Source organism: Micromonospora chokoriensis, from assembly GCF_000718555.1.
GTDB lineage: Bacteria > Actinomycetota > Actinomycetes > Mycobacteriales > Micromonosporaceae > Micromonospora > Micromonospora chokoriensis_B.
Map to the genome: position 1 here is coordinate 226,334 of NZ_JOAN01000001.1, position 229,337 is coordinate 455,670.

205 protein-coding genes, 2 tRNA genes and 1 riboswitch (1 of these 208 cut by a window edge) are annotated in these 229,337 nt (G+C 70.3%); of the genes, 125 read left to right on the top strand and 82 right to left on the bottom strand.

The annotated features are described in order from the left end of the window. The 6 genes from IF46_RS0101050 to IF46_RS0101075 form a co-directional block, all read right to left on the bottom strand. Window positions 1-145: the 5' end (the start) of an NADPH:quinone reductase gene (locus IF46_RS0101050; RefSeq protein ID WP_030486343.1), read on the bottom strand. 866 nt of this gene lie to the left of the window's left edge; only the first 145 of its 1,011 coding nucleotides appear in the window; its start codon is at window positions 143-145; its stop codon lies beyond the left edge, outside the window. 28 nt (window positions 146-173) lie between these two features. After that, window positions 174-827, bottom strand: a complete 654-nt coding sequence (locus tag IF46_RS0101055) for an HAD family hydrolase (RefSeq protein WP_030486344.1) — start codon at window positions 825-827, stop codon at window positions 174-176. Window positions 828-859: 32 nt separating this feature from the next. Then, the gene (locus tag IF46_RS0101060; RefSeq protein ID WP_030486345.1) at window positions 860-1,687 is read right to left on the bottom strand and encodes an SCO6745 family protein; all 828 of its coding nucleotides are present in this window, start codon (window positions 1,685-1,687) and stop codon (window positions 860-862) included. 188 nt (window positions 1,688-1,875) lie between these two features. After that, the gene (locus tag IF46_RS0101065) at window positions 1,876-2,547 is read right to left on the bottom strand and encodes an FKBP-type peptidyl-prolyl cis-trans isomerase (RefSeq protein WP_030486346.1); all 672 of its coding nucleotides are present in this window, start codon (window positions 2,545-2,547) and stop codon (window positions 1,876-1,878) included. Window positions 2,548-2,693: 146 nt separating this feature from the next. After that, a complete protein-coding gene (locus IF46_RS0101070; RefSeq protein ID WP_030486347.1) occupies window positions 2,694-3,332 on the bottom strand; it encodes a DUF4241 domain-containing protein in 639 nt (212 codons plus the stop codon). Window positions 3,333-3,405: 73 nt separating this feature from the next. Further along, window positions 3,406-4,431 (bottom strand): Ku protein, encoded by a 1,026-nt coding sequence (locus IF46_RS0101075; protein WP_030486348.1) that lies wholly within the window; start codon window positions 4,429-4,431, stop codon window positions 3,406-3,408. 86 nt (window positions 4,432-4,517) lie between these two features. Between IF46_RS0101075 and ligD (IF46_RS0101080) the strand changes: the two genes are divergently transcribed. Together ligD (IF46_RS0101080) and ligD (IF46_RS0101085) are read left to right on the top strand one after the other, a co-directional pair. Continuing rightward, window positions 4,518-5,459, top strand: a complete 942-nt coding sequence (gene ligD / locus IF46_RS0101080) for a non-homologous end-joining DNA ligase (protein WP_030486349.1) — start codon at window positions 4,518-4,520, stop codon at window positions 5,457-5,459. After that, window positions 5,449-6,360 (top strand): non-homologous end-joining DNA ligase, encoded by a 912-nt coding sequence (gene ligD, locus IF46_RS0101085; protein ID WP_030486350.1) that lies wholly within the window; start codon window positions 5,449-5,451, stop codon window positions 6,358-6,360. The genes ligD (IF46_RS0101080) and ligD (IF46_RS0101085) overlap by 11 nt, the downstream gene beginning before the upstream one ends. A 319-nt stretch (window positions 6,361-6,679) precedes the next feature. On the opposite strand, the gene IF46_RS32080 is transcribed toward ligD (IF46_RS0101085), so the two are convergent. After that, window positions 6,680-8,629, bottom strand: a complete 1,950-nt coding sequence (locus tag IF46_RS32080; protein ID WP_232233894.1) for an esterase-like activity of phytase family protein — start codon at window positions 8,627-8,629, stop codon at window positions 6,680-6,682. Between the two features lie 83 nt (window positions 8,630-8,712). Between IF46_RS32080 and IF46_RS35000 the strand changes: the two genes are divergently transcribed. Next, window positions 8,713-9,000 (top strand): hypothetical protein, encoded by a 288-nt coding sequence (locus tag IF46_RS35000; protein WP_232233895.1) that lies wholly within the window; start codon window positions 8,713-8,715, stop codon window positions 8,998-9,000. A 38-nt stretch (window positions 9,001-9,038) separates the two neighbouring features. On the opposite strand, the gene IF46_RS0101095 is transcribed toward IF46_RS35000, so the two are convergent. Further along, window positions 9,039-10,076, bottom strand: coding sequence for a hypothetical protein (locus tag IF46_RS0101095; RefSeq protein ID WP_030486351.1), 1,038 nt, complete (start codon window positions 10,074-10,076; stop codon window positions 9,039-9,041). Window positions 10,077-10,218: 142 nt separating this feature from the next. Between IF46_RS0101095 and IF46_RS0101100 the strand changes: the two genes are divergently transcribed. From IF46_RS0101100 to IF46_RS0101110, 3 genes are all read left to right on the top strand, one after another. Continuing rightward, entirely contained in the window at window positions 10,219-10,971 is a 753-nt protein-coding gene (locus tag IF46_RS0101100; RefSeq protein WP_030486352.1) for a TIGR03089 family protein, read from the top strand. Window positions 10,972-11,217: 246 nt separating this feature from the next. Then, entirely contained in the window at window positions 11,218-16,203 is a 4,986-nt protein-coding gene (locus IF46_RS33010) for a carbohydrate-binding protein (RefSeq protein WP_051723551.1), read from the top strand. Between the two features lie 282 nt (window positions 16,204-16,485). Next, window positions 16,486-17,214, top strand: coding sequence for a hypothetical protein (locus tag IF46_RS0101110; protein ID WP_157562499.1), 729 nt, complete (start codon window positions 16,486-16,488; stop codon window positions 17,212-17,214). An 87-nt stretch (window positions 17,215-17,301) separates the two neighbouring features. On the opposite strand, the gene IF46_RS0101115 is transcribed toward IF46_RS0101110, so the two are convergent. From IF46_RS0101115 to IF46_RS0101125, 3 genes are all read right to left on the bottom strand, one after another. Then, entirely contained in the window at window positions 17,302-17,565 is a 264-nt protein-coding gene (locus IF46_RS0101115; protein WP_030486355.1) for a hypothetical protein, read from the bottom strand. 173 nt (window positions 17,566-17,738) lie between these two features. Further along, complete coding sequence (locus tag IF46_RS0101120; protein ID WP_232233896.1) at window positions 17,739-18,269, bottom strand: hypothetical protein; 531 nt, start codon at window positions 18,267-18,269, stop codon at window positions 17,739-17,741. A 370-nt stretch (window positions 18,270-18,639) separates the two neighbouring features. Further along, window positions 18,640-20,319: a DNA repair helicase XPB gene (locus tag IF46_RS0101125; protein ID WP_030486357.1), complete on the bottom strand. Its 1,680-nt coding sequence runs from the start codon at window positions 20,317-20,319 to the stop codon at window positions 18,640-18,642. Between the two features lie 136 nt (window positions 20,320-20,455). On the opposite strand from IF46_RS0101125, the gene IF46_RS0101130 reads away from it, so the two are divergent. Continuing rightward, a complete protein-coding gene (locus tag IF46_RS0101130) occupies window positions 20,456-21,346 on the top strand; it encodes a L,D-transpeptidase family protein (RefSeq protein WP_030486358.1) in 891 nt (296 codons plus the stop codon). Between the two features lie 97 nt (window positions 21,347-21,443). Further along, on the top strand, window positions 21,444-21,707 hold the full coding sequence (locus IF46_RS0101135) for a hypothetical protein (protein WP_030486359.1): 264 nt from the start codon (window positions 21,444-21,446) through the stop codon (window positions 21,705-21,707). 30 nt (window positions 21,708-21,737) lie between these two features. Here the strand turns inward: IF46_RS0101135 and IF46_RS0101140 are convergent, their stop codons facing one another. Then, window positions 21,738-24,224, bottom strand: coding sequence for a helicase-associated domain-containing protein (locus IF46_RS0101140; protein WP_030486360.1), 2,487 nt, complete (start codon window positions 24,222-24,224; stop codon window positions 21,738-21,740). An 83-nt stretch (window positions 24,225-24,307) separates the two neighbouring features. Here IF46_RS0101140 and IF46_RS0101145 point away from each other — a divergent pair, with 83 nt between their 5' ends. Continuing rightward, on the top strand, window positions 24,308-24,931 hold the full coding sequence (locus IF46_RS0101145) for an HAD family hydrolase (RefSeq protein ID WP_030486361.1): 624 nt from the start codon (window positions 24,308-24,310) through the stop codon (window positions 24,929-24,931). Between the two features lie 27 nt (window positions 24,932-24,958). Continuing rightward, window positions 24,959-25,345, top strand: a complete 387-nt coding sequence (locus IF46_RS0101150) for a cold-shock protein (RefSeq protein ID WP_030486362.1) — start codon at window positions 24,959-24,961, stop codon at window positions 25,343-25,345. On the opposite strand, the gene IF46_RS0101155 is transcribed toward IF46_RS0101150, so the two are convergent. From IF46_RS0101155 to IF46_RS0101165, 3 genes are all read right to left on the bottom strand, one after another. Next, window positions 25,306-26,154 (bottom strand): 1,4-dihydroxy-6-naphthoate synthase, encoded by an 849-nt coding sequence (locus tag IF46_RS0101155; protein ID WP_030486363.1) that lies wholly within the window; start codon window positions 26,152-26,154, stop codon window positions 25,306-25,308. The two genes, IF46_RS0101150 and IF46_RS0101155, sit on opposite strands and share 40 nt — an antisense overlap. Window positions 26,155-26,676: 522 nt before the next feature. Next, window positions 26,677-27,327, bottom strand: a complete 651-nt coding sequence (locus tag IF46_RS0101160; protein ID WP_030486364.1) for a futalosine hydrolase — start codon at window positions 27,325-27,327, stop codon at window positions 26,677-26,679. Beyond that, window positions 27,324-28,925, bottom strand: coding sequence for an MFS transporter (locus tag IF46_RS0101165; RefSeq protein WP_030486365.1), 1,602 nt, complete (start codon window positions 28,923-28,925; stop codon window positions 27,324-27,326). The genes IF46_RS0101160 and IF46_RS0101165 overlap by 4 nt, the downstream gene beginning before the upstream one ends. Before the next feature lie 87 nt (window positions 28,926-29,012). Between IF46_RS0101165 and IF46_RS0101170 the strand changes: the two genes are divergently transcribed. Then, on the top strand, window positions 29,013-29,852 hold the full coding sequence (locus tag IF46_RS0101170) for a DUF3027 domain-containing protein (RefSeq protein ID WP_030486366.1): 840 nt from the start codon (window positions 29,013-29,015) through the stop codon (window positions 29,850-29,852). A 36-nt stretch (window positions 29,853-29,888) separates the two neighbouring features. On the opposite strand, the gene IF46_RS0101175 is transcribed toward IF46_RS0101170, so the two are convergent. Next, window positions 29,889-30,134, bottom strand: coding sequence for a DUF2530 domain-containing protein (locus IF46_RS0101175; RefSeq protein ID WP_030486367.1), 246 nt, complete (start codon window positions 30,132-30,134; stop codon window positions 29,889-29,891). 88 nt (window positions 30,135-30,222) lie between these two features. Between IF46_RS0101175 and IF46_RS0101180 the strand changes: the two genes are divergently transcribed. The 4 genes from IF46_RS0101180 to IF46_RS0101195 all read left to right on the top strand — a co-directional run bounded on the left by IF46_RS0101180 (window position 30,223) and on the right by IF46_RS0101195 (window position 34,220). After that, window positions 30,223-31,701, top strand: coding sequence for an NCS2 family permease (locus IF46_RS0101180; protein WP_030486368.1), 1,479 nt, complete (start codon window positions 30,223-30,225; stop codon window positions 31,699-31,701). Window positions 31,702-31,816: 115 nt separating this feature from the next. After that, window positions 31,817-32,266: a MarR family winged helix-turn-helix transcriptional regulator gene (locus IF46_RS0101185; protein WP_030486369.1), complete on the top strand. Its 450-nt coding sequence runs from the start codon at window positions 31,817-31,819 to the stop codon at window positions 32,264-32,266. Window positions 32,267-32,338: 72 nt separating this feature from the next. Then, window positions 32,339-33,622 carry an MFS transporter gene (locus IF46_RS0101190; protein WP_030486370.1) on the top strand — a complete coding sequence of 428 codons (1,284 nt, stop codon included), beginning with the start codon at window positions 32,339-32,341 and terminating at the stop codon, window positions 33,620-33,622. An 88-nt stretch (window positions 33,623-33,710) separates the two neighbouring features. Beyond that, entirely contained in the window at window positions 33,711-34,220 is a 510-nt protein-coding gene (locus IF46_RS0101195) for a hypothetical protein (RefSeq protein WP_030486371.1), read from the top strand. Window positions 34,221-34,234: 14 nt separating this feature from the next. Here the strand turns inward: IF46_RS0101195 and IF46_RS0101200 are convergent, their stop codons facing one another. After that, window positions 34,235-34,726, bottom strand: a complete 492-nt coding sequence (locus IF46_RS0101200; RefSeq protein WP_232233897.1) for a MarR family transcriptional regulator — start codon at window positions 34,724-34,726, stop codon at window positions 34,235-34,237. A gap of 32 nt (window positions 34,727-34,758) precedes the next feature. On the opposite strand from IF46_RS0101200, the gene IF46_RS0101205 reads away from it, so the two are divergent. After that, window positions 34,759-35,454, top strand: coding sequence for an alpha/beta fold hydrolase (locus IF46_RS0101205; RefSeq protein ID WP_084597708.1), 696 nt, complete (start codon window positions 34,759-34,761; stop codon window positions 35,452-35,454). A 55-nt stretch (window positions 35,455-35,509) separates the two neighbouring features. Here IF46_RS0101205 and sepH read toward each other — a convergent pair whose 3' ends face one another. The 3 genes from sepH to IF46_RS0101220 form a co-directional block, all read right to left on the bottom strand. Beyond that, on the bottom strand, window positions 35,510-36,586 hold the full coding sequence (gene sepH, locus IF46_RS0101210) for a septation protein SepH (RefSeq protein WP_030486374.1): 1,077 nt from the start codon (window positions 36,584-36,586) through the stop codon (window positions 35,510-35,512). Between the two features lie 185 nt (window positions 36,587-36,771). After that, on the bottom strand, window positions 36,772-37,899 hold the full coding sequence (gene serC, locus IF46_RS0101215) for a phosphoserine transaminase (RefSeq protein ID WP_030486375.1): 1,128 nt from the start codon (window positions 37,897-37,899) through the stop codon (window positions 36,772-36,774). 202 nt (window positions 37,900-38,101) lie between these two features. Continuing rightward, complete coding sequence (locus IF46_RS0101220; protein WP_030486376.1) at window positions 38,102-39,208, bottom strand: citrate synthase 2; 1,107 nt, start codon at window positions 39,206-39,208, stop codon at window positions 38,102-38,104. Between the two features lie 277 nt (window positions 39,209-39,485). Here IF46_RS0101220 and pdxH point away from each other — a divergent pair, with 277 nt between their 5' ends. The 7 genes from pdxH to IF46_RS0101255 all read left to right on the top strand — a co-directional run bounded on the left by pdxH (window position 39,486) and on the right by IF46_RS0101255 (window position 45,591). Next, on the top strand, window positions 39,486-40,115 hold the full coding sequence (pdxH, locus tag IF46_RS0101225; RefSeq protein ID WP_051723595.1) for a pyridoxamine 5'-phosphate oxidase: 630 nt from the start codon (window positions 39,486-39,488) through the stop codon (window positions 40,113-40,115). Next, on the top strand, window positions 40,112-41,410 hold the full coding sequence (locus IF46_RS0101230; protein ID WP_030486378.1) for an MFS transporter: 1,299 nt from the start codon (window positions 40,112-40,114) through the stop codon (window positions 41,408-41,410). The genes pdxH and IF46_RS0101230 overlap by 4 nt, the downstream gene beginning before the upstream one ends. Window positions 41,411-41,428: 18 nt before the next feature. Continuing rightward, on the top strand, window positions 41,429-42,358 hold the full coding sequence (locus tag IF46_RS0101235) for an aldose 1-epimerase family protein (protein WP_030486379.1): 930 nt from the start codon (window positions 41,429-41,431) through the stop codon (window positions 42,356-42,358). Further along, the gene (locus tag IF46_RS0101240) at window positions 42,358-42,960 is read left to right on the top strand and encodes a nitroreductase family protein (protein WP_030486380.1); all 603 of its coding nucleotides are present in this window, start codon (window positions 42,358-42,360) and stop codon (window positions 42,958-42,960) included. Before IF46_RS0101235 ends, IF46_RS0101240 begins: the two co-directional genes overlap by 1 nt. A 187-nt stretch (window positions 42,961-43,147) precedes the next feature. After that, on the top strand, window positions 43,148-43,453 hold the full coding sequence (locus IF46_RS0101245; protein ID WP_030329612.1) for a type II toxin-antitoxin system VapB family antitoxin: 306 nt from the start codon (window positions 43,148-43,150) through the stop codon (window positions 43,451-43,453). A gap of 44 nt (window positions 43,454-43,497) precedes the next feature. After that, window positions 43,498-44,661, top strand: coding sequence for an acyl-CoA dehydrogenase family protein (locus IF46_RS0101250; RefSeq protein ID WP_030486381.1), 1,164 nt, complete (start codon window positions 43,498-43,500; stop codon window positions 44,659-44,661). Between the two features lie 99 nt (window positions 44,662-44,760). Continuing rightward, window positions 44,761-45,591 (top strand): DUF4230 domain-containing protein, encoded by an 831-nt coding sequence (locus tag IF46_RS0101255; RefSeq protein ID WP_030486382.1) that lies wholly within the window; start codon window positions 44,761-44,763, stop codon window positions 45,589-45,591. 85 nt (window positions 45,592-45,676) lie between these two features. On the opposite strand, the gene IF46_RS0101260 is transcribed toward IF46_RS0101255, so the two are convergent. Then, a complete protein-coding gene (locus IF46_RS0101260; protein WP_030486383.1) occupies window positions 45,677-45,886 on the bottom strand; it encodes a PspC domain-containing protein in 210 nt (69 codons plus the stop codon). Window positions 45,887-46,230: 344 nt separating this feature from the next. Here IF46_RS0101260 and IF46_RS0101265 point away from each other — a divergent pair, with 344 nt between their 5' ends. From IF46_RS0101265 to IF46_RS0101310, 10 genes are all read left to right on the top strand, one after another. Continuing rightward, window positions 46,231-47,601 carry an L-serine ammonia-lyase gene (locus IF46_RS0101265; RefSeq protein ID WP_030486384.1) on the top strand — a complete coding sequence of 457 codons (1,371 nt, stop codon included), beginning with the start codon at window positions 46,231-46,233 and terminating at the stop codon, window positions 47,599-47,601. 71 nt (window positions 47,602-47,672) lie between these two features. Next, window positions 47,673-48,500, top strand: coding sequence for an ABC transporter permease (locus tag IF46_RS0101270; RefSeq protein ID WP_030486385.1), 828 nt, complete (start codon window positions 47,673-47,675; stop codon window positions 48,498-48,500). Window position 48,501: 1 nt separating this feature from the next. Beyond that, the gene (locus IF46_RS0101275; RefSeq protein WP_030486386.1) at window positions 48,502-49,248 is read left to right on the top strand and encodes an ABC transporter ATP-binding protein; all 747 of its coding nucleotides are present in this window, start codon (window positions 48,502-48,504) and stop codon (window positions 49,246-49,248) included. After that, window positions 49,245-51,305 carry a DUF5941 domain-containing protein gene (locus IF46_RS0101280; RefSeq protein ID WP_030486387.1) on the top strand — a complete coding sequence of 687 codons (2,061 nt, stop codon included), beginning with the start codon at window positions 49,245-49,247 and terminating at the stop codon, window positions 51,303-51,305. Before IF46_RS0101275 ends, IF46_RS0101280 begins: the two co-directional genes overlap by 4 nt. A 15-nt stretch (window positions 51,306-51,320) precedes the next feature. Continuing rightward, on the top strand, window positions 51,321-53,531 hold the full coding sequence (locus tag IF46_RS0101285; RefSeq protein WP_030486388.1) for a bifunctional glycosyltransferase/CDP-glycerol:glycerophosphate glycerophosphotransferase: 2,211 nt from the start codon (window positions 51,321-51,323) through the stop codon (window positions 53,529-53,531). Between the two features lie 69 nt (window positions 53,532-53,600). Beyond that, window positions 53,601-54,953, top strand: coding sequence for an ABC transporter ATP-binding protein (locus IF46_RS0101290; protein WP_051723552.1), 1,353 nt, complete (start codon window positions 53,601-53,603; stop codon window positions 54,951-54,953). 93 nt (window positions 54,954-55,046) lie between these two features. Then, window positions 55,047-56,024 (top strand): hypothetical protein, encoded by a 978-nt coding sequence (locus IF46_RS0101295; protein WP_030486390.1) that lies wholly within the window; start codon window positions 55,047-55,049, stop codon window positions 56,022-56,024. Window positions 56,025-56,086: 62 nt separating this feature from the next. Continuing rightward, a complete protein-coding gene (locus IF46_RS0101300) occupies window positions 56,087-56,551 on the top strand; it encodes a DUF4442 domain-containing protein (protein ID WP_030486391.1) in 465 nt (154 codons plus the stop codon). A 59-nt stretch (window positions 56,552-56,610) separates the two neighbouring features. Next, entirely contained in the window at window positions 56,611-57,417 is an 807-nt protein-coding gene (locus IF46_RS0101305) for an HAD family hydrolase (RefSeq protein ID WP_051723553.1), read from the top strand. Further along, window positions 57,414-59,786, top strand: coding sequence for a glycoside hydrolase family 65 protein (locus IF46_RS0101310; protein ID WP_030486393.1), 2,373 nt, complete (start codon window positions 57,414-57,416; stop codon window positions 59,784-59,786). Before IF46_RS0101305 ends, IF46_RS0101310 begins: the two co-directional genes overlap by 4 nt. Window positions 59,787-59,858: 72 nt before the next feature. On the opposite strand, the gene IF46_RS0101315 is transcribed toward IF46_RS0101310, so the two are convergent. Continuing rightward, window positions 59,859-60,038, bottom strand: coding sequence for a hypothetical protein (locus IF46_RS0101315; RefSeq protein ID WP_030486394.1), 180 nt, complete (start codon window positions 60,036-60,038; stop codon window positions 59,859-59,861). 170 nt (window positions 60,039-60,208) lie between these two features. On the opposite strand from IF46_RS0101315, the gene IF46_RS0101320 reads away from it, so the two are divergent. Then, complete coding sequence (locus tag IF46_RS0101320; RefSeq protein ID WP_030486395.1) at window positions 60,209-60,862, top strand: dienelactone hydrolase family protein; 654 nt, start codon at window positions 60,209-60,211, stop codon at window positions 60,860-60,862. Here the strand turns inward: IF46_RS0101320 and IF46_RS0101325 are convergent, their stop codons facing one another. Then, window positions 60,863-61,963 carry an AI-2E family transporter gene (locus IF46_RS0101325; protein WP_030486396.1) on the bottom strand — a complete coding sequence of 367 codons (1,101 nt, stop codon included), beginning with the start codon at window positions 61,961-61,963 and terminating at the stop codon, window positions 60,863-60,865. Between the two features lie 131 nt (window positions 61,964-62,094). Between IF46_RS0101325 and IF46_RS0101330 the strand changes: the two genes are divergently transcribed. Then, window positions 62,095-63,471: an FUSC family protein gene (locus tag IF46_RS0101330; RefSeq protein WP_232233898.1), complete on the top strand. Its 1,377-nt coding sequence runs from the start codon at window positions 62,095-62,097 to the stop codon at window positions 63,469-63,471. Window positions 63,472-63,481: 10 nt separating this feature from the next. On the opposite strand, the gene IF46_RS0101335 is transcribed toward IF46_RS0101330, so the two are convergent. The 8 genes from IF46_RS0101335 to eccB all read right to left on the bottom strand — a co-directional run bounded on the left by IF46_RS0101335 (window position 63,482) and on the right by eccB (window position 70,068). Continuing rightward, a complete protein-coding gene (locus IF46_RS0101335; protein WP_030486398.1) occupies window positions 63,482-64,129 on the bottom strand; it encodes a C39 family peptidase in 648 nt (215 codons plus the stop codon). 191 nt (window positions 64,130-64,320) lie between these two features. Beyond that, window positions 64,321-64,728 (bottom strand): pyridoxamine 5'-phosphate oxidase family protein, encoded by a 408-nt coding sequence (locus IF46_RS0101340; protein WP_030486399.1) that lies wholly within the window; start codon window positions 64,726-64,728, stop codon window positions 64,321-64,323. Between the two features lie 31 nt (window positions 64,729-64,759). After that, window positions 64,760-65,101, bottom strand: coding sequence for a YkvA family protein (locus IF46_RS0101345; RefSeq protein WP_030486400.1), 342 nt, complete (start codon window positions 65,099-65,101; stop codon window positions 64,760-64,762). 67 nt (window positions 65,102-65,168) lie between these two features. Further along, a complete protein-coding gene (locus IF46_RS0101350; protein WP_030486401.1) occupies window positions 65,169-65,987 on the bottom strand; it encodes a hypothetical protein in 819 nt (272 codons plus the stop codon). Window positions 65,988-66,137: 150 nt separating this feature from the next. Continuing rightward, a complete protein-coding gene (locus tag IF46_RS0101355; protein ID WP_157562501.1) occupies window positions 66,138-66,497 on the bottom strand; it encodes a hypothetical protein in 360 nt (119 codons plus the stop codon). Between the two features lie 206 nt (window positions 66,498-66,703). Next, window positions 66,704-67,984 (bottom strand): WXG100 family type VII secretion target, encoded by a 1,281-nt coding sequence (locus tag IF46_RS0101360; protein WP_030486403.1) that lies wholly within the window; start codon window positions 67,982-67,984, stop codon window positions 66,704-66,706. Beyond that, entirely contained in the window at window positions 67,977-68,387 is a 411-nt protein-coding gene (locus tag IF46_RS0101365) for a hypothetical protein (protein WP_232233899.1), read from the bottom strand. Before IF46_RS0101365 ends, IF46_RS0101360 begins: the two co-directional genes overlap by 8 nt. Window positions 68,388-68,433: 46 nt before the next feature. Next, the gene (gene eccB, locus IF46_RS0101370; protein WP_030486405.1) at window positions 68,434-70,068 is read right to left on the bottom strand and encodes a type VII secretion protein EccB; all 1,635 of its coding nucleotides are present in this window, start codon (window positions 70,066-70,068) and stop codon (window positions 68,434-68,436) included. A 162-nt stretch (window positions 70,069-70,230) separates the two neighbouring features. Here eccB and IF46_RS0101375 point away from each other — a divergent pair, with 162 nt between their 5' ends. After that, window positions 70,231-71,418, top strand: coding sequence for a type VII secretion protein EccE (locus tag IF46_RS0101375; RefSeq protein WP_030486406.1), 1,188 nt, complete (start codon window positions 70,231-70,233; stop codon window positions 71,416-71,418). A 22-nt stretch (window positions 71,419-71,440) separates the two neighbouring features. Here IF46_RS0101375 and eccD read toward each other — a convergent pair whose 3' ends face one another. Further along, window positions 71,441-72,838 (bottom strand): type VII secretion integral membrane protein EccD, encoded by a 1,398-nt coding sequence (gene eccD, locus IF46_RS0101380; RefSeq protein WP_030486407.1) that lies wholly within the window; start codon window positions 72,836-72,838, stop codon window positions 71,441-71,443. Window positions 72,839-73,004: 166 nt separating this feature from the next. On the opposite strand from eccD, the gene IF46_RS0101385 reads away from it, so the two are divergent. The 3 genes from IF46_RS0101385 to IF46_RS0101395 all read left to right on the top strand — a co-directional run bounded on the left by IF46_RS0101385 (window position 73,005) and on the right by IF46_RS0101395 (window position 77,788). After that, the gene (locus IF46_RS0101385) at window positions 73,005-76,970 is read left to right on the top strand and encodes a type VII secretion protein EccC (protein WP_030486408.1); all 3,966 of its coding nucleotides are present in this window, start codon (window positions 73,005-73,007) and stop codon (window positions 76,968-76,970) included. A gap of 205 nt (window positions 76,971-77,175) precedes the next feature. Beyond that, window positions 77,176-77,484: a WXG100 family type VII secretion target gene (locus IF46_RS0101390; protein WP_030329557.1), complete on the top strand. Its 309-nt coding sequence runs from the start codon at window positions 77,176-77,178 to the stop codon at window positions 77,482-77,484. A gap of 25 nt (window positions 77,485-77,509) precedes the next feature. After that, entirely contained in the window at window positions 77,510-77,788 is a 279-nt protein-coding gene (locus IF46_RS0101395; protein WP_030329555.1) for a WXG100 family type VII secretion target, read from the top strand. Window positions 77,789-77,878: 90 nt separating this feature from the next. Here IF46_RS0101395 and mycP read toward each other — a convergent pair whose 3' ends face one another. Continuing rightward, window positions 77,879-79,108 carry a type VII secretion-associated serine protease mycosin gene (mycP, locus tag IF46_RS0101400; RefSeq protein WP_232233900.1) on the bottom strand — a complete coding sequence of 410 codons (1,230 nt, stop codon included), beginning with the start codon at window positions 79,106-79,108 and terminating at the stop codon, window positions 77,879-77,881. 51 nt (window positions 79,109-79,159) lie between these two features. Further along, window positions 79,160-79,495: a helix-turn-helix transcriptional regulator gene (locus IF46_RS0101405; protein WP_030486410.1), complete on the bottom strand. Its 336-nt coding sequence runs from the start codon at window positions 79,493-79,495 to the stop codon at window positions 79,160-79,162. A gap of 226 nt (window positions 79,496-79,721) precedes the next feature. Between IF46_RS0101405 and IF46_RS0101410 the strand changes: the two genes are divergently transcribed. Continuing rightward, window positions 79,722-80,441, top strand: a complete 720-nt coding sequence (locus IF46_RS0101410) for a carbonic anhydrase (RefSeq protein ID WP_030486411.1) — start codon at window positions 79,722-79,724, stop codon at window positions 80,439-80,441. Between the two features lie 56 nt (window positions 80,442-80,497). On the opposite strand, the gene IF46_RS0101415 is transcribed toward IF46_RS0101410, so the two are convergent. Together IF46_RS0101415 and IF46_RS0101420 are read right to left on the bottom strand one after the other, a co-directional pair. After that, window positions 80,498-81,517 (bottom strand): coiled-coil domain-containing protein, encoded by a 1,020-nt coding sequence (locus IF46_RS0101415; RefSeq protein ID WP_030486412.1) that lies wholly within the window; start codon window positions 81,515-81,517, stop codon window positions 80,498-80,500. Between the two features lie 4 nt (window positions 81,518-81,521). Continuing rightward, a riboswitch (cyclic di-AMP (ydaO/yuaA leader) is annotated at window positions 81,522-81,652 on the bottom strand. A 166-nt stretch (window positions 81,653-81,818) separates the two neighbouring features. Next, window positions 81,819-83,189: a YibE/F family protein gene (locus tag IF46_RS0101420; RefSeq protein ID WP_030486413.1), complete on the bottom strand. Its 1,371-nt coding sequence runs from the start codon at window positions 83,187-83,189 to the stop codon at window positions 81,819-81,821. 506 nt (window positions 83,190-83,695) lie between these two features. Between IF46_RS0101420 and IF46_RS0101425 the strand changes: the two genes are divergently transcribed. Further along, entirely contained in the window at window positions 83,696-85,660 is a 1,965-nt protein-coding gene (locus IF46_RS0101425) for a heavy metal translocating P-type ATPase (protein WP_232233913.1), read from the top strand. Window positions 85,661-85,667: 7 nt separating this feature from the next. Here IF46_RS0101425 and IF46_RS0101430 read toward each other — a convergent pair whose 3' ends face one another. Continuing rightward, window positions 85,668-85,964, bottom strand: a complete 297-nt coding sequence (locus IF46_RS0101430) for a metal-sensitive transcriptional regulator (protein WP_030329541.1) — start codon at window positions 85,962-85,964, stop codon at window positions 85,668-85,670. A gap of 95 nt (window positions 85,965-86,059) precedes the next feature. Between IF46_RS0101430 and IF46_RS0101435 the strand changes: the two genes are divergently transcribed. From IF46_RS0101435 to IF46_RS32085, 4 genes are all read left to right on the top strand, one after another. Beyond that, a complete protein-coding gene (locus IF46_RS0101435; protein WP_030486415.1) occupies window positions 86,060-86,269 on the top strand; it encodes a heavy-metal-associated domain-containing protein in 210 nt (69 codons plus the stop codon). Window positions 86,270-86,282: 13 nt separating this feature from the next. Next, window positions 86,283-87,245, top strand: a complete 963-nt coding sequence (locus IF46_RS0101440; protein WP_030486416.1) for a hypothetical protein — start codon at window positions 86,283-86,285, stop codon at window positions 87,243-87,245. Between the two features lie 12 nt (window positions 87,246-87,257). Beyond that, the gene (locus IF46_RS0101445; protein ID WP_030486417.1) at window positions 87,258-89,504 is read left to right on the top strand and encodes a heavy metal translocating P-type ATPase; all 2,247 of its coding nucleotides are present in this window, start codon (window positions 87,258-87,260) and stop codon (window positions 89,502-89,504) included. 74 nt (window positions 89,505-89,578) lie between these two features. Then, window positions 89,579-89,752 carry a CsbD family protein gene (locus IF46_RS32085; protein ID WP_036390803.1) on the top strand — a complete coding sequence of 58 codons (174 nt, stop codon included), beginning with the start codon at window positions 89,579-89,581 and terminating at the stop codon, window positions 89,750-89,752. Window positions 89,753-89,829: 77 nt separating this feature from the next. On the opposite strand, the gene IF46_RS0101455 is transcribed toward IF46_RS32085, so the two are convergent. From IF46_RS0101455 to IF46_RS0101490, 8 genes are all read right to left on the bottom strand, one after another. Beyond that, entirely contained in the window at window positions 89,830-91,083 is a 1,254-nt protein-coding gene (locus IF46_RS0101455) for an RNA polymerase sigma factor (RefSeq protein ID WP_030486418.1), read from the bottom strand. Further along, complete coding sequence (locus IF46_RS0101460; protein WP_232233914.1) at window positions 91,080-91,436, bottom strand: YciI family protein; 357 nt, start codon at window positions 91,434-91,436, stop codon at window positions 91,080-91,082. Before IF46_RS0101460 ends, IF46_RS0101455 begins: the two co-directional genes overlap by 4 nt. A 148-nt stretch (window positions 91,437-91,584) precedes the next feature. Then, window positions 91,585-92,838, bottom strand: a complete 1,254-nt coding sequence (locus IF46_RS0101465) for a DUF2786 domain-containing protein (RefSeq protein ID WP_030486420.1) — start codon at window positions 92,836-92,838, stop codon at window positions 91,585-91,587. Between the two features lie 206 nt (window positions 92,839-93,044). Then, window positions 93,045-94,172: a CaiB/BaiF CoA transferase family protein gene (locus IF46_RS0101470; RefSeq protein WP_030486421.1), complete on the bottom strand. Its 1,128-nt coding sequence runs from the start codon at window positions 94,170-94,172 to the stop codon at window positions 93,045-93,047. Further along, a complete protein-coding gene (locus tag IF46_RS0101475) occupies window positions 94,169-96,358 on the bottom strand; it encodes a 3-hydroxyacyl-CoA dehydrogenase NAD-binding domain-containing protein (RefSeq protein ID WP_030486422.1) in 2,190 nt (729 codons plus the stop codon). The genes IF46_RS0101470 and IF46_RS0101475 overlap by 4 nt, the downstream gene beginning before the upstream one ends. Window positions 96,359-96,374: 16 nt before the next feature. Further along, window positions 96,375-97,589: an acetyl-CoA C-acetyltransferase gene (locus IF46_RS0101480; protein ID WP_030486423.1), complete on the bottom strand. Its 1,215-nt coding sequence runs from the start codon at window positions 97,587-97,589 to the stop codon at window positions 96,375-96,377. After that, complete coding sequence (locus tag IF46_RS0101485; RefSeq protein WP_030486424.1) at window positions 97,579-98,745, bottom strand: acyl-CoA dehydrogenase family protein; 1,167 nt, start codon at window positions 98,743-98,745, stop codon at window positions 97,579-97,581. The genes IF46_RS0101480 and IF46_RS0101485 overlap by 11 nt, the downstream gene beginning before the upstream one ends. Before the next feature lie 254 nt (window positions 98,746-98,999). Then, a complete protein-coding gene (locus IF46_RS0101490; RefSeq protein WP_030486425.1) occupies window positions 99,000-99,977 on the bottom strand; it encodes a helix-turn-helix transcriptional regulator in 978 nt (325 codons plus the stop codon). A gap of 99 nt (window positions 99,978-100,076) precedes the next feature. Here IF46_RS0101490 and IF46_RS0101495 point away from each other — a divergent pair, with 99 nt between their 5' ends. The 4 genes from IF46_RS0101495 (at window position 100,077) to IF46_RS0101515 (ending at window position 102,890) form a co-directional block, all read left to right on the top strand. Beyond that, a complete protein-coding gene (locus IF46_RS0101495; RefSeq protein ID WP_030486426.1) occupies window positions 100,077-100,475 on the top strand; it encodes a VOC family protein in 399 nt (132 codons plus the stop codon). Window positions 100,476-100,806: 331 nt separating this feature from the next. Next, a complete protein-coding gene (locus IF46_RS0101505) occupies window positions 100,807-101,490 on the top strand; it encodes a TetR/AcrR family transcriptional regulator (protein ID WP_030486427.1) in 684 nt (227 codons plus the stop codon). A gap of 103 nt (window positions 101,491-101,593) precedes the next feature. After that, window positions 101,594-102,262 carry an MBL fold metallo-hydrolase gene (locus tag IF46_RS32090; protein WP_198041322.1) on the top strand — a complete coding sequence of 223 codons (669 nt, stop codon included), beginning with the start codon at window positions 101,594-101,596 and terminating at the stop codon, window positions 102,260-102,262. A gap of 7 nt (window positions 102,263-102,269) precedes the next feature. Next, window positions 102,270-102,890, top strand: coding sequence for a CGNR zinc finger domain-containing protein (locus tag IF46_RS0101515; protein ID WP_030486428.1), 621 nt, complete (start codon window positions 102,270-102,272; stop codon window positions 102,888-102,890). A gap of 18 nt (window positions 102,891-102,908) precedes the next feature. Here the strand turns inward: IF46_RS0101515 and IF46_RS0101520 are convergent, their stop codons facing one another. Beyond that, window positions 102,909-103,751, bottom strand: coding sequence for a zf-HC2 domain-containing protein (locus IF46_RS0101520; RefSeq protein WP_030486429.1), 843 nt, complete (start codon window positions 103,749-103,751; stop codon window positions 102,909-102,911). A 72-nt stretch (window positions 103,752-103,823) separates the two neighbouring features. Here IF46_RS0101520 and IF46_RS0101525 point away from each other — a divergent pair, with 72 nt between their 5' ends. The 8 genes from IF46_RS0101525 to IF46_RS0101565 all read left to right on the top strand — a co-directional run bounded on the left by IF46_RS0101525 (window position 103,824) and on the right by IF46_RS0101565 (window position 115,538). After that, the gene (locus IF46_RS0101525) at window positions 103,824-104,864 is read left to right on the top strand and encodes a TRM11 family SAM-dependent methyltransferase (RefSeq protein ID WP_030486430.1); all 1,041 of its coding nucleotides are present in this window, start codon (window positions 103,824-103,826) and stop codon (window positions 104,862-104,864) included. A 431-nt stretch (window positions 104,865-105,295) separates the two neighbouring features. Next, entirely contained in the window at window positions 105,296-105,385 is a 90-nt protein-coding gene (gene kdpF, locus IF46_RS34180; protein ID WP_036390805.1) for a K(+)-transporting ATPase subunit F, read from the top strand. Continuing rightward, window positions 105,385-107,040, top strand: coding sequence for a potassium-transporting ATPase subunit KdpA (kdpA, locus tag IF46_RS0101540; protein ID WP_030486431.1), 1,656 nt, complete (start codon window positions 105,385-105,387; stop codon window positions 107,038-107,040). Before kdpF ends, kdpA begins: the two co-directional genes overlap by 1 nt. Window positions 107,041-107,060: 20 nt before the next feature. Then, on the top strand, window positions 107,061-109,244 hold the full coding sequence (gene kdpB / locus IF46_RS0101545) for a potassium-transporting ATPase subunit KdpB (RefSeq protein WP_030486432.1): 2,184 nt from the start codon (window positions 107,061-107,063) through the stop codon (window positions 109,242-109,244). Then, window positions 109,244-110,125 carry a potassium-transporting ATPase subunit C gene (locus tag IF46_RS0101550; protein WP_030486433.1) on the top strand — a complete coding sequence of 294 codons (882 nt, stop codon included), beginning with the start codon at window positions 109,244-109,246 and terminating at the stop codon, window positions 110,123-110,125. The genes kdpB and IF46_RS0101550 overlap by 1 nt, the downstream gene beginning before the upstream one ends. A gap of 72 nt (window positions 110,126-110,197) precedes the next feature. Continuing rightward, window positions 110,198-112,750, top strand: coding sequence for a sensor histidine kinase (locus tag IF46_RS0101555; protein WP_030486434.1), 2,553 nt, complete (start codon window positions 110,198-110,200; stop codon window positions 112,748-112,750). Further along, entirely contained in the window at window positions 112,747-113,427 is a 681-nt protein-coding gene (locus tag IF46_RS0101560; RefSeq protein ID WP_030486435.1) for a response regulator, read from the top strand. The genes IF46_RS0101555 and IF46_RS0101560 overlap by 4 nt, the downstream gene beginning before the upstream one ends. A 101-nt stretch (window positions 113,428-113,528) precedes the next feature. Continuing rightward, window positions 113,529-115,538, top strand: a complete 2,010-nt coding sequence (locus IF46_RS0101565) for an FAD-dependent oxidoreductase (RefSeq protein WP_157562503.1) — start codon at window positions 113,529-113,531, stop codon at window positions 115,536-115,538. On the opposite strand, the gene IF46_RS0101570 is transcribed toward IF46_RS0101565, so the two are convergent. From IF46_RS0101570 to IF46_RS0101580, 3 genes are read right to left on the bottom strand one after another with little or no spacing between them, the layout of a single operon-like run. Then, the gene (locus IF46_RS0101570; protein ID WP_157562504.1) at window positions 115,499-115,969 is read right to left on the bottom strand and encodes an SAV_915 family protein; all 471 of its coding nucleotides are present in this window, start codon (window positions 115,967-115,969) and stop codon (window positions 115,499-115,501) included. The genes IF46_RS0101565 and IF46_RS0101570 overlap by 40 nt on opposite strands. Next, window positions 115,966-116,469 carry a universal stress protein gene (locus tag IF46_RS0101575; RefSeq protein WP_084597709.1) on the bottom strand — a complete coding sequence of 168 codons (504 nt, stop codon included), beginning with the start codon at window positions 116,467-116,469 and terminating at the stop codon, window positions 115,966-115,968. The genes IF46_RS0101570 and IF46_RS0101575 overlap by 4 nt, the downstream gene beginning before the upstream one ends. Beyond that, complete coding sequence (locus IF46_RS0101580) at window positions 116,466-116,876, bottom strand: hypothetical protein (RefSeq protein WP_157562506.1); 411 nt, start codon at window positions 116,874-116,876, stop codon at window positions 116,466-116,468. The genes IF46_RS0101575 and IF46_RS0101580 overlap by 4 nt, the downstream gene beginning before the upstream one ends. Before the next feature lie 162 nt (window positions 116,877-117,038). Between IF46_RS0101580 and IF46_RS0101585 the strand changes: the two genes are divergently transcribed. Next, window positions 117,039-117,794, top strand: a complete 756-nt coding sequence (locus IF46_RS0101585) for a dienelactone hydrolase family protein (RefSeq protein ID WP_030486440.1) — start codon at window positions 117,039-117,041, stop codon at window positions 117,792-117,794. Between the two features lie 51 nt (window positions 117,795-117,845). Here the strand turns inward: IF46_RS0101585 and IF46_RS0101590 are convergent, their stop codons facing one another. The 5 genes from IF46_RS0101590 to IF46_RS0101610 form a co-directional block, all read right to left on the bottom strand. Continuing rightward, window positions 117,846-118,724, bottom strand: coding sequence for an SMP-30/gluconolactonase/LRE family protein (locus IF46_RS0101590; protein ID WP_030486441.1), 879 nt, complete (start codon window positions 118,722-118,724; stop codon window positions 117,846-117,848). A 58-nt stretch (window positions 118,725-118,782) separates the two neighbouring features. Further along, window positions 118,783-121,221, bottom strand: coding sequence for an ATP-binding protein (locus tag IF46_RS0101595; protein ID WP_051723556.1), 2,439 nt, complete (start codon window positions 121,219-121,221; stop codon window positions 118,783-118,785). A gap of 97 nt (window positions 121,222-121,318) precedes the next feature. Further along, the gene (locus IF46_RS0101600) at window positions 121,319-124,345 is read right to left on the bottom strand and encodes a S8 family serine peptidase (protein ID WP_030486443.1); all 3,027 of its coding nucleotides are present in this window, start codon (window positions 124,343-124,345) and stop codon (window positions 121,319-121,321) included. Window positions 124,346-125,113: 768 nt separating this feature from the next. Then, entirely contained in the window at window positions 125,114-126,511 is a 1,398-nt protein-coding gene (locus IF46_RS32100; protein WP_051723558.1) for a DUF222 domain-containing protein, read from the bottom strand. Window positions 126,512-126,816: 305 nt separating this feature from the next. Continuing rightward, window positions 126,817-127,296, bottom strand: a complete 480-nt coding sequence (locus IF46_RS0101610; RefSeq protein WP_030486444.1) for a winged helix-turn-helix transcriptional regulator — start codon at window positions 127,294-127,296, stop codon at window positions 126,817-126,819. 103 nt (window positions 127,297-127,399) lie between these two features. On the opposite strand from IF46_RS0101610, the gene IF46_RS0101615 reads away from it, so the two are divergent. Together IF46_RS0101615 and IF46_RS35470 are read left to right on the top strand one after the other, a co-directional pair. Next, window positions 127,400-128,998: an MFS transporter gene (locus IF46_RS0101615; protein ID WP_030486445.1), complete on the top strand. Its 1,599-nt coding sequence runs from the start codon at window positions 127,400-127,402 to the stop codon at window positions 128,996-128,998. A gap of 60 nt (window positions 128,999-129,058) precedes the next feature. After that, entirely contained in the window at window positions 129,059-129,181 is a 123-nt protein-coding gene (locus tag IF46_RS35470; protein ID WP_198041323.1) for a hypothetical protein, read from the top strand. A gap of 32 nt (window positions 129,182-129,213) precedes the next feature. Here the strand turns inward: IF46_RS35470 and IF46_RS0101625 are convergent, their stop codons facing one another. Then, window positions 129,214-129,723: a winged helix-turn-helix transcriptional regulator gene (locus IF46_RS0101625; protein ID WP_030486446.1), complete on the bottom strand. Its 510-nt coding sequence runs from the start codon at window positions 129,721-129,723 to the stop codon at window positions 129,214-129,216. A 116-nt stretch (window positions 129,724-129,839) separates the two neighbouring features. On the opposite strand from IF46_RS0101625, the gene IF46_RS0101630 reads away from it, so the two are divergent. The 11 genes from IF46_RS0101630 (at window position 129,840) to IF46_RS0101680 (ending at window position 140,342) form a co-directional block, all read left to right on the top strand. Then, window positions 129,840-130,619, top strand: a complete 780-nt coding sequence (locus tag IF46_RS0101630; RefSeq protein WP_030486447.1) for an SDR family oxidoreductase — start codon at window positions 129,840-129,842, stop codon at window positions 130,617-130,619. A gap of 36 nt (window positions 130,620-130,655) precedes the next feature. Next, window positions 130,656-130,988 (top strand): nuclear transport factor 2 family protein, encoded by a 333-nt coding sequence (locus IF46_RS32105; protein ID WP_036390808.1) that lies wholly within the window; start codon window positions 130,656-130,658, stop codon window positions 130,986-130,988. A 46-nt stretch (window positions 130,989-131,034) separates the two neighbouring features. Then, complete coding sequence (locus IF46_RS0101640) at window positions 131,035-131,577, top strand: TetR/AcrR family transcriptional regulator (RefSeq protein ID WP_030486449.1); 543 nt, start codon at window positions 131,035-131,037, stop codon at window positions 131,575-131,577. 88 nt (window positions 131,578-131,665) lie between these two features. After that, window positions 131,666-132,697, top strand: coding sequence for a medium chain dehydrogenase/reductase family protein (locus tag IF46_RS0101645; protein WP_030486450.1), 1,032 nt, complete (start codon window positions 131,666-131,668; stop codon window positions 132,695-132,697). A 284-nt stretch (window positions 132,698-132,981) separates the two neighbouring features. Then, window positions 132,982-133,155 carry a hypothetical protein gene (locus IF46_RS34665; protein WP_198041324.1) on the top strand — a complete coding sequence of 58 codons (174 nt, stop codon included), beginning with the start codon at window positions 132,982-132,984 and terminating at the stop codon, window positions 133,153-133,155. After that, window positions 133,152-134,156, top strand: coding sequence for a glycosyltransferase family 4 protein (locus IF46_RS0101655; protein ID WP_030486451.1), 1,005 nt, complete (start codon window positions 133,152-133,154; stop codon window positions 134,154-134,156). Before IF46_RS34665 ends, IF46_RS0101655 begins: the two co-directional genes overlap by 4 nt. Before the next feature lie 23 nt (window positions 134,157-134,179). Next, a complete protein-coding gene (locus IF46_RS0101660; protein ID WP_030486452.1) occupies window positions 134,180-135,316 on the top strand; it encodes a glycosyltransferase in 1,137 nt (378 codons plus the stop codon). Next, window positions 135,313-136,365, top strand: coding sequence for a hypothetical protein (locus IF46_RS0101665; RefSeq protein WP_030486453.1), 1,053 nt, complete (start codon window positions 135,313-135,315; stop codon window positions 136,363-136,365). The genes IF46_RS0101660 and IF46_RS0101665 overlap by 4 nt, the downstream gene beginning before the upstream one ends. Beyond that, the gene (locus IF46_RS0101670) at window positions 136,362-137,870 is read left to right on the top strand and encodes a glycoside hydrolase family 130 protein (protein ID WP_036390873.1); all 1,509 of its coding nucleotides are present in this window, start codon (window positions 136,362-136,364) and stop codon (window positions 137,868-137,870) included. Before IF46_RS0101665 ends, IF46_RS0101670 begins: the two co-directional genes overlap by 4 nt. A 120-nt stretch (window positions 137,871-137,990) precedes the next feature. Further along, window positions 137,991-139,205: a PP2C family protein-serine/threonine phosphatase gene (locus tag IF46_RS0101675; RefSeq protein ID WP_232233901.1), complete on the top strand. Its 1,215-nt coding sequence runs from the start codon at window positions 137,991-137,993 to the stop codon at window positions 139,203-139,205. 69 nt (window positions 139,206-139,274) lie between these two features. Then, window positions 139,275-140,342, top strand: coding sequence for a DUF2855 family protein (locus tag IF46_RS0101680; RefSeq protein WP_030486456.1), 1,068 nt, complete (start codon window positions 139,275-139,277; stop codon window positions 140,340-140,342). A 4-nt stretch (window positions 140,343-140,346) separates the two neighbouring features. On the opposite strand, the gene IF46_RS0101685 is transcribed toward IF46_RS0101680, so the two are convergent. Beyond that, on the bottom strand, window positions 140,347-141,150 hold the full coding sequence (locus IF46_RS0101685) for a SigB/SigF/SigG family RNA polymerase sigma factor (protein WP_036390811.1): 804 nt from the start codon (window positions 141,148-141,150) through the stop codon (window positions 140,347-140,349). Between the two features lie 236 nt (window positions 141,151-141,386). After that, window positions 141,387-141,572 (bottom strand): hypothetical protein, encoded by a 186-nt coding sequence (locus tag IF46_RS0101690; protein ID WP_030486458.1) that lies wholly within the window; start codon window positions 141,570-141,572, stop codon window positions 141,387-141,389. 320 nt (window positions 141,573-141,892) lie between these two features. Between IF46_RS0101690 and IF46_RS0101695 the strand changes: the two genes are divergently transcribed. Genes IF46_RS0101695 through IF46_RS0101705 form a run of 3 tightly spaced genes read left to right on the top strand, consistent with a single transcriptional unit; the run spans window position 141,893 to window position 145,158 of the window. After that, window positions 141,893-143,743 (top strand): sigma-70 family RNA polymerase sigma factor, encoded by a 1,851-nt coding sequence (locus tag IF46_RS0101695; protein WP_030486459.1) that lies wholly within the window; start codon window positions 141,893-141,895, stop codon window positions 143,741-143,743. Window positions 143,744-143,757: 14 nt separating this feature from the next. Next, window positions 143,758-144,426, top strand: coding sequence for a DUF305 domain-containing protein (locus IF46_RS0101700; protein ID WP_030486460.1), 669 nt, complete (start codon window positions 143,758-143,760; stop codon window positions 144,424-144,426). A 24-nt stretch (window positions 144,427-144,450) separates the two neighbouring features. Then, a complete protein-coding gene (locus IF46_RS0101705) occupies window positions 144,451-145,158 on the top strand; it encodes a hypothetical protein (RefSeq protein ID WP_051723559.1) in 708 nt (235 codons plus the stop codon). A 10-nt stretch (window positions 145,159-145,168) separates the two neighbouring features. On the opposite strand, the gene IF46_RS0101710 is transcribed toward IF46_RS0101705, so the two are convergent. Further along, window positions 145,169-145,729: a GNAT family N-acetyltransferase gene (locus IF46_RS0101710; RefSeq protein WP_030486462.1), complete on the bottom strand. Its 561-nt coding sequence runs from the start codon at window positions 145,727-145,729 to the stop codon at window positions 145,169-145,171. An 81-nt stretch (window positions 145,730-145,810) separates the two neighbouring features. On the opposite strand from IF46_RS0101710, the gene IF46_RS0101715 reads away from it, so the two are divergent. From IF46_RS0101715 to IF46_RS0101760, 10 genes are all read left to right on the top strand, one after another. Beyond that, complete coding sequence (locus tag IF46_RS0101715; protein WP_030486463.1) at window positions 145,811-146,521, top strand: siderophore-interacting protein; 711 nt, start codon at window positions 145,811-145,813, stop codon at window positions 146,519-146,521. Then, window positions 146,518-147,777, top strand: a complete 1,260-nt coding sequence (locus IF46_RS0101720; RefSeq protein ID WP_051723560.1) for an MFS transporter — start codon at window positions 146,518-146,520, stop codon at window positions 147,775-147,777. Before IF46_RS0101715 ends, IF46_RS0101720 begins: the two co-directional genes overlap by 4 nt. Continuing rightward, the gene (locus IF46_RS0101725; RefSeq protein ID WP_030486465.1) at window positions 147,774-148,949 is read left to right on the top strand and encodes an ATP-grasp domain-containing protein; all 1,176 of its coding nucleotides are present in this window, start codon (window positions 147,774-147,776) and stop codon (window positions 148,947-148,949) included. Before IF46_RS0101720 ends, IF46_RS0101725 begins: the two co-directional genes overlap by 4 nt. Continuing rightward, window positions 148,946-150,574: an IucA/IucC family protein gene (locus IF46_RS0101730; protein WP_030486466.1), complete on the top strand. Its 1,629-nt coding sequence runs from the start codon at window positions 148,946-148,948 to the stop codon at window positions 150,572-150,574. The genes IF46_RS0101725 and IF46_RS0101730 overlap by 4 nt, the downstream gene beginning before the upstream one ends. After that, window positions 150,571-152,169, top strand: a complete 1,599-nt coding sequence (locus IF46_RS0101735; protein WP_030486467.1) for an IucA/IucC family protein — start codon at window positions 150,571-150,573, stop codon at window positions 152,167-152,169. Before IF46_RS0101730 ends, IF46_RS0101735 begins: the two co-directional genes overlap by 4 nt. Further along, window positions 152,166-153,311: an alanine racemase gene (locus tag IF46_RS0101740; protein ID WP_030486468.1), complete on the top strand. Its 1,146-nt coding sequence runs from the start codon at window positions 152,166-152,168 to the stop codon at window positions 153,309-153,311. Before IF46_RS0101735 ends, IF46_RS0101740 begins: the two co-directional genes overlap by 4 nt. Before the next feature lie 134 nt (window positions 153,312-153,445). Further along, window positions 153,446-156,301: a hypothetical protein gene (locus tag IF46_RS0101745; protein ID WP_030486469.1), complete on the top strand. Its 2,856-nt coding sequence runs from the start codon at window positions 153,446-153,448 to the stop codon at window positions 156,299-156,301. A gap of 412 nt (window positions 156,302-156,713) precedes the next feature. Beyond that, window positions 156,714-158,012: a cellulose binding domain-containing protein gene (locus IF46_RS0101750; protein WP_030486470.1), complete on the top strand. Its 1,299-nt coding sequence runs from the start codon at window positions 156,714-156,716 to the stop codon at window positions 158,010-158,012. A 293-nt stretch (window positions 158,013-158,305) separates the two neighbouring features. Further along, a complete protein-coding gene (locus IF46_RS0101755; RefSeq protein WP_332261470.1) occupies window positions 158,306-159,166 on the top strand; it encodes an ABC transporter ATP-binding protein in 861 nt (286 codons plus the stop codon). Further along, window positions 159,163-159,765, top strand: coding sequence for a hypothetical protein (locus tag IF46_RS0101760; protein WP_030486472.1), 603 nt, complete (start codon window positions 159,163-159,165; stop codon window positions 159,763-159,765). The genes IF46_RS0101755 and IF46_RS0101760 overlap by 4 nt, the downstream gene beginning before the upstream one ends. A 2-nt stretch (window positions 159,766-159,767) precedes the next feature. Here the strand turns inward: IF46_RS0101760 and IF46_RS0101765 are convergent, their stop codons facing one another. Beyond that, window positions 159,768-160,202, bottom strand: a complete 435-nt coding sequence (locus IF46_RS0101765; protein ID WP_030486473.1) for an SRPBCC family protein — start codon at window positions 160,200-160,202, stop codon at window positions 159,768-159,770. 19 nt (window positions 160,203-160,221) lie between these two features. Continuing rightward, entirely contained in the window at window positions 160,222-161,685 is a 1,464-nt protein-coding gene (locus tag IF46_RS0101770; protein ID WP_030486474.1) for a multicopper oxidase family protein, read from the bottom strand. A gap of 332 nt (window positions 161,686-162,017) precedes the next feature. Here IF46_RS0101770 and IF46_RS0101775 point away from each other — a divergent pair, with 332 nt between their 5' ends. Genes IF46_RS0101775 through IF46_RS0101785 form a run of 3 tightly spaced genes read left to right on the top strand, consistent with a single transcriptional unit; the run spans window position 162,018 to window position 164,400 of the window. After that, window positions 162,018-163,094, top strand: a complete 1,077-nt coding sequence (locus IF46_RS0101775; RefSeq protein ID WP_030486475.1) for a sensor histidine kinase — start codon at window positions 162,018-162,020, stop codon at window positions 163,092-163,094. After that, window positions 163,091-163,768, top strand: coding sequence for a response regulator (locus IF46_RS0101780; protein ID WP_030486476.1), 678 nt, complete (start codon window positions 163,091-163,093; stop codon window positions 163,766-163,768). Before IF46_RS0101775 ends, IF46_RS0101780 begins: the two co-directional genes overlap by 4 nt. Before the next feature lie 20 nt (window positions 163,769-163,788). Continuing rightward, window positions 163,789-164,400 carry a PadR family transcriptional regulator gene (locus IF46_RS0101785; protein ID WP_269637831.1) on the top strand — a complete coding sequence of 204 codons (612 nt, stop codon included), beginning with the start codon at window positions 163,789-163,791 and terminating at the stop codon, window positions 164,398-164,400. A gap of 51 nt (window positions 164,401-164,451) precedes the next feature. Here the strand turns inward: IF46_RS0101785 and IF46_RS32110 are convergent, their stop codons facing one another. Together IF46_RS32110 and IF46_RS0101795 are read right to left on the bottom strand one after the other, a co-directional pair. Next, window positions 164,452-166,149: an MFS transporter gene (locus tag IF46_RS32110; protein ID WP_051723561.1), complete on the bottom strand. Its 1,698-nt coding sequence runs from the start codon at window positions 166,147-166,149 to the stop codon at window positions 164,452-164,454. A gap of 162 nt (window positions 166,150-166,311) precedes the next feature. Beyond that, window positions 166,312-167,829, bottom strand: a complete 1,518-nt coding sequence (locus tag IF46_RS0101795; RefSeq protein WP_198041326.1) for an aminotransferase class III-fold pyridoxal phosphate-dependent enzyme — start codon at window positions 167,827-167,829, stop codon at window positions 166,312-166,314. Between the two features lie 127 nt (window positions 167,830-167,956). On the opposite strand from IF46_RS0101795, the gene IF46_RS0101800 reads away from it, so the two are divergent. The 6 genes from IF46_RS0101800 (at window position 167,957) to IF46_RS0101825 (ending at window position 175,071) form a co-directional block, all read left to right on the top strand. After that, the gene (locus tag IF46_RS0101800; RefSeq protein ID WP_030486480.1) at window positions 167,957-168,982 is read left to right on the top strand and encodes a methyltransferase; all 1,026 of its coding nucleotides are present in this window, start codon (window positions 167,957-167,959) and stop codon (window positions 168,980-168,982) included. 83 nt (window positions 168,983-169,065) lie between these two features. Further along, window positions 169,066-170,184 carry a sensor histidine kinase gene (locus IF46_RS0101805; protein ID WP_030486481.1) on the top strand — a complete coding sequence of 373 codons (1,119 nt, stop codon included), beginning with the start codon at window positions 169,066-169,068 and terminating at the stop codon, window positions 170,182-170,184. After that, window positions 170,181-170,840, top strand: a complete 660-nt coding sequence (locus IF46_RS0101810; protein WP_030486482.1) for a response regulator — start codon at window positions 170,181-170,183, stop codon at window positions 170,838-170,840. The genes IF46_RS0101805 and IF46_RS0101810 overlap by 4 nt, the downstream gene beginning before the upstream one ends. 105 nt (window positions 170,841-170,945) lie before the next feature. Next, window positions 170,946-173,033, top strand: coding sequence for a multicopper oxidase family protein (locus IF46_RS0101815; protein ID WP_030486483.1), 2,088 nt, complete (start codon window positions 170,946-170,948; stop codon window positions 173,031-173,033). Window positions 173,034-173,121: 88 nt separating this feature from the next. After that, complete coding sequence (locus IF46_RS0101820) at window positions 173,122-174,243, top strand: ScyD/ScyE family protein (protein WP_051723563.1); 1,122 nt, start codon at window positions 173,122-173,124, stop codon at window positions 174,241-174,243. 129 nt (window positions 174,244-174,372) lie between these two features. Then, the gene (locus IF46_RS0101825; protein WP_051723564.1) at window positions 174,373-175,071 is read left to right on the top strand and encodes a response regulator; all 699 of its coding nucleotides are present in this window, start codon (window positions 174,373-174,375) and stop codon (window positions 175,069-175,071) included. A 16-nt stretch (window positions 175,072-175,087) separates the two neighbouring features. Here IF46_RS0101825 and metK read toward each other — a convergent pair whose 3' ends face one another. Further along, window positions 175,088-176,275: a methionine adenosyltransferase gene (gene metK / locus IF46_RS0101830; protein WP_030486486.1), complete on the bottom strand. Its 1,188-nt coding sequence runs from the start codon at window positions 176,273-176,275 to the stop codon at window positions 175,088-175,090. A 231-nt stretch (window positions 176,276-176,506) separates the two neighbouring features. Here metK and IF46_RS0101835 point away from each other — a divergent pair, with 231 nt between their 5' ends. The 18 genes from IF46_RS0101835 to IF46_RS0101920 all read left to right on the top strand — a co-directional run bounded on the left by IF46_RS0101835 (window position 176,507) and on the right by IF46_RS0101920 (window position 194,026). Then, window positions 176,507-177,295 carry an AfsR/SARP family transcriptional regulator gene (locus tag IF46_RS0101835; protein WP_051723565.1) on the top strand — a complete coding sequence of 263 codons (789 nt, stop codon included), beginning with the start codon at window positions 176,507-176,509 and terminating at the stop codon, window positions 177,293-177,295. A gap of 81 nt (window positions 177,296-177,376) precedes the next feature. Then, a complete protein-coding gene (locus tag IF46_RS0101840; protein WP_030486488.1) occupies window positions 177,377-178,639 on the top strand; it encodes a beta-ketoacyl-[acyl-carrier-protein] synthase family protein in 1,263 nt (420 codons plus the stop codon). After that, window positions 178,636-179,856, top strand: a complete 1,221-nt coding sequence (locus IF46_RS0101845) for a ketosynthase chain-length factor (RefSeq protein ID WP_030486489.1) — start codon at window positions 178,636-178,638, stop codon at window positions 179,854-179,856. The genes IF46_RS0101840 and IF46_RS0101845 overlap by 4 nt, the downstream gene beginning before the upstream one ends. Further along, window positions 179,853-180,911: a methyltransferase gene (locus IF46_RS0101850; RefSeq protein ID WP_084597712.1), complete on the top strand. Its 1,059-nt coding sequence runs from the start codon at window positions 179,853-179,855 to the stop codon at window positions 180,909-180,911. Before IF46_RS0101845 ends, IF46_RS0101850 begins: the two co-directional genes overlap by 4 nt. 15 nt (window positions 180,912-180,926) lie before the next feature. Next, window positions 180,927-181,253 carry an antibiotic biosynthesis monooxygenase family protein gene (locus tag IF46_RS0101855; RefSeq protein WP_030486491.1) on the top strand — a complete coding sequence of 109 codons (327 nt, stop codon included), beginning with the start codon at window positions 180,927-180,929 and terminating at the stop codon, window positions 181,251-181,253. Then, window positions 181,246-182,868 carry an FAD-dependent oxidoreductase gene (locus IF46_RS0101860; protein ID WP_030486492.1) on the top strand — a complete coding sequence of 541 codons (1,623 nt, stop codon included), beginning with the start codon at window positions 181,246-181,248 and terminating at the stop codon, window positions 182,866-182,868. Before IF46_RS0101855 ends, IF46_RS0101860 begins: the two co-directional genes overlap by 8 nt. A 2-nt stretch (window positions 182,869-182,870) precedes the next feature. Continuing rightward, window positions 182,871-183,212 carry a TcmI family type II polyketide cyclase gene (locus IF46_RS0101865; protein ID WP_030486493.1) on the top strand — a complete coding sequence of 114 codons (342 nt, stop codon included), beginning with the start codon at window positions 182,871-182,873 and terminating at the stop codon, window positions 183,210-183,212. Further along, a complete protein-coding gene (locus IF46_RS0101870) occupies window positions 183,209-184,216 on the top strand; it encodes a class I SAM-dependent methyltransferase (RefSeq protein ID WP_030486494.1) in 1,008 nt (335 codons plus the stop codon). The genes IF46_RS0101865 and IF46_RS0101870 overlap by 4 nt, the downstream gene beginning before the upstream one ends. 2 nt (window positions 184,217-184,218) lie before the next feature. Then, the gene (locus IF46_RS0101875; RefSeq protein ID WP_051723566.1) at window positions 184,219-184,680 is read left to right on the top strand and encodes a cupin domain-containing protein; all 462 of its coding nucleotides are present in this window, start codon (window positions 184,219-184,221) and stop codon (window positions 184,678-184,680) included. Continuing rightward, entirely contained in the window at window positions 184,677-184,934 is a 258-nt protein-coding gene (locus IF46_RS0101880) for an acyl carrier protein (protein WP_030486496.1), read from the top strand. The genes IF46_RS0101875 and IF46_RS0101880 overlap by 4 nt, the downstream gene beginning before the upstream one ends. A gap of 4 nt (window positions 184,935-184,938) precedes the next feature. Further along, window positions 184,939-185,409 (top strand): SRPBCC family protein, encoded by a 471-nt coding sequence (locus tag IF46_RS0101885; RefSeq protein ID WP_030486497.1) that lies wholly within the window; start codon window positions 184,939-184,941, stop codon window positions 185,407-185,409. Continuing rightward, window positions 185,406-187,067 carry an acetyl-CoA carboxylase carboxyl transferase subunit gene (locus IF46_RS0101890; RefSeq protein WP_030486498.1) on the top strand — a complete coding sequence of 554 codons (1,662 nt, stop codon included), beginning with the start codon at window positions 185,406-185,408 and terminating at the stop codon, window positions 187,065-187,067. Before IF46_RS0101885 ends, IF46_RS0101890 begins: the two co-directional genes overlap by 4 nt. Beyond that, complete coding sequence (locus IF46_RS0101895) at window positions 187,054-187,491, top strand: acetyl-CoA carboxylase biotin carboxyl carrier protein (protein WP_030486499.1); 438 nt, start codon at window positions 187,054-187,056, stop codon at window positions 187,489-187,491. Before IF46_RS0101890 ends, IF46_RS0101895 begins: the two co-directional genes overlap by 14 nt. Window positions 187,492-187,493: 2 nt before the next feature. Then, window positions 187,494-188,879 (top strand): acetyl-CoA carboxylase biotin carboxylase subunit, encoded by a 1,386-nt coding sequence (locus IF46_RS0101900; RefSeq protein ID WP_051723567.1) that lies wholly within the window; start codon window positions 187,494-187,496, stop codon window positions 188,877-188,879. A gap of 82 nt (window positions 188,880-188,961) precedes the next feature. Continuing rightward, window positions 188,962-190,497, top strand: a complete 1,536-nt coding sequence (locus tag IF46_RS0101905) for a peroxidase family protein (RefSeq protein WP_084597713.1) — start codon at window positions 188,962-188,964, stop codon at window positions 190,495-190,497. A gap of 107 nt (window positions 190,498-190,604) precedes the next feature. Beyond that, a complete protein-coding gene (ahcY, locus tag IF46_RS0101910) occupies window positions 190,605-192,050 on the top strand; it encodes an adenosylhomocysteinase (protein WP_030486502.1) in 1,446 nt (481 codons plus the stop codon). Between the two features lie 15 nt (window positions 192,051-192,065). After that, on the top strand, window positions 192,066-193,082 hold the full coding sequence (locus IF46_RS0101915; protein ID WP_051723569.1) for a carbohydrate kinase family protein: 1,017 nt from the start codon (window positions 192,066-192,068) through the stop codon (window positions 193,080-193,082). Between the two features lie 17 nt (window positions 193,083-193,099). Further along, the gene (locus IF46_RS0101920) at window positions 193,100-194,026 is read left to right on the top strand and encodes a hypothetical protein (RefSeq protein WP_030486504.1); all 927 of its coding nucleotides are present in this window, start codon (window positions 193,100-193,102) and stop codon (window positions 194,024-194,026) included. Window positions 194,027-194,028: 2 nt separating this feature from the next. On the opposite strand, the gene IF46_RS0101925 is transcribed toward IF46_RS0101920, so the two are convergent. The 7 genes from IF46_RS0101925 to IF46_RS0101955 form a co-directional block, all read right to left on the bottom strand. Further along, window positions 194,029-195,075, bottom strand: a complete 1,047-nt coding sequence (locus IF46_RS0101925) for an NlpC/P60 family protein (protein ID WP_030486505.1) — start codon at window positions 195,073-195,075, stop codon at window positions 194,029-194,031. Window positions 195,076-195,100: 25 nt separating this feature from the next. After that, window positions 195,101-195,586 (bottom strand): poly-gamma-glutamate biosynthesis protein PgsC/CapC, encoded by a 486-nt coding sequence (locus IF46_RS0101930; RefSeq protein WP_030486506.1) that lies wholly within the window; start codon window positions 195,584-195,586, stop codon window positions 195,101-195,103. Further along, the gene (gene pgsB / locus IF46_RS0101935) at window positions 195,583-196,860 is read right to left on the bottom strand and encodes a poly-gamma-glutamate synthase PgsB (protein ID WP_030486507.1); all 1,278 of its coding nucleotides are present in this window, start codon (window positions 196,858-196,860) and stop codon (window positions 195,583-195,585) included. Before pgsB ends, IF46_RS0101930 begins: the two co-directional genes overlap by 4 nt. 2 nt (window positions 196,861-196,862) lie before the next feature. Next, window positions 196,863-199,067 (bottom strand): HAMP domain-containing protein, encoded by a 2,205-nt coding sequence (locus tag IF46_RS0101940; RefSeq protein ID WP_051723570.1) that lies wholly within the window; start codon window positions 199,065-199,067, stop codon window positions 196,863-196,865. Between the two features lie 154 nt (window positions 199,068-199,221). Next, the gene (locus IF46_RS0101945) at window positions 199,222-200,433 is read right to left on the bottom strand and encodes a CapA family protein (RefSeq protein ID WP_232233902.1); all 1,212 of its coding nucleotides are present in this window, start codon (window positions 200,431-200,433) and stop codon (window positions 199,222-199,224) included. 88 nt (window positions 200,434-200,521) lie between these two features. After that, window positions 200,522-200,791, bottom strand: coding sequence for a hypothetical protein (locus IF46_RS0101950; RefSeq protein WP_030486510.1), 270 nt, complete (start codon window positions 200,789-200,791; stop codon window positions 200,522-200,524). Between the two features lie 49 nt (window positions 200,792-200,840). Next, window positions 200,841-202,040, bottom strand: a complete 1,200-nt coding sequence (locus tag IF46_RS0101955) for an MFS transporter (protein ID WP_030486511.1) — start codon at window positions 202,038-202,040, stop codon at window positions 200,841-200,843. A gap of 226 nt (window positions 202,041-202,266) precedes the next feature. On the opposite strand from IF46_RS0101955, the gene IF46_RS33015 reads away from it, so the two are divergent. Beyond that, a complete protein-coding gene (locus IF46_RS33015) occupies window positions 202,267-202,905 on the top strand; it encodes a CGNR zinc finger domain-containing protein (protein ID WP_084597714.1) in 639 nt (212 codons plus the stop codon). Between the two features lie 432 nt (window positions 202,906-203,337). On the opposite strand, the gene IF46_RS0101965 is transcribed toward IF46_RS33015, so the two are convergent. After that, window positions 203,338-204,630 carry an MFS transporter gene (locus tag IF46_RS0101965; RefSeq protein WP_232233903.1) on the bottom strand — a complete coding sequence of 431 codons (1,293 nt, stop codon included), beginning with the start codon at window positions 204,628-204,630 and terminating at the stop codon, window positions 203,338-203,340. Window positions 204,631-205,226: 596 nt separating this feature from the next. Between IF46_RS0101965 and IF46_RS0101970 the strand changes: the two genes are divergently transcribed. The 6 genes from IF46_RS0101970 (at window position 205,227) to IF46_RS0101995 (ending at window position 212,010) form a co-directional block, all read left to right on the top strand. Further along, complete coding sequence (locus IF46_RS0101970) at window positions 205,227-205,475, top strand: phosphopantetheine-binding protein (protein WP_198041327.1); 249 nt, start codon at window positions 205,227-205,229, stop codon at window positions 205,473-205,475. A 99-nt stretch (window positions 205,476-205,574) separates the two neighbouring features. Further along, the gene (locus IF46_RS0101975) at window positions 205,575-207,101 is read left to right on the top strand and encodes an AMP-binding protein (RefSeq protein WP_198041328.1); all 1,527 of its coding nucleotides are present in this window, start codon (window positions 205,575-205,577) and stop codon (window positions 207,099-207,101) included. Next, window positions 207,098-208,357 carry an ATP-grasp domain-containing protein gene (locus IF46_RS0101980; protein ID WP_157562509.1) on the top strand — a complete coding sequence of 420 codons (1,260 nt, stop codon included), beginning with the start codon at window positions 207,098-207,100 and terminating at the stop codon, window positions 208,355-208,357. The genes IF46_RS0101975 and IF46_RS0101980 overlap by 4 nt, the downstream gene beginning before the upstream one ends. A gap of 128 nt (window positions 208,358-208,485) precedes the next feature. Continuing rightward, window positions 208,486-209,781 carry a condensation domain-containing protein gene (locus IF46_RS0101985; RefSeq protein WP_030486517.1) on the top strand — a complete coding sequence of 432 codons (1,296 nt, stop codon included), beginning with the start codon at window positions 208,486-208,488 and terminating at the stop codon, window positions 209,779-209,781. A gap of 10 nt (window positions 209,782-209,791) precedes the next feature. Continuing rightward, window positions 209,792-210,940 (top strand): DegT/DnrJ/EryC1/StrS family aminotransferase, encoded by a 1,149-nt coding sequence (locus IF46_RS0101990; protein WP_036390812.1) that lies wholly within the window; start codon window positions 209,792-209,794, stop codon window positions 210,938-210,940. Continuing rightward, a complete protein-coding gene (locus IF46_RS0101995; RefSeq protein WP_030486519.1) occupies window positions 210,937-212,010 on the top strand; it encodes a DegT/DnrJ/EryC1/StrS family aminotransferase in 1,074 nt (357 codons plus the stop codon). Before IF46_RS0101990 ends, IF46_RS0101995 begins: the two co-directional genes overlap by 4 nt. A 75-nt stretch (window positions 212,011-212,085) precedes the next feature. Here the strand turns inward: IF46_RS0101995 and IF46_RS0102000 are convergent, their stop codons facing one another. Genes IF46_RS0102000 through IF46_RS33545 form a run of 5 tightly spaced genes read right to left on the bottom strand, consistent with a single transcriptional unit; the run spans window position 212,086 to window position 217,013 of the window. Beyond that, window positions 212,086-212,919 carry a mycofactocin-coupled SDR family oxidoreductase gene (locus tag IF46_RS0102000; protein WP_030486520.1) on the bottom strand — a complete coding sequence of 278 codons (834 nt, stop codon included), beginning with the start codon at window positions 212,917-212,919 and terminating at the stop codon, window positions 212,086-212,088. 2 nt (window positions 212,920-212,921) lie between these two features. Continuing rightward, the gene (locus tag IF46_RS0102005) at window positions 212,922-214,190 is read right to left on the bottom strand and encodes a DegT/DnrJ/EryC1/StrS family aminotransferase (protein ID WP_030486521.1); all 1,269 of its coding nucleotides are present in this window, start codon (window positions 214,188-214,190) and stop codon (window positions 212,922-212,924) included. Window positions 214,191-214,201: 11 nt separating this feature from the next. After that, window positions 214,202-215,527, bottom strand: coding sequence for an FAS1-like dehydratase domain-containing protein (locus tag IF46_RS0102010; protein ID WP_030486522.1), 1,326 nt, complete (start codon window positions 215,525-215,527; stop codon window positions 214,202-214,204). Then, window positions 215,527-216,747 (bottom strand): FAS1-like dehydratase domain-containing protein, encoded by a 1,221-nt coding sequence (locus tag IF46_RS0102015; protein ID WP_084597718.1) that lies wholly within the window; start codon window positions 216,745-216,747, stop codon window positions 215,527-215,529. The genes IF46_RS0102010 and IF46_RS0102015 overlap by 1 nt, the downstream gene beginning before the upstream one ends. After that, window positions 216,744-217,013, bottom strand: a complete 270-nt coding sequence (locus IF46_RS33545; protein ID WP_084597719.1) for an acyl carrier protein — start codon at window positions 217,011-217,013, stop codon at window positions 216,744-216,746. Before IF46_RS33545 ends, IF46_RS0102015 begins: the two co-directional genes overlap by 4 nt. Before the next feature lie 374 nt (window positions 217,014-217,387). Here IF46_RS33545 and IF46_RS0102025 point away from each other — a divergent pair, with 374 nt between their 5' ends. The 5 genes from IF46_RS0102025 (at window position 217,388) to IF46_RS0102045 (ending at window position 221,484) form a co-directional block, all read left to right on the top strand. After that, on the top strand, window positions 217,388-217,843 hold the full coding sequence (locus IF46_RS0102025; RefSeq protein WP_198041329.1) for a VOC family protein: 456 nt from the start codon (window positions 217,388-217,390) through the stop codon (window positions 217,841-217,843). Window positions 217,844-217,885: 42 nt separating this feature from the next. Continuing rightward, the gene (locus IF46_RS0102030; protein ID WP_084597720.1) at window positions 217,886-219,148 is read left to right on the top strand and encodes an iron-containing alcohol dehydrogenase; all 1,263 of its coding nucleotides are present in this window, start codon (window positions 217,886-217,888) and stop codon (window positions 219,146-219,148) included. An 89-nt stretch (window positions 219,149-219,237) separates the two neighbouring features. Beyond that, on the top strand, window positions 219,238-220,578 hold the full coding sequence (locus tag IF46_RS0102035; protein WP_198041330.1) for an AMP-binding protein: 1,341 nt from the start codon (window positions 219,238-219,240) through the stop codon (window positions 220,576-220,578). Between the two features lie 132 nt (window positions 220,579-220,710). After that, on the top strand, window positions 220,711-221,169 hold the full coding sequence (gene panD / locus IF46_RS0102040; protein ID WP_051723574.1) for an aspartate 1-decarboxylase: 459 nt from the start codon (window positions 220,711-220,713) through the stop codon (window positions 221,167-221,169). Window positions 221,170-221,408: 239 nt separating this feature from the next. Then, a tRNA-Arg gene (locus IF46_RS0102045) sits at window positions 221,409-221,484 on the top strand. A gap of 933 nt (window positions 221,485-222,417) precedes the next feature. Here the strand turns inward: IF46_RS0102045 and IF46_RS34185 are convergent. Both IF46_RS34185 and IF46_RS33550 read right to left on the bottom strand, forming a co-directional pair. After that, window positions 222,418-222,966, bottom strand: a complete 549-nt coding sequence (locus tag IF46_RS34185) for a hypothetical protein (RefSeq protein ID WP_157562511.1) — start codon at window positions 222,964-222,966, stop codon at window positions 222,418-222,420. Further along, window positions 222,963-224,114 carry an XRE family transcriptional regulator gene (locus tag IF46_RS33550; protein ID WP_084597722.1) on the bottom strand — a complete coding sequence of 384 codons (1,152 nt, stop codon included), beginning with the start codon at window positions 224,112-224,114 and terminating at the stop codon, window positions 222,963-222,965. The genes IF46_RS34185 and IF46_RS33550 overlap by 4 nt, the downstream gene beginning before the upstream one ends. A gap of 563 nt (window positions 224,115-224,677) precedes the next feature. Here IF46_RS33550 and IF46_RS0102060 point away from each other — a divergent pair. Together IF46_RS0102060 and IF46_RS33020 are read left to right on the top strand one after the other, a co-directional pair. After that, a tRNA-Arg gene (locus IF46_RS0102060) sits at window positions 224,678-224,753 on the top strand. 465 nt (window positions 224,754-225,218) lie between these two features. Beyond that, window positions 225,219-225,767, top strand: a complete 549-nt coding sequence (locus IF46_RS33020; RefSeq protein ID WP_157562513.1) for a hypothetical protein — start codon at window positions 225,219-225,221, stop codon at window positions 225,765-225,767. A 68-nt stretch (window positions 225,768-225,835) separates the two neighbouring features. Here IF46_RS33020 and IF46_RS0102070 read toward each other — a convergent pair whose 3' ends face one another. From IF46_RS0102070 to IF46_RS35705, 4 genes are all read right to left on the bottom strand, one after another. Then, entirely contained in the window at window positions 225,836-226,348 is a 513-nt protein-coding gene (locus tag IF46_RS0102070; RefSeq protein ID WP_157562515.1) for a hypothetical protein, read from the bottom strand. Window positions 226,349-226,671: 323 nt separating this feature from the next. Beyond that, window positions 226,672-227,988: a M23 family metallopeptidase gene (locus tag IF46_RS33025; RefSeq protein WP_084597723.1), complete on the bottom strand. Its 1,317-nt coding sequence runs from the start codon at window positions 227,986-227,988 to the stop codon at window positions 226,672-226,674. Between the two features lie 84 nt (window positions 227,989-228,072). Beyond that, a complete protein-coding gene (locus tag IF46_RS0102080; protein ID WP_030486531.1) occupies window positions 228,073-228,672 on the bottom strand; it encodes a ClpP family protease in 600 nt (199 codons plus the stop codon). Between the two features lie 136 nt (window positions 228,673-228,808). Beyond that, a complete protein-coding gene (locus IF46_RS35705) occupies window positions 228,809-229,306 on the bottom strand; it encodes a helix-turn-helix domain-containing protein (protein ID WP_030486532.1) in 498 nt (165 codons plus the stop codon). Between the last annotated feature and the right edge of the window lie 31 nt (window positions 229,307-229,337).

Sequence of the window (229,337 nt, forward strand, 5' to 3'; positions counted from 1 at the left end):
TGCGGCGGGACTTCCAGTCGGTCGGGTTCACCCCCGCGACCGCCATCCGCACCAGAACCTCGCCCGCACCCGGCTCCGGCACCGGCCGGTCGACCAGTCGCAGCACCGAAGGGTCGCCGGTGCGCTCGTACACGATGGCTCTCATCCGTGGTCTCTACCCCGCTCGGCTCTCGTCAACCCAGCTCGTCCACCAGCTCGGGGGTCAGCTCACCGATCGCGTCCAGCGTCACCACTGCGAGCCCGGCGGCGTCCGGATCGAGCGGGTACGAGCCGTGCGGCACCGCCACCACCCGCATCCCCGCCGCCGCCGCGGAGCGCACCCCGTTGGACGAGTCCTCCACTGCCACACAGCGGGTCGGGTCGACCCCGAGGCGCTGCGCGACGCTCAGGTACACGTCCGGTGCGGGCTTGCCCCGCTCGGTCTGCTCGGTGGAGAGGGTCGCGCCGAACGCGTCGGTCAGGCCGGTGGCGGCCAGCGCCGCCTCGATCAGCCGGGTCGGCGACGAACTGGCCAACCCGAGCGGCCACCGCGCGGCCAGCCGGCGGACGACCTGGTCGGCGCCGTCGATGAGGGGTACGTGGTCCCGGTAGCGTCGGGTCATCTCCTCGACCACCTCGACGGCGACCTGCTCGGCGGTGCGGCCGACGCCCAGCTCACCGCTGAGGTAGTGGGCCCACTCGCCGGTGCTCATCCCCATCAGTCGGCGTTGGGTGTCCGGTTGCCACGTTCCGCCGTGCGCCGCCACGTACGCCCGGCGGACCTCCTCCCACACCGGTTCGGAATCCACGATCACGCCGTCCAGGTCGAAGACCACCGCATCCGTCACGGGCCCATCCTGCCCGACCGGTGGGTGCCCAGTCAGCCGGGCAGCGCGGGCAGGCCGAGCGGGCTGTCCGCGGGGAGCAAGGTGTGGCCGGACCGGGCGATCGGCTCCAGCAGCTCCCGGATCCGGTCGGTGTCGTCGGGGCCGAGCGTCTGCCACGGGTGCGCGGCGGCCCGGTCCGTGGCGTCCTCGACGGCCTGGAACGCGGCCCGGGAGTCTTCGGTGACCGCGCCGTCCCCGGTCAGCCAGCCCCGCTGCGTGAGTCGTTCGCGGGCGGCGTGCCACTGCTCCTCGGACCAGCCCCGGCCCAGCACGTACTGCGGCGGCGAAGCGTCCAGCACGGCTCGCCAGGTAAGCGTCTCCACCGGGTCCAGCCCGGCGGCCACCAGCGCCGCCACGTGCCCGTCGCCCCGGTGCTCGCGCAGCGTGGTGGCGGCCTGCCAGAGCCGAGCCAGCGGGTATTCCCCGATCGGGAGCGCCGCGTTGGCCGCGCTGAGCACCCGGCCGGCGGTCTGCGCGGCCGAGGCGGCCCGCTCCAGCAGGGCGGCGGCCTCCGCCAGGTGTGACTCGGGCAGCTCGTAGGTCAGCTCGGCGAGCGCCTGCACGGCACCGGTCAGGCGGGCGCGCAGCGCCTCCTGCGGGGAGGCCAGCTGCCACACCGACGGCAGCGCGCGGGCCACCATCGGCGGCGCGAAGTTGAAGAAGGCGGCGACCACCGGGGCCGCCTCGGTGGCTCCCAGCGGCGCGGCCCGGCCGGCGAAGTAACCACGCCAGTAGCCGCGCAGCCCCACCGCCTCGTACGCGGCACGGGCCCGGGGGTGCAGGTAGGTGACCGCGTGCACCGGCTCGAAGTACGCCCACATCGACCGGGCGGTCCGCCCAGGCTCGTCCAGCGCCGTCACATGCACCTCCGCGTCCCGTTTCGGATGCTCACCCCGGGCGGCGAACCGCCCGGGGTGACGCCGAACCTACTGCCGCTGGGTGACGGGCCGGAAGCCCCATGTGAACAACTCCATCGCGACCCGGCGGCAACCGGGACGACCCGGACAGGTCACTGGGCGGCGAGGACGTCCACCACGAAGCGCAGCGGGCCGGTCGGACGTCCACCGGCGGCGGCCGGGTCGTTGCCGTACCCCAACTCGCCCGGGATGTCGAGCTGCACCCGGCTGCCCACGGTCACGCCGACCAGGCCCTGGTCCCAACCGGGGATGACCTGACCCACGCCGATTGGGAAGGTGGCCGGCTGCCCGCTGCTCCAGGAGGAGTCGAACTCCTTGCCGTCCTTGTAGAACACCCCCACGTAGTTGGTGGTGATGTTCTGGCCCTTCTGCACGGCCGGGCCGGTGCCCTTGATCAGCGGGGTGACGGTGAGCTTCTTGAGCTCACCCGTGCCCGCCTTCACCTCCGGCTTGCTGCCCAGCGCCGGGTCGGCGCCGGCCGGCAGCTGCGGAGCGGGCGGTGCGGCGGCCTCGTCGGGGGCCCCGGCAGAGGCGGACGGGGTGGCGTCGGCCTGGTTCGCGGGCTTGTCCTTACCTCCGCCGATCGTCACGAAGACGGCGATCAGCGTCGCGGCCACGGCGACGGCGGCGAGGCTGCTGATCACCGCGTTGCGCTTCCGCTTCCGGTCGGCGGCCTGCTTCGCCGCCAACTGGGCGGCCAGGCGGCGCCCCGACTTGGTTGCCGGGCTCTGGTCCGGGCCCGTCTGCTGCGTCCGCTCGCTCACGTCGTCGACTCCCTGCTGCGAAGTGTGGCCGGCACCCGGTGCCGGGGGGAAAGCCGACGCACACGGTACCCGCACCGCGGCCTACCGTGCCCGCTGCGTTTGCCTCGGATCGCCCAGCACGACAGTTCGAGGGCTTTCTCGGGCAGTTATTCGGGGACGACCATGAAGTCGGTCACGAACGAGGTGACCCGGCCGTCGGCGGCACGCCCGATCCAGGTGCCGTAGCAGCCGTCGCCCCAACCGGTGGTCACGGTGACGACGTTGGCGCCGCTGGCCTCGTCCAAAACAGCGGTGATCAGCCCCGGGACCGGGGACGAGTGCAGATCGGCGGGGATGAAGACCTCCTCGACCCGCTCCTCGTCCCACCCCTCCAGGATGGCGAGCGCCGTCGGGTCGGCGAGGGTGCCGGTGCCGGCGTCTACCCCGTACCCGAAGTAGTCGTCCGCGCCGAGCGTGGCGACGTCCTGGTCGCCCGCCACGGCCAGCTCCCAGCGGGTGGTCGGCTCGTCGGAGATCACCAGCTGAAACGCGGCCACCCGCCGGTCCACCTCGGCGTCCTCCCGGAGCACCACGGCCACCCAGGCGCGGGCGGCGTACCGCCCCGGCGGCACCGTGACCGTGAACGGCTCGGCCTCCGGGCAGACCAGCGGGTCACACCCGACCACCTGGCCGGTGGGCAGCACGACGTCGCCCGCCGGGTGGGCCTCGATCAGGTACCCGCCGTGCTGGTCGGTGAAACGGGCGCCGGACGTCAACAACCGGTCCAGATCAGGGGTGTACGGCATGAGGGCTCCTCCGGTGGCCAGCGGCCGGCGGAGCGTACCCAACCCGGCGGACACCGCCGTCGCTGCCGTACGGTCAGGCGCTCTTGCGGGGTGCGGTCTTGCGCGCGGCCGTCTTCTTTGCCGGCTCGGCCTTCTTCGCGGGGGTCTTCTTGGCCGCGGTCTTCTTCGCCGGCTCCGCCGCCTTCTTCTCGGCCGTCTTCTTCGCCGCGGTTTTCTTCGCGGGTGCCTTGGCGGCCTTCTTCTCGGCTGCCTTCTGCGCGGACCGGGCCGACGAGATGGGCGTCGGCTCGCCACCACCGCCACCACGGGCGGGCTGCTCGCCCCGAGCCGCCTTGGCGCGTTCCACTGAGGCCTTCAACGCCGCCATCAGGTCTACCGCGGCGGCCGGGGCCTCCTCGATCTCCTCCGGCTGGACGACCTCCCGACCCTCCACCTTGGCGTCGATGACCTCCTGCAACGCCGCCCGGTAGTCGTCGGTGAAGACGTCCGGCTCGAACTCGCCGGTCATCGAGTCGATCAGGGAGCTGGCCATGGCCAGCTCCGGCGGGCGCACCTTGAGGTCCTCGTCGAGGAAACCAAAATCGGGGGTACGGATCTCGTCTGGCCAGAGCATGGTGTTGAGCAGCAGCACCCCCTCGCGGACCCGCAACGTGGCCAACTGCTCCCGCTGGCGCAACGCCACCTTGACGATGGCCACCCGCTCCGAGTCGATAAGCGCGTCGCGCAGCAGCACGTACGGCTTGGTCGCCGCGCCCTCCGGTTCGAGGAAGTACGCCTTGTTGTAGAGGATCGGGTCGACCTGCTCGGCCGGCACGAACTCCAGCACGTCGATGGCACGGGAGCTGGTCAGCGGCAGGTCGGCGAAGTCCTCGTCGGTGAGGATCACCATCTCGCCGCCGCCGATGTCGTAGCCCTTGGCGATGTCGTCGTAGGTGACCTCCTCGCCGCAGACCGAGCAGGTGCGCTTGTAGCGGATCCGGCCGCCGTCCTCGCGGTGCACCTGGTGGAACCGAATGTCCTTCTCCTCGGTCGCGGAGTAGAGCTTCACCCCGATCGAGACGAGCCCGAACGACACGGCTCCCTTCCAGATGGCACGCATCCTGCGGCTCCCTTCCCCGGTATCGACCATGCTCGCATCCGTTAGAACCGGACGCGAGGTGTTCGGCCTGCTACTACAGTCGGGTCGTGCCCGGCGCGCCGCTCAAGCCGATGCTCGCGATGACCGGGCCGCTCCCGGCGGGTGACGGCTGGGCGTACGAGTTCAAGTGGGACGGGGTCCGCGCGCTCGCCGATATTTCCAACGGTGGTCAGCACCTGTATGCCCGCTCCGGCGTCGAGATCACCGCCGCGTACCCGGAGTTGGCCACCCTGCCCGAGCAGGTCGACGACGCGCTGCTCGACGGTGAGGTGGTGCTACTCGGGGAGGGCGGGCAGCCGTCGTTCACGGCGCTGGCCGAGCGGATGCACGTGCGGGACCGGAACAAGGCCGCCCGGTTGGCGGCGGTCATGCCGGTGACGTACATGATCTTCGACCTGCTCCGGCTGAACGGCGACGACCTGACCGGCTGGTCGTACGAGCGCCGCCGCGCGGCCCTGGACGCGCTCGCGCTCGGTGGCCCCCGGTGGGCGGTGCCGCCGATGTTCGCCGACGGGCCGGCCACCTACGAGGCGGCCGGTGAGCATGGCCTGGAGGGCGTGATGGCCAAGCGGGTCGGGGCCGTCTACCGCCCGGGGGTGCGTTCGCCGGACTGGGTGAAGGTCAAGCTGGAGGTGACCGGCGACTTCGTCGTCGGCGGTTGGCGACCGGGAGCCCGCCGGATCGGCGGGCTGCTGGTCGGGGTGCCGGGCCCGGACGGCCGGCTGATCTACCGGGGTCGGGTCGGCGGCGGGATCGGCGCGGCCATCGAGCGACAGCTCCTCGCCGAGCTGGAGCCGCTGCGCTCCGGCGTGTCACCGTTCGCTCCGGGTGTGCCGCGCGAGGATGCCCGAGGTGCCAACTGGGTAACACCGCAGGTGGTGGTGGAGGTGAAGTACGGCCAGCGCACCCCCGACGGCCGGCTGCGCTTCCCCCGGGTGCTGCGGATGCGCCCCGACAAGCCTCCGGAGGAGGTCGAGGATGCCGGCTGAGCGGCTACGGGTGGACGTCGAGGGCCGCGCGCTTGAGCTGTCCAACCTGGACAAGGTGCTCTACCCGGCGGCCGGGTTCACCAAGGGCGAGGTGATCGACTACTACACCCGGATCTCCCCGGTGCTGCTGCCGCACCTGCGGGACCGGCCGGTTACCAGGATCCGCTACCCCAACGGGGTGGACGACAAGTCGTTCTTCGAGAAGAACACGCCGGCCGCGACCCCGGACTGGGTGCGGGTGGAGAATCTGCCCGCCCCCGGGTCGACGAAGGGCCGGGAGACCATCGACTACGTGGTCGCCGACGACCTGCCCACGCTGGTCTGGCTGGCCAACCTGGCCGCGTTGGAGCTGCACACACCGCAGTGGAAGGTGGGCGAGCACCCGGACATGATGGTCGTCGACCTGGACCCAGGCCCGCCGGCCGGGCTCGCCGAGTGTTGCCCGGTGGCGGTGCTGATGCGCGACCGGCTCGCCGACGACGGCATCGAGTCGTACCCGAAGACGTCCGGCAAGAAGGGCATGCAGCTCTGCTGCCCGATCGCCGGCACCCAGTCGTCCGACCTCGTCTCCGACTACGCCCGGCGGATCGCCCAGGAGTTGGAGCAGGCCCACCCGAAGTTGATCGTGTCGAAGATGGCGAAGAACCTTCGGCCGGGCAAGGTCTTCATCGACTGGAGTCAGAACAACGCGGCGAAGACCACCGTTGCGCCGTACTCGCTGCGGGCCCAGTCGGTGCCGTCGGTGTCGACGCCACTGACCTGGGACGAGGTCGAGGCCGGCGCGCGTGGCCGGAAGCCGGCCGTCCGCCAGTTCACCGCCGCCGAGGTCCTGGCCCGGGTCGAGGAGTACGACGACCTGCTCGCCCCGCTGCTCGACGGCGGCCCGGAACTGCCGGGCTGACGCCAGGTGACGTTGGGTGCCCGGGGCCAGGGGCGGTACCCCTGACAGAGCGTCGCGGGCCTCGGGGTCCCGTGCGGGCCGCTCACCACCTTTGCTCTGCTTACCTATACGCACCACCGCGTTTAGCTGGGACTTTGAGACGGCCCGCGCAGTCGAGGGGTGGAAACTTTCCTCACGGGGCGTGTGCGTCGCATATAGGTAAGCAGAGCAAAGGCTCTGAGTTGGGGCCGTGGCCCGTAGCGGGGGCGGGCTCACCTGATGTGATCGGCCGGCGCCCACCGCGAGGGTGGACGCCGGCCGAAGGGGAATTGGCGGTGGATCAGTTGCGGCCGAAGACCTGGCGGCTGGAGCCGAGGCGCAGCAGCACCGTCTCGCCGGTGGCGTCCTTGACCCCGTCGTTGTCGGTGATCGCGTACACCTCGCCGTTGCCGGCCACGGTCAGACCCTCCAACTTCTCCTGCGTCCATCCGTTGGTGGCGCGCAGCGCGGGCAGCACGTCGACGGCGAGCGTCTTCGGCAGCACGGTCAGCGGGCCGGTCGCCGCCGCACCGGGCAGCGGCACCGTGTAGATCCGCTTCACAGTGGCGGCCGGGCCGTTCAGCTTGTCCCGCTCGATCACCGCGAGTCGGTCGCCGACGACGGTGATCTCGGAGAGGCCCATCCAGTCGCCGGGCACGGTGGTGGCCCCCAACTGGTAGCCGAACCAGCTCCAGGTGCCGGCCGTGACGTCGTACCGGCCGAGCCGGACGATGCCGGCCGGGTCGGTGCTCAGCTCCCGCTGCACGGCCACCCAGACGACCTCCCGGCCGTGCCGGTCGGTGGTCGCGGTGACCCCTTCGAAGCCCTGCTTGCCGAGGCCGGCGGCGACCTCGGCGGGCAGCAGAACGGTCTGCCGGGTGACCCCGTCGCCGTCGAGCCGGACCAGCTTGTTCTCCGTGCCCTTGGCACCCTCCACGGCGAGCCAGAAGCCACCCTGCGGGCGGGCGAAGATCCCCTCCGCGTCGTACCCGACCGGAGCGCCTGCCGCATCCTTCACCGGCAGCGCGCCGGTGATCACGGCCGGGGTCCGCTTCGCGTCGATGGTGAGGACGCGGGTCTGGCTGTATGCCGCGTCGGTGACGCTGTAGAGCTGGTCCCGCTTGCCCGGGACCGCGCTCAGTGCGCCGAGTGCGCCCCAACCGATCGGGACGCCCGACTTGTCCGAGGCGGAGACGATGCTCGGAAACGCCGGGGTGCCCTTGCCGAGTTGGAAGAGCGACACCGAGGCGCGAACGTTCACCGAGGCGTCGTCCACCTCGCTGGAGACCGCGAGCAGCCCGCGCGACGGGATCGGCAGCAGCCCTTCCGGCCCGTTGCTTGTCGGCAGGATCTGCTGGAACACCGGCTTGGTGGGGTTGGCCAGGTCGTAGACGGCGACGAAGTTGCTCCGCTCCGAGCCGACGAACGCGTACCGGACGCCGTCGTACTCGGCGACGGCCACCCCCTCGGGCTCGGTGCCCTTCTTGCCGGCCCGGTCCTCGTTGTGCAGCCCGTAGGTGGTGGCGAGTCGCTCGAAGGTGTTGCCGGCGTCCCAGGCGACGCGTCCGCTGCGGCTGTCGAAGACCGACCAGCCTCGGGTGCCGCCGTGCCAGTCGCCTTCGTTGGCCGTGGCGAGGTATCGGTCGTCGACCCAGGCCACCGCGTCCGGCTCACGCGGCACGTCGGTGATGCTGCCGGTCAGGTCGATGACACCGTCCTTCTTGGTGTCGATGCCGCTGATCGTGGCGGTGCCGGCGCTGAACACCTTGGTGATCCGGCCGGTGGGCAGGTCGATGAGGGCGACGCCGTTGTTCTCCTGAAGCGTCACGGCGAGCTGGTTGCGGCTGTTGATCGAGACGTACTCCGGCTCGGGGTCGGTCGGCGCGGCGAGCCCGGCCTGCGCCAGCGCGGGCAGCGCGCTGCCGTCGACGCCGGTCAGCGCCACCGGCCGTAGCCGCCAACCGGCCGGGGACTTACCGGTCAGGTCGACGATCTGCACGAAGCCGGCGGGCGCCTGGGGCAGGTCGCCCTCCTCGCCGCCGGGCGGGGTGGCCTCCTCGTCGCGCTGGTTCTCGATGGCGATCGCGGCGTACCGCTTGTCCTTGCTGATCGCGATCGAGTCGGGCTGACCGCCGAGGTCGAAGCTGGCGACCCGCTTGCGACTGGCCAACTCGATCACGTCGAGCCGGCCGGAGGGCTCGGTGAAGCTGCCGCTGGTGTTGACCACCACCAGCACGTACCTGCCGACCACGGCGACCGAGGTCGGCTCGTCCTCGGCGTTGCCGAGCTGGGCCAGGGAGAGCGTGCCGAGGCCGCGTGGCCGGCCGGCGGGAGATGTCCAGGAAGCCGATGCGCCGGGCCAGCGCGTCGGTGTGGATCAGGGTGCGACCGTCCTCGCTGACCGCCGAGATCTCGGCGACCGTCGCGGTCGCCGGGTCCTCGCCGGCCGGACGGTTCTGGAACACCGGGTACGTGGCGACCCGGTCGAAGGCGAGCGACGTACCCGGGTGGTGGTGTCCACCGGCCGACGCGGGGGTGGCCCCGGCCAGGCTGGCGGCGGCGACACCGGCTGCGGTGAGCGCGGTGAATGCTTTTCTGAGTGTCAAGGACTTCCTCCGTTAGGTCGTACCCGCTCGGAGGCTGACAGTCGTCGGGAAGCATCAGCTTGCGTCGACATGAACAGTCGGCGATGCGCGCAGCCGCCACCCGGCACCCACTATCAGGGCGACCGTGATGACGGTGACCGCGATGTCGCCGGCCAGTGCCGCAGCCGGGCTCGCCGGGGAGTACGGCGGCACCAGGTACGCGAACGCGGCGGCCATGACCAGGCTCGCGGTGCCGGCGGCGAGTACGTGCCGTTGCCCCCAACCGCTGCACGACGACAAATACGCGATCAGCGCACCGACGGCGGCGGCGAGTGAGAGCGCGATGACCACCCCTGGCCAGCCGGGGGCCAGGTCGGCGCCGAAGCGGACGAGGACGACCAGCAGAACCACCCAGAGCGGGTGCGGTGCCCGACGGGCCCGGCGCGGGCGGGGGCGTCGCCAGCGGGGCAGCAGTGCCGTCGCGACGAGGGCGAGGACCAGCGCCGCCGCGAACGCCAGTTGAAGCGGGCTGGCGAGGAAGCCCTTGCGGCCACTGCTGTCCGAGAAGATCAGCAGACTGCCGAGCAGGTAGATCACGCCGACCACGCCGAGCCCGGGCCGGCCCAGCCACGGCCGAAGTCGACGGCCGGCACCGAGAAACGACTCGATGAGCACGATCGGCGCGCAGATGGTCAACACGATGTGGTTGCCCACGAAGTCGTAGGCCTGCCGCAGGCTGAATCCCAGCCCCGGCACCAGCGTCGCCTCGGCGACGGCGCGGGTGTCGGCGTACTGCGTGTCGTCGAGGTAGTCGGGGTTGAACAGCGACTGGTCGACCAGGCCGGCCTGGAGCACGCCGAACGCGGCGGCGAGCAGCACGATCGTCGGCCAACCCGCGCCGAGGTGCCGCGCGGTCTCCCGGATCAGGATCGCCGCGCCGCCGTACATCGGGCCCAGGAAGATCAGCACCGGCAGGAAGTCGTCGATGGCGAAGCCACCCCACGAGCACTCGGCCGCCCACGGCGCGAGCAGCAGCAACGCGATCACCGGCAGCAGCCGCCGACGCAGCGGCGGCCGGTCGGCGGTGGAGGAGGGCTCGGGTCCGGTCGGCATGGGCGCTCCTCGCGACGGTTCAGGGGGTCACCCCCACCGTGCGTGGGCCGACCGGTCACCCGATACGGCCATCGGCCGACGACCGCTGCGACCAAAGTCGTTCAGTAGGGTGGGGGCGACGTCGCACCTGGGGAGCGTGGAGATGCAGCCAACCGTCACGGCCGACCTGGCGGCCCAACCCGTCGAGGTCGAGCCTCCGCTGCTCAGCTACCGCGACGAGGCGACCGGCGAGCGCGTCGACCTGACCGCACAGCAGGTCGGTTCGTGGGCGGCGCGCAGCGCGAGTCTGCTGCGGGACGGCTGCGGTCTCGGCCCCGGCAGCCGCGTAGCGGTGCTACTGCCGCCGCACTGGCGTACCGCCGCGGTGTTGTTGGGCGCCTGGGCCTCCGGCCTGGCGGTGTCGTTCCGACCGCGCGCCACCGCGGGCCTGCCGGTGCTCGAACCCGGCGGCGACCGGCCGTTCGACGCGGTCTTCGTGACGCCGCAGCGGCAGGACGACTGGCTGGAGGACGTGCCGGACGCCCCGCACCGCTATCTCGTCGGCACCGGGCCAGGGCCGTTGGCCGATGTGCCGTTGGGTTGGTTGGACTGGTCCGCCGAGGTGCTTCGCTTCTCCGACGTCACGCCCGACCACACGGCCATCCACCCGTCCGACCCGGCCAGCGCGGACGGCACGACCTACGGCCAGTGGGGTGCGCTCGCCCAGGAGTTCGCCACCATGCTGGGCCTGCGCGCCGGCGACCGGCTGCTGGTCGACGCCGCCGAGACCGAGCAACCGCTGAAGTGGTTGCTCGCGCCGCTCTCGGCCGGCGCGTCCGTGGTGATCAGCGCCAACCTCGACCCGGCGCGACGAGACGCGGTCATCGCCGCCGAACAGGTCACCCGCGTCCTCTGAGCAGCCCGGGGCTTTTGATCAACTAACTGTTCATCCCTACAGCGTCCTTCTCTCATCCGGCTTGGCGGGCGAGTTCGCCCAGAGCCGGCAGGGTCAGCCAACGGTCGCGCCTGCCGGCGTGCCACAGCACCTGTGGACCGGAGCGCTGGCCTGCCCTCCAACCGTTCGTCGGCCCTGCGGTGTCGTGGCGGGTTCTTTCTCGTCGGTGGCGATCATCTTGACCCGTCACTAAGGAGAAACCCCGTCATGACGCACGAAACACGTGCGCGGAGGAAGCGAACACGCGGCGTTCTGTCCGCTGTCGCGCTCATCCTCATCGCCGGACCGGCAACGGCCCTCAACCCCACGCTCGCGGGAGCGCAAGCGGCCCCGACCAGCGGTAACACGCCGCTGATCAACCTGAGCAGCGGGCAGAACGTCGAGGGCAAGCTCCCCGTCGTTGTCGAGCCGGTCACCGAGAACGACTCCGTGACCACCCTCGCGGTCGACGGCGACAAGATCGGCGCCGACAAGACCGCCGGCACCGCCCACTTCGCCTTCGAGATGGGTGGCAACGGCACCGAGGCCCGCTACCGCAACTACCTGACCGTCAACGCCCACACCGCCGAGGCGGACCGGGTCTACCTGCCGGACATCGCCGGCGGGCAGGTCGGCACCCTCGACTTCCCCGGTGACTGGCTGCGCCCCGGGGCGAACACCGTCACCGTCCACGCGGGAGCAAACTGGGTCGACTCGACCACCAAGACCGCCGTCGGCTACGAGGAGTTGCCCAACGGTGAGGGTGGTCGCTGCCCCAACTACGACGACTACGCGCTGAGCAGCATCAGCCTCAGCCTGCTCGGTGTGGTCGCCGACGGTGAGCAGAACCTGTTCAGCTACAACTTCGGTGACGGCACCTGCGGCACCTCGGCGAAGCTGCTCAACCAGGACCTGACGTTCGTCATCTCCGGTGAGCCGGGCAGCACCTCCGGTCTGCGTACCGACCTTGACACCACAAAGCTCACCAACGGTACGCACACCGTCAGCGCGACCACCCAGTCGGGCGCGAAGACGTCCGTGACCGTGGACGTCAACAACGCCCCGGCCGGCGCGGCGGTGGTCACCCCCGGTGACGGTGCCCGCGTACGCGGAACCCGGCCGGTGATCGCGGCGCTGCCCAGTGGCGGCAAGGACCACGTCGAGTCGTTGGCAATCGACGACAAGCCCGCCGAGAACGCGGAGGCGCTGGCCACCGGCACCGCCACCCTCGGGCTCACGGTCGCGGCCGGCAACTCGGTCGAGGCGCGCTACCACAACTACGCGCTTGTCAACGGCCACCGGGTCGACCTCGGCGGTGACTACGGCGCGACCGGCACGGAGGACGTCAAGCTGGCGTTCCCGACCCGGTTCCTGCACCTCGGTGACAACGTCATCGAGATCAGGACCGGCGACTACAACGGCACCCTCAACGGGGCGACCTGCGCCAACCACGACGACTTCACGCTCACCCGGGCGGCGACGAGCCTCACGCTGAGCACGGCGGGCACGGTGACGGCCGGCGCCACGTACATCGTCACCACCGCCGGCACGACCGTGACGAAGGCGGAGACGACAGCTGCAACGCTGGTGCTTGGCGACGGCACCTGCGCCGCCAACAAGGACGCCGAACTCCACTTCACCATCGCGGACGCCCCGACGACGCGTACCGTCGACACCCTCGGCAGCGGCGGCGACGCACACCTGAAGGTGTTCGTCGGTGGCAACGGCAGCGACAACGGGTACGACAACAAGGTGCTGATCAACGGCATCCCGCTGGAGATCGGCATGTGGGAGAAGGAGGTCGCCGACCTCGCCTTCCCGAACGAGTGGCTGGTGCCGGGCGTCAACGCCGTGGAGTTCGTCGCGGGCAACGACCACGGCAGCGCCAAGCCGGGCGGCTGCGACAACTTCGACGACTTCACCCTGCGCGACTTCCAGCTGCTGCCGACCGGCGCGAAGGCCACCCAGCTCACCCGGTCGATCGCGCAGACGACTGTCACCATCGGCTCGGCGAGCTACCCTGCCGGCTCCCAGGTGACCACGTCCATCGGTGACGGCACCTGCGGCAGCAGCTACAACGGTGTGCTGACCAAGATGGTGCTGTTCGACGTCACCGCGCAGGACGGCTCGGCGCTGTCGGCGCTGGGCAAGCGCGCCGACGTGGACACGACGTCGATCGCGGACGGCCCCCACACCATCAAGGCGGTCGTCGGGGACAAGACCTCGACGCGGCGCTTCACCACCGACAACACCGCCCCGGAGATCGAGAGCAGCGTCCCGGCAGCCGGGCAGCGGCTGACCTCGACCGTGGCGCTCAACGTCAAGATCAAGGACGCCACCGGGGTGGTCGGCACGCCGGTCATCACGCTGGACGGCACGGCCGTCAAGCAGGGCGACCAGATCGGCCACGGTCTGCCGGCCGGGCAGCACACCATCGCGCTGACGGCGACCGACGCGCTCGGCAACACCGCCACCCGTGAGGTGCGTTTCAGCAGCGCCAGCATCCCGGACGTCCCGACCGAGCTGAACTCGACGGTCAAGGGCACCGACCCGCTCTCGGCCGAGCTGTCCGCCCGGATCCCCGGTGCCGAGGGCGTCGGGCTGACCGCCACCTTCACCAAGGCGGACGTGGTCCTGCCGACGGCCGGCTACCAGGGTGAGGCGGCCGACGTGCCGACCACGCTCGACGTCCAGCACGACAAGAGCGTTGACGTCACCTCGCTGCGTCCGCTCGACGGCGCGACGATCGACACCCCGTCCACCCGTGGAGTGATCTTCCAGCGCTACGACCTGCCGCTCGGGGCGACCAAGCAGGAGCCGACGCTGCGCTGGTCGGGCACGATCGACCCGGCGCGGATCGTGGCGCTGCGGGCCTGGAACCCGGCCACCGGCAAGTGGGTCGTGCTGACCAGTTCGCGGGGCCAGGCCGGGAACGAGACGGTCCTGACCGCGCCGGTGGAGGCCGGCTACCGCGACGGCGGTGTGGTGCACGTGCTGGTCACCGGCGAGGACCCGTTCGCCGACGACCTGTCCCCGCACGACTCGACGGCGCAGAACGACAAGGACCGCTTCGAGGACCCGGCGTCGTACGACTTCTCGCTGGCGCACTTCACCGATACCCAGTACGTCACCGAGGGTGCGGCTGGCGGCAGCTACGACGACTTCGACGGCAAGGCCGAGCCCACTGACGTCGAAACGGTCGAGGAGCAGGCGATCTGGTCGGCCGCGTACCGCGACCAGATGCAGTGGATCGCGGACAACGCGGCCAGCCGCAAGATCGCGTACGCCGCGCACACCGGCGACGTCATCGAGAACGACTACTACGACCCGCTGGCCACCAACCCGGACGGCTCGCTGAAGCGGCCCGGTCTGCACGAGCAGGTCGAGAAGGAACTGGCCGCCGCCTCCGGCTTCCAGAAGATCCTCGACGACAATGGTGTCGTCAACCAGGTCATCGCGGGTAACCACGACGACCAGTTGGGTGCCGAGACGGGCCCCACCTCCCGGTTCAGCCGGACCTTCAGCTCGGACCGGTACTACCAGACGGCGAACGCCTGGCCGAAGGGGACCGAGTACCACGCGTGGGACGAGGCGACCAAGGCCGACGGCACCGTCACGCCCGGTAAGGACAACCAGAACAACTACCTGCTCTTCTCCGCCGGTGGCCTGGACTTCGTCGCGGTCGGCCTCTCGTACGGGGTCACGCCGGCCGAGGCCAAGTGGGCTGACTCGATCTTCAAGCGGTACAAGGACCGCAACGGGATCCTGCTCTCCCACGACTACCTGAAGCCCTCGGTCAACCCGGACGGACGGGGTGCGGACCTCTCCGCGCCGGACGGCTCGCCGCTCTTCAAGCAGGTCGTCGAGGTCAATCCGAACGTGTTCCTGGTCCTCGCCGGTCACGAGCACGGCGTCGGCACCAACCTGAAGTCGAAGATCGGCGTCACCGTCAGCCACGACGTCGTCGAGCTGCTGGCGGACTACCAGTTCTACACGGTCACCGCCGCCGAACTCTGGCCGAAGCAGGTCGCCGCCGACGGCACCATCGACGTCAACGGTGACGGCACCCCGGACCACAAGGCCACCGACCGGTTGCAGTTCGGGGCGAGCTTCCTGCGCCTGCTGCAGTTCGACGTGGACCGGGCCGAGATGCACATCGACACGTACTCGCCGTTCCTGAAGAACTTCGGGGCGACCGAGTACGACATCCGCCAGGACGGCAGCCAGCCCAAGCCGCGGTACAACGGCTCGGAGGACAACCTGACCCTGCCGGTGGACCTCACCACCCGCAAGACGTCGTTCAGCACCGACTCGCTCGCCGCGTACGTGCCGTCCGGCACGGTCGGCACCGACGAGGTGACCTCGAACGGTGTCGCCACCACGACCTGGGACAAGCTCCTGCCGGGCACCTCGTACGGCTGGATCGTCTCGGCGAAGAGCGCCGACGGTGGCGAGGCGGTGGCCCAGCCGGCCGTGTTCCGCACCGCCAAGCAGGTCCCGACGATGACCGTCACCGCCGCCGGAACCAACTGGGGCACCGCGGCGACGGTAACCGTGAAGGTTGCCGCCGGCAGCACCCCGGTCACCGGCGCGGTGGAGTTGCGCGAGGGCACGACCGTCCGCGGCTCGACCACTGTCACCAACGGGACCGCGACGTTCACCCTCCCGGTGGGCCTTGCGGGCGGCCAGCACCCGCTTACCGCGTCGTACCCGGGCAGTGAGCACCTCACGCCGGTGCAGGCCACCACCGTCCTGACGGTGAACCTGCCAGCGGAGTGGAGTTCGTCGACGGTCTACAACGACGGCGACAAGGTGACCTACCAGGGGCGGGTCTTCCGGGCCTCCTGGTACACCAAGAACCAGAAGCCGGGCGCCGACGCCAACGGCGCATGGCAGGAAATCGCCATGACCGAGGACGGTACGGCGATCTGGACCGCGTCTCGGGTCTTCAACTCGGGTGAGTTCGCCATGTACGACGGCAAGAAGTGGCGGGCCCAGTGGTACACCCGCAACCAGAAGCCGGGCGACCGCAACGGCTCCTGGGAGGAGATCGCCCCCACCCCGCCGGACAACAGCCCGGCGGCCTGGACGCTCACCAAGGTCTACAACGCCGGCGACCGGGTGTCCTTCAAGGGCCACGTGTACGAGGCGAAGTGGTGGACCCGCGGCCAGGAGCCGGGTGACAAGAACGGCCCCTGGAAGCTGATCAAGTAATCAGGTTCGCGTAACGCCGGCCCGGGACCGACTCTGGTCCCGGGCCGGTGCGCACTCCCGGCCCTGCACGTTGATCGGCTCGGCTTTCGTGAAACCGGGGTGTCAACGTGCCTCGGACACCGCGACTTCCAGAAAGCCGAGTCGATCAGAGCCGCGCGGGGGCATCACCCGTCCGGTGGAGGCCATCCGTTCCGCCCGCTCTCACGTTTGCCCTGCTCCTACGCTTCGCCGGAGGCAGGCGCGGGTGGGGTGCCGGCCACTTTCGACACCGGCGGAGGGCAGATGGCGTCGAGGCGTACACCTCGGGTTGTGGTTGCGGCGGTGGCCGGCGGCCTGTTCGCCCTCGGTGTGGTCGCGCCGGGTCCGGCGGCGGCGCCACTGCCCCGCGCGGCCCAGGCCGACGGCCCTACGGCCCCCGACCCGCGTGAGCCGCGCCCGCCGCTGCTACCGCCGGACTTCCAGGGCACCGGCCGGTACATCGTGCGGGACCTCGGCATCGACGTGCCGTTCAGCTGGCAGGGCCGGGACGGCAACAGCCAGATGACCGCCGGCGGCCCGGACCACCCGATCTGGTTCACGAACCTGATCTACGAGAACACGCTCTACACGCTCACCTACAAGTGGCCGAACATCCCGCTCTTCCCGCCCCGCGCGTGCAGCAAGGTCCCCGGTTTCTTCAACCGGCAGATCTTCAACGACAAGCTGAAGACCGCCCGCTACGTGGGGCCGGAGATCCTGCAGGGCGCCAAGGAAAAGGACCGGCACGTCGACCACTGGCGGGTCGGGGTCGTCGGAGGTTCCACCGTGCCGGGCGAGTTCTTCCGGTTCCCGATCGCGCTCGGCGACATCTACGTCGACCAGCACGACCCGAGCCGCTGGTGGCAGGTGTTGCAGTTCGGCCTGCAGAACCTCTTCGACCCGGAGCTGGACGAGTGGTTCACGATGGACACCTTCGACCACCGCCCCGGCGAGGTCACCCTCCCCGACCGCTGCCCACCCCCCACGTCCTGACGTCGGGGCCTCTTGATCGACTCGCTTTTCATGAAACTGGGGTGTCAGCGTGCCCCGGACGTCCCGACTTCCTGAAGGCCGAGTCGATCAACGGCCGTTTGGCCGCGTTCGGCTTGAGCAGGGCGACAGGTGGTCGGCGGGAAGGGCACACCGCGCGCTGCCGGGCAGCGGCCGGTCAGAGAAGACCCAATGTCGTACGCCCTGCTGGTCCTCGGCCGAGACGGTGACCCCGCCGGGCTCGACCCGTGCGCTTAGCCGGACCAACACGCGAGCGGCGGTACGCGCGAAGATCCGAGCGCGCAGCAGATCCGGCGCGGTGATCGGCAGGTGGATCACCCAACGCTCGCTCATCGGTGGCGGCACCGTTCGCGGATCTGCCGGGGCTGCGGCGGCTCTGCCCGCCCTCTCGTCGGCCGGCCCGGTCGCGGGGTTTTCGTCGCGGAGTCCAAGTCCACCCGGCGTTGACCAGGCTCGTCGGTCTTGCGTCAGAATCCGATTCGGGTCTTCTCCGTTGCCTGGAGTGCTCAGCCTTGGAGCCGTTGCGCCCAGTAGACCTGCCCGTCCGGCCCTAGGTAGACCAGGGCCAACAGCAGGTCGGACATCCCCACCGGCGCGGTGGCTATCGTCGGCTTCCGAGCAGCATCAGCCAAGTACGGAAAGCGCGCGACGAATGTCAGTGGCGAGGCCGTCTCGTCGAACACGCCAAGTCTGTTGCCGTTGCTCCGCCACTCGTGGTCTCCGACCTTGACATCGCCCGCACCTCGTAGCCAGGCATAGCGTTCGGCGATCCTGTTCTCGACGCCAGCGCTGCCGAGGCTGACGGCCTCCTGCGGAGCGGAGACGCCGAAGTCGTTCGGCTTGCGGTTGGTGCGCTTGTCGATGAGGAACACCGCGAAGTAGCCACCATCGAGTGGCTCAGGAGGCGGCTGCCAGGCGACCCGGCCCAGCACCAGCTGGTCGCGTTCGTCGGAGGCCAGTGGCGCGTGGGTCTTCTCGCCGAGCGCAGCCTGCGCCTCCGCATGGCTGACGAGGCTGAGCGAGGACGTGATGGCCAAGGCTTCCGGGCCGTATGGCGGGTGGTTGTGAGTCCATCGCCAGGCGGCCAATCCTGCTACCGCCACGACAGCTGTCACGACGACCGCCAGGGGCGACCGAATCCTCCGCCACGACATGCGCGTCAGTGAACCATGCGATGACCACGATCGGCAGGTGCCGCCGGGCCGCCGCCAACGCGGAGCCTCGGCGTCCCTGTGCCACGGACCCGGCCGATTCGTCTACGACATCAGCTCCACAGTGAGCGCGAGAGAAACCACATCCCCGTGCTCACCGCACTGATCAACTCGGCTTTCGGGAAACCGGGGCATCAACCTGCCCCGGACACCGCGACTTCCTGAAAACCGAGTCGATCAACGCACGTGAGCGGGGTCAGTCGAAGGACGGCAGGGATGGGCCGAGGACGTCGTCGGCGTCGATGATCTTGTAGGCGTACCCCTGCTCGGCGAGGAAGCGCTGCCGGTGTGCCGCGTACTCCGTGTCGATCGTGTCCCGGGACACCACGGTGTAGAAGTGCGCCTGCCGGCCGTCGGCCTTCGGGCGCAACACCCGACCCAGCCGCTGCGCCTCCTCCTGGCGTGACCCGAACGTGCCGGACACCTGGATCGCCACCGCCACCTCGGGCAGGTCGATGGAGAAGTTGCCGACCTTGGAGATCACCAGGGTGCGCAGCTCACCGGAGCGGAACGCGTCGAAGAGCCGCTCCCGCTCCTTGTTGGTGGTCGAGCCCTGGATGATCGGCGCGTCGAGGTATTCGCCGAGCTGGTGCAGCTGATCGATGTACGCGCCGATCACCAGCACCTGGTCGTCCGGGTGCTGGTCGACAAGCGCCTTGACCACCGGCAGCTTGGTGCGGGCGGTCGCCGCCATTCGGTAACGCTCCTCCGCCTCCGCGGTGGCGTACGACATCCGCTCCGCGTCGGTAAGCGTCACCCGGACCTCGGTGCAGTCGGCCGGGGCGATCCAGCCCTGCGACTCGATGTCCTTCCACGGCGCGTCGTACCGCTTCGGGCCGATCAGGCTGAACACGTCACCCTCGCGGCCGTCCTCGCGTACCAGAGTCGCAGTGAGGCCCAGCCGGCGGCGGGCCTGGAGGTCCGCGGTGAACCGGAAGATCGGCGCGGGCAGCAGGTGCACCTCGTCGTAGACGACCAGGCCCCAGTCGCGGGCCCCGAACAGGTCCAGGTGGGTGAACGCGCCGCCGCGCCGCGAGGTGAGCACCTGGTACGTGGCGATGGTGACCGGGCGGATCTCCTTGCGCTCGCCGGAGTACTCGCCGATCTCCTCCTCGGTCAGCGACGTGCGCGCGATCAGCTCCCGCTTCCACTGCCGGCCGGCGACCGTGTTGGTGACCAGGATCAGCGTGGTCGCCTTCGCCTCGGCCATCGCCGCCGCGCCGACCATGGTCTTGCCGGCGCCGCAGGGCAGCACCACCACACCAGACCCGCCGGCCCAGAACGCCTCGACGGCCTCCCGCTGGTACGACCGCAGCGTCCACGGCTTGCGCCCGTCCTTGCCGGCCTCGGCCAGCTCGATCGGGTGCGCCTCACCGTCGACGTAACCGGCCAGGTCCTCCGCCGGCCAACCCAGCTTGAGCAGCGCCTGCTTGAGCCGGCCACGCTCGGACGGGTGCACCCGGATGGTGTCGTCGTCGATCTTGTCGCCGAGCATCCCGGCGAGCTTCTTGCTCTTCGCCACCTCGATCAGCACGAGCCGGTCCAGTGCGCGCAGCACCAGCCCGTACGCCGGGTCGTTGGCGAGCTGGAGCCGGCCGTACCGGTCCATCGTCTCGGCCACGTCCACCAGCAGCGCGTGCGGCACCGGGTAGCGGGAGTATTTGATCAGCGAGTCGACGACACCCTCGGCGTCGTGCCCCGCCGCGCGGGCGTTCCACAGACCCAGCGGGGTCAGCCGGTAGGTGTGCACGTGCTCCGGCGAGCGTTCCAGCTCCGCGAACGGCGCGATGGCCATCCGGCAGGCCTGCGCGTCGGGGTGGTCGATCTCCAGCAGCAGGGTCTTGTCCGACTGCACGATCAGTGGTCCACCGCTCACGCCAGCGTCCTCTCCTCGGTTGGCCGACCATCCAGTGTTGCACGATCCGGGATGGCGGAAGAAAGATGCTCACCGGCCGCAACCGTGACGGCACTCACGAACGTCTAGTAAAGGGACGACTGTCAGGGGAGGTCGCATGAAGCAACTCCGGCTCACTTCCCGGCTGGTCGCCCTTGTGGTGGTCGTGCTGGTCGGCGCGGGTGCGTGCGCGTTCGATCCGCAGTCCGGCGGGAGTGGTGGCGGGGGAGCCGCCCCAGCCGGTGCGGCGGAACAGGCAACGGGGGCGAGCGACACGTCCGGGCCCGACCAGCGCGGCCGGCCCACTCCCGCTGCGCCAACCCCGAAACCAACCCCGAAACCCTCCCGCAAACCCACGCCGAAGCCGACCCGCACCGCACCAACCCCGACCCCCAGCACCGGTACGCCGACCGTCGCCGGCTGCCCCCAGGGCCAGCACCAGCGCGCGGTGGAGACCTACCTGGCCCGGTTGGGCGGGTTCGGGGCGGTGACCGTGGACGGTCGCCAGTCCGCCGCCGACTGCGCCGCGATCAAGAAGTTCCAGAAGAGGTACGGCATTCGCCCCGTCGAGGGTCGCGCCGGACCGACCACCCTCGACGTGGCCCAGCGCCTCGCCACCACCGACCCGGGCCGCTGCAAGGCCGGCACGGGCACCACGTTCTGCGTGGACCTGACCCGGCAGACCGTCTGGGCGGTCCGCGGCGGCAAAGTGATCATGGGCCCGACGGTGACCCGCACCGGCATGTCCGGCTACCGCACCCCGGCCGGCACGTACACCATCAACTACCGCAACCCCAAGGAGTGGTCCGACCCGTACGAGGTGTGGCTGCCGTACTGGCAGCACTTCACCCAGGGGATGGGCTTCCACGAGACCACCACCTACCTGCACGACAAGTCGATCGGCTCGCACGGGTGCGTCAACCTCCTGCACGCCGACGCCGTCCGGATGTGGGAGCTGGGAAAGGTCGGCACCCGGGTGGTGCTGATCGGCCGACGCCCCGGCACCTGAGCGACACGGAGCGAATCGCGGCGGTAACCCCCTGTCCGACCGGACTTTCGAGTGTCACGCTGGGAGTCCAGGGCCGGACCGGGCGGGGAGGCTGGGTATGACGGTCGACCGTGACGTGATCGCGGAGCATGAGCAAGCACCACCCGACGAGGTGTCCCGCGCGACCGTGATCGCGTACGCCATCGCGGCGACGCTCCTGGTCGGATGGTTCCTCTTCGGCTGGCTGGTGCTGCAGCAGGGCTTCATCGACTCGGTCGGGGAGTCCGCCGGCGCCGGCTTCGCACTACTGCTGATCATCTCGGTGGTCGGCACCGTACGCCGCAGCCGCAGCCGCAGCCGCAGCCGCAGCCGTCGTCGCTGACCGACCGCACCCGCGCGGCGGCGCTGTCGGTCAGTCCGCCACCACCGCCGCGGTGATCCGGTGCAGCGCGAACGTGTGCAGCATCTCGGTCCGTTCGTCCTCGGCCCGCAGGTAGCCGGCCCCGATCGAGACCGGCTTGAGCAGGCGCGAGGCGGTCGCCCCGTGCGCGTCGACATAACCGACCCAGACCAGCGCCTTGTCCCGGACAGCCTGTTGGAGCACCGCCAGGGCCTCGCTGTGGGTGTGCGCCGGCACCGGGCCACCGCCCAGCCCTGGCGCGCCGCCGCGCACCACCGCAGGCGCCCGTCGGGCTGCCCGCGCCGCCGCTTCACCCCGCCGGATGTGCTCCACCACGCCGAGCAGCCGAGGCATGGGCAGCTTCGGGGCGGCCAGCGGATCGACTGCCCGGGTGGTCACCGACACCCGGGGCGGGGCCCGTCGGATTCGCGGCCGGGCCAGCACGGTGCTGCCGGTGCCGTCCTCCTGCACCGGGGCGTACCCCGCGTCGCGAAGCGCGCCCAGCAGCCGACCAACCTGGTACTGCGTGCACAGCACCGTCGGCGCGAGCCGCCGCAGCGCCAACGACTCCAGCCGCCGGTCGGCCAGCACCTCGCTGATCAGCGTCTCGTCGTCGCTGCGCAGGTACGCCCCGGCCAGGCCGACCCGCAGCCCGCCGTGCTTGCGGGCCACGTCGTCGACCAGGTAGGTGAGCCCCTGCGGCACCGGGGTACGCGACCGGCGTCGGAACACGTCGTGCAGGTCGTCGGCCGTGTAGCCGGAATCCAGTGCTCGCCGCACGCTCGCCGTGGTGACCCGGTGCACGCTGGCCCCGCCGGCCGACTCCAGCTCGGTCATCGCCTCCAACTCGGCGGCCAGCCCCGGATCGGGCGGGCCGGGCACCACCACGGTCAGGTCGGCCTGCACCAGGAAGTGGTCGACCGGGGCGGGCAGCAGCGCGTCAAGCGCCCGCGCGGCATTGGAAGGGTCGCCGCTCTCGACGTCCGCGTGCACGCCCAGCGGGTCGTCGTCGCCCCGCTCGCCGGTCGACGTCAGGTCACCCAGCAGCAGCCGACCGTACGAGGTGAGCGCCCCCAGCCCCGTCACGCCCAACTGCGCGGCCTCGGCCAGCACCTCTCGGTGGGCGGCGTCCCGGCCTCGGCTGCGTCTTGGGGCCCGCCAGTCCAGCAGCGCCTGCACCTCATCCGGGGTGGGCGCGGTCGCCGGCTCCAGGTCGGCGAGGACACCGAGCACCGCCCGTCGGGTGGCCGGCGCGCTGGCCCGCTCGGCCTCGGCCGAGAGCGCGGTGATCGGCCGGTCCCGGTCGTCGCGGCGGCCGACCAGCCCCACCTGCCGGGTCATGCTCAGCCACGCTCGGGCGAGCTGCTCCCAACGTTGGGCCAGCGAGGCGGCCCGCCACACCTCGTACCCGCCGGTCGGCAGCACCTGCTGATCCGCCCCGTACCGGCCGGTGGCCGCGCCGGGCATCTCCAGCTCACCGACGAGCCCCGCCGCGTACGCCACCTCCAGCAGCAGGGCGGCGTTCGGCTCGTCCAGTCCGGCGGTACGCGCCAACCGGCGCAGGTCCCGCACCCCGATGCCCCCCGAACGCAGCACCGGCGCGGGCTCGTCGGCGAGTTGCTCCAGCAGCCCTTCGGTGTGTCGGACCACCTCCATGGTCTGCCCGGCGCCGGCCGAGTCGACCGCCTTTGGCTCGCGCGGCGCGGCGGCCAGCGGCGGTGGGCTGGTGCGCAGGGGCCCGAGCGGGCCGCTGTCGCGGCGCAGCAGCAGGCCGACCTCGCGGGGCAGCTCCACCGTGCCGCCAGCTGTGGACGAGCCGGTCGTCACGGGGACCAGCAGCCGGTTGTCGACGAGCCACCGCACCGGAGAGCCGGTCGGGGCACCCCCGTTGGTTGGGTCGGAGAGCACCGGGTCCGCCGCGCCGAGCGGCGGCGCCTGCAACGCCCCCGGCGGCACGCTGCCCACCGGCGGGCCGGCCGCCAACCGGTCCAGGATCGCCCGGGCCGAAGGCGGGGCGGCGAGCACCGTCCGTCGGAGCTTCGCCGGGTCCGCGCAGAGCGCGGCCGTGCGCGGGTCCAGCTCCGCGGCGGGTCGGCCGAGCCCAGCGGGGTACGGGGCGACTTCGTCGACGGCGGGCACCACCTGGAGCGCGTGCTCCGGGCCGTACAGCAGGAAGAGCGCACGCAGCCGGTCCACGGCGGCCCGGACGGCCGTCGGGGCCGGCGGTTGCGGCCCGCTGGTCGCCATCGCGAGCACGGCGTCGGTGGCCGTGGTGCCGTCGTCCGGATTTCGGGTGAGGCGGGCGGCGTCGAGGATCTGTTGGGTGAACTGGTCCAGCCCGTCCAGCGCGCGGGCCACGGAGACCCGGGACTGGGCCCGGATGGCCAGGGCGGAGACGTCGGCCGGCACGGGCACGACGAGGTCGGGCCGCAGCTGGAGAAGCGCGGCCAGTGACTCATCGGGCAGCGACCGCAGGTGGTCGGCGAGTGAGGTGGTCATCGTCTTTCCACGCTAGCCCGGCACCGGGCTTCCGCGCCCCTCGGACGTCCGGCCGACTGGGAGTGGCCGGTACGTTTCTCGACATGCCCGCACTGACCGTCGGATTCGATCTCGACATGACCCTGGTGGATTCCCGCCCCGGCATCGCCGCGGCCTACCAGGCGCTGACCGCGCGGACCGGCGTGCCGGTCGACGCCGAGCTGGCGGTGTCCCGGCTCGGCCCGCCGCTGCGTACCGAGATCGCACACTGGTTCCCGCCGGAGCAGGTCGAGTCGGCAGTGCTCGCGTTTCGCGAGCTGTACCCGGCGTACGCGATCACCCCGACGCTTCCCCTGCCCGGCGCGCGGGAGGCGATCGACGCGATCCGTGCGCGGGGTGGTCGTGTGTTGGTCGTCACGTCCAAGATCGCCCGGCTGGCCCGGCTGCACCTGGACCACCTCGGTCTCACCGTCGACGAGTTGGCCGGTGACCTGTTCGCCGAGCAGAAGGCGACCGCCCTGCGGGAGCACGGAGCGACCCACTATGTCGGTGATCATGTCGCGGACATGGTGGCGGCGGCAGCGGCCGGGGTGCCCGGCATCGGGGTCGCGACCGGCCCGTGCTCCCGGGCTGAGCTGCGCGCGGCCGGGGCGGACATGGTGCTCGATCAGCTCACCGAATTCCCAGCGGCACTCGACGGCATGATCCAGCTAGCCTTGGAGCAGTAGCGGCTCAAGTGAAGCAGGGGTTTTCAGGTGCCTACGGGTCGAGTGAAGTGGTACGACACGGCCAAGGGATACGGCTTCGTCACGAGTGACGAGGGCGGCGACGTGTTCCTGCCCAAGGGGGCGTTGCCGGCGGGTGTCACCGACCTCAAGGGTGGCCAGCGGGTCGACTTCAGCGTGGTGGACAGCCGCCGGGGCGCACAGGCCATGGGAGTCAAGCTGCTGGACGCCCCGCCGTCGATGGCCGAGCTGCGCCGTCGGCCGGCCGAGGAGCTGCACGGCCTGGTCGAAGACATGATCAAGGTGCTGGAGGCGAAGGTCCAGCCGGACCTGCGCCGGGGTCGGTACCCGGACAAGAAGTCCGCGCAGAAGATCGCTCAGCTGGTCCACGCGGTGGCCCGCGAGCTGGAGGTCTGAGGCACCAGGCCAGCGGTGGCGGCCCGATCGAGCAGTGCCGCCACCGCGGCGAAGCCAGCATCGCCCAGGTCTGCGGTGAACTCGTTGACGTAGAGGCCGATGTGCCGGTCCACCACGTCGGTCTCCATCTCCTGGGCGTGCGCCAGCACGTACTCCCGGCTGGCCGCCGGGTCCGCCCAGGCCTGCCGGACCGACTCGCGGACCCAGCCGGCTGCGGCCTCCGGGTCGACCGCGCCACGGCGGGCCAGGATCGCGCCGAGGGGGATGGGCAGGCCGGTGTCGGCCTCCCACCACTCGCCGAGGTCGACCAGGGCGCTCAGGCCGTGCCGGTGGTAGGTGAACCGGGCCTCGTGGATGACCAGCCCCGCGTCGTAGCGCCCAGCCGCCACGCCCGGCATGATCTCGTGGAACGGAACCACCTCGATCCGGGCCGGCGGTCGCCCGGCCGACCAGAGCCGGAACAGCAGGTACGCGGTGGTCCGGTCGCCCGGCACCGCCACCGTGGCACCGGTGAGGTCGGTGCGGTCCGGGCCGCCGTCGCGGTCGCCCCGGGTGAGCACCAGCGGGCCGCAACCGCGACCGAGCGCCCCGCCGCAGGGCAGCAGGTGGTAGTCGTCGAGCAGCCAGGGCAGCGCCGCGAAGCTCACCTTCACCAGGTCGAACGCGCCCCGCTCGGCCGCCGTGTTGGTGACGTCCACGTCGGCGTACGTCACCTCGACAGGTGGCGCGCCGGGCACCCGCCCGTGCACCAGCGCGTGGAAGACGAACGTGTCGTTGGGGCAGGGCGAGATCGCCAGAGAGAGCGCCACATCCTCACGGTAGCCCCGCCCTCCGCCCGGGTTGCGTGCCCACCCCGCGACTGTGATCCGCGACCGGCGACCGTGACCGCGCCACTCTCCCTGTGGAGCTGGCCGACGCGCGGGCACGGCTACTCGCCCTCGGCATGCCCGCAGGCCGCATCCAGCCCCGCTGCTTCACCCGCTGACGGCTCTCCACGCAACGGTGGGGTCGGCTGGGAGGAATCGCAGCAATGAGCGCGATGACTGTGAGTCATCAAGATGACTACCAGTCATCGCGCTCATCAGGACAAGGCCGTCCGGACGCGAATCGAGCGTCGGTCCTGGCGTCCGGTCTGCCGAGTGGCAACCCGGTCATGGCCAGCGCCGCTGCTACCCGACGAGATGATGGATCCGAAGCGGTCCAGGTCAGCGTGGCTGCCTGCGGGAGTAGGTCATCCACCGCTCGCGGTGGTTGTCCACAGCGTTATCCACAGCCTGACGCAGGGTGTTGATAGCTCGCTGCTTGAGCCTGGCCGGGTCGGCGGAGGCCGTTCAGCGCAGTGCCGGAGCGGCTGCGGTCAGGGCGGTGAGGGCTTCGCGCAGCCGCCAGGCGTCCCGGTCGCGGGGGCCGATCGGGTTGGAGATGGTGCGCAGTTCGGCGAAGGGCACGCCGGCCTGCGCTGCGGCCACTGCCACGCCGTACCCCTCCATGGCCTCGGCGACCGCCTCCGGGTGCCTCCGGCGCAGCTCGTCGGTGCTGGCGGCGGTGCCGGTGACGGTGCTGAGCGTGAGCACCGGGCCGGTCGTGGCCGTCGGGAGGGCGGCCCGCAGCGCCGCCAGCAGGCCCGGGTCCGCCGGCACCCTGCTGCCGGCACCGAGCAGCGCGGGCGGCATGCCCAGCTCGTCGATGGGGAGGAAACCGTCGGGCGATTCGGCGCCCAGGTCGGCGGCGATGCTGACGGTGCCGAGCACCGTGTCGCCGACCTCGGCCCGCCCGGTGAAGCCGCCGGCCACGCCGGCGCTGACCACCGCGCGGTACGGGCTGCCGGCGGCCTCGGCCAGCGCCAGCAACCGGGCGGTGGCGGCACCGGCGACGGCCGGGCCCACCCCGATCGGGGTGACGGTCACGGTGTGGTCGGTCAGCCCGGCGCGGACCGCGTCCGCCTCGGCGGGGACCGCCGTCACCACCAGCAGGCCGGTCACGAGAGTGAGCCGGGAGACTCGCGACGGGTGTCGTCGTCGGCCCCGCCACCCGGGCCGCCGACCGCCGACGACGGGCGGTAGATGTGGTAGCCCGGCGGGGCCAGGCTCGGGTCGTCGTACTGCGGGGAGCTGGCCGGGGCTGGTGCCGGCGAGGTGGGCGTGGGATCCCCGGGCTCGTCCGCCGGCTCCTCCTCGGTCAGCTCGTCGTCGCCGAGCGGCCGGCCGGCCAGCTTCTCGCCGCGCAGCCGGGCGGCGACAAGCACACCCCGGATCGCGGCCAGTACGCCGAACCCGGCGGCGACGGCGATGCCCATCCGGCCATTGAACGGCACCAGCCCGAGCCCACCACCTGCGACGAAGGCGAGCATCAGCACCGTCTCGGAGTGGGCGAACGAGCTGGCCCGCAGCCGTTCCGGGATGCGCTCCTGGATCGAGGCGTCCACGGCCAGCTTCGCTACCCCGCTGACCAGCGCGGCGACCAGGCAGAGCAGGGCGACCATCACCAGCGAGAACTGGATGACGGCGAGCACTGCCACGCCAGCCACGATGATCATGCTGCTGGACTGGATGGCGGTAGGTCGATGTATGCGCAGTCGGGTGCCGATGGCGGTGGCCAGGAAACTGCCGATCGCGAGCGCGCCGCCGACCACGCCCAACGCCCACTCGGCGCCCAGATCCCGGCCGAACACGACGGTGGTCAGGTCGCCCTTCTTTATCGCGAAGGCGAGGAAGAGCAGCAGGAAGCCGTAGAGCGCGCGGAGCGCCGCGGCACCGATCAGAGTCGCGATCACCAGCCGGCCGGACGGTCGACCCCGGCCCAGCGGCCGATCGCCGCGGCGGCGGCCCAGCGCGCGCAGTGGCCGGGGAACCCGCTCCGGTGGCTCCGAGTCGGCCTTTGGCGGCAGCCGCAGGGAGATCACCATGCCGACCAGGAAGATCACCGACGCGACGCGGAGCGGCCACTGCGGCCCGAACCAGAACGCGGCCAACCCGATCGGCGCCACCAGCGCACCCGCGACCGTGCCGTAGACGCTGGCTCGGGCGCCCACCTGGGACAGGCCGAGGCCCTCCGGCAACAACCGGGGCACCGCCGCGGAGCGGGCCACGCCGTACGCCCGGGAGAGCGCGAGCACCCCGAACGCCGCCGGATAGAGCCCGAAGCCGTGGATGTAGTCGGAGATCAACCAGGCCAGGAAGGCGCGGCCGAGCATCGTCGCGGCCAGCGCGTACCGCCGGCCGTGCCGGAAGTGATCCAGCAGCGGGCCCACCACGGGGGCGAGCATCGCGAACGGCACCATGGTCACCAGCAGGTAGAGCGCGACCTTGCTGCGGGCCTCGCCGAGCGGCACGTTGAAGAAGATCGTGCCGGCCAGGCCGATGGCGATCAGAGTGTCACCGGCGCAGGAGAGCGCGTGCAGGTCGAACAGGCGAACCATGCCGACCTCGCCGCCGGCGCCTCGGGCGCGGGCTCGACCGGCCCGACGGGTCACCCAGCGGCCGCTGCCCACCGAACCACGCAACAGCAGACGGATGGCGCGAATGCCGGTGCCGACGGTCCGCCCGAGGACGGATCGCCCGGAGCGGGAGTACGACGGCATGTGCACCATCCTCGCCCATCCGATCCGGGTATGCCGCACCACCGCTGGGAAAGGTTCCCGGGAGTCCCTGTCACCCCTGCGAAGCGCATGGGGAACAATGGTCAGGTGACCAGGCCCGTCTCCACCCGTGCCGCCCGTCTCGACCAGGTCTGCGCCGCTGCCGTCGAGGTGGCGCGCGCTGGCATCACCGAGGTGGACGCCGACGATGTCGGCGACCACCTGCAGGTCGTGGCCGAGGGTGATCGACTGGTTACCCACTACTTCGAATGCCGTCTCGCCGGCTACCGCGGCTGGCGCTGGGCGGTCACCGTCACCCGGGTGCCGCGCAGCAAGACGGTGACCATCTGCGAGACGGTGCTGCTGCCCGGCCCGGACGCGCTGCTCGCGCCGGGCTGGCTGCCCTGGCAGGAGCGGCTCAAGCCGGGCGACCTGGGCCCGGGCGACCTGCTCCCGACCTCGCCGGACGACGATCGACTGGTCCCCGGTTACCTGCTCTCCGACGACCCGGCGGTCGAGGAGACGGCGTGGGAGTTGGGCCTCGGACGCGCGCGTGTGCTGTCCCGGGAGGGCCGCATCGACACCGCGCAGCGCTGGTACGACGGTGACCACGGCCCCGCCGCGGCCATCTCGACCGCCGCGCCGGCCGCCGCACGCTGCGGCACCTGCGGCTTCTACCTGCCGCTGGCCGGTGCGATGCGGCAGTCCTTTGGCGCGTGCGGCAACTTCTACGCCCCCGACGACGGCCGGGTGGTGAGCGCCGACCACGGTTGCGGCGCCCACTCCGAGACGTTGATCGAGGCGGCCGAGACCGCGGTCGACGAGCTTCCCACGGTGTACGACGACAGCGCGGTGGAGGCCATGTCGGTCAGCCGGGCCCCCGGCTCGGTGGAGGCCGCTGAGCCGGCGGAGCCGTACGGGCACTCCTGATCGTCCGCGCCGGAGTGCTCCGGCGCGGTGGCCAGGTCACCTCGCGCGGCGGCGGCGTCGGTTGGCGTCGTGCCGCATCATCACGGCGAGGCCGGGAAAACCCCACAGGAAACCGGCGAGGCAGGTCCAGAGCCAGTTCTGGTGATCGTGCTCGGTCAGCCAGCCCCGGAAGAAGATCAGCAGGACCAGCCCGGCGATCGCCCACGCGATCAACCCGGCGAGGGCGAACGGCACCATCGGCGGATCCAGTGGTGCGGGCCGCGGTGGCTGCTCGTTCGGCATTCGGCAAGCGTACGGGATCTACTTCCCCTGCCCGCCGACGATCTGGGACGATGCGCGCGACAACCGGAAGATCACCTGCGAGGACCTGATGGCAGTAGCGCCGCCCGAGAACGGCACACCTCCCAACCCCGCTCACCCGCGTAACGGCTTCGACCGGTTCTTCGAGATCTCCGCCCGTGGCTCGACGCTGAGTCGTGAGGTACGCGGCGGCCTGGCGACCTTCTTCACGATGGCGTACATCGTGGTGCTCAACCCGCTGATCTTGGGCGGGGCCCTGGACGGTGACGGCAAGAGCCTCCCGATTCCCGCGCTCGCTGCCGCGACGGCGCTGGTCGCTGGCCTGATGACCATCCTGATGGGTGTGGTCGGCCGGTTCCCGCTGGCGCTCGCCGCCGGTCTGGGCGTCAACGCCCTGGTGGCGTACGAGATCGCCCCCGAGATGACCTGGGCCGACGCGATGGGCCTGGTGGTGATCGAGGGTCTGATCATCGCGGTGCTGGTGCTGACCGGTCTGCGGACTGCGGTGTTCCGTTCGGTGCCGACCCAGCTGAAGACCGCGATCGGGGTCGGCATCGGTCTGTTCCTGACCATCATCGGCCTGGTGGACGCCGGTTTCGTCCGGCGCATCCCGGACGCTGCCAACACCACCGTGCCGGTCGGGCTGGGCATCGGCGGCAAGTTGGTGAGTTGGCCGACGCTGGTCTTCGTGGTTGGCCTGCTGATCACGCTGGTGCTTGTGGTCCGTCGGGTGCGTGGCGCGATCCTGATCGGCATCCTCGCCTCGACGGTGCTGGCGGTGATCGTGGAGGCGGTCGGCAACATCGGCCCGTCGTTCGTCGACGGTAAGCCCAACCCGAAGGGTTGGTCGCTGAACGTGCCGGAGTTGCCGACGACGGTGGTCGACCTGCCGGACCTGTCGCTGCTCGGCAAGTTCAACGTGCTCGACTCGTGGGGCCGGGCCGGTTGGCTGGTCGTGCTGATGTTCATCTTCACGCTGTTGATCACGGACTTCTTCGACACCATGGGCACGATGGTCGCGGTCGGTCAGGAGGGCGGCCTGCTCGACGAGCAGGGCACCCCGCCGAAGGCCAAGGAGATCCTGCTTGTCGACTCGATCGCCGCTGCGGCCGGCGGTGCGGCGAGCACCTCCAGCAACACGTCGTACATCGAGAGCGCCGCCGGTGTCGCGGAGGGTGCGCGGACCGGGGTGGCCAACCTGGTCACCGGCGCGCTCTTCCTGCTCGCGATGTTCCTGGCGCCGCTGGTCGTGATCGTGCCGTTCGAGGCGGCGTCGACGGCCCTGGTGGTGGTCGGTTTCCTGATGATGACCGCGGTGCGGACGATCGACTGGTCCGACTACGAGATCGCCATTCCGGCGTTTCTCACGATCGTGCTGATGCCGTTCACCTACTCGATCTCCAACGGGATCGGGGCCGGTCTGATCACCTTCGTGGTGGTGAAGCTGGCGCGGGGCAAGGCCCGGGAGGTCCATCCGTTGCTGTACGGAGTGGCCGCGCTGTTCGTGCTGTACTTCCTGCGTGGGCCGATCGAGTCCCTGGTGCTCTGACGCAGGTCCGGGCGGGGAGTCGATCGGGATTCCCCGCCCGTACCATCATGATCCCCCTCGTGAGCCTGGTCATAACGGATGTCGTTAGCCATGCTCATTAGTTAAGCTAACTACTGTGACGGAGCGGACGGTGACGGCGGAACGCGTGCCACCGGCGCAGCTGGCTCCCCAGCTGCGTGATGCGATCACCCGACTCAACCGGCGGGTCCGACAGGCCCGACCGGTCGGCGACCTCACGGTCACCCAGGTCTCCGCGCTCACCAGCCTGCGGCTGGCGGGTGCGATGACACCCCGGGAGCTGGCCGATGTGGAGCGGGTGCAGCCGCCGACGATGACCAAGATCGTCGGGAAGTTGGAGGACCGCGGCCTCGTGCGGCGGACACCCCATCCGACCGACGGGCGGCAGGTCATCCTCGCGGCGACCGAGGGAGGGCAGGCCGTGCTCGACCAGTTCGAGCGGGCCCGCGACGAGTGGCTGGCGCACCGGCTGGCCGCGCTCGACGAGGACGAACGGGAGACCCTGCAGAGGGCCGCCGAGATTCTCCAGCAGCTCGCTCGCGCCTGAGCCGCACCCGCGCCACCGGGTCCGTGCCGTCACCTGTCGATGACGCGTACGGCCAGAGGAGGCGCACCAAGAGTGCAGGCGAAGCTGAGCACGATGTTCCAGTCCCTACAGGTCCGCAACTACCGCCTCTTCGCATCCGGGCAGCTGATCAAGTTGATCGGCGTCTGGATGATGTTCATCGCCCAGGACTGGCTCGTCCTCGAGCTCTCCAACAACTCGGCCACCGCGCTCGGCGTGGTCACCGCCTGTCAGTTCACTCCGGTGCTGCTGCTCACCCTGCTCTCCGGGCGACTCGCGGACCGGTACGACAAGCGGGTGCTGCTGTTCGCCGCCAACACCTTCTGGAGCCTGCTGGCGCTGGGCATGGCCCTGCTGGTCCTCACCGACCTGGTGCAGCTCTGGCACGTCTTCGCCTTCGCCGCGCTGCTCGGCACGGCCAACGCCGTGGAGACCCCGGTCCGGCAGGCGTTCGTCTCCGAACTCGTCGGCACGTCACTGCTGCCCAACGCGCTGTCGCTGAACGCCGCCGTGTTCAACTCCGCCCGGATCGTCGGCCCGGCCGTCGCCGGCCTGGCCATCGCCGCGTTCGACGTCGGCCCGGTCTTCCTCTTCACCGCCCTCAGCTCGGTTGCGCCTTTGGTCAACGTGGTCCGTATGCGTACGACCGAACTGCACCGCGACGCCCTCCTACCGCGCGACGAGCGGGCGTCCGCCCGGGTCGTCGACGGTCTGCGGTACGTGTGGCGGCGCCCCGATCTGCTGATGCCGATGGCGATGATGTCGGTGATCGGCATGTCGCTGTTCAACTTCCAGCTCACCCTGGCCGCGTTGGCGAAGACGGTCTTCAACACCGGTGCTGCCTCGTTCGGCCTGTTCAGCACGGCGCTGGCCGTCGGCGCGCTCGGCGGCGCGCTGAGCGGCACCGGCCGGCGTAGCCGCCCGTCGGTCTGGCTGGTCCTCGGCGCGGCGATCGCCTGTGCCAGCTTCGGCACCCTGGTCGGCCTCTCCTCGGCGTACTGGCTGGTCGTGGTGTTGCTGGTACCGACCGGCTTCTGCATGGTCTTCTTCGCCCAGGCCGCCAACCAGCGGATCCAGATGGGCGTGGACGCGGCCTTCCGGGGCCGGGTGATGGCCCTGTGGGTGCTGGTCTTCCTGGGCACCAACCCGGTCGGCGCGCCGCTGATCGGTTGGGTCGCGGAGCACTACGGCGCCGGGGCCAGCATCTGGATGGGTGGGCTCATCTCGCTGGCTGCCGCGCTGGTCGCGCTCACCTGGCAGCTGCGCCACTCCGGTGCCCGGCTGCGCTTCCGGGTGCTGCCGATGCCCCGTTTCTACGTCACCTCCACCGACTGCTGAGGTTTACCGCCGGAGCCGGGCCGCGTCCCGTTGCGCGGATGCGGCCAAATCGCTGGCGGGGTGGCACGGTGGGGCTTAGCGTCGATGTGTGGGAGTCGGACGCGCGCTGATGCTGGCCCTGGCGTTCCTCGCCATGGCCACTCTGCCGGCGGCGTTCGCCCTGCTCTTCTGCTACGACGAGATCCTCGACCGAGTGGTCTGCGGGTGGTCCGAGTGGCGTGAGCGTCGACGGGAGAGACGCACGATCGCGCGTCTCGACCGGGCCATCGAGGCCGACGCGCTGACCCGGGACATCGATTTCAGCGACTTCGACCGCACCGACCGTCGACCCCTGGAGCAGCTCGCCGCCGACCTGCGCCGTCTCGGCGGTCAGCGGCTCGGCGGCACCGGCCGGTCGATGGTCTGGCACAGTGCGCTGCTCCAGGCGTACGACGATCGGCTACGCCTTGCCTGCCGGGCGCTCGGCATCACCGAGCACCTCGCCGAGTTGGAGGGCGTCGATCAGGAGATCGAGCGGGTCCGGGTGGAGGGTGTGCTGCACGCGGCGGGCCTGTCCCTGCCGGCCGCTCGGGCCGGGCACCGGCAACGGCACCGCTGACCACACCCGAGTGGCTAGCTGCGATCTGGCTCTGGCTGCGCGGTGTCCTGGGTGGTTGCCTGAGATCTGGTGTGCAGCACTTCGCGGGCCTGCTCGGCGGCGCGGACGATGCTCTCGCTGATGAAGTCGAGGAAGCGGGCGATGTTCTCCAGGCGGGCGGCGGCGGGGGTCTGCGGGCCGAGCAGGGCGACGCCCTTCCTCGCGGTCTCAACGAGCTGGTCGTTGGCCCGGGCGCTGGCGATCGTCGCCTGGTAGAAGAGTTCGTCGTCGACGACGTAGCGGTCGCGGCGGCGTTCGTCGCGTTCGCGGCGGACGAGGCTCTGGCCCTCCAGGAAGGTGATCGCCTTGGAGATGGACGCCGGACTGACCTGGAGGCGCTGGGCGAGCTGGGACGCGGTGAGGCTGCCCGAGTCGGTGGTGAACAGGCAGGTCAACACCCGGGCCGCCATCTTGGTCAGACCCGATGCCATGAGGACGGTGGTGAACGTCTCCTCGTACTCGGCCACGGCCTCGGCGTCTCGCCCGTGCTCCTGAGGGAGTGCGACCGCCCCCCGGGTGGCGGGCCTGCGCCGGTGGGCGCGGCGTTCGGTGGCGCGGTGGGCCAGATCCGCGCGGCAGGAAGTCGGAGCGCTCAGCCGACTACTCGTTCGAGGCGGCCGTCCGGGACGTCGACGCCGTCCTCGCGGCCCGGCACGTCGACCGAGCGCTGGTGGTGGGCTGGTCCTACGGGGCGGTCGTCGGAGCGCACTGGGCTGGCCGCAACCCGAAGCGTGCCCTCGGCGCGGTCCTGGTCGACGGCGCGTTCCCGCACGACTGGCTCGACGAGGCCATGGAGCAACGGATTCGGAAGATGTTCCGACGGATGAACCTGTTCATGCCGCTGCTGCGCCCGACCGGTCTGACCCCACGGATGAATGCCGAACAGATGGCGGACAGCAACATCGAGCTGGGCAGACTCTCCCGCGAGCGCGAGTTGGGCCCCGTGCTGGACGGCATCACCGTCCCGGTGCGCTACGTCGTCGCCTCCGGCACGTCCCTCGGCAGTCGCGGTGACGAGCAGGAGAAGATCCGTGCCAGCCTCGACGCGGTGACCGTCCGCAACCCGCAGATCCAGATCGCCGCGAAGGTTGCCAGCAACCATGGTGCGATCCTCAAGAAGGACTTCCGCGCCATCGCCGACGCCGTACGCGAGGTCGCCGCCCCTCATCACGAGGGCGCTGAAAACAATCGGTGAGGCCCTCGCGCTCGCGATGACGGGTGGCGGAAAGGTCACCCGTCAACGCGAAGCGTCAGGAGGATTCGCGTGCGGCCGGGCCGCTGCCGAAGAGCACGTCGTCCCAGCTCGGGAGCCGCTTGCGTGGCTTGCCGTTGGCATCGGTGGACTCGCCGGACGCCGCCGCGGCGGCCGTCCGTCGCGGTCGCAGCACCGCCAGCGACGGCACGGCCGGCACCTCCTTGGGTGCGTCCGAGTCGTCGTCGAAGGCCGACCCCTGGCCACCGCCGAGCAGCGCGGCGGCACCGCCGCCGACCGGCCGCTGCCGAGGCGCGTCCGACCCGGCAAGAGCAGCCGGGGTACGCGGCTCAAGGCTGCGACCCGACGAGCCGCCGAGCGGGCGGTCCAGTGAGGCGAGCAGCGCATCCCGCCCAGCCCGGATCGGATCGCGGCCGGGACGCGGGTGCTCGGACGCGGCAGGCAACCCGTGCCCACCACGGCTCGGCTCGCCCCGCGACGGCCCAGGCAGGGCGTGCCCGGTCCGTTCCGGTGCCGGCTCCTGGCCGAGGATCGGCGTGGGCCGCTCAGCGCACAGGTACTGCGCCATGTCGTCGTGCGGCGTGACCACCTGCCGGGCCTTGTCCATGTCCCAGATGGCCTGCGCGGTGGCCTTGCCGGACGGCCAGGTGGCGATGATCCGCCAGGTGCCGTCGTCGCGGCGGTAGGCGTCCCAGGAGATCTTCTCGGTGTCGATGCCGTGCTGGCTCAGCCGGCCGTTGACCACCTCGGCGAGGGGGGTGGGCTTCTCCGCACCCTTGAGGCGGGTGCGACGGGCGTGCTGGGCGAGCATCGCCCGCTCCTGAAGCACCGGGCCGGCATAGCGCAGCACCCGGTCGACCGGAACCCCGGCGATGCGGGCGACGTCCTCGGCGGACTCACCGGAGCGGATGCGGGCCTGGATGTCCCGAGGGGACAGTGAGGGAATCGGATCGACGGTGCTCGGTGCCACCGCGAGCGGCGGGGCACCCGGCTCGGGGTGCATCACGCCGGCGATGCGTTCGTCGATCGGCAGGGCGAGAAGTCGCCCCACCTCGTCGGCGAGCACCAGGGCCTGGCCGTCCTCGGAGAGGGCGACGAAGCGTACTGGGCGCATAGCGTTGCCTCCGTCCCGCTTCGCTGGCCGCACGCCACGAGTCGGCCACCCAGGCGTCTCGGACCACCGTACGCGCATCTGCCTCGGGGTGGGGGAAGCGACACCCCGCATGTCGTGACTGAGCTGCGGCGATGATCACGGTCGGTGTCCGTGGAGGCCCCAACGGACACCGACCGTGACGAAGCTCAGAGTCGCTCGACCACGTAGTCGATGGACGCGGTCAGCGCCTCGACGTCGGCCGGCTCGACGGCCGGGAAGAGCGCCACCCGCAACTGGTTGCGACCGAGCTTGCGGTAGGGCTCGGTGTCCACGATGCCGTTGGCGCGCAGCGCCTTGGCGATCGCCGTGGCGTCGACCCCGTCGGCGAAGTCGATGGTGGCGACCACGTTGGAGCGCAGCGCCGGGTCGGTGACGAACGGGGTGGCGATGCTGGACCGCTCGGCCCAGCCGTACACCGCGGCGGCGCTCTCGGCGGTGCGCTTGGCCGCCCAGGCCAGGCCGCCCTGCGCGTTCATCCAGTCGGTCTGCTCGGCGGCCAGGAAGATGGTCGCCAGCGCCGGGGTGTTGTAGGTCTGCTCCAGCCGCGAGTTGTCGATCGCGGTGACCAGGTCGAGGAAGGCGGGGATGTAGCGCCCGGACGCCTTGATCTCGGCGGCCCGGTCCAGTGCGGCCGGTGACATCAGAGCCAGCCAGAGGCCACCGTCGGAGCCGAAGCACTTCTGCGGGGCGAAGTAGTAGACGTCGGTCTCGCCGACGTTGACCTCCAGGCCACCCGCGCCGGAGGTCGCGTCGACAAGCAGCAGCGCGCCCTCGTCGGCCCCGGCCACCCGGCTGATTCCGACGGCCACACCGGTCGAGGTCTCGTTCTGCGGCGTCGCGTACGCGTCCACGCCGGACTCGGCGACCAGGGTCGGCGCGCTGCCCGCGTCGGCCTTGCGGACGGTCGGCTCACCCAGGAACGGGGCGTCCTTGACCGACTTGGCGAACTTGGCGCCGAACTCGCCGAAGCTGGCGAACTGGGCCCGGTCGCGAATCAGGCCGAAGGTGGCGACCTCCCAGAACGCGGTGGTGCCACCGTTGCCGATCACGACCTCGTACCCCTCGGGCAGCGAGAAGAACTCGGCGATGCCGGAGCGCAGCCGGGCCACCTGGTCACGGACCGTCTTCTGCCGGTGCGAGGTGCCGAGGTAGGTGGTTGCGACCTCGGCGAGAGCGGACACCGCCGCCGGGCGGACCTTGGACGGGCCGCAGCCGAAGCGTCCGTCGGCGGGCTTGATCTCATCGGGAATCCGGATGATCGGTGCGTCAGCCACGGTCTTGAAGATCCTTCCGCAAGGGCGAGGGCGGGCCCGGCGACACTGCCGACCCTCATCCTCGCACCCGGGCCGGACGGCGATGGGCGGGGTCCCGACGGTCAGTCTGAGTCCTTCGCCACACCGGCGCGATCAGCTCGGTCGACATGCGGAAGGGCCCCTCCTCGATGCCAGGCATCGAGAAGGGGCCCCCTCGTGTAGATCAGACGCCGTGCGGGATGGCGGCCCAGCCCTCGACGTCGGACGGCTTGCGGGTCTCCGGGCCCAGGTAGCGGGCGGACGGGCGGACCAGCCGCTGGAGGCGCTTCTGCTCCAGGATGTGCGCGCTCCAGCCGCCCATCCGGGCGCAGGTGAACATCGAGGTGAACATGTGTGCCGGCACCTCGGCGAAGTCCAGGACCACGGCCGACCAGAACTCGACGTTCGTGGCCAGCACCCGGTCCGGGCGGCGAGCCTGCAACTCGGCGAGGGCGGCCTTCTCCAATGCCTCGGCGATCTCGAAGCGCGGCGCGCCCAGCTCCTTGGCGGTGCGCCGGAGCACACGGGCGCGCGGGTCCTCGGCACGGTAGACCCGGTGGCCGAAGCCCATCAGCCGCTCGCCGCGGTCGAGGACGCCCTTGACGTAGCCCTCGGCGTCGCCGCTGCGCTCCACCGCCTCCAGCATGGTGAGCACCCGGGACGGGGCACCGCCGTGCAGCGGGCCGGAGAGGGCGCCGATGCCGGAGGAGATGCAGGCAGCCGCGTCCGCACCGGTGGAGGCGACGATGCGCGCGGTGAAGGTGGACGCGTTCAGGCCGTGCTCGGCGGCCGAGATGAAGTACGCGTCGACGGCCTTGACGTGCCGTGGGTCGGGCTCGCCACGCCAGCGCTTCATGAAGCGCTCGACGATGGTCTGCGCCTTGTCGATCTCCTTCTGCGGCACCGCCGGCAGGCCGAGACCGCGAGCGGACTGGGCGACGAACGAGAGCGCGGTCACCGAGACCCGGGCGAGATCCTCACGAGCCTGCTCGTCGGAGATGTCCAACAGTTGGTTGAGACCCCAGTACGGGGCCAGCATGGCGACCGCGGACTGCACGTCGACGCGGATGTCACCCGAGTGCACCGGCACCGGGAACGGCTCCGCCGGCGGCAGGCCCGGCCCGAACCGGCCGTCGACCAGCAGCGCCCAGACGTTGCCGAACGACACCTGGCCGATCAGATCCTCGATGTCGACTCCGCGATAGCGCAGCGCGCCGCCCTCACGGTCAGGTTCGGCGATCTCGGTCTCGAAGGCGACGACGCCCTCCAGCCCGGGTTTGAAATCGGCCATGTCGCTCTCCTGGATCTGGTCGGTGCGCCCGATCGCTCATCCGGCCCGATCAGCCGAGCGCTTAGGCGACCCTCAGGGATGTGTTCGGAACATACTGCCTGCTGAGTAAGGGATCCGCGACCCGCTGCGACTGTGCTGCACACGACATCCCCGGACGCGCATTCTCCGCCCCGCTCGGTGAGACTGGGCAGGGCGGGCTGGCCAGCGCGAAAGGGTGTTGGCGGGGACGCCGAAAAGGAGTGGGGACGTGACGGGCGACACACCAGCCCCGGCCGCGATGCGTAACGAGTACGCCGCGGACCTGGGCCTGACCGAGGCTGACCTGGCCGCCGATTGGCACACCCAGTTCGACAGGTGGTTCGCCGACGCGGTGGCTTTCGGGCTACCCGAACCGAATGCCATGGTGGTCGGCACCGCCGACGCGGCCGGCCGGCCGAGCGGGCGGACGGTGCTGCTGAAGGCGTACGACCCGGAGGGCTTCGTCTTCTTCACCAACCACCTGTCGCGCAAGGGCGTTGAGGCTTCCGCCAACCCGTACGCCAGTCTGGTCTTTCCGTGGTTTCCCATGCAGCGCCAGGTGGTGGTCGCCGGGCGGGTCACGCACGTCGACCGCGCGACGAGCGAGGCGTACTTCGCCAGCCGGCCGCGCGGCTCCCAACTGGGTGCCTGGGCCAGCCCGCAGTCCCAGGTCGTATCGGGTCGGGCGGTGCTGGAAGAGCGGTACCAGGAGGCGGTCGAACGATTCGCCGACCAGGCCGAGATCCCGACCCCGCCGCACTGGGGTGGGCTGCGGGTCCAACCCGAGTCGGTGGAGTTCTGGCAGGGCCGGGCCGGCCGGTTGCACGACCGGCTCCGCTACCGCCGCCTCGACGAGGGTGGCTGGATCGTCGAGCAGTTGGCACCATGACGAGTGTTCAGGAGGCCCGGCCGCGCGGAGCGCGCCGCTGGGCGATCGACGTACGCCCGCTGGGGGTTCCGGCGTACCGGCGGCTCTGGCTCGGCAACACCGTGGGGATGTTCGGCTTCCAGTTCACCGCCGTGGCGGTGCCGGTGGAGATGTACGCCCTGACCCGGGACTCGTTCTGGGTGGGCCTGCTGGGCGTGGCTGCCTTCGTACCGTTGCTGGTCTTCGGGCTCTGGGGCGGTGCGGTCGCCGACGCCCGTGACCGCCGTGCGGTGCTGCTCGGCGGGTCCGTCCTGCTCTGGGCTTCCACCCTCGGGCTGCTGGTCCAGGCGTTGCTGAACGTGGGCAACCCGGTGCTGCTGCTGGCGTTGATGGCGGTGCAGTCGGTGGCCTTCGCGATCAGCTCGCCGGCCCGCAGCGCCATGCTGCCCCGGCTGGTGCCGGAAGGCCTGGTGGCGTCCGCCACCACCCTGAACTACACGACCGCCACCGCAGCCTCGGTCGCCGGTCCGCTCGCCGCCGGCCTGATCCTCTCCGCGTCGCCGGACACCACGGTGGTCCTGCCGATCGCGTACGGGGTGGACGCGGTGCTGTTCACCGCGATGCTCTGGGCCGCGCTGCGCCTGCCGTCACTCCCGCCCGAGCCGACCGCCGACGGTCAGGCCCGGCGTGCCGGCCTGGCCAGCGTCGTCGACGGGATCCGCTACCTGGCCACCACTCCGGTACTGCTGCTGTCCTTCGGTGCGGACCTGATCGCGATGATCCTCGCCATGCCCCGGGCCCTCTTTCCGGAGATCGCACACGAGCGGTTCGGCGGCGGTGGAGCGGTCGGCCTGCTCTACAGCGCCATCGCGATCGGCTCGATGATCGGTGGGCTGACCTCCGGCTGGATCAGCCGGCTCCGCCGGCAGGGGCTTGGCCTGGTGCTCGCGGTGGTCGGTTGGGGCCTGGCGATCGCCGCGGCGGGGTTGGCCCACCAGCTCTGGCTGATGGTCGTGCTGCTCGCTGTGGCCGGCGCTGCCGATCTGATCAGCGCGGTGCTGCGTCAGTCGATGCTGCTGGTCTACGCACCGGATCGGATGCGCGGCCGGCTTCAGGGCGTCAACACGGTCGTGGTGGCGGGTGGCCCACGCCTCGGCGACCTGCGCGCCGGCACGATGGCCGCCGGGTTCGGCGGCGGGGTCGCCTGGGTGGCTGGTGGGATCGCCTCCGCGGTGCTCGTGGTGGTGCTCGCGATCGCGTTCCCGGCGCTGCTGCGCTACCGGGCGGCGACGGCGTCGAGCGACGGACGGGCCTGACCGGTTAGGGTCGCCGGCATGGAAAGCCCCGATCCGCGCCCGTTCTCCGGCGCCCAGTGGACCATCTCCGCCGCCGGCCATGAGGCCGTCATCGTGGAGGTCGGCGGTGGGCTCCGGACGTACCGGCACGACGGTGTCGACCTGGTCGACGGCTACCAGACCGATGAGGTCTGTCCTGGTTGCACCGGGCAGGTGCTGGCACCCTGGCCGAACCGGATCCGCGATGGCCGCTACCCGTTCGGCGGGCGGACGCACCAGCTCCCGCTGACCGAGCCGGAGCGGCACGTGGCCATTCACGGGCTGGTCAACTGGGTGCCGTGGCGGCTGTTGGAGCAGTCGGAGGCCGCCGTGACGCTCGGCTACGACCTGCCGCCGCAGCTCGGCTACCCGTGGCCGCTGCGGCTGCTCAGCCGGTGGAGCGTCGACGCGGACGGGCTGCGCGCCGAGCACGAGGTGACGAACATCGGTGCGGAGTTGGCGCCGTTCGGCTTCTCCGTGCACCCGTACCTGCAACTGCCGGGTGTCGCGGTGGACGACCTGGTGATGCGGCTGCCCACCCGTAGCCGGGTGCTGGTGGACGGTCGGCTGCTGCCGGTGGGGGTGACCCCGGTGGCCGGCACCGAGTACGACTGGACCAGCCCCCGCCGCATCGGCGCGGCCGTTCTGGACTCCTGCTTCGGCGAGGTGATCTCCGACGCCGACGGCGGTTCGTCGGTGAGCCTCTCCGCGCCGGACGGTTCGACCGGGGTGAGCGTCTGGGCGGATGCCGAGTTCGGCTGGTGGCAGGTGTTCACCGGGGACACTCTCACCGGCGACCGGCACCGCCGCTCGGTGGCGATCGAGCCGATGACCTGCCCACCGGACGCGTTCCGGTCGGGCAAGGATCTGCTCACGCTCAAGCCCGGCACGACCTGGCGGGGTGCCTGGGGCATCCGCCCCGGAGCCTGATGGAGTTCGCCGAGGTCGTCCGCCGTCGGCGGATGGTGCGCAACTACGACCCGGACCGTCCGGTCCCGCCCGACGTGGTGGACCGGCTGCTCGACCACGCGGTCCGAGCCCCGTCGGCCGGGTTCGCCCAGGGCTGGGGTTTCCTGGTGTTGGAGGAGCCGGCCGATCGGGAACGGTTCTGGGCCGCCACCACCCCCGATGGCGGTGGACGGGAGCGGTGGCTCGCGGGAATGCGTCGGGCACCCCTGATCGTGGTGCCGCACGCCAACGAGTCGGCGTACCTGCGGCGATACGCGGAGCCGGACAAGGGCTGGACGGATCAGTCCACGGACCGGTGGCCGGTGCCGTACTGGCACGTGGACACCGGATTCGCGGCGCTGCTGATGCTGCTCACCGCCGTGGACGAGGGGCTGGGGGCGTGCTTCTTCGGCATTCCGCCGCAGCGGCTCGCCTCCTACCGGGACGCGTTCGGCGTGCCGCCGGAGTATCAGCCCATCGGTGCCGTCACAATCGGTTACCGGGCAGCCGACCATCGGTCACCATCGTTGCGCCGTGGACGTCGCCCGATCGACGAGGTCGTGCGGCGTGGCCGGTGGAACTGAGGTCGGCGTCCTGATCGTCCGGTTGAGAATCGGACGGGCGATAGCGAAACTGACATCGGGCAGCAGAACGTAGCGTGCGCTGGGCGGCTAGGCTGGCACGGTCATCGGTGCCGCGCCGCGCGGTGCCCGCCGCGGCCCGGCTCGGCGCCGTCGGTCGGCCCGGCCACGGGGAGGGGAGCGTGCCGTCGTGATCTTCAGAGCGGTCCGGGACGGGCGTCCCTATCCGGAGCACAATCTGACGCTCAAGCAGTGGGCGGAGATTCCGCCGCGGCCACTGCGCCTGGATCAGATGATCACCACCAAGCGCGAGTTGGCGCTGGACAAGCTCCTCGCCGAGGACTCAACCTTCTACGGTGACCTCTTTCCACACGTCGTGCAGTGGAACGGTGGGCTCTATCTGGAGGATGGGCTGCACCGGGCGCTGCGCGCCGCCCTTCAGCAGCGCAACCAGATCCACGCGCGGGTGCTGGTGCTCTCCGAGCCGATCGAGTGACGAGCCCTTCTTCCATGCGCTGAACCTTCGTTAGGGTGGCGACCATGACCGCTCCGCTGGACCTCCTCGACCTGGACTCGTCGCTCAGCGAGGAGGAGCGGCAGATCCGCGACGTCGTCCGCCAACTCGTCGACGACCGGGTGCGGCCACACGTCGCCGACTGGTACGAGGACGGCCGGGTGCCAGCCCGGGAGTTGGCCCGCGAGTTCGGCAAGCTCGGCCTGCTCGGCATGCACCTGACCGGCTACGGCTGCGCCGGTGCCTCCGCGGTCGCCTACGGGCTGGCCTGCCAGGAGCTGGAAGCCAGCGACTCCGGCGTCCGCTCCCTGGTCTCCGTGCAGGGATCGCTCGCCATGTACGCCATCTGGCGCTACGGCAGCGAGGAGCAGAAGCAACGCTGGCTGCCGTCGATGGCCACCGGGGAGGCGATCGGTTGCTTCGGCCTGACCGAACCGGACCACGGCTCCGACCCCGCCTCGATGACCACCCGGGCCCGCCGCGACGGCGACGACTGGGTGCTCACCGGCGGAAAGATGTGGATCACCAACGCTCCGATCGCGGACGTCGCGGTGATCTGGGCGCGCACCGACGAGGGTGTACGGGGTTTCGTCGTACCCATGGACACGCCCGGTGTCACGGCCCGGGAGATCCGCCGCAAGATGTCGCTGCGCGCGTCGGTGACCGGCGAGATCGTGCTCGACGACGTCCGCCTCCCGGCCGACGCCCGACTGCCCGAGGCGGTCGGGCTCAAGGCGCCGCTGAGCTGCCTCACCGAGGCCCGCTACGGCATCGTCTGGGGGGCGGTCGGCGCGGCCCGCGACTGCCTGGAGACCACCCTGGCGTACGCCACCACCCGCACCCAGTTCGGTCGCCCGCTGGCCGGCTTCCAGCTCACCCAGGCGAAGCTCGCCGACATGGCCGTCGAGCTGGTGAAGGGGCAACTGCTCGCGTTGCACCTGGGTCGGCTCGCCGACGCCCACCGGCTGCGGCCCGAGCAGGTCAGCGTGGGCAAGTTGAACAACGTGCGGGAGGCCCTGGGCATCGCCCGGCAGTGCCGCACCATCCTCGGCGCCAACGGCGTCTCCGGTGAATACCCGGTGCTGCGGCACGCCAACAACCTGGAGAGCGTGCTGACCTACGAGGGCACCTCGGAAATCCACCAACTGATCGTCGGGCAGCGCCTCACCGGGCTGTCAGCGTTCGCCTGACCTGCCCGTCCGCACCTTCCGGACGCTCGACGCGCGAGTGTCGTAGTGGGGCCGTACCGTCATTGGCAGACGACGTGTCTGACGAGGACGGTGAACGTGATGGCCCGCGACGATGGCAGCAACGAGCCCACGAGGGAGTTCCCCGGTTACCCGACCGGTGACGACCTCAAGGCGCGGTCGACCGCGACACCCGAGTCGACCACTGATGCACCGGGTGGGCCTGGTGGCCCCGGCGGTCCCGGTGGGCCCGGCGGCCCGACGACCGGTGGCGATGGCTCCGGCGGTGGCGGTGGGGCGGCCCGAGGTCTGCTCCTGCTGCTCGGCGCCGCCGCGCTCGCCGTGGTCGTGCTGCTCGGCATTCAGGCGACCGGCATCCTGCCGGAGTTCCGCAACCCGTTCGCCAAGGAGCAGACCGACCGCAGCCAGCCACCGCTGCTGAAGTCGATCCAGGACCTCAGCCGCTACGTGGCCGCCGAAGGCAACTTCCAGGTCGTGGTCGACACGCAGAACGACCGGCGCAACGTTCCGGACTTCCTGCTCAACGAGCGCACCCTGTTCGTGGGCGCCGGCAGCGTCGAGGCGTACGTCGACTTCACCAAGATCGGTGAGGGTGCCGTCGTCCAATCCGCCGACGGCAAGTCCGTCGAGATCAAGCTCCCCGCGCCGCAGCTCGGTGAGACCAACCTCGACATGGAGAAGAGCTACGTCTTCGCCGAGCAGCGCGGTCTGCTCAACCGACTCGGTGACCTGGTCGGCAACGACCCCAACCGGCAGCAGCAGGTCTACCAGCTCGCCGAGGACCGGATCACCGCCGCCGCCCGGGACAGCGGGCTCTCCGCCCGAGCCGAGGAGAACACCCGCAAGATGCTGGAGGGGCTGCTCCGCTCCCTCGGCTACCAGCAGATCACGGTCACCTACGTGGCTCCCTGACCCGCCCCCGTACGCCGAAGCGCCCGCCCCGACTCTCGTCGCAGCGGGCGCTTTCGTGTGCTTGCCTGGGGGTGCGCGGGGCGGGTCAGTGGCCGGTGGAGGCGAGGTAGCGGTCCTCGTTCGGCATCAGCACCCACAGGATCAGGTAGACGATCACCTGCGTGCCGGGCAGCAGCAGCGACAGCAGGAACAGCAGCCGGACCATTCCGGCCGACATGCCGAACCGCCGTCCGAGGCCGGCGCAGACACCGGCGATCATGCGCCCCTCGCGGGGCCGGACCAGTTTGCGACTCATCGTCGTACTCCCACTCTGCGGCGGTGCGCCGCGTCTGCAATCCACGGTAGAAAGGGAAGGCCACCTCGCCCTCGGTCCCGAGGAGGAGCGGCAACCCGTGGACCCGTAGGTGCATTACCCGGGCAGCCCTCCGCTGACGCCTCCCGGGCAGGGGGCGGTGGTTGGGTGTTCACGTCCCGGACCGGGTGTGCGTTGAGCTGGGCGGGTAGGCTGGCTGATCGGCCTTCCACACCCCGGGAGGCCGGCACCCCATACCCCGGGCGGTCACCAGCGGGGCCGCCAGACCGGTGGCCACGACCCCGCCCGGGTCCCGTACGCCGGGACGACGGCGAGGAAGCGCAGCCATGATCAGTGTTTTCGACCTCTTCAGCGTCGGTATCGGGCCGTCCAGCTCGCACACGGTGGGGCCGATGCGGGCCGCGCGGACGTTCGTTGGCGGGCTCAAGGCCGACGGGCTGCTCACCCACACGGCGCGGGTGAAGGCCGAGCTGTTCGGCTCGCTGGGTGCCACCGGGCACGGCCACGGCAGTGACCGGGCGGTGCTGCTCGGGTTGGCCGGTGAGTCGCCGGAGACTGTCGACACGGACACCGTCGGTCCTCGGGTCGAGCGGATCCGGGCCGAGCGGCGGATCAACATCCTGGACGCGCACGAGATCGACTTTGACCCGGATCGGGATCTGACGCTGCACCGTCGCCGGTCACTGCCGTACCACCCGAATGGGATGACCTTCGTGGCGTACGACGGGGTCGGTGCCGAGCTGCGCAGCCGCACCTACTACTCCGTCGGTGGCGGGTTCGTGGTGGACGAGGCCGCCGCTGGCGCGGACCGGATCAAGCCGGACAGCACCGTGGTGCGGTACCCCTTCCTGACCGGGGCGCAGCTCCTCGACGTCACCACCTCCACCGGCCTGTCGATCAGCGAGGTGATGCTGGCCAACGAGCGGTCCTGGCGCAGCGAGGCGGACATCCGTGCTGGTCTGCTGGAGATCTGGCGGGTGATGCAGGAGTGCGTGCAGCGCGGCTGCGAGCGGGACGGCGTACTCCCTGGGGGTTTGCAGGTGCGGCGGCGCGCGGCGGAGCTGCGGCGCGGCCTGGAGGCGGACGCCGGGACGCCGGACCCGCTGCACGCGATGGACTGGGTGACGCTCTTCGCGCTCGCGGTCAACGAGGAGAACGCCGCGGGCGGTCGGGTGGTCACCGCGCCGACCAACGGCGCGGCCGGGATCATCCCGGCGGTGCTGCACTACTACACCCGGTTCGTGCCCGGTGCCGATGACGACGGTGTGGTGCGGTTCCTGCTGGCGGCGGGCGCTATCGGCGTGCTGTTCAAGGAGAACGCCTCGATCTCCGGCGCGGAGGTCGGCTGCCAGGGCGAGGTCGGCTCGGCGTGCTCGATGGCGGCCGGAGGGTTGGCCGAGGCGCTCGGTGGCACTCCGGAGCAGGTGGAGAACGCGGCCGAGATCGGGATGGAGCACAACCTCGGGTTGACCTGTGACCCGGTGGGTGGCCTGGTGCAGATCCCCTGCATCGAGCGGAACGCGGTGGCTAGCATCAAGGCGATCACGGCCGCCCGGCTGGCGCTGCGCGGCGACGGTGTGCACAAGGTGTCGCTGGACAAGGTCATCAAGACCATGCGGGAGACGGGCGCCGACATGAAGGTCAAGTACAAGGAGACGGCGCGTGGCGGTCTGGCCGTCAACGTGATCGAGTGCTGAACCCGGCCGATTCGGGGCATTCGTTCACCGACTGCTAACCTGGCGTCCGTTTCAGGAGGCGGGAGGCTGCGGTGACCTCTGGCGTCGCGGCTCTGTGGTCGCACCGCAACTCGCTGCGCATCCTGGTCAGGCGGGATCTGGCGGTCAAGTACCAGCAGTCGGTGCTGGGCTACTTCTGGTCGTTGATCGAGCCGCTCGGCATGGGGGCCATCTACTGGTTCGTCTTCGGGGTGCTCTACTCCTCCGACACCGGTCGGCACCTGGGTGAAGCGGCCGGGTCGTACCCGCTGTTCCTGATCACCGGCATCTTCGCCTGGATGTGGACCAGCTCGGCGCTGAGCGAGGCGACGAACGCGCTGACCGGTCAGTCCCGGCTGATCACCACGATGAACGTGCCGCGTCAGGTCTTTCCGATCGGCCGCGTCACCGGCCGGTTCGCCGAGTACGCGGCCGGCCTGCCGATCCTGATCGCCATCGCGGTGATCTACGCGGCGCACGGTCGGATCCATCCCGGCTGGTCGCTGCTCTCGCTGCCGCTGGCGGTCGCCGTGCAGGCCGTCCTGTTGATCGGGCTCGCCCTGCTGCTGTCCGCGTGGAACGTGCTGATGCGCGACGTGGAACGGTTGATGCGGCTGATCATCCGCGTGCTCTTCTACGCCACGCCGATCATCTACCCGCTCAGCCTGGTCCGGGAGTCCGGCCTGCCCGGCTGGTTGAAGGTGGTGTACGAGCTGAACCCGCTGGTCGGGATCTTCCAGCTGCACCACGCGGTCTGGTACCCGGACGAGTTCCCGGATGCCCGGCTGCTCGCCACCACTGTCGTCGGCAGCCTGCTGGTGCTGGCCGCCGGATGGTGGTCGTTCCGCCGGTTGGAACCCGCCGTGCTCAAGGAACTCTGACGTGGCCGCGCCGATCATCGAGGCGGACGGCCTGGGCATCCGGTTCGTCCGTAATCGTCGCCGTCAACTGCGGCTGCGCGAGTTGTTCATCCACCGGGGTGGCCGTGGTGCGCTGCCCGGCCAGTTCTGGCCGCTACGGGACGTGTCGTTCACCGTCGAGCCCGGCGAGACCGTCGGGGTGATCGGGCGCAACGGCACCGGCAAGAGCACCCTGCTGCGGCTGATCGCCGGGGTGCTCATCCCGGACGAGGGTGGCATCCGGGTGCACGGCGCGGTGGCGCCGCTGCTGGAGCTGTCCGCTGGTTTCTCCAACGACCTGACCGGCCGGGAGAACCTGCACCTGGTCGGTGGGCTGCACGGGCTGTCGACGAGCTACCTGAAGACGCACTTCGACGAGATCGTCGAGTTCGCCGGTGAGCAGGTGGAACGGGCCATCGACACGTCGGTGCGGCACTACTCGTCCGGGATGAAGGTGCGGCTGGGCTTCGCGATCATCTCGCACCTGCCGCACCCGATCCTGCTGATGGACGAGGTGACCGCGGTCGGGGACGCGGAGTTCCGCAAGAAGTGTTACGCGACGATTGATCGTCTGCTCGGGGAGGGGCGCACGCTGGTGCTGGTGTCACACAACGAAAAGGACCTGACCCGGTTCTGCCGTCGGGGGTTGTACCTCGACGCGGGCCGGTTGACGCTCGACGGCACCATTGCCGAGGCGCTCGACGCGTACCACGCCGCGGTCCCGCGGTGACGCTCGCGATCGTGCTCGCCGCCGGGACGTCCGCGGCGGGCCTGACCACCGCGACCGGCGAGCCGCTGGCCGACCGCCTGGCCGCCCAGTTGCGCCAGGCCGGGGCGGACGAGGTGCGATTCGCCGCCCACCTCGACGAGCTGACCGAGCTGGTGGCCACCGCCACCGCCCCAGTGCTGATCACCGGCACCGACCTGGTCGCGCACACCGCCGTACTGCGGCACCTGGCCACCAGCCCGGTGGGCCCCACGGTGGCGCTGGTGCTCGGTGACCCGCCGGTGCCTGGTCGGACTGCCGTGCGGGAGGAGCGCGGCCAGGTGGTCGACGCCGCTGCGTTGGACGCCCTCGACGGGGACGCCACAGGCGTGTTCGGCGGCGCGCTGCGGGTCGGCGTGGACGACCTGCCGACCCTCGCCGCCGCTGCCCGCGCCGCCGCGTCTGGGATGCTCCCGGTGGCCACCCCGATCGGCCCGGCCGGCGACGTGGCGCCGCTGCCCGCAGCCGGTGGGGTCGGATCCGGGGGGGCCGTCGCGGCCGGTGGCCCCGGGTCCGCCGTGGACCGGCTCTTCGCGGGTCTCGCGGCGCTCGGCACCCTGATCTTCGCCCAACGGGTACGCCTGCTCGTCGCCCACCGGGTCGAGGACGCGGCCGGGCTGACCGCTGCCGAGGCGGCGGTCACCGCGGTCGACGAGGACCGGGCCGAGCTGCGGCTGTCGGTGAAGGAGAAGGACGACTTCTTCTCCACCTACTTCGTCAGCACCTGGTCGCCGTACGTGGTCCGGCTGTCGGCCCGGCTCCGGCTCACCCCGACCGGGGTGACGGTGATCTCGGTGCTCTTCGCGCTGGCTGCGGCGGTGCTGTTCGGGGTCGGTGGCCGACCCGCGCTGGTCGGTGGCGCGGTGCTGCTCTACCTCGGCTTCATGCTGGACTGCGTGGACGGCCAGTTGGCCCGCTACACCCGGCACTTCAGCGCCTGGGGTGGCTGGCTGGACACGATGGCGGACCGGGCCAAGGAATACCTGGTCTACGCCGGGCTTGGCTTCGGGGTGAGCCACGCCGGGCTGGGCAATGGCTGGGCGCTCGCGATCGCCGCGATGACGTTGCAGACCGTCCGGCACATGACCGACACCTGGTACGGGGTGCTGCACGACGAGGCGGCCCGCCGACCCCGCACGGCGACGGGCGCCAGCGGCGGGATCGGTGACCGGCTCAACGCGGCCTCGACCCGGGTGCAGGCGGACACCGGTTCGGTGTCGTACTGGCTGAAGCGGACCGTCGTCTTCCCGATCGGTGAGCGCTGGGCGCTCATCGCGTTGACCGTGGCGCTGTTCAACCCGCTGGTCAGCCTGATCGCCGTGCTGGTCTGGGGGGTGCTGGCGTTCGCGTACACCGGGGCTCTGCGGACGTTGCGGGCCCGCTGGATGTGGGTGCCGGTGCTGGACACGGTCGATGCCACCCTGCACCGCGACGACGGGCCGTTGGCCCGCTGGTTGCCGGTGTTCCGCCCGATGGGGCCGCTGACCCTGGCGGTGATCGCCGCGCTCGGCCCGGCGGTGCTGCTGGTCGGGGCGCTGCTCAGTGACTCGCCCGAGGGGTTGTGGTGGGCGGTGCCGGTGGCGCTGCTGGTGCTGCTGATCGGTGCCCTGGGCGCTGGGGCGGCGCACAACGGTCCGCTGGACTGGCTGGTGCCTGCGGCGTTGCGGGCCGCCGAGTACCTGTTCGCGATCGCGGTCGGGGTGATCGGTGCGGCACCCGGCTGGCTGATCTTCGGGTACGTCTTCGTGCTCACCGTGCACCACTACGACCTGACCGCCCGGCTGGAGAAGCGGCAGGCGGCACCGCCGCTGCACACCGCGACGCTGGGCTGGGAGGGGCGTTCGGTGCTGCTGGCCCTCGCGGCGATTGCCGGCATTGCGGGTATCGGTCTGGCTACACTCGGTGCGTACCTTCTCGTGGTTTTCGTGGTGAGCGTCGTCCTGGCCTGGTTCGTGCGACCGGCCCGTAGCGCGCGGGCGTCGGTCGCGCCGGCGGGCGCTGGAGGTGCCGCGCCGCGCTGACGGAGGGACGGCCGGATGACCCTGATCAGCTTCGTGGTGCCGGCCTTCCGGGTGCAGGGTTACCTGCGGGAATGCCTGGACTCCATCCTCGGTCAGCCGGAGACCGACATCGAGGTGATCGCCGTCGACGACTGCTCGCCGGACGCCAGCGGCGACATCATCGACGAGTACGCGGCCCGCGACCAGCGGGTCCGCTCGGTCCGGCTGCCGGAGAACGTCGGCCTCGGTCCGGCCCGCAACATCGGGCTGGACCGGGCCGTCGGCGAGTACGTGTGGTTCCTCGACGGCGACGACTGGCTGGCTCCGGAGTGCCTGACCGAGGTCGCCGAGCGGCTGCGGGCCACCCACCCCGACGTCCTGCTTGTCGACCACGTCCGCACCCACTGGAACGACACCGCCACCCGCAGCGCGATGGCCGAGGTGTTTCCGGAGTCGCCGGGCCCGGGCACCTTCCGGTTGCGGGAGAAGCCGCAGGCGATGCACCTGCTGCACACCGCGTGGAATCGGCTGGTCCGCCGGGAGTTCCTCGTCGACCTGGGGCTGCGCTTCGCGCCTGGCTGGTACGAGGACGTCTCGTTCAGCTACCCGGTGCTGATGGCCGCGCAGCGGATCGGCGTCCTGGATCGGGTCTGTGTGAACTACCGGCAACGCCGCGCCGGCGCGATCACCCGGACCCGGGGTGACCGGCACTTCGAGGTCTTTCCGCAGTGGCACCGGGTCTTCCACCTGATGGATTCATGGGGGTCGGCGGCCCAGGCCCTGCGGCCGGTGGTCTTCGAACGGATGATCTGGCACTACCTGACCGTGCTCGGAAACGGTCAGCGGATCGCCCCGGAGTTGCGGCCGGCGTTCTTCGCGCAGATCACCGCCGACTACGAGCGTTGGCTGCCGCCCGGCGGCTATCCGGTGCCGGACGGGGTCGAGGGGATCAAACACCGCCTCGTCGCCGCTGGCCGCTGGCGCACCTTCAGCGCGTTGCGGGCGGCCAGCCGGGCCCGCGACGCCGCCCGCCGGAAGGCTCGGACCGCTCGGCGCAGGGTCGGCCCGGTCGCCCGGCGCGGTGCCCGGCTGACCCGCGACGGGCTGCTGCGGGAGTACTACCGGGCTGAGTTGCGGCGGCCGGTCGATCCGACGCTCGCGGTGTACGCCGCGTACTGGTACCGGGGGTACTCCTGCAACCCGGCGGCGATCTACGAGGTCGCCCGCCGGTTGGCGCCGGGGGTGCGCGGGGTGTGGGTCGTGCGCCGGGACCGGGTGGACACCGTGCCGGCCGGAGTGGAGTACGTGGTGGCTGGTACCCCGGCGTACTACCGGGTGCTCGCCCGCGCGCGGTGGCTGGTCAACAACGTCAACTTTCCGGACTTCGTCCGCAAGCGACCGGAGCAGGTGCACCTACAGACCCACCACGGCACGCCGGTCAAGGTGATGGGGCTGGATCAGCAGCGCTACCCGATCGGAGCGGGCCGGATGGACTTCGCCGGGCTGCTTCGCCGGGTGGACCGCTGGGACTACAGCGTCAGCGCCAACAGCTTCTCCACCCAGATGTGGGACCGGGCCTACCCGGCCACGTACACCACCCTGGAGGTGGGTTACCCGCGCAACGACCGCCTGGTCACGGCCGGCCCGGAGGAGGTGCGCCGACTGCGCGCGGAGTTCGGCCTCGACCCCGACGAGCAGGTCGTCCTGTACGCCCCGACGCACCGCGAGCACCTGCCCGGCTATCGGCCGCCGTTCGACCCGGACCGGTTCGTGCAGGCGCTTGGTGACTCGGGCCGGTTGCTGATGCGCAGTCACTACTTCCACGACCGTGATCGACGCCCGGGCCAGCCGAGGGACTGGGAGCGGGTTCGCGACGTCAGCGGCTACCAGCGGGTGGAGGATCTCTACCTGGTAGCCGACGTGCTGGTCACCGACTACTCGTCGGCCATGTTCGACTATGCGGTGCTGGACCGGCCGATCGTGCTCTACACCCCGGACTGGGAGGCGTACCGGTTGGCTCGGGGAGTCTACTTCGACGTGACGGCCGAACCGCCGGGTGCGGTGGCGGCGACCTTCGCCGATCTGCTCGACCTGTTCCGCTCCGGCGCGGTGCGCTCGGACGCGGCGGCCAAGGCCCGTGAGCGTTTCCGGGCCCGATTCAGCACGTTGGACGACGGGCATGCGGCGGAGCGGGTGGTGCGCCAGGTGTTCCTCGGAGATCCGGGCGAGCGGTCCCAGCGCTGCTGATCGGGCTTCTGTCGTGTAATAGCCGCGTCATCGAGCGAACATGAGACGTTTACCCGATGCCCTAAGCCCATGATCCTGGTCACAGTCTTCTGGGGTTCGGCCAACGCGCTGGGGGGGAAGACGGTGAGCACCGTCACGCTCAAGGATGTGAGCAAGGTTTTCCGGGACGGCACGCTGGCCGTCGACAGCATCAATCTCGATGTGAACGACGGCGAGTTCATGGTGCTGCTCGGGCCGTCCGGGTGCGGCAAGTCGACTGTGTTGCGGATGATCGCCGGGTTGGAAGATCCGACCACTGGTGCGGTCATGCTGGACGGGGAGTTGGCGAACGACCTGCCCCCACGCGACCGCAAGATCGCCATGGTGTTCCAGGACTTCGCGCTCTACCCGCACATGACCGTCGGCGACAACATCGCGTTTCCGCTGCGGCTGGCCGGGATCGAGCCCGTGCCGAGGGGCGAGCGGGTCAGCGACGTGGCGAGCGCGCTGGGCATCGGTGACGTGCTGGCCCGCAAGCCGGGTCAGCTCTCCGGCGGGCAGCGGCAGCGGGTGGCGATGGGCCGGGCGATCGTCCGCCGGCCCGGCCTGTTCCTGATGGACGAGCCGCTCTCCAACCTGGACAGCGGCCTCCGCGCCGAGCTGCGCGCGGAGATCTCGGGCCTGACCCGGGAGCTGGGCGTCACCACCGTCTACGTCACCCACGACCAGGCCGAGGCGCTCACCATGGCCGACCGGGTGGCCATCATGCGCCGCGGCGTGCTCCAGGACGTGGGCACACCCACCCAGGTGTACGGCCGGCCGGCGACGCTCTACGTGGCGGCGTTCCTGGGCAGCCCACGGATGAACCTGCTGGAGGCGTCGGTCTACGTCCACCTCGACCGGTACGTCACGCTCAACCTCGGCGACCAGTCGCTCTACCTGCCCTGGACCGACATCCGCAGTCGGGCGGTGGCGCACTACCACGGTGAGCGGATCGTGGTCGGCATGCGGGCCGAGGCGCTCACCCCGGTCTCCCCGGACAGCCCCGGCGACGTGCTGCGCGGGCGGATCCGCTATCTGGAGCACCACGGGCACGAGTCGTTGGCGTTCCTCGACATCGGCGCGACCGCGATCATGGTCGACGAGATGGGCACGCCGCTCGACCCACCGCCGGTCGGCCAGCGCGGTCTGCGTCGGTTCGGCTCGGTGATGCAGCGGCTCACCGGCAAGCCGGTGGAGGCACCGGCCGCCCCGGTCAGTGGCGTGCAGACCAGCGTGCTCCCCGACCCCGGCCGGCATCACCGACGCCCGGCGGAGCTGGCGGTGCGGTTGGCGCCGTACCCGGCGGTCAGCGCCGGCCACGCGCTCGCCGTCTCGGTGCGGATGGACGCGTTGCACTTCTTCGACGAGCGTGGCGACCGGATCGACGTGGGTTGGCGCTGACAATTGTTGGAGCGGGGTGGCGGCGTGCCGCCCGGTGTCCTACCGTCTGCCCACCCAGTCCACAGTGACATCACCACCGAGAGGGGTGCGCCCGTGTCGGGTGACCTTCCCAGCCCGCTCGTCATCGAGCGCATCCTGCGCGACCGCGAGGGCATCTGGCAGCAGATCGTGGCCGACCATGACCTCAACGCGCTGACCACCCGGATGTTGGCCAGCTCGGCCATCGCCCTGGCCTGTTACGGGGCGGTGCTGGGCTTCTTCCACAGCCCGCTGATGGCGCTGACCTCGGCGCTGAAGCTGCCACTGCTGTTCCTCGTCACGCTGGCCATCTGCCTGCCCACGCTCTACCTGTTCAATCTGGTCTTCGGCGCCCGGCTCTCGGTGCGGCAGTCGTTGGCGCTGGTGATGGTGGCGATCACGGTCACCTCGATGCTCGCCGTGGCGTTCGCGCCGATCAGCCTCTTCTTCCTGATCACCGCAAATGACTACGGGTTCTTCAAGCTGCTCAACGTGGCGATCCTGACCCTGTCGGCGCTTGTCGGGCTGCGCTTCCTGACCGGCGGGATGCAGGTGCTCAACGATCACGGCCTGCTCGCGCCGGAAGCCGCGAAAGCCCAGGCTGTGCCGGCTGGCTCGGCTCCGGCGGCCGTGCCTGCCGTACCTGCCGGCTCGCCTCCGGTCGCCGAGCCGGTCGCCGTGCCGGTCGGCGCTGCGGTGGCCGAGTCGACCTCGAACGGTGCCGCGACCACCGCGCCGGCACCGGCGCAGGTTCCGGCGCAGTGGACCGGGCAGCCGGCCGGCGCCCCGATCCCACCCGGCGCACAGCTTCCCGGGCACCCGGTGCAACGCCCGTGGGAGAGCCGCCCCCAGGTGCGGCGCGGCGAGCCGACGCAGCGGCCGGCGAGCATGACCCTGCTCTACATCTGGATCCTGCTCTTCGGCTTCGTCGGCACCCAACTGGCGTGGACGCTGCGCCCGTTCTTCGGCGACCCGGGTCAGGACTTCGCCTTCTTCCGCAGCATCGACGGCAACTTCTACGCGGAGATCCTGCGGACGATCGCCAACCTCTGAGCGTGCCCCGTCGGCGAAAGTCGCTGATTGCCGGCGTGGTTACCGACTAGTAACGTCAGGTCATGACCATCGACTCCCGCCAGGTGGCGGCCGGCATGCTGGACGCGGTGCCCTTCGCCCGTACGCTCGGCCTCGAATTCGTCGAGGTGGCGCCCGAGGCGGAGGGCGGGGTACGGGCAGTCGTCCGGCTGCCCGACTCGCCAGCCACCCACAACCACATCGGCGGCCCCCACGCGGGCGCCATGTTCACCCTCGGTGAGACGGCCTCCGGCGCGGTCGTGCTGGCCGCCTTCGGGCAGCTGCTCGACCGGGCCGTGCCGCTCGCCGTCCGAGCCGAGATCGCCTACCGCAAGCTCGCCATGGGCCCGGTCCTGGCCACCGCGCGGCTCGGCCGACCGGCGCTCGAGGTGATCGAGGAGTTGGAGTCCGGCCGGCGGCCGGAGTTCCCGGTGCAGGTGGAGATCGCCACCGAGGAGGGCAAGCCCACCGCGGCGATGACCGTGATCTGGACGCTGCGACCGAACTGAAATGCCCCAGGGCGGCGGAAATGGGTTTGCCGGCCCAGCAGGGTGGATAGATTCTTACCGTGCTGGGCCTACCTGCTCACGTGACCGCCTGTCTCTTCGATCTGGACGGTGTGCTGACGCAGACCGCCCGCGTACACAACGCCGCCTGGACGCAGACCTTCGACGAGTTTCTCCACCAGCGCGCCGCGGCCACCGGTGAACCGTTCCAACCGTTCGATCCGGGCCCGGACTACAACCGCTACGTCGACGGTCGCCCCCGTGCCGACGGCGTCCGGTCGTTCCTCGCCTCCCGTGGGATCGTGCTGCCCGAGGGCGCCCCGGAAGACCCGCCGGACGCCGACACCGTCAACGGCGTGGGCAACCGCAAGAACGTCCTGCTGTTGCAACGTCTGCGCAGCTCCGGTGTCGAGGTCTACCCGGGCTCGGTGCGGTACCTGAAGGCGGCGACCGCCGCCGGGCTACGTCGAGCCGTGGTGACCGCGAGCGCGAACGGGGGTGAGGTGGTCGCCGCCGCCGGGCTGGAGTCGCTGCTGGAGGCCCGGGTCGACGGGCTGGTCGCCCGCGCTCAGGGGCTGCGCGGCAAACCAGAACCCGACACCTTCCTCGCCGGGGCCAGGCTGCTCGGGGTCGACCCGACGCAGGCCGCCGTCTTCGAGGACGCGCTCTCCGGGGTGGCCGCCGGCCGCGCCGGTGGCTTCGGCTACGTGGTCGGCGTCGACCGGGTCGGGCAGACCGACGAACTGCTCGCCCACGGCGCTGACATCGTGGTGACGGACCTCGCCGACCTGCTCGACGGCGGTGACCGCGCCGTGTCGGCCCGCTCCGCGGACGCCCACCACCCGAATGCCGGACGAGGCCCCGCGTGATCCGGGAGCGCGCCTATCCGGTCGAGCCCTGGCACGTCCGGGAGACCCGGCTCGACATGGACGTGCTGGCCCAGTCGGAGTCGGTCTTCGCACTCTCCAACGGGCACGTCGGCCTGCGCGGCAACCTCGACGAGGGCGAGCCGCACGGCCTGCCCGGCACCTACCTCAACTCGTTCTACGAGCTGCGACCGCTGCCGTACGCGGAGGCGGGCTACGGCTTCCCCGAGTCCGGGCAGACCATCGTCAACGTCACCAACGGCAAACTGATCCGACTGCTCGTCGACGACGAACCGCTCGACGTGCGCTACGGAGAGCTGCTCGCCCACGAACGGATCCTCGACCTGCGGGCCGGCACCCTGCACCGGGAGCTGCACTGGCGCTCGCCCGCCGGCCGGGAGGTCAAGGTCCGCAGCACCCGCCTCGTCTCGTTCACCCAGCGGTCGGTGGCCGCCATCAGCTACGAGGTGGAGGCCGTCGACGGCCCGCTGCGCCTGATCGTGCAGTCCGAGTTGGTGGCCAACGAGTCGCTGCCCGCGCAGAGCAAGGACCCCCGGGTCGCGGCGGTGCTGGAGTCGCCGCTGCAGGCCGAGGAGGAGCTGACCACCCCTGACGGCGGGCAGTTGATCCACCGCACCAAGGTCTCCGGTCTGCGGGTCGCCGCCGCCATGGAGCACGAGGTGCACGGCCCGGACCACACCACCATCGAATCCGAGGGCTACCAGGACTGGGTACGCACCACGATCGCCTGCGTGCTCCAGCCCGGCGAGAAGCTGCGGGTGATCAAGTATCTGACGTACAGCTGGTCGAGCCGCCGCTCGCTGCCCGCGCTGCGCGACCAGGTCGGTGCGGCGTTGGCCGGCGCCCGGCTCGACGGGTGGGACGGGCTGCACCGAGAGCAGCGCAACTACCTCGACGCGTTCTGGGACGCCTCCGACGTGCTGGTCGAGGGCGACCCGGAGGTGCAGCAGGCGGTCCGGTTCGGTCTTTTCCACGTCTTGCAGGCCGGTGCGCGGGCCGAGCAGCGGCCGATCTCGGCCAAGGGGCTCACCGGCCCCGGTTACGACGGTCACGCATTCTGGGACACCGAGATGTTCGTCCTGCCGGTGCTCACATACACCCAGCCGAGCGCGGTGCGCAGCGCGTTGCAGTGGCGGCACAGCACACTCGACTCGGCGCGGGAGCGCGCCGAGACGCTCAACCTCCGGGGCGCCGCCTTCCCCTGGCGCACCATCGAGGGCCCGGAGTCATCCGGATACTGGCCGGCCGGCACGGCGGCCTTCCACATCGCCGCCGACATCGCCGACGCCATGCGCCGCTACGTGATGGTCACCGGGGACACCCAGTTGGAACGGGAGATCGGGCTGGAGTTGCTGGTGGAGACCGCCCGCCTCTGGCGCTCGATCGGGCACCACGACCGGCACGGGCAGTTCCACATCGACGGTGTCACCGGCCCGGACGAGTACACCGCCGTGAAGAACGACAACATCTACACCAACCTGATGGCGCAGCGGAATCTGCTCACCGCCGCCGACGTGGTCATGCGCTATCGGAACGAGGCATTCCACCTCGGGGTCACCGACGAGGAGGCCGCGAGCTGGCGGGACGCCGCCACCTCCATGCACGTCCCGTACGACGAGGAGCTCGACGTCCACCAGCAGGTGGAGGGCTTCACCCGCCTCCAGGAATGGGACTTCACGCACACCCCGGCGGAGAAATACCCGTTGCTGCTGCACTACCCGTACTTCGAGCTGTACCGCAAGCAGGTGGTGAAGCAGGCTGACCTGGTCCTTGCCATGCACTGGCGGGGGGACGCCTTCACCCCCGAGGAGAAGGTGCGCAACTTCCTCTACTACGAGCGCCGCACCGTACGCGACTCGTCGTTGTCGGCCTGCACCCAGGCGGTGCTCGCCGCCGAGGTGGGCCACCCGGAGCTGGCGCACACCTACCTGCGCGAGGCCGCGCTCATGGACCTGCACGACCTCAACGAGAACACCCGTGACGGCGTGCACATGGCGTCGCTGGCCGGCGCGTGGCTCGCCCTGGTGAGCGGGTTCGGCGGTCTGCGAGACCATGACGGCGAGTTGTCCTTCGCCCCCCGGCTCTCCAGCCGACTCAGCCGCTTGGAGTTCTCGTTGCAGTGGCGAGGGCTGGCGCTGCGGGTGGATGTCCGGCCGCACCAGACGACGTACTCGCTGCGCCACGGTGGCCCGGACGACGTGGTGGTGCTGCGCCACCACGACCAGGTGCTGCGGGTGACCTGCGACGAGCCGGTGACGGTGCCGGTGCCGCCGGCCGAGCCGTCCGGCCCTCCGCCGGAGCAGCCACCGGGCCGGTCTCCGCTGCTGCGGTTGCCCGAGCGCGAGCAGTGACGGGCGGGGCGGGAAGTATCCCCGCCCCACCCGCCGCGCCGTTAGGTCAGACCGGCTCGCCGGCCTGCTGGATCAGACCGGCTCGCCGGTTGACGGACGCCCGATCGCGTCTCGGGGTGCCGCTGCCTTGGGATCGTCGGGTAGCCGGGCCGAAGCGGCCTGATCCCCGAAGTCCTGATTGCGCTCGGCGTCCTGTTCACGCCGAGTCCGCTCGGTCAACTGCTGCTGCCGGGAAATCTGCTGCTTGGCCATGGCGATCCTCGCGATCCGTCGGGGCGCGGTTGCGCCGACACGGTCTGCGGTCGCTCGTCGCGTACCCGACGCCCCAGCGGGCAAACGCGGCCCGACGCCGCCGCCGTCGGCGTGCGTGCCGCGCGGCGGGCGGGGTACCCGGACCAGCGACGAGCACGCGGAGGTGGGGCATGGACGAGCAGCGCAGCACGGTGACGATTCCGATCGGGGACGCTCAGCTCCCCGCCGACCTGACGCTGCCCGCCCAGCCGGTCGGCGTGGTGCTCTTCGCGCACGGCAGTGGCAGTTCCCGGCACAGCCCGCGCAACGTGGCGGTGGCCCGGACGCTGAACGACCGTGGGCTCGGCACGGTGCTGGCGGATCTGCTCACCCCGGCGGAGGACGAGGTGGACGCGCGCACCGCCGAACTGCGGTTCGACATCGGGTTGCTGGCCAGCCGGCTGACCGGGATCGTCGACTGGCTGGCGACCGAGCGCCCCGCCGGTGCGGTGCCGATCGGCCTGTTCGGGGCCAGCACGGGTGCTGCCGCCGCCCTGGTCGCGGCGGCGTCCCGCGCGGATCGGGTGGCTGCCGTGGTGAGCCGAGGTGGTCGGCCGGACCTGGCCGAAGGCGCGTTGGCCCAGGTGCGTACCCCGACTTTGCTGCTGGTCGGCGGCTTGGACGAGGAAGTGATCACGCTCAACGAGCAGGCGCTGGCCGAGCTGGGTGAGGTCGGCCAGCTGCGGGTGATCCCCGGTGCCACCCATCTCTTCGAGGAGCCCGGCACCCTTGAGCAGGTCGCCGATCAGGCGGGCACCTGGTTCACCACGCACCTCGGCCGATGATCAATCCGCTGGCAGGAGGTTAGCGGCCGAACGGCGCTGCTGGACGGTGTCGATGACGCGCCACAGGACGGCGGTGATCGGGACGCTGACGAAGGCGCCGGCGATCCCCGCGATCAGTGTGCCCGCGGTGACCGCCACCAGGATCACCGCCGGGTGCAGTCTGACCTGCCGCTTCATCACCAGCGGCTCCAGCAGGTTGCCCTCGATCTGCTGCACGGCGATCACCGCCGCGAGGGTGAGCAGCGCGGTGGTGGGACCGTTCGCGGCCAGCGCCACCAGCACCGCCACCGCGCCGGCCACCGTCGCCCCGATGATCGGCACGAACCCGCCGAGGAACGTGATCAACGCCAGTGGCAGGGCGAGCGGCACCCGCAGCACCACCAGAGCCAGCCCGATGCCCAGCGCGTCGATCGCGGCGATGAACATGGTGCCCCGGCTGTACGCACCCAACGTCTGCCAACCAGCGCGGCCGGCCTCGGCCAGCACGGGCTGGTTCGGGCCGGACACCCGCGACAGCACCCAGTGCCACATCGACCGGCCGTCCTTGAGCAGGAAGAAGAGCAGCACCAGAGCGAGCAGCGCGGAGCCGAGCACCTCGGTGGCGGTCCGGGCGCCGGCCACCGGGTCCGGCGAGCTGCCACCGAGCCCCTGCCGAGCCTGGTCGACCAGCTTGTCCAGCTGCGCGTCGGTGACCGGCAGCGTGGATGTCACGAAGTCCCGGCTGCGCTCGACCCCCTGCGTCAGCTCCTGGCTGAGCTGATCGAACTGGCTGGCGGTCAGGTTCCACACCAGGGCGCCGACGCCGACCAGGATGCCGAGCAGCAGCAGCACGGTGCAGAGCGCGGCCAGTGCCGCCGGAAGGCGCAGCCGGCGCAGCAGGAGCAGAACCGGGTCGAGCAGAGCGGTCAGGAAGATGGTGGCGGCCAGCGCGATGGCCAGCGGCGCCAGCAGGACGGCGATCCGGCCCAGCAGGTAGAGCCCGGCGGCGATCACCACCAGGCAGGCGCTCCACAACACCGCGGTTCGGACCAGCCAGGGCAGCGCCGCCCACGTCTGGCGCGGCCCGGAGCCGCCTGTCGGTCCGGAATCCTCTGCGGCCATGTCGGTCCTCCTCGATCTCGACGAGGTCGGTACCCGATCGGTCGTCCGCCGACACCCGTATCGCTGGCCGTCGCCCGCGCGGATCGTACGTCGGCCGGAACGTCGCGGGTGGGTGTTCGACGGTGTCGGTGGTGCCCGCGGTAGCACCAGCCCGGCACGATTGCTCCGCCGCCGTCGGGGTAACCGCCGCCATGGCCGCCGACCGCCCACCCGCCGACCGCGGTCAGTCGCGGCTCGATGAGACCGCCGAGCGGGCGGTCCGGCAGGTGCGGGACCGTAGTGGGCAGGCCGGCCGGATTCGGGCCCGGCAGTGGGAGATCATCGTGGTGATCTCCGTCCAGGCCGGGTTGGCCGCGGCGATCTCCGCCCTGCTCGCCAAGCAGTGGCTCGGCCCCGGATCGCACGTCTTCGCTCCGGCTGCCGCCGTCGGTACGATCGCCACCGCCATCGGGCAGCGGGCTCGGCGCACGTTCGAGCTGTTGGGCGGCGTGGCCCTGGGCATCATCATCGGCGACACGCTGCGATTCCTGCTCGGCTCGGGGCCGTGGCAGAGCGGCGTGGTGGTCGCGCTGGCCATCGCCGCCGCGTTGCTGGTCGCGGGGAAGGGCGGCCCGCTGGTCGGTCAGGCGGGCGGTACCGCCGTGCTGATCGCCACGCTGGCCCCGATGGAAGGTGGCCTGCAGGTACCCCGGATCTTCGACGCGCTCCTCGGCGGCGCGGTCGGCCTGGTGGTGGTCGCGCTGCTGTTGCCAATCAACCCGATGCGAGTGCTGGACCGTGCTGCGACCCCGATCTTCGCGATCCTCTGCGAGCAGCTCGGCGAGCTTGCGCGGGCGATGCGCGCGCGCGACAGCGACCGGACCATGCGCGTGCTGGAGCGGCTTCGCGGCACCGATGACGACCTGGGGCGGCTGCACGACGCGCTGAGCGGAGCGGAGGAGGTGGTGACGATCGCACCGGCGCGCTGGCACCGTCGGCAGCAGTTCCACCGCTACGCCCGTAGCGCGGGTCACCTGGAGCGGTTGCTGCTGGACAGCCGTGCCCTGGCCCGCTGGTCGACGACCGCGTTGCAGTACGGCGAGCCGCTACCGCCAGAGCTGGCGGACGCGCTGGACCGAATGGGTCGGGCGGTGGCGGAGATGCGTACGGAGTGCAGGGCCGGTAAAGACCCCCAGCGCACCCGCCAGTTGGTCCAGGAATGCGCCGAGTTGGCCGGGCGGGCTGGCGCGAGCCATGTCCGCTCGTTCGGCGAGTCCCTCGTCACCGGAGTGCGCACCGCAGCCAGTGACCTGCTCCGGGCGGCCGGTTGTGAACCCGACGACGCCAACCAGGTCGTGCGCAGGTCGGCGAATGCCGGCCAGGCGAAGGTCCGCCCGCCGGTACGGCGACGACTGCGCCGGGCCCTACCAACGCGAGCCGCCCGAGCCCGTCGACGTGCGCACCTCGCCGCCCGGACCCATAACGACGGTCGGGCCGGCCGCCCCGCACGGGAGAGGCCGGCCCGATGAGCCGTCAGGGTCAGGAGGAGTAACCGCGCTCGGCGATCCAGTTGGCGACCTTCGGCAGGCTCACCCAGTACTCGCCCACCGCCGGGTCGGCCGGGTCGGCGATCCGGATCGTGTCGCCACCGTCGCGGTAGCCGACGAGGGTCAGGTAGTGCCCGCCCTCGTACGAGTGTGGGTTGCCGTCGGTGTCCACGGTCGTGCCCTTGATGTTGGCCACCACCGGTCGGCCGGCGTCCACCGCGGCCAGTACGTCGCGGCGCAGCTGCTCGACCTGGTCCGGGCGGGCCACCGAGTCACGAATCTCGGTGGTCCGGTACTTGCCGCCGGTCAGCTCGTTCAGCACGCGAGTGGTGTCCAGGGCCGAGGGAGTCCCCGCCTCGGTGGTGCCCAGCAGGGTGGCCACCTCGTCCTGGGAGAGCATCTTGCCCTGGGCGGACAACGCCATCCGGGTCGCGGCCGGGCCGCAGTAGTAGAAGTTCGGCTGGGCCTGGTAGTCGATCGTGAGGATTCGCTCGGCGTGCTGGTCGCTCTGGCTCGACGAGGCCGGGGCGGCGGCCTGCACCGGGGCGGCCTGCGCGGCCACCGCCGGGCCGAGGGCGCAACCGCCGGCGACCAGCATGCCGACGACGGACAGACCGCTCTTCTGGACGATCGGATTCATTGTCGAGTCTCCGTTCGGGGGGTTGGCGCCTCCGGCCAGCGGAGGGCGGCAGCACCGGGAATGGCGCTCGGCGCAGAGAGGGGGGCGACCACCATCAGCGGTCTCGCCCCTGGGCGTACCGAGGACGTAACCGATCTGGTCCGGTGAGAATTCCGCGAGCTGGCGGGCATCCGGGGGCCGCCGCCGTCAGGTCAGAGGCTCCCCAGCAGCCCGGTCACGGTGATCTCGATGACCACCCGCTCCGGATTCGGGCGTGGTGTCCGATACCGCTCGGCGTAACGGCGCTCCGCCTCCGCCACGGAGGCCGGATCCGACCGCAGCACCGCGCGGCCCTCGATGGTCAACCAGCGGCGGCCATCCACGTGACAGACGGCCACCACCGCGCCTGCCGCGCCGGCTGACGCCACGTGGCGGGCCTTGCGGGACGCGCCGGAGGTGATGACCCGGGCCAGTCCGGCCGCCGGGTCGAGGGTCACCCCGACCGGTACGACGTGCGGGGTGCCGTCCGTACGCAGCGTGGTCAGCGTCGCGAGGTGACGTTCTGCGCAGAAGGCGACAACACGCTCATCGTGCACAGTCAGCCGATGATCGCCCGTCATGCCCGTCCCCTGTCCGCCGAACCGACACCGATCATGGCACGCGGCGGCGCACCCGGTCCCGATCTGGCGGGGCGTCCGACTGACCGGACAGCTGACGACCCGCCGCCCGACGCTTGTGCACCAGCCGGGTGAGGTAGATCAGCGCGGCGGCCAGGACACCCATGTCATCCAGGTAGATCGGGTCCGGCAGCACGTCGACCGGGAAGATCGTGTAGATCAGTGCCCCGTAGAAGGCGACCTTGCCGCCCGCGCCGAGCCCGGTCAGCATCCGTCGCGTACGCACCACCCGCACCGCCAGCACCACGGCACCGGCCAGTGTGGCGAGCGCGAGGATGCCGGCGATCACCACGAGGACCCACGCCTGTCGGGACATGCCGTCACGCTAACCCACCCGACGTCGCACGGCTCAGCAGCCGGGCACCGTCGCGCGGCTCACGGCTTCAGAACGCGGGCACCGTCGCGCGGCCACGAGCGGCCACCTTGTTCTCCCGGGTCTGCTCGACGTTCTCCCGGGTCTGCGCGACCGACGGTCGGCCGACCTCGCTGAGCGGCAGCACCGACGCCGACTCGGCGACCCGTCGTCCGGTGGCAGCGTGCGCCTCCTCGCGCAGACTGCGGGCCGCCGCCACGGCCAACTCCGCCGCCCGCCACGCGACCTGCTCCTGCTCACGGGCGGCGACGTGCTTGGCCGCCAGATTTGCCCGGATCGCCCGCTGGAGCACCAGCTCCTGCTCGACCGGGTGCAGTCGCGGGTCCCAGCCGTCGCGGTGCCCGAACACGTCACTGAGCTGCTCCACCGACAGCTCCCGCCGCCAGTACGCATCCAGCGCCGCCCGGTGCAGGTAGCGCTCGCGGTCCGCGTACTCGGCGGGGGTCTGTGCGGTGTGCGGCAGCGGCATCGCGGCTGCCGCGTCGAGCCGACGGACGGCCGCCTCGGCCGCCTCGTACGTCTGCCAGGCCGCCTCGACCGCCTCCTGCGCGGCCACCCACTCTGCCCGGCGGCGCTGCGCGGTGGTGGTCGCCCGCTCCGCAGCCACCGCGACCTCCTGCGCGTAGCGGCTCTGCTCCCGTTCCTCCTGCGCCTGCTCCAGTTGGCTCGGCATGGCCGCGCGGCGGATCCGGGCGCCCGGGTCGAGGCGGAGTCGGCCGGGACGCAGCAGGAGAGCGGAGACGGCGACTCCGATCACCGCGAGCAGGCTCAGCCAGATGGCGGCTGCCCGGGAGAGGTCTGGCAGGGCGGCGGAGAGGAGGGTTTGCATGATCAGCACCTCGCGGTCGAAGCGGGTATCGACGGGCGGCAGGAGGGCGCGGCAGCACCGGTCGGCCGGGGGTGGGGTCGTCCCGTCGACGGCGTCTCAGGTGCCGTGCGGGACTACCCGGACCGGGCCCCGGGATTTGCCGGGCCTGGCTCAGCGCTCGGGCGGGCCGCGTCGCGTAGGGGTGCCACGGCCGGGATCGATGGCCGGCGCGTGCACCAGAACCGCCGCGACCGGGCCGGTCGCCGCGGTGGTAGCGACAGTGCCAGCCGGCGGGGCGACAGCGGGCTGGCTGGCCCGATCGATGGCCGGGCCGGCGTCGGGGCGGACACTGGCCACCCGACTGCTCACGGCGCTGGGCCGTAGCTGCGTGGGGGCGGGCGGCGGGGTCGCGGCGAGAGCGGCACCGAGGCCGGCCGCGAGCACCAGCGCGGTGATCGCCAGGCGGGTCAGCTCCCGCAGTGACCGCAGCACAGCCCATCGGGCTGGGCGGACGGACGCTGCGGACGACACCAGACCAACCTATCGCCCGTCCTGGCATAGCGCAGCACGGCGACCGACCGCTCCGGCGTGACCGCTACCACCATGCGCACTGTGGACGCCGCCGATCGACACCCGAAAACGGTGGCGCCCCCGACCGGATCGGCTCCGATCGGGGGCACCGCGCATCGTCCGTGTGGCACCGACGGCGGTGGAGGCTTGCCGACGGCGGATCGTGGTCAGTCGCCGGTGCCGAGCACCGGGGGTGCGGGCCTCTCGCTGTCTTGCCACACCATCTCGTCCTCGGTCAACCAGGTCAGCCGCTCGTCGGAGTCGTCGTCCTGCGGTCGACCTTGCCCGCCGAGCACACCGGGACGGCCGCCGCTGGCGGCCGGCCGAGCGTTGCCGCCGCTCCCGCCGCGCTGACCGTCGATGCTGCGCCCGATCCCGTTGGCGGCGCGGCTCTCGGCCGGGGCCGCACCACCGCCGGTCGGTCGAGCCGACGTGGCGGGTGCACTGCCCGAGCCCGCGAGCGCGCCGCCGCGCAACACTCCGCCGGCCGGCGCCCCGCCCTGCGCTCCGTAGAGCAGGCCGGGGCCGGTGCTCGGCCCCGCGGGCACGCTGGTCGGCCCAGACAGGCCGACCAGCCCGACCGCACCGCCGCCGAGCAGCGCGCCACCGACCAGTTGGTCCGCCCCGGCGAGGGAGGTGCCGGTGGGGGCGGTGCCGCTGCCCGCCCCGATCGGGCCGGCGGCGACAGCCGGGCTGTCACCGATGCCCGAGCCGATCTGAGCCGGAACCGTGCCGTCGCCGGTGCCCGGCGGTTGGGCCACGTGCTCGGGCGTCGAGATGGTCGCATCGCCCGTGCGCCCGGTGTCAGTGCCGGTGTGGGGGCCGCCGGTCACCTTGGCGATGGCCGAGACACTCTGCGGCGTCGTCTTGTCCTTGTTGGTGGTGCTGGGAGTGTCGGGATCGGGCGGGGGCGGGTCGACCACCCGGTCGTAGGCGGAGATCTCGTAACTGTTGGCCAGACCGGCCACCAGGTTCACCATCCGCTGATGGGCCTTCTCCTGCTCGGCCTTGTCCTGCTGGTGACCCGCGATGCCCCCGACGATCGCACCGGTCAGACCGAAGATTGCGGCACCCTTGACCGCACCGCTGATCGTCTGGTCGTTGTCGTCGGTCTCCTCGGGGCTCTCGGCCTGCTTGTGGGCGGCACGCAGATGGTCGGCCATCATGGTCAACCCCTGCTTGATGCCGGCCATCCCTTCGCCCAACGCGTCGGTGTGGGCGACGATCAGGCTGAGCCGCCGATGGAACTCATGACCGGCCGAGCCCGTCCAGGTGTTGCCGAGCTTGTCGAGGTCGCCGCTCAGCTCCCGGCCGAGACCGTCGAGGATGCCCTTGAGCTCGGCCCACTGGGTGGCCACGCCCTCGATCTGCTCCGGCTTGCCCGCCATCAGGCCGTCGTACAGCTGCTGGTGGCTGCTGCCCTGGTAGCGCTGGGTGTATTCAGACACGCCCGTCCTCCTTCGGCTGCAACGCCCGGTCGACCGGGGTCAGCGCGGCGGTGACGTCGTTGGCGTTGGCCGCGTTACGCGCCTCGGCGGTGCGGTAGTTGTTGAGGATCGTGCTGGTCGCCTGCTGTGCCGCCAGCACTGCCTGCCGGATCCGTTCGGCCTGGTCGACGTAGGACTGGTGGACCTCGCTGTAGCGACGCGCCTTGTCAGTGGCGTCGAAGAACGAGCCCAGCGCCGGAGGACGGCACTGCATCTCAGTGTTGAGCTTTCGCAGCACCGACTCGGCCTGGGCCAACCGCGACGCCAGGTGTTCGTGGAAGTCCTCAAGGGACAACAGGTCGACTTCCGTACGCCCGGCCATGGCAACATCCCCGTCGTTCTGGTTGACAACCGTCAGCGACATCCAGGTTAGTCCACCAGTGCGACTCCCGGCGACCCGTCGAAGCTGGTCAGCCGTCGGCTTCGATCGATCCCACGGGCAGGCCCCCGCCGGCCCCGCCGCTCGGCGGGGCGCCGCTGGCCGGGGTCGACGGCGGCGCGGAGGTCGGTGAGCCCGACGGTGGCGTGGCGGTCGGTGAGCCCGACGGTGGCGTGGCGGTTGGCGAGCCCGACGGTGGCGTGGCGGTTGGCGAGCCTGACCTCGGTGCGGCGCTCGGCGGTGCGGCCGGTGCCGGTCCGTCGGGGGCGAAGACCGCGAAAGCGTCCTCGTGGTCCAGGGTCGGCCCGGTCGGGATCAGCGCGAGCAACGAGCCGGGCACCGCCAGAGGGGTGATCCCGCCGTAGCCGAGCACGTCCAGAGTGTCCGCCGAGCCGAGCGGATACCGGATGCCCTGCGGGCTGATCAGGTAGATCGTCGACCCGGCGGCACCAGACCCGCTGGTCCCGGAGCCGGGCGAGGCCTGCGCGATGACACCCTTGCCGCCGGGCAACAGCACCGCCTCGGCGGTGCGTACGGCGTCCCGGCTGGTCTGGCGCACCGGCATCAGGCCCGGATCGCTCTCGGTCAGCTCCGTCGGCACCCGGTCGAAGACCTCCAGCGTGGTGGTCGGCGGGCCACCCGCGCTGCCCGTCCGGTACGTCGCGCAGAGCGTGGTCTGACCGGGCTGGGCCGGGTAGGTGTCGGGCATCGTCGGAGGCATTCCCTCTTCCTCGATGCGCCGCTCGACGAACACGTCGCTGACTTGATTCGGGGTGATGTCGGTGATCCGGGCACCGTTGCTGACGATCAGCAGAGCGGTGATCTCACTTACCGACACGAGACCGTCCCGGGTCAGCACGTAGTGCCGCCCGGCCGCCTTGAAGACCGAACCAACGGCGTACGGCCGCCCTGCCACGTCGCGGCTGCTGGGCTCACCCTCGCCGGGCAGCGACGGCCGGCGCAGCGGTGGCCCGGCCGGCACGGCGTTGAGCAGTTGCTGCCCGACCTGGAGTCGCTCGGTGCCAGCCATCCGCAGCGCCGTGGTCGTCCGGGACGGGTCGAGCAGTTGGAGCCGGGCGTTGTTGGTAAGCAGGTACCGCTGGTCGCCCGCCGCGACCAGCACCGCACGGTCGCCCAACGGCGTACCGCCGGGCAGCGGCCGGTCGATCACGAGCCGGGTGCTGGACCGCTGCCGGTCGATCGGGTTGGGTACGTCGCAGACCGACCAGGGCAGCCCGGTCAGCGACTTGCGGTCCGGCAGGGCGTCCGGCGCCCCGACGATGCCGAGGGTGACCCCGCGGGGCCGGTCCCGCAGCGACGCCTGGGACATCGTCCGCACCTGGGCATTTCCATCGTTCACGATCAGGCGCGCGGAGGTGTAGTTGAGCGTCGGGTGCAACTTGCCCTGCATGAACACGTACGTCGCGCCGGTCTCCCGTTCGATGACCAGAGTCTGGTCGTCCAGCGGCGCCGCGTTTCCGGTCAACTGGCCGTAGGCACCCACCCCGCCGAGCACGATGGCCGCGGCGAGAACACTGCCGAAGACGGCCATGCCGAGCCGGCGCATCGGCAGATTGGTGGTCTCCGGGTCGCCCGACAGCAAGGCGGAGACTATGCGGCGGGTGACGAAGCGGTACGCCTGCACCTGATCGCGGCGGGTCCGCATGACTTACCTCCGGCGGGGTGGATCCGCGACGATCAGGTCGGGGTGCCGTCGCGGGCTTCCCTACGATAAGGGGCCGACCCTGGTTCCTTGGGACCACCGTTCGTGGCCGGCACCGGAGAAGACCCGGCGCAGAGCCGTACCGTGCAGGAGGGACAGTCAGCGATGACGCAGGTTCAGGCGCGACCCGCCCGAGCGGTCACGGACCCGTCCGACATTCCGACCAGGCCGGTGCCTGCCGCGAAGCGGCCCGGCCGTGGACGGGTCGGTCCCGTTTTGGTCGGGCAGCTCGTCGTGCTGGAGTTGTGCGTGGTGGCGGTGTGGGCCGCCACGGCCGGCCCGAGCTGGGCGATCGCCGCAGTGGGCGCGGTGGCGGCGTTGATCGTCCTGGCGGTCTTCGCCCGTCGTGGTGGTCGCTGGTGGTTCGAGGATCTGCTGCTGCGTCGGCGGCTGCGGCGACGCGGTGAGCGCGCGTCGGCGGCGTTGGCCAACGGTACGGCGACCGACCCGCGGTTGGCGGCGCTCGCCCCCGATCTGAGCGTCATCGAGCTGACCGACCGAGGCACCCGGCTCGGCATCGGACGCGACGATCAGGGCTGGTTCGCCGCGGTCGCCCTGCAGTCCGCCAGCGGCACGGCGGTCGGCTCCGTCGACGCCTCAGCGGTGGACCGCGCGCTGCGAGTGCTCGCGGACTTCAGCGCCCCGGTCTCCCGGGCCCAGATCGTCGCGCACACGCTGGTCTGGTACCCGGCGCCCGGCGCGCCGCCGGCGGCACACCGGACCGTCTGGGTGGCGCTGCGACTCACTGTCCGGGACGCCCGGGTCGAGGCGGTGAGCCGGGGTGGTGGGCTGACCGGCGTGCACCGCACGGTGGCTGCCGGAATCGGGCGGCTCGGCAAGGCGCTGACCTCGGAGGGTCTGGCCCATCGGCCTCTGGGCCGGGAGGAGCTGCGGGCGGCCATCGTCTCGGCCGCCGGCTTGGACCTGGTGCCAGAGGCGCCGGCGGAGACCTGGCGTGGGTTGCGCGGCGGCGGCTGGACGCACCGTTGCATGACTCTGCGGGGCCGCTCGGACGCACCGCTCGGCCCACTCGTGGACGCGATCACCGCGACCTCGGCGCCGTCGCACACGGTGGCCGTGACCGTCTCGGCCGACGGTCGGGTGGCGGCGCCGCTGCTGCGGGTCGCGGCGATGGACAACCACGTCGAGGCCCTGGTCAAGGTGGTCCGCGAGGTCGCCGACCGGGTGGGCGCGACCACCCGACCGATGGACGGGCAGCACGCGCCGGGCGTCTACGCCACCGCTCCGGTCGCGTCGGCGCTGGGCATCCCCAGCGGCCCGCAGTCGCGCTGATCGGCGGGGCGACGAGACCTGGTCAGGGCCGGAGGTTGACGATCCAGCCGTAGAGGCCGCAGACCCAGAAGGCGAGCGGCACCAGCGAAATGATCAGCAGGATCTCGGCGATGTCGAGCAGTCGACCCCAGACCGGCGAGATGCGCTTGCCGGCGACGGTCAGACCGTAGATCAGGCTGATCACGGCGGTCAGCACGAGCCCGCCCAGGATCAGGCCGAGCCGGACCGGCAGTGATCCGTCGGCGAAGGTGGTCGCGGCGGCCAGGCCGAGACCGATGGTGCCGGCCAGCAGCACCGGGGTGCGCTGGGCTCGGCCCAGCAGCGGTCGGGCCCTCAGCAGCGCCAGCAGGGCCAGCACCAGGCACAGCAGCACCGCCGGCAGGCGCCCATCCAGGGCCAGCACCAGTTGCGCGCCCAGCACCAACAGCGCGACGGTCCACAGCAGACCGGTCAGGAACTGGTCGGCGCGCTCACTGCGCGCAAGCACCTGCCGGCCGTCCACCGTCTCGCTGTCGGTCTTCAGGTCCTCCGGACCGGTCGGGATCGACGGCACCGGCAGTCGGGCCAACCGGTAGGCCATCATCGGCAGCGCCGGCACCACGCCGAACGCCACCGCCGCCACCACCGCAGCGGAGGCCGCCGCGTCGAGGCCGATGACCAGGCAGAGCAACGCGCCGAGGCCGGTCGCGGCAGCGACCCCGATCGCGGCGAAGAAGAGCGGGTACCGGTCGCCCACCGCCAACACGGCCACCGCGCCGGCCACCACCGCGGCGGTCGCCGCGAGCAGGACGTTCGGACTGGACAGATCAGTCAGCGACCGATCACCGGCGAGCAGCAGCAGACCGCCGGTGGCCGCGTACCCCAGGCCGACCAGGGCCAGCACCGCGCCGATGCCGCTGTCACCGGCGGCCCTGGACAGCACCGCCGCGCCGACCAGCAGCGCCACCGCGACCAGCAGGGCGGCCAACGCACCGGGCAGGTGCGGCGGGCCGGCGAAGAGCGCGGCCAGGGCGCCGGCGCCGAGCGCCGACGCCGCGAAGACCACCGCGAAAGACCTGGTCGCGCCGACCTGCCAGGCACCGGGGCGTTGGTTGGTCGCGGTCGCGACCGCGTCCACCACGTCGTCGAAGACGATCTCCGGTGCGGCCGCCGACCGGGGGTTGAAGTAGAGCACCTCACCGTCTCGGACGCTGAGCTGCGCGGCGGTACGACCACCGTCCAGGGGTGCACCGCCCAACCGGGACAGAGCCCAGCCGCCGTGCCGGGCACCCTCGTCGGCCATGTCCTCGCCGGCGTAGCGCAGCAGCGTGGGGAGCAGGTCGGCCATCGGCACGTCCGACGGCAACGCCAGATCCATCCGGGTACGCGGAGCCACGATGGTGATCCGGCTCAGACCACCGGTCGCCGTCTTCGTCGCCACAGTGGCCTCCAGGTGTGCGTCTGTGATCGGCTGGCTGCGATGCTGCGGTCCGGGTCCACCGCGCACACGGCAGATTACCTACGATGACGAGCACGTACGATGCCCACCCGCGGGCTGTGTTTCGCGCCGGCACGTCATCAGGGCCGCTTCTGGGGAGGAGACAGCCGTGAGCACGGTGGTGTTCCGCCGGCTCCCGCGTCAGCCGGGACCGGCCTTACCGCGCGGCGAGGTGCTGCTGGAGTCGCCTCCCGAGCTGCCCGAGCCGACACCGCGCGGGATGGGTCAGCTGCTCATGATCCTGCCGATGTTCTGCGGGGTCGGTGCCATGGCGTTCCTCTACGCCGGCAAGGGCGGCGGCATGATGACGTACGTCGCCGGTGGTCTGTTCGGTGTCTCGATGCTCGGCATGGCGATCGGCTCGCTGGCCAACAGCGGTGGCAAGGACAAGGCCGAGCTGAACGCCGATCGCCGCGACTACATGCGTTACCTGGCGCAGATGCGCAAGCGCACCCGGCGCGCCGCCGAGCAGCAGCGGGCGGCGATGGCCTGGCGGCACCCGGAGCCCGACGCGCTCTGGTCGATCGCCGCGTCCCGTCGACTCTGGGAACGACGGATCACCGAGGACGACTTCGGTGAGACCCGGATCGCCCTCGGCCCGCAGCGGCTCGCGGTGGAGATCGTCCCACCGGAGACGAAGCCGGTGGAGGACCTGGAGCCGATGAGCGCCATCGCGCTTCGCCGGTTCGTCCGCGCGCACTCCACAGTGCCCGAACTGCCGACGGCGCTGTCGGTGCGCGCGTTCAGCCGGGTGGTGCTGCGCGGCGACCGTGAGCCCGTGCTCGATCTGACCCGGGCGGCGCTCGGGCAGTTGGCCACCTTCCACGCCCCGGACGACCTGGTGATCGCGGTGGTCGCCGCGCCTGATCGGCAGTCCTCCTGGGGCTGGGTGAAGTGGCTGCCACACGCCCACCACAGCGGCCGTACGGATGCGGCCGGCGCGCGTCGGCTGGTCTTCGCCAGCCTGGCCGAGGCCGAGGCGTCGCTCGCCGGTGAGCTGGCCGGGCGGCCTCGGTTCGCCCCGGAGGCCAAGCCGCTGACCACCGCGCCGCACCTGGTCGTGGTGATTGATGGTGGGGAGATCGCACCGACCTGTCAGTTGGTCGGCCCGGGTCTGCTCGGCACCACCGTGATCGACCTCTCCGGGACGGTGCCGCGCGACGCCGGCCGCTGGCTGCTCTGCCTCGACGTCGGTGACGGCAGTTCACTCGAACTGGTCCGGGGCAGCACGTCGTCGACACTGGGTCGGCCCGACCAGCTCAGCGCCGAGGCCGCCGAGGGGCTGGCCCGACAGATCGCCCCCTACCGGCTCTCCCAGCAGCAGACCAGCAACGAGGAACCGCTGGCCCGCAGCACGGAGCTGCCCGACCTCCTCGGTGTGGGTGACGCCGCGGCGGTGGACGTGCAGACCACCTGGCGCCCGCGTGGTCACCGCGATCGGCTGCGCATCCCGCTCGGTGTCGGCCCGGACGGCAACGTGGTCGAGCTCGACTTCAAGGAGTCCGCGCACGAGGGCATGGGCCCGCACGGTCTGGTGATCGGCGCGACCGGCTCCGGTAAGAGCGAGCTGCTTCGTACGGTGGTGGCCGCGCTGGCGGTGACCCACTCGTCGGAGGAGCTGAACTTCGTCCTGGTGGACTTCAAGGGCGGCGCGACCTTCGCCTCGTTGGAGGCGTTGCCGCACACCAGCGCGGTGATCACCAACCTGGCCGACGAGCTGCCGCTTGTCGACCGGATGCGCGACGCGCTCGCCGGCGAGATGGTGCGCCGGCAGGAGCTGCTGCGGGCGGCCGGCAACTACGTCTCCCGCTTCGAGTACGAGAAGGCGCGCGCGGCCGGTGAGCCGCTGGCCCCGATGCCCAGCTTGCTGATCATCTGTGACGAGTTCAGCGAACTGCTCGCCGCGAAGCCGGACTTCATCGACCTGTTCGTGATGATCGGCCGGTTGGGCCGGTCGCTCGGCGTGCACCTGCTGCTGGCCAGCCAGCGCCTCGAAGAGGGCAAGCTGCGTGGCCTCGACACACACCTGTCGTACCGGATCGGTCTGCGGACGTTCTCCGCGGTGGAGAGCCGCATCGTGCTCGGCGTACCGGACGCGTACGAGCTGCCGAACGCCCCGGGCCACGGCTACCTGAAGACCGACACCAGCACCATGCTGCGATTCCGGGCCGCGTACGTGTCGGGGGCGTACCGGGCGCCTGGGCAGCAGGCCTCCGCCTCGCAGGCGTTGGTGCAGCGTCGGATCGTGCCGTACGGCCTGGACTTCGTTCCGGCGCAGGCCCCGCAGATGCCGGTGGTCACCACCCCGGAGCCGGAGCAGCCGGCCGACGGCAAGGCCGTGGCGATGCTCGACGTCCTGATCGACCAGCTCAAAGGCCGAGGCCGCCCGGCCCACCAGGTGTGGCTGCCGCCGCTGGCGGACCCGCCGGGCCTGGGTGAGCTGCTCGGCCCGCTGGCGGTCGACCCGACCTACGGGCTGTGCACCGCGTCCTGGCCCGGGCGTGGGCGGCTGACCGTGCCGGTCGGCGTGGTGGACCGCCCGTACGAGCAGCGCCGGGACCCGATGATGGTCGAGCTGGCCGGGGCCGGCGGCAACGTGGTCATCGTCGGTCGGTCACTGAGCGGCAAGAGCACGATGCTGCGTACGCTGCTCGCCTCGATGGCGCTCACGCACACGCCCCGCGAGGTGCAGTTCTTCTGCCTGGACTTCGGCGGTGGCGCGCTGCGCAGCATGGAGCGGCTGCCGCACATGGCCGGGGTGGCCGGTCGGCGCGACGTCGAGGCGGTACGCCGGACGGTGGCTGAGGTGGTCGCCGTGCTGGACGAACGGGAGACTCGTTTCGCTCAGCACGGCATCGACTCGGTGGCGAGCTACCGCCGTCGCCGTGCCGCTGGTGAGTTCGCGGATGACCCGTTCGGCGACGTGTTCCTGGTGGTGGACGGGTGGAACACGCTGCGCCAGGAGTACGAGGAGCTGGAGCAGACCATCACCACGTTGGCCAACCGGGGCCTCGGCTTCGGTGTGCACGTGGTGCTCACCGCCGTGCGGTGGGCGGAGATCCGGATCAACATGCGGGACCTGCTCGGCACCAAGTTGGAGCTGCGCCTCGGTGACGCATCGGAGTCCGAGATCGACCGCCGCGCGGCGAACAACGTGCCGGAGAAGTCGCCTGGTCGGGGCCTGACCCGGGACAAGCTGCACTTCCTCACCGCCATCTCGCGGATCGACGGTCGTCGCGACATCGACGATCTGAGCGAGGCCTCGCTGTCGCTGGCCGGGCACGTGGCGGCGAACTGGCCGGGCCGTCCGGCGCCGAAGGTGCGGTTGCTGCCGCGCAAGCTGCCGGTGGCGGAGCTGGCCCGGATCATCGACCGGTCGGCGCCCGGCCTGCCGATCGGCGTCAACGAGTCGGCGCTCGCGCCGGTCTACCTGGATCTGGCCAACGAGCCGCACCTGACGGTCTTCGGCGACGCGGAGTGCGGCAAGACCAACCTGCTGCGCCTGATCGCCCGGGGCATCACCGAGCGGTACACGCCGGCGCAGGCCCGGTTGGTGATCGCCGACTATCGGCGTGGCCTGCTGGGGGCGGTGGAGGGTGACCACCTGCTCGACTACGCCCCGTCGAACCAGGCGTTCGCCCAGGGGCTGGGGTCGATCCGCAGCGCGCTGTCGAACCGACTGCCCGGCCCGGATGTGACCACCGCACAGCTGCGCGATCGCAGCTGGTGGAAGGGCCCGGACCTGTACATCCTGGTGGACGACTACGACCTGGTGGCGTCGGGCGGCAGCAACCCGCTCAGCGCCCTGCAGGAGTTGTTGCCGCAGGCCCGCGACATCGGTCTGCACCTGATCATCACGCGGCGAGTGGGTGGTGTGTCCAGGGCGCTCTACGAGCCGGTGCTGCAGCGGCTGCGCGAGTTGGACTCGCCGGGCCTGCTGATGTCCGGCAACCGGGAGGAGGGTGCGGTCTTCGGCACGTTGCGACCGAGCCCGCAGCCGCCGGGACGGGGCACGTTGGTGCGCCGTCGCGACGGCCAGCAGCTGATTCAGACCGCGTGGTCCGAGCCGTCCTGAGCGGGCTCGGCCGTTCGACAGGGTGTGGTGAGCGATCTCGGCCCGATTCACCACCATCCATCGAACGCCGTCGGCCAGGGCTGCGGGGTCTGGACAGGTTCCGCTACGGTCTTCTCAGGAGTGTCCGTCGGTGGGGTGTTGCTGCCTTGCCGCGGGGGAGGGGTGCGGCGAAGCCGCCACCACAACAGACGGAAGGGTGTGAAGCATGGCGTTCGAGGTCGAAGCTGCGACTCTGCATACCGCCGCGAGTGACGTGCGGTCCACGCGCAGCGAGGTCGACGGCGAGCTGAAGAAGCTGTGGAACGTGGTCGACGACCTGGCCATCGCGTGGAAGGGTCAGGCGTCCACGGGCTTCCAGTCGCTGATGACGCGCTGGAACGAGGACACCGTCAAACTGCTGACGGCGATGGACAGCATCGCTGACCTGCTCGACAAGTCGGGTACGACGCACCAGGTCAACGACGAAGAGCAGCAGCAGATGCTGGACAAGTTCCACTCTGCGCTCAACCCGTGATCAGCAGCTGGCAGAGGAGGAAATCGTGACGATCAAAGTTGACTATGCGGTCCTCGAGAGCAGCAACCAGCAGATGCAGGCCATCTCGAAGACCCTCGAGGAAAAGCTTGACACCCTGCGGTCGATGCTGACCAAGCTCCACTGGGACGGCGAGGACCGGGTTGCCTACGAGCAGCACCAGGCCAAGTGGGATGCGGCGGTCCGGGACATCAACCGGATCCTGAACGAGATCGGCGGTGCCGTGGGCATCGCGCGCGAAAACTACCTCACCACGGAGATGAGCAACTCCAAGGTGTGGAGCTGAGGCATTCGCCCGAGCGGCTCCGGTCCGGTTCGCCGGCCCGGAGCCGCTCTGCGTTGGCGCTGGTGTCGGCCTCGTAGGTCGGGGCGCCGGTCAGCCGGCAGCCGGTGCGTCGGTGCGTCGGCCGGGCCGCCAGTCGCGTCGGCGGCCTCGGGCCACGATCGGCCCGGTGATCAGCAGCAGCACGGCGAGCAGCCCGCCGACGGCCGCCGCCCAGATCGCGGCCGGGCGCTGCCAGCTCAGTGGGTCGTCGCGCACGGCGGGTGCCGGGAGCGCGCCGACGGGCGGGTTCGCCCGGGTGCCGAGCAGGCTCGACACCGCCCGGTACGGGTTGACCATGCCATAGCCGATGTCGGCGTTGTGGCCCTCGGGTGGGTTGTCCGCGGTGCGTTCCAGCCGATCCGCGACCTGCTGCGGGTTGAGATCCGGGTAGGCGGCCCGGACCAGCGCGGCCACTCCCGACACGTACGCGGCGGCGTAGCTGGTGCCGCCGTCCGGCACGGTGCGGTAGCCGGCGTTTCCGGGCGCCGGCCCGATGATGTTCATTCCCGGCGCGGCGATGTCGACGTAGTCGCCGCTGATCGAGGTGCCGACGTGGCCGCCCTGCTCGTCCACCCCACCGACCGCGATCACCCCGGGGTACGCGGCCGGGTAGCCCGGACGGTTCTGGGAGTTTTCGTTCCAGTTGCCGGCGGCGGCGACCAGCACCACCCGCTTGGCCAGGGCGCGCTCGACGGCTGCCGTCAACGCGGGGTGGGGAAACGTCGTCAGGGACAGGTTGATCACGTCGGCGCCCTGTGCGACGGCCCAGTCGATGGCCTCGGCGATCTCCACGGGGAGTTGCGGGTTGTTGACCTCCCCGGTCAGCGGCAGGACCCGGATGGGCAGGATGCGGGCGGCCGGGGCGATGCCACTGAACGGGACGCCCGAGCCCTCCCGGCCCGCGATGATGCCGGCGATCAGCGTGCCGTGCCCGGCCTCGTCGCACTGGCCCTGCCGGGCTGGCAGGTCGTTGAAATCTCGCCCCTGGAGCACCTGGCCCTTGAGGAGCGGGTGGGCGGCGGAGACTCCGGAGTCGATCACGGCCACCGTCATCCCGGCGCCCCGGGACAGCGGCCACGCCGAGGACGGCTCAAGCCGGCGCAGCGCCCACGGCGTCTCGGTCAGGCTCGCGGCACCGCCGGGACCGCAGATGGGCGGTGCCGCGGTCGCGGGGGAGGGTGCCACCAGGCCGACGCCGAGCAGGGCCGCCAGCGTTCCACTGAGGACGCCGCGGAGGGCGCGGCGGGACGGGGTCGCGCTCAACGAGGGGCATTCGCGCACCCATGAAGGTTACCGCCGGGACCGCCGGGCAGCGGCCCCCGGTAACGGGGGTCAGGCCCCCGGCGGTGCCTTCGCGGTGGGAGTTTCGGCGAAGAGCGCGAGCAGGTCGCCGACCTGCCGGTCGGCCTCGGCGGGGTGCCGGAACCGGCCGGCCGGGTTGAGGGTGTACTCGTTGCGCCGCCCGACCCGGGTGCGGTGCAGGTAGCCGCCCGCCTCCAGGTCGGCGACGATCGCCTGCGCGGCCCGTTCGGTCACGCCGACCTCGGCGGCGACATCACGCAGCCGGGCGGTCGGATCGCGGGCGATGGCCAGCAGAACGTGCCCGTGATTGGTGAGGAACGTCCAGTTCCGTCCGCCGCCGGTGTCGCCCGTCACGGTGCCCGCCATCGTGTGACCGCCTTTCCGGATGTCCGACTGCCTCGCGAAAGTCTCGCCCGCCCTACCCCGGGAAGATTGCCCAGGGGGGCGACCCGGTCAACGTATGAAATCTAAATCACGCATACCTTGACGCATCTTACGGTGCGTGTGACCGTGGAGCACGAGCCAGCCGCCCGTCGCCCGGCCGGCGGAAAGCCGCTTTGACCAGGTGAGATGCGTCGAGACGAGGTGCGGGATGAGTCATACCGGGAGCGCCGGCGGTCAGCCGGGTTCGCAGCGGACCACCGACCAGGCGTCCGCGCTCAGCAAGCCGGCCCGGGCGTACGCCGAACTGGTCGCCGGCAACCAGCGCTTCGTCGGTGGCGCCCCACGCCACCCCAACCAGGACGCCGGGCACCGGGCCGCTGTGGCCGACGGGCAACACCCGTTCGCGGTGATCGTCGGCTGCTCCGACTCCCGCCTGGCCGCCGAGATCATCTTCGACCGGGGGCTGGGCGACCTGTTCGTGGTCCGCACGGCCGGGCACACCGCCGGCCCAGAGGTGCTCGGCAGCGTGGAGTACGCGGTGACCGTGCTCGGCACTCCGCTGGTGGTGGTGCTCGGCCATGACTCGTGCGGCGCGGTGCAGGCCGCCCGAGAGTCCACCGCGACCGGTACCGCACCCAGTGGTCATCTGCGCGCGGTGGTCGACGCCGTGCTGCCCAGCCTGCGTCGGGCCGAGGCCGAGGGCGTGGACGACATCGACGGCATCGTCGACATCCACATCGCACACACCGTCGAGACGTTGCTCGGGCAGTCCCCCGTGTTGGCCGACGAGGTGGCGCAGGGGCGGTGCGCGGTGGTGGGTGTGTCGTACCGGCTCGCCGCCGGGGTGGTGCGCCCGGTGGCCGCCGTGCCGGCCGACTTCGCGCCGTTGGGCGTCCCGACCGGATCGGCCGAGCCAGCCGCCGCCTGACGCGACGAGGGCCGCTCCGCGTGACGCGGAACGGCCCTCGACCAGGATCGTGCGGGTCAGAGCAGCGACATGTGGACGTGGTCGGTGTGGTTCGACGGCCCGCTGTACGAACTCCAGCCGGTCGCCGGGAACCAGATCTGCCGGTTCCAGATCACGTAGTAGATGCCGAGCCGGTCGGCGTTACGGATCAGGAACGCGGCGACGTTGTTGCCGTACATCCGGGTGTCGTCGTTGTGCCAGGGGGCGAAGCCGCTCTTCTGCAGCGACCAGTCGCAGGCCTTGCCCTTCGGGTGCTCCCACGGCCCACCGGAGCGGTAGCAGCCGACGAACCGGTTGAAGCCGGCCCGCTTGACCTCCTTGTACGCGTGCAGCGTGCGGGGCGTGATGCAGCCCGACGTGGTGGGGTCGTCCTCGCTGCACGACTGAGCCTTCCAGTCACCGTCGGCCGTGCGACCCGGACCGACCTTCGCGACCATCGACGTGGCATCCACCAGACCGCCGGTGAAGCCCTTCCCACCGACGAGGGAGAGCGCCTTGTCGGCCTCGGTCTTGCGCCGCGCCATCACGGCGGTCTGCTTCTGCTGCTCCCGAACCTCCGTGTCGAGGCCCAGCTTGGCCTGCTCGGCGCGGGTCTTCACAGCGTTGACCTCGGCGAGTTTCCTCTCGTTGACCATGTTCATCTCGTCGAGCGCCGCGGCGCGCTCCACGAACGTGTCGGGGCGGTCGCTCTCCAGCAGCATCGCGATCGCGCCGATCCGACCGGTCCGGTACGACTGGGCGGCGATCTGCCCGACCTGTGGTGCCAACGCGTCCAGGTCAGCCTTGGCCCGCGCGACCTCCAGCGCCAACTCTCCCTGCCGCTTCTTGGATTTCTCCAGCTTGGACTTGGCGGCGGAGAAGTCCCGGTTGGCCTGCTCGATGACGTCGGTGAGCAGCTTGGGCTCGCTGTCCTCCTCGTGCCCGGACGGCGTGGGGGTCGTCGGGGCGGCGTGCGCCGGGAGCGGCCCGGCGAGCACGGTCAGTGCGGCGATCACGGCCACCACGGGCGTCAACCAGCGGCGTAGGGGTGCCGTCACAATGTTCCCTTCCGTCGACCGCCGACCGGGTTAGCTGACGGGTTCGGGGCGGAAGTGGCCCCTACCGCTGACGCGGATGCACCCCACGTAACTGGGTCCCCGGCTCGCCGGTTGGCGATTGGGCGGTGGCACCGCAGGCGCCGCTTCGCGCCTTCATCGGTAACCGGCAGCGAGGTTACCCGAGAGTCGACCGGGTGAGCTACGCCTGGAGGCCGACCAAAAGCGTCATTTCGCCATAGCGTTGAGTGACCAGTGACGTGGTTCTCAGGGTGGATGCCCGATCTGGTCACGCTGAGGAGTGTCACCATGCCGTATCCGTGCTCCTGTTCGACTCCGGCCACCGGTCGGTGGCCTCGGATGGGGGTGCGGTCCGCGGACGATCCGGCTCGTCGGAGCCGGCCGTACGCGGTGCGATGAGTGCGGCCAGTGCCTCCGCGCGGTCCGGTTGGGGCCGGGACGCGGAAGCGTCGGCCGAGGGCGTCGCGTCGGTACGCCCGGCAGCGGTCACCACTGCGGCCAGCCCGGTGGTCAGCGGCACGGCGGCGATCAGACCGAGGGTGGCGACCGCGCTGCGGACGATCTCCTGCGCGAGGAACTCACTGGTGAGGATCTGCCCGATCGGCCGCGAGTCGGCGGTGAGCAGGAGCAGCAGGGGTAGCGACGCGCCCGCGTACGCCAGCACGATGGTGTTGACCGTGGAGGCGATGTGCGCGCGGCCGACCCGGGTGGCCGCACGGTACAGCTGCAATCGGCTCAGGCCGGGGTTGGCGTTCGCCAGCTCGGTGACGGTGGCCGCCTGGGTGACCGTCACGTCGTCGAGCACGCCGAGCGATCCGATGATGATTCCGGCGAGCAGTAGACCGTGCAGGTCCACGTCGCCCTGGAACATCGACAGGGTGGTGGCGTCTTCGCTGCCGAAGCCGGTGAGGTGTGTCGCGGCCGTGGCGATGGTGGCGAGCACGCCGGTCAGCACCAGGCTGCCCAGGGTGCCGAGCACCGCGACCGAGGTCTGTGCGGTGACCCCGTGCGTCAGGTAGAGCACCACGAACATGATCAGGGCTGCGCCGACCACCGCCACCAGCAGGGGTGACCTGCCGGCGCCGATGCCCGGCAGCACGAAGGTGAGCAGGATGGCGAAGCTGGCGGCCAGCCCGGCGAGCGCGGCCAGACCCCGCCACCGCCCGAACGCGACGATGGCGGCCGCGAAGACCACCGCCAGCCACACCATCGGGGTGCCGCGTTGATGCTCGGCGATGTTCCAGTTGCTGATGCTGGGATCGGTGGGATCGGTCAGCTCGACCAGGATGACCTCGTCGCCAACCTCGACCCGAGGTGCGCCGGGTCCGTCGGGCACCGGCGTCTGGACCTGCTGGCCGGCGGTCGGCCCGTCGTCCACCCGGACGTCGACAGTGCCGCATCGCCCGTCGCCGACCCTCGGTGTGCCCTCGGGAGCCGACGGCGTCGGCGGGCACGGCTCGGTCACCACCCGGGTCACCGTGCCGGGGTAGCGCGGCACGTCGGCGCCAACGTCGTTCTGCGATGACTCGCCGCGTGGCCAGAGCAGCACCGCGGCGAGCACGGTGGCGACGAAGAGGGGCACCACCGTCACGACGAGGATCCGTCGCACCCGTGGTGAGGCGGACGGAGCAGGGTGGGTGTGGTCGGAACCCAAGCGAGACTCCCAACGATCCGGTGCGGGGTACGGGTCAGCGGGCCGGGCGGTTCACCGTTCGCGGTGGAAACGCGGCGGACGGCGGGGCGGATCGCTGCCTGACGACCGCTTGATCACGGACGGTCAGTGCTCGGCCCGATCGGCCGGAGGCGTCGCCACGTCGAATCGACGCCGGTGCCCGACTGTGCGGCGGCATTCGGAGGACCATCGTTGGAGATGCTAGTCAGCCCGTCCGGGGGTTGCAGGTCGTGCCGGAGTGTCGGGTGGCCGAACCGCCCGCGTGGCGGCACCCGGACCGGCATGTTGGAGCCATGTCCGCTGCATCACCGCCCGACCCCGACCACCCATCGCACGCCGAGCCCGTGCCGCACGACAAGCCCGTGCCGCACGACAAGCACGCGCGGCACGACAAGCACGCGCCGCACGACAAACACGCGCGGCACGACAAACACGCGCGGCACGACAAGCACGCGCCGCACGACAAACACGCCGGGCACGATCCGGCGATGTTCCGTCGCCGGTTCTGGGTCTGCCTGGTGTTGACCGTTCCGGTGGTGCTGACGAGCCACCTCGTGTCGGATCAGCTGGGCCTGGGTGGGGACGTCGTCCCCGGCCGATCCTGGGTGGGCCCGGTGCTCGGCTCGGTGGTTTTCTGGTGGGGTGGTTGGCCGTTCCTGGTCGGTGCGGTCCGGGAGGTGCGGGACCGGGCGCCCGGCATGATGCTGCTGGTCGCGATGGCGATCACGGTCGCGTACACCGCGTCGTTGGCGACCAGCGTCGGCGTCTTCGATCTGGACTTCTGGTGGGAGTTGGCCGCGCTGGTCACCATCATGCTGCTGGGGCACTGGCAGGAGATGAAGGCCATCGGGCAGGCCCGGGGGGCGCTCGCGGCGCTGGCCGCGCTGCTGCCCGACGAGGCCGAACGGGTGACGGCGGACGGGCGGGTCGAGGCGGTGCCGGTGACCGACCTCCGGCTCGGTGACGTGGTGCTGGTCCGGCCGGGGGCTCGGGTGCCGGCGGACGGCCGGGTCGTCGACGGCGGCGCCGAGCTGGACGAATCGATGATCACTGGCGAGTCACGGCCGGTCGGCCGGTCGACCGGCGACCGGGTGGTGGCCGGCACCGTCGCCACCGACTCGGCGATCCGGGTGCGGGTCGAGGCGCTGGGTGAGCAGACCGCCCTCGCCGGCATCCAGCGGATGGTCGCCCAGGCCCAGGGCTCCGGTGGGCGGGCCCAACTCCTGGCCGACCGGTTCGCCGCCGCGCTGTTCTACCTGGCCACCGGCACCGCCGTGCTGACCGTGCTGGTCTGGACCGCGCTCGGTCAGCCGGACGAGGCGGTGGTCCGTGCGGTCACCGTCCTGGTGATCGCCTGCCCGCACGCGCTGGGGCTGGCCATCCCGCTTGTCGTCGCGCTCTCCACCGCGCTCGCCGCACGGTCCGGGATCCTGGTCAAGGACCGGCTGGCGCTGGAACGGATGCGGACCGTCGGCGCGGTGCTCTTCGACAAGACCGGCACGCTGACCCGGGGTGAGCACGGGGTTACCGACCTGGTGACGGCACCTGGCGTCGAGCGGGACGAGGTGCTGCGGATCGCGGCGGGCGTGGAGTCGGACAGCGAACATCCGTTGGCCCGGGCGATCGTGGCGGCGGCCGGGCCCGCCGGCCCGGCCCGGGCCGCCGGGTTCCGGTCGCTGCCGGGCCGCGGTGTGCAGGCGACAATCGACGGTACGGAGTACGCGGTGGGCGGGCCGGCGCTGCTGCGGGAGCTGGGCCTCGCGCCTCCGGCGGAGGTGGAGGCCGCGACCGGGCGGTGGTCGGCGCGGGGTGCCGCGGTGCTGCACCTGGTGCGGCTGCCGGAGACCGTGCTCGGTGCGTTCGCGTTGACCGACGAGGTGCGTCCGGAGGCCCGGCGCGCTGTCGACGAGCTGCGTGCCGAGGGCGTCCGGATCATCGCCATGATCACTGGTGACGCGCGGTCGGTGGCCGAGGCGGTCGCCGCCGACCTCGGCTTCCGGTCCGGCGTCGACGAGGTCTTCGCCGAGGTGCTGCCGGCGGAGAAGGACGATCGGGTGGCCGAGCTCCAGCGCCGGGGGTTGGTCGTGGCGATGGTCGGCGACGGGGTGAACGACGCGCCAGCGCTGGCCCGAGCGGACGTGGGCATCGCGATCGGCGCGGGCACCGATGTGGCGATCGAGTCAGCCGGGGTGGTGCTGGCCTCCTCGGACCCGCGCGGGGTGGGGGCCGTGGTTCGGCTGTCCCGGGCGTCGTACCGGAAGATGCGCCAGAACCTGGCCTGGGCGGCGGGCTACAACATCGTGGCGCTGCCGCTGGCCGCCGGGGTGCTGGCCTGGGCCGGCGTGGCGTTGAGCCCGGCGCTGGCCGCGGTGCTGATGTCGGCGTCCACAATCGTGGTGGCGCTCAACGCGCAGTTGCTGCGCAGGGTCCGTCTCGACCCTGCCCCGGACTGAGTGGCGGTCAGCCGCGCTTCATGAGCCGGCCGACCGCCGCCATCATCTCGGTGGCCATCTCGTCGGCCCGACCCTCGGCGGCGCCCTCGTGCATGCAGTGCCGCGCATGCCCGTCGAGCAGCCCCAGCGCCACCTTGTCGAGGGCGGCCTGGATCGCGGAGATCTGGGTGAGCACGTCGATGCAGTAGCGGTCGTCGTCGACCATCTTCTCGATGCCCCGGACCTGCCCCTCGACGCGGCGGAGCCGCGCGAGCAGTTGGTCCTTGCTGGCGGTGTATCCGCGGATCGGGGTGGGTGCGGTCATGCCGACGAGGATAGCGTACCCCTGGGGGGTATGTTACGGTCGTGTTCTGGTGAGATACCCCCACCGGGTACCGGTACTGAAAGGGAGACGATCCGATGGTCAACACGACGTACCAGGTGCAGGGCATGACCTGCGGGCACTGCGTCAGCGCCGTGAGCGCCGAGGTCGGCGCCATCGCGGGCGTGCGGGACGTCCAGGTCGACCTCGCGGCCGGCCGGGTCACCGTCAGCAGCGAGCAGCCGTTGGACCCGGCGGCTGTCCGCGCCGCCGTCGACGAGGCCGGCTACGACCTCGTCGACGCGTGATCGGCGGGCCGGCGTGCGTACGGTGACGAGACTGGCCGGGTTCGCCGTCGGCCTGGCGGCGGTCTTCGGCGTGACGTACGGGATCGGCCGGGTCGTCGACCCCGCCCCGGTCACCGAGAGCCGGCCCGGCGGTGCCGCCACCCCCGCGACGGACGAGCGGGACGGCCCGGCGGACCTTCTCCCCGGCGGCCTGCTCGTCTCCGAGCGCGGCTACACCCTCGAACCGGTCGACGCCCGGCCCGGCGAGTTCGCCTTCCGGATCGCCGGCCCGGACGGCCGCCCGGTGATCGGCTACGACGTGGCGCACGACAAGAAGATGCACCTGATCGTCGCCCGACGGGACCTCGCCGGCTTCCGCCACGTGCACCCCGACCTGACCCCGGACGGCACCTGGCGGGTCGACACCCCGCTGACCGGCCCCGGGCAGTGGCGGGCGTTCGCCGACTTCACCCCGACCGGGGGCGAGCCGTTGACCCTCGGTGTGGACGTGACCGTCCCCGGCGAGCTGACCGAACGGCCGTTGCCCGCTCCGGCGACCAGCACCACCGTCGACGGCTACACGGTCACCCTGAGCGGTGCGCCGCAGCCCGGCCACACGTCACCGCTGACCCTGACCGTGAGCCGGGACGGGCAGCCGATCACCGACCTGGAGCCCTACCTGGGTGCGTACGGGCATCTGGTGGCGCTGCGGCGGGGTGACCTGGCGTACCTGCACGTGCATCCGGACGGGACGCCCGGTGACGGGCGCACCCGGCCCGGCCCGGCCGTCACCTTCCTCGCCGAGGTGCCCTCGGCCGGCACCTACCGGCTCTACCTCGACTTCCTGCACGGCGGGCGGGTGCACACCGCCGAGTTCACCGTGGTCGTCGGCGCTGCCCCGACCGGGCCTGCCCCCACGCCGAGCGGACCCACCCCGAGCGGACCCGCACCGACCGGCGGCGCTGAGCACGGCGCCCCCGGGCACGGGCACAACTGACGGGACCAGACGATGACCACCACCAGCAGACCGCTGCCCGAGGCGCCGAACCGGATCGAGTTGGCGATCGGCGGGATGACCTGTGCCGCGTGCGCCGCCCGGATCGAGAAGAAGCTCAACCGGATGGACGGGGTGAGCGCCACCGTCAACTACGCCACCGAGAAGGCGACCGTCCGGTACGCCGACGGCGTCACGCCGGACGACCTGATCGAGACCGTCCAGAAGACCGGCTACACGGCCGCGCTGCCGGCCCCGCCCAGCGCGGAACCGCCGGTCGACCCGTTGCGGGGCCCGCGTACCCGACTCTGGATCTCGGCGGCCCTGAGCGTGCCGGTGGTCCTGCTGGCCATGGTCCCGGCCTGGCAGTTCGACTACTGGCAGTGGCTGTCGTTGACCCTGGCCGCTCCGGTGGTGGTCTGGGGTGGCCTGCCGTTCCACCGGGCCGCCTGGACCAACCTGCGGCACGGCGCGGCCACCATGGACACGCTGGTGTCGCTCGGCACCCTGGCCGCGTTCGGCTGGTCGCTCTGGGCGCTCTTCCTCGGTGACGCGGGGATGCCCGGAATGACGCACCCGTTCCGCTTCGACATCACCCGGACCGACGGCGCCGGCAACATCTACCTCGAGGCGGCCGCCGGGGTCACCGTGTTCATCCTGGCCGGTCGCTACTTCGAGGCCCGGTCCAAGCGCACCGCCGGCGCCGCCCTGCGCGCCCTGCTCGACCTGGGCGCCAAGGACGTGGCGGTGCTGCGCGACGGGGTGGAGACGCTGATCCCGGTGGACCGGCTCGCCGTCGGTGATCGGTTCGTGGTCCGCCCCGGGGAGAAGATCGCCACCGACGGGGTGGTCGACGAGGGCACCTCAGCGGTCGACGCCAGCATGCTCACCGGCGAGTCGGTGCCGGTCGAGGTCGCCCCGGGCGCCGCCGTGGTCGGTGCCACGATCAACGCGGGTGGGCGGTTGATCGTCACCGCCACCCGGGTCGGCGCGGACACCCAGCTCGCCCGGATGGCCGACCTGGTCGAGCAGGCACAGAGCGGCAAGGCGGCCGTGCAGCGGCTGGCGGACCGGATCTCCGGAGTCTTCGTGCCGATCGTCATCACCCTCGCTGTCGGCACCCTCGGCTGGTGGCTCGGCACCGGAGCCGGCCCGACTGCCGCGTTCACCGCCGCCGTGGCCGTCCTGATCATCGCCTGCCCGTGCGCGCTCGGCCTGGCCACACCGACGGCGCTGCTGGTCGGCACCGGCCGGGGCGCCCAGCTCGGCGTGCTGATCAAAGGGCCCGAGGTGCTGGAGTCGACCCGGCGGGTGGACACCGTGGTGCTCGACAAGACCGGCACCGTGACGACCGGCCGGATGACCCTGGTGGACGTGGTGCCGGCGAGCGGCGTGGACCGGGCCGAGCTGCTCCGGCTCGCCGGGGCGGTGGAGGCCGCCTCCGAGCACCCGATCGCCCGTGCGGTCGCCGCTGGTGCCGCCGAGGCGGGCGCGCTGCCCCCGGTGACCGCCTTCGGCAACCTCGAAGGGCTGGGTGTGACCGGCACCGTCGACGGGCGGGTGGTGCTGGTCGGCCGGGTCCGGCTGCTGCGCGAGCGCGAGATCGTCGTACCGCCAGAGGTCGAGTGGGCCGTGCGCGATGCGGAGGCCGCCGGCCGTACGGCGATCGTCGCCGGCTGGGACGGGCGGGCCCGCGGCGTGCTCGCGGTCGCCGACGTGGTCCGCCCGAACAGTCGGGCGGCGGTGGCCCGGCTGCGCGCTCTGGGGCTGACTCCGGTCCTGCTGACCGGGGACAACACCACAGTGGCTCGCGCGGTCGCCGCCGAAGTGGGCGTCGACGAGGTGATCGCCGAGGTGCTGCCGGCCGGGAAGGTCGACGTGATCAAACGGCTTCAGGCCGAGGGGCGGTCGGTGGCGATGGTCGGTGACGGGGTCAACGACGCCCCGGCGCTGGCGCAGGCCGACCTGGGGCTGGCCATGGGCACCGGCACCGACGTGGCGATCGAGGCGTCCGACCTCACCCTCGTCCGGGGCGACCTGGCCGCCGCCGTGGACGCCATCCGGTTGGCCCGACGCACGCTCGGCATCATCCGGGGCAATCTGTTCTGGGCGTTCGGCTACAACGTGGCCGCCCTGCCGTTGGCCGCCGCCGGGCTGCTCAACCCGATGATCGCCGGTGCCACGATGGCGCTCTCCTCGGTCTTCGTGGTCGCCAACAGTCTGCGGCTGCGTCGCTTTCGTCCGGCCGCTGGTGTTCTGTGACGGCGGTAATGGTTGGACCGGTGACGGCAGGGGTACCTCTGCGGTTGAAGCGACGCTTGCAATGGAGGTTGGCAATGGGTATCGACGATAAGATCAACAACGCCACCGAGGACGCGACCGGCAAGCTGAAGGAAGGCGCCGGTCGGGCCACCGACAACGAGCAGTTGGAGGCGGAGGGTCGCGCTGACCAGTCCACCGCCAAGCTCAAGCAGGCGGGCGAGAAGATCAAGGACGCCTTCAAGAGCTGACGTACGACGTGATTCGCACGCCGGGCCGGTGATCATCACTGGCCCGGCGTGCGGCCAAAACGGCAAGATGGCACCCCTCAGCGTTGCCCGGCCAGCCGAGCGGCCCGCAACTCCAGGTACCGCTGCTCGGGAAGGCTCGTGGTGCCACGCGCCGCCGTCAGGTACGCCTCCCGCGCCGCACCGACGTCCCCGGCCAGCTCCAGCAGATGAGCCCGGACGGCGGCGAGCCGGTGGTGCCCGGCCGTGCGTTCGTCGGCGTCCAACGGCGTGAGCAGGGCGAGCCCGGCCCGGGGCCCGTCGACCATGGCCACCGCCACCGACTGGTTGAGGGTGACCATCGGGTTCGGCGCGATCCGGGCCAGCAGTCGGTAGAGCGCGACGATCTGCCGCCAGTCCGTCTCCGCCGCCGTCGACGCCTCGGCGTGCACGGCGGCGATCGCCGCCTGGAGCTGGTACGGACCGGGCGGTGACCAGGTCAACGCCTCGGTGATCAGGGCGATCCCCTCCGCGATGGCGGCGGCGTCCCACCGCGAGCGATCCTGCTCGGCCAGTGGCACCAACTCCCCGTCCGGCCCCACCCGGGCCGCCCGGTGCGCGTCGGTCAGCAGCATCAGTGCCAGCAGCCCGGTCACCTCGCCGTCGTCGGGCAGCAGCCCGCGCAGGATGCGCGCCAGCCGGATCGCCTCGCCGGTCAGGTCGGCCCGGCGCAGATCCGGCCCGCTGGAGGCGGTGTAGCCCTCGTTGAAGATCAGATAGAGCACTCGCAGCACCGCCCCCAGCCGCTCGTCCCGCTCAGCCGGCCCCGGCATGCTGAACCGGGCACCGGCCGCCTCGATCCGCTGCTTGGCCCGGCGGATCCGCTGACTCATCGTCGCCTCGGGCACCAGGTGCGCCCGGGCGATCTGAGCGGTGCTGAGACCACCGACCGCCCGCAGGGTGAGCGCCACCTGCGCCGATCCGGTCAGCGCCGGGTGGCAGCAGAGGAACAGCAGCGTGAGGGTGTCGTCGTCGGCCGCGGCGGCGGGCTCCGCGTCCGCCGCCGGCGCCACCTGGGCGTACGCCGGCTCGCGTCTCGCCACCGCCACCTCGCGGTCCCGGCGGGCGCTCTCGCTGCGCCACTCGTCGGTGAGCCGGCGGGTGGCCACGGTGAGCAACCAGGCGCGCGGATTGTCCGGTACGCCCTGCCCGGGCCACTGCGTCGCGGCGGCGAGCAGCGCCTCCTGGACCGCGTCCTCGCACCTGTCGAACTGTCCGTGTCGGCGGACCAGCAGGCCGAGGACCTGCGGCGCGAACGTCCGCAGCAGGTCCTCGACCGTCCGGTCCTCGGTCACATCTCCGTCCCGGCCTCGTCCATGATCGGGCGGACCTCCATCGCGCCGCCGTACCGGACGTCCGGCCAGCGGGCGGCGATCTCGGCGGCCCGCTGCGGGCTGTCGCAGTCGACGGCCAGGTAACCGGCGAACTGCTCCTTGCTCTCCATGAACGGGCCGTCGACAACCTCGGTCTCGCCGTTCACGAGCCGGACCGTCAGCGTCTGCGACGGGTTGGCCAACGCCTGGCCGCCGATCAGCTCACCGGTCTCGGTCAGCTCCTTCATGATCTCGTCGACCTCGCCGAAGAGGGCGGTGCGGTCCTGCTCGCTCAGCCCCTCGGTGAAGCCGGGCCGGTTCCAGATCAGCAGCATGTACTTCACAGTCGATGCTCCTCAGGCTCCTGTCGCACCCCGATCGGGGTGCGGCTCACCGGAGGGTCGGAGCCGTTGCCCCGATCCCTACCGCGTACCGAAGAAAATCGCAGAAACGTCCGCTGGAGGCGGTCCCACGCCGGGTGGTTCAGCGCGGATCGGGTCGACCGCGCACCTGTCGGGGCTGCCGGCCGCCGCCGACGTCCAGCGACGCCCGGTCGGCGGCCGAGGTGCCGGACGACCAACCCTCGGAATCCCGAACGCTGAGCCGGTGCCGGGTGACACCGGGAAAGAGCGTGTCCAGCCGCTCCCGGACCGCCTCGCCCCGCGCCGCGAGCACCGGCAGCAGCCGCTCCGCCCCGGCCGTCTCGGCCGCCGCCTGGTCCGCCGCCTCGGTCGCCGCCTTGGTGGCGTTCTGCAGCCGCTCGCCGATCCGCAGCGCGAACGCGTTGAGGAAGGACTCGTCCCACACCTTCGTCCGCCGCCCCGACCCCGGCCGGCGCTCGGCACGCCCCCGCAGCATCGCCGCCGTGGCCTGGACCAGCAGCGACGTGTAGAGCAACTCCACTGCCACCAGATCGGCCGGCCAGCCCAGCACGGTGGCGAAGCCGAGATCGTCGGACCAGACCGCCTCGCACCGATTCGCCGCCGCCACCTCCTGCACCAGCAGCGCCTTCGCGCCCGCGTACGGGGTGTCGGTGCTCAGGCGTACCCCGCCGGGCACGTCGTCGCGCTCCGCCCCGGCGGCCAGCAGCGCCTCGTCGATGCTGTGTCGGGTGATCAACTCCTGGGCCTTGCCGGTCAGCGCCTCCGCCTCGGCTGGGAAGGTCGTCGACTCGGCCTTGGCCAGCAGCGCCCGTACCCGATCCAGCATCGGCGACCCACTGCGCGACCTGCCGGCGGTCCGGGCGGTCGCCGCGCCGGCCGTGCCCGGCGGTGGGCGCAGCACCGCGATCGGCGGCAGACTCTCCACCAGCGCGAGAGTGTCCACGGCCGCGCGGAGCGCGTCGGCCCGGTCCAGGCCCTCCCGGGTCGCCCAACCGGTCAGCACGTTCTCCTCGGCGCTGCCCGCCAGCTCCCGTAGCTGGTCGTCCCACCAGGCCGGGACCGGCTCTGCCTGCTCGCGCCGCTGGGCGGCCATCGCGTCGCGGACCAACCGAGCCGCGCGGGCGTCGAGCCGCCGGCCGACGAGCCGGTCCACGTCGACCGGCTGCCACCCGCGTGGCCAGAGCCGGCCCAGGCCGCGAACCAGGCGATGCAACAGCGCGACATCCACCGCCGTGGTGCCGTCCGCCGCGCCGGTGCCGACCATCAGTTGGTCCAGTTGCCGTTCGGCCTGTCGTACGTCGGTGCCGCGCACCGCCGCGAGCGCGTTGGCGACTAGTTCGTCCGCGTCCGGCACGGGCACCTCCTTCTCTGGCTGTCGCTGCCCCTCCAGGCTCCATGATCATGCCGCTAGTCGTGCGGGAGTCGCGAAACGGGGATGTCCCGACCCCTCCGGCCTTTCCGCCCTGCTCACCCGATCAAGAGGTTTGCGTCAGCAATTGGCGAATTCTTGACGCAAACCTCTTGATCATCGTGGTGGAGGTGGGGTGTGGGAGGTGGTGGTCAGGGCTGCGGCCAGCCGCTGAGGATCTCCTCGACCGCCACGGCGTCCTGCTCCGGGTCAGGTGCTGAGACTGGCCGGTCGGTCGGGGTGCGGTCGAAGCGGGGTGCTGGCGCCGGTTGGATCTCGCCGCCGACCTCGACGAACGTGCCCCGGGCCGCGTTGTGCGGGTGCTGGTGCGCCTCGCCCGGCGCGAGCACCGGTGCGACACAGGCGTCCAGGTCGGCGAAGACCGCAGTCCACTCGTCCCGGGTGCGCTCGGCGAATCGCTCGGTGAACCGGCGGCGCAGCTCATCCCAGCCGCTCGGGTCGTACTGGGCGGGCAGGTCCGGGTCGTCGGCGAGGCCGAGGCCGGTGAGGAGTACGGCGTAGAAGGCCGGTTCCATCGCGCCGACCGCCATGAATCCACCGTCGGCGGTGGCGTACGTGTCGTAGAACGGTGCCCCGCCGTCGAACATGTTGCGCCCGCGCGGGGCGGCCCACAGGCCGGTGCCGAGCAGCCCGTGCAGGAACGAGGTGAGCAGCGCCGAACCGTCCACCATCGCCGCGTCGACCACCTGGCCGAAGCCGGAGCGCTCCCGCTCCAGCAGCGCGGCCAGCACACCGACGGCGAGCAGCATGCCGCCGCCGCCGAAGTCGCCGAGCAGGTTCATCGGCGCGTACGGGCGTTCGCCAGCCCGCCCCAGCGGCTCCAACGCCCCGGCCACCGCGATGTAGTCGATGTCGTGCCCGGCTCGGGCTGCCAGCGGGCCGTCCTGACCCCAGCCGGTCATCCGCGCGTACACCAGTCGGGGGTTGCGGGCCTGGCACACCTCCGGCCCGAAGCCGAGCCGTTCGGCCACCCCCGGCCGGTACGCCTCGACCAGCACATCCGCGCGCTCGGCGAGGCGCAGCAGGTCCGCCACCCCGGCCGGGGACTTCAGGTCCAGCGCGGTGACCCGCCGTCCGCGCTGCAACGGCCCGCTGGTCGGCGCGGCCAGCCGGCCCGCACCCGGGGCGCCCGGCCGGTCCACCCGCACCACGTCCGCGCCGAGGTCGGCGAGCACCATGCAGCCGAACGGCGCCGGGGCGAGGCTGGCCAGCTCGACCACCCGCAGCCCGGCGAGCGGCCCACCGCGCGCCGACGTCACGCGACGTCCGCAGTCTCGGCGGAACGGATGCCCACCTGTTCGGCGGGCCGGTCGGCCGAGGCGGCGAGTCGGTCGACCAGGTCGGCGGGGGGCGTGAAGCGGTCGCCGTAACGGTCGGCCAGCTCGGTGGCGCGCGCCGCGAAGCCGGCCGGGCCGCCCGCGTACTGCCGGACGTAGCGGATCACCCCTCCCGTCCACGCCGGGAAACCGATGCCGAGGATCGAGCCGATGTTGGCGTCGGTCTCGGTGCGGAGCACCCCCTCGTCGAGGCAGCGCAGCGCGTCCAGCGCCTCGGCGAAGAGCATCCGCTCCTGGAGGTCGGTGAACGGCACCGCTCGACCCGCCTCGGTGATCAGGTCGGCGAGACCGGGCCACAATCGGCCCCGGCTGCCGTCGTCGTACGCGTAGAAGCCGCGTCCGGCGGCACGCCCCGGCCGGTCGTACGCGTCGACCAGCTCGTCGACCAGCCGGTGCGCCGGCAGCGGCAGGAACTCTCCGCTGGCCGCCTCGAACTGGCGGCGGATCCGCTGGATCAGCGTGAGACTGACCTCGTCGGCCAGCGCCAACGGCCCGGTCGGGTAGCCGGCCTGCAGGGCGGCCTGCTCCACCGACGCGGCGGGAACACCCTCGGCGACCATGCCGACCGCCTCGTCGAGAAACCGGCCGATCACCCGGCTGGTGAAGAAGCCCCGGCCGTCGTTCACCACGATCGGGGTCTTGCCGATCCGCCGGCCCAGGTCGAACGCCCGAGCCAGCGCCACGTCCCCGGTCCGCTCGCCCACCACGATCTCCAGCAACGGCATCCGGTCCACCGGGGAGAAGAAGTGCATGCCGATGAAGTCCGCCGGCCGGTCGACCCCGGCGGCCAGCGAGGTGATCGGCAGGGTGGAGGTGTTGGAGGCGAGCAGCGCGTCGGGCGTCAGCACGGGCAGCACCTCGGCGAAGACCGCCTGTTTCAGCGCCGGGTCCTCGAAGACCGCCTCGATCACCGCATCGCAGCCGGTCAGCGCGTCCACCTGGTCGGTGGTGGTGATCCGGTCCAGTACGGCGCGGGCGTCCGCCTCCGTCGCGTGGCCCTTGCGTACCTTGCGGGCCAACAACCGCTCGGCGTGCTCCCGGGCCCGGCCGGCGGCCTCCGGCGTGACGTCCTTGACCACCACGTCCAGCCCGGCGCTGGCGCAGGCGTACGCGATGCCCGCGCCCATCATGCCGGCCCCGAGGACCGCCACCCGGCGTACCGGCGGCGCGTCCACGTCGGCCGGTCGGGCCGCGCCGCCGTTGACGGCCCTCAGGTCGAAGAAGAACGCACCGATCATGTTCTTGGCGACCTGCCCGGTGAGCAGACCGATCAGGTGCCGGGTCTCCACGGTCAGGGCGGTCTCCAGGTCGACCTGGGCACCCTCGACGGCGGCGGCCAGGATCGCCTCGGGCGCGGGAAGCCGGGCACCCTTGAGCTGCTTACGCAGGGTCGCCGGAAAGGCCGGCAGTTGTGCGGCCAGCGACCGGCTGGCCGGGGTGCCGCCGGGCATCCGGTAGTCCGGCCGGTCCCACGGCTGCCTCGGCTGTGGGTTGGCCGCGATCCAGGCCCGGGCCCGGTCCAGCAGCTCCGCCTCGGTGGTGACCACCTCGTCGACCAGCCCGGTGGCCAGGGCCTCGGCCGGGCGCATCCGCCGGCCGGTGAGCAGCACGGTGGTAAGCGCACCGGCCAGGCCGAGCATCCGTACCGTCCGGGTGACACCGCCCGCCCCGGGCAGCAGGCCCAGGGTCACCTCGGGCAGCCCGAGCCGGCTGCCGGGGGCGTCCAGCGCGATCCGGTGGTGGCAGGCGAGCGCGATTTCCAGGCCACCGCCGAGCGCCGAGCCGTTGACCGCGGCGACCACCGGGCGGCCCAGCGTCTCCAGTCGGCGCAGGTCCCGTTTGATGGTGCCGAGCAGGTCCGCCAACGCGGGTGCGTCGGCCCGGGTGGCCCGGATCATCTCGGGCAGGTCGCCACCGGCGAAGAAGGTCGACTTCGCGCTGGTCACGATGACCCCGATGAGATCGGGCTCGGCCTCCAACCGATCCAGCACCGCGCTCATCGAGGCGGCGTACGCGCGGTTCATGGTGTTGGCCGACTGCGTCGGGTCGTCCAGGGTGAGCGTGACGATGCCGTCGGCGCTGCGGTCGTACCGGATGGTGTTGGTCATTGGTCTCTTCCCCGGGTCAGCAGCGCTCGAGAACTGTGGCGACGCCCATGCCGCCGCCGATGCAGAGGGTCACCACGGCGCGGCGCAGGTCGCGGCGCTCCAACTCGTCCAACGCCGTGCCGAGCAGCATCGCTCCGGTCGCGCCGAGCGGGTGGCCGAGAGCGATCGCGCCGCCGTTGACGTTCACCTGGTCCGGGTCGAGGCCCAGGTCGCGGATGTACTTCAGCACCACGGCGGCGAAGGCCTCGTTGATCTCGAAGAGGTCGATGTCGTCGAGGGTCAGCCCGGCGACGGCGAGCGCCTTGTGGGTGGCCGGGATCGGACCGGTCAACATCAACGTCGGGTCGGCGCCACTGACCGCCGCGCCGACGATCCTGGCACGCGGGGTGAGGCCGAGGTCCCGACCGACGTCGTCCGAGCCGATCAGCACGAGCGCCGCGCCGTCCACGATGCCGGACGAGTTGCCCGCGTGGTGGACGTGCTCGATCGCCTCCAACCAGTGGAACTTCTGCAGGGCGACCGCGTCGAAGCCGGCCGCCTCGCCCATCGTGGCGAAGGACGGGGTGAGCCGGGCCAGCGCCTCCCGGGTGGTCTGCGGGCGCGGGTGCTCGTCCACGGTGAGGATGTCCAGCCCGTTGCCGTCGCGCACCGGCACCACCGAGCGGGCGAAGTGCCCGCCGGCCCACGCCTTGGCGGCCCGCTCCTGCGACCGCAGCGCATAGCCGTCCACGTCGTCGCGGGTGAACCCCTCCAAGGTCGCGATCAGATCCGCGCTGACGCCCTGCGGTACGAACGACGTGGCCAGCGCGGTCTGCGGATCGGTGGCCCAGGCCGCCCCGTCGGAGCCCATCGGCACCCGGGACATCGACTCGACCCCGCCTGCGAGCAGCAGATGCTCCCAGCCGGAGCGGATCCGCGCGGCGGCGGAGTTGACCGCCTCCAGCCCGGAGGCGCAGAACCGGTTGAGCTGCACCCCAGCCACCTGATCCGAAAGCCCGGCCAGCAGGGCCGCCGCCCGTGCCAGGTCGCCGCCCTGCTCGCCAACCGGGGTCACGATGCCGAGCAGCAGGTCCTCCAGCCGACCGACGTCCAGGCCGGGGTTGCGCTCACGCAACGCGTCGATCAGGCCGACCACCAGGGAAATCGGCTTGACCCCGTGCAGCGCGCCGGTGTCCCGGCCGCGTCCGCGCGGGGTGCGGACCGCGTCATAGACGTACGCCTCAGAGGGCACGGGCGATCAACTCCTTCATGATCTCGTTGGTGCCGCCGTAGATCTTCTGGACGCGGGCGTCGGCGTACATCCGGGCGATCGGGTACTCCGTCGTGTAGCCGTAGCCGCCGAAGATCTGAAGGCACCGGTCGATGACCTCGCACTGCCCGTCGGTGAGCCACGACTTCGCCATCGCCGCGGTGGCCACGTCCAGATCGCCGCTGGTGTGCCGGACGATGCAGTCGTCCAGGAAGACCCGGCTGACCCGGGTACGGGTGGCGCACTCCGCGAGCACCATCCGGGTGTTCTGGTGACCCATCAGGGTCTTGCCGAAGGCGGTGCGCTCCTTGGCGTACGCGACGGTCAGCGCGACCGCCCGTTCCATTGCCGCGACCGCGCCGACGCCGATGACCAGCCGTTCCTGCGGAAGCTGCTGCATGAGCTGGATGAATCCCAACCCTTCGGCGTCACCGAGCAGGTTGGCCGCCGGTACCCGGAGTTCGTCGAAGAACAGCTCCGCCGTGTCGTTGGCGTGCAGCCCGATCTTGGACAGCAGCCGGCCTCGGCGGAAACCCTCCGGGTCGCCACCCACCTCGCACACCAGCAGCGAGACACCTGCCGCCCGCTGCTCGGGGTCCGTCTTCACGGCCACGATGATCAGATCAGCCAGGCCGCCGTTGGTGATGAACGTCTTCGCGCCGGTGACCAGGTAGTCGTCGCCGTCACGGACCGCCCGGGTACGCATCGCCTGCAGATCGGAGCCGCCGTCCGGCTCGGTCATCGCGATGGCGCCGACCAGCTCACCGCTGCACAGGCCGGGCAGCCAGCGCCGCTTCTGCTCGTCGCTGCCGTACGCCACCAGGTAGCCGGTGACGATGCCACTGTGGACGGCCAACCCGAGGCTGCTCTCCCCGGCGTACGCCTGCTCGTGCAGCAGCACCGCCTCGTGGGTGAACCCGCCGCCCCCACCGCCGTACTCCTGCGGGACCGACAGGCCGAGCAGCCCCAACTCACCGGCGTGCCGATAGTGCTTCCGGTCCGGGTGGCCCTGCGCCAGCAGGCGCTCGGCGTGCGGCAACACCTCCCTGGTGAAGAAGGTGCGGGCCAGTTCGGCCAGGTCGTCGTGCTCCGGCTCGCGCCAGGGTGAGGGGGAGCCGTGGGGCGGGGGCGTCGGCATGTGCACCACCCTCGCGCGCTGTTGGCACCCTGTCAATAAGTCGTGATCAGCAGCCGGACACAAGCTTCTGGGTCGTCCGCGAGGGGCAGATGTCCGCAGCCCGCCAGCGCCGAGCCCGGCGCGTGAACGCGCCGTCCTGAGCAGACCCCCGCGTGCGTGAGCAGCGCCGCGTGAACCACTCGGCCTCGTCGCCGTCCGTCGGGTAGCTCCTGGTAGGACTTCGGAAGCTCGGCCGTATGGATCAATTCGGGCGACTAACTGCGGGTCGACTCACGTCGACCGGAGGCCGCCAACCGCTCAGCGAGTGCGACGACACGGTCGCGGAGTTCGTCGGGGCGTTCGATGACGAACGGCAGGTCGAGCGCGGCGAGCACAGTGGGTAACCAGTCGAGACGCTCTGCCCGGATCTCCACGTCCTGCCAGCCTTCGTCCGCACCCTCTCGCACCTCGGCGATGCTGGCCGGTAGCTGCCTGCGGATCTGCTCACGTGTTCCTTGTATCCGCAGCGACACCGCATGCTGGTACGGCGCCTGTGCCATCGAGGCGAGGAGGTGCCCTGCGGGATCGTGCCCGGCGGGCGGCTCGAACGAGCCGGGCAGCGTTCTCGCGTCCGCGATGCGGTCGAGCCGAAGGGTTCGATCCTCACCGATGTCCGGATCGGCTCCGGTTACATACCACCGGCCCGCATGGTTGACCAGCCCGAACGGATGCAGCGCGCGGACGCTACGCCTGCCGTTGCGCGAGGTGTACTGGAGTGAAATCGGCCGGTGCTGGCGGACCGCCTCAGCGACCGTGAGTAGTACGTCTGTCTGCGGCGCGGGTAAGTCGCCGGGTTCGGTGGTGAAGGCGAGGGATTGGAGTACGGCGTCCAGCCGGTCCGCGATCCGCGACGGCAGGACGCGCCGGATTTTCGCGGCGGCAGTCTCGCCCGCCGTACCTGTAGCCGTCGCCAGCCCGGCACGGCGGCCGGCGACCAGGCCGAGTAGGACGGCCAAGGCTTCGTCGTCGCTGAACATCAGCGGCGGCAGACGATAGCCGGCGGCGAGCCGATACCCGCCGTAGCGACCGCGCACCGACTCCACTGGTACGTCGAGGTCGACCAGGTGACTCACGTAGCGCCGCACTGTGCGCGGTTCGACACCGAGGCGCTCGGCAAGCTCGGCCATTGTCCGGACGCCGCCGGACTGCAAGAGCCCCAGCAGTGCGAGCACCTGGGCTGTCGGTCGTGCCACGGTCTGAACTTAACCCGAATACTGGACCGGATCTGTCCAGTATTCCGGTTAGCGTGCTGACGACAGACCGGTACCGACCGTACTGAGCAGGGAGAAGGCATGGATTTCGTATCGATACGCATCATCACCGGCGACATCAACCGCCTGGTCGGCTTCTACGAAAAGATCACGGGCGTGCAGGCGGCCTGGGGCAACGAGGACTTCGCCGAGTTGCGCACTGCCCACGGCACGCTGGCGATCGGCAGTACCCGCACCGTCCCACTGTTCGCGCCAGGGTCGGCCCGCCCGGCCGACAATCACACCGTGATCATCGAGTTCCTCGTGGCAGACGTGGACGCGCTCTACGAGAAGTTGAAGAACGTGGTGGAGGACTTCGTGAACGAGCCCACGACCATGCCCTGGGGTAACCGAGCCCTGCTCTTCCGCGACCCCGACGGCAACCTGGTCAACTTCTTCACCCCGGTGACCCCCGACGCGATCGAGAAGTTCGGCCGCTGACCAGGTTGGCGCAGCCAGCGCGCGTGAACTACTCGGCCTCGTCGCCGTCGGTGAGGCGAGGTGGGCGGTGCTCGGCGATCCACGCCTCCACATCGGCCCGCAGCCAGACCGTGGTCCCGTGCAGCCGCTGGAACGGCGCGATCAACCCGGTGCTCTACTCCGAGACGCCCAACCTGCGCCACCTCGGCCGGCACGTGGTCCGGCGTCGTGGGAGCGCGCGGTGATCACTTGATGCTGAGTAGTTCAGAGACAGCTCCGACGACTACTGAGCATCAAGTGATCAAGGTGAGGAACGGCGGCTGGTCCCTGAGCTGCCGATAGGGTCGGGCAGGTGAGTGTCGAGACGGCTCCGCGCCGCCGCCGGTTGGAGCCGGACGCCCGGCGCGGGCAGATCCTGGCCTGTGCGGTCCGGCTGTTCGGCGAGCGCCCGTACGCGGACGTGTCGACCACCGACGTCGCCCGCGAGGCAGGCGTCGCTCGTGGCCTGGTCAACCACTACTTCGGTGCGAAGAAGGACCTCTACCTGGAGGTCGTCCGGGTCATGGTGACCATCCCGGAGGTGGCTCTGGAGCGGCTGCCCAAGGGTGATCTACGGACCCGGGTCGACGCCAGCGTCACCTGGTTCCTCGACGTGGTGTCCCGGCACAGCACCTCGTGGCTGGCGGCGGTCACCGCCCGGGGGATGGGCGGCGACGCCGACGTGGAGCGGGTGCTCGCCGAGGCCGAGGAGGTCGCCGCGGACCGCGTGCTGGTGGCCGTCGGGCTGGCTGGCCAGGCCGCGCACTACGAGGAGCTTCGCGGCATGGTCCGGGCGTACTGCGGATTGGTGACGTCGACCGCCCGGGAGTGGCTCCAGCGTGGCGCGCTGACCCGAGCCCAGGTGCACCTGCTGCTCACCACGACCCTGTTGGCCATCGTCGAACAGGTCATTCCGCAGGTCCTTGCCGACGAGGGCCCGGCACGGCCGACACATCCGGCTGAGCCTCCCGCCCAGGGCGTGGCACGGGGGCGGTGACGCAGGCAACGAGCGCGTTGGCGGTGGTGAAATAGGCATAGCGGTTACGGTTATGGAGGCGCTGCTGGTGGACCCGCCGTTCACCCACGAGTAGATCGCGGCGGTGGGCGACTGGATCGCGCGGTCGGGCAAGCGGCTGACGGCCATCTACGCCACCCACGGGCACGGCGACCACTGGTTCGGTGCTCCTGAGCTGGTCAAGCGCTTCCCTGACGCCGTCACCTACGCGACGCCCGGGACCATCGAGGTCATGCACCAGCAGGCCACCGTCGGGCGCCGAGAGGTGTTCGACAAGGTCTTCCCCGGGCTGATCCCGGCGTCGCCTGTCGACGCCGTTCCGGTGCCGTCCGGCGGAATCCTGCTCGAAGGCAACGTCGCCCAGCCGGTCGAGACCGGGCACACCGACGGCGACCACAGCACCGTTCTGCACGTGCCGTCGATCGGCCTCGTGGTGGCCGGCGACGTCGTCTACAACGGGGTCCACCAGTACCTGCTGGAAACCGTCAACGGTGGCCTGCGGGAGTGGCTCAAGGGCCTCGACCGCGTCGAGGCGCTTGCACGGCGGGCGGTCGTTGCCAGTCACAAGAACCGCAACCGCCCCGACGACCAGTCGAGCATCGACGAGACCCGGCGGTATCTGCTGAACGTGGAGCGGCTGCTGGCTGAGAAGTCGACCGCCCTCGAATTCTTCGACGAGATGGTGAAGCTCTACCCGGACTGGGTGAACCCGGGACCGCTGTGGTACGGGGCGCTCGGCCTGATCGGAGAGTGATGTGACAATGCCGTCGTTGTCCACTCCGCCGTGGCCCGCCACCGCGAGATACGACCTCGCCCCCGCACCTGGCGGCCTCGGGCTCGTCCAGGACCTGCTCAACACGATCTCGGCTGGTGCGCCGCGCCAGCCGGATCTCCTCGACGAGCTCGGCAGCGCCACGGAGTGGGCGCACGATGTCGCCGCCCAGTGGTCGGCGGCCACCGGGCGGCCGGCACCCGACGTGACACTCGACCCGGCGGGCCTGCGGGCGCTGCGGATCTTCCGCGAGGAGCTGCGGCACGGGATCGACGCCAGGCTCCACGCCACGCTGGAATCCGGGCCGCCCGAGCGGGCAGCGGCCCCGCATGCCACCGGTGCCACGCTGCGGCTCGACGGGAACGGCTCGGTCCACCTCGATCCCGCCCGAACGGGGGCCGAGCTGTTGGTCTCCCTCGTCCTGGCGGAGCTGTTCGCGGCGCAACTCAGCGACGTCGGCCGGCGCATCAAGACCTGCCGCAACCCCCGGTGCCAGGTGGCGTTCTACGACCGCTCCCGCAACAACAGCGGGGTCTGGCACTCCGTCCGCGTCTGCGGCTTGCCGGCCAACCTGCGGGCCCACCGAGCGCGCCGACGGCAGGCGGACTGAACAGCCCGTATACCGGGCTCAGGCGGCCCGGCGGTCGCCGGCACGCGTGGCCTGGCCGGTGTGCGCCGCTGGGGCGGCGTACCGGTCGGCGGCCTGCGCCGGGTAGGACTCGGGACCTACCACCCGCAACGGCCGGTCCACCTCGTCGGCGCCGAACCGCCAGCGTGTCGGAGTCGGCTGCCGCTGCGGTGCTGGCCCGCCGGGGCGCAGGCCGGGGCGGGACAGCAGCACGGTGATCAGGTAGCCGACCACCAGGAAGCCGTGGCTGATCAGCCGTTCCCCGCCCACCGAGCCGGTCGCCAGGTCGTTGACCGAGAGCAGCAGCAACGTGCCGACGAACGCGCTGAGCATCGGCAGCAGGCCGGCGGGCGGGCTGCGGCGCACCGCCACGAAGAGGAACCCGGCGCCCACCGCCACGTTCCACGCCGCCGACTCGTGCCACAGGTGCTGGCCGGTGGGGTGCAGGTGGTCGGCGCTCGCACCCCGGCCCACCTGGGCCAGGCCGAGCACCAGTTGCACCGCGCCGAGCAGCCCGAGCGCCGACCGTAGGCCGGCGACGAGCGGGCCACGTCCGAGCACCTTCCGCAGGCCAGCGACGAGCGGGCCACGTCCGGTCCCGCGCCGCCACCGTGACCGGCGGGCCGGGGCCGCGCTGGCGGCGGCCAGGATCGCCGCCGTCCGGTCGGGCACCTCAACGACCAATCGGGTACGAATACGACGCGTCACCGCCGCCGCCGCCGTGAACCAGGCCCGGCAATCGGCGCACCCGTCGAGGTGCCCCTGCGCCGCCGTCAGTTCGGCGGCGGTCTCCTCCCCGTCCATCTGCGCGGACAGGACCTCCCGCCACTGCTCACACCCCATGTATCGGTAGTCGCTCCGACAGCCGCTCCGGTTCCCGGCGACCGTGACTGGTTGTGGAATACTCGCCGGATCATGACGCGTTACGGCCTGCTGATCCTGCCCGCCACCAACCGGGTGTACGCCCGCGCCGCCGTGGACCTCACCCGCGCCGAGCTGGAGATCTTCGGCCGCTCGGCGCTCGACGGCCGGCTCGGCGAGCTGGACACCGAGGTCGTCGGAGGGGCGTCCTACGTCACGTTCACCGGCGATGGGCTGACCGAGCGTGACCTGGCCGTCCTGGGCAATCTCTCCGCCGGGTACGCGTTGTTCGAGATCGTCGGTGAGCTGCTGCGGCCGATCGAGTGGAGCCGACTGGACCGCTACGACGACGACCTGCTCACCATCCAGAAGTACCCGGGCAAGACCAACGAGCAGTTCACCAAGCTGCTGCTCAATGTCACCCTGCTCGCCTCGGACTGGGCCACCGAGCTGACCAGCCGGCGGTTTCGGGTGCTCGATCCGCTCTGCGGTCGGGGCACCACCCTCAACCAGGCGCTGATGTACGGCTTCGACGCCGCCGGGATCGAGCGCGACCAGAAGGACGTCGAGGCATACCGGGCGTTCATCACCACCTGGCTGAAGCAGAAGCGGGTCAAGCACCGGGTGCTGGAGTCGGGGCCGGTGCGGCGGGAGCGCAAGGTGGTCGGCCGGCGGGTGCGGATCGAGTTGGCTCCGACCCGCGAGGAGCACAAGGCCGGTCAGACGCAGTTGCTGGACGTGGTCAACGCCGACACCGCCCGCTCGGCGGAGTTCTTTCGCCCGGAGACCGTGGACCTGGTCGTCGCGGACGCGCCGTACGGCGTGCAGCACGGCAGTCGTACCGCTGGGCAGGGGTTGACCCGTGACCCGCTGGCGCTGCTCGCGGACGCCGCGCCGGTCTGGGCGCGGCTGTTGCGCCCCGGCGGGGCGCTCGGTATCTCCTGGAACACCCACGTCGCCAGCCGGGAAGACGCGGCGGCGGCGCTGGCCGACGCTGGCCTGACTGTGGTCGACAGCGAGCCCTACCGCGCGCTGCGGCACCGGGTGGACCAGTCGATCATGCGTGACGTGCTGGTGGCCCGCCGCCCGGCCTGAACGGCCTCGCACCTCCGCTCTCGCTGGCCATGCGCACCCCATCCGGGTCGCGCATGGCCTCTCTCGTGCGTCCCTTTGCTCTGCACCCGCGGAGGCACCAGCTACCGGCCGTGAGTGTCGCCTCCGCGGGTGCAGAGCAAAGGGCGGACAACTGGTCTCGACCTGCCGGACCACCCCGGGTCTGTGCCGCATTTCACCTGCTCAGCGGCGGGTGTGAAAACCGCGTCAAGAAAAGGTGCGCCCCCGTCATGGTCGCGTTATGACCCCTGTCGCCGGGCGGTTCATGGGGCTTTGATTGCCCGGCGCGACCGGAAGGCGGTCGTGACGAGCTTTCCGGTCTGAGGAGTCAGCGTGTCTGACGTGGTGTTCGTGGTCCTGACGGTGGTGCTGTTCGCAGTACTCGCCCTGGTGGTCCGGGCGGTGGAGAAGCTGTGAACGCGGTCAACGCCGTCGGTTTGGTGCTCGCGATCGTCCTAGGCGCGTTCCTGGTGTTCGCCCTGCTGTTTCCGGAGCGCTTCTGATGACCATGACAACAGCGGGCGTCATCTTCGTCCTGACGCTGGTGGCGGCTCTCGTCGCCGCCTACAAGCCATTCGGCGACTACATGTTCCGGGCGGTCGACGGAACCAAGCAGTCGCGAGTCGAACGGGGAATCTTCCGAGTGGTCGGGGTCAACCCGGCCGCCGAGCAGACCTGGGGCGTGTACGCCCGCAGCGTGCTGGCGTTCTCCGCAGTCTCGATCCTGTTCCTGTACCTGTTCCAGCGGGTGCAGAACCACCTGTGGTTGTCCCTGGGGTTCGACCCGGTGGTGCCGCACGGCGCGTGGAACACGGCCGTCTCGTTCGTGACGAACACCAACTGGCAGTCGTACTCGGGTGAGTCGACCATGGGCCACCTGGTGCAGATGGCCGGTCTGACCGTGCAGAACTTCACCTCCGCGGCGGTCGGCGTCGCGGTGGCGGTGGCCCTGGTACGTGGCTTCGCCCGCAGCCGCACCGGGCAGCTCGGCAACTTCTGGGTCGACCTGACCCGAATCGTGCTGCGGATCCTGGTGCCGATCGCGGTGCTCGGCGCCATCGTGCTGATGCTCGGCGGCGTGGTGCAGAACCTCTCCGCGGGCACCGACGTGAGCACGTTGACCGGTGGCACCCAGACCATCACCGGTGGTCCGGTCGCCAGCCAGGAGGTGATCAAGGAGCTGGGCACCAACGGTGGCGGCTTCTACAACGTCAACAGCGCGCATCCGTTCGAGAACCCCACCACCTGGACGAACTGGCTGGAGATCTTCCTGCTCCTGTTGATCCCGTTCAGCCTGCCCCGGGTCTTCGGTCGGATGGTCGGGCAGAACCGGCAGGGCTACGCCATCGCCGCGGTGATGGGCATCCTCGCTTTCCTCAGCGTCGCCATCACCAACATCTTCGAGTTGGCCGGCCACGGCACGGTGCCGCAGGCGGTCGGAGCGGCGATGGAAGGTAAGGAGGTGCGGTTCGACGTGTCGAACTCGGCCACCTTCGCCGCTGCCACCACGCTCACCTCGACCGGTGCGGTCAACTCGTTCCACGACTCGTTCACCTCGCTCGGCGGCATGATGACCATGGTCAACATGATGCTCGGCGAGGTCGCTCCGGGCGGCACCGGTTCCGGCCTCTACGGCCTGCTCATCCTCGCGGTGATCACGGTCTTCGTGGCCGGGCTGATGGTGGGCCGCACCCCCGAGTACCTGGGCAAGAAGATCGGGTCGCGCGAGATCAAGTTCGCCTCGCTCTACTTCCTGATCACACCGATCCTGGTGCTCGTCGGTACGGCGGCCGCGTTCGCCACCGGCAACAACTCCACCGCGCTCAACGTCGGCCCGCACGGCCTCTCCGAGGTGCTCTACGCGTTCACCTCGGCCAGCAACAACAACGGCTCCGCCTTCGGCGGCATCACGGTCAACACCACCTGGTGGGACACCGCGCTCGGGTTGTGCATGCTGCTGGGCCGCTTCCTGCCGATCATCTTCGTGCTCGCGTTGGCCGGCTCGCTGGCCCGCCAGGCACCCACCCCCGCGTCCGAGGGCACCCTGCCGACCCACCGACCGCTGTTCATCGGCATGGTCGTCGGCGTCACGGTGGTCCTCGTCGCACTGACCTTCCTGCCCGCGCTCGCGCTCGGCCCGCTGGCAGAGGGGCTGTGACCACCATGAGGAACGAAGAAATGTCCGTGACATCCGGGCAACTCGCCACCGGGGCCGACCAGGGCAACCGGATCGGCGGGGGCCTGCTCGACCCCAAGCAGCTGATCCGGTCCCTGCCGGACGCGATGCGCAAGCTCAACCCGACCACGCTGTGGCGCAACCCGGTGATGCTGATCGTGGAGGTCGGCGCCGCGTTCACCACCGTCCTGGCGGTGACCGACCCGTCGGTGTTCGCCTGGGCGATCACCGTCTGGCTCTGGCTGACCGTGGTCTTCGCCAACCTGGCCGAAGCGGTCGCCGAGGGTCGGGGCAAGGCCCAGGCCGCGACACTGCGGCAGGCGAAGAAGGACACCATCGCCACCCGGCTGATCGACTGGAAGCCCGGTGCGCGAGCCAACGCCTACTCCGACGAGGCGGTGCCCGCCGCCGAGCTGCGTCAGGGTGACTTCGTGCTCGTCGAGGCCGGCGGCATCATCCCCGGTGACGGCGACATCGTCGAGGGCATTGCCAGCGTCGACGAGTCGGCCATCACCGGCGAGTCGGCCCCGGTCATCCGGGAGTCCGGCGGTGACCGCAGCGCGGTCACCGGTGGCACCAAGGTGCTCTCCGACCGGATCGTCGTGCAGATCACCCAGAAGCCGGGGGAGAGCTTCATCGACCGGATGATCGCCCTGGTCGAGGGCGCCAACCGGCAGAAGACGCCGAACGAGATCGCGCTGAACATCCTGCTCGCCGCGCTCACGATCATCTTCCTGCTGGCCGTGGTCACCCTCCAGCCGATGGCGATCTTTTCCAAGGCGTACCAGGCTGCCGCCTCGAACACCGGTGCGATCACCGACTCCGGTGTCACCGGGGTGGTGCTGATCTCGCTGCTGGTCTGCCTGATCCCCACCACCATCGGCGCGCTGCTCTCCGCCATCGGCATCGCCGGCATGGACCGGCTGGTGCAGCGCAACGTTCTGGCCATGAGCGGCCGGGCCGTCGAGGCGGCCGGCGACGTCAACACCCTGCTGCTGGACAAGACCGGCACCATCACGCTGGGCAACCGGCAGGCCGCCGAGTTCGTACCTGTCGAGGGGGTCGACGCCGCGACAGTGGCCGACGCCGCGCAGCTGTCCAGCCTGGCCGACGAGACCCCGGAGGGGCGCTCGGTGGTCGTACTGGCGAAGAACGAGTTCGGGCTGCGCGAGCGTGAGCCGGGCGTGATGCCGCACGCCACCTTCGTGCCGTTCACCGCGCAGACCCGGATGAGCGGTGTCGACCTGACCCCGGACGCCAGCGTGGACGGCGGCGCGGTGGGCACGGCCCGCCGGGTCCGCAAGGGTGCCGCCGCCGCGGTGATGAAGTGGGTACGGGAGAACGGCGGCCACCCGACCGAGCAGGTCGGCGAGATCGTGGACGGGATCAGCAGCACCGGCGGCACGCCGCTTGTCGTCGCCGAGCACGTCGACGGTGAGCCGGCCCGCGCGCTGGGCGTCATCCACCTCAAGGACGTGGTCAAGTCCGGCATGCGGGAGCGGTTCGACGAGATGCGCCGGATGGGCATCCGGACCGTGATGATCACCGGCGACAACCCGCGTACCGCGAAGGCGATCGCCGACGAGGCCGGGGTGGACGACTTCCTGGCCGAGGCGACGCCGGAGGACAAGCTCGCGCTGATCAAGCGGGAGCAGGAGGGCGGCCGGCTGGTCGCGATGACCGGTGACGGCACCAACGACGCCCCGGCGCTCGCTCAGGCCGACGTCGGGGTGGCCATGAACACCGGCACGTCGGCCGCGAAGGAGGCCGGCAACATGGTCGACCTCGACTCCGACCCGACCAAGCTGATCGAGATCGTGGAGATCGGCAAGCAGTTGCTGATCACCCGTGGCGCGCTGACCACGTTCAGCATCGCCAACGACATCGCGAAGTACTTCGCGATCATCCCGGCCATGTTCGCCGGCCTCTACCCGAGCCTGGACGCGCTGAACATCATGCGGCTGTCCAGCCCGGAGTCGGCGATCCTGTCCGCGGTCATCTTCAACGCCCTGGTGATCATCGCGCTGATCCCGCTCGCCCTGCGCGGCGTGCGGTACCGGCCGGCCGCCGCGTCGAAGCTGCTCAGCCGCAACCTCCTGGTGTACGGGCTGGGCGGCATCATCGTGCCGTTCATCGGGATCAAGCTCATTGACCTGCTTATCCAGTTCATCCCGGGGATTTCGTGATGCGCCTACCCAACTGGCTCGCCCAACACCTCGCCGCCCTGCGCGCCGTGCTCGTCTTCACGGTGCTGCTCGGCCTGGTCTACCCGCTGGCCCTGGTCGCGGTCGGCAAGCTGCCCGGCCTCGACCACAAGGCCGACGGCTCGCTGATCTCCGTAGGTCAGACGACGGTCGGCAGCAAGCTGCTCGGCCAGTCCTTCACCGACGCGGACGGCAACCCCGTCGCCCGGTACTTCCAGTCCCGCCCCTCCGCCGCCGGCGACGGCTACGACCCGACCTCGACCTCGGCCAGCAACCTGGGCCCGGAGAGCGTGGTCGACACCATCGCCACCGACCCGGAGGAGTCCAGCGAGAGCCTGCTCACCCAGGTGTGCGGGCGCAGCAAGTCCGTCGGCGAGCTCAACGGCGTCGACGGCCGGCGTCCGTACTGCACCGACGACGGGGTCGGCGCTGTGCTCGCGATCTTCCGCGCCGACGGTCTGACCGGCCCGGTCACCCGGGTGGTCAGCGTCAACCAGGCCGCCCCGGCCACTCCGTTCGTCACCTCGTACCAGGGGGTCGCGGTGGAGCTGGCCCAGCCCGGCGAGGACTACGTCGCGGCCGGCGGGGTGGTCACCCCGATCCGGGGCGACGCGCCCGCCGACCCGGCAGTGCCCGCCGACGCGGTCACCGCAAGCGCCAGTGGCCTCGACCCGCAGATCAGCCCGGCGTACGCCGAGTTGCAGGTGAACCGGGTCGCGCGAGAGCGCGGCGCGGACCCGGCAGCGGTCCGCAAGCTGATCAAGGAGCACACCGACGGACGCGCTCTCGGCTTCATGGGTGAGCCCGGCGTCAACGTGCTGGAGCTCAACATCGCTCTCGACCGGCAGTTCGCCGCACGCTGAGCACCTTGGCAGGTGGGGCCGCGTCTACCGGGCGCGGCCCCGCCTGCCGATCTGACCAGGGAGGATGGTCCCGTGTCACGCGGAGAACTGCGCATCTATCTCGGGGCCGCACCCGGCGTCGGCAAGACGTACGCCATGTTGGAGGAGGCCCAGCGGCGGGCCGCGCGCGGCACCGACGTGGTGATCGGTTTCGTGGAGACCCACGGCCGCCAACACACCGCCGCGATGCTCGGCGACCTGGAGCAGGTGCCTCGCCGGACCATGGACTACCGCGGCGCGGAGTTCACCGAGATGGACCTGGATGCGGTGCTGGCCCGCCGGCCGGAGGTCGCGGTGATCGACGAGCTGGCGCACAGCAACGTGCCCGGTTCCCGGCACGACAAGCGCTGGCAGGACATCCAGGAGCTGCTCGACGCGGGGATCGACGTGCTGTCCACGGTCAACGTGCAGCACCTGGAGTCGGTAAACGACGTCGTCGCCCAGATCACCGGCACCACCCAGCGGGAGACCGTGCCGGACGAGATCGTCCGCGCGGCCGAGCAGGTCGAGCTGGTCGACATGACCCCCGAGGCGCTGCGTCGGCGGATGGCGCACGGCAACATCTACCGACCCGACAAGATCGATGCCGCGCTGGGCAACTACTTCCGGGTCGGCAACCTCACCGCGCTGCGCGAGTTGGCGCTGCTCTGGCTCGCCGACAAGGTCGACGAGCAGCTCGACAAGTACCGCAACCAGCAGGGCATCGCGGCCACCTGGGAGGCCCGGGAACGGGTCGTGGTCGCGCTGACCGGCGGCCCCGAGGGCGAGACGCTGGTGCGCCGGGCGGCCCGGATCGCCGCCCGCAGCAAGGGCGCCGACCTGCTCGCCGTGCACGTGGCCCGCAGCGACGGCCTGGCCGGCGCCGACCCGGCCCAACTGGCCCGCCAGCGCGTGCTGGTGGAGAGCCTGGGCGGCACGTACCACCAGGTGCTCGGCACCGACGTGCCGGCCGCGCTGCTGGACTTCGCCCAGGGCGTGAACGCCACCCAGTTGGTGTTGGGCGCCAGCCGGCGGGGTCGGTTCGCGCAGATCTTCGCCCGGGGGGTCGGGGTGACCACCACCGCGCTCTCCGGCTCGATCGACGTACACCTGGTCACCCACAAGCAGGCCGGCAAGGGTCGCCGGGCGGCAGCGGTCCCGGCGGCGCTGTCCCGTCGTCGACGGCTGCTCGGCTTCGCCCTGGCCGTGATCGGCGTGCCGCTGCTCACCCTGCTGCTGAAGAGCATGCCCGACCTGACACTGACCAACGACATCCTGCTGTTCCTCGCCGGGGTGGTCGGGGTCGCGCTGGTCGGTGGGGTGTGGCCGGCCCTGGTCGCCGCGCTCGGCGGCTCGATGCTGCTCAACTGGTTCTTCACCCCGCCCTACCACACGCTGACCATCGCCAATCGCGACAACCTGCTCGCCCTGGCCGTCTTTGTCGGTGTGGCGTTGGCGGTGAGCTGGATCGTCGACGTGGCCGCCCGACGTACCCGGGAAGCAGCGCGGGCCGCCGCCGACGCGCAGACCCTCGCCGCCGTCGCCGGCGGTGTGCTGCGCGGCGAACGCCCCCTGCCAGCCCTGCTGGATCAGCTCCGGGAGACCTTCGGGCTACGCGCCGTGAGCGTGCTGGAGCTGGCCGAGGACGCCGGTGGGCGTCCGGAGCGGGCCCGCGAGGAGCACGCCTGGTGTGTCGTGGCCAGCGTCGGCGAACAGCCGGCCTGCACGCCCGACGGCGGCGAGACGGCGGTACCTGTCGACGACCGGATCACCGTCGTGCTCAGCGGCCGACGGCTGGAGGCCGCCGACCGGCGGATCGTCGAGGCGTTCGCGGCCCAGGCCGCCGTCGCGCTGCGTCAGGAACGACTCGCCGAGGAGGCCGCCACCGCCCGGCCCCTCGCCGCAGCGGACCGGATGCGCACCGCGCTGCTCGCCGCGGTCAGCCACGACCTGCGTACGCCACTGGCGTCTGCGAAGGCGGCCGTGACCAGCCTGCGCAGCCACGACATCGAGTTCGACGAGTCCGACCGCGAGGAGTTGTTGGAGACCGCCGAGGAGTCGCTGGACCGCCTCGCCCGATTGGTCGCCAACCTCCTGGACATGAGCCGGCTCCAGGCCGGCGTGCTCGGCATCTCGACGACGGTGATCGGCCTGGAGGACGCCGTACCCCTGGCCTTGGACGAACTTGGCCCGGCTGCCGCGACCGTCGGCACGGACATCCCGGCCGACCTGCCGGCGGCCAACGCCGACCCGGGCCTGCTGGAACGGGTGCTGGTGAACATCGTCGCCAACGCGCTGCGCTTCAGCCCGCCCGACCAGCCGCCCACCATCACCGCCAGCGCACACGCCGGCCAGGTCGAGCTGCGGGTGATCGACCGAGGTCCGGGCATCCCGGAGGACCAGTGGGAGCACGTCTTCCTGCCGTTCCAACGCCTCGGCGACCGGGACAACCAGACCGGCGTCGGTCTCGGTCTTGCCCTGTCCCGGGGGTTGGCCGAGGCGATGGGTGGCAGCATCACCCCGGAGACCACCCCCGGTGGTGGGCTCACCATGGTGTTGCGGCTACCTGCCGCGCAGCAGACCAGCTCGGAAGGACCGCAGGAATGACGCGCATCCTGGTCGTCGACGACGAACCGCAGATCCTGCGTGCCCTGCGGATCAATCTGCGCGCTCGTCGGTACGAGGTGGACATCGCCGCATCCGGGGCCGCCGCGTTGAAGGCCGCCGCCAGCCACCCGCCGGACCTGGTGGTGCTGGATCTCGGCCTGCCCGACATCGACGGGGTCGAGGTGATCCGGGGCCTGCGTGGGTGGACGGCCGTGCCGATCATCGTGCTCTCCGGGCGTGCCGGCAGCGAGGACAAGGTCGCGGCGCTCGACGCCGGTGCCGACGACTACGTCACCAAGCCCTTCGGGGTCGAGGAGCTGCTGGCCCGCATCCGGGCGGTGACCCGCCGCCTCGGCGTGTCCAGCGAAGCGGTGCCGGCACTGCGGATCGGCCAGCACACCGTCGACCTGGCCGATCGGACCGTGCTCAGCGACGACGGCACCGAGGTCAAGCTCACCCCCACCCAGTGGAACGTGCTGGAGAAGCTGCTGCGCCACCCCGGCAAGCTGATCAGCCAGCGTCAACTCCTGCAGGACGTGTGGGGGCCGGAGTACCAGAACGAGACCAACTACCTGCGGCAGTACCTGGCCCAGCTGCGGCGCAAGCTGGAGGACGACCCGGCCCGCCCCCGGCACCTCATCACCGAACCGGGAATGGGCTACCGCTACCGGCCGTGACCCCGTTGACACCCGCCGGCAGAGATTGAAGAATCTCGTTCGCAGTGGCAGCGGCGTGCTTCTGTAACCGTCCCCATCCGGTTACCCCTCGGGAGCCCGCCGTGTCCCTGTCCCTGTCCCGCCGTCGGCTGCTGACCGCCGGTGGCGCCGGCCTCGTCCTGGCCGGTCTCACCGACCCGTTCCGCGCCAGCCCCGCCCGAGCCGCCGTCACCACCGCCGACCTGGTCGTCTATGGCGCCACCTCCGGCGGGCTGGCCGCCGCGATCACCATGCGCCGGCTCGGCCGCACCGCCGTGGTGGTGGAGCCCACCAGCCACGTCGGGGGGTTGAGCACCGCCGGGCTGGGCGCCACCGACACCGGCGTCCAGGCTTCCATCGGCGGGTTGGCCGCCGAGTTCTACCGCCGGGTGTACGTGAAGTACCACGGTGGAACCCTCACGCCGACCTCGCCACTGCGGATGACCTTCGAGCCGCACGTCGCCACCGAGGTCTTCGCGGAGCTGCTGGCCGAGGCGGGTGTGCCGGTGATCGTCGATGCGCGGCTGGCCGGCGTCGGCCGCAGCGGCGACCGGATCACCGAGCTGCGCACCGAGGACGGGTCGATCTATCGGGGCGGTGTGTTCGTCGACGCCACCTACGAGGGCGACCTGCTGGCGATGGCCGGGGTGGGGTTCACCGTCGGGCGGGAGTCCAACGACACCTACGGCGAGACGATCAACGGGGTGCAGTCGCGCAACACCCACCAGTTCGCCTACCCGATCGACCCGTACGTGACGGCCGGCTCGCCCGCCAGCGGCCTGCTGCCGGGCATCTCCACGACCCCGCTCGCCCCGCAGGGCAGCGGCGACGACCGCATCCAGGCGTACTGCTTCCGGATGTGCCTGACCCAGGCGACCAACCGGATCCCGTTCGGCAAGCCGTCCGGCTACGACCCGATCCGCTACGAGCTGCTGCTGCGGCACATCCAGGCCGGATACGCCGGGCCATACTTCACCACCCACTCGGTCGGCGGCGGGAAGACCGACTCCAACAACAACGGTGCCGTCTCCACCGACAACATCGGCTTCAACTACGCGTACCCGACGGCGAGTTGGGCCACGCGGGAGAGCATCATCGCCGAGCACCGCACCTACCAGCAGGGGCTGATGTGGTTCCTGGCCAACGACCCCCGGCTGCCCGCCTCGGTACGCGACTCGACCGCCCGGTGGGGTCTGCCGGTCGACGAGTTCACCAGCACGGGCGGCTGGCCGCCGCTGCTCTACATCCGCGAGGCCCGCCGGATGGTCTCCGCGTACGTGATGACCGAGCACGACTGCCGGGGCCGGGTACGCGCCACCGACTCGGTGGGGCTGGCCAGCTACACAATGGACTCGCACAACTGCCAGCGGGTCGTGGTCGACGGGAAGGTCCGCAACGAGGGCGACGTGCAGATCAGCGTGCCCGCGCCGTACCCGGTGAGCTACCGCGCGATCGTGCCGCACCAGGCGCAGTGCGCCAACCTGCTGGTGCCGGTCTGCCTCTCGGCGAGCCACATCGCGTACGGGTCGATCCGGATGGAGCCGGTGTTCATGATCCTCGGGCAGGCGGCGGCCACCGCGGCGTCGCTGGCGCTGGCCGGGAACCTCGCCGTGCAGGCGGTCTCCGTGCCTACCCTCCAGGCCCGGCTACGCCAGGACGGCGCGGTGCTCCAGTGGGGCTCCACAAGCGAGGTGATCCTGGACAACGCTGCGTCCAGCGGGATCACCCGGGCCGGCACCTGGCTGCGCAGCACCAGCATCGGCGGCTACCACGGCCCGGACTACGAGCACGACGGCAACACCGCCAAGGGCGTCAACCGGCTGCGGTTCCGCCCGACACTGCCCGACTCCGGGTCGTGGACGGTGCAGTTGCGCTGGACCGCCGACCCGAACCGCGCGACGAACGTGCCGGTCGACATCGCGTACTCCGGTGGGTTGGTCACTCGGACGGTCGACCAGCGGCAGGCTGGCGGTCAGTGGGTGGCGCTGGGCACCTACCCGTTCACCGCCGGCAGCGACGGGAGCGTGCTGATCCGCACCGAGGACACCAACGGCTACGTGGTCGCCGACGCGGTCCGCTTCGTCCGCGCCTGAGCGGCGGCGGGTGCGGGGCGGGCGACCACGATCCGGGTCGGCGCGGTCGGCGCGGCCCGGTCCCCGCTGGTCGGGGCGATCGGCGGCGCCACCAGCAACGGGTCGACCTGGATCACGTCGATGCCGAGCGGGCGAAGCATGCCGCGCAGCACTGGCTCGCACACCTCTTCCCACTGCTGGTCGGCGCCCATCGCGGCGGCCAGCAGCTCCGGCCGGGTGAAGGCGATGCCCAGTCGCTGACCCTGCGGCGAACGGCCGGTCCGCACCGTCCGCACCAGCCGTCCCGGCAGGTCACGCACCGGAACGGCGTAAATTATCGGGGCCTCGTCCATGGTGGTGCTGATCCTTCCCATTCGCGCCGCTGTCGCGGCGGTTGCTGGCTGTGCCGCTGTCGCGGCGGTTGCTCGCTGTGCCGCTGTCGCGGCGGTCATCGGCTGAAGTGTTCGAGGTCGCGGGCGAAGCGGCGGATCGTCGCGGCCCGCGCCCAGGACGGCGCGGGCACCGTGACGACAGGTACGTCCGCCCTGGTCACGCAGTAGCGGGTGACGTGGCCGCGGGACCGGCCGAACCGGCCGCGATCCGGGCTGCCGACGACGAGCAGGTCGGACTCCCGGTGGGCGTGGTCGACGAGCACCTGACCGGCGTACCCCTGGGTCGTCACCAGCCGCACGGCCACGTCCCGAGGGATGCCACCGAGCGCCGCGTCGAACACACCACGCAGGTAGACCAGGGCGGCCCGGTCGCACTCGTCCTGCCAGCGCCAGGTCAGCGTGCCGGGCCGCCACGTCGGCGCGAAGACCCAGGCACGCACCGCGTCCAGCTGCGCGCCTTCGCGGCGGGCCAGCTGAATGGCCCGGCGCAGCGCCTGCATCCCGGCGAACGAGCGGTCGACTCCCACCACGACCCGGTGGGCAACTGTTGGGCGGCTCATGCGGCGGACACCACCCAGGTCGGGGCGTCCTTCGCGGTACGCGGGTCCGCCGACGTGCCCAGGTCGAGCGCGCGGAGGATGTAGTTGGCCACCGCCACCTCCACTCCGGCGCGGCGGCTCAGGTCGGCGACGGCCCGGTGCAGCACGGTCATGCTCTCGGCGGAGAGCCGCACCACGGCGTCGACGTCGGCGGCGATCCACCACGCGGCGACGGCGCACGGCTCATGCCGTAGGTACTCCACCAGGTGACTGCCTGGCGCGGACGGGCCGAGCCGGACGCTTACCAGCGCCTCGTGTCGCCGCTGTGGCTCGTCCGCCCGGATCGCGGGCTCACCGGGGTCGCTGTCCGCGTCGGTGCCGGGTGGCAGGTCTCCGCGTTCCCAGCGTGTCATCCGCCAAGGACTCATGGGCCCATCGTCACCACCGGGCGACGCCGAAGCGCCCGTGGATACGCCGTTTCGACGGGCCGCCGCCATTTCTTGACGCCGCGTTCACGCGGCTGCCGGCCGGCCCGCCGACACGCCGGGTAGCGTTTCGGACAGACCAAGATCGGTGTACGAGGAGGCGCGGTGCAGACGACGACGGTGGACATCCCGACCGGCGACGGGGTCGCGGACGCGTCCCTCACCCGGCCGGACGGGGACGGCCCGTTCCCTGCGGTGCTGCTCTTCATGGACGCCTTCGGCCCGCGTCCCCGCCTGGTCGAGATGGCGGAGAGGATCGCCGCCCGGGGCTACCTCGTGCTGACACCCCACCTGTTCTACCGGGCCGGGCGGGCGCCGCTGTTCGACCTGTCCCGTCTCGGCGAACCGGACCAGCGCGGCGCGCTCTTCGAGAAGATCATGCCGCTGATCGGCGCGTTGACCCCCGAGGTGATCAGCCGGGACACCGCCGCGTACCTCGACTTCCTGGCCGCTCGGGACGACGTCCGGCCGGGACCGGTCGCGATCACCGGCTACTGCATGGGCGGCACGAACGCGCTGCGGGCCATCGAGGCGTACCCGGACCGGATCGCGGCGGTCGCCAGCTTCCACGGCGGGCGGATCGTCACCGACGCGCCGGACAGCCCACACCTGGGCGTCGACTCGATCACCGGTGAGGTGTACTTCGGGCACGCCGACGCCGACCAGTCGATGACGCCCGAGCAGATCGCCACGCTGGAGAAGGCGCTCGACGCCGCCGGCGTGCGCTACCGCTCCGAGGTGTACGCGGGCGCGCACCACGGCTTCACCATGGCCGACACCCCGATGTACGACGAGCAGGCCACCGAGCGCCACTGGGCAGCCCTGTTCGACCTCCTGGACCGCACCCTGCCCATCAAGTGATCATGAGACGAGCGGCGGCTGCCAGCCACCCGCCGTCCGATGTGCCTGCGGTCAGCTCGGGGCGGCGGCGTGGGCGGTGGGTAGGCCGGGGACCTCGACGTCCACCGCGAGCAGCGCGCCGTCCGCCGGGCCTGGCGTGTCCAGCCCCACCCGGGCGGTGCCGATGAAGAGTCGGCGTAGGTCCGGGCCGCCCAGGCAGATGCCGGCCGGCTGCGTGGCCGGTAGCCGGATCTCCCGGTCGAGGGTGCCGTCGGGCCGGTAGCGGCGTACCGCGGAGCCGCCCCAGAACGCGATCCAGAGGTGGCCGGCGGCGTCGACGGTCATCCCGTCCGGGCCGCCGTCGGCGGGGGTGAGCCGCAGGAACGGCTCCCGCCCGCGCAGGTCTCCGGTGGTGGGGTCGACGGTGAACCTGTCGATCTCGCCGCGCGGGGTGTCGGCCAGATACATGGTGGTGCCGGCCGCGTCGAACGCCGGCCCGTTCGGGATGGTCAGCCCGGTCACCGCGGGGACCGGCTCGGCGCCCGGGGTGAGGCGGAACAGCGTGCCCCCGCCAGGCGTCATCGCGTACGTCATGCTGCCGGCCCAGAAGCGGCCGTGCGGGTCGGCGACCGCGTCGTTCATCCGGGTCGGCTCGGGGGCGTCGGCGACCAGCTCGGCGACCGGTCGGGGGTCACCGGTGGCGGGCAGCAGGGTGACGCCGGTCCCGGCGGCGGCCAGCCACTCGCCGGCTCGGTCGAGCACCGGGGCGACCGCGCCGAGCGGAACGTCGAGGCGGCGCAGCTCCCGCAGCGGGGTCGGGGCGTCGCCGTCGGTCTCCAACAGCCGCCCGGCGAGCAGGTCGACGAGGACCAGCCGGTCGTCGACCCAGCGCAGGCCCTCGCCCAGCTCAAGCCGGTCGGTGCTCCAGACGGTCGGCTCGGTCAGCTCCATGGTGCTCCTCCAAAGGATCGTCAGCGGACCGTACCGCCAGGCCCGTGGTCGAGCAGCATCAGCTCGGGACGAGTTCCCGGCATCGGCGCAGGGCGGCCAGGGCCAGCGGCGCGTCCCGGCCCGCGATCCCGGTCTCCAACTCGGCGACCGCTCCCGCCGCCCGCGCCGGATCACCCGCTGCGGCTGCCGCCTCGGCCAGCACCAACACGGCCTCGGCGGCCCACGCCAGGATGCCCTTTCCGCGTACCAGCGACAGCGCGTCGGCCGCATGCCGCACGGCCTCGTCCGGCCGCTCGGCCAGGGCCAGCCGGGCCAGCGCCGAGAGCGCCTGCACCAGCGGCCAGACCGCACCGACCCGCCGGGCGTCGGCCACCACTTCCCGCAGCGCCCGTTCGGCCGATTCCACCTGGTCGGGCCGCCCGCTTTCGATGCCGGCGGTACGGGCCAGCACGGTCGCCAGTTCGGCCCGCGCGTCCAGCAGGGTGACCGGCATCCGCTCGGCGCTGGCGACCAGCCGACTGAGCCGTTCGGTGAGCCCGTCCAGCCGGCCGGCGGCCCGGTCCAGCGACAGTTCGGTCGCCTCCACCAGGGCCGCCAACCGCTCGTACCCGGTCTCGTCGACAAGCGCCCGACCGGCGGCCAGGAGCGCCTCGGCCTGCTCCGGGTGACCGGCGTGCAGCGCGCCCTGCGCCCAGTTCAGGCAGGCCCGCGCATGCTCGCGGGGCCGGTCGGCCAACTCGGCGGACGCGCGCAGCTCGGTGATGATCGCCCAGGCCGCCGGGTCGCCCAGCTCCAGCAGCAGCGAGGCTCGGGCGATGCGGACCGCGAGGTGCGCCGCCGGATCCCCGCTGGCCGCCGCGGCGCTCTCCGCCTCCGCGCAACGCGCCAGGTGGTCGTTCACGTGCCGGCCGACGACGGTGTCGGGGGCCGCCAGCACCGCGAGCGCCGGGGCCTTGCGGCGCGGCGCACGCAGGTACGGCACGGCACGCTCGATCTCGGTGTACCCGCGCAACGCCTCGCCCTGCTGCCGCAGCATCCGCCCGAGCACCAGACCCAGCTCACCTCGCGCACCGGGCGGCAGCCGGCGGTCGGCGAGCAGCCGTTCCAGCACCGGGATCGCCTCGGCCTGGCTGAGCCCGTCGATGGCCGACCGCCCCAGCTTGGCGGCGAGCCGGACCCGTACCGGTCGGGGAAGCTCGGCGATGTCCATCGTCTGGAGCAGGAAGCTGGCGGCGGTCGCGTCATCGCCGCGCTCGGTGGCCAGGTCGGCGGCCGCCTCGGCGTTGCGGACGAAGTCAGCTCCGCTGCCGGCCCGGCGGTAGTGGTGCGCCAACTGGGCTACCGGCCTCGGCAGTTCCCGCTCCAGCACCCGCGCGACACGCAGGTGCAGCCACTCCCGGCTCTCCCGGGGCACCAGGTCGTAGACCACCTGTCGGGCCAGGTCGTGGCGGAACCGCAGGCCGTCCCCGGCGTCGTGCAGCAGGCCCGCCCGGTGCGCGTTGGTCAACGCCGCGCCGATCGCCGCCCGGTCCAGGCTGAGCACCGCGGCGAGGATGCGCTGATCGGGTGCCATCCCCAGGACTGCTGCCGCGCCGAGCACCTCCCGGGTGGCCTCATCGAGCGGGCGTAGCCGCCAGAGCAGCACGTCGCGCAGCACGAATGGGACGCTGTCGTCCGCCAACGGGTCGCCGCCCCGCTCGGCGAGCGTACGCAGCACCTCCTCGACCACGAACGGGATGCCGGCGGTGCGGTCGAGCAGGGTGGCGGTGAGCTGCGGCGGCGGATCATCGAGCCGCAGCGTGCGGGCCGCCAGCCGGCGTACGTCATCGGCGTCCAGCGGGCTGAGCGCGACGCGGGTGACACTCCACGGAGGCGTGCGCGCCAGGGCGTCGTGGATCGGCGTACTGCCCCCCGGCGTCGGCGTACGCGCGGTCAGCACCACGGCCAGCCCCGCCACCGGGTGGGTGCTGAGGTAACCGAGGAGTTCGCAGGTCGCCGGGTCCGCCCAGTGCAGATCCTCAAGCAGCAGCGTGGCGGGGCTCAGCGCGGCGAGCACCGCCGCGACGGCGCGGAGCAGGCGGTGTCGTTCGGCGGCCGGGTCGGTCAACGGGGGTGGCGCGTCCGGCAGCGCGTCGGCCAGCTCGGGCAGCAGCGGCGCGAGCGCGCCGGCCACCGGGCTGAGCGGGCCGAGTCGGTCGGCGCTGCCCCGAATCGCGTCCAGCAACACGCCGAGCGGGAAGGGCTCCGGCACGTCGTCGCACTCGCCGACCAGGTGCCGTCCGGGGAGATCGGCGAGCAGTTCGGCGACGAGTCGGCTCTTGCCGATCCCGGGCTCGCCCTCCAGCAGGATCAGGCACGGTGGGGCTGCGACGAGCCGGCGTAGCTGGGCCAGCTCCGCCGCTCGTCCGACGAACTCGACGGGCCCGCGCAGACGTTCGGGGCGGACGGGAGATGCGCTCCCGCCGCCCCGTGTCTTGTCCTCGTCGCCGCCGATCACCGTGGGCCGAGCAGATCACCTTTGCCCGCAGAGATGACCGGCCGGCGGACCGACGGTGACCTGGGTCACACGTCGGCTCGCCGGCCAGTTGGCCCGATCAGGACTGGACGGTCACCGGCATGGTCTTCAGCGAGCCGTCACCGTTGCGGAATTCCAGCACCCCGAGGTAGCGCTGACCACGGGCCAGGCCGGACCAGCGCAGGGTCAGGTTCGCCTTCGTGCCCGGCAGCACGCTGCGCTGCTTCGGGTCGATGGTGACCTTGCCGCTGGAGGTGCCCGGCGCCCCCGGCAGGTAGCTGGTCACGGTGTACGCGTTCGCGCCGTCCTTGATGTTCTCGGTGAACTCCTGCTCGACGACGACGATGTAGTCCCCGGCGCCGTCCGGCAGCGTCACCTTGGCACCGTTACGACCGCTGGCCGTGGCGGTGACGAACTTCCCGAACTTGTCGTAGACGTCGACGCTGAACTCCGTGCACTCCATCACCCCCTCCTCGTCGTCCCAGTCGATGTGGGAGCAGGTGGGCCGCTCTGACGTCACCTGGACGATTGGGCTGCGGGTCCCGGCCGGCACGTGCAGGGTGGTCCGGCTGATCGACGCGGGCAGCGGCACCGGCAGGTTGTTCGACGAGCTCCAGTCCCAGCTCGGCCCGTCGCCCTTGAGCGTTACCACGCTGCTGGTGCCCGAGGTCAGGCCGGCGAGGTTAGCGATCAGCCGACCCTTGTAGCCGACCTCGGTGGCGATCCGGACGCTGCCGGAGGTGCCCTTGCCGTCGATCGCGTCGGGGGCGACCAACCCGGAGTTGTGCACGACCAGCGGGCTGCGCACCTTGTGCTTGTACTGGTCGCGCCAGGTCAGCGAGCCGTCGGCCCAGGTGTCGAACGCGCCGCTGGCGTTGGTGACCTCGACGGTGAAGCGGGCGCTCTTGCCCGGACGGATCTGCAGCGTGGCCGGCGTGACCTTGACCTTGTAGCCCGGCGGGGCCTGCACCGACGAGGTGTAGGTGCTGGTCTTGTCGCTGACGTTGGTGACGGTACGGGTGACCTTCTGCTTGCCCACCATCTGGCCCAGCGAGATCGACGGGTAGTTGAGCTGTGCCGTCTCGATCGCGTCGACCGTCTCGCAGCCGGACATGTCGCCGATGCCGTATTCGCTGCCCCGCGCGGCGGACACCCCGCAGAGGTACTTGATCCAGTCCTGCTGGTTGGAGTCGTAGACCAGGCCCGGGTCGAAGGCGCTGCCCGGCTCGACCTGGCCGGCGCCGTAGTTGAGCGGCGTCGCGTCGTACGTGCCGATCTTGATCGGGTTGCCCTTGTCGGTCTTGTCCAGCGCGCTGGTCATCAGCGCCGAGCGGACTGCCGCCGGCGACCAGCCGGGGTGCTTGGCCAGCAGCAGGGCCGCGATACCGGCGATGTGCGGCGCCGCCATCGACGTGCCCGACTCGACTGCGAAGTCGTTGCCGCCGATCGACGGGGAGAACGCGGCAACGATGTCCTGACCGGGTGCGCTGATGTCCGGCTTGAGCAGCTCACCGCCGTTCAGGTTCGACGGGCCGGCCGAGGAGAACGCGGCGACCGCGGGAGCCTCGACGATCTCCAGCTTGCTCGGCGAGATGGTCGCCGTGGCGTTGCCCTTGGCGACGTACGCGGTGACCGTGGCCAGGTCGACCTCGTTGATGTGCACGGTCGGCACGGTCTGCACGTCGGCGTTCAACGAGTTCAGTTCGTCGTTGTAGAGCACCATGCCGATGCCGCCGGCCCGTGCCACCTCGATGCTCTTGTCGGTACGCGGGATCTCGCCGCGCAGGCAGAGCACGATCGCGCCTTTGACCTTGGCCGGGTCCAGCGTGTCGTCGGCGCAGAGGCTCGCGCCGTAGGCACCGTCCGGGTCGATCGCGCTGTCCTTCGCGAAGACCAGTCGAGCCGGCCCGACGCCGGTCTCGCCCACGCCCACACCGGCGATGGTGGTGCCGTTGCCGAGGGTGAGCGTCCGGGTGTTCTGCCGGTCGGTGGTGCTCGCGGCCACCGTGGTGAGCCACGGCGTCGAGTTGTCGACGGTGTTGGCGGAGGGGCCGGAGTTGCCAGCGGCAGCGGCGACGAACACCCCGGCTGCGGCAGCGTTGAAGAACGTCGCGTCGACCGCCCCGAACTGCTCGGAGTCGTCACCGATCGAGTAGTTGATCACATCGACGCCGTCCGCGACCGCGTCGTCGATGGCGTGCACGATGTCGACGTCGCTACCGCTCGCGCCGCCCGCACCGTTGTCGTACAGCGCCTTGTAGATCGCCAGCCGCGCGGCCGGCGCCATGCCGGAGATCATGCCCAGGTCCTGGGTGCCCGACGTCGCCCGTACGCCGTGGATACCGGCTGCGGTGCTGGCCGTGTGGGTGCCGTGGCCGTTGCGGTCGCGCGGCGAGGAGTAGTCGTCCGTGTACGCGTCGGCGATGCCGCTGTCGTTGTACCAGCGTGCCCCGATCACCTTGTTGTTGCAGGTGACCGGCGCTTCGACACCAACGTCGCAGGTGCCCTTCCACTTGGCGTCGATGATGGCCTGGTCGGGGCGAGGGCTGGGCAGCGGCGCGAAGCTCGCGCTCTCCGGCCAGTAGCCACTGTCGATGACCCCGATGATCACGCCCTCACCGGCGCGGGAGTCTCCACCGAACTCCTTCTTCCACACCCCGCCCTTGCCGGTCAGGCCCAGGTAGTCCGGGGTGTGCGAGGTGGTGGCGTGTACCTCGCGGCTCTCGTACACCGCGCGGACACCGCTCGTGACGCGCAGCCGGGCGGCCTGCGGCCCGGTCAGGTCGGCGGCGAAGCCGTTGAACGCGGTCTCCATGGTCACGCGGGTGCGGTCGGCCGGCACGCCGACTCGGTCCAGCACCGACTTACGCTTCTGGCGCAGGTGCTCCCGGTACGCGTTGGCGCTGCTGGACGCGCGGTTCAGCTTGGCCCCGCCGGTCGGCTTCGTCGCCGCGATCCCCGGAACACCGCCGGTGTACGTGGCCAGCGGCTCCTCATCGAGCTGGACGAGGTAGCGGGCGGTCGGTCCACTGCTGGTCGGCGCGGCGGTGGCGCTGCCGGGCAGGCTGGTCAGGCCGGCCGCGGTCAGCGCAACGGCGGCCAGCATGCTGACCCCGCGCCTGGCCCGTCCGGTCCGATGTGTGTTCGGTTGTGGCACGTCGTTGCCTCCACGTTCGGTGCCGGCCGCCACGACTGATGACGGTGGCCGAAACCTAGGATCGGTACCGATCATCGAGAAGCACTCGTAACCTCGTTGTCATCTTGGAAACAAGCTCGTAACACAACGGGCACTTTGCGCGTCATTTACGGACGGCGGACCGAGATGATCCACGCTATTCATCGCCTGGAGATCGTCCGTCTACTTAGTAGGGACATTCCTGTCCGGCCGGTCTGACACCCGCCCACCTGTGCCGTCAGATCCGAGATGGCGGCAAGGCGGCTGCTCCCGCCGTCGAGCGGGTCGAGCGGGTCGCGCGGATCGCGCGTATCGGGCGTATCGGGCGTATCGGGCGTATCGGGCGGCCAAGCGGATTGGGCAGGTCGGGCTGGTCTAGCGGGTCGGGCGGGTCGCTCGTGCTGTTGCTTGGTTGCCGGTCAGGCAGGCAGGGCGAGCGCTGTTTGCGTCCGGCCGAGCAGGACGAGCCGTTGAGATGGTCGGTCTCGTGTCGCAGGGAACCCGGATAGAAGCCGGTGCCCCGGTTGCTGCTGGCCAGGCCCTCAACTGGCGGAGCAAGTCATATACGCGGCTAGAGCCTCGCCTCCAGTCGCACAGCCGGGCGGCGGCCGACCTGTCCGCGCCAGGAGGCGCCAGGGGTGCGACCACCCTTGGATAAAGCCGCCATTCCGGAAGCACATGCGGATTCGCCTCCGGGCGTCAGGCGTTGCAGGGCGTGGGGTTGCGGGGCGTGCGGGGTTGCGGGGGCGTGCGGGGTTGCGGGGCGTGAGGGGTTGCGGGGCGTGAGGGGTCGCAGGGTGTGAGGGGTTGCCCGGCGTAGGGGCCGGTCGGCGTGGGCTGACTGCTCCTATGTTCGCCGGTGGTAGTGGTTGCGGCGGGGGAGTTGGTCGGGGTCGAGCCAGGCGGGTGGGATGAACTCGGGGTGTCCGTCCCCATTGAGCTGGACGGTCCAGTCGCTGTGGTGCAGGTGTCGGTGGTGGTGGCCGCAGAGTAGGACGGCGTTGGTGAGGGTGGTGGGGCCGCCGTCGGCCCAGTGGTGGATGTGGTGGGCGTCGCACCAGCGGGGTGGTCGGTCGCATCCGGGAAGGCGCAGCCGCGGTCGCGTAGGACGAGGGCGCGGCGCAGTGGGCCGGTGATGAGCCGGCGTTGTCGGCCGACGTCGAGTGGTTGGCCGGTGCTGCCCAGGACGGCGGGTAGGACGGCGGCGTCGCAGGCCAAACGGCGGACGGTCGCCGGGGTGAGGTGGAGGCCGGTGTCGAGGGTGCCGGCGTTGAGTTGCCCGGCGAGGGTGTCGTAGCTGGTGGTGACGACGATCTGCGCGGGGTCGCCGCCGTTCTCGGGTAGTTCGCCGGTGCGCAGAGCGAGCCGGCACACCTCGGCGAGGGCGTCGTGGCGGCGTTGTCCAGGCGACCGTTGATCGTCCGGGCCGGTGGGTGTGGTGAGGGGGTCGATGGCGGTGCGCAGGAGGCCGGCGGTTTCGGTGTCGAGGGTGCCGGTGAGGCGCAGCCGGCCGTCGGTCTGCTCGGAGAGGGTGAGGTGCCGGTCGCGGGTGGCGCGGCGGTCTTCGGCGTCGAGTGCGGCTCGGGCGGCGGCGTCGGCGATGTCGGGGGCGACGTGGTCGAGGATGCGGGTGCCGAGTGTGCGTAGTTGGGTGGGGTCGAACTGGGTTGCCCAGTCGGTGAGCACACCCACGGCTTTGTCGGCAGCTTCGGTGCCGGCGGTGGTGTGCACGGTGCTGACGGTGTCGGCGATGACTCGGGCTTGGTCGAGGGTGATGTGCCCGTCGGCGAGTGCTTGGCGGATGCCGGGGTGGCTGGTGTCGAGGGTGGTGGCGAGGTCGACGAGTCGGCGGGCGGCGGGGATGGTGAGGCGCAGGCGTTCACGCAGCCAGACCGCCGTGGAGGAGGCGCCCTGCGCCTCGGGTGTGCCGCAGCCGTCGATCTCGCGGATGAGGGTGAGGGTGACCGCAGCGAGGCGTTGTTGAAGGTGGTGTGCGGCGTCGAGCGCGGCGATCAGGTCGGGTTCCGGGAGGGACCAGGCGGGTGCATCGACGCAGGCGGCGACCGCGTCGTCTGCCAGCGCCAACTCCTCGACCATGACCCGACATTAGAACATGCGTACGACAATTTTAATGGTCATGATCGATTGTTTCGGCGGCTTCGGTGTCGAGCTGGCAGGAGTCCGCTAGGGGTGCGAGCGCGGCGGGGCGTGCACTGAGGGGTGCCGCGGTGGGGCGTGCACTGAGTGGTACAGCGTGGCCCGGATGGTGCAGGGGTGCGCGGGGGTCGGATGGTGCAGGGGTGCGCGTGGCCTGGGTGGTGACGGGTGCGCGCGGCCGGATGGTGCAGGGGTGCCGCGCGGCCCGGATGGCGCAGGGATGCTGCTCTGGTCGACCCAGGCTGTCAGGCGCGCCGGACGAGGCCCGGGCCGGCGGTGATGTCGATGTCGCCGTCCGCTATGTCGTGGCCGGCGGTGCAGCGGAGCACTGCGCGGATCGGTTCGCCGCAGTTGTGATGGGTGGCGACGATGGATGGACCAGTGTCGGTGGCGGCCCAGGTGTCGCCCCAGTTGCGTAGTGCGGTGATGACGGGCAGGAGTTCGCGGCCCTTGCGGGTGAGTTGGTATTCGTGGCGGGTGCGCTGCCCCGGCTCGCGGTAGGGAATCCGTTCGAGCAGTTCGGCGGCGACCATCTCCTTGAGGCGGGCGGCCATGGCGGGTTCGCCGACGCCGACGCGGCGGACGAAGTCGTCGAAGCGGCGCGTGCCGAGCAGGGCCTCGCGCATGATCAGGACCGTCGACCTGCTGCCCACGATGTCCATGGCCCGGGCCACCGAGCAGTTCTCGCTCGACCAGGAATCGCGATCGTCTCGTAGGTCCTCCATGCCGCCCAGCTTACCTGACTTGCGTCAGGGCTAGTCAGGTGCTTCACTGGGTCGCGCTGACTTTAGCGAACGCAAGTCAGACCATCGTCCTGAGGGATCTTCAGTGACCACCAGCACCGCAGCCCCGACCCCACCCGGAGCGGACGCGACACCACCCGGCCCAGCAACACCCAGCCCGGCAGCACCTGGACCGGCCGCCACCGCCCGCTCAGCCTTCCGCGGTTCCCGCCCGGTGACCCTGGTCGCCATGTGCCTGGGCGCAATGATCACGTTCCTGCAGATCACCGCGACGGTCTCCGCACTGACCACCATCCAGCGGGACCTGCGGGTCGACCCGACCACCCTGGTCTGGATCCCCAGCGCCTACACCCTGATGGTGGCGAGCGTCGTGCTGTCCGCCGCCACCCTGGGCAACCGCTACGGGCGCAAGCGCGTGTTCGGTGTCGGCGTCATCGCGATGATCGTTGGCGCAGCCGTCGTTGCCAGCGCCCCGACCGTCGGGTGGGTGATCGCCGGGCAGTTGGTCGCCGGCCTCGGTGGAGCGCTGATCCTGCCGAACAGCCTGGCGATCCTCGGCGCGACCTTCACCGACCCGCACCGACGGACCGAGGTCATCACCGCGTGGTCGGCAGCCTCCGGCATCGGGCTCGCGGTCGGCCCGCTCATCGCTGGCGCCCTGCTGCGGCACCACCAGTGGCACAGCGTCTACCTGTCGACGATCGCGCTGGGCGTGGTCACCCTCGTTGTCGCCGTTCTCGGGGTGGCGGAGTCCCGGCCGAGCGCCGCCCGCCTCGACGTGCCTGGTCTGTTGCTCGGCACCGTCGCCATCGCGGCCGCCGTCTACGCGTTGATCCAGGGCGGCAAGGACGGCTACACCAGCCCGGTCGTGATGGCGGCCTGGATCGTCGCGGTCGTCGCACTTGTCGGGTTCGTGCTGGTCGAGCTGCGGGCCAGCGCGCCAATGCTCGACGTACGGCTGTTCCGGTCGGCGTCGTTCAGCGCGGTCATGGTCGTCGGTGCGGTGTCGCTGTTCGGGTTCACCGGCGTGGCGATCCTGCTGGTCCTCTTCCACGAACGTGCCCAGGCGCTCAGCCCGCTGGATACCGGCTGGCGGATGCTGGTGCTCTTCGGCGCGTACGTGCTTGTCGCTTTCGGTGCCGGGCGGGCGATTCGTCGTACCGGATTCAAGGCGCCGTTGACCCTCGGCCTGGTCCTCGGTGCGGTGGCGAGCTTCGCGCTGGCGGCCCAGGGGCCGACCACGTCGTTCGGTCACCGCTGGGCGCTGTTCGCGCTGTTCGGCGCGGCCAGCGCTCTGGTGGTGGCCCCGGCGACGGCGGCGGCGCTGGCCAGCGTCGCGCCTGCCCAGGCCGGCATGGCCTCCGGGGCGGTCAACGCCGCCCGGCAGGTCGGCTCGGTGCTCGGCTCGTCCCTGCTCGGCACGCTCCTCACCACCACGATGGTGGCCGACCTGCCGGGCCGGCTCGCCGCGCACCAGGTCGGCGAACCCACCCGTAGCGCCGTGCAGGCGGCTGTTGCCGCCGGTGCCAGCGGCGGCCAGCCACTGCCCGACCCGGTCCGGGCGGCGCTCGCCGAGGCACTTACCTCGGGTGTCCAGGCCGGGCTGCGGATCAACGGCGTCGTCTTCCTCGTCACCGCCGTGCTCGCGCTCACCCTCATCCGCAACCGGCCGCACCAGCACTAGGAGGCAAGCGCGTCCAACTCTTCGATCGCGTCGGCCGGCAGCCTAAGGGCCCGCCACGAGGTGCGTCGACGGGAGGGCGTGGTCAGCCGGCTGCGCCATCCCGAGGTGGGTGACCTCGACCTGTACTGCGACAAGCTCGCGGACGCGGACGCCGACGGGCCCGGACAGCCTCCGGCCCGGTGACCCGGCCCGCCTGTATCCGCTGGAGTGAGCCGTCAGGGCCGTTGCGGAGTCGCCTGGGTGGGGATGTGTTCGTAGCGCTTGCGCATGGTCTCGCTGGCGGCCGGACCGGCGGCGAAGACGAAGTCGGCGTCGTCGAGTGGGCGGCCGGTGTTGCGGTCCACGAGCACCGGGTCGGCCTCCACCCCGGTGCTCCGGTCGACCAGGATCATGCTGCGCTCGCTCGGGTCGAGGCGTGAGTTGCCCCAGGCGGCGAGGGCGACCACGACGGGACGCAGGCTGCGGCCGAGGTCGGTGAGGACGTACTCGTAGCGGTCCGGCCTGGTCTGGTAGCGGCGACGTTCGAGCAGCCCCTGGCCGGTGAGGGTCTTGAGTCGGCTGGTCAGGATGCTGGACGAGACGCCCAGGTTGGCCTGGAACTGATCGAACCGGGTGTAGCCGTCGAAGGCGTCGTGCAGGATCAGGAGCGTCCACCACTCGCCCACGTGGCCCAGCGCGCTGGACAGCGGGCATTCGCGGTCCTCCAAGCGGATCTTCCCGGCCACAGCTGTGCCCTTCCCCGAGTAGGTGCTAGTGTCGAAGTTAGTAGGTGCTATTTCAGCAGTAACTATACGACGTCCGGGTGGACGTCTGTTTCATGCTGCCCAGACAGGAGTAACAGATGTCCCAGCGGGACTCACTGCACGGCCGGCGCGCACTGGTGACCGGGGGCACGAAGGGGGCCGGCGCGGCGATCGCCGCCCGGCTGCGCGAGCTCGGCGCGGACGTGTGGGTCAGCGCCCGTGGTGAGCCAGCGGGGTTCGAGCTCGCCGATCGGTTCATCGCCGCCGACACGTCGAGCGTCGACGGCGCGGAAACGGTGGCCGAGCGCCTCCTCGCCGAAGGTGGCGCGGACATCGTCGTGCACGTCGTCGGCGGGTCGCACGCTCCGGCCGGTGGCTTCGCCGCACTGACCGAACAGACCTGGATGGAAGAGCTGAACCTCAACCTCCTCGGTGCGGTACGCCTGGACCGTCGCCTCGTCCCGTCCATGATCGAAAAGCGCGCCGGCGCGATCGTGCATCTCTCCTCGATCCAGCGGCGCAAGCCGATGTACCAGGCCACCCTGGGGTACGCGGCGGCCAAGGCGGCGCTGACCGCGTACAGCAAGGGTCTGGCCAACGAGCTCGCACCGCACGGTATCCGGGTGAACACCGTGGCACCCGGCTTCATCCAGACCACCGCCGCCGACGCGCTCGTCGATCGCCTCGCCGAGGGCAGTGGTGTCGACCGCGACACCGCCCTGGGGCAGTTGATGGACTCGTTGGGTGGGATCCCGCTCGGCCGTCCGGCACGGCCGGAGGAGGTTGCCGACCTGGTGGCCTTCCTGGTCTCCGACCGCGCCTCGGCGATCGTCGGCGCCGAACACGTCATCGACGGCGGCACCATCCCGACCGTCTGACCCGATCGTCAACAACCTGCAGAAGGGCCGCTAATCATGACCACAGCCCAGGCCGTCCCGGCCATCATTCGCCGCTACTTCGAGCTTGCCGGCCAGCCCGACTCCGAGGACTACTTCGCTCTCTTCGCCGAGGACGTTGTGGTCGAGGACGAGTCGACCGAGCACCGGGGCATCGAGGCCATCCGCCAGTGGCGTCGCGCCGTGCCGCTGGTGTCGTACGAGGTCACCGACGTCGAGGACACGCCCGCCGGCACCGTGGTAACCGCGACGATCACCGGTGACTTTCCCGGCAGTCCCTTCGCCGGCCTCCGGTACCGCTTCAGCGACTACGACGACACGGTGATCCGGGCGTTGCGCATCGCGCCCTGACGTCAGGGACTTGACGGCAAATGTTTGTGAGTGCACACTTACAAACATGCGATCCACCGCCGAGGCCCGCCGGGTCACCGTCCTGAACGCCGCAGTGTCGGTGTTCGCGCGCGCTGGCTTCCACGCCACCCCGGTCACCGCCGTGGCCGCCGCCGCCGGCATCTCCGAGGCGTACGTCTTCCGGCTCTTCTCCGGAAAGCTCGGGCTGTTCGTGGCGGCGGCCGGAGCGTGTTTCGACCGGATCGCCGCCGCGATCGAGGCGGGTGCGGAGCGTGCCACGGGCGGCAGTCCGGAAGAGGTCCTCGACGCCATGGGCGGTGCCTACGCGGAGCTGATCGCCGATCGCGATCTCCTGCTCTTCCAGGTGCAGGCGCAGGCCGTCACGGACATCCCGGAGATCGCCGAGGCGGTGCGGGCCGGCTATCGGCAGGTCGCGACCTTCGTGCAGAGTCGGGCCGGTGCCAGCGACGCGCAGGTGCAGCAGTTCTTCGCGTACGGCCAGTTGTGCCACCTGATCGTGACCGCCGGCCTGGAGCAGGTCCCGGAGCCGTGGGCCCGTGCCCTCACTTCCGGCATTCGTCACCCCTGACCGACCCCCGATGCTGGGCCGCTGTGGCGGCCCACTTTTTCAGCCACGGAAGTGTGTGAGTGCACACTTACAAACTAGGGAGATCCTGATGACGACCGACACGATGATCACCGAAGTGGTGCTGCCCGGCGTGGTGGAGCCCGACGGCCTCCGTCTGCACCGACGCGCGATGCCCGTCCCCGCCCGGGGGCAGGCGCTCGTCCAGGTCGAGGCCACCGGCATCTCGTTCGCCGAGCAGCAGATGCGCCGGGCTCTCTACCCCGGCCAGCCGAAGTTCCCGTTCGTGCCCGGCTACGACCTGGTCGGCACGGTCCGGGCGGTCGGTCCCGGCGGCGACGGCGCGCTGGTCGGTACCCGGGTGGCTGCGGTCACCAAGACCGGCGCCTGGGCCACGTACGCGCTCGTCGACATCGACGCCCTGGCCCCCGTACCCGCGGATCTGGACCCCGCCGCGGCCGAGACCGTCGTCGTCAACGGGGTGACCGCCTGGCAGATGCTGCGGGACGCCGACCTGAAGGCCGGGCAGACCATCCTTGTGCACGGCGCGAACGGCGGCGTCGGATCGGTCCTCGTCCAACTCGGCCGCCACCTCGGCCTGCGGGTCATCGGCACCGCCGCCGCACGGCACCACGCCGGGCTGAGCGAACTCGGCGTCGAGCCGCTCGACTACCGCGACCCGGATCTGGCCGCGCGCGTCCGCGAGCTGTCGCCGGGTGGTGTCGACGCCGTCTTCGACCCGGTCGCCGGCCCGGGGGTACGCACCTCGTACGCCCTGCTCGCCCCCGGCGGCAAGCTGACCGTCTACGGCAACGCCGCCGCCGTGGGCACCGGACAGTCGATCGTTTGGGTCTTCGTGAAGCTGCTGGCCCGCCTCTACACCTGGAACGCGCTGCCGAACGGCCACCGGGCCGGCTTCTACAACTTCTGGGCCGGTCAGCTCACCCGTCGCGCCGCCTTCCGCCGTCGCCTGCGGACCGACCTCGGCATCGTGCTCGACCTGCTGCGGCAGAAAGTGATCGTGCCGCAGATCGCCGCGCGCTACCCGCTCAGCGAGGTCTCTGCCGCGCTGGTGTTTGCCGAGACCCGCAGCCGGGCAGGCAAGGTGGTGCTGGAGCCCTGACGTCCGGCACCTTCAGGCGCTGGTGCGGCAGGCAGACGCAAGGGCGTACGGTGAACATGTCGCCCAGGACCCCGGTGGCCGCCAGACGCCGTCGCCACCAGCCCGCCAGGGGCGTTATCGCTCATCTTCTCCATCGCCGCGACGTACCGGTCGTGTCGGCTCATCGCGCACCGCATCCCGACCGACCGGTCACCGCATCGTCGGCATCCGGCGGTCGCCCGCACGCGCACGCAGCTTCGCCCTCCGCGCGAATTGTTCCGAACGCCTTGATTAGGGAGTACCAGATGAGGATCGACAGGGACCGGATCGTCACCGCACTTCGCGACCGGGGTCAGCAGGCCCGGGCCGACTGGGTCCAGCGCGAGCTGCCGGAGCACGTGGACCCGGCCAAGCACTCCGGGCTGCTCGCCACCCTGAACCTCAACCCAGCTGATCTCGCCGACGCGTCATCCCCTTGAGGGTTGCGCTGCTCGGCCCGGTCGCCTGGCGTACGCCCCCGCACCACTACGGCCCGTGGGAGCAGGTGACCGGCCTGCTCGCCGAAGGGCTGGTCAGCCGTGGCGTCGACGTGACGCTCTTCGCCACGCTGGACTCCGTCACCTCCGCCCAGCTCGACGGAGTCTGCCCACGGGGGTACGCGGACGACCCGGACGTGGACGGTCGCGTGTGGGAGGCGATGCACGTCTCGCACGCGATGGCCCGCTCGGCAGAGTTCGACGTGGTGCACAGCCACCTGGACTGGCTGCCGCTGGCGTTCGCGGAGCACTGCCGCGCGCCGCTGGTGACCACGGTGCACGGCTTCTCCGGCCCGGGGATCCTCCCCGCCTACGGCCGGGCCCGCTCGTCGTACGTGTCGATCTCCGACGCCGACCGGGCACCGGAGCTCGACTACGTCGCCACGGTGTACCACGGCGTCGACATCGATGGGCTGCCGTTCAGCGGTGCGGCCGGCCCTGGACTGGCCGCCTTCGGTCGGATCCACCCGGACAAGGGCACCCACACCGCGATCGAGATCGCCCGCCGGGCCGGCCGACCCCTGACGATCTGCGGAATCGTGCAGGACGAGCGGTACTTCGCCGAACAGGTGGCCCCGCACATCGACGGCGACCAGGTGGTCTTCCTCGGGTCGGTGGGCCCGCGACGACGTGCCGAGGTGCTGGGTGGCAGCACCGCGCTGCTGCATCCGATCGCCTTCGACGAGCCGTTCGGACTGTCGGTTGTGGAATCGATGGTCTGCGGTACCCCGGTCGTCGCCTACCAGCGGGGGTCCATGCCCGAGGTCGTCGACGAGGGGGTGACGGGCTTCCTCGTCTCCACCGTCGAGCAGGCAGTCGACGCGGTCGCCCGGGTCGCCAGCCTCGATCGGGTGGAGTGTCGGGCGCGGGCTCGTAAGCGCTTCAGCGCAGACCGGATGGTCACCGACTATCTCGCCGTCTACGACCAGCTCGTCCACGCCTGAACTAACCGGAAGGCCCGACGTTCATGCCCAGCTACGGATTTCTCAGTACCCACCCACCAACCCGGTGCGGCCTGGCCACGTTCAACGCCGCCCTCGCCGCCCAGTTGACCGCCGATGGCACCCACGGCGGCATCGTCCGGGTCACCGATCATGGCGACGACCAGCGGCCGACGCCCGGGGTGGTGCACACCTGGTCGGCGCGTGACCCGGCCGGCTGGCGGGAGGCGGCGGCTGCCCTGAACGCGTACGACGTGGCGATCGTCCAGCACGAGTACGGCATCTATCCCGGCGCCGACGGCGAGGAGGTCCTGCCGTTGCTGCGGCGGCTCAGCGTGCCGAGCATCGTTGTCCTGCACACCGTGCTGCGCCAGCCCTCGGCCCGGCAGAAATCCCTGTTGGCGCAGATCGCGGCGATCGCCGGGGCGGTCGTCACGATGACCGACACCGCGCGCGACCGGCTGCTCGTCGACTACGCCGTGCCAGCGGGCAAGGTGACGGTCATTCCGCACGGCGCGGCCGAGCTTGCCGGCGTGCCCGTCGACAGGCGTACCCGCCCGCACCTGCTGACCTGGGGGCTCCTCGGTCCCGGCAAGGGTGTCGAGTGGTCGCTGCGGGCGCTCGCGCGGTTGCAGGATCTGGAGCCGACCCCGACCTACACGGTTGCGGGGCGGACCCACCCGAAGGTGATCGAGCACCACGGTGAGGCGTACCGGGCCGGGCTGCACCAGCTCGGCGCTCAGCTAGGCATCGCGCACACCGTCGACTACCAGGACGCCTACCTCGACCAGGAAGCACTGGGCCGGCTGATCCGCTCTGCCGACGTGGTCGTCCTGCCCTACGACTCCCGTGAACAGGTCACCTCCGGCGTCCTCATCGAAGCGGTGGCCGCCGGGGTGCCGGTCGTGGCGACGGCGTTCCCGCACGCCGTCGAGCTGTTGACCGGCGGGCCGGGTCTCGTCGTACCCCACCAGAACCCGGCGGCGCTGGCCAAGGCCATCCGGCGGATCCTCACCGAGCCGGGCCTGGCCGCCCGGCTGGCCGGGCGGGTTCGCCCGCTGGCCGCGCACCTGAGTTGGCCGGCGGTGGCGGCCCGCTACGGCACCCTCGCCGAAGAGCTCACCGATGCCCGCTCACCCGCGGTCAGTGTCGTGCCGGCGTGACGGCGACCACCGGCCATCCCTGGACGTCGACGGGTGGGCGCTGGGTGGCGGCACCCGCGCCGAGCTTCGCGCACCTGGCTCGACTGAGCGACGACACCGGTCTGTTCGAGCACGCGCGACACGCCATCGTCCGGCGTGAGCACGGTTACTGCACCGACGATGTAGCGCGTGGCCTGGTCGTCGTCAGCCGCGAACCGGAGCCGACCGGGGAGCTGCTCCGGCTCGCCGAGCGCTACCTGGCCTTCCTGACCCACGCGCAGGACGCCGACGGCGCGTTCCACAACCGACTCGGCTACGACCGGCGCTGGGCCGACGAACCGGGGCTCGGCGACTGGTGGGGTCGGGCGCTGTGGGGCCTGGGCACGGCCGTCGCCCGCAGCCCAGCCCCATGGGTACGGGAGGAGGCGCTTGTCGCCTTCAGCCGGGGCGCCACCCGGCGCGCCAAGACCCCGCACACGATGGCCTTCGCCGGTCTTGGCGCGGCCGAGGTGCTTCGTCGTCACCCCGGCCACGTCGCCGCCGCGTCCCTGCTGGCGGACGCGGCCAGCACGATCGGCCCGCCGGCCTCCGATCGGGGGTGGCCGTGGCCACGGCAGGAGCTCACCTACGCCAACGCCGCCCTCGCTGAAGTGGTCATCGCCGCGAGTCAGCTTCGCGAGGGTGGCCCACCTCTCGACGACGGCCTGCGCATGTTGGCCTGGCTGCGCGAGGTCCAGCTCCGCGATGGGCGGTTGTCGGTCGTACCCGCCGGGGGTTGGCGGCGTGGCGCTCTGCGGCCGCACCACGACCAGCAACCGATCGAGGTCGCCGCCTTCGCCGATGCCTGCGCCACGGCGGCCACGGTCACCGGGAATCCCGAGTGGGACAGCGGGGTGCGACAGGCGGTCGGGTGGTTCCTCGGCGACAACGACCTCGGTACGCCGATGTGGGATCCGGCGACCGGCGGCGGCTACGACGGGCTTACCGCGCACGGGCCCAACCTCAACCAGGGCGCCGAGTCGACCCTCGCCCTCATCTCCACCCTGCAGCACGCCCGGCGGTGGTCGTGACCCGGAGTCTGGCCGTCCGGCAGGACGTCACCCTCACCCCGGATCCACGCCGCGTCATCGTCAAGCTCTTCGTTCCGGGTGAGGACGCCGCGGTGGTACGGAACCGCGCGCAGGCGCTCATCGACCGGGTCGCGCGCCTCGACGACGAGGAGACGGGTCGGCTGCTGCGGGACACCTTCGACCGGTTCGGTGCTCGGCACCGCGACCTGGCCGGCACCTTCCACCACCACTACGACCTGGTCCGGCACCGGGCCGCGCGGGCCCGGGACCTCTCGCCGAGCAGTCGGCTGCTGGTCGGCGCGTACTTCAGCCACGAGTACGCCGTCGAGGCCGCCGCCCTGTGCAACCCGTCGATGGTGGCCCACCCCGACCAGGCGGATCTCGGCCCCGGGCAGCTGCGCGTCGCGGTCAGCCTGCGCCAGGTCGGGGAGGGCCACGTGTCCTCGATCGGTTTCGCCGCCGCGATCGTCGGCCCCGGGGGACAGCTCACGGTCGCCGACCGGGCCGGCCCGCTGACCGTCGGGCAGCGGATGGGCGTACGGCACCGTCGGGACCTGCTCGTTGCCGGCCTGGCCGAGGGGGACTGCGACAACGAGGTCACGGCGACGGTGCTGGACGCGTTGCCCGAGTGGTACGACGAGGCCGCCTTCGAGCGGGTGCTCGGCAACCTGCCACCCGATCTGCTCTCCCGCAGCACCGGCTTGGGGACCGTCGAGCAGCTGCGTCGTACCAACGCCGGTAGCTACGCCACGGAATTCCCCACCGACACGGAGCTGCACCAACGGGTGCTCTGGCCGGCCACCCCGGCGGAGAGCAACGGCATGGAAGACGCCCGTTTCGTTCGCTTCGTCGATGAGTCCGGGCCGGTTTACCGGGCCACCTATACCGCCTACGACGGCCGGAACATCGCCACCCGTGCGCTGGTCAGCGGTGACCTGCGTCGGTTCGAGATGACCCCGATGCGCGGGCCGGGCGCTCGGAACAAGGGGCTCGCGCTGTTTCCGCGTACCGTCGGAGGCCGGCACCTGGCACTCTGTCGCGCCGACGGCGAGACCATCGGCCTGACCGCCCTGGACGGCGAGCACCGCTGGCAGACCCCGACGCCGTTGCACGCACCGGGCGAGAGCTGGGAGTTGATCCAGGTCGGCAACTGCGGATCACCGATCGAGACCGACGTCGGCTGGCTCGTGCTCACCCACGGTGTCGGACCGATGCGTCGGTACGCGATCGGTGCGCTCCTGCTCGACCTGCACACGCCGGAGCGGGTCGTCGCGCACCTGCCCGGTGCGCTCCTCGCACCCGACGAAAGCGACCGGGACGGGTACGTGCCGAACGTCGTCTACTCCTGTGGTGCCCTCATCCACGACGGTGAGCTGTGGTTGCCGTACGGGGCGAGTGACGCGCGGGTGGGATTCGCCACCGTGCCGCTGCCCACGCTCCTCAGCGCGCTGGTCGAGGCCCCGCCGTCGGGCAACCCGGGTGGTGTCGGCCGGGTGGCTTGCTGATTACGACACGCCCTTGGGCGGAGGTGACTCGGTGGACGCCGAGTGCGCGGCGGGGGCAAGGTAGCCTCACCGCTCGCGCTAGTGCTTCTGCGAACGGGGAGAGGCAGGGGGAGGTACGGCGTGGGCGACGTTGGCGAGATGGTGCGTTGGTTGCAGCTCAACGCACCACGCGGTGGGCCGGACGAGGTGTCGCAGTTGGTGGCCCGTGCGGCTCCCGCGATCAATGCCAGCGAGATCGTGATCTATCTGGCCGACTACACGCAGTCCCTCCTCGTGCCACTGCTCGGCGCGGGTCTCGCCCGGGACGAGCTGCCGATCGAGACGACCCTCGCCGGCCGGGCCTTCACCACCCTCGACATCCAGCGTGCCCCCGACAACCCGGATCGGGTGTGGGTGCCACTGCTGCTCGGGTGTGAGCGGATGGGCGTACTGGAGATCGTCTCGCCGGCCGCCGCCGACGAAACGATGGACGGTCCGGCCTGGGAGGTGGCGGTCAACGTCGCCCAGATCCTGGTCAACCGCCGGCTCTACGGTGACCTGGTCGAGCGGATGCGGCGGCGGATGCCGATGCAGGTCGCGGCCGAGATCGTGTGGGGCCTGCTTCCACCGCTGACCTTCGCCACCGACGACCTGGTGGTCACCGCCATCCTCGAACCGTGCTACGACGTCGGTGGCGACATCTTCGACTACGCGTTGAACGACGACGTGCTCAGCGTCGGGCTCTTCGACACCTGCGGGCACGGCATCAAGGCGAGCACCCTGGCCTCGCTGGTGGTCAGCGCGTACCGCAACGCCCGCCGGTGCGGCCTCGACCTGGTCGACACGGCGATCAGCATCGACCGGTGGGTGCGTTCCGAGCACCCGAACTTCTTCGCCACCGGGCTGCTGATCGAGTTGGACCGCCGGACCGGCCGGCTCAGCATGATCAACGCGGGTCACCCCGGTGCGATGTTGCTGCGCGACGGCAAGGCCATTCGGGAGTTCCCGGGGCCGACCGTGTTGCCGTTCGGCCTGGGCCACATGTCCCCGCGCCGACCGCGGGTGCACACCGAGGAGCTGCATCCGGGCGATCGCATCCTCGCCTACACCGACGGCATCACCGACGCCCGTAGCGCCCAGGGGGAGCAGTTCGGGCTGGACCGGCTCGTCGACTTCGTCAACCGTGCCCTGAACGAGGGGTTGCCCAGCCCGGAGACCATGCGTCGCCTGGTCCGCGCAGTCGTGGGCTACCAGGACGACCAGCTTGAGGACGACGCGACGGCACTCTTCGTGGAGTGGCAGCCGCCGCACCTGCCGCTCGCGCACCTGCGCGACCTCGCCGCGAGTGGACCCTGACCCCGCACAGTGGGATTTTGCACTCGCAGTGCACTTGTCTCCGATTGCGGTGCTGTCTAGCGTCACCTCATGGCTGACTCATGGACCTTCGCCGTGGCGCGTGACGACCTCGGGCAGACCACGCTCGTCGATGGCGCCACCCCCGCCGTGGCCGACGGCGAGGCGCTGCTGCGGGTGGACCGCGTCGGTATCACCGCCAACAACGTGACCTACGCGGTGCTCGGTGACTCGATGCGCTACTGGCAGTTCTTTCCGCCGCAGGCCCAGGGGCTCGGGCCGCAGTGGGGCCTCCCGCCGCTCTGGGGCTTCGCCGAGGTGGTCGCCTCGGCGGTGGCGGGGGTCGAGGTGGGGCAACGGATCTACGGTTACCTCCCGGCCGCCGGTCACCTCCTGGTGCGCCCGGACCGGGTGGACGTGTCCGGGTTCCGCGACGCGAGCCCGCACCGGGCCGAGTTGCCGTCGCCGTACAACGCGTACCGGTCGACCATCGGCGACCCGGCGTACCAGCGCGATCAGGAGGACCTGCTGATCCTGTTCCGGCCGCTGTTCTTCACCTCGTTCATGCTGGCCGACCAGGTCGTCGACAACGACTTCTACGGTGCCGAGGCGCTGCTGGTGTCGTCGGCGTCGAGCAAGACCGCGTACGCCGCCGCGTTCGAGCTGCACCGGCGCGGGCCGCGCCTGGTCGGGCTCACCTCACCCGGCAACCTGGCCTTCACCCGGTCGCTCGGCTGCTACGACGAGGTCGTCTCGTACGACGACATCGACGCCCTCGACGTGGTCCCGAGCGGCTACCTCGATCTGTCCGGTGCGCCGTCGACCCGCGCCGCCCTGCGTCGGCGACTTGGTGACCGGCTCGTCCGGGACATCGCGGTCGGGCTCACCAACCAGACGCCGAACGCCGACGCGGCGGAGGAGGTGTTCTTCGCGCCGACGCAGATGCGCAAGCGCAGCCACGACTGGGGCCGCGATGGGCTCGACGAGCGGTTCACCGCGGCCTGGCAACGCTTCGCCGCCGTCGTGAGCGGGTGGCTCGACGTCCAGGTGGGTGCCGGGCCGGCGGCGCTGAAAGACGCGTGGCTCGACGTTCTCGCCGGTCGTACGCCGCCCCGGGTGGGCCACGTCGTCCAACTGTGAAGGCTCAGGCGGCGATGTCGGTGAGCTGGTGGCGCAGCGCCGCCAGCGAGCGGGTGATCAGCCGGGACACGTGCATCTGCGAGACGCCGATCCGGTCGGCGATCTGGGCCTGGGTCAGGTTGCCGTGGAAGCGCAGGCTCAGGATCTGGCGTTCGCGTTCCGGCAGCGTGGCGAGGGCCGGGCCGAGGGCGACCCGGATCTCGACGAGATCGAACGCGTGGTCGTCGACGCCGATGGTGTCCCCGAGTTCCCGGCTGCCGTCGACCCCGGTCGGGGTGGACAGCGATGTGGCCCGGTAGGCGCGGGCGCCCTCCAGCCCTTCCAGGACGGTCTCCTCGGACACGTCGAGGTAGGACGCGACGTCGGCCACGGTCGGCGAGCGACCCAGGTCCTGGGTCAGGGCGCTGTTGGCGGCGCTGATCGACAGACGCAGCTCCTGGAGGCGGCGGGGCACGCGCACTGCCCACGTGCGGTCCCGGAAGTACCGCTTGATCTCGCCGATGATTGTGGGAATGGCGTACCCGCTGAAGTCGACGCCCCGGCTGTGGTCGAAGTTGTCCACGGCCTTGATGAGCCCGACGAAGGCGGTCTGGGCCAGGTCGTCGTCGGGTGCGCCGCGTCCGCCGTAGCGGCGCGCGAGATGCCGGGCGAGCGGCAGCCACGCCTCGATGGCGCGGTCTCGCAGTGCCGGGCGGTGGGGGTTGTCTTCCGGGGTCGCCGCCAGGGCGGCGAGGAGGTCTTCCGGGGTCTGGTCGCTGCTCCGCTGGCCGCCGCGGGTGCGTGTCGCGTTGTCGACGATGATGGCCATGGGATGGTCCCTCCCGCACGTGCCCGTCGATCGAGTCGACCGGAAAGGGTCTCCGAACCGGCTGCCGCCGGGGCGCACGTACGGGCGAAGGTGCGCTGTCGCAAGGCCACGATCACGGGCCTCGCCACCGCGTCATGTCGTTCATTTGCTGACCCGGACACTACCTGAAAGATTGATTATTTACTAGCCGAAAGTATGAACCAGCGCAGGTGTGCGTGTTGGAGAGTGCGCTCGGATCAGCCGCGCTGATCCGGGGTGTCGGCGGCGGGCGGGGCCGGCTGGGCAGGCGTCACCGCGAACGGATGGCGCAGCCGCCGCATCGACTCCTCACTGCTGTCGAAGGTCACCGCCGACCCGTCGAGCCCGTCGCCGTTCGACGTGGCGAGGAACAGGGCAGGTTGACCGTTGTCGTTCGATGTCATGCAGGAATCCTGTCTGTGCTCGGGGGTGCGTCTGCGGCCTAGGCATCGTCCGCCCTGCGACCTGGTGACGCGTCGGCGCACACGCTGGCGCCGATCGGGGTGTCCGGCGCACGGGCGAGCGCCCGGCGATACCGACACCCCGCACCATACCCGGCACGGTCGCGTCGCATGCGCCGCCGACGGGCACCCGCTTGGCTGCCGGCCGACCGGACGCCCGAGAATTCTTGTAATCCAACCCGCTGCCGCCGGTCTCCGATCTTGAGGGCGGTCAGCGCACCAGCGTGGGCACCACGCAGTCGAGCACCCAAGGAGTGAGCCCCATGTCGTCAGCCGGTCGAGCACTACCCGATGTCGGGTTGGTCGTCGCGGCCCGGCAGGGCGACCAGCGCGCTCTCGACGACGTCGTGGCGGCCTCGCTTCCGCTGGTCTACAACATCGTCGGGCGTGCGCTGCGCGGTCACGCCGACGTCGACGACGTGGTCCAGGAGACGTTGGTACGGGTGATCCGGCACCTGCCCGCGCTCAACGACCCGGCGGCATACCGGTCCTGGCTGGTGGCGATCACCATTCGCCAGGTGCGTGACTGGGAGACGCGCCGACGAGCCGCGCTCAACCGCGACGCCGGGCTCGACGCGATCCACAACGTGCCCGACCCCGCCTCCGACTTCGCGGGGATGACAATCCTCCGGCTCGGCCTCACCGACCAACGACGAGAGGTCGCCGAGGCGACCCGCTGGCTCGACCCGGACGACCAGGAGCTGCTCTCGCTGTGGTGGCTTGAGGAGACCGGCGAGATCGACCGGAACGAGGTCGCCGACGCGCTCGGGTTGTCGCCCGGGCACGTCGCGGTGCGGGTGCACCGGATGAAGGAGCAGATCCAGAGCGCCCGCGGCGTCGTACGCGCGCTCCGCGCCCGCCCCGGTTGCCCGGATCTGCGTGCCGTGACCGTCGAGTGGGACGGCAACCCCAGCTCGCTGTGGCGCAAGCGACTGGCCCGACACGTCCGCGACTGCGCGTCCTGCGGACGGCTGGGCAGCACGCTTCTGCCGATCGACCGGCTGCTCGCCGGTCTGCCGATGTTGCCGTTGCCGGCGGGTCTCAGCGCCCACCTGCCGAGCGCGGCCGCGCCCGCAGCCGCCGCGCAGGCCGCCGTGCCTGCGAGCCCGACGGTCGGACCCACCGATGCGGGCGGCGGCCCGAGCGTCGTCGACCTCGCGGTGAACCGGCCCCGTGGCCTCGTGCCATCCCTCGCTGCCGGCGTGGCCGCCGCCGTCCTGGCCATCACCATGGCGGTGGTGATCCTGCCGGACGAGCCGTCCGCACCCTCGTGGGCGGCGCCACCGTCCGCGGCCCCCAGCACCGTAGCCACCCCGAGCGTCGTGCCCTCACCCAGCGCACGGCCCTCGTCGAGGGCTCCGGTCGCGCCGGCGGTCAACTCCGCGCGTAAGGGCGTCGGGGTGTGGAACTTCGCCGGGGCCAGCCAGGCATTGGCGAACTCCAAGGCCGGCTGGTACTACACCTGGAACACCCACCACCAGGGGATCAGCACGCCACGAGGCGCGACGTTCGTGCCCATGATCCGCAGCGCGGAGAACGTCACCGCCGCGGAGTTGGCGCGGGCCAAGGCAGCGGGGCCGGACCTGCTCACCTTCAACGAGCCGGACCTGCGCGAGCAGGCCAACATGACCGTCGAGCAGGCGTTGGACCTGTGGCCGCAGTTGATGGCGACGGGCAGCAGGCTGGGCAGCCCGGCGGTCGCCTGGGGCGCACCGGACGCGCAGGGTTGGCTAGACCGGTTCATGACCGGCGCCCAGGCACGCGGCTACCGGGTGGACTTCATCACGCTGCACTGGTTCGGCGCCGACTTCACGACCGCGACGGCGGTGGCCCAACTTCGGCAGTACCTCCAAGCCGTCCACCAGCGGTACCACAAGCCGATCTGGCTGACCGAGTTCGCGCTGATCCGCTTCGACGGGGGCGGTTCGCAGTTTCCGAGCCAGGCGCAGCAGGCCGCGTTCCTCACGGCGGCCACCGCCATGCTCGGCCAACTCTCCTACCTGCAGCGCTACGCCTGGTTCGGTCTGCCCGCCACGGAGAAGGATCGGTCCGGGTTGTTCAGCGACGGGGCCGAGGCGACCCTGGTCGGCCGCGCGTTCCAAGCCGCCCGTTGAGCCGGGGCGGACGGATGGACGAGCAGAACACCGCGGCGAGCCCCGGGCGTCGCGTCCGCGCGGGGCGGATGGTCGGCGTCGTCGCGACCCTGGTCGCCACCGCGCTGGCCGTCGGTCTCACCCAGGGTTGGGGCCGCACCGACCAGGCGCCGCCGGCCTCGCCGGCCGCGGCCTCGTCGGCCGCTGCGGTGCCGAGGGCACCCGTGGTGCTCAACAGCACCGACGACGCCTTCATCCAACTGCTCATCCCGATGAACGAGGGTGTGCTCGCGTTGATCGACCAGCTCGACACCCGACCGGCGGACGCGGATCCGTCGCTACGGGCCCTGCTGGGCGAGGTTCGGCAGGCTCACCAGGCGGAGTTGCGCGACCTGCGCGGGCTGTTGGCCGCGGGGAACGTGCCGGAGTTGAACATCCACGAGGGGCATCAGATGCCCGGCATGGTCACCGATGCCAACCTCGCCGAGTTGCGCGCCGCGTCCGACGCCGAGGCGCCGGCCCGAGCGGCTGCCCTGATCCGGGCACACCTCGCGCAGACCATGGTGCTGTGTCGGGGTGAGCAGACCGCCGGGGGTAGCCCGGAGCTGAAGGCGCTCGCCGGCCGGATCCAGCAGGCGAGGGCCGCCGAGCTGAGCACCCTGGACAGCCGACCCGGCGCGACCACCGCCGCACCGGTCGGCTGAGCATGCCTATCAGGAGACCGGTCGATGCGGGCGTCTGACCTGCACACCGACGTCCGCCATCCGGCCCGGGTGCCCCGTCCCGCGCACCGTGGCGCCACGTCGGACGCCGTCCACCCCGTCCGCCCTGCCCCGCGGGCGACGCACCGCACCCGGAGCACGTCGCCGCCCGACGCGGTCGCCTCGGCACCGACGCCAGGTTGGCGCGGTGGCCATCGTCGCCCCGCCGGCCGCCCCGCCGTCGTCGCCTCGATCCTGCTGGTGAGCGTCGGGTGGCTGCTCGCGATCCTCGTCGCGCCGCACGTCACCCTCTCCCCGGCTGGTCGGATGGTCGCCCTCTTCTGCCACCTGACCTGCCTCGTGGTGGGCTTCGGGGCGGTGTTGACGGTGGACTGGTTCAGTCTCCGCTGGCTGCTGCGCCGGGAACCGCTCGGCACCGTGCTGACCGCCGCCCGCGGCGCGCACCTGCTCATCTGGCTGGGCCTGGTAGGTCTCTTCGCCAGTGGGGCCGCCCTGGGGCCGGACACGTCCTCCGGGCTGGTCTGGGTCAAGCTGCTCGCGGTGCTTGTGGTCGGCGTCAACGGGCTGTTCCTCGGCCGGGTCCGGGATCGACTCGTGGCCGTGCAGGGTCGCCCACCCTGGTCCGCCCTGCTCCCCGGTGTCGCCGCCGCCACGATCTCGCAGATCGGCTGGTGGACCGCGACCCTCATCGGCTTCTGGAACTCCAACAGCTGACCGTCGGTGGTCAGGCCGAGGTGGGGTGTCGCTGCGCGAATCGGGCCCGGGTCAGGAACGCGAGTTGAGCCCGCTTGTCCGGCATGTCGATCTCTGAGTCGAGGGTGAAGCCCTCGATCTCCAGTCGGCGCAGGGCGAGGTGGTTTCGGACGTCCGGCTCGACCACGATCCGCTGCGCGGCCGGGTCGCGGAACAGGAAACGGGCGACGGCCGGGCCGACCACGTTGGTGAGGCTGCGGGCGAGGCGTCGGTCGGGGCTGAGCAGCAGGTGCATCCCCACGTCACCGGGCTGGACGGGGTAGCGCTCGCCGACCGGATCCGCCTCGGGCTGGTAGCTCTGGAACAGGCCGACCGGCTCCCCGTCCACCCTGATCAGGTACGCGTGGTGGGTCGGCAGGCTGTCCACGAAGGCGTAGATCTCGCGTACCTCGTCGAGGGTGTGTGAACCCATGCCCCAGAAGGAGTTGCGGGGGAGGGTCACCCAGCCGTGCAGGAGCGCGGCGTCCCGGTCGGGATCAACTGTCACCAACGACAACTCGCCGAGACCGGCGATCTTCTCCTGGTAGGTCATCGGGCGCTGTCCTCTGTTCCATCCGGGGCGTAGGTTAGGTTAACCTCCCCTAACCAAGGATGACCTTACCTGGAGGGGTGCGTGAAACGGAACTGGGAGGCCCTGGTCCTCAAGGCCATGGGAGGCCGGGACTTTCGGTTGACCGTGCTGAGCACCGAGTCAATCGACGGGCACTACCAGCGGCTCCTCCTGGACGGGGGCGGTCTGCTGGAGACGTGCGGGGTGCACCCCACGATGTGGATCCGGCTGTGGTTCGACAACGACGGCCGGGCCCACCAGCGCGCGTACACGCTTGTGGATCCAGACCCGGCCACCGGCCGCTTCACCCTCGAATTCGCCATCCACGACGGCTGTGCCGCCCGCTGGGCCACCGCGGCCAAGGTTGGCGACACCATCAGCGCGACGGTTCAGGGCAGCGCGTTCGAGCTGCCCGACCCCGCGCCGGAGCACCTCTACCTCGTCGGCGACGCGGCCTCCCTGCCCGCGGTGAACAGCCTGCTCGACGCCGGGGCCGACATTCCGGCGACGGTCTGGCTGGAGTTCGCCCACGAGGGCGAGAAGGCACTCGCACTGCGGGCCCGTGCGCACCACGACGTCACCTGGGTGCCGCGCCGCGACGCGGGTCAACACCTCGTCGACACGGTCTGCGCCGCCCTGCCAACCAGCGGCTCGGGCCACTACTGGGTGGCCTGCGAGGCGGCCACCACCCGGGGCATCACCCGACACCTCCGAAAGACGCTTGGCGTCGACAAGGACCGGTTGACCTCCCTCGGCTACTGGAAAGCGGCATGAAGGGCCGGCTCGGCACCCTGACGGCGCTGTACGTCACCCAGTACCTCGGCGTCGGCTTCATCACCGTCGGGCTCACCGCCATCCTGCGCGACGGCGGCACCTCGCTGGACACGCTGGCGCTGTTGCAGATCGTCGGCCTGATCTGGCCCATCAAGTTCCTCTGGGCGCCGATCCTCGACCGGTACGGCTCCCGACATCGTGGCCACTACCGCTCCTGGTTGCTCGTGCTCCAGAGCGCCCTGGTGCTGGCCCTGCTGGCGCTGCTGCCCTTCTCCAGCCCGGCCGACGCGCTCGGCCCGATCATCGCGATCTGCGCCGCGTACGTGTTCTTCTCGGCCACTCAGGACATCGCCGTGGACGCCGTCGCCGTCCGAATGCTCGCCGAATCGGCCCGGGGGACCGGCAACGGCATCCAGGTCGCGGCGAGCTACCTCGGCAACCTGCTCGGCGGCGGAGCCTGCGTCCTGGTCTACGACCAGTTCGGCTGGGTGCCGGCGATCGGCCTGCTGGCCGCGATGACGGCGGTCGGCCTGCTCGTGGTGTGGCGGTTCCGGGAGCCTCCCCGTACCGATCGGGTGGAACGGGTCGGTGCGGCCTACCGGGCGCTGCTGTCGGTGTTCGGCCAGCCGGGGTGCCGGTGGTGGACGTTCGGCGTGGTGCCGCTGGTCTACGTCGGCGCGGGGATGGCGTACGCCCTGGTGACTCCGGCTCTGGTCGACGCCGGCTGGTCGTTGGGCCGGATCGGCGTCGTCACGGGCGTGGTGACCAGCGCGCCGGCCATCGTGGCGGGCCTGGTCGCGGGGCTCGGGATCGGGCGGTTCGGGCGTAGCGGCGTGCTCGTGGTCGGCGGCGTCGCCCTCACGGTGTCGACGCTGCTACTGCTGCCGCTGATGAACGGGCGTGCGCCGCTGGGTGCGACGGTCGCCGCGCTCTGCCTCTTCATGGTGGCCTACACCGTGGCCAACGTCGTGCTCTACACGGTCAACATGGACTACTCGCGGCCCGACACCGGCGGCACCGACTTCACCGTCCTGTCGTCGTTCGGCCTGGTCTGCTCGTTCGTGGCGGCGTCCATCGGTCTCGCGGCGGCCGACCGGGTCGGCTACCCGGCGGTCGCCATCGCGGCCATCGTGCTGGTGGCCGCAGGTGTCGTCCTCGGCCTCGCCCACCAGCGGCGATTCCCGCACCGGCCCGGCCCCGTCGCCGGCCCGACGGCGGAGCAGCCCGCGGTGGACGGTGTGCGGGCGGTGGCGTGACCGCTGGGCTCTACCTGACCGCGCTCAACCCGACCGACGCCGTCCTGGAGGGGTTCCTTCCGGCGGCGGCGTCGCTCGGGCTGCCGGTCACCGTGCTGACCGACCGGCCCGAGCAATGGCCGGCGGACGTGCCGGTGGCGCGCTGCGCGGTCCGCAACGCGGCCGCTGTGGTGGCGGCGACGGCACCGAACCGGCCGGTGGCGCTACTGTCCAATAGCGACCACCTCCAGGAGGCCACCGCGATCGCCGCCCGAAAGCTCGGTCTGCCCGGCAAGGACCCGGACGCCGCCCGTCTCTGCAAGGACAAGGCCGCTGCCCGCCGGGCGATCGCGGCTGCGGGCCTCGATCTGGTACGCACCGTCACCGTCGACCCCGGCGCCGCGCTCCAGGTGCACGCCGGGATGTTTCCGGCGGTGGTCAAACCCCGCGAGGGGGTGGCCAGTGAGGACGCGTACCTGGTGGTCGACCAGGCCGAGCTGGTCGCCCGGGTCGCCGAGATCAGAGGCCGGCGGCCGGACGTGGCCCTGGTGGTCGAGGAGTATCTCGACGGGGAGTTGCGGACCTTCGAGACCCTCGGCGACGGCGCGGATCTCGCCTCCCTCGGCGGGTGGCGCACCCGTCTCGGCCCGCCACCGACCTTCACCGAGGAGAGCCTGGCCTGGTCACCGCCGACCGAGCAGACGAGCACCCAGCTGCGAGCACGGCTCGACGCGCTCGGGGTCGGCTTCGGTGCCTGCCACACCGAGTACGTCGTCTCCGACGGCCGGGTCCGGCTCATCGAGGTGAACTACCGTCTGATCGGCGACCGGATGGATCTGATCCTCGCCGAGCTGTTCGGTGTGCCGTTGTTCGAGCACGTCATCCGGCTGTACCTCGGTGAACCGCTGGCCGCCCTCGGCCTGCCCGCCGCCGTCGACAGGTACGCCCAGGTCGAGTATGTCTGCGCGGACCGCTCCGGCCGTCTCGTCGCCGCACCGGGCCGGCTGGACACCACCCACGGCGATGTGCGGCTGGGCTGCCATCCGCTGCGCGAGCTGGGCCGCACCGCCGAGCACACCGGCACGAACCGCGACTACCTCGCCGTGCTGCACGCCATCGGCCCCGACGAGGGCAGCGTCCGGCAGTCGCTGGCCGCCCTCCGCAGCGACCTCCAGTGGACCATCGTCGAGTGAGCGACGACTGCGAGCGGGAGGTCTTCACCCGGGTGCTCGACGCTCTGCTGCGCGAGGATCATCTCGGTCTGCTCAGCACCGGGCGAGCGGACGGGCCCGACTGGTGGCAGTCGCCGCACCCCGCTGGCCTGCTGCGCATTCCGGTCCGGGCGGACGGGTTCCAGCAGGCCCTGTGCAGCGCCGCGCCGATGGTCCTGCTGGTGGTCGGCGTCGGCGACCCACAGCGTACGGAGACGGTGGACGGGCTGTTGACGCTGCTCGCGCCGCACGACAACGCCGAGGCGGAGGCCGGTTGGCGGGACTTCGCCGCCGAGTGCCGCGCCGACCTGCGGGCCCGGCGGCTCGCCGCCCGCAACCGCCCACGGGTGCTCACCGAGGTGGCGGCCGAGCGCGCGAGCACCCCGACCGGCCTGCCGGCGGCGCTCCTGGACGACGTGCTCGCCGCTCACCACGGCCACCCCGTCTACCCCACCGACCGGTGCCGGCACGGTCTGCGCGACGACGAACTGCTCAGGTACGCCCCGGAGCACGCCCCACGTTTCGCGCTGCGCTGGTACGCCGCCCCCGCCGAGGACGTCCGGCTCGCGGGTGAACTTCCGTCGTGGTGGCCCCGCGCACCGCGACCGGACCAACTGTTGCTGCCGGCGCATCCGATCACCGTGGCACGCCATGCGCTTCCGGTGGCCGACCTGCCGGTGACCCCGGTACGGCCCACCCTCTCCATGCGGACGGTGGCGCTCGATCACGACCCGTACCTGCATCTCAAGCTGCCACTACCGACCGCGAGCCTCGGCGTGCGCAACCGGCGCACGCTGCAACCGGGCTCGCTCGCCGACGGCGCGGCGGTCGCCGCCCTGCTCGACCGGATCGCCACCGCCGAACCCGCCTTCGCCGGCCGGATCCGGCACGCCGACGAGGGCACCTGGGCGCACGTCGACGGCGACGAGCGGCGCGGCTTCCTGCTGCGCCGGTTTCCGCGCGACCTGGCCGGAGTCCAGGTGGTGCCGGTCGCGGCCCTCGCTGCCGTCGACCCGGTGGCGGGCACGGTCCTGGAACGGATCAGCCCGCGGCGTCCCGTCGCGCTGCTGGAGTCCTACCTGGACCTGCTGCTCGACTGGCACGTCTTCCTCTGGCTACGCCACGGGATCGCGCTGGAGGCGCACCCGCAGAACATCCACCTGCTGGTGCACCCGGACGGCGCGGTCGGCCTGCTCTACAAGGACAACGACGGCGCTCGGCTCGACGCCCGGCACGACGGCCCGAGCGGGCTCGCCCTGCACGACGACCGGATGTGGGCGCGCGACCCGCAGGAGCTGGCCGACGTGTTCATCACCATCACCCTGCACCTGGCAGCGGCCGCACCCCTGGTCGCGCTGGCCTCCCGAGGGCTGCCCGTGCCGTCGCCCGCCGAAGCGCTGACGCCCCGGCTCGCCGCCGCTCGGGATCGGTGGGGCGACGGGCCGCTGGCGCGAACCTTCACCGAGCAGGTCCTGCGCACCGCCCACCTGCCCATCAAGGCCATGCTCACCGCTGGCACCCTGCTGCCAAAACAGCGGCTGGGCTGCGCCGACATCAACAAGTACTACCTGCGCACCGGCCCGAACTACCTGCGGGAGACACGATGACGAGCGCGCAGTTGCGCTCCCGGCCGGCCACCAACCCCGGTCAGCTCGCCGACCTGGCCGCCGCCCACGCCGTCTTCGGCTGCCTGCTGCGTGAGCTGGCCCCGCCGAACGGCACCCCGAGCGTTGTCGACGGCACCGCGCGCCTGCTGCTGCGGCACCTCGACGTCGCCCTGCGCTGCGAGGTCGGGCGGGCCTCGCCGCTCGGCGCGCACCGCTACACCGGCCCGGTGCAACGGATGACCGACGGCGGGCGGTGGGAAGACCTGGACGCGGACGGGCTGGCCGCTCTGGTCGCGACCGAACTCACCACAGGCACCGGCCTGGTGAACGACGAGTTCGTCGAGCAGGTCCGGGCCAGCCGGGACACCGTGGCCCGGCTGCTGGCCGACCGACCTGCCGAGGATCCGAGCCCCACCGGTGAGCCGGCCATCGACGCGTACGTGGACTCCGAGCAGTCGCTGGTCTTCGGGCACCCACACCACCCCACCCCGAAGTGGCGCAGCGGTGACCCGGGCAGCTGGCGGGCGTACGCGCCGGAGCTGCGCACCGCGTTCCGGCTGCACTGGCTCGCCGTACCGGACGACCTGATCGCCGACGCCGGGCCGTTCGATCCGCTGGTGTCCGCCCTCGACCCGCCGCGGCCCCCGGCCGGGCACCGCGTCCTGCCGGTGCACCCCTGGCAGCTGTCGCTGATCCCGCCGACGCACCCACGGCTGCGCGTCCTGGGGGCGGCCGGTGTGCCGGTCCGGCCGACGGCGAGCGTCCGCACCCTCTACGCCCCCGAGGCCGACCTGTTCGTCAAGGCCAGCCTGCACGTACGGATCACCAACTGCCTGCGCAAGAACGCCCGCTACGAACTCACCGGCGCGGTGGCGTTGACCGACCTGCTGGCCCGGGTGCCGATGCCGGACGGGGTCGGGCTGCTCGCCGAGCCCGCGTACCGCACGGTCGACGTCCCCGGGCCGGATGAGGCGTACGGGACGATCCTGCGCAGTGGTCTGCGCCCGCACCTGCGTCCCGGGGACACCCCGGTGCTGGCTGCCGCGCTGGCCGCCGCGCCGCTTATCACACCGGACCCGGTGGCCTGGTGGCGGGCGTACGTCGGGCTGCTGGTGCCGGCGGTGCTGGGCAGCTGGCTCAGCCACGGCGTCGTACACGAGGCGCACCTGCAGAACGTGGTCGTCGTGCTCGACCGGGACCGTCGTCCGGTACGCATGCTGCTGCGCGACCTGGAGGGGGTGAAGCTGGACGCCGATCGGTGGAGCGCCTGGCCGGACGGCGTTCCGGCGCAGGTCCGCTATGGTCCCGGGGCCGCATACCGCCGGGTCGTCTACTGCCTGTTCGTCAACCACCTCGGTGGCATCAGCGGAGCCCTCGCCGACGCACTGCCGGGGATCGAACGGCGGTTGTGGCAGGAGCTGCGGGCCGTCGTCGAGGCGGTGGCCGCCGACCTCGGTGAGCCACCTGAGCTGCGTGCGCTGCTACGCGGAGAGCCGCTGCTGGCCAAGGCGAACCTGCTGGTCCGGTGGCGGCGCGACGCCGACCGGGCGGCACCGTTCGTGTCGGTGCCGAACCCGATGGGTGGCCCACGGTGACCCGACCGGTCTACGTCCACGATCTCGATGCGCTGGCCGGGCAGGCCCGAGCCATCCGGGCGGCGCTGCCCCGGCCGGTCGAGCTGCTCTACGCGGTCAAGGCCAACCCGGACCCGGGGGTGCTGCGAACCCTCGCCCCGATCGTCGACGGGTTCGAGGCCGCGAGCCGAGGCGAGCTGCGCAGGCTGGACGAGGTGCTGCCGGGACAGGCGCCGGCCGCGTACGCCGGGCCGGGCAAGACCGACGCGGACCTCGCCGCCGCCCTCGCCGCCGGGGTGCGCCGCATCCACGTCGAGTCGCCATGCGAGCTTGCCCGACTCGGCGCGTTGGCCACCGCCGCCGGTAGGTCGGCCCAGGTGCTGCTGCGCGTGAACCTGCCGGTCGACGCACCGGGCGCGAGCCTGGTCATGGGCGGTGGACCCAGCCCGTTCGGCATGGACCCGGCCGACGCGGTCGCGTGCGCCCGCCGCCCGCCCGCCGGCATCGACATACGCGGAATCCACGCCCACCTGGCCAGTGGGCTGGACGCACCGCTCGCCGCGACGGTCGCCGCCGGCGTGGTCCGCTGGGCGGTCGCCGCCCTCGACGCCGCCGAGGTCGACGTCGGCGGCGGCATGACCGTCGACTACACCGACCCGGCGGCGCGATTCGACTGGGAGGGCTACGGCCGGGCACTTGCGGGCGTCCTCGACCGGCACCCGGGAGTGCGGCTGCGCATCGAGCCGGGCCGGTCGGTCACCGCCCACTGCGGGGCGTACCTCACCGAGGTCATCGACGTGAAGCGCTCCTACGGCGAGTGGTTCGTGGTGGTGGCCGGCGGAACGCACCACCTGCGGACGCCGGCGGCGAAGGGGCACGCGCAGCCCTTCACCGTGTACCGGCGGCGCGGCGCAGCCGGCCCCCGTACCGACGGCGGGCCGGTCACCGTGGTCGGGCAGCTCTGCACCCCGAAGGACGTGCTGTCCTTCTCGGCCACCGCCGGGCCGATCGGCGTGGGTGACGTGCTGGCCTTCGCCATGGCCGGGGCGTACGCCTGGAACATCAGCCACCGCGACTTTCTGCTGCACGAGCCGCCGCTGTTCCGCACCGGTGATCCGGAAGAGGTGGCCGCCGAATGGGCGGACCGGGAGCTGCGGCCCTGAATCTCGTTGCAAAAGCGTGGCATTCACCGAGGCATTCCATGCAGGACAGTCGACGGAAAATTGCTGTCGCTCGTCGTTACGATGACGCAGAACGGAGTCGATCAAGGCGCCGTCAAGTGGAGGTAACTGTTCACATGAAGCGCATCGGTTCAGCGATGCTGGCAACCGTGGTGGGTGCCGCGGCCGTCGTCCTGGCCACCAGCCAGCCGGCCCTCGCCGCCGCCTCGGTCAATCTCCCTCTGTCGAGCTGGGCCTATCTCGATTCGCAGAGCCCTAAGACAAAGTTCGTCAACCCCGCGGTCGCGCCGCCTGTCGGGACGATTCTCGACGACGCGAACAAGGCGCACACCTACCGCTCCTACTTCACTTACGACCTGACCCAGCTCAAAGGCGCGGTGGTGCACAACTCGTACCTTTACACGTACGAGGAGACCGTCACCGACTGCTCCACCGCCGCGACGATCGAGTTGTGGCGGACCGCCCCGGTCAAGACCGGCACGACTTGGAGCAACCCGCCCGCGGAGCTCGAAAAGCTGATCTCCGTCAACCGCGGGCAAGGTGCGTACTACTGCCCCAGCTACCTCGGCATCGACATGGTGTCGACGCTAAACGCGGCGCTCGCTCGGCACGAGAAGTCGATCACCATCGAGTATCGGATCACGGCGGCTCAAGAGGCGGACCCGCGCGCCGGCCGAACCTTTCAGCAGCCGACGCTCAGCTCCACGTCCAACCACCCGCCAACCGTGACCGAACTGCGCCTCGAGAGCCCGACCCGACCGTGCGGCACTGTCACCAAGCCGTCGCCCGCAGCGGCGACGACGCTGTTCAGGGCCACGGCGAACGACCCCGACGAGGGCGACTCGCCGTCGATCCTCTACGCGATCTGGCCGGTCGACCATCCGGACCAGCGCCGCGAGTTCAACAGCTACAACTACGGTACGGACCTCAACCAGTACGCCGATGGTGAGCTCCTTGCCTGGCAGGCACAGGCCAGTGATCACTATGACGTTGGTCCGTGGAGCAAGCTCTGCTATCTCGTGATGGACAAGACGGCACCGGCGAACCCGCCTGCGGTGGCCTCGAAGCGCTACCCCGAGGGCACCACGCCCGGCGGGGGCACCGGCCTCAAGGGGAAGTTCCGCCTCGACGCGGGCGGCGACCTCGACGTGGTCGCGTTCCGGTGGCGTGACTCGACCGGTTACTCCGGTCAGGTAAAGGCGCGGGAGCCGGGCGGCACGGCGGTCCTCGAATACACCCCGAAGCGGGGCTGGTTCGAGGAGCTGACCATCAGCTCGGTCGACGCGGTCGGTAACCAGGGGCCGGAGCGGCGCTACAGCTTCAACGTCGCCGAGACCGCGCCGAGCGTGCAGATCGAAATGGGCGGGGTCGGACTTGCGAGCACGCTCGCCTTCACCGCGCGGAAGCCCGAGACGACCGCTTTCGGTTATCAGATCAAGGGTGGCCCGGAAACCCGGGTGCCGGCCGTCGACGGTGGCGCCACCGGGCAGCTGACGTTCACCGAGACCGGCGAGGTCGAGGTTGTCGTCAGCAGCTACGTGAAGAACAAGCTCATCGGCCAGGACACCCTGCGGACCTATGTCACCGACGCTCCCGGGGTCGAGTCGGCCGAGTTCAACTTCGACACCGACCAGATCGCGGGCAAGACCGGCTCATTCACGTTCACGCCGCGCAACCGTGACGTCGTCGCCTACGAGTACGTCCTGGACGGCGTCGCGCAGACCGTCCAGGCGGCTGCGGACGACACCGCGGTCGTACCGTGGACGGCGACCGCGGGATGGCACGACATGGTCGTGCGGTCGGTACGGGCCGACGGCGAGAAGTCGATGGAGACCTATCACCAGTTCAACGTCATCGACCCGGTGCCACACCTGTACTCGGAGACGCTCCAACATCTCAACCGGATCGACGGTGTCGGCCTGCCGGTGGAGTTCTACGTGAGCAGCCGGCTGCCGGACGTGACCGGGTTCGTCTACCGGTTCGACGGCGGACCGGAGGTGGCGATCGACGGCGGTGGAGGCAGCACGGAGTTCGCCGTGACGCCGGTGCACACCGGCGACAACACGCTGGTCGTCCAGGCTCTGCTGGCCGATGGCACCCGGTCGCCCGAGAAGACCTTCACCTGGCAACCGTTCGAGGCGCCGGTGGTCACCACCGACCCGGCAAACGGCGGTGCGGGCGGTCAACCGATGACGCTGACGTTCCGCTCGGTGCTGCCAGACACCAAGGAGTTCCGCTACTCACTGGACTTCGGCGAGTATCAGAGCGTCACGGCGCGGCCGGACGGCACGGCGACCGTGTCGTTCACGCCGCAGTCAGGCAGCGGCTGGTTCTCGGCCAGGGTCACCGGTGTCGCTCAGGACGGTACGACGTCGCCGGAGCGCGACATGACGGTCCCGGTCCGCGACACCCGCGTCTCGGTCTGGAGCGAATTCTCCGATTGGAGCCCGAGGGGTGGCATCGGTGTGCCCGGTGACTTCAGCTTCAGCACCTCGTGGACTCCTGAGGTGGTGGAGTACCGCTACCGGCTCAACGACGGCCCGGAACTGACCGTGCCCATGGGGGACAGCTGGAACACCCTGGTCACGGTCGTGCCGGACCGGAACGGGCTCAACATGCTCACCGTGCAGGGCCGCACCGAGGACGGCCGGCTCTCGCCGATCACCGAATACCCGTTCCAGGTCGGCACCGCGCCGTACGTCTTCTCCGAGGAGTATCCGCAGAGCACTCCCGGCGGCGGAGTGGGCATCGAGGGCCGGTTCGAGTTCAGCGGCGGGACGGCCGGAATCACGTCGTTCGAATACACCATCGGCGGCGTCCCCGGGACGGTCGAGGCCAACGCCGAGGGCCGCGCGTCGATCACCTGGACGCCGACCGAGGCAATCGGCACCTACCTGGTCGTCAAGGGCCGTAAGGCCGACGGCAGCACCACCGACGAGGTCTGGTACTTCGTCGTGGTGCAGTCGGACTGATCGGCCCATTCAGTAGCTGTCGAGTGACGCCCCGCAGGCCGATGAGCGCCTGCGGGGCGTCGCTGACTCGACGCACGATCGCCCAGCCGGACAGTCGATCTGGATCAGCTTGTTATCGATAACATGCTATCTTTCATCCGGGAGTGAAGGGCACGCTCCCGGTCACCTGAGCCAGCCGGCGAAGACCTGCCGAGGGGGCACGCCCCTTCCGCCGCCTTCTCGGTCGGTGACCAGTCCGGGCCCCGTCGATGCCAGGCGACCGTGGTTGGTCGCCGGACGACAGCGCTCCGGCCGCATGCCCAGCTCCGACGCCCCATCGCAGGCAGCCCCGGCGCCGACGGGTGGCAGCCGCACGCCCTGTGCCGCTGCCAAGCCACGTGCACCAGACGCCGAACGGCAAGGAGCCCAAGCAATGCTGAGACGTAGGTTCTTCCTCCCATCCATCGCGGCTGCGGCGCTTCTCCTCGCGGCCACCACCGGCGGCGTGCTGAGCGGCGGCTTCGGTGCGACCGCGGTGGCCGCCACCAACGGCACCCTCGCGGCGACCGCTGGCTGCGGCAAGGCCCCCACACTCGCCAGCGGGACGCGGACGATTCAGAGCAGCGGACAGAGTCGGACGTACAACCTGCGGATCCCGGACGGGTACGACCGGAACCGCCCCTACCGACTGATCTTCGGCTTCCACTGGTTGAACGGCTCGGCCAACAACGTCACCTCGGCCGGCTACTACGGGCTTCAGCCGCTGTCGAACAACAGCGCGATCTTCGTGGCTCCGCAGGGTCTCAACGCCGGCTGGGCCAACACCAACGGTCGGGACCTGACCCTCTTCGACGACATCTCCCGGCAGATCGAGAACGACCTCTGCGTGGACACCACCCAGCGCTTCGCCCTGGGCTGGAGCTACGGCGGGGCCATGAGCTACGCGGTGGCCTGTGCCCGGCCCACGATCATCCGCGCGGTCACCGTCCTGTCCGGTGCCAACCTCAGCGGATGCAACGGTGGCACCCAGCCCGTCGCCTACTTCGGCATCCACGGCATCTACGACAGCGTGCTGAACATCTCCCAGGGTCGGCAACTGCGCGACACCTTCGTGCGGAACAACGGCTGTACCGCGCAGAGCCCGCGCGAGCCGAGCCGAGGCAGCCTCACCCACATCACCACCGCCTACGCGGGTTGCCGAGCCGGCTACCCCGTGCAGTGGGCGGCGTTCGACGGGGACCACACCCCGAGCCCCGTCGACGGGTCGGGCAGCCCCAACGACTCGCGGACCTGGACCTCGGGTGAGATCTGGCGGTTCTTCAGCCAGTTCGAGTCGACCACGCCTCCGACCACCCCGCCGCCCACCACCCCGCCGCCGACCGATCCGCCTACCGATCCGCCGACCACGCCGCCGCCGACCGGCGGACCGGGCACCTGCGCCGCCACCTACCGGACGCTCAACACCTGGCCCGGCGGCTTCCAGGCTGAGGTGACAGTGGCCAACAACTCCGCCGCGTCCCTGAACGGCTGGACCGTGGGCCTGACCCTGGCCAGTGGTCAGGCCATCAGCAGCCTCTGGAACGGCACCAACACCGGCAGCACCGGCAGCGTCACCGTCAAGAACGCCGCCTACAACGGCACGGTGGGCCCGAACGCGTCGACCACGTTCGGTTTCACCGCCACCGGCGACGGCGCCACCGCACCCAGCAACGTCACCTGCACCAGCCCCTGACAGGGCAGAAGGTGGGGCCCGGAGCCGGTTGGCTCCGGGCCCCACAGGTGATGCGGGTGATCACGACCGGGTCGTCGGGGACCGGGGACGTCACGCGTCATGGATGCGGACGGGCCGCGTCGTGTGTTAGAGATGACCGGTGGCTGCACCGAGCAGGCCGTTGCGGCACGGCGGGCAATGAGCGCCACTGGTGGCGGCAAGGAGGCGGTAAGGCGGATGGCCTGCGAGTTGAGCCGACCCGGCCCGTTGACCGCTCACGAAGGTCTTCACCTGCGATGATTCAAGCTCTCGGATTGACGAAGTCCTACGGCCGCGTACCCGCGGTGGACCGGGTCAGCTTTGCGGCGCGGCCCGGTCGGGTCACCGGCTTCCTCGGGCTCAACGGGTCGGGGAAGACGACGACCCTCCGGATGCTGCTCGGGCTGACGCGTCCGACATCCGGTGAGGCGCTCATCAACAACCGACGGTTCCGGGACCTGAAGCACCCGTCGAGGGAGGTCGGTGCCGTCCTCGAACAGGGGATCAGCCATCCCGGTCAGTCCGGTCGAGCGCATCTGGTCTCGCAAGCGCTCATCGTGGGTGCGAGCCGGTCACGGGTCGACACACTGCTCGACGACGTCGATCTCACGGACGCCGCCGATCAGCGCACCGGTCAGTATTCGCTGGGCATGCGGCAGCGGCTGGCGGTCGCCACCGCGCTGCTGTGTGACCCGCCAGTGTTGGTGCTGGACGAGCCTGCGAACGGCCTCGACCCCGAGGGGGTGGCGTGGATCCGTGCTCTGCTGCGTAACCACGCCAACCGTGGCGGCACGGTCCTCCTGTCGAGCCACCTGCTCGCCGAGTTGGCCCATCTCATCGACGACGTCGTGATCATCGTCAAGGGGCGGGTCACCTGTCAGGCGCCGCTCGCCAGCCTGTACGACAACGTGGACTCCCGTCTGCGGGTCCGGAGCCGTGATCAGCGGCGGCTGTGGCAGGTGTTGGAGAGCGCCGGTGGGCGGGTGACCAGGAACGGCGACGTCCTGGAGGTGGTGGGCCTGGCATCCGAGGATGTCGGCGAGATCGCCTTCCAGGCGCGGGTGCCGCTGCACGAACTGACCGTCGACCCACCCGACCTGGAGCAGATCTTCCTCACCATGGCGGGCAGTCGATGATCTCCATCCTCCGCAGTGAGCTCTACCGGACCGCAACCATCCGGTCCAGCTTAGTTTCGCTGACCGTACTCATCCTGCTGGGCCTGCTCCTCGGAGCGGTGAACATCGACGCCTGGGCCCTGATGGCCGGCATGGGAGCCTTCGGGTTCGCCGCGATGATCGTGGCGCAGCACTACCAGCACCGCACAGCCTTCCTCCTCTACCTCTCGCAACCCAGGCGGATGGTGGTGCTCGGTGGACAGTTGGTGGCGGCCATCGTCGTAGCCACGGCCTTCGTCGCGACAAGTGGCCTCGCCGTGCTGATCAGGGGTGAGTCAGGGCCGTACAAGGACCTGTTGACGATGGTGCCGATCGCGGCGATCCTCGCTGGCTCCTGCGCGTCCATAGTTCGACGGTCGACGTGGCTCCTGCTCGGTTGCGCGGGCTGGTTCGTCTTCGTCGAGGGTCTGATCGGCAGGCTGAAGCTGCCACTGCCGTTTACCGCACTTATCAGCGCCGGCGCCGGCGAAACGCGTGGCCTGGTGATCGCCGCCCTGTGGGCCGCCGTGGCCTTCGCCGTGGCGAGCCTCAGCATCGGTCGCGACCTGACCGGCGACTAGCCCTAGGCTTCCCCCTCCAACAGGTCGCGCAGGGCGTCGAGGGCGGCGATCTCCTCTTCGAACGTCTTGCCGACGACCGGGCCGAGGAAGCGGGACAACCCACTCGGCTGCCACGCCAGCCTCAGTGTGAGCTGGGTCCCGCCATCGTCGGCCGGTTCTAGTGTGTACTCGCCCTGGGTACGCACCACGCTGCCGGTGGCCTGGAACGCCAACCGCCGGCCCGGCTCGTATCCGGTCACCTCGTAGTCGGCCGGGATGCGGCTCCCGCCAGGGCCCTTGAGTCCCTGGCGGTAGCGGGTGCCGACGCCCTCGCCCGAGACGCGCGCGACGTCGAGTACGTTGGGGCGCCAGCGCGCGTCGTTCTCGCCGTGGGCGAGGAAGGCGAAGACGACCTCAGGGGTCCGTCCGATCTGCACAGTCTTCTCTGCCGAGGGCACGACAAACCTTTCTCAGGGGTCAGGGAACGATCTTCATCTGTGCCATCATTCCACTCGCGGAATGGTCGATCATGTGGCAATGGTAGACATACCGACCAAGGTACGGCCCGAACGTCGCTTGGAGTCTGACCGTCTCGCCGGGCCCCACCGAGATGGTGTCCTTCACCCCGGCCTCGCTCGGTGCCGGCGGCTGGCCGTTGCGGGCGAGCACCCGGAACTGCACCAGGTGTGGATGGAAGTTGTGCGGGATGCCGAAGAGCGTGTCGCCGTTGGTCACCGTCCACACCTCGGTCGTGTTGCGCTTGATCTCGGTGTCGACCCGGTCGGCGTCGAACTGCTGCCCGTTGATGAGGAACTGGCCGGTCGCCGGGTTGAAGTTGAGGCTGAACGCCCGCTCCTTGGTGGCTGCCGGCAGCGCGGGGATGGTGCTCAGCCGATCGGGCACCCGGCTGGTGTCAGCGGCGGTTCGGTTGACGTCGAAGCGCAACACCGGCCCGGCCACGGCGTCGTCGAGGAAGACCTGGCTGCCGACCGGGAACGCGCCGAAGTCGACGACGATCTCGACCCGCTCGCCGGGCGTCAGGCTCCACGAGCGGATCGGCGTCGGCCCAGCGAGCAGCCCGCCGTCGCTGGCGATCTGGGCGACCTCGGTGTCGTTGCCGAGCCGCAGAGTGAACGTACGCAGGTTGGACGCGTTGACGAAGCGCAGCCGGTACTTGCGGGCGGCCACCGGGAAGTAGGGCTGCGGCTTGCCGTTGACGAGGATCGTGTTGCGGAACTGGAAGTCGTCGTGTTCGAAGAGCAGGCTTGCGTCGTCGTTGAACCGTGCGTCGCGCAGCATGATCGGGATGTCGTAGTTGCCGGACGGCAACCGGAGGTCGGCCTGGGCCGGGTCGTCGATCAGGAAGAAGCCGGCGAGCCCGCGGAACACGTGCTCGGCCTCCATGTGGTGGGCATGGTCGTGATACCAGAGCGTGGCGGCCCGCTGCTTGTTGGGATAGCTGTAGAGCCTGCTCCTGCCCGGGTCGAGCACGTCGGTGGGGAACCCGTCGCTGCTCGACGGTGTGTGGCCGCCGTGCACGTGGACCGCGGTCGGCATGTCGAGGTGGTTGCTGTGGGCGATGACTGCGAGCCGGCCCGTCTTGACCCGGAACGTCGGGCCGGGAAACAGCCCGTCATAGGTCAAGACCTCGGTGCGCGTCCCGGGCAGGATCTCCACTTGCGCTTTACGGGTGGAAACGACGTAGAAGTCGGTGTTGGCTACCGAGGCGATCGGCTGCTGCACGGGCGGTATCGGCATCCGGACACCGAAAGGGGTGGCGGCAGCCGCGACGTGCGCCGTCGCCGCATGGCCGGTATGGGTGCCGTGGGCCGGTGCGGCGGGCGGCGTGGATCCGCGCGCCGAGGCCGCCGCGGTGGCCGTGACCAGCGCGGCCGCTCCCGCAGTGGCACTGGCCTTCATGACGTTGCGTCTGCTCACCATTGGTCGCTCCACTCCTGACGGTCGAGGTCTCGGGTGAACTGTCGCGGAGGTCCCTCGACGCGCCGTCGAAAGCTGATAGCGGCCTAATGTGGATTTCACCTTAAGTTTTGGTGTGACTACCAAAAGCTAAGCTTCGATGCTTCCAACGGCGCGCGGTGAGACCGTAGACTCGTGCGAGTACTCGGCCGTGACAACTCGTAGAAGGCCGATCCGATCTGAGTGCTTTGTCGCCCGCGCTCGGGGAGTCGGCGACGCGGCGGGCAGCCGGGGCTGGGGAGAGCCGGTCGCGCCCGCACCTGGGGAGCAATAGGGCGTACACCGGGGGATCTGCGATGGTTGTTGGAAACGATGCGCTGCGGCGGACCGCTGCCGAGGTTCTCGAACGCAGGCGTCAACCGATTCTCGCCGCCTACCGTCAGCGTCTCGCCGCTGCGAGTGACAACCTCGCCGGGGCCGCTGACCTGATCGACAGCTACACCGCACAGGCTGACGAACTTGTCCGCGAAACGGCGGCCGAGATTCGTCGCGAGACGACCGACCCGCTGTCGACACCGCCGCCGGCAGCGCCCGTCGAGGGCGTCGACCTTCACCCGCGTGAGTGCTTCCGCGCGGTTGTCGCACTGGCCGACATCGTGGTGGTCGACGTGCTGGAGCAGCTGTGCGGCCGACCCGACCAGAGCGCGATCCTGGCGTTGGTCGCCGACGCGCTCACGCGTACGACACTGATCCGGCTGCTCGACGCTAGCTCGCGCTATGCCGCGGGCCTGATGAACGAGGTCCATCAGGCGCAGATCGCAGAGCGTTCGCTGATCGCGCGCGAGCTTCATGATCGGCTGGGCCACAGCCTGAGCGCGGCCTACCGCAACCTGGAGGCCCACGAGCTCGCCCAGGAGCGGCGCAGCGAGGCCATCGACCGCCGGGTGATCATCGCCCGCGAGTCGCTCCACGACGCGGTCGGCTATCTGCGCGTGCTCATCGCCGACCTTCGGCTCTCTCAACCACTCGGGTCGCTCGACGAGGCGCTGGCCAACTTCCTGTCGACGGTCGAGACCGGCGACACGCGACTGCACACCGAGATCAACGGCGACGAGTCGTGGGTGCCGCCCGAGGTGCTCGACGAGGTGTTCCTGGTCGTCCGCGAAGCGCTGCGCAACGCGGTGGCCCACGCCGGCGCTCGGGTGATCCACGCGGTCGTCGACATCACGCCGCACGAGCTGCGGGCGACAGTTGCCGACGACGGGGTGGGCTTCGACCCCGCCGAGGTGCGGGGCAGCTCCGGCCTGCGCGCGATGGCCGAGCGCGCGGCGGCCGTCGGCGGTCGCCTCGCGGTGCACGCGGCGGGACACCAGGGCACCTCGGTCGAGCTCGTCGTGCCGCTGCTCGCGGTCAGGGCGGGGGTCGGCCGGTGACCGCCACGACGATCGAGCCGACCCGGATAGTGCTTGTCGACGACCACGTCGTGGTCCGCGACGGCCTACGGGAGATCCTCGACGCCCAGCGTGACCTTGTGGTGGTCGGCGAGGCCGGCGACAGCTGTGCCGCGGTCAACGAGATCCGGGCCCGCCAGCCCGACATCGTGCTGCTCGACGTGCAGATCCCCGGCGACGGGGTGACCACGACGGTCCGCCGGATCCGGGACGTCGCGCCGGCCAGCCGGGTCATCATCCTCAGCATGTTCGACGGCCCGACGCTGCTCCGCGAGCTGTTGACCCTCGGCATCTGCGGCTACCTGCTGAAGAATTCGACGCGCCAGGAGTTGGTGGCGGCAATCCGCGGCGCCTGCGCCGACGACGCGCCGGTGATGCTGGCCGTGTCGCGCGAGAGCCTGACCCAGGTGCAAGGGCCGGTGCACAGCACGTTGTCGGACCGTGAGCGCGAGGTCTTGCAGTTGGTCGGTCAAGCGATGAGTAACGCCCAGATCGCCGGTCGGCTCTGCCTCTCGGAGGCGACGGTCAAGCGCCACCTGCGCAACATCTTCGCCAAGCTCGGAGCGGTGTCGCGGATCGACGCGGTCAACCGGGCCATCGCGGCTTCGCTGATCGTCCTGCCGCGGCTCTGCGTCGATCCCACGTTTCACGGATAGCAGGGCGCTCAAGGATTGCTATGGGTGGCTTGCCCGCAAACGGGCACTCGTGTAGGACTAATGCCGTGAATAGCACTCGCCTGTTCGTACTCGGCGCGCTTGCGCGTGGAGGCCCGATGCACGGGCACCAGATCCGCCGGGCGGCGCAGGTCGACCGTACCGAGCTGTGGAGCGACGTCAAGCCGGGGTCGCTCTACGGCGCGCTTCACCGGATGCAGGTCGAGGGCGTGATCGAGGCGGTCCGCACCGAGCAGGAGGGCAACCGGCCCGCCCGCACGATCTACGCGCTCACCTCGGCCGGCGCGGCGGAGCTGATCGACCATCGCGACGAGGCGCTGCGCGACACCAAGCTCCGCCACGACCCGGTCGATCTGGCCCTGCAGAACGTCATCGATCTCGGAGAGGAGGCGCTCCGCGCGATCATCGTCGCGCGTCGGGCGGCTCTCGCCGCTCAGCTCGACTCGTGGCTCGCTCTCCGGGAGGTGGCGGCGCCACACATCCGTGGTCTGGAGTGGACGACCTTCCGTCATACCGAGCTCCGACTCCGTACCGAGCTCGCCTGGCACGACGAGTTGCTCGACCAGCTGCCCGAGCTGATGGCCAACCAGCCGACATCGATGACCACGTCGTGACCGCGCCAGCCCTGGCCCCGAGGGCATATCCGTGGCCAGGGCTGGCGGATGTCACTGAGCGGGCTCGGGCTCGGTGGTCACGTTCCAATCGGGTCTGCTCGCCTCGGCCCAGGGCTCTTCGGGGCGGCGGGGCAGCAGGTAGACGAGAAGGAATGTGAGGATCACGCCGACCAGGACGGCGCCGACCGTCCACTGGACCGCGCGGTTGAAGTTGGTCTCCAACGCCGACGAGGCCGCTGAGTCGAAGGCCGCGCCGACCGCACCCGGTCCGGAGTCCTCGCAGCCGGGCGGCGTGGCGGTCGGATCGGACGCGCGCGACTGGCGGATGAAACAATCGGCGAACGTGGTGGTCGCCCTGCTCGCCTCCGCTGGCGGCAGGCCTGCGGCCACGAGCGATGCTTGCAGCTCCGGGCTCGCCTTCTCCGCAGCCGTCGCCGAGTAGGAGCCGAGCGTCCCGAAGAGGACCACGCCCGCCACGGCGACGCCGATCGCCTGACCGAGGCGCTGGGCGGTGCCGAGCACGCCGCTGGCCGCGCCCGCGTCCTGCCAGGGCACGCCGGCCAGCACGATCTCGACGCTCGGCGCGATCACCAGGCCCGAGCCGAAGCCGGCGAAGAGCAGGGCCGGGAGTAGCTCCAGGCCGGAGCCCCACCAGTGGATCGTCGCGATGATGCCCACCATGCCCACGATCACGATGCCCGCGCCGAGCATCAGGACGCCGCGGCCGAGCGCACGGGCGACGTTGTCGGAGATGGCCGCGCCGACAAGCGTGCCGAACGAGAACGGCAGCAGGATCAGGCCCGTGGTCAGGGCGGACTTCTCCAGGCCGATCTGTAGGTGGAGCGAGAGTGCGAAGAGCAGGCCGATGAAGCCGGCGAAGTAGCAGAGGCTGATGCCGACGCCGGCGGAGAACGAGCGGTGGGCGAACAGCCGCATGCTCACCAGTGGAACCTGGGCGCGGCGGGCGCGGCGCAACTCCCACACCGCGAAGACGGCCAGCGCGGGTAGTGCCGCTGCCATCGAGACGAACGTCCACGCCGGCCAACCCAGGCGCTGACCCTCGACCAGTGGGATGGCCAACAGCAGGACGGCGACCGAGACGAGCAGCATGCCGACCACGTCGAGCCCGCCGCGACGGCCCCGCGACTCGGGCACCAGGATCAGCGCGGCGACGAACGTGGCCAGGCCGATCGGCACGTTGAGCAGGAACACCGGCCGCCAGTCCCAACCGCCGAGATCCCACGCGATCAGCAGGCCGCCGAGGAGCGGGCCACTCGCGGTCGCGATGCCGCCGATCGCGCCGTAGATCCCGTAGGCCTTGCCGGTCTCCTTCGCCGGAAAGGTGGTCTGGATCAGCGCGAGCACCGGCGGGTTGAGGATGCCGGCCATCATGCCCTGCACCACCTGGAACGCGATCAGCTGGTTGGGGGTGGCCGCGAGCGCCGACGCCGCCGACGCGAGCGTGAAGCCCGCGACGCCGATGAGGAACAGCTTGCGGTGGCCGAAGCGGTCGCCGATCCGCCCGGCGGGGATGAGTAGCAGGCCGTAGCCGAGCGCGTAGCCGGCGATGACCCACTCCATGGCCGTGTAGGTCGACTGGAGGTCGCGCTGGATCGGCGCGATCGCCACATTGACGATCGTCGTCGCCAGCAGGATCATGAACGCTCCGGCCAGGATGACGGCCAAGATCAACCATCGACGCGGGTTGGGTGGTGCCGTGCTGCGTTCGTCGGTCCAGCTCTCCGTCATCGCGTTCCTCCTGAGGTCGCACGTGGGTCGATAGCGAACCCACCCTTTCGACTACACGCCGCCGCGTACGATTAGTCAAGTACGGCTATTTGCGTATGACCTGTACGGCACGTGAAGAGGGCCCGGGTCAGGAGCTGACCCGGGCCCGGTGACGCAGCGCGGTTACGACCAGTCGGAGGAGCCCGCACCCCACTCGGACGTCTCTGGCCAGGCCAGCTCGAAGGGGAAGTCGTTGGCGCGAAGCTCCAGCGTGCTCTCCAGCACGGCGTCGGTCAGCCGGTCGACGTCGGCGTCGCTGTGCGCGCCGCCGGCGAAGAGCATCGGCATGCCGAGCGTGTAGATGCCGCGTTTGCGCAGCAGCAGCGTGAGGATGAACGTCGCGGGGTTGAGCGCCCGCGAGTAGACCCGGTAGTCGGTGTAGGAGTCTTCCGGGAGGAACTGGAAGCACCCGATGTAGTCGCCGAACCCCACCATGCGCAGCGGGATCCCCTCGGCCGCCCGGAACGTGGCCAGCCGCGCCTGGACCCGGTCGACCCTGGCCCGCAGGTCGGTGTAGTAGGCGGGCCCCTTGTCGCGCAGCAGTTGGAGCGTGGCCAGCGACGCCGCCACCGACAGGTAGTTGCCGGTGTGGCTGCCCTGCAGACCGGTCTTCTGGCCGAAGTCGGTCCAGGACTGCCCGCTGGTCTGCGTGATGTCGAGGATGTCGGCCCGACCACCGATCGCCGACAGCGGCAGCCCGAGCCCCGTGATCACCTTGCCGTAGGTGACGAGGTCGGTCGGGATGTCGAACTTCTGCGCGGCGCCGCCGATCCCCGAACGGAAGCCCGTCAGCACCTCGTCGAGGATGAACGGCACCCCGAGCCGCCGGGCGGCCACCGCCACCTCGCGGATCATCGGGATCGTCGTCTCCTCGAACGGGAACGACGAGGCCGCAGGCTCGGCCAGGATGCAGGCCAACTCGCCCGCATGGCGCTCGATCAACTCGACCGCGAGCGCGGTGTCGTTGGGCAGGATCAGCAGGTCACGCGACTCGGCGGGCGTGACGCCGGCGAACGCCGAGACCAGCGGGATGCCGTCCTTGCCGATCTCCGGGAACGGCACCGCGGGATGCCCGTGATACCAGGGCGCGGTGTTGTGGACGGCCAGGTCGTGTGACCCGTGCAGAGTGCCCTCGAACTTGGCGACCATCCGTCGTCCGGTGAACGCACGGCAGAGCCGGATCGCCGACTGCGTGGCACCCGTACCCGAATGTTGGAAGGCGAATTTCTCGTTGTGCGGGAGGATCTCCCGCAACAGCGTCGCGAGCTCCAGCTCCAGCGCGTTGGTGTAGCCGTTGCCGGTGCCCTTGCCGAGGTGCTCGCGGACGAAGTCGACGACCGGAGCGGGGTTGTGACCGTGCAGCGCCTGCGCGCCGTACCCCATGTGGCAGTCGAGGTAGGTGTTGCCGTCGATGTCGGTCAACGTCGATCCGCTCGCGGTGGCCGCGATGATCGGAAACGGCGGCGCCTGGAACGGCCAGAACACGTGCGCGGCGGCGTCGACCGCCCTCAGTTGCTCGACGTGCGCGGCCGAGGCACCCTGGCGCGCGCCGATCTCGCCGAACAGCTCGTAGACCCACTTCTGCTGCATGAGGTCTTGAATGACCTCGATAGCTCCGCGCTCCTGGTGGCTGGCGCCCATCGTGTCCCCTTCGCATGGCGGCCGTGACAGGCGCAGCCTGCGCCCGACCGCTCGAACCCGGCTGGAGAACGGGTCGATCGACGCGGCTTCGAGCAGGTCTCGAGCGCCGTCGTCGAAGCTCGCCGCCATGACGGAAAATCGGGTCAATCTCTACTCGCTGACCGACACGATCACGCCGTGGGCAGTGCGGGCCGCGGCAACGCTCGGCCTCGCCGACCTGATCGCCGCGGGCACCACCACGCTCGACGAGCTCGCCGCGGCGACGAAGGCCAATCCCGACGCGCTGCACCGGCTGCTGCGCTATCTCACGGTCCGCGGCGTGTTCAGGGAGACCGAGCCGCGGGTGTACGCCCTGACCGAAGCGGCCGAGTTCCTCAAGACCGACCACCCCGCGGCCCAGCGCCCCTGGCTCGACGTCGACTCGATGGCTGGCCGGATCGAGGGCACGTTCAGCTCGCTGACCCACTCGATCCGCACTGGCGACGCGGCGTACCCCGTGCGCTACGGCATCGAGTTCTGGGACGATCTGGCCACCAACCCCGACCGGGCCACGTCGTTCGGCGCGCTGATGGCCACCCACGCCAGCTACTTCGACCAGGTCGTCCAGGGCTACGACTGGAGCACCGTCAACCACGTCATCGACGTGGGCGGTGGCACCGGCGCCCTGCTCACCGAGATCCTCAAGGCCCAGCCGCACCTGCGCGGCACCGTGGTCGACCTGCCGGGCGTCGTCGAGCAGGGCCGGGCCCGGTTCGAGGCGGCGGGCATCGCCGACCGCGCCGAGGTCGTCAGCGGGAGCATCTTCGACCCGCTCCCGGCCGGCGCTGACGTCTACATCCTGTCGAATGTCCTGCACGACTGGAACGACAGCGCCGCCGAGAAGATCCTCCAGCGGGCGGCCGACGCGGTCGGCACGACCGGAAAGGTGCTGATCGTACAGATCCTCGTGAAGGACGAGAACGACAACTTCCCGGACGACCCGGCCCGGCTGATGTTCATCACCCAGATGGACCTGCGCCTGCTCTCGCTCATGGCCGGCAAGGCGAGGACCTGGCGCGAGTACGCCGAGCTGGGCGAGAAGGCCGGGCTTCAGGTGGACGGCAGCACGGTGATCCCCACCGGGCAGACCCTCCTCGCTCTCCGTCGCGGGTGATGGGGAAGGGCCCCTTGCTGACGGCTTCCGGATAGGAAGGGGCCCTCGTTAACGGACAGTGCGCGCGTCGTACCGTTGCGGACATGAGTCTGGCCGTCCGACGGATCGCGATCGATGCCCTCATCGCGATCGTCGTCGCGGCCGTCGTAGCGGTGGCGATCCGAGTCGCCGACGAGCCCGGCGCCCGGCCGCCGGACGCCCGCGCGTACGCGATCGGCGCGGTGATCGGGCTCCTGCTGGTCTTCCGGCGACGCTGGCCGCTGCTGGTGCTCGTCGGCTCGGTCACCGCGCTGATGATCTACTACGCGCTCGAATATCCGGGCATTCCGCCCGCCCTCCCGCTGGCCGCCGCCCTCTTCTCCGTCGCGGCTGCCGGCCGGTTCACCTGGGCGCTCGTCGTCGCCGGGTTCTTCGTCCTGCTTGAGCTGGTCATCCGTAACACCCTGCTCGGCGAGGGCTTCTTCCCTGCCCTCGCGGCCACCCTCGAAGAGGGCTCGCTGCTGGCGGCCGTGGTGCTGCTCGCCGAGACGATCCGCACCCGCCGGATCCGGCTGGCCGAGGCGCAGCAGCGTCTCGCCGTGATGCGCCAGGAACGTCTACACGAGGTCGCCCAGGAGCGGCTCCGCATCGCCCGCGAGGTCCACGACGTGCTCGGTCACACGATCACCGCGATCAGTGTGCAGGCGAGCCTCGCCGACGACATCTTCGACAGCAAGCCGGCCGAGGCGCGAGCCGCGCTGCGGAGCATCCGGGGTGCGGCGCGCGACGCGATGCACGAGGTCCGCTCGGCGATCGGCATGCTCCGCGACGGCGGCGAGGCGCCCGATCTGGCTCGCGTCTACGCGGTTGCCGAGCAGGCCGGCGTGAAGGTGCGGCCGGCGGTCACCGGCACCCCGCGTCCGATCCCGCCGGAGGTGGCGCTCTCGGTCTACCGGATCGTGCAGGAGTCGCTCACCAACACGGTCAAACACGCCGCAGCGACGACCGTCGACGTCACCATCACCTATGGGGCTCGCGCGGTCACGGTCGAGGTCGTCGACGACGGGGTCGGCGCCGGGGCGAACTGGCGGGGGCACGGGGTGGCCGGCATGCGGGAACGGGCCACGGCTGCGGGCGGATCGCTCGAGGCCGGGCCGCGGCCGGAGGGCGGGGGTTTCCGAGTGGCCGCACGGCTGCCGGTCGAGGTGGAGGAGACAGCGTGACGATCCGGATGGTGCTGGCGGACGACCAGACACTCGTACGGGCCGGCTTCCGCGGCCTGCTCGACCACAGCGACGACCTGGAGGTGGTCGGTGAGGCATCCAACGGTGCCCAGGCGATCGACATGGTCGCCGCGACCCGACCCGACATCGTGTTGATGGACGTGCGGATGCCGGTGCTCGACGGTGTCAAGGCCACGGCCGCGATCGTCGAGCGGTTCCCGGCCGTACGGGTCATCGTCCTGACCACCTTCGAGCTCGACGAGTACGTCTTCGAGGCGCTGCGTGCCGGCGCGAGCGGCTTCCTGCTGAAGGACATCGAGCCCGACGAGCTGCGTCAGGCCGTGCGAGTGGTGGCCGGCGGCGACATGTTGATCTCGCCGCGGGTGACGAGCCGGCTGGTGAGCGCGTTCGTCAGCAAGGTCGCGCCGACGCCTGTCGACGGCGGCCGGCTGACCGTGTTGACCGACCGTGAGCGCGAGGTGATGAGCCTGGTGGCCAGCGGGCTGACCAACGAGGAGATCGGGCGTCGGCTGTCGATGAGCCCCGCCACGGCCCGCACCCACGTCCACCGGGCGATGGTCAAGCTCCGCGTCCGCGACCGCGCGCAACTCGTCGTGCTCGCCTACCAGACGGGGCTCGTCGCGCCCGGCAGCTAGCTACGGCCCTTGTTTCGCAGGGGATCCGGGCTACGGCGATCGCCGTACACCCTGGCCGGTCGTCACCGGATGCCACGTGTCGCACACCTTCCGTATGTTGACGTCATGTTTGAGGTCGGAGAGAACGCCGATGGGATCCTGGCCGGGGTCCTCTTCCTGATCTGGCTGTCCGCAGCGATCCTCGCCACCCGGTTGGCCTGGCGGCCGACGCCCGTGGCGCTGCGAAAGAGCGCCCGCCGGCTATGGCGGTTGCTCGTCGCCGCGCTCGTGGTGCTGGTCGTCAAGTGCGTCGCGATCGGGCTGATGCTCGCCGTCGACTGGATCTTCGCCGATAACCGTGTGATCGTGCAGATGCCGCTCCTGCTGCTGCCGATGCTGGCCGTCGCCGTCTGGACCGTGCCGGGCCTGCGCGCCTTGGCCAACCGCGACGACGCGCCGGTCGAGGTCGAGACGCGCTCCGCCGCCGCCGATCCCAAGTTCGTCGTGCCGGTGCAGGTGACGGCCGTGGCGACGGTCATCGGGGTCTACTTCGCGTACGTGTCGCGTCCGGTCCCGTCCTACCTCGACGACATCGCGACCCACGCGGCGCCGATCGTCGCGTCGGTGTTGGTGCTGTGGCTCTGGCAGCAGCATCGCCTGCGGGTCGTCAGCGCGACCGACTTCGCCCGCCGTGGCCGGCGTGCCACCGCCCTGCGCGCCACCGCGCAGACCGCCGTCGTGGTGCTGGTCGTCGCCGCTGGCGTCACCTACGTCGCGCAGAGCAGCAGGCTGCCCGACCGCATGTCCATGACGTCGCACGACAACGTCGACTACGGCGGTGGCCCTTCGTTCGAGCACGGTGCCGGTGGTCACGGCGGCCGCGGGGTCTCCGTCGACGACCTGCGCGGGCCGCAGACCGGCAAGCCCAACAAGGCCTTCACCCTGACTGCGAAGACCGCCACGGTACGTCTGTCGTCGGGCACCGAGATCAAGGCCCTGACCTACAACGGTCAGTCCCCTGGGCCGGAGCTTCGGGTGCGCGAGGGCGACCTCGTCGAGGTGACTCTGCACAACGAGATTCCCGACGAGAACGTGACGCTGCACTGGCACGGTCTCGACGTGCCCAACGGTGAGGACGGTGTGGCCGGCGCGACGCAGAACGCGGTGGAGATGGGCGGCAGCTTCACCTACCGGTTCATCGCCGAGCAGGTCGGCACATTCTGGTACCACACTCACCAGAATCCGCTCGAGGCAATCCGCCGGGGCCTGTTCGGCGCGCTGATCGTCGAGCCGCGCGACGGCCCACCGCCCGGCGAGCGTGACGTCGTCGTGATGGCACACGAGTGGCGTACACCGGACGAGAACATCGTCTCGTTCGGCACCAACGACACGTTGCAACGCCAGGAAATCGCGCCGGGCACGCCGGTGCGGCTGCGCCTGATCAACACCGACAACAACCCGTCCACCGACAGCCGCCCGCGGTCCCTGACGGTCAACGGCACGCCGGTGCGGGTCGCGGCGATCGACGGCGTCGACGTCAACGGCCCGACTCCGCTGACCGACCCGCGGTTCGGGTTGGCGACCGGTGGACGCTACGACGTGACCTTCACGATGCCGGCGGGCCCGGTGCGCCTGACCGACCTCGCCAACCGCGACGCCGGGCTGGTCCTGGCGCCACCGGGTGACACCTCGACGCCGAAGATCGTCGACGACGGTGACCACTTCGACCCGCTCTCGTACGGCTCAGGCGGCTCCCGGCCCTTCGACGTCGGCTCGTCGTTCGACCGATCGTTCACCCAGCTCCTCGACGACCGGCTGTCCTTCTACAACGGGGGACTCCACCTGGTCCCGATCATCAACGGGCACAGCTTCCCCAACACGCCGACGCTCATGGTCCGGATGGACGACGTGGTCAAGGTGCGGATCGTCAACCGCAGCCACCAGAACCACCCGATGCATCTGCACGGCCATCACGCGTTGGTGTTGTCCCGCAACGGGGTCCGCGCGACCGGGTCACCGTGGTGGATCGACAGTCTCGACGTGATCCCTGGCGAGATCTACGAGATCGGCTTCAAGGCGGACAATCCGGGGCTCTGGATGGACCATTGCCACAACCTCGACCACGCGGCCAACGGCATGGTGATGCACCTCGCCTACGAGGGCGTGACATCCCCCTACGAGCTGGGGCGCGGCACTCCCAATCAGCCGGAGTAGGCAGGCCTGTCGAGCCTTCCTCCACCGGGCCTCGAGGCAACGCCGGCAGCGTCGTTCGCGTCCGAACCCGTCTCGCTGAGGAGAACCCATGCTCGACGCGATGCGACGAACGTTGTCGCTGGCCGTGCCGCTGGTACTGGTGGCTGGCATTGCCGCGCCCGCCGCCGCGGCCACCTCGACCACTGGGCGACTGACTGTCGTCGCCCGCAACCTCGACAACCCGCGTGGTGTCGCCATCGACCGCACCGGCACCGTCTACGTCGCCGAGGCTGGGCTCGGCGGCGACGACGTCTGCATCCCCGGCACGTTCGGCACCAACCTCTGCTATGGCTCGACCGGCGCGGTCACGGCGGTCCGCCACGGCTGGCAGAAGCGAGTCGTGACGGGCCTGCCGTCGCTGCGTAGCACCGGCGCCGGCTTCTCCGTCTACGGCGCGCACGACCTGGCCTTCGATCGGCACGGCAAGTTGCTGGTGGCGATGGGCTACAGCACCGACCCGGTCTCGCGCGACCTGCTCGGCCCGGCCGGGGCCGCGATGGGGACGATCCTGCGGGTCGAGGGGAAGCGCCGGTGGTCGATCGTCGGTGACCTCTCCGCCTTTGAGGGACGAAACAACCCCGACGGCGTCATTCCGGAGAGCCAGCCCTACGCGGTCGTCGCCGATGGGCGTGACATCTACGCGCTCGACGCGGCAGCCAACGACGTGCTCCGCATCGACCGTCGCGGAGTGGTCACGGCCGAACACGTCTGGCCGCAGGAGCAGGTTCCGGCGCCGCCGGAGTGGGGTCTGCCGCCCGGCTCGACGACGCCGATCCAATTCGTCCCGGTCACCATCGCCCGCGGGCCCGATGGTGCCCTCTACATCGGCCAGCTGACCGGTCACCCCTTCCCGAACGGTGGCGCCCGGGTCTGGCGGCTGGTGCCGGGGCAGGCACCGACGATCTATGCGACCGGCTTCACCAACATCATCGACCTCGCCTTCGACAAGCGGGGCCGGCTGGTCGTGCTGGAGATCGCGAAGAACGGGCTCAGCTCGGGCGATTCCACCGGTGCGTTGATCCGCGTGGAGCGCGACGGTAGCCACCGGGAGCTGGCGAGCGTCGGTCTCGACTCACCGATGTCGTTCGCCATCGCGGGAGACGGCAGTTTCTACATCGCCAACAAGGGCCTGGGCATCGGCGAGTTGGTCCGTCTGTCCACACGAGACTGACAGAATCGCGCGGCGATCGTGGCGTTCTTCGTGTCGGGAGGACGCCACGATAGCTGCGGCGTCACGCGTCCGCGATACGGTGCCAATCATGCACACGCTGGCGGCGGGGGACGGGGTCTGGGGGTTAGGTTGACGCGGTCCAACGGTGGGTCTCCCGCCGGCGCCACCACCATCCTCATAGTCGACGATCACGCTCTCGTCCGCGAAGGGCTGCGCTGGGTGCTCGAGGTCCACGCCGACCTCGACGTGGTCGACGAGGCGGGCGACTCTGCCACCGCGGTTGCCAAGGCGGCGTCCGAGCGTCCCGACGTGGTGCTGCTCGACGTCGAGATCCCCGGCGACGACCCGGTGGTCACGGTGCGCCGCATCCGGGAGGTGTCGCCCGACAGCGCGGTCGTCATCCTCAGCATGTACGACAGCCCTGACCTGCTGCGCCGTCTGATCGCCGCTGGGGTGCGGGCCTATCTGCTCAAGAGCGTGGGGCGTGCGGAGTTGGTCGCCGCGATCCGCAAGTCGCGCGACGGCAGTGGCTCGGTGTTGCTCTCGGTCTCGGGCCAAAGCCTGGTGCAGGTGCAGAACGCGGAGTCCGCCATTCTGTCCCCCGTCGAGCTGGAGATCCTCCAACTCGCGGCCGAGGCGATGACAAATGCCCAGATCGCCCGCCGGCTCGACCTGACCGAGGCGACGGTGAAGAGCCACCTGCGTCGTATCTTCGCCAAGCTCGGCGCGGTCTCCCGCATCGACGCGGTCAACAAGGCGGTGGCAGCGTCATTGGTGACGCTGCCACACGACAGGTTGGTGCCGCGCCCTCGACGCCCGTCGCCTTAGCGATCGGGGCCGTTGCTCAACAAGCGGCCTTGAGGTCGGCGGCGCGGTCGGTGCGCTCCCAGGTGAGGTCCGGCAGCTCACGGCCGAAATGACCGTAGGCCGCCGTCTGCTGGTAGATCGGGCGCAGAAGGTCCAGATCGCGGATGATCGCTGCGGGACGCAGGTCGAAGACCTCGCCGATCGCCTTCTCGATCCGGTCGAGCGGCACCGTCTCGGTGCCGAACGTCTCCACGAACAGGCTCACCGGGTGGGCCTTGCCGATGGCGTAGGCCACCTGCGCCTCACACCGCTCCGCCAGGCCTGCGGCGACCACGTTCTTCGCCACCCACCGCATCGCGTACGCCGCGGACCGGTCGACCTTCGACGGGTCCTTCCCCGAGAACGCGCCACCACCGTGCCGGGCGTACCCGCCGTAGGTGTCGACGATGATCTTTCGCCCGGTCAGGCCCGCGTCACCCATCGGGCCACCGATCTCGAACCGCCCCGTCGGGTTGACCAGCAGCCGGTAACCCTCGGTGTCGAGGTCGAGCGCCTCCAACTCCGGCGTGATCACGTGGTCGCGTACGTCGGGGGCGAGCAGTTCGTCGAGGGAGATGTGGGCGGCGTGCTGGGAGGAGACCACGACGGTGTCGAGCCGGACCGGGCGCAGACCGTCGTACTCGATGGTGACCTGGGTCTTGCCGTCCGGCCGCAGGTAGGGCACTGTGCCGTCCTTGCGCACGGCGGCCAGGCGACGGGCCAGCCGATGGGCCAGGGCGATCGGCAACGGCATCAGCTCCGGCGTCTCCGAGCAGGCGAAGCCGAACATCATGCCCTGGTCGCCGGCGCCCTGGGCGTCGAGCCCGCCGCCGGACGAGCCGTCGCGCAGCTCGATCGCCGTGTCGACGCCCTGCGCGATGTCGGGCGACTGCGCGCCGATCGAGATGCTGACGCCACAGGAGGCGCCGTCGAAGCCCTTCTTCGACGAGTCGTACCCGATGCCCAGGACCGTTTCCCGCACGATGCGTGGGATGTCGGCGTAGGCCTGCGTGGTGACCTCGCCCGCGACGTGGACCTGGCCGGTGGTGATCAGGCTCTCGACGGCGACCCGGCTGTGCGGGTCCTGCGTTAGTAGCGCGTCGAGGATTCCGTCGCTGATCTGATCGGCGATCTTGTCGGGATGACCTTCGGTGACCGACTCGGAGGTGAAGAGGCGGCGCGACATGTGTGACTCCTAACCCAGGGGGCGTGGGGGCCCGGCGAGTCTTCCCTGCGCTGGTGGAGGTTGCCTGGAGGAAGCATCGAGCGATCGAAGGGGTATCCGCCGTACAACTTTCGACATACATCGATCCTCGGAAGAACCCACGATGTCGCTACCTGTGGTCGTTCCGATACAACCCGCCCATCCATAGCTTGAGAGCGTCTCGACGAGTGCTATGGGGAATGGGGGACCACTGTGGTCAGGTACGAGATCCTCGGGTCGCTGGAAGTGATCCACGAGGGCCGGATCTGCACGCCGACGCCGCCGAAGGTGCGGACCGTGCTGGCGCTGCTGGTGATGCGGGCCAACCGGGTCGTCCTGGTCGACTCGATCATCCGGGAGCTGTGGGGTGACGATCCGGCGCGCAGCGCTGTCACCACAGTGCAGACCTACATCTACCACCTGCGCAAGCTCTTCGCGAAAGAGGGCATCGAGACCCCGGACCGGACCGTGCTGGAGAGCCGGGCCCGCGGCTACCTGCTCAGGGTGGAGCCGGGCCAGCTCGACGCCGAGGTGTTCGAGACGATGCTCGACCAGGGCCGCGCGCACATCGAGATGGGCCGCTCCGAAGAGGGCGCCGAGGTGCTGCGGCGGGCGCTGGCCATGTGGACCGGGCCGGTCGGGGCCAACGTGACGTTCGGGCCGGCGTTGGAGGCGCACGCGATCCACCTGCAGGAGCAGTGGATCCGGGCGTTGGAGCTGCGCATCCAGGCCGACATCACGCTCGGCCGCCACCGCGAACTGATCGGCGAGCTGCGTTATCTCGTGGGCACGTACCCGCTCAACGAGTGGTTCCACCGCCAGCTCATCGTGGCGCTCAGCCGCTCGGGGCGCCGCGGCGAGGCGTTGCAGGCCTACCACCACCTGCGCCGGGTGCTTAGTGAGGAGTTGGGCCTGGACCCTTCGCCTGACCTCCAGCGGCTCCAGCGGGAGGTGTTGGCCGCCGGCGGGCCACTGCGCCCAGGGCTCGCCCGGGCCTCGTGACAGGCCCTCGACCGACGCTCCAGCGCCGTTCGACCGGCCGTCCCTAGCTTTCACACGGACATCGCGGCCAGGAGGTCTTCCATGACGAGCACATCCGACCGTCGGGTGGTCATCACCGGGATTGGCGTCATCGCCCCCGGCGGACTGGGCACCAAGGCGTTCTGGGAACTGTTGACCGCTGGCCGCACGGCCACCCGTACCCTCTCGTTTTTTGATGCCACCCCCTTCCGGTCGCGGGTGGCCGCCGAGGCCGACTTTGACCCGGCCGCCGAGGGCCTGTCGCCGCAGGAGGTCCGCCGGATGGACCGGGCGGCCCAGATGGCCGTGGTCTGCACCCGGGAGGCGCTGGCCGACAGCGGCTTCGAGGTCGCCGACCCGACGCGGGTCGGCGTGAGTGTCGGCACCGCAGTCGGCGCCACGATGAGCCTCGAAGAGGAGTACGTCGTGGTGAGCGACGGCGGCCGCAAGTGGCTGACCGACCACCGGTACGCCACCCCGCACCTCTACGACTACCTGGTGCCGAGCTCGTTCGCCCGTGAGGTGGCGTGGTCGGTCGGCGCGGAGGGCCCGGCGACGGTGGTCTCCACCGGCTGCACCTCCGGCCTCGACTCGGTCGGCCACGCGCGGGAGTTGATCCGCGAGGGTTCGGCCGACGTGATGATCGCCGGCGCGACCGATGCCCCGATTTCGCCGATCACGGTGGCCTGCTTCGACGCGATCAAGGCGACCACCGCCCGCAACGACGACCCGTGGCACGCCTCGCGGCCGTTCGACAACAGCCGCGACGGGTTCGTCCTCGGCGAGGGTTCGGCGATGTTCGTCCTCGAAGAGCTTGAGCACGCCCGTCGGCGAGGCGCGCAGATCTACGCCGAGCTGGTCGGCTTCGCCTCGCGCTCCAACGCGTTCCACATGACCGGCCTGCGGCCCGACGGGCGTGAGATGGCCGAGGCGATCCGGGTCGCGCTCGCCGACGCCCGGCTGCCGGGCGAGGCCGTCGACTACATCAACGCACACGGCTCGGGTACGAAGCAGAACGACCGGCACGAGACGGCGGCGTTCAAACGGAGCCTCGGCGACCACGCGTACCGCACGCCGGTCAGCTCGATCAAGTCGATGATCGGGCACTCGCTCGGTGCCATCGGCTCGATCGAGATCGCGGCGTCGGCCCTGGCGATCAAGCACGGCGTGGTGCCGCCGACGGCCAACCTGCACGAGCGCGACCCGGAGTGCGATCTCGACTATGTGCCGCTCACCGCCCGTGAGCAGCAGACCGACGTGGTGTTGAGCGTGGGCAGCGGGTTCGGCGGCTTCCAGAGCGCGATGCTCCTGGCGCGTGTGGCATGAGCACTGTCGTTACCGGGGTCGGGGTGGCCGCGCCCAACGGACTGGGCCGCGACGCCTTCTGGGCGGCCACCGTCGCCGGGGTGGGTGGCATCGGGCGGATCAGCCGGTTTGATCCCTCGGGTTACCCCGCGCAGCTCGCCGGCGAGGTTCCCGGCTACGAGGCGGCCGAGCACATCCCGAGCCGGTTGATGGCGCAGACCGACCACATGACCCGGCTGGCGCTGACGGCCGCGCAGTGGGCGCTGGCGGACGCGTCGGTCGACCCGGCGGCGCTGCCCGAGTTCGGGATGGGTGTCGTCACGGCCAGCGCGTCCGGCGGCTTCGAGTTCGGCCATCGTGAGCTGGAGAAGCTCTGGAGCAAGGGCTCCGAGCACGTCAGCGCCTACCAGTCGTTCGCCTGGTTCTACGCGGTCAACACCGGCCAGCTCTCGATCCGGCACGGTATGCGCGGGCCGACCGGAGTGCTCGTCACCGAGCAGGCGGGTGGGCTCGACGCGGTGGCGCAAGCCCGACGCCAGGTGCGCAAGGGCGTGCAGCTCGTGATGACCGGCGGCGTCGACGCGTCGCTCTGCCCCTGGGGCTGGACGGCCCAACTCGCCAACGGCCTCCTCAGCACGGGCCGCGACCCGACCACCGCGTTCTTGCCGTTCGACGCCAACGCGTCGGGTTACGTGCCGGGCGAAGGCGGGGCGATCCTCGTGTTGGAGGACGAACAGGCCGCTGCCCGTCGTGGGGCCGCCGTCTACGGCGTGATCGCCGGATACGGCGCGACGTTCGACCCCCGGCCCGGCTCCGGTCGGCCGCCGGGCCTGCGCCGGGCGGCCGAGATGGCCATCTCCGACGCCGGTCTCACGCCGGCCGACATCGACGTCGTCTTCGCCGACGGCGCCGGGGTCGCGCAGCTCGACCGGGACGAGGCCGAGGCGATCACCGCCGTGTTCGGCCCACGCGGAGTGCCGGTGACCGCGCCCAAGACGATGACCGGCCGGCTCTACTCCGGCGGGGCCGCGCTCGACCTCGTCTCGGCACTGCTGTCGATCCGACACGGTGTCATCCCGCCCACCACAAACATCCGCCGGCCGGCCGAGGGCCTGCATCTCGACCTGGTGCGCGACGTCGCGCGGGAGACGCCCGTACGTGCGGCGCTCGTGCTCGCCAGGGGCTACGGCGGGTTCAACGCGGCCATGGTCGTGACCGACGAAAGGAATGGACGATGACCGACGCCAGCCTCGCCGCCGTCGCCAACTTCGACGAACAGCAGGCGCTCGACCTGCGTGAACGCCAGATCGCGGTGCTGGGAAGCGCCAAACAGATCGCCAACGTGATCTACGTGGTCACCGAGCTCGGCGTCGCCGACCTGCTCGTCGGCGGGCCGGTGCCGGTCGCCCAACTGGCGGCGGCGACCGAGTCGCACGAAGACGCGCTGCGGCGGATCCTCCGCGCGGCCTCGGCGGTCGGCATCTTCGACGAGCAGGAGGACGGTTCGTTCGCGCTGACGCCGCTCGGCGAAGGGCTGACGTCGGCCCGGATCGGCGGGTTGCGGCCGATGGTGCAGTTCAGCGGCGCCGACTTCAACCGCCTCCCGTACGCGGAGATCCTGCACAGCGTCCGCACCGGCGAGCCGGCCTTCAACAAGGTCTTCGGCATGGGCTTCTACGACTACCTCCAGGCCCATCCGGAGGCCAACCGGTTCTTCGAGGGCTTCATGGCCCACTGGAGCCGCCGCCTCGCCGACCGGTTCGCGGCGGAGTTGGCACCCGAGCGGTTCGGCCGGATCGCCGACATCGGCGGCAGCAACGGCTACTTCCTGGCCAAGATGCTCCAGCGCCACCCCGAGGGCACCGGCGTCCTCTTCGACCTGCCCGAGGTCGTGGCCGACGCCGAACCGCTGCTCAAGGAGCACGGTGTCACCGATCGGGTGGAGGTGTTGGGCGGCGACTTCTTCACTGACGACCTGCCGGTCGGCGCCGACGCGTACATCTTGAAGTCGATCGTCCACAACTGGCCGGACGACACCTGCGTCACGCTGCTGCGTCGGATCCGCGCGGCGATCGGTGACGCCGACTCCCGGCTCATCGCGATCGACCAGATCGTGCCGCCGCGCAACCAGTGGGACCACGCCAAGATCATCGATATCGACATGCTTGTGCTCTTCGGCGGCAAGGAGCGTGACCTGCGCGAATGGCAGGCGCTGTTCGCCGCGTCCGGCTTCGAGCTGGTCAACACGCCCGCACCCCGTGGCTGGGCCCTGCTCGAAGCGCGTCCGATCTAGGAAAGGAAGCCCGCAATGGCACACATCGGCATCGACCAGCCGGTCGTGACGATGGTCAACGTCTTCACGGTCGAGCCGGCCAACCAGCAGAAGCTCGTCGACATCCTGATCGAGGCGACCGACGCGGTGATGTCCAAGGTCGACGGGTTCGTGTCGGCGAACATCCACGCCAGCCTCGACGGAACCCGGGTCGTCAACTACGCGCAGTGGAAGAGCGAAGAGCACTTCGCCGCGATGCTCAAGAACCCCGAGGTCCACCCCCACTTCGGCGAGGTACGCGCGATCGCCACGCCGGAACGCCACCTCTACAAAGTCGTCTACACGGAGGACGCTCATGTCTGACGGAAGCACCGACGTCCTGATCGTCGGCGGTGGCCCGGTCGGTCTGTCGACCGCGCTCTTCCTGGCCCGCAAGGGGATCCGGCCGATCCTGGTCGAACGCCGGCCCCGGCTCTCGACCATCCCCCGCGCGACCGGTCTGCACGCCCGCACGGTGGAGATCTTCCGCACCGTCGGCCTGGAGCCGGCCGTGCAGCAGGCCGGCATGAAGATCGTCGGGCCGGGCGCCGAACTCGACCTCGTCCGCGCCGGCCGGGCCACGCCACTGGTCATGCTCGGCGCCCAGTCGCTGGCCGACCTCGACAAGTCCTTCGTCATGGAGGCGCACGCCGTCGACTACGACAAGTTCACGCCGAGCTGGCCGATCTGGTGCGGCCAGGACCACTACGAGCCGCTGCTCTTCGACGCCGCCGTCGAAGCGGGTGCGGAGATCCGCTTCCGGACCGAGCTGGTCGGGCTGACCCAGGACCAGGACGGGGTGACCGCGACCGTCGTCGACAACGGCACGACACGCACGATCCGGGCGCGCTACGTCGTCGGGGCCGACGGCGTGAAGAGCCCCGTCCGCGAACTGCTCCAAATCGGCAACCGCAGCAACGGTGTCGCCGGGAACTTCGTCAGCATCATCTTCCGCGCCAAGGTCGACCTGCCCGACACGGCACCACGGTTCACCCTGATCTACCTGATGAATCAGCTGGCCCAGGGCCTGCTGCTCTTCATCGAGCCGGGCCGGTGGATGTTCGGCGTCAACTACTACCCGCAGCGGGGGCAGTCGCCGGCCGACTTCACCCCGGAGCGCTGCGTCGAGCTGGCTCGGATCGCGGCCGGTGACCCCGAGCTGGAGGTCGAGGTCGAGTCGGCCCAGCCCTGGGACGCGCGGCACATGGTGGCCGACGCGTACCAGTCGGGGCGCGTCTTCCTCGCCGGCGACGCCTGTCACGCCCACCCGCCGGCCGGCGGGTTCGGCGTCAACGCCGGCATCCAGGACGCGCACAACCTGGCATGGAAGCTCGCCGAGGTGCTACAGGGGCACGCCGACGAGAGCCTGCTCGACTCCTACGAGGCCGAGCGTCGACCGGTCGGCGCCGCGACCGCCGACCAGGCGTGGATGCTCTTCCGCACCCGGGGTCAGCTCGCCGACGAGGACAAGGCCGCCTACCGGGACTTCGTCATCGTGACGATGGGCTACCGATACACCTCGAACGCGATCGTCGGCGTGCCCGCCGACACCGAACTGCTGCCCCGCGAGCTGACCTTCACCGGTCAGCCCGGATCGCGTGCCCCGCACGGCTGGGTCGACCACCAGGGCCGTCGGGTGTCCACCATCGACGTACTCACCGAGGGCTGGACGCTGGCCACGGCCCCCGGCGACGAGGCGTGGCTCGCGGCGGCCGAGGCGGCCGCGACGGAGACCGGCCTCCCGATCCAGGCACTGACTGCCGGCCCCGGCGGTGACCTCGCCGACGACGGCTCGTGGCTTGCGAGCTGCGGTGTCGGCCCCGGCGGCGCGCTGCTGGTACGCCCCGACGGCATCGTCGCCTGGCGCAGCGCCGGCCCGGTCGACGACCAGACGCAGACCCTGGCCGCTGCCCTGGCCACGATCCTGCGTGGAGCGTGATCATGTCTTACCGCGCACTGATGGTCATGCGGATGGACCCCGGCCACGCCGACGCGGTCGCCGAGCTCTTCACCGAGCACGACAAGGGCGACATGCCCTACGTCGTCGGCATCTCGCGGCGCACGCTCTTCCGCTACCAGGACCTCTACATGCACCTGCTCGAAGCCGACACCGACGTCTTCGACAAGCTGCTCGCAGCCCGAGCCCGCGCAGACTTCCAGCAGGTCAACCGGCGCCTCTCGGCCTACCTGGAGCGCTACGCGCCGGAGAGCATGCGCGAACTGCAGGACTCGGTGGCCACGCCCTTCTACACCTGGAGCCCCGAGACAGGGAGCATCACGTGACGCTGACCCGCCGCGCCATCAACGACATGATGCAGGCCTACAAGAAGACGAGCCTGCTGCGTACCGGCGTCGAGCTGGGCGTCTTCGACGCGCTCGCCGTAGGCCCGGCGACGGCCAGCGGGCTGGCCTCGACGCTCGGCATCCACCCGCGCGGCGCCCGCATCCTGCTCGACGCGCTCACCGCGATCCGCCTCACCGACCGGGCGGGCGAGCAGTTCTCGCTCACCCCGGCGGCGGCCGACCACCTGGTCAGCACCCGTCCCGACTACCTGGGCGGCATGGTCAAGGTGATGTCGAGCGACTGGGAGTGGGACGCGTTGCGCGACCTCAGCGCGGCGGTGCGGGCGGGTGGCACCGTTCTCGACGTGCACGCCGAGACCCCGGAGTACACCTACTGGGAGGACTTCGCCGCGTACGCGACGAAGGTTGCCCAGCCGACCGCCGAGGTGATGGCCGAGGCGCTCGCGCCGTGGACGAAGGAGCGCGCCGAACTCGACATCCTCGACGTCGCCTGCGGCCACGGCGTCTACGGCTACACCCTCGCCCAGCACAATCCGCAGGCCCAGGTGACCTCGCTGGACTGGCCCAACGTGCTCGCCGTGACGGAGAAGCACGCCGAGCGGCTCGGCGTGCGCGACCGGGCGACGTTCCTGCCGGGCGACATGTTCACCACCGATCTCGGCGGCCCCTACGACGTCGTGCTGCTCACAAACGTCACCCACCACTTCTCCGAGGAGCGGGTGCGTGAGCTGGTGACCAGGCTCGGCTCGGTGGTGAAGCCGGGTGGGCGGCTCGTCATCGTCGGCTTCACCACCGGCGACGAGTCGCCAGCGCTGGACCCGGCACCGTACCTCTTCTCGGTCCTGATGTTGGTCTGGACCTTCGAGGGGGAGTCGCACTCCGTCGCCGCCTACAACCGGGCGCTCGCCGCGGCGGGCTTCGGCCCGGCCGCCGTCCACCCGACGGACCTGCCGTTCCGAGTGCTCGTCGCAGAGAAGGAATGACAATGCATCGGCAACCGATCGTGAAGGTCGCCGCCATCGACGTGCCCGGCATCAACCGGATCGGTGGCGAGGTGCGGATTCTGCTCAGCCCGAAGACCGTCGACGCGACGGAGGGCTTCATGGGCACGGTCCGGCTGGAGCCGGGCGAGTTCCTGGCGGAGCAGTACAACCCGTACTCGGACAAGTTCTGCTATCTCGTACGCGGCGAGGTCGTGATCCGGGTCGACGGCACGGAGGTCAAGGTCGCCGCCGACGAGGCTCTCATGGTCCGTCGCGGCCAGCGGCACCGCATCACCAACGCCGGTGGCGAGACCGCGCTGATCGTCTTCCAGATCAGTCCGCTCGCGCCGCGTCCCGAGCTGGGCCACGTCGACACCGAGGAGGTCCCGCACCCCGAGTCGCCGGTGCCGCAGGTCGGCGGCGTGCGCGACGGGTGGCAGCGACCGACGGGAGGAAACTCATGAGCCAACTGACCCTCGACGACCTGCGCCGGATCCTGGAGACCAGTTCCGGTGTGGTCGAGCAGACCAACTGGGCCGACCCGGCGACGCTCGACGCGCCGTTCGAGGACCTCGGCTACGACTCGCTCGCGCTGCTGGAGCTGGCGGCGCGGGTGCAGCAGGAGTACGAGGTGCGCATCCCCGACGACGCCGTTTCGATCATGAAGACGCCGCGGCTCGCCGTCGACTACGTCAACCAACGACTCGCGGATCGGTGAGCTCATGGCCGGACACACGGACAATGCGGTCGTCATCAACGCGCCGCTCGACCTCGTCTGGGACCTGACCAACGACATTCCCAACTGGCCCTCCCTGTTCAGCGAGTACGCCAGCACGGAAGTCCTCTCGACGTCCGCCGAGGGTGCTGTCATCTTCCGGCTGACGATGCACCCCGACCCGGCCGGTCGGGTGTGGAGCTGGGTCTCCGAGCGGGTGCCCGACCGCGCCGACAAGGTGGTGCGGGCACGGCGGCTGGAGACCGGCGCCTTCAAGTACATGAACCTGTTCTGGGAGTACACCGAGATCCCCGGCGGCGGCGTGCGGATGCGGTGGGTTCAGGACTTCGAGATGCGGCCGGGCGGGCACGCCGACGACGAGGGCATGACCGCCCACCTCAACCGGACCACGCGCGAGCAGCAGGCACGCATCCGGGAGATCGTGGAGAAGGTCGCGGCCGAGCGCGGGCAGTCATGACCGCCACCGTCAACACGCCCGTCGGTAAGAGCTGGCTGATCTGCCCCGGCTGCCGGGCGCTGCTCTACCAGCGCCGGGTCGAGCGCAACCTGGGCGTCTGCCCGGAGTGCGACCACCACGACCAGGTCACCGCACACCAGCGGATCGCGCAGCTCTTCGATCTCGACTCGGTCGAGGAGCTGCCACCGGCCGGCGCCTCCGGCGACCCGCTCGGGTTCGTCGACACCGTGCCCTATCCGCAACGGATCGAGGCCGCCCGCCGGCGCACCGGGCTCGACGAGGCAGTCGTCTGCGTCCGGGGCACTGTCGACGGGCAACCGTTGATCGCCGCTGTGATGGACTTCCGGTTCCTCGGCGGCAGCCTCGGCGCGGGTGTCGGTGAGCGGATCACCAGGGCGGCTGAGCTGGCTCTGGAGACCCGTACGCCGCTGCTGATCGTCAGCGCCTCCGGCGGTGCCCGGATGCAGGAGGGCGTCCTGTCGCTCATGCAGATGGCCAAGACGAGCGCGGCGCTCGGGGCCCTCGACGAGGCTGGCGTACTGACGATCTCGCTGGTCAGTGACCCTACGTACGGCGGCGTCGCGGCGTCGTTCGCGACGCTCTGCGACGTCATTCTCGCCGAGCCCGGCGCGCGCCTGGGCTTCGCTGGGCCGCGGGTCATCCAGCAGACGCTGCGCCAGCCACTGCCGGCCGGCTTCCAGACCGCCGAGTACCTCTTCGCGCGCGGCATGCTCGACGACCTGGTGCCCCGGTCGAACCTGCGGCCGACCATCGGTCGGTTGCTGGCCTTCGCGGGGGCCGATCGGTCCGCGCCGGATCCTTACCGGGTACGGGCGGCCACGCCCGCCGAGCGGGAGGAACCGTGGGCCACCGTGGCGCGATCCCGCGATCTCGGTCGACCCTCCACGCTGGATTACATCGGTCACTTCGTCGACGGCTTCGTGGAGCTGCACGGCGACCGACTCGCGAGTGACTGTCCGGCGATCGTCGGCGGCGTCGGCCTGATCGACGGCCGTCCAGCCGTGGTCATCGGGCACCAGAAGGGCCATACGGTCGCTGAGGTGGCGAGCCGCAACTTCGGCATGGCGACACCGGCCGGCTATCGCAAGGCGGTCCGGCTGATGCGTCTGGCCGAGAAGCTCGACACGCCGATCGTGACGCTTATCGACACGCCCGGCGCCTACCACGGCATCTCGGCGGAGGAGAACGGGCAGGCCCTGGCCATCGCCGACGCCATCCGGCTGATGGCCGGGCTGACGGTGCCGGTCGTCGCGGTCGTGACGGGTGAGGGTGGCAGCGGGGGCGCACTCGCCCTCGGCGTCGGCAACCGGGTGTTGATGCTCGCCAACGCGACGTACTCGGTGATCAGCCCGGAGGGCTGCGCCGCGATCCTCTGGAACGACTCCGGTCGAGCCGACGAGGCCGCCGCGCAGCTCAAGCTCCAGGCCGGTGACCTGCTCGCGCTCGGCATCGTCGACGGGGTCATTCCCGAACCGCCCGGCAGGGCGCCGGCCGATCCCGGGGCGACCGCGTCGGCCGTACACCAGGCGGTTGTCGACGCGTTGGCAGAGCTGGCCGGTCTCGACCGCGAGGAGGTGCGGGCCGATCGCCGGGCCCGCTTCCGACAGATGGGAGGTTTGACGGATGCCGGAGGGTAACGCCGACCCGCTGGACGCCGCCGTTCGTAGTCTCGCGCGGCTGATCGGGTCGACGCCAGGACCGGTGCGCCGGGCCCGGCTCCAGCACGGCGACCTGGTCGTCGAGGTGGAGTGGCCGGACGGCGCACCCGCGGTGGCGGCGATCCCGGCGATCCCGCCGGTGGACGCCGATGCCGGTCTGCACTACGTGTGCGCGCCGATGGTCGCGACGCTCTACCTCGCGCCATCGCCCGGCGCTGACCCGTTCGTCCGTGCGGGCGATCAGGTGGTGCCCGGCCAGCAGGTCGCGATCCTCGAGGCGATGAAGATGATGATCCCGGTCGAAGCCGACCGCGCGGGCGAGGTCGTGAAGGTGCTGGTTTCCAACGCGACCCCGGTCGAGTACGGCGAACGGCTGTTCGCCATAGCTGTGTCGGAGGGCTGACAGTGTTCGAGTCGGTGCTGATCGCCAACCGGGGCGAGATCGCGGTCCGGATCGCACGGACCTGCCGGGAGATGGGGCTGCGTAACGTGGCGGTCTACTCGACCGTCGACCGCGACTCGGCAGTGGTGCGGCTGGCCGACGAAGCCGTCCAGATCGGGCCGGGTCCGAGCCGGCGTAGCTACCTGAGCGCGCCGGCCATCATCGAAGCGGCTCGCCGCACGGGGGCCGACGCGATCCATCCGGGTTACGGATTCCTCTCCGAGGACCCGGACTTCGCCGAGATCTGCGAGGCCGACGGGATCACGTTCATCGGGCCGCCGCCCGCCGTGATGGCCGCGCTGGGCGACAAGGCCCGGACGCGGGGCATCATGGCGGGCCTCGGCCTGCCGGTGCTGCCCGGCACGACCGACGCCGTCGAGTCGGCGGCCCACGCCCGTGCGGTGGCCGAGGAGATCGGCTTCCCGCTGATCATCAAGGCGGTCGCGGGCGGCGGTGGCCGGGGCGTACGGGTGGTCCGTGACCAGGCCTCGTTCCTGGGCGAGTTCGCCGCCGCGCGGGCCGAGGCGCAGCTGCTCTTCGGCGACAACCGGGTCTACATCGAGCGTTACCTTGAGTCGGCCCGCCACGTCGAGGTGCAGGTGCTCACCGACCGCTACGGCAACGGCATCCACCTCGGCGAGCGCGACTGCTCGGTGCAGCGGCGGCACCAGAAGCTGATCGAGGAGTCACCCGCGCCGGGGTTGCCGCAGCACATGGTCGACCGGATGACGGCCGCGGCGGTCAAAGGCGCGCTCGGCGTCGGCTACGTCGGCGCGGGCACGTTCGAGTTCCTGGTCGGCGGTGGCGACGACTTCCACCTGATGGAGGTCAACTGCCGACTCCAGGTCGAGCACCCGGTCTCCGAGTTGGTGACCGGCGTCGATCTGGTGCGGCAACAGATCCTCGTCGCGGCCGGCGAACGGCTGGCGCTGACCCAGGCGGACGTGACGCCGCGCGGCACGGCGATCGAGTGCCGTCTCAACGTCGAGGATCCGGCTCGTGGCTTCGTCCCGACGCCGGGCGAGCTGACCCGCTTCGACCTGCCCGGCGGCCCGTTCGTTCGCGTCGACACGCACGGGTACGCCGGCTACCGGGTGCCGGCCGATTACGACTCCCTGCTCGCCAAGGTGGTCGTCTGGGCACCCGACCGCCCACAGGCCCTGGCCCGGATGGCTCGTGCCCTCGACGAGTGCGCCGTCGAAGGGCCAGGTGTGGCCACGACCCGTGACTTCCTCCGAGCGACGCTCGACCACCCGCTGTTCCGCGCCGCCAAACACGACACCTCGCTCGTCGACACCATGCTCACCAGCCTCCAGCCGGACACCACTGAGGCTCCAGGGCGCCACTAACCGAAGGGTTCACACTGCTGCCGGTTCGCGGGTTTGCGGCCCGTGCGTCCACGCGGGCGCCCGCGGACGGAAGGTGGCCGACATGGCAATTGACAACGCTTCTCGAGGTGTCAGCCGGCGGCGGTTGTTGGCCGGAGTCGGCGCGGGGGCGCTCGTCGCCGGCACCGGCGGAGTCCTGCTCGACGCGGCGCCGGCGGCGGCCGCGTTCTCCGACCGGTTCGGGCGGATGTTCCCGTCGCTGCCGGCATTCGGGTCGGCGACGACCCAGATGCGTAACGCGCTGATCGACCTGTCGCGGGTAGGCGGCCCGATGGACGCGCGCGACCCGCTCAGTGTCGGTGCGGAGGCGCTCGCCGACCAGCAGCAGCACAGCATCAACAACCCCGACAACTTCTCGATCCCGCAGGGCATGACGTACTTCGGGCAGTTCATCGACCATGACCTGGCCTTCGAGACGACGGCGCCGCTGGGCACGCCGGTCGACCCGACCACGGTGCCCAATCCTCGGACGCCGGCCCTCGACCTCGACTCGCTCTACGGTGCCGGCCCGACCGGAAGTCCGCAGCTGTACAACTCGGCCGACCCCGCCAAGCTCAAGATCGAGTCGGGCGGGCGCTTCGAAGACCTGCCCCGAGACCCCAACGGCAGGGCGATCATCTTCGACGTCCGCAACGACGAGAACCTGCCGATCGCGCAGATCACGGCCGCGTTCATCCTCTTCCACAACCGCGTGGTCGACCTGGTACGCGCACAGGGCACGGCGGCGACGCAGGTCTTCGCCGCCGCCCGGCAACTCGTCACCTGGCACTACCAGTGGATCGTGCTCAACGAGTTCCTCCCGCTGATCGCCGGCCCGGGCACGGTCTTCACCGTTCTCAACGGAGGCCGCCGCTTCTACAAGCCGGAGCCGAACGCGACGTTCATCCCGGTCGAGTTCACCGCGGCGGCATTCCGCTTCGGTCACAGCCAGCCGCGACCGGCCTACCTGGTCAACCGCACCGGCAACGGCGGCGACGAGTTCTACGCCATGCTCTTCGACTCGGCGCTGGGCGGGGCCGACCCGGCCGACCTGCGCGGCGGGAAGCGGGCCGCGCGCCGCTACCTCGACCACCAGTTCTGGTTCCAGTTCTTCGACGGCCAGGTGCGGTGGAGCAAGTGGATCGACGTCCGCAACTCGACGCCGCTGTTCGGGTTCCCGCTGCCACCGCCGCCGTCCGGCTCACCGACGGCCAACCTGCTCGGACGCGACCTGCTGCGTCAGCTCACGTTCGGCATCCCGTCGGGCCAGCGGATCGCCGCGCACATCGGCGCGCCGGCGCTCGGCAGTTTCAACTTCCCGGAGCTCAGCGGGTACGGCCTCGGCCTGGACGCCAACACCCCGCTCTTCTACTACATCCTCAAGGAGGCACAACTGCAGGCCGGCGGCGGCTCACTGGGCGCCGTGGGTGGGCGAATCGTGGCGGAGGTGCTCATCGGCATCGCCCAGCTCGATCCGGCGGGCTACCTGAAGGTGCAGCCCAACTGGCGTCCGACCCTGCCCGCCCGCTTCTCGGGCCAGTTCACGATGGCCGACCTGCTCACCTACGCCCGGGTCGACCCGGCCAGCCGCAACTCCTGACGGCTCTTGCTCCGCACCCGGGCCCGTGGTGGCCCGGTGTGCAGAGTAGGGGAACGGTTGAACGGGACTCCAACGGTCCTCGACGCGGGTGGGGGAGGGTGCGGGACATGACTGGCAACTTCAGCGATTTCAAGGTGGCGGATCTGTCGTTGGCGGCCTTCGGGCGTAAGGAGATCGAGCTTGCCGAGCACGAGATGCCGGGTTTGATGTCGATCCGGCGGGAGTTCGCCCAGCGGCAGCCGTTGCAGGGCGCACGGATCACCGGCTCGTTGCACATGACGATTCAGACGGCGGTGTTGATCGAGACGCTGGTGGCGCTCGGCGCGCAGGTCCGGTGGGCGTCCTGCAACATCTTCTCCACCCAGGACCACGCGGCGGCGGCGATCGCGGTCGGCCCGACCGGCACCCCGGAGGCCCCGGCGGGTCTCCCGGTCTACGCCTGGAAGGGCGAGTCCCTCGACGAGTACTGGTGGTGCACCGAGCAGGTGCTGCTCTGGCCGGACGGGCAAGGTCCGAACATGATCCTCGACGATGGTGGGGACGCCACGCTGCTTGTGCACAAGGGTGCCGAGTTCGAGGCGATCGGGGCGGTCCCGTCACCCGAGAGCGCGGACTCGGAGGAGTATGCGGTCATCCTCGGTGTGCTGACGCGGTCGCTGCGGGAGGACAACCGCCGCTGGACGCGGGTCGCCGCCGGGATCAAGGGGGTGACCGAGGAGACCACGACGGGCGTGCACCGGCTGTACGAGATGCAGCAGGCGGGGAGCCTGCTGTTCCCGGCGATCAACGTGAACGACTCGGTGACCAAGAGCAAGTTCGACAACAAGTACGGCTGCCGGCACTCGCTGATCGACGGGATCAACCGGGCCACCGATGTGCTGATCGGCGGGAAGGTCGCCGTCGTGTTCGGCTACGGCGACGTCGGCAAGGGCTGCGCCGAGAGTCTGCGTGGTCAGGGTGCGCGGGTCATCGTGACCGAGGTGGACCCGATCTGTGCCCTCCAGGCGGCGATGGACGGCTACCAGGTCGCGACGATCGACGACGTGGTCGAGCAGGCGGACATCTTCATCACCGCCACCGGCTGCTTCAGCGTGATCACCAACGAGCACATGGCCCGGATGAAGCACCAGGCGATCGTGGGGAACATCGGTCACTTCGACAACGAGATCGACATGGCGGGTCTCGCGAAACGCGGGGACGTCGAGAGGATCAACGTGAAGCCGCAGGTGGACGAGTGGCGGTTCGCGGACGGTCACTCGATCATCGTGCTGTCGGAGGGTCGGTTGTTGAACCTGGGTAACGCCACCGGGCATCCGAGCTTCGTGATGTCGAACAGCTTCGCCAACCAGACCATCGCCCAGATCGAGTTGTTCACCAGCACCGACGAGTACCCGGTCGGTGTCTACACCCTCCCCAAACACCTGGACGAGAAGGTCGCCCGACTCCACCTCGCCGCCCTGGGTGTGCGCCTCAGCGAGTTGACCAAGGAACAGGCCAACTACCTCGGCGTCCCGGTCGAGGGGCCCTACAAGCCCGACCACTACCGCTACTGAGAGGGTGCGTCCCGTATGATCGCCGTTTCTGGTTCGATCGCGACCGACCATCTGATGCGCTTTCCGGGGCGGTTCGCCGAGCAACTCATCGCCGGCAGCCTCGACGCCGTCTCGCTCTCGTTCCTCGTCGACGACCTGGTCGTCCGGCGCGGCGGGGTCGCGGCCAACATCGCCTTCGGGCTCGCTCAACTCGGGCACCGGCCGGTGCTGCTCGGCGCGGTCGGCGGCGACTTCGGCGACTACCGTAGCTGGCTGGAGCGTAACGGGGTCGACTGCTCGGAGGTGCAGGTCAGCTCCATCGCACACACCGCACGGTTCATCTGCACCACCGACACCGACCTCTGCCAGATCGCGTCGTTCTACCCCGGGGCGATGGGCGAGCCCGACCGGATCAGCCTCGACGGTGTCGCCGCGCGCGCCGGTGGGCTCGGGCTCGTCATCGTCGCCGCGGAGAACCCGGACACCATGCTGGCCCGTGCCGCCGCCTGCCGCCGACTGGGCCTGCCCTTCGCCGCCGACCCGTCGCAGCAATTGGCCCGGATGCCGTCGGCCGACATCGAGGCGATGATCAGTGGCGCTCGCTACCTGTTGACGAACGAATACGAGGCGGCGCTGCTGGAATCGAAGACCGGGCTGAGCGAAGACGACATCCTGCGCCGCGTGGGCGTGCGGGTCGTGACCCTGGGCGCCAATGGGGTACGGATCACCGGGCCGGACGGCGACTTCCAGGTGCCGGCGGCGCGGGTGGGCCGCATCGTCGACCCGACCGGCGTCGGTGACGGCTTCCGGGCCGGCTTCTTCGCCGCGCTCGCCGCCGACCTGCCCGTCGAGCGCGCGGCACAGGTGGGCTGTGTACTGGCCGCGCACGTGCTGGAGGTCGAAGGCCCGCAGGATTACACAGTCGACGCCGAGGTCTTCGAGCGCCGCCTCGCCGAGTCGTACGGCAGCCATGTCGCGGTCGATGTGCGGGCGTTGGGGCCCGGTCTGCAGGGCACTGCGGCGCAGCGAGCCCGAGCAAGCGCCCGGGGATGATCGGCTAGCCTGCACGGGTGCGTACACCGCTTCCGGCCGCGAGTTCAACTCGCCGAGGACTGATCGCCGCGGCGGCGACGCTGGCGCTGCTGGGGTCGGGGGCGTGCGCTGACGCCGAGCCGAAATCCGAACCGCAGCGAGGGCCCGATCCGGAGGTCCTGATCGACGAACTGGTCGCGGGCCTCTCCCGGGACAAGCCGTACCGCGACCCGGACACGGGGGAACGGGCGGCGGCCCGGCGGGCAGCGCGATCGCTGGTCACCGGTCCGAACGCCGGCACCGACCTGGATCAGGTCTTCAACGACCTCGGCTTCCAGGCGCACCGTGGGGCAGACCCGGCGACCGGCCGGCCGTTCGACCTCTACCTCGCCACGGGCTCCGACGACCGTTCCTGGGGTGCCGTGCTGGTGGACCGGAGTGCGACCCCGCGTGCGGTGATCGAGGTGCCGCACCCCGGCTTCGACATCAACACCGAGAAGCTTGGGCTGGCGTTGCACCGGAAGGTGCCGGCAAGCGTGCTGCTGATCGCCGGGGCCCACCGACAGGCCGCCGACGGCGACGCGGACGTTGCCCACAACGACAAGTCGCTGTTCCACGCCCTGGCGGCCGAGTTCGCCAACAACGGCCTCGATCAGATCCAACTGCACGGCTTTGCCGACCGGAACCTGCCCGCGTCCGACGCGGTGGTGTCGACCGGTTCGGCTTCGGTGACCCCGGTGGCCCGCCGGATCGCGGACGGCCTCTCCGCTGCCGGGCTGGACGCCTGCCGGGCGTGGGTGAAACGGTGCGGCCAACTCGAGGGCAAGACCAACGAGCAGGGCCGCGCCGCAGCGGCACTGGGGTCCGTCTTCATCCATCTGGAGCTGAGCTGGTCGATCCGGCGGGACGCGGAGGCCCGTAACCGTGTCGTGACGGTGCTCGCGGAGCAGCTCGTCGTGGCCTGAGGTCAGATCCGGCGGGCGGTCCGCCAGCGCAGGGCCCAGTAGCCGGTGCCGTCCAGGATGGACTCGCCACCCAGGTCACCCATGGTTGGGCCGTTGGCGGTCGTACGGCTGGAGATGAACCGGTGGTGTCCCCGGTCGTCCACACCGAGGTACATGCCGGAGTGCTCGATGTTTGCGCCCTGCACCGGCCCGGCGTTGAAGAACAGCAGGTCACCGGGGAGCAGCCGATCCAGGTCCCGGGCTCGCTCGCCGGTGTTCGGCATCAGCAGGGCCCCTGGTCCGACCGAGGCCATCGCGGTCGCCCGCCGGGGCAGGCCGGGGCCGGCGGTGTTGGTGCCACGCAACGGATAGCCCATCCGGTAGCCGTAGACCATGCGCAGGAAACCTGAGCAGTCCAGGCTGCGGATGTGCGACGCCGTCGGCTTCTCCTTCTTGTCGGGGAACTCCCAGGACACCCCGAGGTAGTCGTAGAAGTCGGAGTTCTCCGCGCGACCGTCCGGGTCACTGTCGGAGAGCGGCCCGAAGGCAGCGTCGCCGGAATACTGCCGGCCCTTCGCGTCCTTCTTCGGCACGGCGACGTAGGTGTACTCCCGGGCCACCGCCAGCACGTCCGGCGAGCGGTCGGTGCGAGCCTTGGCGAACCAGTCGGTGAACCACTTCTCCTTCTCGGCGCCGGCCCGCCACTCCCGGGGGGCGAGTCGCACCCAGAACTCGGCAGGCACCTTGGCCTTGGTGAACCGCGCCTCGGCAAAGGTCCGCTGCGGGCCGACGATGTGCACCGTACGGGCGCCGTCGGTCATGATCGCGACGGTCTTTCCCTTGGCATCGAGCATCTGCGTCCGGTCCGGCGCGGTAGACCGTCGGTAGCTGTAGCCGGACGCAGTCGGCGCGGCTGCCTGCGCGGCCTGCGTGCCGAGGCTCAGCTCGATCGGGTCCGCCGCGGTGTGCCGGACAACGACGTAGGTGAAGGTGCTGCCACCAGTCAGCAACGCGAAGGCGGCGACGGTCATCAGCAGGGCGCGGCCGCGGGAGTAAGTCCGGTAGTTCATGCCTGTCCCTCGTCGGTCTCTGGACTCAGGTGACCGGCACGAAGCCGGCCACGACGCCGCTGAACGCCACGCCGTAGGTGATGACGGTGACCATGACGGTGGCCAGCACGGTCGCCTTCGGCGGCTGCCGCACGAGCTGGTAGGCGATCAGTCCCGGCGCCACGAAGCCCAGGGTCTGGTGCGCGAAGAGCAGCGGCAGGTCGCGTTGGACGAGCACGAACAGCGTCATCTGGAGGAGGACGCTGAGCAGGACGATCGCGGCGAAGAGGCGCTTGCCGTAGAGGATCACGACGCGCTGCATCAGCCGGGTGAGGGCGTACGTGACGACCGTCATCACCACGATCACTGCGGCCTGGAGCGGGTCCTCGATCAGCGCGAGCGCGATCCAGCCTGGCGTGATCATCCCGCCGGGCGAGAGGTTGGTGGTCAGATAGCAGAGCAGCGCGAAGACAAGACCGATGCCGAGGCATGCGGTGGCGAGCTGGGCACTGAGTTCTCCTCCGAATGTCACCGGTGGGTCCTTCCCAGGAACACGGTCTTGCCGTCCACGTCGAAATTGCGCGCGGTCGGCGGACGGAGCATCGATTCGGCGCGGGTGCGGTCCTGCGGTTCCCAGCTCGGCAGGGCGGCCAGCTCGTGCAGCAGCACCTCGCCCTGCCCGTGGATGTTCCCGACGGCGACGATGGAGGCATCCTCTGCGGTTACCGCCATCACCTCGCTGATCAGCCGTTCCGGCGAGAGCTTGCCACCCAGGTCGACCACCCGGCTCTGTAGCTCGGCGGGCACGTTGACCCGGGCGCTGCGGGTCATCTCACCGATCAGCACGATGCGTTGCGGCTGTACCCGGCCGGCGAGCGTACCCATCTGCCCGTTCCGCTCCATCCGGTCCGGTCGACAGTTGATCACCATGGTCAACGGCTGGCTGATCAGCCGTTGCTTCTCGAGTTGCTCGATGTTCATGTACGTCGACTCCGGGTCGTTGGCGGCGAAGATGTTGGCGAACCGGACCCGCTTGCTGCCGTGCAGGACCCGGGCCACCGAGAGCACTCCCGGATCGGGTGGGGCCGACCACATGCCGGTGAGTGCGCTGTGCCGGTCGACGCCGAGTTGCTCGGCGACGGCGAGCGCGATGGCCACGTTCTCCTTGAAGGTGATCCAGCCGAAGCCCGCCATCTCCTGGTCGGTCACCGACTCGGGGTCGACCGCGATCAGTTCGCACTTCCGCTTGGCTGCCTCCTGCTGCAGGATCGCCAACCGGTCCTTCTCCGCGGTGATGCAGATGCCGCCCTCGGGCATCGACCGGCTCAGCGACCGAGCCACGTCGTCGAGAGTCGGCCCCATCTCCGCGAGGTGGTCCTCACGGACGTTGCAGAGCACCCCGATGGTGGACCGGATGAGCTTGCTCTGGTTGATCTCCTGCAACGCCGGCATGACCGCCATGCACTCGATGACCAGCGCATCCGGGTGGTAGACGGCGGCCCGCCGAACGATGCCGATCTGCTCGACCACATTGGCGATGCCGAACTTGCGGTGCACCGGCTCCTCGCTGGCGTCCGGGAAGATGAATCGTGCGGCGGTGCCGGTGGTCTTGGCCACCACGACCTCGCCGCCGCCGCGCAGCGCGCCCGCGCAGAGTCGGGTGATCGAGCTCTTGCCACGGATGCCGTTGACCAGCACGCGGTGCGGGATGGTGTTGAGGTTGCGGTTGTGATTCCGCTGTTCGATCACGCCGGCTACCACGAGCGCGAGGCAGCAGAGGCTGTAGACGGTGTACAGGTAGAACATGCTCAGCCTTTCGTCGCCCGGCTGCGAGTCTCGGCCGCGTGCCGGACTCGTGCGAGGACGGTGGTCCGGTCGGCTCCCGCGCCGCGCATCCGCAGCGCACCACCGAACCGGGCGGACCCGGTGTGCCGGACCTGGCGACAGATCTCCAGGCACATCGCTATCGCGCCGATGTCGTCGTGACGCTGCGGCGGAACGGGCAGCTCCACGGTCCCATCGCTCATCTGCTCGGCGAAGGAACTCAACCTCCGCAACGGCCGGACGAAGATGTAGAGCTGCCAGACGTGGGTGAGCAGGGCGATGCCCACCACGGCACCGGCCACCAGCAAGGTCCAGCGCCGCTCGACCATCGCCGGTAGGCGCAACCCAGCGACGTCCTGCTCCAGCACGACCGCCCACTCGAGGTGGGCGACAGTCGCCGGCACGGTCAGGCCGGAGGCGGCGACCAGCGCGGGGGCGCCGTCCTCGGTGGTCGACCGGCCAACCGTGCTGCCTGGCAGCACCTCGACGGCGATCTTCCGGGCCACCTCGCCCTGAAGCGGCTGGAATGCCCGGAAGCCCTCTGAATCCAGAATCGTCCGCAGCTCGGCGTCGACGACCCGGACCCGACCTTCGACCCGACGGACCAGTCCGAGCAGACGGTCAGGGTCGAACTCGCCAATCACCGCGTGGCCGTCTGCGAGCTGGTTGAAGGCGTACACCAGGGGCAACCGGTCGGCCGTGTCGTCGAGGTGGATGCCGACCTCGCCGGGCAGTGGCGCGACGGTCCGCAGCGGGTCCCGACCGGCGCCGGCCACCATCTTCCCGTCCCGGTCGACCAGGTACAACGCCCGGAGCCGCTGCTCGTCGGCGAGCTCCCGGCCGAGCGTCCGATCGGCCTGCCCGAGGTCGTTCGCGGTCACCCCCTGCGAGACCCGGGAGACAGTAGCCAAGCCGTCGTCCAGCAGGTGCCCCAGGGCGTTGCTGGCGTCCTCGGCACGGCTCTCCTCGTCCCGCACCAACTGCACGGGAATGACCGGATCGGAGACCTGCAACGCGAGCGCTGCGGCCGCCGCCGGCCAAAGCATCGCGACCACCACGGCGACGGTCAGGCCCTGCAGGACGGTTGGCCGCCAACGCCGGTCCGGCGGGTACTGGTCGCCTGAGGTCAGGGCCAACGCCCGCGCGATCCGGTGCGCCTCGCGGATGCGCATCGGCGCGCGTTGCCGCGTCATCGCGCCACAGGCATCGGCCTTGGCCTGATCCAGCAGCGCCCGGACTGGCCGGACCAGCGACTTTCGCATGAGCAGGAAGCTGAGCAGCGTCACGACCAGCAGACTCAGCCCGAGCAGCGCCCCCTTGGTGCCCGAGGTCCCCGCGCTCATCTCCGCGGCGAGCAGGGAGACGACCACGAGCCCGGTTTCACCCACCGGCGCGGACGACACCACCAACCTGCGGTCCGACCACTCCTTGACCACCACCTCACGGCTCTGCCGCGAGTCGGAGCCGGCCAGGCCGGCAAAGACCGTCGGCAGGTGCACGGTGTCGACCGCATTGACCCCCTGCATCAGGCTGCTCTTGCCGTCGGGGGCGATCATGTGGATGCCCTGCCCGGCGTCCGGGTTGAGTCGTAGGTTCCGCATGGTGACCGGCTGGATCGCGAGCACCGCCCGGGTGTCGTCCAGCGCGACGGAATAGACCAGTTCGGGGCCGTCCGCCGTGGTGACGGCGATCGTCTTGTCCACCACCAGCACCGGCGGCAGCAGGTCGATCGGCAGTGCCGCGCCCTTGGCCGCGAGAGGTCGTCGGGAGGCGGTCTCCACGATGACGGCGCCGGTGAAGCCGGAGTCGGCCGCGACCAGACGGGTCAGCAGGTCGGCGTCGGTCGCGGTGCCGCGGCCCTGCACCGTCCGCTCCAGGTCGGTCGCCCGGCCGCGGGCCTCGACCTGCATGCCGGACGCCAGCTTGGACACGACGTCACGCTGGGAGTCGACGACAGCCGGGAGCACCCCGCGCTGGGCGCTGACCGCGAACCCGAGGATCGCCATGGCAACCACGAACATCGTGGTCCAGAGATAGACAAGTGAGGGTGCGCTCGTCCCGGCCGGGAACGCCGCCGCCGGCAACTGCTGGTCCAGCGCCCGTCGCCGCCACGCCAGCAGTTGTTCCTGCTCGTTCGCCGGCCCGGCCGCCGACTGCCACGGCGCGTACTGCGCTGACCTGCCTGACACGAAACGACTACCTTCCCGGTGGAACTGCTCGCTGGACCGCGACCCATCCAGCGCGCCAGCCAGGCACGGCCGCCGGCCGCCGCGAATGCTAGCAAGGTGCACAACCCGCGAGGTCGGCGTCGGTCTCGACCGTCCGCCGGTCGATGAATGGCCGTTACCGGCGGGGCACCCCGCGCACCACCAGGCCCGCCGTGTCAGCTGCCCTGGTCAACAGGTTGCCCTCGATCCGCTCGACCGCGGCCTCGTAGATCCGGCGTCGCCCGGGGGACAGGGCAGGATCCGCCAACGCCCGCTCTAGATCAACCAGACGGATGTTCGGGTTCAGATCAACGAAGGTGGGGATCGCCTCGATGGCTACCACCTTCCACCTTTTCGGCCCGCCCGCCGGACCGAACGTCACCCGGGTCATCGCGCCGTCACGGTTGGCGTTGATGGGCTCGGCGTGCCGGGCGATCTGATTGCCCATCCCGTAGACGATCCAGGTGTCGCCGATCCGCTCCACCGGCTGCACGACGTGCGCGTGGTGCCCGAAGACGACGTCCACGTCGTCGATCGCGGCGATCTGACGGGCCCAGGTCTGTTGGTCGACGTCCGGCTCGTGCTCGTACTCGGTGCCCCAGTGCAGGCTGACCACCACGATCTCCGCACCCGCCTCCCGAGCTGCTGCCGCATCCCGCCGGATCGCCGGTACGTCGATCAGGCTCGACACCCACTCCTTGCCGGCGGGCGGCCGCAGGCCGTTGAAGCTCTTGGTGAAGCTGATGTGCCCGATCTTCACGCCCTTGGCCTGATAGATCTTGACGGTGGTGGAGTCACGCTTGGTCCGGTAACTGCCGGTGTGCCCCAGACCCGCCTTGTCCATCGCGTCGAGGGTCCGCTTGACGCCGTCGTACCCCTGGTCGATGGTGTGGTTCGAGGCGGTGGAGCAACCGTCGTACCCGATGCTCTTGAGGCCCTTGAGCACCTCCTGCGGCACACTGAACTTCGGGAAGCCGATGTACGGGCCTCCCGGCGGTGCCAGCGGAGTCTCCAGGTGGCACAGGGCCAGATCCGCGCTGGAAACGGTCTCACTCACCGGCGCCAACATCGGGCCGAAGTCCAACTTGCCGCCGCCGTCGATCCGGGCCTGGTCCCACAGCTCGGGGTGCAGCAGGATGTCCCCCGCACCGAGCACGGAAACCGTACGGCCGGTGACCGCCACCGGGGCGCCCACCGGGCGGGGTGGGTCAGCCGGCGCGGGCGAGTCAGCCGACCAGGGGCCGAGGACGTAGATCGCGCCCACCCCGACTGCCAGTGCGACCACGCAACTGAGGATCGCCCGTAGCGTGCCGGAGAGCCCGCCGCTCGGCTGAGAATTACTCGCCATTGCGACAGGCTAGCCCGCCTTGGCCAGCCCTCGCCCGTGGGTCAGCCCACCGTCCCCGGTCAGAGCCGGGCGTATCGGATCCGCCGGCTCAGTCGCTCTCGTCCACGAACTTGTAGTAGCCCATCCGAAAACGTTGCAGCAGGGCACGCATGAATTCCGGACCGGCCTCCGGCGGCACCCGCCCCGCGCCGACCGGCACGCCGTTGTCGTAGAAGTCCTGCGCGAGCGCGCTCCAGTTGGGGTCGAGGATGGTCAGCGACACCGCTTGGCCCGGCTGCCACCGGAACTCGGCAACCCGCCGGTTGGTGTGCTGGGCGAAGTTGTACAGCGCCACCCGGGTCAGCGCCTGTTCGCTCATGCCTGCCTCCTGGCTCACCACTGCTGAACGAAGTGTGAGCTGCAGAATGTCAGACCGGTTGTAGGTCGGGATCACGGCGAACGGTCTCGGGGTTTCGCCTGGTCCTGCGAGCCACCTCGTGGCAGGCGAGCAACGCGAACGCCGTAGCCGTCAGCAGGCCACCGAACAACGGGATGACGCGCACCCCGGCCGTCGCCAGCAGGCCCGCGCCGATGAACGAGCCGGACGCGAGGCCGAAGTTGAACGCGACGCTGAGGCTGGCCGACGCCATGTCGGTGGTCGACGGGGCCACCTGCATGATGCGGTGCTGGATTCCCGCGATCAGCGAACTGAACGACATCCCCGCCACGGCGAGCAACGGGATCGTCAATGCCTTGCTCGTGCCAACCCCATAGAGACCGAGCATCGCGGCGGTAATGAGCCCGAGTAGCCCCAGCACGACACCGAGTGGAAACCGGTCCAGCACCCGGCCGACCGCCCAGGTGCCGGCGACGCCGAACGAGCCTTGGACGAAGAGCAGCATGCCGAGAGATGCTGCGGCGAACCCGCTGACGTCGAGGAGGAAGACGGTCATGTAGGTGAACGCGCCCATGGCGCCGGTGACCGCGAGGACTGTGGCGACGAGGAGCACTACGAAGCGGTGACGATCCGGCATTGGCCCGAGGTCGCCCGTGCTCTGCTGCGGTGTGACGCTCGGCAGGAGCAGGGCGACCGCGATGCAGGCGACGAAGCCGAGGATGGCCATCGCGACGAAGGCGGCCCGCCACCCGGCCTGCCCGCCCAACCAGGTGCCCAGCGGCACGCCGAGGACCGGGCCGAGAGCGTTGCCGATCGACAGTCGAGCCACGATGCGCCCGCGGATGTTAGCGGGGAACATCGAGATCGCCACGGGGAACACCACCGCCCAGAAGACACCGTTGGTGATGGCGGACACCAGTCGCGCGGCGAGCAGCACCTCGTAGGAGGTTGCGAAGGCGGACACCGCCGTCGCCGCGGCGAACACACCGAGGGAGCCGGCGAGCAGCGGGCACCGGGGCACTCGCCGAGTGACCCGGGTCAGCGGGAGCGCCACGATCATGACCACCACGGCGTACCCGGTCACCAGCAGACCGGCCTCGGACCTGGAGCGTCCCAGGTCTGGCGCGATCAGCGTGAGCAACCCGATCGGCAGCACCTCGGTGGTGACGTAACAGAAGGTGGCGGCGGACAACGCGGCGAGGGCATAGACCGCGCGTCGTTGGTGCAGCATTGGCTACCTCCAAGATCCAGGACAAGAGCCGGCACGGTACGCAGTGGGTGTGCGCTACCGGCTAGCCGGGTTTTGACGGTAGCATAGGCAGGCATGGATCTCTCGTCGTGTCTGCAGGAAGCTGCTCTCTCTGCTTCGCCTCTACTGTTGATGACGATCGCGCAGGACGATCGAGTACGCGCAGATCGTGGCTATCTCTGGCGGTTTTGGTGGTAGCTTTTCCGGCATGCCACTCGACGTGTGTCAGCTACCGATGGTGGGCGGGCACCCCGCACTCGACCTGGTCAACACGATCGAGCGAGGGGGCGAGGCGCCGCACGACTTCCTGACCGACGGCTCCGCCGTGCTGCGCTGGGCGACGCAGATCGGCCTGGTCAGCGATGCGGAGGTCGACCAGGTGGGCCGGGCATGGCACGACGAGCCGGCTGCCGCGCATGCGGGACTGGCCGCGGTGCGTGACATCCGCGAAAGCCTGTATCTCGTACTGCTCGCCACGATCACCGACGCGGCCGGCGACCCCCTCGCGGCCGGCGCCGCGCTTGTCGCACTGCATCAGCGCTGGTCCGGCGCGGCCGCCCGAGCACGGTTCGTGCTCGACTCGTCGCGGGTGCGGCTGGCCTACGGCACGGTGCCGGCCATGTTGCTGCCCGACCGGATCGCCGAGGCAGCCCTCGACGTCATGCTGGCCGCCGACCTGACCCGGGTGCGCCGCTGCCCGGTGCTTGAAGGGGGCTGCGGCTGGCTGTTCCTCGACCAGAGCCGCAGCGGCACCCGCCGATGGTGCCGCATGGCCGACTGCGGCAACGTGGTGAAGGCGCGACGGCTCACCGAGCGCCGCCGCGCTGCCCGGGCACCCGGCTCGTAGCTTGCCGACGATGCTGCGTGTCAGCGCAGCCCCGTGACCGCAGAATCGCTGGAGTGGAGTGTGCGCACGAACCCTGGCCGAGCGCGCAGATCGAAATCCAGACGGGGTCAACGCGGTCTTGATGACTCGCGCCTGACGCGGTGCGGCGGTGCCCCAAGTGGCAGCCGGGATGGCCGATCCGATGACCATGATCTCGACGCCGCCGGGTGGTGACACCAGAGTCCGGCCGATCACGGAAGCGGCCATCCACTCTGTGGCCTCGCCTACCTCGAGACGGGCATAAACGTCTGTACGACCTAAGCGGCGATGGCCATACCAAGATGCGCGGTGTCGATTAGGAGTGACTCTGTAAGACTTGCGAGGACGTGACCGGCTTTTCGATCCGCGTCCGATCACGCCAATCGGGCGAGAGTCGCGTGCCTGCTCCCGAATCTAGCCAGCACCGCCGCCTGCTCCCGACCCGGCAGCGCTACCCGCCCGCGCGGGCCTCTCCCCGCACGCGTCGTTCTCCTCCGCATGCGATGCCGTCGGATCACTCGCCGGTGTTGGTCCGCTAGCAGGATCAGCTTCAGCCCGAGATGTCTGAGCCCATCGGACGACCCGCGAAATCGACCACCCCACGACGGCGAAGCCCACGCCCAGCACCAGCCAGCCAGGAGCACCCCAGCCGAGAGTCAAGGCCGTCACCACCAGCGGAGCGAGAAGCTGTCCCAGTTGCCCGCCCATCGAGTACGCACCTTGGTACTGCCCATGCGCGTCGGCCTTGGCGAGGCCGAACGAGATGCTCCAGCCGGCTGCGGAATGCAGCAACTCTGCGAGGAGATGCGCACATGCGGCGGCGATGAGAAGACCCAACGTCAGCTTCCCGTGCGACAGCCCGGAGAGTGAGAAGATTGCGCAGGCGACAAGGAGTGAGAGGCCCGCGCGTCGGGCGGCTCTGCCGGCACCGCTCAACTGGTCGGTGCCGCGGGCGGCCCGAACTTGGAAGAGGATCACACCCACCGTGTTGATGATGAACAGGACCGAGATCGTCCAGTGCGGCGCGTCGGTGCGAAAGGATATCCACAGCGGGAGCGCCACTTCCAGCAAGCCGAGGTGCGTCGCCATCATCCCGTCGAATACCACGAACACCATGAAGGGCCTGTCGCGCAGTGCGAGCAGGCGAGGGCTGTCTGCAGGACGGTGGACCGGCGGAATTGGGGCCAAGAAGCTCAGGACGCCTGCTGCGGCTGCGAATGATGCTGCATTGCCCAGAATGAGGGTCACGTAGGCCGCTCGGGTGTCGAACGCGAGCCCGATGCCGGCCAGCCCAGTGCCCACGGCGAGACCGACATTCGTGACAGAACGCAGGTAGGCCCGAGCGTGTAGCCGCTTGGCCGGATCAACAGCCCTGGCAATGACCGCGCCTCTGGCGGCTCGCTGAGCAGCGTCGACAACCGCCATTGGGACAGCGAGAATCAAGAACGACTGGAACGAGTGAACCATCGTCATCGCCGAAGTCACAATGGCGAGGATTATCAACGCGACGACAAGTACGCGGCGAGGTCCGATTCGGTCAGTAAGATAGCCCGCCGGAGCGCTCGAAGCAAGACATACCAGCGCGGTGATGGAGAAGGCGAGGCCTGTCTGGGTCACGGAAAGACCTACCGAGCGAGTCAGGAACAGCGCGCTCGACGCGATCCACAGCCCGCCACCGATGGTGTTGACAAACGTCGCAGCGGCCAACAGGCGCAGTGGTCCCCGCTCGGGTAATCCTCGCATGATTGACAGTCAACCGCATCCCTGGGCCTGCCGAGGGTGCGGCTAGACAAATCAACATCAACCCCTACGGATCGCGCACGAATCAATCCCGTCCGTCGGCTGGCAGGGAGCGAGCGGCCGCCATGGATGCCGGGGTTCGTCCTGGCAGCTCGGAGGCTTGCGATCATGTTCTGCTGGGGCTGGAGGGAGTCATCCCTGGCAGCATCGAAGGAGCGCCCGGCGAGCAGCGTGAACGGGCGGGTGCCGCCGGCCGGGCCGACTCGCGAGTAGACGGTCGTTTGAGGTCTCGACCTGCCGCTGAGGGCTCATGTCGCAGATCGGCGCCGTTTAAACAAGGCATTGGAGTCAGGGTCACACGCGCTTCCTCGCTAAGGAAGACGCACGGGTGAGCATTCCCGCAGGTAAACCGGCCTCCCGTCGCGTTGCGGATCGACAGGGCCAAACTTTTGGCTGGATTTCCGCCCTGACATGCTTGAAACCGTGGACCCCCTCCACCTATAATTCCTCCCTGCGTAGCGCGACTTTTGTCACTGGCTTCGACGACACGGGGGTTCGTCATCGTGAAAGAAGTGCCTATTCGGGATGTCGTCGTCGAAGAATGGCGCGACGTCCTTGGCGTCGATGATCCAGGCCCGGCGGATGACTTTTTCTCGGTCGGTGGTGATTCGATGCTGGCGCTCGAATTCGTTGACCGTCTCGAGCAGCGGCTCAACATCAGCTTCCCGCTTGACATCCTATTCGTTCACGGCACCCTCGGTGCAGTGGTCGAAGCATGTGAGGAGAGGGTGGGCGGCGTAGTCGCGCTTTGAGCGGACAAGGGCTCGCAGCGTCGCGTCGGCCTTAACCTTCTGCACCAGAAGCGGGGATGAATGTTCTCGGCAAACGTCAGTCTGCGGGAGAGTGCCGCCTTGACGTATCAGCGGGTGATGGAAACTGCAAGTCGTCACCCGGAAAGTGTGGCCTTGGATTTCGGATCGACGGTCACCACGTACGCTCAATTTAGTGCGGAAATTAACGCGGCCGCTCTGAGGTTGGCTCAGCTCCGCTTTCCGCGGCAAAGCCGGATCGGCCTGGTCGGGGACAAGCGACTGCCGACCTATGCCTGGTACGTGGCGTGCTGGCACCAGGCGCAGGTGGTAGTGCCCTTGAGCCCGCACAATCCGGCGGCCTTCAACACGGAAATCAGCAAGAATGCCGAGCTGAGTGCCGTCGTCGTTGATTCCGTGCTGCATCCCGATCTCGTTCGTTCGCTGTTGGACGCGGGCATCGCCGTCATCAACCCGACGGATCTGGTCGCGGCGGTCTCGGTGCCTCCTGAGCAGTTGTCTTCGGATGATCTTGCCTACGTCATGTTCACCTCGGGTTCAACGGGGCGGCCGAAGGGCGTCCGGGTGACGCACGGCAACCTGGCTGCCTTTCTGGACGTGGTCGTCCCGATCGGCGACCTGGGCCCCGGGGCCCGGTTGTCGCATACCTTCGCACTTACTTTCGACCCGTCGGTGTACGACATGTTCGCAGCCTGGACGACCGGTAGCACTCTGGTTGTCCCGCGAAATCGTGAGCTCCTCGGTCCCGCCTCGTACGTGCGCGATCGGGAGATCACCCACTGGTATTCCGTTCCGTCGTTGATCTCGTATGCGATCAGATCCAAAACGTTGTTGCCTGAATCGATGCCGTCGCTCCGGCAGAGTCTTTTTGTCGGTGAAGCTCTGCGGCAGCAGTTGGCGATCGAGTGGTCACGTGCCGCCCCGCGCAGCGTCATCCGCAACGTCTACGGTCCGACCGAGCTGACCGTGACCTGTGTCGAGCACGTCCTGCCGTCCGATCCCCAGGATTGGGCGATCAGTGATCAGGGGGGCATACCGATAGGTACCCCGCATCCCGCGATGGATTGGGTCCTGATTGACGGCGAAGGTCTTTCGAAGAGCTCGGGCGAACTCTGCATGCGAGGCCCTCAGCGCTTTCCAGGCTATCTGGACGCCTCGGACAACCTTAATCGGTTCGTGCGTATAGTCGACGATTCTGTGGTGCCTCCTGAAGATTGCGAAAAGCTGTCTCCGGACCACTACTACCGCACGGGTGACCGGGTTCGCCTAGTCAACGGTCAGATGTTCTATCTCGGCCGATTGGACCGGCAGGTTAAGGTAAGCGGCCATCGCATAGAGCTGGGCGAAGTGGAACACAAGATGACTATGCACCCCGGGATCGTGGCGGCGGCCGCGGTCGCCGTACCCGCCAAGGATGGTGGTCTGCAACTGCGAGCAGCGGCCACCGGCACGCCTTACCCATTTCCTGAGGTGCGTCGTTACCTACTGGGAGTTATGCCCGCCTACATGGTCCCGGCAGATATTCTCTGGCTGGACGCATTTCCGCTCAACGGCAACGGGAAGGTCGATTACCTCTCCTTGAGCAAGGTGTTGGAGGGTGATCGGTGAGTAACCCGACGCTGGTTGTGGTGCACGGCCCGGGATCTGCGGGTCCGCGCGACGCATTGCGCGCCGCACACGGACGGTACGACGTGGTGTTCGCCGTGCAGGACCGGGACGCAGAGTGCACGGCGGGCCTCCCGCTGATCTCACGTCTGGCACCGGTCTACCGATGCAGCGACGAGGCGAGCAGCATGGTCGCGCTGGGGTCTGCTCAACCGGAAGGGATCGTGACCTTCAGCGAGTCGCAACTACCTTTCGCTGCCCGTCTGGCTGACGTACTCGGTCTGCGCTTCCATACTCCACGGACGGTCGATCTCCTCACCAACAAGTACAAGCAGCGATGTGCCATGAATGCTGCCGGGGTCAGCGTTACCAGGATCGAGGAGGTCACTGACCCGAACGCTCTACCCTCGGCCGCCGATCGCATCAACTACCCGGTCGTGATCAAACCGGTCGTCAACAACAGCAGCCGGTGGACGACCCGCTGTGACTCGAAACGCGACGTCCAGGATCTGGTCTCCGCCATCACCGCCAGCCCCGACTCACCATCGCGTTGGGTCGTCGAGGAGATGTTGCAGGCAGGCGCTCACTCGTACGGCGACGTGTTGGCCGACTTCGTCTCGGTGGAGTCCGTCGTGCAGGACGGGAAGGTGTCGCACTTCTGCATCACCGATCGCTTGGCGATGGCGCCACCCTTTCGGGAACGCGGGCTGTTGGTGCCAACACTGCTGCCGCGGGCGGAACGTGCCGCTCTGCTGGACCTGGCCACAGCCGCGCTCAGTGCCCTCGGTGTCCGTTGGGGTGTCACCCATACCGAGATCAAGCTTACTCCTGGAGGACCCCGGGTCATCGAGGTCAACGGGCGGCTGGGCGGCTGGGTTCCCGAACTGGTGCGCCGGGTCTCCAGCATGGATCCCGTTGCGATGGCAGTGGACGTCGCCATGGGGCGGCACGTCGACATCGGAGTCGATGTCCGACACGACGATCTTTCTTCGACGCATGCCGCGGTTCTCCTGGTGCAGCCGCCCGAAGGACGGTTCCGTGTCGCCGAGATGGCCGACCCGAGCGTTCTTCGGCAGCAGGCGGGCGTCTGGCAGGCCTGGAAGCGGGCCGCGCCAGGCGACATCGTCGACTCGCGCGCCGGCTCGTTGCAGGCCCTCTACGCGGCGTACATCGAGGCAGACCGTGAGGCGATGAGCGGCCGGCTTCGGCAGGTCGAGCTTGTCGGGCGTAGCGCGGTCACCCTCCAGGCGCAGCAGTGACCGGTGTCCCCGCCCGTGCGGGGTGTCTGTGCCTGGCCCCAACGATCTGAAGAGACTGCCGCCGCCGCCGGCGCGCGGCGTCAGGTGCCTGGTTGTGGATAGCACAAGCGATCCGAAAGGGATCCACCATGTTGGCTGTCACGTCTGAGCCGCTGTCCTGGAAGATGCTCCATCGCGTCGGGGTCGCTGCCCGGGAGCAGTCGGAGCACGGAACTTTCAACCCGGACCAGGTCACGTATGTCGTTCGCGTCGATGGTCGCCTTGATCTCGACCGGCTCGCCACGGCCTGGACGCAACTCCAGAAGCGTCATCCGGTCCTGGGTAGCCGACTGGACGTGGGAGCGGGCTTGTGGTGTCTCGAAGACCCGGTCGAGTGTTCACTGACCGTGTCCGTCCTGCCCGGGGCCGAACGAAGCGCTGATGCCGCGCTGCACGAGATGACCGCCGCCGTGTTGCGGCCGTTTGACTTCACCCGGGGGCCGCTGCACCGCCTCCATGCCGTAGCGATTTCGGACGTGCAGTCGCTGGTAGGTGTGGCAGTGGACCACCTCATCAGTGATGCATGGAGCATTCAGGTCCTCTTCGCCGAGCTGTGGCAGCTATACGAGTCACCCGATGCGGACTTGCCGGCGGTCGAGACAACCGCTCCCGAACTCGTCGCTCAGGAGCGGGCTTGGCTGGCCACCATCGAGGGGAACGAAGCACTTGACCGGCAGGTCGAACGCCTCTCCTCCGTCGGGGCACAGCCCGCGGTCGTCTTTCCTGGGATGCGGCTGGACGCGGCGAGCCACGAACGGTCACACGGGGCTCGTTTCACACTGGGGCGTGAGGAGCTCGATCGCCTGCGCCAGTGCGGAATCCTGCGAGGGCTCGCATCCGGCACCGTTGCCCACGCCGCGCTCGCTGGTGCTCTGCACCTGTTGACCGGGCAGGAGCAGTTGGGCACCATCATGGCGCTCGCCCACCGGTCCCGCCGGTCATCGCATCGGACCCAGGGGTGGTTGGCGGACAACGCGGTTGTCTTGACCCAGGCGGAGACTGTGAAGTCGGCCCGGTTCCTGGCGCATTTCGGCGATGCGGTCATCCAGGCGCTAGGGCAGTCGAAGCTGCCCCACATGGCGATCGTTGCCAGGGCGGACCCCGGCCTGGTCGGAGCTCCAACCCCCCAGCCGACGGCCGGATTCAACGGCGGCGTCGCGCTGAGTAGTCGGTTCCCCGTCCGGGACCCCAGCGGGCTCAAGTTGACCGAGATCGTGATTCCCGGCGGTTGGGGATACCGCGCAATCATGGCCCATGCCGCCGAATCGGATGACGGACTGCAGATCAAGGTCTCCCTGAAGCAGCGCTGGTTCGAACCGTCCGCGGTCGACCTGCTGAGGGATCAGATGCGCGATCTGCTCGTGCACTGGTCCTCGACTGCGTGAAAGGACAACGATGGGCAGCGCGCTGAGCCCTAACTCGAGAATCCCCTATTTCGACGGACGGCTGTCGTTCGCGGCTGAGTGGGCTACGTTGTCCGGCGAGATCGAGAGAGTCTTCGATCTCGGAAAATTCTCCGACAGTACGGTCACCCGAGAGCTCGAAGATGCCATCGCCGGATACACGGGAGCTCGCTTCGCGGTCGCCGTTGACAACTGCGTCGACGGAATTTACATCATGTTGCGAGCCGCCGGCGTAGGCAGAGACGACGAGGTCATCGTGCCGGCGCTTCATGGTCGAGACGCCGTGTTGGCTGTCGCCAGGGTCGGTGCCGTTCCCGTCGTCGTCGACGTCGAACCGGACTCGTACACGATCGCGGCTGAGGCAGCGCGTCGGGCGATCACCGAGCGTACTCGAGCGCTCCTCACAGCTCACTCGTTCTGCCAGCCGGCGGATCTGCGGAGTCTTCAGGAGATCTCGACCGAATCCGGCCTTCTACTCCTGGAGGTAGCCCCGGAAGGAATCGGTATGCGCTTCGGGGGCCGCCACGTCGGGTGCTCGGGAGCCGCCGGTGTCCTGGCTTTTCCGCCGGCTGGATTACTGGCAGCGCTGGGCCAGGCTGCGGTGATCGTCACGGACGACGCGGCATTGGCAGAGGAATTCGTCTTGCTGCGCCATCACGGCCGTTCACCGGACGTGCCCGGGAGGAAGGCTGCTGTTTCCGGTTCTGCCGCCTGCTCAGGTCTTAACAGCAAGGTCGATGAGATTCAGGCTGCGGTGCTCCGAGCCCGCCTTCCCCGGCTAGCCGCCCTGGTCGAACGCCGTGCGGCGTTGGCAGCGAAATTCACCAGCGGCCTGGCCGGTGTAGCGCAGGTACGAACTCCCACGATCGTGCCGCGCACCGAACCAACGGTAGCCGTCTGGCAGCGGTACGTCATCGAAGTCGACGCTCGCGACGTCGTGGCTGCGGAACTGGCCGGCGTCGGCATCGAAACTGCCGCGCTGACGCTCTCTGCACCGGATGGACCAGCTCCAGACTGTCCGAACGCGGCGGCCGCCGCAGCCCGGGCGCTGGCGCTTCCGTTCTACCCCGATCTCTCCGACGAGCAGGTCGAGCACATCTGCCGGGAAATCGCACGCATCGTTGCAGAGAGGTTGACGTGAAGAGCCTCCCATTCTTTCCACCCCGGCTGTTTGAGGACGATCGGCGCGCGATCCTCGACATCATCCGCGAGGTCGGTGCGGACCCCAGCCAGGAATTTGTCGCAGGTGCTGGTGCGGCCCGGCTTGAGGATGCGGTACGCGCGATCAACGGCGCACGGTATTCCTTCGCCTGTGGCAGTGGCTCGGCTGCCATTGCGGTGGCCCTCGGCGCCATGGGGGTAGGGCGGGGCGACGAGGTGATCGTCCCGGCGTTCGGTTGCCAGCCGGTGGTCGACTCAGTAGTCAACATCGGCGCGGTGCCGGTCTTCGCCGACGTGGAACCGCACACATTCGTTCTTGATCCCGATGCCGCCGCGGCCGCCGTCGGACCCCGAACTAGTGCCTTGCTGCCGGCACACATGTTCTCGGTGATGGCGGACATGCCGGCGTTACGCAGCCTGGCGGAGGGTTGCGGCCTGAAGATCCTGGAGGACGCGGCCACCGCTCTGGGCGCGGAATTGAACGGTGTACCGGCAGGCCGGTGGGGTGATGCTGCGGTGCTGTCGTTTTCCCAGTTCAAGCCCCTCGGAGGTATCGGCGAGGGGGGCCTGGTGCTGACCGATGATCCCGACATCGCGCGTACCCTCCCTGAGGCACACACCGTCGGGATGGACGAGATAGTCGCCCGCGTCGTGCTACTCCGACTTCCCCAGCTGGCGGCCCGCCTCGACCGCAAGATGGAGATCGCCGCTCGATACTCGGACGCTCTCCGGATCTTGGCGGACAAAGGACTTCTACAGTTGCCGCCGGAGGCTCCCCTCGGGCGGCGCTTTCACGTGTATGCAGTTCTGACGGAGGAGCGCGACCAGCTGCGCGAACACCTGCGCCTCAGAGGAGTGACGACGCACGTCTACTACCCGGTGCCCCTGCCCCGGCAGCCGGCGTTCACCGTGTACGCGAAAGGGGCGTTTCCCCATGCGGAGGCTGTGGGACGCACCAACCTGGCGCTGCCCGTCTGGCCGGGCATGACCGATCGCGACGTCGAGTACGTCGCGGACGCGGTACTCGACTACTTCGTCGGCCGCCATTGATACTCAGGTCCATCGACGAAGCTGGACCGGTCCGCCTCCCGACCACCGTGCTTGGATCGACGGACCTCAGCCCCGCTACTTGATGGTCCAGCCGGCATCGACCGGAAGGGCAGCACCGGTGATATAGCGTGCCTCGTCGGAGGCGAGAAACAGCACCGCGTTCGACACGTCGCACGGCTCGATCCATGGCACCGGGAGCAGGTTCAGCGAGCGCATCGCATCGGCGTACTGCTCCGTGGTGGGGTTGTCGATGTCCGGCATGAAGAGCCGCATGTTCGCGGGGTTCTGCACCATCGGGGTGTTCGCTGCGGTCGGATGTACCGAGTTCACCCGGATCGAATGAGGCGCAAGCTCAAGAGCAAGCGTCCGCATCAGGCCCACAACACCGTGCTTTGCCGAAGCATAGTGCGCAAGCCCTACGTTGCCCTTCAGCCCCGCGGTGGAGCTGGTGAACACCAACGCCCCTCCCGCGGTGTTCTCAACGAGATGGGGAATCGCCGCGCGCGCGGTGTTCCAGGCCCCCGTTAGGTTGACATCGATCACGTCCTGCCACATCCGCTCGTCGATCTCCATTGCGGAGCCGTACGAGATGATGCCCGCGTTGGCCGAGACGATGTCGAGCCGTCCGAGTTCCGCCACCCCGTGGCCGACCGCCGCGCGCAGTGACCCGAAATCACGGACATCGACCTCTGCGGTGACCACCCGGCGGCCGAGCGCCTCCACCCGCTCCGCGGTCTCCTTGAGCTGGCCCGGGCCGGCCATTCGATAGGGAACCGACTCGACCTGCCCGCAGATATCCACCGCAATGATGTCGGCGCCCTCCTCGGCGAAGCGAATCGCCTGGTGCAGCCCGAGACCTCGCGCCGCCCCGGTGACGAAGGCGACCTTTCCAGCGACCCTTCCGGCCATTGTCAATCCATCCTCATGACGGTCGGGATGTTCGCTAGGACCTTCCGCACCGCCACGACGTAGAGGTCCATCAACTCAGGATCTTGAACATAAAGCGGATGCCGCATCGTGCCGAGACTGAAACTGGTGTCGCACAGCCGGGAGGCGATCGGGAAATCGGACGGCTCCCAAGGGCGGAGTGGTTCCGCCTCGACTCGGGGATGCCATGCCTGCATGTGCCGTCGAAAAGCGGGTTGCGCAGGAATCGGCTGTGGCTGCCACACGAACGCCTCGACGCCTTCTGCGCTCAGGGCACGAACTATCCGGTCACGTAGCTCGCGGGGATCGCCATCGAAGCCCAGTTCTTCCGGCTGGACCCTCACCGAATACCGCCAGAATGAGCTTTCTCTGTCAGGAGCTATACGCGGCAGGTCGATGCCCGCCAACCCGGCCAGCCCCTTGGTCAGGCGGTCGGCATTTTCTCGGGCCCGCTCGTTGTACGAGTCGAGCCGACGCAGCTGGCTCCGCGCCAGCGCATAGGTCATCTCGTGGCCCCGGTAGTTCCAGCCGAGACCGTGAGACCAGTACTGGCGTGGTTGCCCCATGATCACGTCCTCGCCGTACAGCACCAATCGGCGGGCTGTCAGGGCCAGTACTTCATCGTCGGTGGTGAACAACCCACCTTCGCCGGCCGGCAGGTTCTTGGAGTGGTTCATGCTTGCTCCGGCGGCGTGCGCCAACCCGCCCGCTCGCCTGCCCCGGTACCGAGTGCCGTGAGCCTGGGAGCTGTCCTCGACGACGAGGACCCCGTTGCGGGCCGCGATCGCGTTGATCTCGTCCATGTCCGCCGGCTGGCCGTGAATGTGGACCGCCATGATCGCTCGGGTGCTCCTCGTGATGAGACCCTCGAGCCGGGTGGCGTCCAGGTTGCCCGTCGCCTCGTCGACGTCGCAGAAGACCACCCTGGCACCCTGCTGCGCAACGGCGAACGCGGACGCGACGAACGTGTAGGCCGGCACGATCACCTCGTGCTCAGGCCCGACCCCCGCCGCTGCCAGCGCCGCATGCAGCGCTGAGGTACCCGCGTTCGTCGCGACGCAATGCCGAACTCCTACGTACTGCGCGTACTCCTCCTCCAAGGACCGGATCTCGGGTGCGTTCGGCCCGGCTAGGACGCCACGATCGAGAACGCCGTCGATCGCCTGCCGGTCGGCGAGGGTGATCTCGGGCCATGGCCGGTGCAGGTGACCGGCGACTGCTGCGGTGCCACCAGTCAAGGCCAGTTCCGACATGCGTTTCTCCCTCAGTACCAGCTGGATCGACGGTGTACGTCGAACGGCACGTAGTCGGGCAGATCAGCATGTGGAACGGGAAGCTGCGGCCGACCGTGCTCGGCCGAGGGCAGGAAGACGGTGGCATAGCCGAGACAGTGCACCTCATCCCGCTGGTTCGTACCGACCAGCTCGATGGCGACGGCACCGTACCGCACAATGCGCCCTGACTGATCGGTCCTGTCTGCGACGTACTTGCGGATCACCTTCCCGGAGAAGACGACGGCGTCTCCGTAGAAGACAGGCATTCGCATCGAGGTGTACAAGCGATGGACAAACCCGTGGTCGCCGGCCCAGTTGGTGAGGAGACGAATGGGAAGTTGACTTCGTTGAATGCCGAAGTCGAACGGCATTGGTTCGCACCGGTAGGGGGCCAGGAAACGATCCTCGTGCTCGTCCTCCGGGGCGTACGGCCACCGCGTCACCGGATGGGTGCGGGCAAAATCCGGACTTTCCCTGGCGCGGAGGTAGCCGGGTCTGAAGGCGCGGACCGGCGGTGCCCCGTCGAAGCCGGCGTCGAGACCGTGGTCGAGTGCCGGATAGAGCAGCTCATCGAACATGCTGTACGGCGGCTGGGCTATGGACGGCAGTTCCTGGCCCTCGGTCACGCTTTCCCACAACAGCGGTTCACTGCCGCGTCGCGTCTCCGAGTCGAGACCAGCGAGAAGTTTGTCGACCTCAGCCGGCGTGTAGCGGTACGGCTCATGACGATAGAACAGGGGCTGACCCAGCTGATCGACCGGCATGACACGGGTGTCCAGCATCTCTTTGACGGGCAGGTGCAGCAGACGCCCGTACGCCTTCGCCATGAGGCGCTCCGAGTTGTTCCAGTAGAACGTCTCGGAATGGTGTGAGATGGACGATGACTGCCGTCCCCGACTGGTCACCAGCTCACGTGGCTTCTTGGAGGACGTAAATCGCATACCAGGCCGAAGAACGTCGTAGAACTCCCAGGCGACGCCCGACAGGAAATTGGCGACGGGGTAACCCCGCTCACGCTGTGCTCCGTGATCGCCAGGATAACGGACATGGATCAATACCGTGCCGGGCACCGTCTGGCTACCGAGCCAGGACCGGCGTGCGTACTCGGGATCGACGTAGAGCGGATTGTCATCGCCGATCGCGTGGGCATAGCGTCGTATCAGCTCCGGCGTGAGCATGAACAAGCTTGGAACCGGGGTCTCGTCTTGGTTCAGCGGCCCGGGGTGCGGCACCGGCCGATCTTCCGGGCTCTCCTTGTCCAGCAATTCCTCGCTGCGGGAGATGAACTCGGCGACGGCCTGCTCAAACGTCTGCATCAGCGCTCCACCAACTCGACGCAGGTCAGCGCCTCCCGGACGGGAAGCTCGACCGGCTTCCCTGGCTCTGGCAGCAGGACTACGGCGTCTGCGTTCAACACCTCGCCAGCCAGTTGATTTCGACCAGTAATCCGTAGGGCAACGGCGAAATACTCGGTGCGCCGTTCATCCGTCAGCCGATAGCGGTCCGACACCGACGCGCTCAGCGAGAGACTGTCACCGTAGAGCAGGGGCTCACCAAACCGCACCGCGAGCCGCCGGAGGAATGCGTCGTCTCCCATCCAGTTGGTGACGAATTGTCCCACCAGTGCGGTGAGCAACTCGCCGGGTGCGGAAGGGCCTGCGGGGTCCGTCGCGGCAGAGTCGAGCAGCGTCTCTGTGCGGTCCCACATTGGCCAGTTGGTCACAGGGTTGACGGCGACGCGCCCGGGAAGCCCGGCGAGTCGGCCATGCCGAAGGTTTCCGGCCATCACCGATCGGCCGTGCGCGAAGATCCACACCATCAGGTCGGAGAGGCTCAGCGGAGCCCGCGCCACGCCGGGAACGACCTCTCCTACCGTGACGTCGCTAAAAAATCGCGGGCGGTTGCCCCGCGGTGGTGCTTCGCCGTCAAGGCGGGAGACCAACTCTTCGATCTCATGTGGTTCGTACCGATAGATCGGCCGGCGGTTCGGCTCGCGGTCCGCCCTGAAGACGACTGTGGAGGAGGCGCGGGCGAGGGAGATCCGATTCCTTGTGTACAAGGTCTCGCAACCGAGCACCGCCGCCTCGACGGACGTCCTGGTCAAGTGGGTGATCTCGGCCCGGCCGTCGAGCGTGTCACCAAGCCGGACGGCGTCGTCCCAGGTCAGCGAGAGCGATGACAGGGTGGCGCGGAGCCCGCTCTCGGGCAGATAATCCAGCACGCCTGTGGAGACCGCGGGGCGCACGGCGAGAACGAACGTCGGAGGGGCCAGCATCGTGTGGTACGGGGAAGCCGCTCCGTAGCGGGTGTCGAGGTACAACGGATTCTCGTCGCTGGAAGCCTCGACGAAGCGAGCGATGTTGATCCAACTCGCGACATCCACACCGGGCTCGGTGTCTGGCGGAACGCAGCCGACAACCCTGCTGCCCGCACTCATCAGCCGATCGATGCATCCCTCTGCGTCTACGGCATCAGCTCGGATCGGCGCTTCCGAGGTGAGCGGCTCGCGCTCCCTCTGCCGGCTTGTCGTGCTCATGCGGTGACGGCGGCGCGGGCGGCCAACATGGCGGCTGCTGCGGCGTAGCTGTCGATCCTGAGGACCTCGTCCTCGTCGAGCTCAACGTCGAATGCCTGCTCAATTGCAACGATCAACGACATATGTCCGAGTGAGTCCCAATTGCGATGCCCGCCGTATGAGAGTGACTTGACCGTCGTGTCGTCGGGTAGATCCAGCCCTGCTCGGAATGCCTCCTCGAGAAGCGGATGCAACTTTTCTTCGTTCGGCTCTTGACGTGATGCCATCAACGGCCCCCCGGATCTGATTGGACGACGCGGGCGCATTGCGTGGAATGCGGACCACGCACGAGGTCTTGGCCACTCGTCGAGCAGCTCAGAAAGCGTCTCGGTCGTCCACCGTCAAAACCTGATCATGCTCGTGTCCACCTTGATCACCGAGCGGTCGGACATTAGCAGCGGCCAACTTGCAAAGTCAAGTACACATCGGACTATCGAACAGGGCAGAGGTTCAGTAGAGTCCAGTTCGGCCCTACGCACTGGCTTCTTGCCCATTCGCAGGTCGATGGCAGCTGCAGTCCTTCGTCAGCTGGCTCGATGGTTGAGGGTCGCAGCCCGCAATGCAGGAACGCTATGATGCGACTGCTTACGGAGGGAAAGCCATGCCCACACTTCATCATGTCGCCATCACTGTTCCCGACCTGGACGCGGCGATCGACTGGTACACCGAAACGCTTGGTTTCACCGTGAATCGGCGAGAGGCTGAGACCGACGTCGACGCTGCCGCAATCAACCTGCCCGGGGAAGACGTGCGTCTACGCGGGGTTGAACTCAGCACGGGGAGCGACGGCCACTCATTCCTGGAACTGCACCAGTTCATATCGCCGACGGGGTCCGTCGATCGCCGAGTATGCGACACGGGAATCAGTCATTTTGCGCTCTTAGTCGATGACATTCACGCAGAGTACGAGCGGCTTTCCGCGCTCGGCGTGAGGTTCAGTACGGCGCCGCAATACATCGGTGCCGGCGGGCTGGCCGGCGATTGGTGGGTCTATTTCGTCGACCCTTGGGGGAATCAGCTCCAACTTGTGTCGCAGCCAGCAAGGGCGTCCAATTAGGGCCGCCCCTTTGACAAGAACCGAGAACGGGGGAAATTTAAGATGCGGTTCAATCCAGAAGGGCGATTCGCAATACCTCAAGTGGCGGACTTCGGCAAGCCGGTACGTGGCCCGGATGGCGTGCACGTCCGCCCAGGTGAGGAGTACGAGTGGTGTGTCCGCCATCGCGGTGAAGGTATGCAGTACTCGATCCGTGAGACACCAGATCTGTTCAACCGAGACGACATCGCTCGACTTTCGGCACGCCAGCACCTGATCATCGACTCGGGCGCTCGCCGGCACGGGGAGGCGCTGGCAAGGAGCCTGACCGCCCGAGGCGTGGAGAGCTGGAATTATTTCGTGCCGGGTGGTGAGGGCTGCAAGACGATCGCGGAGCTGCACCGTACGTGTGACGCCATCCAGGCGGCAGCAAAGCGGCGCGACCTTGTCGTAGTGGTGGGCGGCGGCGCGGTTGCCGACCTGGCACGTTGCGTAGCCGCCTGGCTCTGGAAGGGCATGCCCCTGGTCATTGTCCCCACGACGCCGACGGCCTACGTTGATGCGAGTATCGGTGTGAAGGGTGCCCTCAACGGCGAAAATAAGAAGAACAGCATCGGTGTCTACTACGCACCGCTGCTCGTGACGCTCGACTTGGCGCTCATCCGAGGCTGTCCGCCAGATGTTGTGCGGGCCGGCATCATGGAGATCGTCAAGATGGCGGTCGTCGAGGGCGGCCTGCTGTGGAAGTCGCTGGAGCGGGTATCAGCGGACCTGCTGGCTTCCAGCTTCAATAGTTCCCAGTCGCTGGAGATCTCCCGTCTCGCGATTACCGCCATGCTCCGTCACCTGCAGCCGAACCTCCGGGAGCACAGCCTTCGTCGCCCCGTTGACCTCGGCCACCTGCTGGTCACACCGTTGGAGTTACGCGGGGGTCTGCAGCACGGAACCGCGGTGGGCATCGACCTGGCGCTGATGGCGGAGTACGCGACGGTCCTCGGCTGTATGACCGAGGATGACCGCGACCGTGTGCATGGTGCCATTCGATCAGTAGCGTCACCAATCTGTCACGAGATGGTCGACCCCGAGATGGTGTCCGAGGCCATGGAGGCGACGAGTCGGCAACGAGGTGGTGTGCTCAACCTGCCCGTGCCGGAAGGGATCGGCAACGTCCGTGTTCATGCCCAGGTGAACGCGGCCGCGATGCGCGAGGCGGTACTGCGACTTCGGGTGCGAGGGCTCGACGGGGGCATGGCCGAGATCCCGGCGGTAGCCGACGGCCACGAGACTCGACTGTCGGCCGGTGTGCCGCAATCTGCCGGTAGGTAGCGCAGCGCAGACAGGTTCATCGCTCCCATGGGACCGCCCTGTCTGGGCGCAGCCGACACGCGTCTTGAACGGACTTCTACTCGTGATAGATGGACCGACAACGCTGGGATGAGTGGCTACTTGTGGATCTGATGCATCCGGGCGCCCGCGTGATCGATGCGGAGACCGGCGAAGTGCTCAACGAAGAAATGATCTCCTGCGCGGCGGGTGATATTGGCGACGAGGCCATCGTGTTCTTGCCGATGCGGACGACCGTGCAGGCCGTTGCGCGGTATCTCGCCGCCGTCCGCGCCGGCAAGCCGGTCGCGCTTCTGGACCCCGGGCTTGACAATGCGGATCTGATCAAGCGATTCAGAACCGATCAGGTGCACCCCGAACTCGGGCTGTTGCTCACCACGAGCGGTTCGACCGGTAGGCCAAAGCTTGTTCGACTCTCCGCGGCTGCGGTGCTGGCGAACGCCGCGCAGATCGCCGATACCCTGAGCATCACCCGGCGAGACGTGGCAATCACCACACTGCCGCTCTTCTACTCGTACGGAATGTCTGTGCTCCATTCGCATCTGCTGCGCGGAGCCACCGTCGTGCTCCACCGGTCAGGGATCATGAACCGATCCTTCTGGTCCGCAGTGTCAGAGCATTCCGTGACATCGCTGGCCCTGGTGCCGCACCAATATGAGATGTTGCGGCGTCTCCGATTCGACCCGCGAAAGAATCCGACTCTCCGAGCACTCACTCAGGCTGGCGGCCAACTGAGGGCAGAACTGGTGTCTGAGTTCGCGCAACTCATGAATTCGGCCGGCGGCGAGTTCTTCGTGATGTACGGGCAGACCGAGGCGGCCCCACGAATGGCAACGATGCCACCCGGTCGTCTCGTCGGTAAGCTTGGATCGGTAGGTCAGGCGTTGCCGGGGGGCTCCTTCTCGATTGTGGATGGGGAGGTCGTCTATCGCGGTCCCAATGTGATGATGGGATACGCGGACAGCGCCTCCGATCTGATCAGAGGCGACGAAATGGGCGGTGTGCTCCACACTGGCGACCTCGGCCGTCTCGACGAGGAGGGCTTCCTCTTCCTCACCGGCCGGATCAGTCGCATCTGCAAGGTGCATGGTGTCCGGCTCAACCTAGATGGCATCGAGCGAAGCTTTCCCGTCGCCGCGCTGCCGGGCAACGACCGGATCCACGTTTTCGTCGAAATTGCCGGTGCAGCCGAGGTCAAGAAACTCCACGCCCAAATCTGCGAGAAGTTCGGATTGCGCTCCTCGACCGTCTGCATGCGTATTCTCGATGCGATCCCGCTCTTGCCCAATGGCAAGGTCGACTATCGGGCGCTCGCCTCGATCGAGCCGGAATCCCTGGCCGAGTTCGAGTCGGCCGCCGCGTTCGCTGCACCTGGTCGGGGTTCATCGCCGCCTGTACCGCTCGGCGGTTGAGGCGAGGGCCCGCTGGGTTCGTACGCCGGGGTGAATTCGGATCCGCTTGTGAGCGTGCAAGTAGCAAATGGTCAGCTTCACTTCCAGGTCAGCGCCGTAGGCGCACACCTGGGCAACCCGTAAGGACGATACATGTACCGCACGATGATGAAGTCGAAGATCCATCGAGCCACCGTCACTCAGGCCAACCTGAACTACGTAGGATCGCTCACGGTCGACAAGGACCTCATGGAAGCAGCCGACCTGCTCGCCGGCGAGCAGGTCGACGTGGTCGACATCAACAACGGCGCACGCCTGACGACCTATATCATCGAAGGCCCTCGTGGTAGTGGCGTGATCGGCATCAACGGGGCGGCCGCACGGTTGGTCAGCCCAGGCGACCTCGTGATCATCATTTCTTACGCCGGAGTTACCGACGCTGAGGCGCGGGCCCTGAGCCCGGCCGTTGTCTTCGTGGATGTCGACAATCGGGTGATGAAACTCGGTGACGATCCGGCAGACGCCCCGGCGGACACGCTGCTCACCCGGGGTGATGTGGTCGCGCACGGTCGCCTTGCGGCGGCGGACATCCGCCGGGCCGTATCCGACTGACGGGCGGTGCTGTCTAGGCAGTTGGCGTTGACGGCGGCCGACCGGGCCCGGTCGACCGCCGTCAACGCGTCGGTGGTGTCGGTCCGTTGCGCTGGACCGCCGGTCGCAAACTGCGGTGCGTGTGTGCTCCCGGGCGTAGTGTCCTGGGCTGGCGAAACAGGGCCCGGGGGAGGTGGGTGCACGTGGGCCACTCCCTGCCACCCCGGGTGAGGTCCCAAGTCGCTAGACTGTGCGCTCGCGCCCCCGTAGCTCAGGGGATAGAGCATCGGTTTCCTAAACCGTGTGTCGCAGGTTCGAATCCTGCCGGGGGCACCAGGCAATATAGAGATCATCTCTCTGATCTGGAACTTCGCGTGGCCTCACCGCTTCCGCAAGAAGCGACATCTTCTAGCACTTCTCCCCCGGGTACCCGTGGGAGGGCCGGCGCCGCCGGTGGGCCGGACCACTAGCAAGGGCCAGCAGGCGGTGACTGAGCAAGCTTGATCCATCAAGCCCTCGCTAGCCGTTAGCCGCCCTGCCGCCAGAGCTGAGCTGCGGCGGCTGAGGTTCGCCCGCGATGTGGGCGGCCGGCAGTCCGGCGATGACGTCGAGTTCCTAACCAAACGAGGGCGGTTGTAGGTGGGAGGCGCGATGCTCGTTCTGGCTGAAGGTAAGCCGGGGGGAAGCCGCCGCAGGCGTTCGTCTCGGACGAGCTGAGGGCCGGGATTGGCCGCTCTGCCACCTGGACCGCCTTGCCGGCGTCGGTCCCGTGGGGCAGCCCTTCGACGGACCCCAAGCTGCTGTGCAGAGTGCCATCGACGCCAGCCTTGCCGGTCATCGCCTTTGGGTAATCAGCAGCCCGGCAACCGCAACAGTGATCGTTTACCCCCCCAACGGCACCCACGACAACTCAACTGGTGGCTCGTGATGGCCGACGGGGCCTACTGTGGCAGCGGGGTGATCATCCCCGTACCTGGCCGATTGCCGAGGGCGACCCCTTGCCAAGCGTGAGATGAACGGCCATCACGTCCGCGCTGTCGTCGAATACGCTCTCGTTGGCAAGAAACGCTTCAGAGCTCAATGGCTAGAGTCTTGCCATTCACGAATTGACCGGGCTGTTTGCAAGGCCGTTGGCCACCACGGCAACGTCCTGGCTGCCCGTGTCGGCGAACGTAGCCAACCACCTCTTCGATTCCTGAGCTTTAGATCTAAGGTTCGAGACCGCTCGCTTGCCCTCCGCTCCTGCCTGCGAGCCGCAAGGGTGGGCTGTCAGGTTGGACAGATGGCCATGTGATTGGCGGGCACCTTCACGCCTCTCTCATGCGCTGCCATTTCTATTATAAGGTCGTACGCTGCGGGGCATCCAATTTCGCCTTGGGTGAAGGATTCGGCGAGCACTTGCGAGGTGTCTAGAGCAAATATTCCTCGTCTAAGAGCGAAATCCAAGGCGGGTCTGTCATCGGTGATGAATATACCTGAGGGCTCTCGGCGCTGGAGGTGGTAGATAACCTCCGCCTCGCCTAGGTGCTTAAGCGGGTCCGCGCTAGTTCCGCCCATCGCTTGGCGAATTAGCTCGATCTCCCGAAGCGCACGTCGATCTCCCTCCACCTCTACGGGATCACCGAGCCATAACGCCTCTTGGACGTGGCGGAGTCGTGGTTCACCGCGCCGATGCCCCTCGTCGATCTCGAATCTGACTGTCTCTGTCCAACGTGCTCGCCAACCGTACCTAATTTCTAGAAGGTCGAGCCTGTCGACGACGGCGAAGTTCCAGAGCGTGCATGTGTCGAAAAAGACGTTGCCGACTAGTGCATTCACAACGCAGGCTCCAGTGTATCCAGGTCCGCCTCCAAATCGCCTGCCACCGGATCATGCTTTGGCGGTGAAAGCTCGTCCAGCAATTGCTCGGGATCTACTCGCAGAAGTCCGGCCAATGGGCGAACGCTGATCTTGCCACCGACATACGCCTCGGCGGCGCGTACAAGGAGGTTTCCAGGTACGCGCTGGTCGTTGCGCGCCTGCAGGTCGGCAGCTCGCCCGCTTCGTAGCGCGATCCGGCTGGACGACATGGACCGAATTCGCTCGCGGGTCGCGGCATTGACCAGGCTGAGGTTGTGCAACCGGAAAGCAAGAGCATCCAGGCTGACGCCGTATATGCCAAGCATGCTCGCCACCAGCTCCTCGCTTGGGAAGGCGCGTGAAATATGGGCTTGCATGGACGCGGCCGGCATCAGGAACGCCGCCGCAAAGGCATTGGCTCGCCGCTCATCTGGGGTCTTTCGCCCGTAAAGGTTCTCATCCACGAGTAGGTCTTGTGAGTCGCCTGCAATTAGGTGGCCCAGTTCGTGGGCAAGCGTGAATCGCTGACGTGTGGCAGATACTCCACTAGCGACGATCGCCAACCGCAAACTTCCTCGTGCGATGCTTAGGCCATCGAGTCCGGCCGGCAGTGACTCGAAGCCGATGTCAACACCGACTCGCTTTTCTACAAGATCGGCCAGATCGGCTAGATCGTAAGGAAGATCTTCCGCGCCAATCCCAATTGCGTCTCGAAGTCTTTCGGCCAGCCTTTCGCCTTGCTCATGGGGGGTGGGAGCGTCACTAGAGAATGACCCAATCAAGGATCGTGATTCAAATCCTAGGTTATGCAGCAGGTTGTCCAGTTCGAGGATCTGTTGAACTCGGGTTAGCGCCTCTGCCACCGCCGGATTGGAGTTGGGCTGCGCTCGAGCCGCGAGAGCAACGACAGGCGGTTCCTCCTCGGTGAGGAGTGACTCGGCGGATACGCGGAGGGCTCTGGCGATCAGCGCGATCTCGAGGGACTTGAAGTTGCGTTGTCCGGAGAGCGCGCGGGACAACGCCGAGGGGCTGATATTCACGCTTCTGGCCAGGTCGGCCTGACTGATTCCCGCCTGGGCGATGGCCCTGGCCACCCGTTGGACGAGCGTCTCGCGAGTTACTGCCATGAACCAACAGTAGTGGTGCGTTGCGAAAATCGCAACGATACGCGGCACAAGCCGAGTAGGCAAGTAATAAAGTGCAGCCTTGTCGGATTAGTACAGATGTGCGAAGGTGTGAGGTGGTTGCCCATGCCAGCTCTGCCCCCGACAGGCCTCGCGGATGGACGGCGTAGAGGTTCGGAAGTCGGCATGCAGCAGCACTCCAGGTGGGAGCTTGGGCCCGGCCGTCGACGGTTCGATCAGAGTCCCGGTGGATCCGGCGCTAACCCGGATTCGACTTGCAGCCGACCCGATCCCGCCTCGGGCGACCTCGCAGGCCGGCGATGGCATGGATCTGGCGCCGGACAGCAGCTCGGCCTATTTGGCTTTTGTTCGTAACTCCCTGTGACTGGCGGCCGGGCTCTAAGCTCGCCGTGGGTCAGGGTGGGAAGTCGCAACGGCGGCCGCCCCCGGTGAGGCCATGGCCTCACCGGATGCGTCTTCGAGGCCCTTATGCGCTATTCGATGCCTCTGCATCGATAGCGTGTGACCTGCGGTTCCACTCTCACCCCTGGTAGGCGCAGTCTCGCGCCCCCGTAGCTCAGGGGATAGAGCATCGGTTTCCTAAACCGTGTGTCGCAGGTTCGAATCCTGCCGGGGGCACCAGGTCAGAGGCTTGATCAGCGATCACTGTTCCGCCTTGCGGGGCTTGCATGCCCGCTGCGTGCCCGATCGTCTCGCTACCTTGGCCCTCTCGCGTCCAGGTACTGAGCGACCTTAGCGTCCCTGCCGTCGACAGCGCGGGCGTAGTGACGGGTCGTCACGCTGGCGTTGGGGTGGCCGAGCCGGCGAGCGGCCACCAGAACGCCATGCGAGTCCGCCACCCAGCTTGCGTGCGTCGCTCGCAGGTCGTGAGGCCGCGGATCCCCTCGCCCGGCACCACAAGGGCTACCGGCGCTGAGGCTCTGCCCTGAAACCCGACGCTCCGCTGAGGTCCGGCTCAGCATTCACCGGCGATCGTCCAGGATATTGTGCGGTCCCGAAGGCGGGAGATGAGGGAAGTGACGCATGCGGGGACAAGGGCGGAGCAACGCCGGACGGCGCGCGGCGGGGGTGGGTGCCGGAGTCCTCGTGGGCGTGCTGATGGTGAGCGGCTGTTCGCGACCTGCCGACACCGTGGAGCGGACGGCGGAGGCACGGTCGTCGTCCTCACCGGCTGTGGCGATGCGTCTCGACAAGCCGGAGAAGCTGCTGAGCGGCTGGCCCGAGTCGATGAGCCGGAAGTTGCGCGAACAGGCACAGCAAACCTTGGGCGGCTTCAAGGCGCTTCTCGACGGCGAGCCGACTAGCGCGGTCGGCACCGCCTATGCCACTCCAGATGGGCAGTACACGGCCCTCGCCAGCGGAGTCTCCGGAAAGGTGACGAATCCGAAGGCGACCATGGACGAGGTTTTCGCCGCTCTGCCGCGGCTGTCCGATGTCAAGCCCACCCCGCCTGGCCCGATGGGAGGCGAGGCCCGCTGCGGCAAGGGCGAGACCCAGGGCGTTAACGTCGACGTCTGTGCGTGGGCGGACCGCCACAGCATTGGCATGGTGGCCTTCATCGGCTTTCCGAAGTCGGGCGACCCGGACAGCCTCTTCGTGCAGGCGCGTTCCCAACTGGAGCACCCGGTCACCTGACGTCATGAGCACGAGCATGGCGTGCCCAATTCGTGCCGGATCGGGCGGTGCCTGGGGAGTGGTGATGGCTAAGGACGGTCAGGGCGTCCCGCCGTCGCCTCTGCGAAGCGCGGGTGCGGCCGGCGAACATGCAAGGTGCTGCCGTCCATGGACACATATCCTGACGCGATCGTGGTCCACCCAGTCCTTCCGGCGATCACCAAGCCTGCGAAGAGCATGAGAAAGCAGAAGATGACAACGACACCGGTCGCGCTGCTCTCCGGCGGCAGCACGGCCGAAAAACCGATCACACCGACGAAACCGAGCAGCATCAGCCCGATACCGCTGAGCAGGCGGAGCACCCGAAGCCGTCCGCACTTCGCACAGAACGGCCAGTTCGGCACTCTCACCCGCTTCTGAAAGATCGAGGCGACGATCGCGAAGGGCAGCACGGCGAGGAGAATCAGAAGGTACGACCAGGCTGGCGGAAGCGACCGAAACGACACGGGGCGGCGGCGCGTGGCCGGGTCCCCGTGTTTGGCGCAAATCGGTGGAACGCCTTCTCCGTTGGCAACTGTCGAAGCAGGCAGACGGGCGGTCATGAGGAGCCTCCAGCTGAGCGGAGCGGCCGTCCGCGGCAGGGAGTATGCCTTACTCGATCTTGAAAGGAGGAGGCCGGCCTCCGAGTGGGACGACAGGCCCGAGGGCGTGACCAGGTCGAATCGGAGATGATGGCGGGAACATCGGTGCTCCTGGCCGAACGACGACCGGGGCAACGGGGCTACGGAGAGGCCACTCGACGCCGGCTGGAGGCCAGCGCTGCTTGGCGTCGGCTACCTGGTAACAGCCGTGCTGCTGCTCTGGCGCAAGCGCTCAGCTCGGTAGCAACGTCGAGACGCCCGCACGTCGCAGAGCGATAGGTCGGTCAGGCCGCATAGATGAGCTTGACCCCGTCCAGCGCCAGAGTGGCTGCCCGCGACCCGCGGACCCCGCTGTTGAGATTGCGCCAGCCGTTGTTGCTGGCGGCCTCGTGCACCCACCCGTCGACGACGTTGTAAATGTGCTTGACCCCGCCCACACCGAGCGCGGCCAGCGAGGTGCCCTGGGCGCCGTAGATGCCGGTCCACAGGTTGTTCCAGCCGGCGTTGCTGGCAGCCTCGTAGACCCGGCCGCCGTTGAGGGTGTAGAGGATCTTCGTGCTGCCCAGGGTGATCGCCGCTACCGCCGAGGCCGGGATGCCGGTGTTCAGGTTCCGCCAGGCGTTGGCGCTGTGCGCCTCGTGTACGTAACCGCCGACGATGCTGTAGATGTACTTGACGCCGTTCAGCACGATCACCGAGATCGAGGCCGAGCTGGCGCCACCGATGCCGGTGTTGAGGTTGCGCCAACCGTTGTTGCTGGCGGCCTCGTGCACGTACCCGTCGACGACGTTGTAGACCAGCTTTACCCCGTCGAGGTTGACCGCGGCCAGGGCGGTGCCTTGCGCGCCGTGGATGCCGGTCCAGAGGTTGTTCCAGCCGGCGTTGCTGGCGGCTTCGTTGATTCGTCCGCCGTTGAGGGTGTAGAGGATCTTCGTGCTGCCGAGGGTGATCGCGGTGGTCGCGGTGCCGGTCACCGCACCGGTGCTGCCGGATACCGGCAGGGCACGCCAGCCGGCGTTGCTGGCCGCCTCGAACACCTGACGGGGCTGGTCGGCCGGGTTCTGTTGGATGAAGACCAGCGGGCTGATCCGGGTGCCGGACGGGTCGATCATGTGCCAGTGCAGGTGTGGGCCGGTCGAGCTGCCCGAGCCGGGTGCGCCGGCCGCGCCGCCGGAGCGGCCCACTATCGTGCCGGCACCCACGCTGGTGCCGTTGGCGAGCAGGAACTGCGACAGGTGCAGGTACTGGCTGCGGTAGCCGTCCGCGTGCTGGATCGTGACGGTGTGCCCGCCGGTGCCGTTGTTGGGGGTGTTCAGGATGGTGCCGGCGCCGCAGGCCGGCAACGCCGTGCCCACTCCCATCCCGAAGTCGATGCCGCCGAGCGAGCCACGGCTGAGGTGGCCCTCCCAGGTGTCGGTGATCGGGTAGGCGCTGAACGGGTTGTAGATCGCCGGTGCCGCCTGTGCGGCCTCGGGCATCAGCAGGCCACCGGTGCTGATGGCGCCCGCGCCCAGCACCGCCGCGCGCAACATCGCCCGGCGACTCACGCCGGAAGTGGACGTGCCGTCGCCACAGCAGTTGGGTTGGTAGCCGTCAGTCATTCCCACTCCTTCTGCGCCCGCAAGGATATCTACGGAGGCTAATGGGTGGGGTGCTCTGGCGGTACCACGATCACCAGACGTTGATCAGAGCGTCGGCAGTTGTTCGGCTCGGGTGACCACCTGGTCGATGAGGCCGTACTCCCGGGCCTGCTCGGCGGTGAACCAGCGGTCCCGGTCCCAGTCGCGCTGGACCTCGTCGAGGCTACGTCCACTGTGCTGGGAGATCAGCTCCTGCATGGTGCGCTTCACGTGCAGCATGTTCTCCGCCTGGATGGTGATGTCCGAGGCGGTGCCGCCCATCCCGCCGGACGGCTGGTGCATCATGATCCGCGAGTGCGGCAGCGCGTACCGCTTGCCGGCCGCACCCGCACAGAGCAGGAACTGCCCCATCGAGCCGGCGAACCCGAGCGCCAGCGTCGCCACGTCGTTGCGCACGTAGCGCATCGTGTCGTAGACCGCCATCCCCGCGCTCACCGAGCCACCCGGCGAGTTGATGTAGAGGTAGATGTCCCGATCGGCGTCCTCGGCGGCGAGCAGCAGGATCTGCGCGCAGATCTGGTTGGCCGACTCCTCCGTCACCTCGGTGCCGAGGAAGACGATCCGCTCCCGCAACAACCGCTCGAACACATGATCACCGAAGGATGGCTGTCCGCCATCCAGCATCCGCACGCCGTACCCGATCATGTGCCGCCGCCTTCCACAGTGCCGGCGGGCGGTGGGACCGCCCGGTGAGCCGGCCCCCTCAGCGTGCGTGCGGCGGTCATGGTCGGCCCAGGGATTCTGCCGCCGGCAGATCCGCCGTCGGCAGAACCGGCGCGGCCTACGCGGCGGTCAGCCGCCGCGCACCAGCCTGGGCCGCGCCACCGTCAGCCACCGAGGGGGTACGCGGACCGGTGCGCAAGCCACCAGCGGAGGCCACCGTGCCGACACTGAGGGTTGGCTCGCTCGCCCCCGACCCGTGGTGCAGGACGAACCCACTGGTGCGTGGGCCCACCAGCAGGGTGGCGTTGCCGATCTCCCGTCGAGCCGCGTCGACTCGCTCCAGGTGGGTCAGCGCGGCGCGCGGCGCGGCCGGGAGGCGGGGCTCGACCCGGCGCATGTCGTCGCGGGCTTCCCCGAGCAGGTCGGCGAGGCTGATGCCGAGCGCCCGGCAGATCGCCGCGAGCACCTCCGAGGAGGCCTCCTTGCGGCCCCGCTCCACCTCCGACAGGTAGGGCACCGAGACGTCGGCCGCTGCGGCCACGTCACGCAGTGTGCGGCCCTGACGTTGGCGGTGGCGGCGCAGCACCCCGCCGATCACTCGTCGCAGCAACGACATGCGGGCCTCACTCTCGCGGTCGTCGTCGGGT

What these genes read in the sequence shown, in the direction of transcription:
- IF46_RS33015 (WP_084597714.1), top strand. Translation starts at nt 202,267, where the DNA reads ATGCCACTCGACGTGTGTCAGCTACCGATGGTGGGCGGGCACCCCGCA.
- IF46_RS0101710 (WP_030486462.1), bottom strand. Translation starts at nt 145,729, where the DNA reads ATGACCTACCAGGAGAAGATCGCCGGTCTCGGCGAGTTGTCGTTGGTG.
- IF46_RS33010 (WP_051723551.1), top strand. Translation starts at nt 11,218, where the DNA reads ATGACGCACGAAACACGTGCGCGGAGGAAGCGAACACGCGGCGTTCTG.
- IF46_RS0102000 (WP_030486520.1), bottom strand. Translation starts at nt 212,919, where the DNA reads ATGGCCGGAAGGGTCGCTGGAAAGGTCGCCTTCGTCACCGGGGCGGCG.
- IF46_RS0101475 (WP_030486422.1), bottom strand. Translation starts at nt 96,358, where the DNA reads ATGACCAACACCATCCGGTACGACCGCAGCGCCGACGGCATCGTCACG.
- IF46_RS0101410 (WP_030486411.1), top strand. Translation starts at nt 79,722, where the DNA reads ATGAGTCATACCGGGAGCGCCGGCGGTCAGCCGGGTTCGCAGCGGACC.
- IF46_RS0101955 (WP_030486511.1), bottom strand. Translation starts at nt 202,040, where the DNA reads ATGCTGCACCAACGACGCGCGGTCTATGCCCTCGCCGCGTTGTCCGCC.
- IF46_RS0101445 (WP_030486417.1), top strand. Translation starts at nt 87,258, where the DNA reads ATGACCACCACCAGCAGACCGCTGCCCGAGGCGCCGAACCGGATCGAG.
- IF46_RS0101820 (WP_051723563.1), top strand. Translation starts at nt 173,122, where the DNA reads ATGCTCGACGCGATGCGACGAACGTTGTCGCTGGCCGTGCCGCTGGTA.
- IF46_RS0101365 (WP_232233899.1), bottom strand. Translation starts at nt 68,387, where the DNA reads ATGTCGCTGACGGTTGTCAACCAGAACGACGGGGATGTTGCCATGGCC.
- IF46_RS0101130 (WP_030486358.1), top strand. Translation starts at nt 20,456, where the DNA reads ATGAAGCAACTCCGGCTCACTTCCCGGCTGGTCGCCCTTGTGGTGGTC.
- IF46_RS0101950 (WP_030486510.1), bottom strand. Translation starts at nt 200,791, where the DNA reads ATGAGCGAACAGGCGCTGACCCGGGTGGCGCTGTACAACTTCGCCCAG.
- IF46_RS0101590 (WP_030486441.1), bottom strand. Translation starts at nt 118,724, where the DNA reads ATGGAGCTGACCGAGCCGACCGTCTGGAGCACCGACCGGCTTGAGCTG.
- IF46_RS0101520 (WP_030486429.1), bottom strand. Translation starts at nt 103,751, where the DNA reads ATGGGGTGTGAGCAGTGGCGGGAGGTCCTGTCCGCGCAGATGGACGGG.
- IF46_RS0101580 (WP_157562506.1), bottom strand. Translation starts at nt 116,876, where the DNA reads ATGAGTCCTTGGCGGATGACACGCTGGGAACGCGGAGACCTGCCACCC.
- IF46_RS0101610 (WP_030486444.1), bottom strand. Translation starts at nt 127,296, where the DNA reads ATGGAGGACCTACGAGACGATCGCGATTCCTGGTCGAGCGAGAACTGC.
- IF46_RS0101560 (WP_030486435.1), top strand. Translation starts at nt 112,747, where the DNA reads ATGACGCGCATCCTGGTCGTCGACGACGAACCGCAGATCCTGCGTGCC.
- IF46_RS0101860 (WP_030486492.1), top strand. Translation starts at nt 181,246, where the DNA reads ATGTCTGACGGAAGCACCGACGTCCTGATCGTCGGCGGTGGCCCGGTC.
- IF46_RS0101600 (WP_030486443.1), bottom strand. Translation starts at nt 124,345, where the DNA reads ATGCTGGCCGCCGTTGCGCTGACCGCGGCCGGCCTGACCAGCCTGCCC.
- IF46_RS0101885 (WP_030486497.1), top strand. Translation starts at nt 184,939, where the DNA reads ATGGCCGGACACACGGACAATGCGGTCGTCATCAACGCGCCGCTCGAC.
- IF46_RS0101945 (WP_232233902.1), bottom strand. Translation starts at nt 200,433, where the DNA reads ATGGCGAGTAATTCTCAGCCGAGCGGCGGGCTCTCCGGCACGCTACGG.
- IF46_RS0101775 (WP_030486475.1), top strand. Translation starts at nt 162,018, where the DNA reads ATGGTTGTTGGAAACGATGCGCTGCGGCGGACCGCTGCCGAGGTTCTC.
- IF46_RS0101570 (WP_157562504.1), bottom strand. Translation starts at nt 115,969, where the DNA reads ATGACCGCCGCGACAGCGGCACAGCGAGCAACCGCCGCGACAGCGGCA.
- IF46_RS0101350 (WP_030486401.1), bottom strand. Translation starts at nt 65,987, where the DNA reads ATGCAAACCCTCCTCTCCGCCGCCCTGCCAGACCTCTCCCGGGCAGCC.
- IF46_RS0101695 (WP_030486459.1), top strand. Translation starts at nt 141,893, where the DNA reads ATGTCGTCAGCCGGTCGAGCACTACCCGATGTCGGGTTGGTCGTCGCG.
- IF46_RS0101460 (WP_232233914.1), bottom strand. Translation starts at nt 91,436, where the DNA reads ATGCTGCTGATCTGGAACCGGCCCGGCTTCACCGAGGGGCTGAGCGAG.
- IF46_RS0101170 (WP_030486366.1), top strand. Translation starts at nt 29,013, where the DNA reads ATGGGGAACAATGGTCAGGTGACCAGGCCCGTCTCCACCCGTGCCGCC.
- IF46_RS0101525 (WP_030486430.1), top strand. Translation starts at nt 103,824, where the DNA reads ATGACGCGTTACGGCCTGCTGATCCTGCCCGCCACCAACCGGGTGTAC.
- IF46_RS0101290 (WP_051723552.1), top strand. Translation starts at nt 53,601, where the DNA reads ATGATCCTGGTCACAGTCTTCTGGGGTTCGGCCAACGCGCTGGGGGGG.
- IF46_RS0101390 (WP_030329557.1), top strand. Translation starts at nt 77,176, where the DNA reads ATGGCGTTCGAGGTCGAAGCTGCGACTCTGCATACCGCCGCGAGTGAC.
- IF46_RS0101220 (WP_030486376.1), bottom strand. Translation starts at nt 39,208, where the DNA reads ATGGCCGATTTCAAACCCGGGCTGGAGGGCGTCGTCGCCTTCGAGACC.
- IF46_RS0101640 (WP_030486449.1), top strand. Translation starts at nt 131,035, where the DNA reads ATGCGATCCACCGCCGAGGCCCGCCGGGTCACCGTCCTGAACGCCGCA.
- IF46_RS0101840 (WP_030486488.1), top strand. Translation starts at nt 177,377, where the DNA reads ATGACGAGCACATCCGACCGTCGGGTGGTCATCACCGGGATTGGCGTC.
- IF46_RS0101335 (WP_030486398.1), bottom strand. Translation starts at nt 64,129, where the DNA reads ATGAATCCGATCGTCCAGAAGAGCGGTCTGTCCGTCGTCGGCATGCTG.
- IF46_RS0101550 (WP_030486433.1), top strand. Translation starts at nt 109,244, where the DNA reads ATGCGCCTACCCAACTGGCTCGCCCAACACCTCGCCGCCCTGCGCGCC.
- IF46_RS0101265 (WP_030486384.1), top strand. Translation starts at nt 46,231, where the DNA reads ATGATCAGTGTTTTCGACCTCTTCAGCGTCGGTATCGGGCCGTCCAGC.
- IF46_RS0101375 (WP_030486406.1), top strand. Translation starts at nt 70,231, where the DNA reads ATGACGCAGGTTCAGGCGCGACCCGCCCGAGCGGTCACGGACCCGTCC.
- IF46_RS0101785 (WP_269637831.1), top strand. Translation starts at nt 163,789, where the DNA reads ATGGGTGGCTTGCCCGCAAACGGGCACTCGTGTAGGACTAATGCCGTG.
- IF46_RS0101075 (WP_030486348.1), bottom strand. Translation starts at nt 4,431, where the DNA reads ATGCGTGCCATCTGGAAGGGAGCCGTGTCGTTCGGGCTCGTCTCGATC.
- IF46_RS0101895 (WP_030486499.1), top strand. Translation starts at nt 187,054, where the DNA reads ATGCCGGAGGGTAACGCCGACCCGCTGGACGCCGCCGTTCGTAGTCTC.
- IF46_RS0101705 (WP_051723559.1), top strand. Translation starts at nt 144,451, where the DNA reads ATGCGGGCGTCTGACCTGCACACCGACGTCCGCCATCCGGCCCGGGTG.
- IF46_RS0101575 (WP_084597709.1), bottom strand. Translation starts at nt 116,469, where the DNA reads ATGAGCCGCCCAACAGTTGCCCACCGGGTCGTGGTGGGAGTCGACCGC.
- IF46_RS0101165 (WP_030486365.1), bottom strand. Translation starts at nt 28,925, where the DNA reads ATGCCGTCGTACTCCCGCTCCGGGCGATCCGTCCTCGGGCGGACCGTC.
- IF46_RS0101905 (WP_084597713.1), top strand. Translation starts at nt 188,962, where the DNA reads ATGGCAATTGACAACGCTTCTCGAGGTGTCAGCCGGCGGCGGTTGTTG.
- IF46_RS0101340 (WP_030486399.1), bottom strand. Translation starts at nt 64,728, where the DNA reads ATGACGGGCGATCATCGGCTGACTGTGCACGATGAGCGTGTTGTCGCC.
- pdxH (WP_051723595.1), top strand. Translation starts at nt 39,486, where the DNA reads ATGCGTAACGAGTACGCCGCGGACCTGGGCCTGACCGAGGCTGACCTG.
- IF46_RS0101515 (WP_030486428.1), top strand. Translation starts at nt 102,270, where the DNA reads ATGCCGTCGTTGTCCACTCCGCCGTGGCCCGCCACCGCGAGATACGAC.
- IF46_RS0101110 (WP_157562499.1), top strand. Translation starts at nt 16,486, where the DNA reads ATGGCGTCGAGGCGTACACCTCGGGTTGTGGTTGCGGCGGTGGCCGGC.
- IF46_RS0101345 (WP_030486400.1), bottom strand. Translation starts at nt 65,101, where the DNA reads ATGTCCCGACAGGCGTGGGTCCTCGTGGTGATCGCCGGCATCCTCGCG.
- IF46_RS0101095 (WP_030486351.1), bottom strand. Translation starts at nt 10,076, where the DNA reads ATGCCGACCGGACCCGAGCCCTCCTCCACCGCCGACCGGCCGCCGCTG.
- IF46_RS0101315 (WP_030486394.1), bottom strand. Translation starts at nt 60,038, where the DNA reads ATGGCCAAGCAGCAGATTTCCCGGCAGCAGCAGTTGACCGAGCGGACT.
- IF46_RS0101760 (WP_030486472.1), top strand. Translation starts at nt 159,163, where the DNA reads ATGATCTCCATCCTCCGCAGTGAGCTCTACCGGACCGCAACCATCCGG.
- kdpA (WP_030486431.1), top strand. Translation starts at nt 105,385, where the DNA reads ATGACCATGACAACAGCGGGCGTCATCTTCGTCCTGACGCTGGTGGCG.
- IF46_RS0101735 (WP_030486467.1), top strand. Translation starts at nt 150,571, where the DNA reads ATGACGAGCGCGCAGTTGCGCTCCCGGCCGGCCACCAACCCCGGTCAG.
- IF46_RS0101890 (WP_030486498.1), top strand. Translation starts at nt 185,406, where the DNA reads ATGACCGCCACCGTCAACACGCCCGTCGGTAAGAGCTGGCTGATCTGC.
- IF46_RS0101845 (WP_030486489.1), top strand. Translation starts at nt 178,636, where the DNA reads ATGAGCACTGTCGTTACCGGGGTCGGGGTGGCCGCGCCCAACGGACTG.
- IF46_RS0101855 (WP_030486491.1), top strand. Translation starts at nt 180,927, where the DNA reads ATGGCACACATCGGCATCGACCAGCCGGTCGTGACGATGGTCAACGTC.
- IF46_RS0102010 (WP_030486522.1), bottom strand. Translation starts at nt 215,527, where the DNA reads ATGCAGACGTTTGAGCAGGCCGTCGCCGAGTTCATCTCCCGCAGCGAG.
- IF46_RS32105 (WP_036390808.1), top strand. Translation starts at nt 130,656, where the DNA reads ATGACCACAGCCCAGGCCGTCCCGGCCATCATTCGCCGCTACTTCGAG.
- IF46_RS34665 (WP_198041324.1), top strand. Translation starts at nt 132,982, where the DNA reads ATGAGGATCGACAGGGACCGGATCGTCACCGCACTTCGCGACCGGGGT.
- IF46_RS0101115 (WP_030486355.1), bottom strand. Translation starts at nt 17,565, where the DNA reads ATGAGCGAGCGTTGGGTGATCCACCTGCCGATCACCGCGCCGGATCTG.
- IF46_RS0101685 (WP_036390811.1), bottom strand. Translation starts at nt 141,150, where the DNA reads ATGGCCATCATCGTCGACAACGCGACACGCACCCGCGGCGGCCAGCGG.
- IF46_RS33550 (WP_084597722.1), bottom strand. Translation starts at nt 224,114, where the DNA reads ATGGCAGTAACTCGCGAGACGCTCGTCCAACGGGTGGCCAGGGCCATC.
- IF46_RS0101770 (WP_030486474.1), bottom strand. Translation starts at nt 161,685, where the DNA reads ATGGTGAGCAGACGCAACGTCATGAAGGCCAGTGCCACTGCGGGAGCG.
- eccB (WP_030486405.1), bottom strand. Translation starts at nt 70,068, where the DNA reads ATGCGGACCCGCCGCGATCAGGTGCAGGCGTACCGCTTCGTCACCCGC.
- IF46_RS0101680 (WP_030486456.1), top strand. Translation starts at nt 139,275, where the DNA reads ATGGCTGACTCATGGACCTTCGCCGTGGCGCGTGACGACCTCGGGCAG.
- IF46_RS0102005 (WP_030486521.1), bottom strand. Translation starts at nt 214,190, where the DNA reads ATGTCGGAACTGGCCTTGACTGGTGGCACCGCAGCAGTCGCCGGTCAC.
- IF46_RS0101800 (WP_030486480.1), top strand. Translation starts at nt 167,957, where the DNA reads ATGACGGAAAATCGGGTCAATCTCTACTCGCTGACCGACACGATCACG.
- IF46_RS0101135 (WP_030486359.1), top strand. Translation starts at nt 21,444, where the DNA reads ATGACGGTCGACCGTGACGTGATCGCGGAGCATGAGCAAGCACCACCC.
- IF46_RS0102070 (WP_157562515.1), bottom strand. Translation starts at nt 226,348, where the DNA reads ATGACCGCCCGTCTGCCTGCTTCGACAGTTGCCAACGGAGAAGGCGTT.
- IF46_RS33545 (WP_084597719.1), bottom strand. Translation starts at nt 217,013, where the DNA reads ATGGCATCACGTCAAGAGCCGAACGAAGAAAAGTTGCATCCGCTTCTC.
- IF46_RS32110 (WP_051723561.1), bottom strand. Translation starts at nt 166,149, where the DNA reads ATGACGGAGAGCTGGACCGACGAACGCAGCACGGCACCACCCAACCCG.
- IF46_RS0102080 (WP_030486531.1), bottom strand. Translation starts at nt 228,672, where the DNA reads ATGATCGGGTACGGCGTGCGGATGCTGGATGGCGGACAGCCATCCTTC.
- IF46_RS0101690 (WP_030486458.1), bottom strand. Translation starts at nt 141,572, where the DNA reads ATGACATCGAACGACAACGGTCAACCTGCCCTGTTCCTCGCCACGTCG.
- IF46_RS0101070 (WP_030486347.1), bottom strand. Translation starts at nt 3,332, where the DNA reads ATGCCGTACACCCCTGATCTGGACCGGTTGTTGACGTCCGGCGCCCGT.
- IF46_RS0101140 (WP_030486360.1), bottom strand. Translation starts at nt 24,224, where the DNA reads ATGACCACCTCACTCGCCGACCACCTGCGGTCGCTGCCCGATGAGTCA.
- IF46_RS0101850 (WP_084597712.1), top strand. Translation starts at nt 179,853, where the DNA reads ATGACCGACGCCAGCCTCGCCGCCGTCGCCAACTTCGACGAACAGCAG.
- IF46_RS0101795 (WP_198041326.1), bottom strand. Translation starts at nt 167,829, where the DNA reads ATGGGCGCCAGCCACCAGGAGCGCGGAGCTATCGAGGTCATTCAAGAC.
- IF46_RS0101750 (WP_030486470.1), top strand. Translation starts at nt 156,714, where the DNA reads ATGCTGAGACGTAGGTTCTTCCTCCCATCCATCGCGGCTGCGGCGCTT.
- IF46_RS0101630 (WP_030486447.1), top strand. Translation starts at nt 129,840, where the DNA reads ATGTCCCAGCGGGACTCACTGCACGGCCGGCGCGCACTGGTGACCGGG.
- IF46_RS0101320 (WP_030486395.1), top strand. Translation starts at nt 60,209, where the DNA reads ATGGACGAGCAGCGCAGCACGGTGACGATTCCGATCGGGGACGCTCAG.
- IF46_RS0101645 (WP_030486450.1), top strand. Translation starts at nt 131,666, where the DNA reads ATGACGACCGACACGATGATCACCGAAGTGGTGCTGCCCGGCGTGGTG.
- IF46_RS0102035 (WP_198041330.1), top strand. Translation starts at nt 219,238, where the DNA reads ATGGACCGACAACGCTGGGATGAGTGGCTACTTGTGGATCTGATGCAT.
- IF46_RS0101745 (WP_030486469.1), top strand. Translation starts at nt 153,446, where the DNA reads ATGAAGCGCATCGGTTCAGCGATGCTGGCAACCGTGGTGGGTGCCGCG.
- IF46_RS0102030 (WP_084597720.1), top strand. Translation starts at nt 217,886, where the DNA reads ATGCGGTTCAATCCAGAAGGGCGATTCGCAATACCTCAAGTGGCGGAC.
- IF46_RS0101300 (WP_030486391.1), top strand. Translation starts at nt 56,087, where the DNA reads ATGACCATCGACTCCCGCCAGGTGGCGGCCGGCATGCTGGACGCGGTG.
- kdpB (WP_030486432.1), top strand. Translation starts at nt 107,061, where the DNA reads ATGTCCGTGACATCCGGGCAACTCGCCACCGGGGCCGACCAGGGCAAC.
- IF46_RS0101235 (WP_030486379.1), top strand. Translation starts at nt 41,429, where the DNA reads ATGGAAAGCCCCGATCCGCGCCCGTTCTCCGGCGCCCAGTGGACCATC.
- IF46_RS0101915 (WP_051723569.1), top strand. Translation starts at nt 192,066, where the DNA reads ATGATCGCCGTTTCTGGTTCGATCGCGACCGACCATCTGATGCGCTTT.
- sepH (WP_030486374.1), bottom strand. Translation starts at nt 36,586, where the DNA reads ATGCGCCCAGTACGCTTCGTCGCCCTCTCCGAGGACGGCCAGGCCCTG.
- IF46_RS35000 (WP_232233895.1), top strand. Translation starts at nt 8,713, where the DNA reads ATGTCCAGGAAGCCGATGCGCCGGGCCAGCGCGTCGGTGTGGATCAGG.
- IF46_RS0101985 (WP_030486517.1), top strand. Translation starts at nt 208,486, where the DNA reads ATGTTGGCTGTCACGTCTGAGCCGCTGTCCTGGAAGATGCTCCATCGC.
- IF46_RS0101405 (WP_030486410.1), bottom strand. Translation starts at nt 79,495, where the DNA reads ATGGCGGGCACCGTGACGGGCGACACCGGCGGCGGACGGAACTGGACG.
- IF46_RS0101435 (WP_030486415.1), top strand. Translation starts at nt 86,060, where the DNA reads ATGGTCAACACGACGTACCAGGTGCAGGGCATGACCTGCGGGCACTGC.
- metK (WP_030486486.1), bottom strand. Translation starts at nt 176,275, where the DNA reads ATGTCGCGCCGCCTCTTCACCTCCGAGTCGGTCACCGAAGGTCATCCC.
- IF46_RS0101060 (WP_030486345.1), bottom strand. Translation starts at nt 1,687, where the DNA reads ATGTGGGCGTACTTCGAGCCGGTGCACGCGGTCACCTACCTGCACCCC.
- IF46_RS0101925 (WP_030486505.1), bottom strand. Translation starts at nt 195,075, where the DNA reads ATGAACTACCGGACTTACTCCCGCGGCCGCGCCCTGCTGATGACCGTC.
- IF46_RS32085 (WP_036390803.1), top strand. Translation starts at nt 89,579, where the DNA reads ATGGGTATCGACGATAAGATCAACAACGCCACCGAGGACGCGACCGGC.
- IF46_RS0101700 (WP_030486460.1), top strand. Translation starts at nt 143,758, where the DNA reads ATGGACGAGCAGAACACCGCGGCGAGCCCCGGGCGTCGCGTCCGCGCG.
- ligD (WP_030486350.1), top strand. Translation starts at nt 5,449, where the DNA reads ATGCCGGCTGAGCGGCTACGGGTGGACGTCGAGGGCCGCGCGCTTGAG.
- IF46_RS32100 (WP_051723558.1), bottom strand. Translation starts at nt 126,511, where the DNA reads ATGGTCGAGGAGTTGGCGCTGGCAGACGACGCGGTCGCCGCCTGCGTC.
- IF46_RS0101240 (WP_030486380.1), top strand. Translation starts at nt 42,358, where the DNA reads ATGGAGTTCGCCGAGGTCGTCCGCCGTCGGCGGATGGTGCGCAACTAC.
- IF46_RS0101180 (WP_030486368.1), top strand. Translation starts at nt 30,223, where the DNA reads ATGGCAGTAGCGCCGCCCGAGAACGGCACACCTCCCAACCCCGCTCAC.
- IF46_RS0101175 (WP_030486367.1), bottom strand. Translation starts at nt 30,134, where the DNA reads ATGCCGAACGAGCAGCCACCGCGGCCCGCACCACTGGATCCGCCGATG.
- IF46_RS0101495 (WP_030486426.1), top strand. Translation starts at nt 100,077, where the DNA reads ATGGATTTCGTATCGATACGCATCATCACCGGCGACATCAACCGCCTG.
- IF46_RS0101250 (WP_030486381.1), top strand. Translation starts at nt 43,498, where the DNA reads ATGACCGCTCCGCTGGACCTCCTCGACCTGGACTCGTCGCTCAGCGAG.
- IF46_RS0101255 (WP_030486382.1), top strand. Translation starts at nt 44,761, where the DNA reads ATGGCCCGCGACGATGGCAGCAACGAGCCCACGAGGGAGTTCCCCGGT.
- IF46_RS0101805 (WP_030486481.1), top strand. Translation starts at nt 169,066, where the DNA reads ATGAGTCTGGCCGTCCGACGGATCGCGATCGATGCCCTCATCGCGATC.
- IF46_RS0101325 (WP_030486396.1), bottom strand. Translation starts at nt 61,963, where the DNA reads ATGGCCGCAGAGGATTCCGGACCGACAGGCGGCTCCGGGCCGCGCCAG.
- IF46_RS0101880 (WP_030486496.1), top strand. Translation starts at nt 184,677, where the DNA reads ATGAGCCAACTGACCCTCGACGACCTGCGCCGGATCCTGGAGACCAGT.
- IF46_RS0101430 (WP_030329541.1), bottom strand. Translation starts at nt 85,964, where the DNA reads ATGACCGCACCCACCCCGATCCGCGGATACACCGCCAGCAAGGACCAA.
- IF46_RS0101660 (WP_030486452.1), top strand. Translation starts at nt 134,180, where the DNA reads ATGCCCAGCTACGGATTTCTCAGTACCCACCCACCAACCCGGTGCGGC.
- IF46_RS0101875 (WP_051723566.1), top strand. Translation starts at nt 184,219, where the DNA reads ATGCATCGGCAACCGATCGTGAAGGTCGCCGCCATCGACGTGCCCGGC.
- ahcY (WP_030486502.1), top strand. Translation starts at nt 190,605, where the DNA reads ATGACTGGCAACTTCAGCGATTTCAAGGTGGCGGATCTGTCGTTGGCG.
- IF46_RS0101230 (WP_030486378.1), top strand. Translation starts at nt 40,112, where the DNA reads ATGACGAGTGTTCAGGAGGCCCGGCCGCGCGGAGCGCGCCGCTGGGCG.
- IF46_RS0102025 (WP_198041329.1), top strand. Translation starts at nt 217,388, where the DNA reads ATGCCCACACTTCATCATGTCGCCATCACTGTTCCCGACCTGGACGCG.
- IF46_RS0101260 (WP_030486383.1), bottom strand. Translation starts at nt 45,886, where the DNA reads ATGAGTCGCAAACTGGTCCGGCCCCGCGAGGGGCGCATGATCGCCGGT.
- IF46_RS0102015 (WP_084597718.1), bottom strand. Translation starts at nt 216,747, where the DNA reads ATGAGCACGACAAGCCGGCAGAGGGAGCGCGAGCCGCTCACCTCGGAA.
- IF46_RS35705 (WP_030486532.1), bottom strand. Translation starts at nt 229,306, where the DNA reads ATGTCGTTGCTGCGACGAGTGATCGGCGGGGTGCTGCGCCGCCACCGC.
- IF46_RS0101285 (WP_030486388.1), top strand. Translation starts at nt 51,321, where the DNA reads ATGACCCTGATCAGCTTCGTGGTGCCGGCCTTCCGGGTGCAGGGTTAC.
- IF46_RS33025 (WP_084597723.1), bottom strand. Translation starts at nt 227,988, where the DNA reads ATGACTGACGGCTACCAACCCAACTGCTGTGGCGACGGCACGTCCACT.
- IF46_RS0101865 (WP_030486493.1), top strand. Translation starts at nt 182,871, where the DNA reads ATGTCTTACCGCGCACTGATGGTCATGCGGATGGACCCCGGCCACGCC.
- panD (WP_051723574.1), top strand. Translation starts at nt 220,711, where the DNA reads ATGTACCGCACGATGATGAAGTCGAAGATCCATCGAGCCACCGTCACT.
- IF46_RS0101990 (WP_036390812.1), top strand. Translation starts at nt 209,792, where the DNA reads ATGGGCAGCGCGCTGAGCCCTAACTCGAGAATCCCCTATTTCGACGGA.
- IF46_RS0101100 (WP_030486352.1), top strand. Translation starts at nt 10,219, where the DNA reads ATGCAGCCAACCGTCACGGCCGACCTGGCGGCCCAACCCGTCGAGGTC.
- IF46_RS0101815 (WP_030486483.1), top strand. Translation starts at nt 170,946, where the DNA reads ATGTTTGAGGTCGGAGAGAACGCCGATGGGATCCTGGCCGGGGTCCTC.
- IF46_RS0101145 (WP_030486361.1), top strand. Translation starts at nt 24,308, where the DNA reads ATGCCCGCACTGACCGTCGGATTCGATCTCGACATGACCCTGGTGGAT.
- IF46_RS0101720 (WP_051723560.1), top strand. Translation starts at nt 146,518, where the DNA reads ATGAAGGGCCGGCTCGGCACCCTGACGGCGCTGTACGTCACCCAGTAC.
- pgsB (WP_030486507.1), bottom strand. Translation starts at nt 196,860, where the DNA reads ATGTTCTACCTGTACACCGTCTACAGCCTCTGCTGCCTCGCGCTCGTG.
- IF46_RS0101485 (WP_030486424.1), bottom strand. Translation starts at nt 98,745, where the DNA reads ATGCCGACGCCCCCGCCCCACGGCTCCCCCTCACCCTGGCGCGAGCCG.
- IF46_RS0101425 (WP_232233913.1), top strand. Translation starts at nt 83,696, where the DNA reads ATGTTCCGTCGCCGGTTCTGGGTCTGCCTGGTGTTGACCGTTCCGGTG.